This is a genomic window from Rhizomicrobium sp., from assembly GCA_037200045.1.
Taxonomy (GTDB): domain Bacteria; phylum Pseudomonadota; class Alphaproteobacteria; order Micropepsales; family Micropepsaceae; genus Rhizomicrobium.
Map to the genome: position 1 here is coordinate 346,030 of JBBCHM010000001.1, position 225,824 is coordinate 571,853.

Genomic DNA, 225,824 nt, shown 5'->3' on the forward strand with positions numbered 1-225,824 from the left:
CATGGCGAGATAAGGCCCCGTCAAACCGCGCTGCTTCGCAAGTGCGAGCAGCACATTGGCGCGCGGATCGCCCTCGGAATGCTGCGGATGGCCGAAGCCGGGAATCGGGGATTTCGTCTTGCGCATCGCGCGGATGCGCTCCGCCGCGACCTCGGCGGCGTTGCCGTTCTTCGAGGCCTCGACAAGATCGTTCAGGAAATAGCCCGCCGTCTCGGCGCTGCCGAGCACCACCGACCCCGAACCGAGCAGGCCGGCGGCGACCGCGCCCTGGATCGCTTCCGGCGCCGCGGCGAAGGTCATGCGGGCCGCCTGCACGCTCGGCACCAGCCCATGCTCGGCGATCGAGACCAAGAGGGCGTTCACGAAGAAGCGCTGGTCGGCGTTCGGCTCCTTGCCCATCAGGAGCAGGAAGAAATAGTCGATGAAGTCGATCTTGCCGATCAGTTCGCTGCACAAATCCTTGCCGCGTATGGTGATCGAGGCGGCGTCCGCCGTGGAGATCGCGGTGAAGGGGGCGTCCTGCTTGCCGATGCGCATGATGTGACTCCGTTTCGTACCGAACCGTCTTGGCGGCGCTGCAACTTACCAAATATCGAAATTGACTTCGACATGCGGAAATCCATAGTCTATCGCCGTCTTTCCCGATAGCGGCCGCGCCAGCCGCGTCGTTCGCCCGGAGTGGCCATGAACAAGGTTCTCGAAGATGTACGCGTCCTGGAAATGGGCACGTTCATCACCGGCCCCGCAGCCGGCATGATCCTCGCCGACATGGGCGCCGATGTCATCAAGCTTGAGCGGCCCAAGACCGGCGATCCCTTCCGCGCCTTCAATGGCGGCCTCTACAGCCCGCATTTCCAGACCTACAACCGCAACAAGCGCAGCCTGACGGTCGACACCCGCAGCGCCGCAGACCTCAAGTTGCTAGACGAACTGGTCGCCAATGCCGACGTGTTCATCCAGAATTTCCGCCCCGGCGTCGCCGATGAGCTCAACGTCGGATGCGAGCGGCTGCAGACGATCAATCCGGCGCTGATCTATTGCGGCATTTCCGGTTTCGGCCATGACGGCCCCGATGCCGAGCGTCCGGCCTACGACACCGTCGCCCAGGCGGCGAGCGGCTGGCTGCGTCTGTTGATCAATCCCAAGAACCCGCGCGTGGTCGGCCCCGCCATCGCCGACGCGGTGACCGGGTTCTACGCCGCCTTCGGCATCCTAGGCGCGCTGCACGAACGCGAACGGACGGGCAAGGGCCGCCGCATCGACGTTTCCATGCTCGAGGCCATGTGCCATTTCAATCTCGACGACTTCACGCATTACTTCTCGCAGGGCGAGATCATGGGGCCGTTCAGCCGGCCGAGCGTGTCGCAGTCCTATGTCTTCGAATGCGCCGACGGCAAATGGGTCGCCATGCACATGTCCTCGCCCGAGAAGTTCTGGCAGGGCCTCGCCAACGCCATCGAGCGGCCGAACCTGTTCGAGGACCCGCGCTTCGCCGACCGTCCGGCGCGGATCAAGCATCAGGACGACCTGATCGCGCTGATGTCCCCCATCTTCAAGACCAGGAGCCGCGCCGAATGGTGCGCGCGTCTCGATGGCGAGGGCGTGCCGTTCTCGCCGGTCTATGATTCGAGCGAAGCATTGCAGGACCGCCAGGCACGGCATCTCGGCATCGAGGTCGAGGGCCAGCACCCGACCATGGGCCGTTTCCGCACCGTCCGCTTTCCGGTGAATTTCGACGGCCATCACGCCACCGCCGTCGTCCCGCCGCCGACCCTGGGCGAGCACGATCAGGCCATTCGCGGCCTGGCCGGCAAGATGTGGCGCCGCCGCGCGCCGGCCTCGGATGCAGCCGAATAGCATCACTGCGCCACAAACTGTCGTAAATTCGAATAGCGAAATTGACTTCGAAGAACGAAATACCTAGCCTTTTCCACTGAGGAGGAATCCATACGCATCCCGAGCCCGCAATAAGGGCATCGCCACGAGTCGGAAGGCCGTTGCGAAAGGATGTGTGCGGATCGAATTGGCCGGCAGAGAACTGTCGCCAACACGCGGGGAGGGCACATGACCGGGAATCATCGTCGTTACACGAGCGGCTTTGCGAAATCGCTTGCTTGCGGCACGGCATTCGCCGCGCTGTTTATCGGCGTCGCGCCGGCCTTCGCCGACGACACGATCGAGACCGTCGTCGTCACCGCGCGCCAGCGCTCGGAAGACATCCACGATCTGCCGGCGCAGGACACAGCGTTCACCGCCAGCGATATTCTCGCCAGGGGCATCACCTCGCCGGGCGACTTCCTGAGCGCGGTCCCGAACGTGACCTTCATTCCGACCCAGAACGCCGGAACGAGTTTCATCGTCATCCGCGGCATTTCCCAGGCGCGCAACAGCGAGCCGTCCGCCGCGATCGTCGTCGACGGCGTGGAAATGACCCAGCCGGCGCAGTTCAACCAGGAACTGCTCGACATCCAGCAGATCGAGGTGCTGAAAGGCCCGCAGGGCGCGCTCTACGGCCGCAACGCCATCGGCGGCGCGATCATCATCACCACGGCGCAGCCGACCGACCAATGGGAATCGCGCTTCACCGCCGGCTATGAGAGCGGCCCGGGCTTCAAGGTCCAGGGCATGGTCAGCGGCCCGATCACCGACACGCTGAAGATCCGCGTCTCGGGCTCCTATTTCGACACCGACGGCCATCTGAGGAACGTCGATGCGGTCGACCCTTCGGCGCGCCGCGATGCCGATCCCGTAAAGGATTTCAACGGACGCGTGGCGCTGCTTTACACGCCGACCGACAACTTCACGGCCGATCTGCGGTTCTCCACCGACATCCTGAACACGCGGGGCCTGTACTACATCGTGCCGCCCTTCGGCTCGCCCAACTTCAACAACCCGAATTTCACCAGCCAGCCGATCGACCTGAACAATTCGGGTTTCGACGACCGGCAGATCTACGATGCGTCGCTGAAACTGACCTACGACACGGGGTTCGGCGAGATTTCCTCGATCACCGGCTACAACACGGTGCGCGAGATCCTGACCGGCGACGGCTATGGTTTCGATCCGTTCGGCCATTCCGATGTCGGCTTCGATTACGGCCAGTCCCAGTTCCTGGACGAGAAGACCTTCTCGCAGGAATTGCGCTTCACGTCGCCGACGACCAGCCGCTTCCGCTATATCGGCGGCGCGCAGCTTTTCGCGACCCAGCGCTATATCTCGACCGGCAATACCTATGACGGCGCGACGGATTCGGGCGTCCAGCCGATCTATCGTGTGCCGAATTCGCAATTCGGTCTTTCGTCCTTCGCCCCGCAATCGCAGATTAGCTTCCTCGCCGACAGCCAAAATCAGTTCGCCTGGGCCTTCTATCTCGACACCTCGACGGAGATCACCGACGACCTCGAATTGTCGCTCAACGCCCGCTACGACAGCGACTACCGCAAGAACACCACGCTGACACCGCAGGAATTCCTCGACGCCAATATAATCACCGGCCGCGCCGCGATCCCGGCGACGACGGGCCAGCAGCGCTCCCACACCTGGGATGCGTTCCAGCCCCAGGCGATCCTGCGCTACACGGTCGACGACAACGTGAACGTCTATGCCAGCTATGGCAGGGGTTTCCGCAGCGGCGGCTTCAACCAGACCGGCGTGGCCACGGCCGCGGCGGTCGCCGGCTTCGACAATGTCGGCGACATGTTCAACGCCGAGACGGCCACCACCTACGAGGTCGGCGCCAAGACCCGCTGGTTCGACGACAAGCTCAGCGTCAACGGCGCGGTCTACACGACCAACGACCACAACGACTATTACTTCGTGTTCCTGGCCTCGAACTCGACGCAGAACCTCGGCAACATCCAAGGCGTGCGCTTCACGGGCGTCGATCTCGACGCCACCGCCCGCATCACCGACGATCTCTCCGCCAATCTAGGCTTCGGCTACACCGATAGCGACGTGACGAAATTCCCCGGCGCGTCGGGCGCGCTGGTGGTCGGCTCGAAGGCGCCGCTGGTGTCCGACTACACCTTCAACATCGGCCTGCAATACGAGCACCAGGTCTGGGACGGCGTGAAGGGCGTCATCCGCTTCGACGACAGCCTGGTCGGTCCGACGACCTTCGTCATCCCGGTCCCGGCGGCGGGCGAGCCGACGCCGATCGCGCGCGATCCCTTGAACCTGGCCAATCTGCGCATCGGCCTGGAAGCCGACGACTGGCGCGTCACCGCCTGGTCCAAGAACCTGTTCGACAAGCGCTACAACACCGAATACTCGACCGGCGGATTCATCTTCAAGGGCGAGCCGCTCACTTGGGGTATCGATTTCACGAAGAAGTTCTGATGGCGATGGCGCGGCGCCAAGCCGCCCCATTTCAATCGGGATGAACCGAACGCAGGAGATAGGGCTGGCGGCGCAGCGCCGTCTCGATGACGCGGGCGGCGTTCTGCAAAATTGGCAGCCGCGTCCGGACCAGTTCGTCGAGCGCGACGCGCGAGGTCGAGGTCGAGCAGTTGATCGCCGCCAGGGAGCGGCCGGCGGCATCCAAGATCGGAACGGCGATCGAGATCAGCCCGTAGTCGAGCTCGTCCTGCGTCGCCGAATAGCCGCTCCGGCGCACATCGGAGAACAGCTTGCGAAGTTCGGCCCGCGAGGTGACGGTGTGCTCGGTGAAGGGCGTGAACGTGCCGGTGTCCAGATAATGGTTGCGCACGTCCTCATGCTCGAAGGCCAGCATCGCGCGCCCCAAAGAGGTCGCATAGGCCGGATAGCGGGTGCCGACGCCGGCCGCCAGCCGCACCATCCGGTTGGTCGAGACATGCACCAGATAGAGGATGTCGGAGCCGCTCAGGACCGCGAGCGAGGAGCTGTCACCGGTCTCGTCGCGCACCGCCTGCAGGTGCGGGCGCACCAGCTCGCCCAGGCTCATCGAATCCAGATAGGCGGACGCGAAGCTCATAACCTCGGGCCGGAGCAGGAAATGGCGGTGGTGCTTGGCGACATAGCCGAGCTTGACCAGCGTGTTCAGGCAGCGCCGCGCCGCCGCCGGCGACAACTTGGTGATTTCCGCGACCTCGCTCAACGTCATCTGCGGGTTGTCGCGCCCGAAGGCGCGCAGGACCGACAGCCCTCTCTCCAAGGTCGAGAGATATTCGGTGTCGGTGTGGGTCTCTGTGTCGGAATCCATCGTCGCTGCGGAAAGGCGTCGGGTACGCCCACTAGAAGCTGCTGCGCCGTTTTTGTCCATGACGGGCGGTCGCGCCGTTTTTCGCACTTCGAAAATTCCACCGCATATAGAAAATGTGTAAGCTCCAACGCCTCTTCAGGCAAGCCACCCAGCAGAAAAGGTCCGTAGCCATGCTTCCGCTTTTCCCGACGAGCCTTGTCGGTTCCTACACGCAGCCGGACTGGCTGCTGGACCGTTCCAAGCTGGCCAAGCGCTTTCCGCCGCGCGTACGCGCCGGCGAGTTGTGGCGCGTCGATCCGCAATGGCTCGAAGAGGCGCAGGACGACGCGACGCGGCTTGCCATCCTGGATCAGGAGCTTGCCGGCCTGGACATCATCACCGACGGCGAAATCCGCCGCGAGAGCTATTCCAACCGCTTCGCCACCGAACTGGAGGGCGTCGATCTCGACAATCCGGGCACAGCGCTCGACCGCAGCGGCCATCCCAATCCGGTCCCGCGCGTCGTCGGCAAGATCCGCCGCCGTGGCCCGGTCGAGGTGCGCGACCTCAAATTCCTCAAGAGCCAGACCGCCAAGCCGGTGAAGATGACCGTGCCCGGCCCCTTCACCATGTCGCAGCAGGCGCAGAACGACTTCTACAAGAGCGAAGAGGAGATGGCGCTCGATTACGCCGCCGCGGTGAACGAGGAGATCAAGGACCTGTTCGCGGCCGGCGCCGACGTGGTGCAGATCGACGAGCCCTATATGCAGGCGCGGCCCGACAAGGCGCGGCAGTTCGGCGTCGCCGCGCTGAACCGCGCTTTGGACGGTGTCACGGGCACCACGGCGGTGCATATCTGCTTCGGCTATGCCGCGATCATCCACGAACGGCCGACCGGCTATTCATTCCTGCCCGAGTTCGAACACACGACGGCCAAGCAGATCTCGATCGAGACCGCGCAGTCCAAGCTCGATTGCTCGGTGCTGGCGACGCTGCCGGACAAGACGATCATCCTGGGCACGCTCGACCTCTCGACCCATGAGATCGAGACGCCTGAGATCGTGGCCGAACGCATCGAGCGGGCGCTGCCCTATGTCGACGCCAAGCGGATCGTCGTCGCGCCGGATTGCGGCCTCAAATACCTGCCGCGCGATGTCGCCTTCGGCAAGATGAAGGCGATGGCCGATGGGGCGCGGATCGTCCGGCAGAAGATCGCGGGATAGCCGCGCTCCTCCATCGATGAAACCCGACCTTTTGCTGCTGCCGGGGATGTTGTGCGACGCGGCGTTCTGGAGCGCCCAGACAGCCGCGCTCGCCGACATCCGCGCGACGCGCGTGGCGCATTACGGTCTTGCCGGCAGCATCGAAGCGATGGCCGAGACCGTCCTGCGCGACGCGCCGGAGGTCTTCGACCTCGCCGGCCATTCGATGGGCGGCCGGGTGGCGCAGGAGATCGTCCGCCGCGCGCCGGCCCGGGTGCGGCGCCTCGCCCTCTTCGCGACCGACTATCGCGGCCACGCGGACGACCCAGCGCGCGATGCCGAAGCCGCGCAGCGCGATGAGACGCTCGCACGGGCCCGCGAGATCGGGATCGCGGCCTGGGCAGCCGAATGGGCTCGGGAGATGGTCGCGCCCGAACGCCTCGAAGATCGGGCGCTGCTGTCGGCGGTCGCCGCGATGTTCGCGCGCTGCACCCTCGATCAGCTTGCGGCGCATGCCCAAGCCGGCCTCACGCGGCCGGACTACTCCGATCTGCTGCCGCGCATCGCCTGCCCGGCGCTGGTCTGCGCCGGCAGCGAAGACCGCCTGCGCACCGTCGAGGCGCATCGCGCGATGGCGGCGCTCATTCCGGGCGCGCGCCTCGTCGTGCTCGATCGCTGCGGCCACATGGTCGCGATGGAGCGGCCGGATGCCGTGACGGCCGCGATGCGCGAATGGCTGTCGCGTTAGCCCACGCCGCGCGGGGCGCCTACGGCTTGCCGGCCACGAGGGTCGCCGTGCACGTTCCGCCGAAGGGGTCGGTCACCGTCCAGGAATCGCCCACGGCCCGGGCCTGGGACGAATTGCAGACCGGCTTCATGTCCGCGCTCGGTGTCGGGTCGGTTTGCGTGTAGCAGATCGTCGATCCGTCGTCCTTCCAGGTCCCCTTGCTCTGCGGATGGCCGGTCGGAATCACGCTGAACGTGCCGTCCTGGGCGACCAGGATCTTCGTCACATCGCCATTGGCGTATTTGCAGGACACGGTGTTGCCGAAATAGCCGGACAGGTCTCCCGCCTGGGCGCCGGACGCCAAAGCGAGAAATGCCGCGGCCGAAAGCGCCAATGTCGTTTTCATTTTTCCCCTCCCTTGCGGCGGCCCCCTACGGGCCGGCCATTGCGAAATCCTATCGCCACACTTTCTACCTTTTAATACGTCGCTTCACCGTCCCGCGGGCGCACGGCCACCGTGCTGCCGGCGATATCGCGGCGGTTGTCGCTGGCTGCTCCGCGTCTTGGTGCAGCGCACAAGAGCGTTCGGTATCTTACCGATTCAACCGTAACGACTCGCTCGCGCCGACTACGCCGAATACAATCTAAGAGTTTGGAATACTGGTACTATTTCTACCAGTTTCTAGAGGCTAAACTGTGACGACAGCGCGAAGAAATTCACGCTGTTGGCATCCGTCGATTGTATGTGGTCCAAATTAATTGCTATCCTGCCGCAAAATAAAAATCATATCGGGAGGTCTGCGTGCTCACATATTCGACGCATGGTTTGCCGTCGCCGGCAAAGGTCTCGTACTGGAACGACATCATCAGCGACGTCTTCGCGCCGCTGGAAACGCGCCCGGCGGTCGGCGGCGAATTCGATGCCGAAGTGCATTGCGCGAATTTCGGACGCCTCAGGCTGGCCAATGCGACGTCGCGCGCCGCCACCGTGCGCCGGTCCCGGGGACAGGCCGCCAAGCTCGACGAGCACCGTTACTTCCTGCACGTCCAGATGCGCGGCCGGCTGCTGATCCGGCAGGATGGGCACGACGCGTCGCTGGACGAGGGCGATCTGGTGCTCAGCGACAGCACGCTGCCCTACACGCTCACCTATGACGACGATTGCAGCACGCTGGTGCTGATCGTCGACGAGGACGAGCTGAAGCGCCATCTTCCGACGCCCGAGGCGATGGTCGGCGTGAAGCTGTCGGGCAGCCAGGGCCTGTCGCGCATCACCTCGCTCATGCTGCGCAGCGTCTGGGACCAGGTGCAGGAAGGCATTCCGGAGGAGCTCGGCTCGCGCATCGCCGACAGCCTGCTCGACATGTTCGCGACCTCCTGCGCGCAGATCAAGGGCGGCGCCGTCGCCGAGGCGGCCGTCATCGGCGCGCGCCGCGTCCAGATCAAGCGCTATATCGAGGCCAATCTGCGCAATCCGGAGCTCAGCGTCCGCTCCGTCGCGGCCGCGTTCGGCATTTCGCCGCGCTATCTCCACATCATGTTCTCGCGCGACGTGGAGACGGTGTCGGATTATGTCCTACGCCGCCGGCTCGAAGAGTGCGGCCGCCAGCTCGCCGATGTGCTGTGGCGCCAGCGCACGATCACCGAAATCGCCTTCGGATGGGGCTTCAACAACGCCACCCATTTCGCGCGCGTGTTCCGCAACCACTATGGCACCAACCCGCGCGACTACCGCAACAGCCGCATCAAATCCGATGCGAAAGAAGCAGACCGGTCGTCGCGGCTGGTCGAGGCCTGATCGGCAAGCATCATGCGCGCATATGAAGTCGCTCCCGGGACGAAGGATCTCTCGGGCCTGACCCTCGTCCAGAGGCCCGATCCCGTGCCCGGTCCGCGGCAGGTGCTGGTGCGCATCCGCGCCGCGTCGCTGAATTTCCGCGACCTCGCGGTGGTGCTCGGCGTCTATCCCGGCCCGCCCGCCGCCGGCCCCGTCATTCCCTTGTCCGACGGCGCGGGCGAAGTCCTGGCGGTGGGGGAGGGCGTCACCCGCTTCAAGCCGGGCGACCGCGTCGCGCCGACTTTTTTCCAGACCTGGATCGAGGGCAAACCGCGGCCGAGCCGCGCGCTCGGCGCGGCGCCGGTCGACGGCGTGCTGGCGGAGAAAATCGTCCTGCACGAGGACGGGCTGGTCGCGCTGCCGTCCTGGATGAGCTTCGAGGAGGGCGCGTCGCTCGCTTGCGCCGCGGTGACGGCCTGGCACGGCCTGATGGTCGCCGGCCATCCGATCCGGCCGGGCGACAGCGTGCTGGTGCTCGGCACCGGCGGCGTGTCGATGTTCGCGCTGCAATTCGCCCGCGCCGCCGGCGCCCGCGTTATCGCGACCTCGTCGCAGGACGCGAAGCTGGAGCGGGCGAAGGCGCATGGCGCCTCCGACCTCATCAACTACAAGACCCATCCCGACTGGGACAAGGAAGTGCTGCGGCTCACCGGCGGCAAGGGCGTCGATTGCGTGATCGAGGTCGGCGGCTCCGGCACGCTGGCGCGCTCGATGGCATCCGTCGGCTATGGCGGCAAGGTTTCGCTCATCGGCGTGCTCACCGGCCCGCACGGCGACACCAATCCGCACGCCCTGATGCTGCGCGGCGCCAGCCTGCACGGCATCTTCGTGGGCAACCGCGTGATGTTCGAGGACATGCTGGCGGCGATGACGGTGAACGCGATCAAGCCGATCATCGACAAGACCTACGCCTTCGAGGACGCCGCCGAGGCCTACAAGCACCAAATGGAAGCCAAGCACTTCGGCAAGGTCGTGATCCGGGTCTGAACCCTTCGAAGCGGAAAGACGGTTCGAATGGCGCGAAAGATGTGTAAGCCGCTGATTGTTTTCGCAAAGGCTCATGGATAGACGCTCCTCTCGCGGTGAGGCGTTGCGGTCTGGATACAGGTGTCGGGATTTGTGTGATTTGGTGCGTGGACCGACTCGGTTCAAGGGGCGGCCGCGAATAAATCCGTAGACAGAGTTATCCTCCATCGACGCGCGCCAAGGATTTGACGTGTAAGTCTTTTGTCAGTCCCGAGTGGGGATGAGCGCAGGGGTTGCCGTGCTGTATTACCGCGAACGATACTCTGTTGCGTAAGATTTATTTGAATCCCTCTCTCCGGCTCGCGGGCGTCGTTGGCGAACGGGGGATGGCTAGTAGATCCTGCGTTGCCGACAAGAGATGCAGTTGCAGCCTGACCCGACTGGCGCGTAGTGAAGAAGTCCATGAATGACCCCTCCAACGGCATCGAATTTTGGGGCAAGGATATCAATGTATGTCGCATCACCCTTTTCGAAGTAGCGGCGAAGTGCATATGCCACCAAATCTGAAAATTGGATCATCCGCGATGCGCACGAATCGACAAATAACGGGACTTCAGACAAATTGTGAAGCTTGCCCCAGCGATGTCCGGCTTTTCTGAAGCCCAGGGCCAGGGCTTGAAGGGAGGTTTCGTATGACGACTTGTCCAAAACGAGCAGCCCGCGCTGAATATCTCCTGCCCTAAACAGCCGAGTTAGGGACAAATCGAACCTATTGCAGATTTGTTCGAACGCGTATTCCATCGGATCATCTGGCGAGATTGCGGCCTTATGAATAGCCGCCCCGAAGAGCCTCACGTGTGCAGAACGGGCGAGAAGATTTAAGGCTTCGATATAGATTTCGCGCCGACGGTCCTTCTTGAGATCGCGCCACTGTTTGCGACCTGCAAATATGTCGACCCCGCGAAATTCCACATTTTCATATTCAGAAGGAAACACATCCTTTGCGAGATTTTCGAGCGCGCGCGAGAGCCAATGAGGCATACGCTCAAAGACGCTAACGCCGGCGAGGATAATGTGTCTGTCGTCGGGGTTCTTTACTGACCCGGAATCGTCGAGATAAAGGATGTGCATGGGGCTGTCATGAAAAAGAAAAGGCGGCCGGGTGAAACACGAGGTTTCAACGAGTTGCTACGGCAGCTCTCCCAACCGCACTTGCTATATAACGGCTAACTATTAAAAAAGCAACTGTGCTCGCATTAAGCCATTGATAATCCAGACGTTTGTGTTGACGGCACCGTCAAGCCTTTGAAATTTCATAGCCAATGGACCTTCGATCTTTGCGTTAACGCTATCCAAATCATCACAGCGGGGACCTGACCATTGTCTCCCGTTGTGGGGGAGAGATTATCCGAGCCAATACGCCACCGCCCGCATCTCGACGCTGCCGCGCGGGACGACGCCCGGCGGGCAGGACGGATCGTCGAACGCCGAATGCGGCACATGATGCGGCGCGCCCGGGTCGCCGTCATTGGTCTTGAAGATCAGCGCCTCGTCGCGCGTCATGCCGGAGAAATAGCACCAGCGATGGCGCGGATCGTACCGCAGCAGCAATCCCTCGAACGACCATTCCGGCGCCCCGCCCGGCGCGTCGAACACCGCGTCGGCGGTCACGAGATCCTCCGGCGCCAGGCTGCGCGCGTCGCACAGCGCCAGCGGCACGTCCTGCGGCGGCGGCGTGATCACCCGCCACACATTGTAATGCGCGAAGCGGCGGACCTGGCGTCCCTCCGGCCGCGACCGCTCGGCGAATTCGCGCGCCGTCGGATCGCTGATGTCGATATGGATGAAGCGCGCCGGCAGCGAATTGAACAGCTTGCCCGACAGCGGCGAGCGCTCGGCGAAGCGCAGGATGCCTTTGCCGGTCACCACGACATGGTCCGCGCCGGTCTCGCGCCGCAGCAGGTCCTCGATCTCCGCGCCGTGAAGCCGCGCCACCTCCGCCTCGTCGCGGAAATCGGCGACGGCGCTTGGGTGCGGCACGAGCGCGAAGCCCTCGACCGCCAGCGACGAGCCGGCGCCGCGCAGATCCTCGATGTCCACTTCGCGCGGGTCGAGAACGAGATTGTCGCGGGAATGATCCTGCGCGTGATAGCGCGGCCGTTCGGACATCGCGGCCAGATAGTTGATACTCGCCCGGACCGTTCGCGGCATCACGCCGCCCTTGCCAGCTCTCGTTTCAGGAACGCATCGATCCGCGCATTGGCCTCGGTGGCGATGGCGTAGGGGAACATGTTGAAGCCGTGGATGCCGCCGGGATAGACCGCCAGCTCCGCCGCGTTCCCCGCCGCGATCCAGCGCGCATAGACGAACAGCGAATCGTCCAGGAACGCATCCAGCGTGCCGACGGTGAAGAGGGCCGGCGGCAGGTTCTTGAGATTGGCGTAGAGCGCCGACATGTCGGGATCGCGCCGCACGGCGGGATTGGGCGCGTAGCGCTCGGTGCAGAACTGGATGTCCTTGGTCTGCAGGAAGAAGCTTTCCTCGCCGATCCATTTCTGGCTCGGCGTCATGGTCGTATCGTAATTGCCGTAGGACAGGTTCGCCGCCTTGAAGCCGGTGAAGCCGTGCTTGTCGCGCAGGCGCACCAGTGTCGGCACGGCCAGCGTGGCGCCGGCCGATTCCCCGCCGATCGACAGCCAGTCCGAGCCGAACTCGGCCTTCGCGTGCTTGGCGAGCCACAGCGCGGCGGTCTCGCAATCGTCCCAGCCTTCCGGATAGGGATGCACCGGCGCCAGCCGGTACTCGACGCTGACGCAGGCGAGCCCCGTCGCGTTCATGATCCGCTCGAGCATCGGATCCTGGTCGGCGGCCGATCCCATGATCAGCCCGCCGCCATGCAGGTGCACATAGACGCCCTTGGGATTGTCCGGCGCCACGACGTGCAGCGCCACCGGCGCGCGCCCCTTGACCTCCGCGGTCAAGGTCCGCGCCCGCGCCGAAGCGGGCGAGGCGAACATCCGCGGCGCCGCCGAACCGTCCGGCGCCGGCGGCCGCTCCCACGGCTTGGGCTGGCCCTTCATCTGCGCCGCGAGGGTCTCGTTGAAGGCGCGGGTCTCCGCCGACACCGCCTCGGGACGGAACAAAGCGGGGTCGAAGGGGTTCAAGCTCATACGTCGCTCCATACTTTTTCCTCCCCGCTGTTGCGGGGGAGGGGGACCGCGAAGCGGTGGAGGGGGCACGCCCCGGCAGGCCCCCTCCGCTTCGTTCGCTGCGCTCACGCAGCACCTCCCCCATAACAATGGGGGAGGAAAGTTGGATTCAAGCCGCCTTCGACTGCGGCTCCCCGATGGTCAGCGGCTGGCAGGTCCAGGTCCGAAGCTCGGGCAGGCAGTGCTTGGCGAAATAGCTGAGATTGTGGTTGACCTCCTCATGCGTCATGCCGCCGGTCCACAGATGCGGGAACAGGCCCTGCGGCTTGCGCACCTTCACGATCTCCTCGAAGCGCCCGAGCACGTCCTGCGCCGTACCATAGAAGGATTGCTGCACCACGCCCTCGACCGCGGGCTCGATGTCCTCGGGCTTGAGGCGCAGCGATTTATAGGCCTCGTAGCCTTTCGTCGCGCCGTGATGCTCCGAGGTCATCTCGTAATGCGCGATCGCCGAGCGGAAGGTGTTCGCCGCATAGGTGCGCGCGAGCTCGTGCGCCCGGTCGCGGCTCTCGTCGACGAAGACGAGGTTGGAGACGAACGGCCCCGGCGGCGGCACGTTCGGATGGAATTCCAGCCACGCCTTCAGCCAAGGATCGTCCGCCTGGTCGGCCTGCACCGGCACGTGCCCGGCCTGGATCTTGCCGCCGCCGAAGGGCGGGCGCTGGGTGTTCGTCACCATCGGCTGGTTGAGGAACAGGCGCGGCAGGCCGAGCTTGGCGGTGGCGCGCAGCGAATCCGGCGTGCCGCCGGCGACGAAGGCGCGGCCCTTCAGCGAGCGCAAAGGCCGCGGCCGGATCTCGCGCCGCGGCTGCTGGAAGATCTCGCCGCCCTCGATATAGCCGGTCTCCAGCGCGTTCATCACCAGCGCCACGACCTCGTCGAACAGTTCGCGCGCCTTGGACTGGTCGATGCGCAGGCCCTCGAACTCCAGTCGCGCCAGGCCGCGGCCGAAGCCGATGACGACGCGGCCGCCCGACAGATGATCGAGCCAGGTGATCTGCTCCGCCAGCCGCACCGGATCGTGCCACGGCGCCACGATCACCGCGGTGCCCAGCCGCATGCGCTTGGTGTTGGCGGCGAGCCAGGCCAGCGTCATCAGCGGCGCCGGGCTGACGGAATAGTCGTCGAAATGGTGCTCGGTCATCCAGATCGAGTCGTAGCCGAGCTCCTCGCCGAGGAGGATCTGCTTCAGCTCCTCCTGCATGAACTGGGCGTCGTCGATTTTCCGGTAGTTCGAAAAGCCGGTGCAAAGTCCGACATGCATGAAATCTTCCTCCTGATCAGTCCGCTACGCCCAGGCCCCAGCCGCCGTCGATGACGATCTGCTGCCCGGTGATGTATTCGCAGGCCGGCGACGCCAGAAACAGCGCCAGCCCGGCCATGTCCTTCGGCCAGCCGACGCGGTGCATCGGCACCCGCGCGGAAACCGTCTTCTGGGTCTCGGGATTGTGCGCGTGCCCGCCGCCGATATTGGTGACGAAGAAGCCCGGCGCGATGGCGTTGACGCAGATGCCATAGCCCGCCAGCTCCAGCGCCAGATTGCGCATGAAATGCGCCGCGCCGGCCTTCGCCGCCATATAGGCGCTGCCGATCACCGCCTCCTGCGTCAGCCCCGCCAGCGAGGTCGTGACGATGATGCGCCCCGAGCGGCGCGGGCGCATGTGGCGCGCCGCGGCGCGGCAGGTGGCGAACACGCCGTTCAGGTTGATGGCGATCGTGCGCTCCCAGCGCTCGTCGGTGTAGTGCTCGATGGCGCCGGCGTCGACGCGCTCGCGCTTGTCGCCGACCCAGGCGTTGAGATAGCCGGGACCGGAATCGATGCCGGCATTGGCGAACACCACGTCGAGCTTGCCGTAGGCCGCCGCCGCGTTGTCGAAGGCGCGGTCGAGCGCGGGATGATCGGTGACGTCCGCGACTTCGCCGCGCACGTCATAGCCGAGCTCTTTCAGCCGCCGCACCTCCGACGCGATCCGCGCCGCGTCGATATCGAGCAGCGTGACGCGCGCGCCGTTCTCGGCCAGCGCCTCCGCGAAGCCGAGGCCAAGCCCGCTCGCGCCGCCGGTGATGACGACGCCATAGCCTTCGACCTTGAACAGATCGGCGATCTTCACCTGCGCGAGCCTCCCGTTATGTGCGACGGAGCGTGACTCAGGACGCACCCAAGAACGCGATTGCCAGAGCACTCAAACGATCCCGTCCGCGAACATGGAAAAACACATTCCTTGCCAGGCAAACTGCGCGGCCCGTATCATCGCGGCAAAGCAATCGGGAGGTCAGTATGAAGCGGACTCGTTTCGGCATTTTCATGCCGCCGTTCAACGCGCCGTCGACGCAGAACGCGACGTCGTCGCTGCAGCGCAATGTCGACACGATCCGTCTGCTCGACGACCTCGGCTATGACGAGGCCTGGATCGGCGAACATCATTCCGGCGGCGCCGAGATCATCGCCGAGCCGATCCAGTTCATGTCCTATGTCGGCGCGCTGACCAAGCACATCAAGCTGGGCCCGGGCGTGGTCTCGCTGCCCTATCACAATCCGCTCTGGGTGGCGGACCGCATCATCCTCGCCGATCATCTGTTGCGCGGCCGCATCATGCTGGGCTTCGGCCCCGGCTCGCTTCCCACCGACGCGACGATGATCGGCCTGGAGCCCAAGCAATTGCGCCCCGCGCTGGATCACGATGTCGGCGTCGTGCTCGATCTTCTCAAGGGCAAGATGGTGACGGCGAAGACCGACCGCTACAATCTGGTCGACGCGCAATGCCAGCTCGCGCCCTATTCGGATTTCGACATCTGCGTCGCGGCCTCGACCTCGCCGGCCGGTTCGATGCTGGCCGGCCGCCACGGCCTCGGCCTCCTCTCGCTCGGCGCGCTGATGCGCGAGGACCTGAACCTGATGCGCCATCACTGGGACCGCGCCGAGGCGGAGGCCGCCAAGCACAACCAGAAGGTCGACCAGGACCAGTGGCGCCTCGTCGGCTTCATGCACATCGCCGAGACCCGCAAGCAGGCGATCGAGGACGTCAAATACGGCCTGCACCATTTCGTGCGCTACACGCAGGAGGTTCTCGCGCTTCCCACGCTGCGGGTCAGCGGCAAGACGTTCGAGGAACAGCTCGCCTGGTTCACCGAGGGCGGCGTGGCGATCATCGGCACGCCCGACGACGCGATCGCGCATATCAAGCGGCTGCAGGCGCAGTCCGGCGGCTTCGGCTCCTATCTGATGGTGGCCAACGATTTCGCGAGCTGGGAAGCGACGCGCAAGCATTACGAACTGTTCGCGCGCTATGTCATTCCGGCCTTCCAGCCGTCGCAGCAGCGCCTGCTGGCGTCGGAGCGCTATGCCATGAGCCGGCACACCGAGCTCGACGCCGCCAATGGCGCGGCGATCCAGGCCTGGACCGACCAGAACGCCGTCAGCCCGGCCAAGCCCGGCACCGGCCCCCTGGGCGAGCGCTAAAAAAGCGCCGTCCGGAGTGCTCCGGACGGCGCGGGCCGCTGTGTGACCCTGGGGAAACTCCTTAAACCGCCGGCTTGCGGGTTGTGCTGTGCCCACGCCGAAGGGCGCGTGCGCTAAATCGGAAGGCGGCGGGCAAAGTCCGCGACAACCGCCGCCCGGGCGGCGATAGTGTGCGAGACATACGAATTGCCGACGGTATACTGTGCGTCGAACATCCGCGGCCGTCGATCCGGCGCAAGGAGAGCAGGATGAGTTTTGACCGTGTCGAAGTCCCCTATGGCGCCTATTGGTCGTCGCCCTTCGCCAAGTGGCAGGGTGCGCTGCAGCATCTGCATTCCATGAAATTCGCCGCCCATGTCGCCAAGGCCGAGCTCAGGAAGCGCGACATCTCCCCGGAGGTGTTCGACTTCGGCGTGCTCGGCATGACCCTGCCGCAGTTCCAGTCCTTCTATGGCGCGCCCTGGCCGCTCTACGAGATCGGCCTCAAGCATGTCGTCGGACCGACCATGACCCAGGTCTGCTCGACCGGCGCGCGGGTCGTGCTGGCGGGCGCATCGGAAGTCCAGGTCGGGCTCGCCTCGGTCGCGCTGGTGCTCGCCACCGACCGGACCTCGAACGGCGCGCATGTCTATTATCCCGCGCCCAAGGCGCCGGGCGGCACCGGCCAGACCGAAGACCCGATGCTCTACAATTTCTCCAACGATGCCATCGGCGGCCATTCGATGCTGGAGACGGCGGAGAACGTCGCGCAGAAATACCAGATCTCGACCGAGGAGCAGAACGACGTCGTCCTGCGCCGCTACGCGCAATACCAGGACGCGCTGGCCAACGGCCGCGCCTTTCACAAGAAGTTCATGTCGCTGCCTTTCGCCGTCCCCAAGCCGAACTTCAAGGGCGAGGACGGCGTCATGGAAGGCGACGAGGGCATCTTCCCGACCACGCCCGAGGGCCTTGCCAGGCTCAAGCCGTCCACGCCGGGCGGCACCGTGACGTTCGGCGGCCAGACCCATCCGGCCGACGGCACCTGCGCCATGATCGTCACCTCGGCCGACAAGGCCCAGGAATTCAGCAAGGACCCCAACATCCGCATCCGCTTCGCCGGCTTCGGCCAGGGAAGGGTGGACATGACCTGGATGCCGCTGGCGCCGGTCGCCGCGACCAAGCAGGTGCTGAAGAACGCCGATCTCAAGATCACCGACATGAAGGCGGTGAAGTCGCACAATCCCTTCGCGGTGAACGATATCGCCTTCGCGCGCGAGACCGGCTACGACATCGCCAAGATGAACAATTACGGCTGTTCGCTGATCTGGGGCCACCCCCAGGGCGCCACCGCCATGCGCCTGATCATCGAGCTGATCGAGGAGCTGGTGGAGAAGGGCGGCGGCTACGGCCTGTTCCAGGGCTGCGCCGCGGGCGATTCCTCGCTCGCGACCATCATCGAAGTATCGGATCGCAAACGCGCCGCGTAGGCGGACAAGGGAGGCATGGAATGGCGGACAATTACACCCACACCATCAACGGCAAGGCCGAGAGCAGCGAGCAGAGCTTCGATGTCATCAATCCGGCGACCGGCGAGCCTTTCGCGAAATGCCCGGATGCGTCGCGCGACCAGCTCGATCGCGCCGTGGCCTCGGCCCGCACGGCCTTCGCCCCGTGGGCGGCGAAGAGCTTCGCCGAGCGCCGCGAGGCGATCGCCGCTTTCGCGCACGGCCTCGCCGCGCGCATCGACGAGATCGGCCCGGTCCTGACGCGCGAGCAGGGCAAGCCGCTCGGCCAGGCGAAATGGGAGATCGGCGGCGCCGCCCATGAGCTCGAAGCGATGTGCAAGCTCGAGATCAAGCCCGAGATCATCCGCAATGACGGCAAGCACCGGGTCGAGCTGGTCTATCATCCGCTCGGCGTCGTCGCGGCGATCACGCCGTGGAATTTCCCGATCATCCTGGCGGCGCACAAGATCGCGCACGGCCTCTATGCCGGCAACACGATGGTCCTGAAGCCCTCGCCCTACACGCCGCTGGCGACCCTTCTGATGGGCGAGGTGGCGCGCACCACCCTGCCGCCCGGCGTGCTCAACACGGTGGCCGGCGGCAACGCGCTGGGCGGCTGGATGACCGAGCATCCCGGCGTCGACCGCGTCTCGTTCACCGGCTCGGTCGCGACCGGCAAGCGGGTGATGGCGAGCGCGAGCGGCACGCTCAAGCGCGTCACGCTGGAGCTCGGCGGCAACGATCCGGCGATCGTGCTGGACGACGCCAATCTCGACGAGATCACGCCGAACCTGTTCCGCGGCGCGTTCCTGAACGCCGGCCAGATCTGCATGGCGGTCAAGCGCATCTACGCGCCCGACCATCTTTATGAACCGCTGGTCGAGGGCCTGACCAAGCTGGCGCGCGCCCACCGCGTCGGCGACGGCATGGACCCGGAGTCCGAGATGGGTCCGCTGCAGAACAAGATGCAGTTCGACAAGGTGATGGAGGTCATCGAGGATACGCGGCGCGACAAGCGTGCCCGCATCACCACCGGCGGCCATCAGCTCAACCGGCCCGGCTATTTCATCGCGCCGACCGTGGTCGCCGATGCCACCGACGACATGCGCATCGTGGCCGAGGAGCAGTTCGGGCCGGTCCTGCCGATCCTGAAATACAGCGACGTGGACGACGCGGTGCGCCGCGCCAACGACACCCGCTTCGGCCTGGCCGCCTCGGTCTGGACCAACGACTACGAGCGCGGCGCGGACATCGCCCGGCGCATCGAGGCCGGCACGGTCTGGATCAACCACCATGTCGGCAGCGAGGCCGACATGCCGTTCGGCGGCTTCAAGGAATCCGGCCTCGGCCGCGAGATCGGCACGCTGGGCCTGGCCTCCTACATGGAGCCGCAGGTTATCAAGGTGCCGCTGCGCGCCTGACTACGCTTCCGCTTTTCGAAAAAAAGCCTCCGCCCTGTCGAAGGACGGGGGCTTTTTCATGAGCATGATCGTTTGATTGTCATGCCCGCGCAGGCGGGCATCCAGAGGACTGGGCGCGGTGCCGCTTGCCCTGGATTCCCGCTTGCGCGGGAATGACGGTTTGGAAGACAGCGATTCGAAACCGACCGATTTTGCCCTAGTGTCCCGAGTCAGAAGTTCGCGGCACTCGGTGTCATCCGCCGCGAGTTCGTAGCGACAGCGTACGAACGGCGGACCCAGGTGAAACCTGCACGACCGCGGCAGATTTCACCTGGGTGGCCCGCATTCGCGGGCCATGACACCTTTTTTTATTCAGCGAACCTCTGGTTCAGAACACCAGCAGCCCATGAGATTCGTGATCGAAATAATTGACAAGGAAACCATCATCTATTACTTTCCTAGGAAACCAATGGGGCCGGCATGGCGCGCGAAAGGCCGATCAGCGTGTTGGAGGCGCATCTGGGGTATTGGCTGCGGATGGTGTCCAACCACGTGTCCCATGCCTTCGGCCTGAAGGTGGGCGCCGAGGACGTCACGGTGGCCGAATGGGTCGTGCTGCGCGCGCTCTACGCGGCGGATGGCGCGACGCCCAGCCGCGTCGCCGACGAACTCAAGATGACACGGGGCGCCGTCTCCAAGCTGGTGGACCGCCTCGTCGCCAAGGATCTCGTCTCGCGGACCGCCTCCCGGGAGGATCGCCGCTGGCAGGACATCGCGCTTCGGCCGAAGGGCCGCGCGCTCGTCCCGCGCCTTGCCGCGCTGGCGGACGAGAACGACCGGGAATTCTTCGGCGCGCTCTCGGCCGCGGAACGCGCCACGCTCGAACGCATCCTCAAGAAGATCGTCCGGCAGCGCGAAATCCAAAACGTGCCGGTCGATTGACCGGCCAAACATCGCCGGCCACACATCGAAGGAGAAGGACATGGACGCCAAAATCGCGCGCCTCGTCGAGGAATGCACCGAACTGTCGAGGGGCGCGACGGGCAAGTTTCCCGAGATCGTCGGTCGGCTGACGGACGCCGGCATCGAGCGCTACCGTGCCGACCTGCAGCGGGGTGAAAAGACCTACTACCTGCCGAATGGCGATTCGCACGTCACGAAAGCGGAGGCGGTGGAAGGACCGTTCGCGGACGCGTTCGATCCGGCGGCGGTGGCCGCCGCCGTCCGCGCGAGCCAGGCCAACAGAATCGACTATTCGCAATTCCTCGCCCGCATCGCGGCGGCGGGATGCGTCGAGTACACGGTTTCCATCGCCGGGCGGCGCGCGGTCTATAGCGGGCGCCGGGCCGACCACTGCACCGAATGCTTTCCCCCGGCGGCGTAACGCTCAGCGGGCCAAAAAAGAAAACGCCGGCGGTGCGAACCGCCGGCGTCTTCGTTTGTGCCCTGAAGGAGGCGCCGAAGCGCCGCATTTACATCTTGACGTTGAACCGCGCGTACCACTCGGCCGGCGCGCTGTAGGTGCCGTCCACGAAGCCGGCGGCGTAGTTCACGCTGCCCACCGTGATGTAGCGCTTGTCGGTCAGGTTCGTGCCGCCCACCGCGACCGAGTATTTGTCCTCGTCGAAGCTGAGCCGCACCGACGCATCGATCAGGTCCAGCGACGGACGCTTCAGGAGCGGGGTGTTCAAGCTGTCGTTATACATGGACGAGGTGTGCGTATAGGACAACTGGACCTGGAGCGCCATTCCGTTGCCCAGATCGTGATCCCATTCCGGATTGATGTTGATCTTCCACATCGGCGTCTTGGGCAGTTTGGATTGCAGCGTGATGTCGCTGAACGGATCGGGCGTGGCGGGATGCACGCTCGGATCGAGGTGGTAGTAATAGGCGTCGATATAGCCGACCCCCGCATGGGCGGAGAAGCCGTAGTCGAAGATCGCCTGGGCCTCGAGTTCGCCGCCGAGGATGTTGGCGTCGCCGAGGTTCTTCAGCACCGGCGAGGCGCCGACCTGCTCGTTGAGCTGGATGTTCTGATAGTCGGTGTAGAAGAACGCGGCGTTGGTCTGCAGCGTCGAGTCGAACCATTCGGCCTTGACGCCGACTTCATAGGTCTGGGCCTTTTCGGGCTTGAACCGGGCCAGCGAAGGATCGTCGATCGGATCCGACAGGCGGGTCGTCCAGCCGCCGGACTTGAAGCCCTTCGACCAGGACGCATAGGCCATCACGTCGTCGTTCACGTGATACTGCACGCCCGCGGTCGGGGTGAACTCGTCGAACTCCTGCTTATCGCCGCCGGCCGGGAAATATTTGTAGGGATTGTTCGGATCGGCGAAGCCCAGCACCTGCTGGCAGGTCAGGAAGGCCGGCGCGCCCAGATTGTTGGGCATGTCCGGCGGATAGCAGCCCGACGCCTTGTAGGACAGGCCGTCCAGATCCTGCTGCCCACCGACGAAATGCTTGTTCTCGATGGAGTAGCGGGCGCCGAGCGTCAGGCCGATCTGATCGGTGACCTTGTAGTCGAGATGGCCGTAGATCGCCTCGCTCGACGTGCGCATGAGATTGAGGCCGCTGTCCTCCACCGCGAGCAGGCCGCCGTCGAACGGCACCCAGTCGTGCACGAAACCGTCCTCGTAGAAGTAATAGAGGCCCGCGACATAGCTCAGCCGCTGGTCGAGCGCCGTGCCGACGAGCTGGAGCTCCTCGGTGAACTGCTGCTGCTGCTGCTTGTCGCTGACTTCGAGCAGATCGCCATGGTCGGCCGAACCGTCGAGGTCTTCGCCGATGTTCCACGTGATGTGGCGATAGCCGGTGATCGACTTCAGCGTCATGTCGTTGCCGAGGTCGTAGGCCAGGGTGATGCCGGCGCCTTCGGAGTCGTATTTCGCGTAGTTGATGCCGTTGGCATAGGTCGTGTCGATGCTGCCGGTCGCGAGCTGCGCCTGCGTCGTCTCCGGATTGATCGGGACGAGATTCGGTTCGCTGTCGAGCGCCGGCAGGCCCACGCCGGGCGGCCAGCCATTGGCGCGCGGCTGGCTGCAGAGCTGGCCGATCGTGGCGCCGGCAAGGCAGGCCGTGTAGAGGCCGGCGATGCTGCCGGCCGCGCCCGGCGTGTTCGGGAACACCTGGAGCACCGTGTTGGGGATCGAGGACTGGTCCTGATGCGCCCAGTCGGCGGTCACCGTCGCGGTGAAGTTCGAATTGATGTCCCACACCAGCTTGCCGCGGACCGTCTGGTGGTTCTGGCCGCCCAGGCGGTTGTTGAACTCATAAGGAGTCGCGACGTCCGGCGAAACCGGGTCGAAGGTGTAGCCATGCGCGTTGTTGTAGGGGACCACGCGCTGATAGCCGTCGCGCTCGACCGACTGGAAGGTGATCGAGGTCCGCACGCTGTCGGAGATCGGAATATCCGCCGTCAGCGCGATATCGCGGCGGTTGAACGAGCCGCCGGTGACCTGCGCCTGGACCATGAACTTGTCGCCGGGATCGCGCGTCACGATCGAGATCGCGCCGCCGATCGTGTTGCGGCCGAACAGCGTGCCTTGCGGGCCCTTCAGCACCTCGATGCGCTCCACGTCGAGCAGGTCGACATTGGCGCCGATGGTGCGGGCGAGATAGACGCCGTCGACATAGACGCCGACGCCGGGATCGAGGTTGAAGGCGAAATCGTCCTGGCCGATGCCGCGGATCGAGGCGGAGAGCACCGAAGAGTCGCCGGAGAACGGCGCGCCCGAGTCGAGGTTGACGTTCGGGGTCAGGTTGGAGAGGCCGTGAAGGTCGCCGATGCCCTTCTCCTGGATCGCGTCGCCGCTGAAGGCGGTGATCGCGATCGGAACGTTCTGCACGTTCTCGGACCGCTTCTCGGCGGTGACGATCACGGTCTCGATTTGCTGAGCCTGCGCGGCATCGGTCCAAAGCCCGATTCCGACGAAAGCCGACGACAGCAACACGGCTTTCAAAAGACGCGTATGACGAACTGCATGATGAGACATTCGCAAACCCTCCCGCTCGCTTCGCGCCTAAGGTGATGCTTGGCGCGATTTGTATGAATTGCTAACTAATTACCAGAAAACGCCGGCCGCACACACGCTTTGCTGCGGTGGGCACGAAATGGGACAGGAAGTTTCGCGCCATTGTAGCATCCCTGCCACATCGACGGCGCGCGCTGTCGCTGGTGTTTCGTCTACCCGTCAATTCTGGATAGGCTCTTCTCGCATGACAATACCGACACGTCGTTCTGTTCGCTCAAGGGATGGCGATATTTCCTTTTTAGAATGGCAGGCGCCGAGCGGCGCTCCGATTTTGCTTTTCGCACATGCGAACGGCTTCAACGCGTCGACCTATATCCGCCTGCTCGAATCACTCGCGGGGGAATTCCGGGTGATCGCCTTGGACATGCGCGGCCATGGCGCGACGACCTTGCCGACCGATTCGCGGCTCGCGACCGGCTGGCGGGTGTTTCGCGACGACCTGCTGCGCTTCCTCGATGCGTTGGCGATTCGGCCCGATGTCCTGGCCGGCCATTCGCTCGGCGCCAGCACGGCGCTGATGGCCGCGGCGGCGCGCAACGACATCGCCAAGGCGCTCGTCCTCGCCGAGCCGGTCATGGTGAGCGAACGGACCGCGCTCGCCGCGGCCGCGGCGCGGTTTTGGGGCCGGCCCGAAAAGGCCAATCCGCTCTACGCCATGGCGCTCAAGCGGCGCGCGCAATTCAAGTCGCGCGAGGACGCGATCAAGAGCTTCACCGGCCGCGGCGCGTTCCGCACCTGGCCGGCGGAGATGGTGGCCGACTATGTGGCGGGCGGACTGCTGGCCGACGGCGACGCGTTCCGTCTCGCCTGCGATCCCAGATGGGAAGCGGCGAGCTACGCGACCTATCCGCTGCGCATCGCGGCGCTTGGAAGCCGGATCGCAGTTCCGGTCACGATCCTGTCGGGCACGGTCGGCTCGGCGACGACGCCGGCGGTCCTGGCGCAATTCGTCCGCCGCCACGGCAGGACCCGCGCGATCGCGGTGGAGGGCGCGAGCCATTTCCTCCCCATGGAGCATCCCGATCTGGTGCAAAGCGAGATCCGCCGCGCCGCGTCACGCGGAATGTCTGCGCCATAGATCGAGCACATGGCCGATGGTTTCGGCGACGTGATGGGCGCGCCTGGGCTTGGGCACCGCCATGTAGTCCGCCTCCTTGGCGACGCCGGTCATGACGCCGACGGCCAGCGCGCCGTCGCGGGCCGCCATCAGGGTCTCCAGATTGGGATCGTCGCCGATGACGCAGATGTCTTTCGCGGAGACGCCTAGGCGTTCGGCGGCGACGCGCATCGCCTCCGGCGCCGGCTTGCCCAGCGCGCGCGTGCGCGAGCCGGTGATCTTGTCGATGGCGCCGGCGATGGCGCTGGAGGTGCCGAGCGTCCGTCCGTCGGCGGTGGCGAAATAGGGCACCAGCGACGCGGCGAACGGTTTCGCGCCGCGCCACACCGCCTCGCAGGCCGCCTCGATGTCCGCCATGCCGAACTCGCGGAACCAGCCGGCATAGACCGCGTCGACGTTCTCGCGCTCCGGCGGGCGGACGATTTCGAGCCCCGCATCGGCGAGCGGGCCGCTGACGCCCTCGCCGCCCAGCACCAGGATCCGCTTGTAGCCCTTGGCGAGGAAATACCGCGCCGCCACGGTCGACGGCGTCATGATGCGCTCGGCCGCCACGTCGAAGCCGGCATGTTTCAGCTCGCCGACATAGGCCGAAGGCGGCCGCACCGTGCCGTTGGTGAACAGCATGTAGGGCGTGCCGCGCGCCTCCAGATGGGCGATGAACTCGACCGCGCCGGGCAGGGCGCGAAGTCCCTTGTTGCGCTTGTCGCCGAGCACGAGCGTGCCGTCCATGTCGAGGACGAAGCCTTTGGTGCGTGACAGGCGGGCCGCGATCCGCGCGCCGTTGCTCTTGGTGTCAGACATGCGCCGGCACCGGCCTGGCGGAACGCAGCGAGATTTTCAGTCCCGGCTTTTCGACATCGAGCTCCGACACGTCGGTTCTCGCGGCGACATCGCGCAGCAGCTCCACGAGCCCGCGCGTATCGGGATTGTAGCCCAGCTTCGCCGGCCCCTTGGCCAGCATCGCATCGACCTGGTCTTCCGGCATCACGGCGCGCAAGAGCATCTCCTCGTCCGACATGCGTGGCCCGAAGCGCTTGCGCAAGTCCTTCGGGTTGAGCGCGGGCGCTTCGACCATCAGTTCCTTGGCGCGGGGTGTGGTCAGGATCTTGTCGAGCACGTTCGCGTCCACCGGCGCGGTCGGCCGCCCGAACTTGCCGAGCACATAGCGGATCACCTGGTCGGAGACGTTGGCATAGCGCTCCGCGCCGATGACGTTGAACAGCGCTTGGGTGCTGACGATCTGCGGGAAGGGCGTCACCATGATCGGATAGCCGAGTTCGGCGCGCACGCGCGGCACTTCCTCGATCACGGCGGCGAGCCGGTCCTCCTGGCCCAATTCCTTGAGCTGGCGGGCGAGCGTGGTGAGCGCGCCGCCCGGCATCTGATGGCGCAGATAGGCCGCGTCGAATTCCTGCGGCGTGCCCTTGGGCAGACCCTCGGCGTCCGCCAGCCGCGTGAAATAGCTTTCGACCAGGCCCAGCGAGCGGTCGTCGATGTCCACGCTGTGGCCCATCTCGCGCAGATTGCTCACCATGCGCGACGCCGACGGCAGCGAGGTGCCGTTCGCCAGCGCGCCGGCGCCGGTGTGCACCGCATCGACGCCCAGTTCGGCGGCCACCATATAGGCGAGCGGCGCCAGCCCGATCGTGCAGTGGGCGTGGATTTCGAGCGGCTTGTCGCCCATGACGGCCTTGACCGCCGGCACCAGCGTCCGCGCGCGATCCGGCAGCAGGATGCCGGCGGGGTCCTTTATATAGACACGGTCGATATAGGGGCACTGCGCGGCCGCGCGCGCGATGCCGGCATAGAACGCGTCGTCATGCACCGCGCTTACCGTATAGGTCAGCGCCGCCATGACATCGGCAACGCCTTCCTCCTTCGCCATCCGCGCCGAGGTCAGCAGCCCGTCGAGATCGTGCATCGGATCGAGCACGATGACGCGTCCGATCCCGGCCCGGGCGATGGAGCGGTAGACCAGCCGCATGAAATCCGGATCGGCGGTCTCCCAGGAGATGAAGCGGAATCCCGTGGTGATGTATTGCAGCGGCGTGTTGGGCGCCGCCGCATGGGTGAGGCGGATGAGGTCCCAGGGATTCTCCTGCTTGTAGCGCACCGCCATCGCCATATGCGTCGAGGAATTGAAATCGAGCGCTCGGAATCCCACGCGGTCCATGACTGGCGCGATCTGCACGATCTGCGCGGTGTTCAGCCCGGTGGCGCCCCACAGGCTTTGATTGCCGTCGCGGATCGAGATATCGACAAGATCGATCTTCGCCATGTCTCTATTCCACCACCAAAAACCGTGTCATGGCCCGCGAAGGCGGGCCACCCAGGTGACGTCTTGTAGTGCAGATGTCACCTGGGTCCGCCGTTCGCACGCTGTCGCTACGAACCGCGGCGGATGACATATTTGGATCAGTCCAGCGCATCGTCTACTCCAATATCGTCACGATGCCGCGATTGCCGTCGACGCGCAGCCGCTGTCCGGTCACGATCCGCTTGGTGGCCTGGCCCGTCCCCACCACCGCGGGCATGCCGTATTCCCGCGCCACGATGGCGGCATGGCTCATCGTGCCGCCGATATCGGACACCGCCGCCTTGATCTTGCCGAACACCGGTCCCCAGCTCGGGCTGGTGACCGGACAGACCAGGATGTCGCCCTCGCGCACCTGGCCGATCTCGCCGGCGGTCTTCAGCACGCGCGCGATCCCTTCGACCACGCCCGGCGAGGCCGCGAAGCCGGCGATCTCGTTCTTGCGATCCTCGTCCACCGGCATGGACCAGCGCTCCAGGCTCTCGCTGGTGATGCCCCACAGCATCTGCACCGCCGGGTCCTCGACCGAATCGGGCAGGGGGCCCAGCGCCATCGGCGCGTTCCAGTCCTTGAGCTTTTCGTGGATCGCGCGGCGCCGCTCCACCAGCGGCTTGAAGTGCCGCCCGCCCTGGCATTCGACGCCAGCCGCCCAGGCCAGCATGGCGTCGACCAGCGCCTGATCCACTTCGGTGTGCTGCAGGTGGAAGATGTCTTCCGCCTTCTCCAGCACGTTGGAGCGCACCAGCAGATCGCCGAATTCGCGCACCTTGTTGTAGAAGGTGACGACGAACCAGTGCTCGCAGAAGAATTTGTGATCCTCGACATAGGGGAACACGAGGTGGCACAGGCCGAGCATCTGGTCGAACGCCGCCCGGTCGTCGTCGGTCGCCAGCAGGTCGCGGTAGTCGGCGATGAAACGCTCGCGCTCCTTCTTGAGCTTCTCGATCGGCCGTTCGAGCGACTCGCCGCGCTTGACCATGTCGATATAGCGCGGCAGCGCCGAGAACGGGATCGTCAGGTCGTCGTTCCAGCTTCGCTGATGGTGATAGAAGCCGTCGCCGCTCGAAATGTTGAACCAGGGCTCGCGCGCCCGCGCGAACGCGTCGAGCCATTGCCGTCCCGCGTCGCCCATCTGCTCCAGGGAGGCCAGGATATCGTTGTGGTCGGCGCCCTCGACGAACTTGCCGTCGACGCCGAACGCCACCGCCGCCTTCGCGAGGCCCTTGAGCTCGTCGTCGGGGCGGAACATCAGCACGTCGATGCCGGCCACCATGCGCGCCACGGTCTGGTCGGCGATCTCGGGAAACGCCTGCTTGCAGTATTGGAAGAACACCAGATAGGCGCCGTAGCCGAGCATCAGGAACTCGAAATGGTAGTTCCACATCTTCGAATAGGCTTCGATGGTGCGATGCCACGCCTCGCGCACATAGTGGTTCTCCGCGACGCCGTGCGCCGCCATCACCGTCTCGCGCTTCTCCAATTCGCCGAGCGCCGGCACCTCGATCGCCTTGCACTGAGCGATGAGCCCCTGGATGCGCGCCTTCCACTCCTCGAACAGCCGCGGCCAGTTCTGGTAATAATGGCCGGCGCGCTGCTGAAACTCCAAGAGGCGCGCCTGGATCTGCTCCGGATCGGTGACGGCGTGCGAGGTGATGTAGACCCGCCCGTTCAGGATGCGGTATTCGATCCCCAGCACCGTCGGGAAGGCGAACATCCGCGCCGTCATCGCGCCCAGCGCGGTATACGGCACCTCGGCTCCGATGCCATCGAAGGCGGACAGCGGCTCGGGAAAATGCATCGAGTTGTAGAACCAGAAGCGCTGATCGTCCTCCGGCCGAAAGCGGGTGTAATAGGGATAGAGTTCCTGCCAGTCCGGCGATCCGTCGAGGTCCGCGGTCTGCGACGGCAAGGGGAACGGATTTTTCGCGCCCTCGATACCCATGCGTCTTTCTCCCAGCCTGTTGTTTGGATTAGCTGAGCACAGCCCGCGCCGCGGAAGAACGCAATTTTTCCGCGCTTTGCGGCGACTTCCCGCTCAAGCCGGTCTAAATTCGCTGCCGGTGGAGTAGTTCGGCTTCAGGCGGATTCAGGATGCTTGGAAGATGACCGGTCCCACACAGCGTACGCAGTTGGCGGAGTTCCTGCGCAGTTGCCGCGCGCGGCTTTCGCCGAGCGCCGTCGGCCTGCCCGCGGCCGGACGGCGGCGCACGCCCGGCCTGCGACGGGAAGACGTCGCCGCCTTGGCCGGCCTCTCGGCCACCTGGTACACTTGGCTTGAACAGGGCCGCGACGTGCGCGCGTCGGATCGCGTGCTCGAAAGTCTCAGCCGCTCGCTCCGCCTGTCGCCGGAGGAGCGCGACTATCTTTTTCTCTTGGCGCAGCACCGGCCCGCGCCGATCCGTCTGGCGTCGGAACAGCTTGTGCCCGACACGGTCAAGCGCACGCTGGACGCGCTGAACGTTCCCGCCGAAGTCATCACGCCGCGCTGGGATGTTCTCTACTGGAACGCGATGTATGCGCGCTGCATTCGCGATTATGGCCTTTTGCCGCCGGAACGGCGCAACCTGATGCGCATCCTGATCACCAGTCCCGAATATCAGGAAGACCCGGAAGAGTACGAGACGCTGGCCCGCCGCATCACCGCCAAGCTCAAGGTCGACTACAGCCAGTCGGACGGCGATCCGGCGTTCGACGCGCTGATCGAGGAGATGTCGGAAGCCTCGCCGGTGTTCCGCGAATTGTGGCGCAGCTCCGAAGTGCGCGGCCGCTCCGAGGGCGTGCATCTGCTGAAGCATCCCCAGCTCGGCGGCATCACCTTCGAGCACACGTCTTACGTGGTGGAGGGCGCGCCGTCGCTCCGGGTCGTGATCTTCGCGCCGCACGACGCGGAGAGCGCCCGCAAGATCGCCGAACTCGCGAAAGAGGTCGGCACGCCGGGCCGGCGCGAGCCGGTCGACGCGCTGCCCGAACCGGCGGTCATGGGGCGGCGATAGATGTCCGATGGGGCTTTGAAGATGTCCGGCGACGATATCGAGGATCGGGTTCGCAGCGTCGAGACGCGGATCACCTATGTCGCGCCGGGCTCCTTCGTGAACCGCCGCTTCGTGGCGCCGGGCGTCGAGCACAATACCGGCCGCTACGAGCCGCATACGGTGCGCGTGCGCGACGGCCGGTCCATCGCCGGCCATTTCACGCTGGACAGGAACGGCTTTCAGCTTTTTCCGCACCGAAGCGCGGTGAAGGATTTCTTCGACAAGGACGAGGTCGACCGCGTCTATCCGGACGAAGTGGCGGCGGCGGTGAAGGCGTTCACCGGCGCCAGTTGCGTCGCCACCATGGGCTGGATGGTCCGCACCTCCGGCGACATGTCCAAATACAAGCGCGAGACCGTCGGCTATGCGCATCGCGGCGGCGTGCAGCCGCCGGCCGGCGAGGCGCATGTCGATACCGCGCCCGACCGCGCCGATCGCGTCGCCCGGATGAACTACGAGCGCCATTTTCCGAACGGCAAGGGTTATTCGCGCTATATCTATGGCAGCTATTGGCGCGCCTTTTCGGAGCCGCCGCAGGACGTGCCGCTCGCGGTGTGCGATGCGCGCAGCGTGCGCGCCGACGAAGGCACGACCAACACGCTTTTCATCGTCGACAAGATTCCCGACGAGGCCACCATGCTGGGGCCGATGGCGGACGAGGACATCGTGCCGGGCGCCGCGATCTTCACCTACAACCCGGCGCATCGCTGGTGGTATTTCTCGAACATGACCCGCGACGAGGCGCTGCTGATCAAGTTCCACGATTCCGACCGCAACCGCGCCTGGCGCACGCCGCACACGGCGTTCCGCGATCCGAGCTTTCCGGATGCCAAGCCGCGCGCCAGCATCGAGTTCAGGATCGTCGCCTATTTCGAGTGACAACAAAAAATTGTCATGGCCCGCGAATGCGGGCCACCCAGGTGACGCCGTACGGTGCTGATGTCACCTGGGTCCGCCGTTCGTACGCTGTCGCTACGAACTCGCGGCGGATGACATCAATGGAAAATCGGTATCTCACCGCGCGTCCGGCACGCGGCGCGTCTTGAGGAAATCCTCGAAGCTCTCGCCGCGCATGATGGCGTAGATCTCCAGATTGGTGATCTTGACCACGCGCGCGATCTTCTCGATCAAGAACAGCGGCACGCCGTATTTGATCATGCCCAGCCAGTCGCGGTTGCGCACCAGCTCCCATTCCGGCTGCGACAGCCCCGCCTCGCGGCAGGCGCCGGCCTCGTCGGCGGTGAACCGCGCGCGGTAATCGGCGAGCCGCAGGTTCCACAGGAAGCGGTTCAGCTTGCGCGCGCGGTAGCTGCCGCGGATATCGAACGGATAGGTGCCTTCGAGCTTCTCGATGCCTTCGAGTTGCGGGTTCATCGGCCGGCCACCTTCTGGCGCTGGGCACCGGCGGCGCTCGCCTGCTCGTACAGTCCCACCGCCATCGCGGTGGAGGTCGCGAGATAATAGCTCTCGTGCAGGACGCGCAGCGGGCCGGGCAGGGCGCCGCGCATCGCGAGCCACATGATGACCTCGACGCTTTCGGCGCCGCCCAGCCGAACGAAATCGGCATGCGTCATGTCGAGCAGCTTCTCGGGCGCGCGCACGAACATCTCCATGAATTCGAGGTCCCAGGACTCGTTGTTGAAGCCGGCGCGCTCGCCATGCACCTGGTGCGACAGCCCGCCCGTGCCCACGATCACGACCTTCAGGTCCTGCGGAAAGGATTCGATGGCGCGGCGCACCGCCTGGCCGAGCTTGTAGCAGCGCCGCGCGGTCGGCAGCGGATACTGCACCACGTTCACCGACACCGGCACCAGCGCCGCCGGCCACGCCGGATCGTGCGGCAACAGCAGCGGCAGCGGCGAGAACACGCCGTGATCCAGCGGCCGGTCGAAGAAGGTCGCGATGTCGAACTCCTCGTTGACCAGCTGCTCGGCCAGATGGATCGAAAGCTCGAGATTGCCCTTGATCGGCGGCAGCGGCCGCTTGCCGCCGCCTTCGTCGGCGACTTCGAACTGCTCGCCGATGCCGATCGCGAAGGTCGGGTACAGGTCGAAGAAAAAGCTGCTCGCATGGTCGTTGAAGAACGTCACCAGCACGTCGGGCTTGTTCTCCGCCAGCCATTCGGCCACCGGCCGATAGCCCTCGAACATCGGTGCCCAGGCGGGCTCGTTCTGCTTCTTCTTGTCGTAGGCCATGGCGATGGTCGGTACGTGCGAGGTTCCGATGCCTCCGATGATGCGTGCCATGCTGTTCTCTCCGGGCGGTCGTCAGTAACACAAACTATCAAGCCGGGCATTGCAACGCACGCGGCAAAGCGTGGACACTTCCGCCGCACCGGCGGTGCGGATAAGGCGCGGGTTCGAGAATGAAGCAGGTGGTGTTTCTGCTACCAGGATTGCTGTGCGACGCCGCGGTCTGGCGTTCGCAGGTGCGAACGCTGTCGGACGGCCACGACGTCCGCGTGCCGCATTTCTTCGGCTACGATTCCATTCCCGCGATGGCCCGGTCCGTCCTCGCCATGGCGCCGGAGCGCTTCTCCCTGGCCGGGCATTCCATGGGCGCCCGCGTCGCCATCGAAATCGCCGGCCAGGCGCCGGAGCGCGTCGAACGGCTCGCTTTGTTCGACACCGGTGTGCACGACGTGCGGCCCGGCGAGCGGGAGGGCCGGCAGGAACTCGTCGATCTCGCTTATGCGCAGGGGATGGAGGCGCTGGCCGCGCGCTGGATCCCGCCCATGCTGGCGCCCGCGGCCGACCCCGCCCTGATGGCGGAAATCGCCGCCATGGTGTGCCGCGCCACGCCGCTGATCTTCGCGCGGCAGATCCGTGCTTTGCTGGAGCGTCCGTCGGCGCGGGCGGTGCTGCCCGCCATCGCCTGCCCGGTCCAGATCGCGGTCGGCCGGCAGGACGGCTGGAGCCCGGTGTCCCAGCATGAAGAGATCGCCGCGCTGGTGCCCGGCGCCAAGCTGACGGTGATCGAGGATTGCGGCCACATGGCGCCGCTGGAACAACCGCGCGCGGTCGGCGATATTCTCGCGAACTGGCTCACCTCCTGAGGAAACGAACATGACGGACGCACTCTCGCCGCTCGACCGCCTGGCGATCACCCAGACCTGCATCGATCTCCTCTACCGTTTCGCGAAGCTGAACGACGACCGCGAGGCGGATGCGCTGGCGGAGCTGTTCGTGGCCGACGGCGTGTTTCGCCGTCCGACGCTGCCCGACCAGCCTTATGAAGGCCGCGAGGCGATCCGCGCGGGCTTTCGCGCCAAGCCGGCGAACCTGCTCACCCGCCATGTCATCTGCAATCCGGTCATCACCGTCTTGAGCGCGAACGCGGCGCGGGCCGACAGCTACATCCTGCTCTACACGGCGGCGATCGAGCCGGGCGCCAAGCTTCCCGTTCCGGCGAACCCCAAGCAGCTTCTGGGCGCGTTCGAAGACGTCATCGTGCGGGACACGGATGGCGTTTGGAAGTTCAAGACGCGCAACGGCAGCCTCGCGATGACCATCGGCGGGTGAGTCCGTAGTTCATTCGCCAAAAAAAACTGTCATGGCCCGCGAATGCGGGCCACCCAGTTGACGCCCGCGCGATAGGTGCGGATTTCAACTGGGTCCGCCGCATTCGCGGCGGATGACAGCTGGGTGAGTAAGCGCATTAAACGCTTTAAGCTGCCTTGCGCAGCCGCGTCGACGCGATCCGCGCGCCTTCGCTCAAGGCGTGCAGCTTCTTGTACGCGATCGCCGGATCGAGCTTGCCGTAGCCGGCGAAGGTCCCGAAGCCGCAATCGGTGCCCGCGATCACGCGTTCGCGCCCCACGATGTCGACCCAGCGCTCGATGCGCTGCGCCACCAGCTCGGGATGCTCGACGTAATTGCTGCAGGTGTCGATCATGCCGGGCACGAGGATCTTGTCGTCCGGGATCGGCGCGCTCCGCCACGCGGCCCATTCGTGCTCGTGCCGCACATTGGCGCCCTCGAACAGGATGGCCTGCGGCTTCGCCTTGGCGATCGCGCCGAACAGCTTGTCGACCGCGATGTCGTGGTCGTGCGGCCCTTCGTAATTGCCCCAGCAGATATGCATGCGCACCCGCGACGCATCGATGCCTTCGAGCGCATGGTTCATCGCCTCGACATGCAGCGCCGCGCGCTTCAGGAACTCGGCCTCGCTCAAATCCTGGAAGGCGATATGGGCCGCCATGGCGAGGTCGGGGCAGTCGAGTTGCAGCAGCAGGCCCGAATCCACGATGGCGTGATATTCCGCCTTCATCGCTTCCGCGATCGCCGCCAGATACGCCTCGTGCGTCGGATAGAATTTGTTCGGCTGGAACGCCGTGACCAGACCCGGCGAGGCGGAGTTCATGAACGCCTCGGCGACGCCGTTCTTCCGCGCCGCGGCTTTGAGGTTCTCGATGTCGATGTGCAGCGGGCCGAGGTCCTTCACCGCGACCGGCCCGATGCAGGACGAGCGGCGGAATTCCTGCGACCCCGTCATCCGCGCCATCTTCTGGCGGAATTCCGGATAGTCCTTGAGGTCGAGCGCGATGCGCCGCTCATTGTCGCCGCCGAACCCGGTCAGGCGATCCATCATGTAGGTCGAATAGCTGACCTTGCTCTGCTCGCCGTCGCTCGGGATATCGACGCCCGCTTCCTTCTGTCGCGCCACGGCATCGAATACCGCCGCGCGCACCACGCCGTCGAACGCGGCGTCCGCTTCGCCGCGATCCTTGCGCAAGAGCGCATCCACCAGCGTCTGCGAACGCGGCAGGCTGCCGACATGGGTCGTTAGAATCTGATCGCCGCTATGACGCATCCTGGTCTCCTCATGGCGCGAATTTCGTCTTCGCGCGCTGTCAGCAATGGTTCAGTTCACAATTGGCGCATTCACCGGCCGGGGCAAAGTGGTAAGATTTATACCAGCATACATCTGCTTCTGGATGTGCTTGATCCTGCTGCTCTAAAGCTATTCCAGAGCCATCCTCGCGAGGACATTTCGTGGCCGACAAAGTCATCATCACCTGCGCCGTGACGGGATCGTCTCCCGTACCCGATCATCCGGATTTCCCCAAGTCCAACGAGCAGGTCGCCAACGCGGCGCTCGAAGCGGGCGAGGCGGGAGCATCGATCATCCATGTCCATGTCCGCAAGCCGGACGGTTCGCAGTCGGTGGATTTCGAGGACTACGAAGAGGTCTACAACCGCATCCGGCAGAAGAACAACGAGCTCATCATCAACCTCACGACCGGTCCGGGCTGCAACTGGATCCAGTCGGACGAGGACCCGATGATGCCCGGCCCCGGCGCCCAGGTGTTCACCGCGGAAAAGCGGCTGGAGCATATCGACAAGCTTCGCCCGGAAATGTGCACGCTCGACATCTGCACCATGCAGATCTTCGGCACCGTGGCGATCAACACCAAGAAGATGATGACCAAGATGGGTCACATGATCCGCGACATGGGCGTCAAGCCGGAGATCGAGGTGTTCGACACCGGCGATCTCGTCTTCGCCGACGATCTGATCGCCGAGGGCGTGCTCGACGGCCCCGGCGTCTATTCGGTCGTGATGGGCACGAAATACGGCATCCCGGCCGATCCGGAAGCGATGATCTACTGCAAGAACCGCCTGCCGAAGGGCGCGATCTGGCAGGGTTTCGGCATCTCCAAGCACACCTGGGCGATGGCCGCGCAATCGGTGATCCTGGGCGGCAATGTGCGCACGGGCTTCGAGGACTCGACCTATCTCGGACCGGGCCGGCAGGCGCGCTCCAACGGCACCATGGTGATGCAGGCCGCCGAACTGGTGGAGCGTCTGGGCCGCGAGGTCGCGACGCCCGGCGAGGCGCGCAAGCAATTGGGACTGCCTCACTAGAAGGCGGCCCGCAGGAGGGGACGACGGCATGCGCCGCGTCCAAGAAGGACGGAACATGGCCAAGGACAACACGATCACGCTGTTCGATCTTCAGCTCGCGAGCGGTTGCACCATCAGCCCGTTCGTCTGGGCGACGAAATACGCGCTGAAGCACAAGGGCTTCGACATCGACATCGTGCCCGGCGGCTTCACCGGCATCCAGGAGCGCACCAAGGGCTTCGCCGACCGCGTGCCGGTCATCATCGACGACGGCCACTGGGTGAAGGACAGTTGGGAGATCGCCGAATATCTCGACAAGACCTATCCCGACCGCCCGATGCTGATCGAAGGCGACAGCATGAAGGTGCTGACCAAGTTCATCGACGCCTGGCTGTGGGCCACCGCGATCCGCCCGTGGTTCTCCTGTTACATCCTCGATTACCACGACCTCTCGCTGCCGCAGGACCATGCCTATGTCCGCGAGAGCCGGGAAAATCTCTTCCTCCAGGGCCGCAAGCTCGAAGACGTCCAGGCGGGCAGGGAAGAGCGCCTGCCGCTGGTGCCGCCGGAGCTCGAACCGTTCCGCGTCCTTCTGAAGGACACCAAATGGCTCGGCGGCGACAAGCCGAACTATGCCGACTACCGCGCGCTCGCCGTGTTCCTGTGGACCGCGTCGGTCGCAAAGATCCCGCCGCTTTACGCCGACGATCCGCTCAAGGACTGGATCGACCGCGGTTTCGATCTTTACGGCGGCCTCGGCCGTCATCCCGGGATGCACAACCTCTTCGGCCTGCCCAAGCCCACGGCCAAGGCCGCCTGACAGATTTATTGGAGAACAAAGCCCTATGAGTGAGAAAAGCGTCGAAGACCTGATCCAGGCATCCGGCAATGTCGTCGAGATGCTGCGCAATTCGCAGTCCGGCCCGAACGTCTATCCCGGCGTGAAGCCGGAATACACCAACTGGCGCGACGAGCAGAACGCCTGGCAGAAGACCGCCGTGCTGTTCAACCAGTCCTATCACATGGCCGATCTCGCGGTCGAAGGGCCCGACGCGTTCAAGCTGCTGAACTATCTGGCGCCGAACAGCTTCAAGGGCTTCGTGCCGGGCCGCGCCAAGCAGTTCGCGCCCGTCAGCCATGACGGCTACCTGATCGGCGACGTGATCATGTTCTATCTCGCCGAGAACAAGTTCAACCTGGTCGGCCGCGCGCCGGCGCTGGAATGGGTCCAGTTCCACGCCGCCACCGGCAAGTGGGACGTGAAAGCCGAACTCGACCAGCGCACCGCGCTGCGCGCCGACGGCAAGCGCAAAGTGTGGCGCTATCAGATCCAGGGCCCCAACGCGATGAAGGTGCTGGAGAAGGCGCTGGGCAAAAAGCCGGAGGAGCTGAAGTTCTTCCACATGCGCGACATCGAGATCGCCGGCAAGCCGGTCACCGCGCTGCGCCACGGCATGTCCGGCCAGCCGGGCTGGGAATTGTTCGGCCCCTGGGAAGACGCCGAGGCCGTGCACGCGGCCCTGGTCAAGGCGGGCGAGGAATTCGGCCTGCGCCTCGTCGGCGGCCGCGCCTATTCGACCAACGCGCTGGAGTCCGGCTGGATTCCCTCGCCGCTGCCGGCGGTCTATTCCGGCGAGAAGATGAAGCCCTACCGCCAATGGCTGACGGCCAAGAGTTACGAGGCCGCGGCCTCGCTCGGCGGCAGCTTCATCTCCAGCCGGATCGAGGACTATTACCTGACGCCGTGGGACATCGGCTATGGCGGCTTCGTCAAGTTCGACCACGACTTCATCGGCCGCGAGGCGCTGGAGAAGATCGCGCCCGGCCCGCACCGCAAGAAGGTGACGCTGGCGCTGAACAATGACGACGTGACCCGCACCTTCTCGACGATGTTCAACAAGCAGGTGCGCGCGAAATATTTCGACTCGCCGTCGGCGGTCTACTGCATGCACCTTTACGACCGCGTGCTGTCGGGCTCGAAGGCCGCCGGCATCTCGACCTGGATCGGCTACAGCTCCAACGAAGGCAAGATGTTGACCCTCGCGATCCTCGACGCCGAATTCGCCGAGCCGGGCAACGAGGTCACGCTGATCTGGGGCGAGCCGAACGGCGGCACCAGCAAGCCGACCGTCGAGCCGCATGTGCAGACCGAAATCCGCGCGGTGGTCAGCCCGTCGCCTTACACGGAGGTCGTTCGCCAAGGCTACGCGCCCGGCGGCTGGCGCGCGGCGGCGCAGGGCTAGTTCGTCGTACTCAGACTGTCATGGCCCGCGAATGCGGGCCACCCAGTTGAGTTCTGTGGAACGGTGCAGGATTTGTGGAAGCCCATACTTCCACATGGAGCAGATATTACCTGGGTGGCCCGCATTCGCGGGCCATGACAACGCGGGATTTGATCAGCTAAAATCAAAATCATTCTAATGGCATAAAAGAAGAAAAAGGCGCTGGGAGGCGACGCACATGGCTGCGGATACGTTCGATTTCATCGTGGTCGGCGCGGGCAGCGCCGGCTGCGTGCTGGCCAACCGGCTGTCCGCCGATCCGAAGAACACGGTTCTGCTTCTGGAAGCGGGCGGCGACGACCGGCCGCTGCACAATCTGAAGCAGTTCTGGTCGAACCTGATGATCCAGACGCCGATCGGGTTCGGCAAGACGCTGAACGATCCGAAGGTGAACTGGCTTTACGAGACCGAGATCGACGAAGGCTCGGGCGGGCGCCGGCACAAATGGCCCAAGGGCAAGGTGCTGGGCGGCTCGTCCTCGATCAACGGCCTGCTTTATATCCGCGGCCAGTCGGCGGATTACGACGGCTGGCGCCAGATGGGCTGCGAGGGCTGGTCGGCGCAGGACGTGCTGCCCTATTTCCGCCGCGCCGAGCATCAGGAGCGCGGCGCCGACGACTTCCACGGCACCGGCGGCCCGCTCAACGTCTCCGACATCACCGAGAAGAACGAGATCTCGCAGGCGCTGCTCGAAGCCGCCGTCGAGGCCGGCATCCCGCGCAACGACGACATCAATGGCGGCGACCAGGAAGGCGCGACCTGGTTCCAGCTCACGGTCAAGAACGGCCGCCGCCACTCCACCGCCGTCGGCTACCTGCATCCCGTGATGGGCCGCAAGAATTTGCGCGTCGAGACCGAGGCGCAGACCACGCGTGTGCTGTTCGAAGGCAAGCGCGCCGTCGGCGTCGAATACATCCAGCACGGCAGCAAGAAGACCGCGCGCGTCCGCCGCGAGGTGATCCTCGCCGCCGGCGCCGTGGCTTCGCCGCAGCTTCTCGAAGTCTCCGGCATCGGCAACGGCGAGGTGCTGCAAAAGGCCGGCGTGAAGGTGCTGCACGAATTGAAGGGCGTCGGCGAGAACCTCCAGGATCACTACATGATCGGCTGCCAGTGGCGGCTGAAGCCGGAATGCGCCACGGTCAACGAGCTGTCGCGCGGCCTGCCGCTGCTGAAGGAGATTTTGAAATACGGCTTCCTGCGCAAGGGCCTGCTGACCTTCGCCGTCGCCCATGTCGTGGCGTTCCTGAAGTCGCGCGCCGAGCTGGCGCATCCCGACCTGCAATTCCACATGATGGCGGCGTCGATGGACCTCGAAATCCTCGGCAAGACCCAGGCGCTGGTGCTGGAGAAGGAGCCGGGCCTGACCTGCACGCCGTGCCAGATCCGCCCCGAATCGCGCGGTACCGTCCATATCAAATCGCCGGACGCGACGGTCTATCCGTCGATCGTGCCCAACTATCTCGCCGATCCGGCCGACAAGCAGGCGGCGATCGCCGGCCTCGACTGGGCGCGCAAGATCATGAACCAGCCTTCCATTGTGAAATATCTCGCCGCCCCCGGCGATCCGTTCGGCGACACCGACGAGAGCAAGATCGCCTATGCCAAGCTCGCCGGCGCGACGCTCTATCACGCGGTCGGCACGGCGAAGATGGGCCACGATCCGATGGCGGTGGTCGATCCGCAATTGCGCGTCCACGGGATCGAGGGCCTGCGCGTGGTCGACGCCTCGATCATGCCGCGCATCGCGTCGGGCAACACCAACGCGCCGACCATCATGATCGCGGAAAAGGCGGCCGACATGATCCTGGGAAAGAGCGTCGCGGTCGCGGCTTAAAACAAAAACTGTCATGCCCGCGAAGGCGGGCATCCAGCGACTAGGCGATCCGCAAAGACTGGATGCCCGCCTTCGCGGGCATGACAATCTTGAATGGATCCCAAGCGCGGACCGATTCTATGCCGCCCTTTTCACCGGCGCCGCCGCCTGGCCGATGTTCGCCGCGTAGCGGTATCTCGGCATGATGAGCCAGATCAGCGCCACCACCAGGTTCAGCACCGTCGTGATCAGGAACACGATGTTGTACGAATGCGTGGTGTCGAAGATCCAGCCGAACAAGGGCGCGCTGAACCCGGCGAACAGATTGGTCACCATGAACTGCACCGCCACGATCTCGGTCAGCGAGCCCAGCCCGAAGAACCGCGTCGCGAAATACTGGCCCATCGGGAACAGCGCGTTGAACGACAGCGAGCCCAGGATCAGGATCGCCGCCAGGAGCGGCACGCCGCCCACGCTCGGCGACACGATGATCGTCAGGAACGCGCCTACCGACGCGACCAGGCAGATCGGCACCGCGATCTTCGGCGTCTGGAAGCGGTCCACCGCCCAGCCGCCGACCAGCGCGCCGGCGAACGCGATCAGGATCGAGCTCGACTGAAGCTCGACCACGGTGGTCTGCGAGAACCCCTTGCCGACCAGCGCCGGCACGATATGCGGGAACATGCCGTTGAAGATGAAGAGGCCGATGAACGCCGCCAGCGTCGACAGCCAGAACACCGGATCGCGCAGCGCGTCCTTGATGGTCATGCCCGGCAGATCGGGTTTCGGCATCGGCGGCGCATCCGTCGCGGCCGTCTTGCTCCTGTGCCACGAGAACCTTCCGGCGGTGCCGTGCTCGCCCGGCTCCTCGATGGTGAAGAACAGCACCGGCACGCAGAGCAGGATCACGACGCCGAACACCAGGTACATCACGTGCCAGCCCTGATGCAGCAGCAGCCAGTTCACCACCAGCGGCACGCCGGCGCGCGCCAGGGTGGTTTCCGCCGTGAGGATCGCCATCGCCTTGCCGCGATGCTGGGTGAACAGCGCGGCGACGACTTTCGTATAGGTCACGCCCGTCGAACCGAACACGCCGAGCAGCGCGTAATAGGCGTAGAACTGCCACAGGCTCGCGGTCTGGAACGCCATGCCGAGCGTGACCAGCCCGACCATCAGCGTACCGCCGAGCAGCACGGGGCGGATCCCGAGCCGGTCGGCCAGCCGCCCGATCGGCCACAGGCTCAGCGCGCCGGCGATGAACAGGAACGTCACCGCGACGGAGAACTGCGCCGCCGTCCAGCCGAACTGGTGCGTCAGCGGCGTCAGCATCAGCATCAGCGCGCTGTAGGGCAGGATCGACGTGCCGAAGCTCTGCCCGACGATGATGCCGGCCACGATCTTCAGCTTGCGCGGCGAGAAATCGCCTTCCATCTCCGGCGGCGCGGTTTGGATCTCGAGCGGGCCTTCGACGAGTTCGGCGTTGGCGACGTTGACCATTGCGTTTCCCTTCCCTGCGCGGATCTTCGAGTCCGTCGCGCGATAGTTTAGCGCCGAACGCGAAATTCTCCAGCAATTCGAACAGCTTCTCCAACGCGCGCCTTCCGGTTCGCGCAGAGTGGAGTAGTCGCGGCGCGCGCAAATCCAAGATGCCGCCAAGCCGCATAAGAAAAACACCGGGATGGAACGATGACCCTCGAGCCGATCGCCGAAGCCTCGCTTCAACTGGTGCCGGAGGCCGCGCCGTCGAGCCTGCCCTGGCCGAGCCCGCGCGTCGCCTGGTACGCGGTGTTCGTGTTCTCGCTCACGCTGATGATCAACTTCCTCGATCGCGGGATCATCACGCTCCTGGTGCCGAGCATTAAGGCCGACCTGCATCTGACCGATTTCCAGATGAGCCTGCTGATGGGCTTCGCCTTCATCATGTTCTACGTGTTCCTCGGCCTGCCGGTGGCGCGCTATGCCGATATCGGCGTGCGGCGCACGATCATCGGCGTCGGCATCGGGCTGTGGAGTCTCGCCACGGCGCTGTGCGGCCTCACCCACACCTTCTGGCAGTTCTTCGCGGCGCGCGTCGGCACCGGCGTCGGCGAATCCTGCAGCGGCCCGGCGACCTATTCGATGCTGTCGGACCTGTTTCCGCCGCAAAAGCTGCCGCGCGCCATCGCCGTGATGAGCTTCGGCTTCATGGCGGGCACCGGCCTGTCGCTCATCATCGGCGGCGCGATCGTGCATTTTCTCGAAAGCATGCCGCCGGTCACGCTGCCCGTCGTCGGAACGTTGAAGAGCTGGCAGATGGCGTTCCTGCTGGTCGGCCTGCCCGGCCTCGTCGTCTCGGCGCTTCTGTGGACCATTCCCGAGCCGGTGCGCCGCGGCCGCGCCATGAGCCACGCCAAGCAGAGCCGACCCGCCTCCGTGCCGCTGACGACCGTCGCGAAATTCCTCTACGCCAATCGCTCCGTCTACGGAACGATGCTGCTGGGCCTCGCCTTCTCGACCACGCTCTCGATCGGCACGCTGAGCTGGGGGCCGGCGTTCTACGGCCGCACCTATGGCTGGTCGATGGGGCAGGTCGGCCTCATCACCGGTTTCGTGATCCTCTTGGTGTGGCCGCCGGGCGCGATGTTCGGAAGCTGGCTGGCCGAGCGCTGGGCGCGGCAGGGCCGGCACGACGCCAATCTGCGGGTCGCGCTGCTCACCATCTGCCTGCTCATTCCCGGACAGATCGCCTTTCCGCTCATGCCGCGGCCGGAATATGCCGTGGCGATCAGCGTGGTGAACGGCTTCATCGCGGCCTGGGTGCTCGGGCCGCAAAACGCCGCCATCCAGGTCGTGACGCCCAACGAGATGCGCAGCCAGTTCAGCGCGCTCGGCATTTTCATCATCAACGTGCTGGGCTATGGGCTCGGCCCCACCTTGATCGCCGTCCTGACCGAGCATGTCTTCGGCCACGAAGCCGATCTGCGCTATGCCATGTCGCTCGCCGCCGTGGTGTTGGGCCCGCTGGCCGCCTTCACGATCTGGCGCGGCCTCAAGCCCTATGGCGAGATGGTGGAGCGCGTGAGCAAGGACTGGGGCTGACCGATGGAACAGCTTGCAGGAAAGACGGTCGCCGGCGGCGGTTCCCCTTGCGCCGCGCAATCCGGTATTCTCCAAAAAACGCAAACCCTGAAGGACGCTCGCACATGAAAGTCGCGCTCATCGGCGCCACCGGCAATATCGGCAGCAAGATCGCCGCCGAACTGCTTTCGCGTGGCCATTCCGTCACCGCCATCGCGCGCAACACCGACAAGGCGCCGCCGGGCACGCAGGCGGTCCGCGCCGATGCCGCCGATCCGGCCGCCCTGGCCGCCGTGCTCAAGGGCCACGACGCCGTGGTCAGCTCCGCCCCCTTCGCGCCCGGCCTGTCGCCGGCGATCATCGAGGGCGTCAAGCGCTCCGGCGTGAAGCGCTACATCATGGTGGGCGGCGCCGGTTCGCTCGAAGTCGCGCCCGGCAAGCTGCTGAAGGATACGCTGACGCTCCCCGACGCGGTCCGGGCGATCCTCGACGAGGCGGCCCTGAACCTGAAGCGCCTGCGCGGCGAGACCGGCCTGGACTGGACGTTCTTCTCTCCGGCGGCCGAGATCGGCCCGGGCGAGCGGACCGGGAAGTTCCGCCTCGGCGGCGACCAGCTCATCACCGACGCGGCCGGCAAGAGCCGCATCTCCTATGACGACTACGCCATCGCGCTGGTCGACGAGCTGGAGCACCCGCGCCACATCCAGAAGCGCTTCACCATCGGCTACTAGCCGGCTGGTCGGATTCGGCGACGCAAAAAAGGTGTCATGCCCCGCGAATGCGGGGCACCCAGTTGACGCCTGCGAGGTTTCACCTGGGTCCGCCGCATTCGCGGCGGATGACACCGGGGGCGGAGCATTCCCCCATCCCCTTGCGGCAGGGTTTTGCGAATCCCGTCCCTTTCTGCTAACCCCGCCCCGTTCAACCCCCTCTTATTGCTGGACATTCTTCCGGGGTCTTGGCGGGAGGACCGCCTGCCTCCAAGATCGCCGGCCTTTGACGGATTGCGACGATGACGGCACTCACATTCCCCGAGATCACTCCCACCGGCCCGGCCGTGGGCACCGGCCCGATCCGCTACGGCTCGGACGAGCATAAGCGCCTCTTCTGCAAGACGCTGCTCGATACCTTCAATCCCTACCGCCCCGCCGTGATCGACTGGCCGAAGCTCGACGACGCCGCGAAGAACCGCATCATCGCCCTGCCGATCTGGGACATCGCGGTGCAGACCGAGAACCGCGCCGGCCTCAATGTCTGCACCTATGCGGAAGGCATCCCCGATCCGCTGCTGCGCAAGGCCGTGGAGCTGAACGGCTTCGAGGAGCGCCGCCACCGCTACGTCCTGTCGAACCTGGTCGAGGCCTATGGCATCAAGCTGGCGCCGGAGCCGGCCTATCCGCGCCCGAAGGATCCCGAATGGGCCTTCCTCGTCACCGGCTACAGCGAGTGCATCGACAGCTTCTTCGCCTTCGGGCTGTTCGAAACCGCCAAGTCGTCCGGCTTCTTCCCCGCCGAACTGGTCGACACCTTCGAGCCCGTGATCCAGGAAGAGGGCCGCCACATCCTGTTCTTCGTCAACTGGATGGCCTGGCACCGCCGCAACATGCCGCTTTGGCGCCGGCCCTGGTTCGAGCTCAGGGTGCTCGCGGTCTGGATCTTCCTCGTCTATGAGCGCATCGGCATCGCGTCGGACGTCTCCAACGGCCAGCAGGACAACAACTTCACCGTCAACGGCGCCAGCCAGCTCGGCGGCGACGACATCGACGTGTTCAAGCTGATGGACACCTGCCTCGCCGAGAACGACCGCCGCCTCGGCGGCTACGACCAGCGCCTGAAGCGCCCGCGCTTCGTGCCCTTCATGATCCGCACCTTCCGCCGTTTCGTCGGACCCAAGCGCGCCGCAGCCTGAAAGAGCCCATGAAAATCGGTGTCATCCTCGCCGCGCTGGTCGGGCTCGCGCTGTTCGTCTGGCTCCTGCTCCATATCGGCGTGGCGGAGGTGTTCCACACCGTCATGGCCATCGGCCTTGGCGGCTTCGTGCTGTACTGCGCCGCCGGAACGGTGGTCGTGGCGCTGCTCGGCACCGCCTGGGCCGCGCTGATCCCGCACGGGCATCCGCGCGACGCGCTCACCTACATCCTCGCCCGCCAGACCCGCGACAGCGCCGGCGACATCCTGCCGTTCTCGCAGCTCGGCGGCATCGTGATCGGCGCCCGCGCCGTGATCCTGCGCGGCGTGGCGCCCTCGCTGGCCTTCGCCTCCGCCATCACCGACGTCACCACCGAACTCATGGCGCAGATCGTCTTCGTGCTGATCGGCATCGCGCTGTGCATCGAACAATTGCGCGGCTCCGCGACCACGGCGCCCTATGTCGACGGCCTGATCCTCGGCACGCTGCTGCTCGTTCCCGGCATCGTCGCCTTCGTCGTGCTGCAGCAGCGCGGCAGCCAGCTCGCCCGCACCCTCGCCGGCCGCTTCCTCCCCGCCGCCATCGAGCACACCGCCGCCTTCTCCGACCAGATGCGCGCGATGTACGATTCCAAGACGCGGCTGGCCGCCTCTTCCACCATCCATCTGCTCTCCTGGGTGGCCAGCGCCGGGCTGGTCTGGCTGAGCGTGCGGCTGATCGGCGCCCGCATCGATTTCTTCTCCTGCATCGCCATCGAGGCGCTGCTCGCCGCGCTGCGCAGCGCCACCGTCTTCATCCCCGCCGCCATCGGCGTGCAGGAGGCCGGCTATGCCGCGCTGATGCCGCTGTTCGGCCTCGGCCCCGAGATCGGCCTCGCCGTCTCGCTCTTGAAGCGCGCCCGCGACATCGTGATCGGCGTGCCGGTGCTGCTCGCCTGGCAGGCCTTCGAGGGCCGCCGCGCGCTGGCGAGCGAGGGCTGATGGGCGACAAGGTCCTCGTCACCGGCGCTTCCGGTTTCGTCGGCTCGGCGATCGCGCGGGCGCTCGGCCGGCGCGGCGACGACGTGCGCGTGCTGATGCGCGCGACCAGCGTGCGCACCAATATCGAAGGCGAGGAATTCGAGGTCGCCGAGGGCGATATGCTCGACCGCCGCTCGATGATCGAGGCGATGGACGGCGTGCGCCACGTCTTCCACGTCGCCGCCGATTACCGGCTCTGGGCGCCCGATCCGGAGGAGATCGTGCGCAACAATCTCGAAGGCACCCGCGTGGTGATGGACGCGGCCCGCGCCACCGGCGTCGAGCGCATCGTCTACACCTCGTCGGTCGCGGCGCTGAAGCCGGTGGCCGGCATCGCGGTCGACGAGACCTCGCGCCACAGCGAACGGACCGTCATCGGCGCCTACAAGAAATCCAAGCTCGTGGCCGAGCGGCTGGTCGAGCGCATGGCCGGCGAGGGGCTTCCCGCCGTGATCGTCAGCCCGTCCACGCCCATCGGTCCGCGCGACGTCAAGCCGACGCCGACCGGGCGCATCATCGTGCAGGCGGCCAATGGCGGCATGCCGGCCTATGTCGATACCGGGCTCAATCTCGTGCATGTCGACGACGTGGCCGAGGGCCATCTGCTCGCGCTGGAAAAGGGTCGCATCGGCGAGAACTACATTTTGGGCGGCGAGGATGTGCGGCTGAGGGACATGCTGCTGGCGATCTGCGAGGCGGTCGGCCGCAAGCCGCCGCGCATCCGGCTGCCCCGCGCGCCGCTCTATCCGCTGGCCTGGTGCTCGGAGGCCATCGCGCGCACCACCGGCAAGGAGCCGATGCTCACGGTCGATGCGCTGAACATGTCGAAATATCACATGTTCTTTTCCTCGAAGAAGGCGCGCGACGAGCTCGGTTTCACCGCGCGGCCCTATCGAGGCGCCATCGAGGACGCGGTCGCCTGGTTCCGCCAAGCCGGCTATATAAAATGACCGGCTACATCAAATGATCGGGCTTCTCGCTCTCGTTCCCGTCGCGGTCTGGCTCTATCTTCTCGCCGGCCGAGGCATGTTCTGGGTGATGGCCGAGCGCGACGACGTGGGTGAGGATAAGGAAGGGGGCGATCCGCCGCCGCCCGCATCCTGGCCGTCCGTCGTCGCGGTCGTGCCCGCCCGCAACGAGGCGGATGTGATCGCGCGCAGCATCGGCAGTCTGCTGGCGCAGGATTATGCCGGCGCGTTCCGCATCGTGCTGATCGACGACCAGAGCGGCGACGGCACCGGCGATGCCGCGCGCAAGCTCGACGCGACCGGCCGGCTCGAAGTCCTCGCCGGCTCGCCGCGGCCGGCCGGCTGGGCCGGCAAGGTCTGGGCGATGAAGCAGGGCGTCGAACGCGCCGGCGCGCCGGATTACATCTGGTTCACCGATGCCGATATCGATCACCGGCCGGAGAATCTGCGCAAGCTCGTCGCCCGCGCCGAAGCCGGCACGCTGGTCCTCGCCTCGCTGATGGTGAAACTGCACTGCAAGAGCTGGGTGGAGGCTTACCTGATCCCCGCCTTCGTGTTCTTCTTCGACATGCTTTATCCGTTCCGCTGGGTGAACGATCCGAGACGCAAGACCGCCGCCGCCGCCGGCGGTTGCATGCTCGCCCGCCGCGACGCGCTGGAGCGGGCCGGCGGCATCGCCGCCATTCGCGGCGAGATCATCGACGATTGCGCGCTCGGCCGCGCGATGAAGGCCCAAGGCCCGATCTGGCTCGGCCTCACCGAGCGCGCCGCTTCGATCCGCCCCTATGCCGGCCTGCCCGAGATCCGCCGCATGGTGGCGCGCTCGGCCTACACCCAGCTCGGCTATTCGCCGCTCAACCTCGTCGGCACGCTCTTTGGCATGCTTGTCGTCTACGCCGCGGCGCCCCTGCTTGCCATCTTCGCCGGCGATTCGGCCCAGTCCTCCGGCATCCTCGCCTGGGCGGCGATGACGCTGTCGTTCCAGCCGATCGCGAAATTCTATCGCGTCTCGCCGCTCTGGGGCCTTGTCCTGCCGCTGATCGGCTTCGTCTATGCGCTCTTCACGCTCGATTCCGCGGTCCAGCACTGGCGCGGCCGCGGCGGCATGTGGAAGGGCAGGGCGCAAGCCCTGGGGCAGTCATGAAGGGAACATGGGCGTGAGCGCCGCCGCCGATCTCGCCTCCGGCAAGGGCGACAAGGACGAGAACTTCCCCGTCGCCTCGGTGCTGATCGCCAAGCAGCATCGCCCCGCGATCCTCGCCTTCTACCGCTTCGCCCGCGCCGGCGACGATGTCGCCGATCACCCGTCCGCCGCCGCCGCCGACAAGCTCGCACTGCTCGAGACGATGCGCGCCACGCTCACCGGCGAAAGCGATGCCTCGCCGGAAGGTGTCGCGCTGCGCCGCGTGCTCGCCGAGCGGCGGCTCACCAACCAGCACGCCCTCGATCTGCTCGAAGCCTTCCGCCGCGACGTCACCAAGCTGCGTTACGCCAATTGGGACGAGCTGATGGACTATTGCCGCTATTCGGCGATGCCGGTCGGCCGCTTCGTGCTCGACGTGCATGGCGAAAGCCGCGCCACCTGGCCGGCCAATGACGCGCTGTGCGCCGCGCTCCAGGTGATCAACCACCTCCAGGACTGCGCCAAGGATTACCGCGAGATCGGCCGCGTCTATCTGCCCCTCGATCTTCTGGAACAGCAAAGCCTTTCCGTCGCCGTCCTGGCCGAGCCCAAGGCGCCGCCGCCATTGCGCGTCGTCCTGACGGAGCTGGCCCTGCGCACCCAGCGTCTGCTGGGCGCCGCGCGCCCATTCGCCGCCCAGATCGTGGACCGCCGCCTTTCGCTGGAAGTCAGCGTCATCCAGACCCTGGCGGAGGACCTTACCGCCCGCCTCCGCGTCCGCGATCCCTTGAGCGAGCGCGTCCACCACCGCCGGGGCGAGATGCCCGGCCTCCTGCTGCGCGCCGTCGCCCGGTTTGCCTCCGCCCGGCTTCGTCCTAAAAGGGGCGGCGTCGAAGCCAAGACCGTTCCATGAGCACCGCAGAACCCGTCATCGCCGCCGCCCAGCAGAAGGCGTCGAACAGCTCCTTCTATTCCGCCATGCGGCTGATGCCGAAGGCCGAGCGCGAGGCGATGTTCGCGATCTACGGCTTCTGCCGCATGGTCGACGACATCGCCGATGACGGCGTCGGCACGCGGGCGGAGCGCGCCGAACAGCTCACGCAATGGCGGGTCGATCTCGACGATCTCTATGCCGGCCATCCGCCCGCGCGCGTCCGGTTCCTCGCCGAGCATGTCGCGCGCTACGGCCTGCGCAAGGCCGATTTCCTCACCGTGATCGACGGCATGGACATGGACGTGGCGCAGGACATCGTCGCGCCCGATCTCGCGACCCTCGATCTCTACTGCGAGCGCGTCGCCAGTGCCGTCGGCCGGCTGTCGATCAAGGTGTTCGGCATGGAAGAGGGCCCCGGCGACGAACTCGCGCATCATCTGGGCCGCGCGCTGCAGCTTACCAACATCCTGCGCGACATCGACGAGGATGCCGGCATCGGCCGGCTCTATCTGCCGCGCGAATATCTGGCGGAGGCCGGCATCGCCGCGACCGAGCCGAAGGCGATCATCGCCGATCCGCGCATCGACACGGTCTGCAAGCTGGTCGCGCGCGACGCGCACAAATTCTACGACGGCTCGGCCGCGGTGCTCGCGAAGAAGCCCAAGGGCCGCATCGGCACGCCGCGCCTGATGGGCGCGGTCTACGAAGAGATCCTGCGCCAGACCGAAGCGGTCGGCTGGGCGCCGCCGCGTATCCGTGTGTCTCTCTCCAAGCCGAAACTGCTCGCCATCGTGTTGCGCCACGGATTGTTCGGATGAGCACCGCCTATATCGTCGGCGGGGGCCTGGCCGGCCTGTCCGCCGCCGTCGCGCTCGCGGAGAAGGGCCGCAAGGTCGTGCTGCTCGAAGGCGCGCCGCAGGCCGGCGGCCGCTGCCGTTCCTATTACGATGCCACGCTCGACCAGGTGATCGACAACGGCAATCACTTCATTCTGTCGGGCAACCGCGCGGTGATGTCGTATCTGACCTCCACGGGCGGCATCGCCGGCCTGATCGGGCCGGAGAAATCCCGGACCTCTTTCGTCGACATCCATACCGGCAAGCGCTGGACTATCGCGCCGGACGAAGGCCCGATCCCGTTCTGGCTGTTCGACGCAGGGCGGCGCGTGCCCGATACGACGCCGTCCGATTATCTGCCGCTCGGCAAGCTCCTTTTCGCCAGGCCCGATCAGCGCATCGGCGACGTGCTGAAGACATCGGGGCCGTTGTGGGATCGGTTGCTGGAGCCGTTCTTCATCGGCGCGCTGAACACCGATCCGAAGACCGCGTCGGCGCAACTCGCCGGCGCGCTGGTGCGCGAGACCTTCGCCAAGGGCGGGCGGGCCTATCGCATCCGGGTGGCGCATCCGACGCTGGCGGCCGCCTTCGTCGAGCCGGCCCTGAAATTCCTCGCCGCCAGGGGCGCCGAGATCCGCATCGGCCAGCGCGTCCGCGCGCTCGGCTTCGACGGCGGCCGCGTCGCGTCGCTCCAGCTTCCGGGCGAGACCGTCGCCATCGGCGCGAGCGATCGCGTCATCCTCGCCGTGCCGCCCTGGGCCGCCAGCGAACTCCTGCCGGAGATCGTCGCGCCCGACGATTTCCACGCCATCGTCAATGCGCATTTCAAGGTCGCACCGCCGCCGGGCGTGCCGCCCATGCTCGGCGTCATCGGCGGGCTGGTGCAGTGGATATTCCCCTTCGACGACCGCATCTCGATCACCGTCTCGGGCGCCGACGCCATCGTGGACGACGACCGCGAAGTCCTGGCGCGTCGATTCTGGGCCGATGTGGCCAAAGTGCTGCACCTGCCCGGCGACCTGCCGCCCTGGCAGGTTGTGAAAGAGCGCCGCGCCACCTTCGCCGCCACGCCGCAGCAGGCCGCCTGCCGCCCCGGCCCCGTGACGCGCTGGCCGAACCTGCTCCTGGCCGGTGACTGGACCGCCACGGGCCTGCCCGCCACCATCGAAGGCGCCGTCCGCTCGGGGCAGAAGGCGGCGGCGTTGGCACTCTCGCGCTCTGCCGTATAATCGCCCCATGAACCAGATGATCCTCAACCGCGGGGCGGAAGGCACCATCGCCGTCGACAAGATGCTCGGCGACGCGACGGCGGCGCTGCTGAACTCCCAGCGCGAAGACGGCCATTGGGTGTTCGAGCTCGAAGCCGACGCGACCATCCCGTCCGAATACCTCCTGCTGGTCCATTACCTGGCGGAAGCGCCGAACCTCGATCTCGAGCGCAAGATCGGCAACTACCTCCGCCGCATCCAGAGCAGGGAGCATGGCGGCTGGCCGCTCTATCACGCTGGCGCCTTCGACATCTCCGCCACCGTGAAAGCGTATTTCGCGCTTAAAATGATCGGCGATGACATCAACGCGCCGCACATGGTGCGCGCCCGCGAGGCGATCCGCGCCAAAGGCGGCGCGATCAAGGCCAACGTCTTCACCCGCATCCTGCTCGCGCTCTATGGCGAGACCTCGTGGCGGAACGTGCCGACCGTGCCGGTCGAGCTGATTCTGTTGCCGCGCTGGTTCCCGATCCATCTCTCCAAGATGAGCTATTGGGCGCGCACCGTGATCGTGCCGCTCTTGGTGCTCGCCGCGAAGCAGCCCGTCGCGCGCAATCCGCGCGGCATCCATGTGCCCGAGCTGTTCGTCGAAGGCGTGCCGGTGGTCAGCCCGCGCGCGCCGCACCAGTCCGCCGGCTGGTCGTTCTTCTTCAACACGCTCGACAAGGTCCTGAAGATCGTGCCGTGGCCCAGGGGCCTGCGCCGGCGCGCGATCGACGCCTGCGTGGCGTGGACCACCGAGCGTCTCAACGGCGAGGATGGTCTCGGCGCGATCTATCCCGCCATGGCCAATTCCGTGATGATGTACGACGTGATGGGCGTGCCACCCTCCGATCCGCGCCGCGCCATCGCGCGCAAATCGGTCGATCTGCTGCTCGTGGTCAAGGACGACGAGGCCTATTGCCAGCCCTGCGTCTCGCCGGTGTGGGACACGGCGCTCGCCGCGCACGCACTGATGGAAGCCAAGACCGACGCGGCCGACGCCGCCGTGGCCAAGAGCCTCGACTGGCTCAAGCACCGCCAGGTGCTCGACGTCGCCGGCGACTGGGCGGAGGAGCGTCCCGATGTCCGCCCCGGCGGCTGGGCCTTCCAGTACAACAACGCGCATTATCCCGATCTCGACGACACCGCCGTGGTGGTGATGGCGCTCGACCGCGCCCGCGAGCGCGCCGCGCCGGCGGCCGACTATCGCGACGCCATCGCGCGGGGCCGTGAATGGGTCGAGGGCCTGCAATCGAAGAACGGCGGCTGGGGCGCCTTCGACGCGGACAATGCGTATTACTACCTGAACAACATCCCCTTCGCCGATCACGGCGCGCTGCTCGATCCGCCCACGGACGATGTCTCCGGCCGGTGCATCGGCATGCTGATGCAGCTCGGCGCCACGCCGGACGATCCTTATGTGAAGGCCGGCGTCGAATTCCTGCGCAAGTCGCAGCTCGCCGACGGTTCCTGGTTCGGCCGCTGGGGCGTCAACTACATCTACGGCACCTGGTCGGCGCTGGCCGGCCTCAATGCCGCTTCTGTGATGCCCGACGATCCGATGATGACCAAGGCGGCCGACTGGCTGATCGCGATCCAGAACGCGGACGGCGGCTGGGGCGAGGACTGCAATTCCTACAAGCTCGATTATGAGGGCTACGAGCCCGCGCCCTCGACCGCGTCGCAGACCGCCTGGGCGCTGCTCGGCCTGATGGCGGCGGGGCAGGTCGATCATCCCGCCGTGGCGCGCGGCATCCGCCATCTCGAAGCGACGCAGCAGCCGGACGGCCTGTGGGGCCAGGAGCACTACACCGGCGGTGGGTTCCCGCGGGTGTTCTATCTGCGCTATCACGGTTACCCGAAATTCTTCCCGCTCTGGGCCGTGGCGCGCTATCGCAATCTGAAAGCGGGTAATTCAAGACACGTTGCGTATGGGCTTTGAACACCGCCGTGCTCTCCCGCACAGCGGGAGAAGACAATGACCACCGTCCTCGCCGCCGTCGGCCTTGCGCGCGAGGCCAAGATCGCCGCCCGCGCCAGGCTCACGCCCATCATCGGCGCCGGCAACGGCCAGCAGCTGGAAAAGCGCCTCGGCTGGGCCATCGCCAAGGGCGCCAAGGGCATCGTCAGCTTCGGCATTGCCGGCGCGCTGGCGCCGCTGCTCAGGATCGGCGATGTCGTGATCGCCACCCATGTCGTGCACGGCGACGAGCACTACGCCACCGATCCCACCTGGAGCGGCATCCTGCGCGAGCGCCTGCCCCAGGCGCATTCCGTCGTGCTTGCCGGCCATGACAGGATCGTCAACCATATCGACGGCAAGCGCCGGCTTTTCGCGCTTACCGGCGCGCATGCGGTGGACATGGAAAGCCACATCGCCGCCCGGCTCGCGGCGCGCCACGCCATCCCCTTCGTCGCGCTGCGCACGATTTCGGATGTCGCGACCAAGGGACTGCCGCCGGCCGCGCTGGAGCCGCTCAAGGACAGCGGCAAGCCGCGCCTGACGCGCATTCTCGCCTCGGTCGCCGCCGATCCGTCTCAGATTCCGGATTTGCTCGCCACCGGCCGCCAGGCCGGCAAGGCGTTCCGCGCGCTACTCCGCAGCCGCAACGCTCTCGGGCTTTTTCTTGGCTGCCCGTACCTCGGCTAGCTTGTTCTCCACATGGCGGGAGAACACGAACTCCGCCGGCCGCTGGTGCGAGGTGTCGATGTCCGGCTTGAACGGGCCTTCGGTCTTCACGCCGCGCACCGCGAGCGGAATCAGCTTGTAGGGATGCTGGATCGAGTCGATCACCGCCGTGCCCTCGAAGCCGCAATGGACCATGCAGTCCTGGCACTTCTCGTACTTGCCGACGCCGTACTTGTCCCAGTCGGTGCCGTCGATCAGCTCCTTGAAGGTCTTCACATAGCCTTCGCCGAGCAGATAGCAGGGCTTCTGCCAGCCGAACACGCAACGCAGCGGCATCGACCACGGCGTGCATTCATAGGTCTGGTTGCCGGCGAGGAAATCGAGGAACAGCGGCGACTGGGTGAACTCCCAGGCCTTACCGCCCTTGCCGCGCGAAAGGATGTCGCGGAACAGCTTCTTGGTGCGCTCGCGGTTGAGGAAGCTGTCCTGGTCCGGCGCCCGCTCATAGGCATAGCCCGGCGAGATCGTGATCCCGTCCAGCCCCATCTCCATCATCGTGTCGAAGAATTTCGCGACGCGCTCGGGGATCGCGTTGGAGAACAGCGTGCAATTGATCTGGGTGCGGAAGCCCTTGGACTTCGCCAGCTTGATCGCGTCGATCGCCTTGTCATAGACGCCGTCGAGGCACACCGAATGGTCGTGCATCGCCTTGTCGCCGTCCAGATGGATCGACCAGGTGAAATTGGCGTGTGGCTTGTACTGGTCGATCTTCTTGGAGAGCAGCAGCGCGTTGGTGCACAGGATCACGAACTTGCCGCGGTCCAGATAGCCCTGCACGATCTGCGGCATCTCGCGATGGAGCAAGGGCTCGCCACCCGCGATCGAAACCGCCGGCGCGCCGCATTCGTCGATCGCCTCCATGCAGTCCTGATAGGACAGGCGCTGGTTCAGGATATCGTCGGGATAATCGATCTTGCCGCAGCCGGCGCAGGCCAGGTTGCAGCGGAACAGAGGCTCCAGCATGAGCACGAGCGGATAGCGCTTCTTGCCCGTCAGATGCTGCTTCATCACATAGGCGCCGATGCGCGCCGCCTGCTGAACCGGAATACCCACTTTTTGTTCTCCTAGACTCTATGCCGCCGGTGCGCGGTCGTTGCGCAGCTCCGCCGGCAGGCGGAATTCGATATGTTCTTTCTTGCCGTCCATGGTCTCGACGCTGACCGGCGCGATGCGGCCGAGCGCGGCGATCACGTCCTCGACCAGCCGCTCGGGCGCGGACGCGCCGGCGGTCAAGCCGACCCGCGCCTTGCCCCGCACCCATTCGGGCTTGAGCTCGCTGCCGTCGGCCAGGAGATAGCTCGGAAGACCCTCTTCCTTGCCGATCTCGACCAGCCGGTTGGAGTTCGAAGAGTTCTTCGCGCCGACCACCAGGATCACGTCGGCGACCTTGGCGAGCTGGCGCACCGCCGTCTGGCGGTTCTGCGTCGCGTAGCAGATGTCGGTGGTCTCCGGCCCGACGATGTCGGTGAACCGGCGCTTCAGCGCCAGGATGATGGTCTTGGTGTCGTCGATGGAGAGCGTGGTCTGGGTGATATAGGCGACCGGCATTTCGGTCGGCAGCGTCAGCGCCGCGACGTCCGATTCGGACTGCACCAGAGTCACCGGCGCGCCGACCTGGCCCATCGTGCCTTCGACTTCGGGATGTCCGGCATGGCCGATCAGGATCAGGTGCCGCCCGTGGGCGACATAGCGCTTGCCCTGGTTGTGCACCTTCGAAACCAGCGGGCAGGTGGCATCGAGCACCGGCAACCCGCGTGACTGCGCGTCCTTCACCACCGCCTGCGGCACGCCATGGGCGCTGAACACGGTGACGGCGCCGTCGGGCACCTCGGTCAGCTCTTCCACGAAGCGCGCGCCCTTGTTCTTCAGCGTGTCGACGACGTGTTTGTTGTGGACGATTTCGTGGCGCACATAGACCGGCTCGCCATATTTCTCGAGCGCGCGCTCGACGATGTCGATGGCACGCACCACACCGGCGCAGAACCCACGGGGCTGGGCGAGAATGACTCGCATCGGAACTCCTGTACCGGGCCGGATGTTGACCTGAATTCGTGCCTATAGCTACCGGAATGATGCAGTGCAACCACAGGGGCTGGCATTTACCACGCCCGACATGTAGGTCTGCCTTTTGTGTCGTTCAATTGTGCTAGGCTGTCTTGTTATGTCCCTGCCGCTTTTGGGGAAATTGCGGGCAGGTCGCACGGGGTGTTCATGGAGAGTTCGTCACGCGGGGCGCCGTCCGCGCCGGCCCGGCCCATCGCTGCCGGCTTACCGCAGGCCTTGGCCGCGGCGGCCCGCACGGTGGACGAGACGCTGGAGCGCGTCCTGCCCAAGCCGCACGGCCTGCACGCGCGCGTGCACGAGGCCATGCGCTACGCCACCTTCGCCGGCGGCAAGCGGCTGCGCCCGTTCCTGGTGCTGAATTCCGCCAAGCTGTTCGGCGTCGATCCGGCGCGCGCGGCGCGCGTCGGCGCGGCGATCGAAGTTCTCCACACCTATTCGCTGGTGCATGACGACCTGCCCTGCATGGACGACGACGATCTGCGCCGCGGCCGGCCCACGACTCACATAGCCTATGACGAGATGACGGCGGTATTGGCCGGTGATGCACTTTTGACACTCGCCTTCGAAATCCTCGCCCACCCGGACACGCACGACTCCGGCGAGGTGCGCAGCGCGCTGGTGCTGAGGCTCGCCGAGGCGTCCGGCTCCAACGGCATGATCGGCGGCCAGATGATCGACATGCAGGCGGCGCAGAGCGCGTTCGGCGCCGACGAGGTGGTCCTGCTGCAGCGCCTGAAGACCGGCGCGCTGTTCGAATTCTCCTGCGAGGCCGGCCCGATCCTCGGCCAGGCCGGAACGGAGCATCGCGACCGCCTGAAGTCCTTCGCCCGCGACATGGGGCTGGTGTTCCAGATCACCGACGATCTGCTCGACGTCACCTCGACCGCGGAGAAGACCGGCAAGGCCGTCGGCAAGGACAGCGAGCAGGGCAAGGCCACGCTCGTCTCCCTGATGGGCGTCGACGGTGCCCGCGCCGAGGCCGAACGGCTCGCGCGCCGCGCCGCCGCCACGCTGGCGCCCTACGGCAACGCCGCGCCCGAACTCCTCGAACTTCCGCTCTTCCTCTTGGACCGAGAGTCCTGATGCCAGACCAATCCCGGACTCCCCTGCTCGACACCGTCACGGTTCCCGCCGATCTGCGCCGCCTCGACAAATCGCAATTGCGCCAGCTCGCCGACGAGCTGCGCCTCGAACTGATCGACGCGGTGTCGGTCTCGGGCGGCCATTTCGGCGCCGGCCTCGGCGTGGTCGAGCTCACCGTCGCGCTGCACTATGTGTTCGACACGCCGGACGACCGCATCGTGTGGGATGTCGGCCACCAGGCCTATCCGCACAAGATCCTCACCGGCCGCCGCGACCGCATCCGCTCGATCCGCACGGGCGGCGGGCTTTCCGGCTTCACGCGCCGGAGCGAAAGCGAATACGACCCGTTCGGCGCGGCGCATTCCTCCACGTCCGTCAGCGCCGGCCTCGGCATGGCGGTCGCCCGCGACCTGCTCGGCAATGACAATCACGTCATCGCCGTGATCGGCGACGGCGCGATGAGCGCCGGCATGGCCTATGAGGCGATCAACAATGCCGGCCATCTGAAGAGCCGGCTGCTCGTCGTGCTCAACGACAACAACATGTCCATCGCGCCGGCCACCGGCGCGCTCAACGCGCATCTGAACGAACTGAGCGCGACCGGGTCGGGCGACGACACGCTGTTCGAGAAGCTCGGCATGCGCCATATCGGCCCCGTCGACGGCCACGATGTCGTCGCGCTGGTCGAGGCGCTGGAGGCGATCCGCGACGGCGCGCCCGAGCCGGTGCTGCTCCACATCGTCACCGCCAAGGGCAAGGGCTATGCGCCGGCCGAGAACGCGCCCGACCGCGGCCACGCCAACACCGGCTTCGACGTCGCCACCGGCGCGCTGAAGAAGAGCCCGTCCAAGGCGCCGAGCTACACCTCCGTCTTCGCGAAGGCCTTGATCGCGGAAGCGCAGGCCGATCCCAGGATCGTCGCCATCACCGCCGCGATGCCGTCCGGCACCGGGCTGGATGTCTTCGGCAAGGCGTTCCCCGACCGCACCTTCGATGTCGGCATCGCCGAACAGCACGCGGTGACCTTCGCCGCCGGCCTCGCCACCGAGGGGCTGAAGCCCTTCGCCGTGATCTATTCGACCTTCCTGCAGCGCGCCTATGACCAGGTGGTGCACGATGTCGCGATCCAGAATCTTCCCGTGCGCTTCGCGATGGACCGCGCCGGACTGGTCGGCGCCGACGGCGCGACCCATGCCGGCTCGTTCGATCTCGCCTATCTGTGCTGCCTGCCGAACTTCACCGTGATGGCGGCGGCCGACGAGGCCGAGCTGATGCACATGGTGGCGACCGCCGCGGCGCACGATGCCGGCCCGATCGCGCTGCGCTATCCGCGCGGCGAGGGCACCGGCGTGGCGCTGCCGGCGCGCGGCGAGGTCCTGCCCATCGGCAAGGGCCGCATCGTGCGCGAGGGCAAGGAGGTCGCGATCCTGACGCTGGGCACGCGGCTCGGCGCCGCGCTTGAGGCCGCCGACAGCCTGAAGGCGAAGGGCATTTCCTGCACCGTCGCCGACGCCCGCTTCGCCAAGCCGCTGGACGAGGATCTGGTGCGCCGCCTCGTGCGCCATCACGGCATGCTGGTGACGGTGGAGGAAGGCTCGACCGGCGGTTTCGGCGCCCAGGTCCTGCACTTCATCGCCAATGAGGGCCTGCTGCGCCCCGGCTTCGACATCCGCACCATGACCCTGCCCGACCTTTTCCAGGAGCATGACAGCCCCGAAAAGCAATACGAGGCCGCCGGCCTGGCCGCGTCCGACATCGCTCGCGTGGTGTCGACCCATTTCGTGGCCAAGGCCCAGGCGCGGGGGTAGGGGTTCTCAACCCTGTCATCCCGGCCAAGCGATGCGATAGCATCGCGCGAGCCGGGACCCATCGTGCCACCTTCGGGATGGGTCCCGGGTCTCGCTTCGCTCGCCCGGGATGACACTTTTTGCTTAGCGTGCGTGCGAACCTGATCTAATTTTCGCCGGATTGTTCGCCTATCCGCCGTCGGCGGCCGGCGACGGGAACGAATCTGGATTGCACCGGTTGAGAGGATACTTCTCCCGAGCCGCGTTTATGGAGATCGTCATGAGATTCGCCTTCGCCCGCCTGTCCGCCGCTCTCGCGATTTTTCTCGCGCTCGCCTTGCCGCTCGCCTCGGCGGCGCGCGCCGCCGACGATCCGGCGATCGCCGCCGTGCAGACCTTCTACGACACGCTGCTCGACTCCATGAAGGCCGGCAAGGCGCTCGGCGCGCAGGGCCGCTACGCCAAGCTGAAGCCCGTCATCGAGCAGACCTTCGACCTCGGCACCATGATCAAATACGCCGTCGGCCCCGGCTGGGACACCGCCTCGCCGGCCGACCAGAAGGCGCTGACCGACGCATTCGAGCGCATGACGGTGGCGCAATATGCCGGCAATTTCGACAGCTATAGCGGCGAGAAATTCGTCGTCGATCCGAACGTGATCGTGCGCGGCGCCGACCGCTACGTCTCGAGCAAGCTCGTCGCCAAGGACCAGACGGTGACGTTCATCTATCGCGTGCGGCAATTCGGTTCGAGCTGGAAGATCATCGACGTGCTGCTGGAAGGCTCGATCAGCCAGCTCGCGGTCTACCGCTCCGACTACGCCGCGACGATCAAGGCCGGCGGCGCGGCCGCCTTGGTCAAGAAGATCGATTCCGTCGCCGACAAGGCGCTGAGGGGATAGATCCAACCTCTCCCGCTTCGCGGGAGAGGTTATTTCACCGGCGGCCTCCCCATCAGCGCCGGCTGGAAGAACAGCATCGTCGCCAGCGTCCAGCCCAACGAGATCATCAGAAGCTCGCCCATGCTCGCGGTGCCCGGATGGCTCGACAGCCACAGGCTGCCGAAGCCGCTGGCCGTCGTCGCCGCGCTGAAGATCACCGCCCGCGTCAGGCTCGACTCGAGAAGATTGGTCTGGCCGGACCGCCACGCCATGACGAAATAGATGTTGAACGCCACCCCGATCCCGAACAGCAGCGGCAGCGCGATGACGTTGGCGAAGTTGAGCTGAAGCCCGATCGCCACCGCCGTCCCGATCGTCAAAAGTCCCGTCAGCACCAGCGGGATGATGGTGTACAGCACGTCGCGCAGGCGCCGCAGCACCAGCAGGAGAAGCGCGGTGATCACCGCGAAGGACAGGAGGCCCGCCTCGATGAAGGCGTTCACGATGGTGGTGCCCGACTGGCGGATGGAGATCGGCGCCCCGGTCGCGTCGGGCGCCACCTGCATCACCGCCTTGGAGAAGGCGTTGAGCGACTGGTTGCTGCCGCTGGTGTCGGCGGGGAACACCTGGATGCGCGCCGTGCCGTCCTTCGCCACCCAGTCGCGCACCATGTCCGGCGGCAGCGTGTCGAGCGTGATCTCGCTCGCCTGCAGCGACGCGCTCATCTGCGCCAGCAGCGTCTTCAGCCCCGGCACCAGCGCGTCGGCGGCGCGGGCGCGCAGCTCAGGGCCGCCGGCGGCGAGCTTGTCCAGCGTCGCGGCGAGCGCCGCGGCGTCCTTGGCCGCCGGGGTGGCGTCGCGCGCCGCGGCCTCGCGCAGCGCGCTCGCGGTGTCGCGCAGGCTCTCCACCACCTCCGCGTCGCTCGGCTCGGGCTTCACGGCGAACGGGTTGATCGTCGAATCCAGCAGCAGGTTGGCGTCGCCGATCAGCTTCAGCTTGGCCGGCTGGTCGTCCGGCACGAAGTCCGCCAGCGTGATGGCTTCGGCCACCATCTTCAATTCCGCCATCTTGCGCGCCCGCGCCTTGGCCGCGTCGAGGCTGGGCGCCAGCAGGTCGATCGTGTTTGGCGAGGTCTGCGGATCCTTGGTCAGGTCCAGGATCGTCGACACCGATTCGGTCTTGGCGCTGCGCAGGTCGAGCGGATTGAAATCGAATTTGATGAACGAGGTCAGGACCAGCGCCGCGATGCCGAGGAGCAGCGCCCCGCCCAGCACCTGGCGGCGGCGCGTGAGCATGAACCGGTCGACGGGCGCGAAGAAGCTGTAGCCGACGTCCTCGCTCTCGCCTACCGGCTTGGTCAGGACCAGGAGCGCCGGCAGGAAGCTCACGGTCAGCGCGAAGGCCACGATCATGCCGATGCCGGCGACCATGCCGAGCTGCGCCACGCCGGCATATTCGGTCGGCACGAAGGAGAAGAACCCCGCCGCCGTCGCCGCCGCCGCCAGCGCCAGCGGCTTTCCGACGCTGCGCCCGGCGCAGCGCAGCGACTGCACCAGATCGTGCACCACGAAGCGCTCATGGCGGTAGCGCACGCAGAACTGGATGCCGAAATCGACGCCGAGCCCGACGAACAGCGCCACGAAGGCGATCGAGATGATGTTGAAGACATGGGCGAAATAGAGCCCCGCCGCCATGGTGAGCGAAAGCCCGACCGCGATGGTCAGGAGGATGCAGAAGATGATCTTGAACGAGCGCACCGCCAGCCACAGCGTCGCCGTCACCGCCGCCAGCATGGCAAGGCCCATCAGCAGGGCGCGGTCGGCCAGGGTGGCGAACTCCTCGTCCGACAGCGGCACCGGGCCGGTCAGCCGCACGCGCACGCCGTTGTCCGGCGTCAGCCCCAGCCGGCGCGCCGTGGCGCGGATCGCGTCGCTCGCCGTCGCGCCCGGCTCCAGCGCGGCGAAATCGAGCTTGGGCTGCACCTCGATGAAGTGCCGCGTCTCGCGCGTCGCCGCCTTCTGGCCGCTCACCAGCTCGCGCCAGGAGAGCCAGGTCTTCCGGCCGTCCGCGATCTTGGCCAGCGTCGCGCCGAAGCCGTGGATCGGGCGCTGCAGGTCGGAGAGTTTTGCCTGGCCCTGCGCCACGCCGTCCAGCGCCGTGCGAAGGCTCGCCATGATCCCGCGCAGGGAGGGATCGGCCGCCATCGGTCCCAGGAACGGGGCGGCGGCGATCATCTGCTCGGTGTTGGATTTGACGTCCGCCAGGGGCAGGAACAGCAATCCGTTCTTGTCGAAGAAGTCGCCGCCGTCGGGCCGGCGCACGCTGTTGAACAGTTTGGTCTGGCCGGCCAGCGCGTCATTCAGCGCCTTGGTACCGGCCTCGGCCAGTTCCGGCGTCTGGCCGTCCACCACCACGGCGATGAGGTTGACCTGCTGGGGAAACAGCGAATCGAAATGCATTTCGCGCTGGCGCCACTCGACCTTGGGCGAGATCAGCTTGCTCGCATCGGTGTCGATGTTGAAATTCGCCGCCGTATAGGCCGCGCCCGCCGCACCAAGCGCCAGGAACAGGGCGACGACCAGTCCGGGGGCGCGGCAGCACGCCGCCACGAGGCGCTCGGTGAATGACATGCCAAGGCTTGTAGCGGAGGCCTAGAAGTCCGGCAAACCCTGGACGTCGGGCACGCCGTTGTGGATTTCGGCGTTGCGCGACTGGCGGAACAGGCTGCGGGTCGTGGCGTAGAGGTCGATGGAGTTGCGCTGGATCTCGCGCAATTCGTCGATGCCGATCGAGCGCGAATCCATCAGCGAAACGACCCGGATCGGCCAGGACCAGTAATAGTTCTTGTGCCGCCACTGCACATAGCCGAGCGGGTTGATGAAGCCGTCGATATAGGCCCCGGCCAAATCGCGCGGATCGGCCGGCCCGGCCAGCGGGATCACCATGTAGGGCCCCTCGCCGACGCCGTACCAGCCCATGGTCTGGCCGAAATCCTCCTGGTGATAGGGCAGGCCCCACCCCGTCGCCACGTCGAACACCCCGGCGACGCCGAGCGTGGAATTGACCGCGAACCGCTCGATCGCCTCGCCGCCGCGGCTCACATTGCCCTGCAGCACGTCGTTGGCGAGGGTGACGGGCAGGCGCAGATTGGTCAGGAAATAATGCAGGTGCTCGCGCAGCGGCGCGGGGGCGGCGCTCTTGTAGAAGGTCGCGATCGGCAGGGCGACGCGGTCGTCCAGGCTATGGTTAAAATCGAACACCTGGCGGTTCACCGGCTCGAACGGATCGTTCTGCTCGATGGATTCCTGGCTCGTCGAACAGGCCCCCAGGCCCGCGCACAACGCTGCGACAGCCGTCAATCCCCAATATCGCACGCATCCCCCCGAATGACATTCGGCCCTCGACCGCGGCGCCACGTTACCGCCAATTTTCCCCGTGCGTCTACGCTCCCCGCGCCTCCCCGTCGTCGCAAGGTTGGAGTCGCCTACATCACCGCGCCGATCTGCCAGGGAACGAATTCCGCACCGCCATAGCCCAGTTCCTCGCTCTTGCTCTTGGTTCCCGACGCGACCGCCAGCAGGAGGTCGAGGATCTCCGCGCCCTTCTCCTCCACCGTGGCGGCGCCGCGCGCGATGGCGCCGCAATCGATGTCGATGTCCTCTTTCATGCGCTCATAGATCGCGCTGTTGGAGGAAAGCTTGATCGAGGGCGAGGGCTTGCAGCCATAGGCCGAGCCGCGCCCCGTGGTGAACGCGATCAGGGTGGCGCCCGACGCGACCTGGCCGGTCGCGCTGCACGGATCGAAGCCCGGCGAGTCCATGAACACCAGGCCGTGTTCATGGATCGGCGCGGCATATTCCACCACCTCGTTCAGCGGCGAGGTTCCCGATTTCGCCACCGCGCCCAGCGACTTCTCCAGGATGGTCGTCAGCCCGCCCGCCTTGTTGCCCGGCGAGGGATTGTTGTTCATCTCCATGTCGTGGATTTTCGTGTAGCGCTCCCACCAGTCGAGCCGCGCGCGCAGCTTCGCCGAAACCTCCGGCGCCCTGGCGCGGGCATAGAGCAGGTGCTCGGCGCCGTAGATCTCCGGCGTCTCCGACAGGATCACCGTGCCGCCCAGCGCCGCCAGCCGGTCGCTGGCATTGCCGAGCGCCGGATTGGAGGTCACGCCCGACCACGCATCCGATCCGCCGCATTGCAGGCCCAGCACCAATTCGCTCGCCGGCACCTGCGTGCGCCGCGCCGCGTCGATCTTCGGCAGGATCGCCTTCAGCCGCTCCAGCCCCTCTTCGATGGCGCGCCGCGTGCCGCCGACCTCCTGAATGGTGAAGGCGTGGAACGCATCGCTCTCGGCAAGGCCGTAATCGGTCTTCAGCCGGTCGATCTGGATCACCTCGCAGCCAAGGCCCACCAGCAGGATCGCGCCGAAATTCGGATTGGCCGCGGTGCCCCACAGCGTGCGGCGCAGGATGTCGAAACCCTCGCCCGATCCGGCCATGCCGCAGCCGCCGGCATGGGTGATCGGCACGATGCCGTCGACATGCTCGAACCCCTGCAGCAGGCCGCTGCGCTCGGCCGCTTCGGCGATGTGCCGCGCCACGGTGGCCGAGCAGTTCACGCTCGTCAGCACGCCGATATAGTTCCGCACGCCGACGCGCCCGTCCTGCCGGCGATAGCCCATGAAACCGCGGGGCGGTTCGCCGCGCTGCCAGGCCGGCGCCGTCTGGGCGGCCGCGCGCAGGCCGGACATTGCGAGATTGTGCACATGCGCATGCGCCCCCGCCGCGATGTCCGCCGTAGCGACACCGATCACCTGGCCGTATTTGCGCACCGCCGCGCCGGCGGGGATCGCGCGCGTCGCGATCTTGTGGCCCGACGGGATCGCCTCGCGCGCGGTGACGTTCTCCGAGGCGATCCGCGTGCCCGCCGCGATGCGGCCGGCCGCGACGACGACGTTGTCACTCGGGTGCAGGCGTACCGTTACGGCATCCTTGGTGAGAAGGTCGGACAAGTCGGTTCCTTCGCGCTTGCGGCCCGCGGCGTCCGATACTTACTATCCCCACAGGCGTCAGGCCAGACTGCCGGCAAACGGCGGCTTTTTCGGGAACCAAGCGGGCATGTTGAAAGCTATCGACCCGCTTTCGGGACCGGAACTGCTCTGTATCCTGACGAAGGGCGCGATCGGCCCTGAAAGCGCCTAGATGCGGATCGACGCCCACCAGCATTTCTGGCGCCTCGACCGCGGCGACTATGGCTGGCTCACGGCGAAGGATCATCCCCGGATCGCGCGCGACTTCCTGCCCGCCGATCTGGCGCCGCTGCTGAGCGCCGCGAAGATCGACAAGACCATCCTCGTCCAGGCCGCGCCCAGCGAAACGGAGACGCATTACCTCCTTGAACTGGCGCGCGCCGCGCCCTTCGTCGCCGCCGTGGTCGGCTGGATCGATTTCGAGGCCGCCGATGCGCCGACGCGTATTGCCCGTCTCTGTGCCAACCCAAAGCTCATGGGCCTGCGCCCCATGCTGCAGGACATCGCCGACGAGGAGTGGATCCTCAATCCCGCCTTCGCCCGCGTGTTCGACGCCATGCAGCGCGGCAAGCTGCGCTTCGACGCGCTGGTGACGCCGCGCCATCTGCCGGCGCTGGCGGAGCTGATCGACCGCTATCCCGACCTCGCCGTCGTGATCGATCACGGCGCCAGGCCGGACATCGCCAAGGGCGAGCTTGAAGTGTGGAAGCCCTATATCCGCCACATCGCGGCGGAGACCAACGCCTATTGCAAGCTTTCGGGCCTCGCCAGCGAAGCCGGTCCCGGCTGGACGGCCGAGACGCTCAAACCCTATGTCGACGTGCTTCTCGACTCGTTCGGTCCCGAGCGGCTGATGTGGGGCAGCGACTGGCCGATGCTGAACGAGACCGGCGATTACGCCTCCTGGCTCGGCGCCTGTATCGCGCTCACCGCGGCGCCCGACCGCGAAGCGATCTTCGGCGGCACGGCGGCGAAGTTCTACGGAGTCGAGGGATGAGGCCCGCCAACAAATCGGTGTCATGGTCCGCGAATGCGGGCCACCGCATTCGCGGGCCATGACAGCGGAGAGTGGCAATGCCGCCCTTCGACGGCTGCCTCTCGGCAATCTCTCCTGGCCATCCCATCTGGAAATGACCTGAACGCATGTCCGAACGCGATTCCTCCAAGCTCCCGCTCGTCACCAAGGCCGTCTACGGCACCGGCCAGTTCGCCGACAGCATCAGCTCGACGGCGATCAACACCTTCCTGCTGTTCTATCTGAACGAGGTGTGCGGCCTGTCCGGCGTCCTCGCCGGCGCCTCGCTCGGCATCGCGCTCGTGGTCGATGCCTGCGTCGATCCCCTGATGGGCTCGATCTCCGACAACACGAATTCGCGCTGGGGCCGGCGCCATCCCTACATGATCTTCTCGCTGGTGCTGATCGCGCTGGGCCTCGGCCTGCTGTTCTCGATCCCGCGCGGGCTCACCACCTGGCCGCTGTTCGGCTACGCGACGCTGATCGCGCTGGTGCTGCGCATCGGCCTGTCCGGCTATGTCGTGCCCTATATCGCGCTCGGGGCCGAGCTGACCGACGATTATGTCGACCGCTCCGCCATCGTCGCCTGGCGTACCTTCTTCAGCGTCTTCGCCACGCTGGCCCCGCTGATCCTCGGATACATGATCTTCCTCGCCGGCGCGAAGATCTACGACCGCGCCGCCTATATCCCCTTCGCCTGGAGCTGCGCGGCGCTGATGACCGTGTTCGGGGCGCTCGCCGCCTTCGGCACGCTCGGCACGCGCGGCCGCCTGCACAAGGCCGTGCCGGGCGAGGGCCATCCGCTGCCGCGCCTCTTGCGCGAAGTGGCCGAGGTGTTCCGCAACCCGTCCTTCCGCCTCCTGTTCTCCAGCGTGCTGATCTTCTTCGTGGCGCAAGGCACCGCCGCCGCCCTCAACCTGCACGGCAACAAATTCTTCTGGCGCCTCGACACCCAGCAGATCCTGTTCGTCGCGGTGCTGCTCTTGGTCGGCGTGATGGCCGGCCTGCCGGCCGTGTGGCTGACCGGCGCGCGCGTCGAAAAGCGCGCCATGGTGATCTGGAGCCTCGCCTATATCGTGGTGACGCAGGCCGGCCTGCCGGTCGCGCGCATCGTGGGCCTGTTGCCGTCCGATCCGAATCTGACCGTGCTGGCGCTGTCGATCAACTCGGTGATCGCCGGCGTCGCCATCACCTTCCTCACGGTCGGCTTCCAGTCGATGATGGCCGACGCGGCGGACGAGCACGAATTGCTGTTCGGGGCGCGGCGCGAAGGCGTCTATTTCGCGGGCCTGTCCTTCTCGACCAAGGCGGCGAGCGGCCTTGGCGGGCTGATCTCGGGCCTGGTGCTCAGCCTGATCGGCTTTCCCGCCGATCTCGCGTCGAAGGGCGGCGATGCCGCGCACATCCCGCTCGCCACGGTGAACGCGCTCGGCCTCGCCTATGGCATCGTGCCGGGCGCGATGACCTTCGCCTGCATCATCTTCACGCTTTACTACCGCCTCGACCGCGCCGCGCATGCCCGCATCCAGCAGGCGCTGGTCGAGCGCCGCGCCTTGGCCCCGGCGCAGCTCTCGGACACGCTTCCCATCCCGGAGAATTCGCCATGACCATCCGCAACCGCATCACCGAGCTGCTCGGCGTCGAATATCCCGTCGTGCAGGCGCCGATGGGCTGGATCGCGCGCTCCCAGCTCGCCTCCGCCGTCTCGAATGCCGGCGGCATGGGCATCATCGAGACCTCCTCCGGCGAGCTCGACGCGGTCAAGGGCGAGATCGCCAGGATGCGCACGCTCACGACGAAACCCTTCGGCGTGAACGTCGCGCTCGCCTTCGTACGCGATCCGGGCATCGTGAACTTCATCATCGACCAGGGCGTGAAATTCGTCACCACCTCGGCCGGCGATCCGCAGAAGATCGTGGCGCCGCTGAAGGCCGCCGGCCTCACCGTCTTCCACGTCGTGCCCTCGCTGAAGGCCGCGCTGCGCGCCGTGGATTGCGGCGTCGACGGCCTGGTGGTCGAGGGCGGCGAGGGCGGAGGGTTCAAAAATCCGAAGGAAGTCGCCCTGATGGTCCTGCTGCCGCTGGTCTGCGAAAGCGTGAACGTCCCCGTCGTCGCGGCCGGCGGGATGGTGGACGGCCGCACCATGGCGGCGGCCTTCCTGCTGGGCGCCGAAGGCATCCAGATGGGCACCCGCATGGTGTCGGCGGCGGAATCGCCGGTGCATGCGAACTGGAAGAACGCCATCCTCGCGGCGGCGGAGACCGACACGGTGTTCCTCAACCGCTTTGGCCCCGGCCCGGCGCTGCGGGCGCTCCGCACCGAGAAGACCACCCGGATCGAAAAGGAGCCGCCGCCGAACATCATGGCCGAGTTCGGCAAGGCGACCGACCTCTATTTCGGCGGCGACATGGAGGCGTCCATCGCCCTCTCCGGCCAGGTCGCCGGCCGCATCCACGACATCAAGCCGGTCAAGCAGGTGATCGACGAGACCGTCGCCGAATTCTACGCCGTCATCGCCCAGGCGGCGAAGAAGTATGCATAGCTTTCCTCCCCCGCGTTTGCGGGGGCTTCATAGCGACAGTGTATGAAGGCCGGGTGAGCAACAGCGAACCCGGCAGGGTGCCGAGCGTAGCGAGGCGGAGGGGGCCCGGATACAATCTCCGCGCCCCACGTTTCCGACTCCGGCGGGCGAAAGGAACTCCCATGGCAGCGCGCAAGAAGGCCAAAGCGAAAGCGCACGAGGCTCCCGCCCACACCGCGCACGCCCGCCGCGGCGGTGGGCGTCCGGCCTGGCAGGGGCATCTGCGCCTGTCGCTGGTGTCCTGTCCCGTGGCGCTCTACGGCGCCACCACGCGCAGCAACGACATCTCCTTCCACATGCTCAATCCCAAGACCAACAACCGCATCCGCATGATCCCGACCGATCCCGATACCGGCCCGGTCGAGCGCAAGGACCTGGTGAAGGGCTACGAGATCGAGAAGAATAAATACGTCGTCGTCACCAATGAGGAGCTTTCGGACGTCCGGCTCGAAACCACCAAGACCATCGACATCGAACGCTTCGTCGACGCGGCCGAGATCGACCGGCTCTACTGGAACGATCCCTATTACCTGGTGCCCGACGGCAAGACCGGGACCGAGGCCTACACCGTGATCCGCGACGCACTGGTGCAGGCCGGCCGCATCGCCATCGGCCGCGTCGTGATGCACACTCGCGAGCGCATGGTGGCGCTGGAGCCGCGCGACAAGGGCATCGTTGCCTACACGCTGCGCACCGCCGAGGAGGTGATCGATCCCAGGACCGTGTTCGCCGACATCCCCACCGCGCGCTCCGACAAGAAGATGGTCGAGATCGCGGAGCGGATCATCGAGCAGCAGGAAGGCGCGTTCGATCCGTCGATGTTCGAGGACCGCTACGAAAAGGCTCTGCGCGATTTGATCCGCCGCAAGCAGAAGGGCCAGAAGCCGGTCAAGGCCGAGCCGGTTGAAGACACCAACGTGATCGACCTGATGGAAGCGCTGCGCAAGAGCCTGAAGCACAAGGCCGCGCCGGCCAACACCAACACGAAGAAGCGGGCGCGCGGTTAACCCGCGTTTCCTCCCCCGCGTTTGCGGGGGAGGGGGACCGCGAAGCGGTGGAGGGGGCAGAAACGCGCTTCGGCGCCAGCGCTGGCCCCCTCGTCCGTACGCTGTCGCTACGGACCGCTGCGCTCGGCACCTCCCCCGCAAACGCGGGGGAGGAAACTACATTCCCATCTTCTTCATCGCCGGCCCGAGCGCCTTGGCGCTCCTCGCCAGCCCGGCCCACGGGTCCGCCTTCTTCAGCACCGGCCCGATGGTTCGGATATCGTACGCCTTCGGATCCAGCCCCCTCTTCACCTGGCTCCACGCCAGCGGCACCGCGATGGGGCAGCCCTCGCGCGCCCGCGTGCTCCAGGGCGCGACGCCGGTCGAGGTGCGGTCGTTGCGCAGATAGTCGACGAAGATCTTCCCGGCCCGCGCCTTCTTGGCCAGCGTCGTGGTGTAGCGCTCCGGCATGTCGGCTTCGAGCTTCACCGCCACCGCCTTGGCGAACGCCTTCGCCTCCGGCCAGGTCGCGCCCTTGATCGCGATCACGACATGCAGCCCCTTGCCGCCGGTCGTTTTCACGAACGGCTCGAAGCCGAGCGCCGCCAGCCGCTTGCGCAATTCCTGCGCGCCCTCCACCACGCGGTCGAAGTCCACGTCCGGCGCCGGATCGAGATCGAAGATCACCCGCTCCGGCGTTTGCGGATCGCCCGGCTTCGAACCCCAGGGATGGATTTCGGTCACCGCCTGCTGCGCCAGCGCGACCAGCGCCGCGGCGCTGTCGACGCCGAGAAAGGGCTCCTTCTCGCCCGCGACCTTGATCGCCAGCATCGGCACCTGCGTGCCTTTCAGCGCATGGCGCTGGAAGAAGGTCTCGCCTTCGATCCCGTCGGGCGTGCGCACGATGGAGATCGGCCGCTCCGCGATATGCGGCAGCATCCGCTCCGCCGCCGCCGCCATGTAGGTCGCCAGGTCGAGTTTGGTCACCGCCGGTCCCGCCTTCGACTTCGGCCACAGCGCCTTGTCGGGATGGCTGATCGTCACGCCGAGCACGACATTGTCCTTCGCGGGCCTGGTCGCCGCGCGCGCCGATTTCGCCGCCATCGTCTTCTTCTCCTTCGCGTCCGCCGGCAGTTCGATCGTCACCGCGCTCGCCGGCTTGTCGGCGCGCAGGCCCTTGAACGCCGCCTGGCGGAACAGCCCGTCCGATGTGACGTTCTCGTATGCGATCTCGGCGACGAGTTTCGGCTCGACCCAGTTGAGATCGCCGCCGCGCGGCGCGTCGGCGAAGGCCGGCCTGTCGCGCCTGAGCGGCTTCAGCTTCTTCAGGAGGTCGGCCGCGACCGCCGCCGTATAGCCTGTGCCGACCCGGCCCATATAGACGAACTTGCCGTCGCGATGCGTGCCGACCAGTAGCGAGCGCAGCGTGCCCGCGTCGCCGCGCCAGCCGCCGATCACCACTTCCTGCCCGCCGCGGCATTTCGATTTGGTCCACGACCCCGTGCGGCCCGACACATAGGGCGCGTCCAGCCGCTTGGAGACGATGCCCTCCATGTCCATCTTGCAAGCGGCTTCCAGCATCGCGTCGCCATGCGAGGTGAAATGCGGCACGAAGCGCAGCCGCTTGCTGTTCTTCGCGTGTTTCAAGACCTCCTGAAGCGCGTCCTTGCGCGCCGACAGCGGCAGCTTGCGCAGATCGCGCCCGCCGGCGAACAGGCAATCGAACAGGAAGAACACCAGTCCGCCGGTCTTGCCGTCCGACAGCGCGAGCTGCAGCGCCCCGAAATCCGCCGCGCCCTCCGCGTTCAGGGCGCAGATCTCGCCATCGATCAGGCAATCGGGCAGCTTGCCGCCATCCGCCGCGATCTCGGGAAACTTCTGGGTCCAGTCCAGCCCCTTGCGGGTGCGCAGCACGGCGCGGCCATTCTCGACCCGCATCTGCAGGCGATAGCCGTCGAACTTGACCTCATGCACCCAGCCGTCCGTCGACGGCGGCGTCTGGACCAGTTGCGCCAGTTGCGGCGCCACGAAATCGGGCATCCGCGTCACGCGCGGCGCTTCACGGTCTTGCGACTCTTTTTTTTAACGGCGGTCTTCTTCAGCGCCTTCACGTTCTCGGCGACCGGGCGGTTGGAATTCCACACCTTGCCCGATTTCGCCGCGATCTCGTCCAGCGTGCGGCCGGTCGCCACCGAGGTCACGTCCTTCGCCAGCGCGTCGCCCGCCTTGCCGCGCCTGGCCTCGTCGTCGATCTCCTTGATCAGCAGCCAGTTGTGGCGGAGCTTGCGGCCGGGCCGCGCCGGGTCGTCGCGCATGCGCACCAGCGCCCATTTGCCCTTCATCCGCTCGCCGTCGAGCACGAATTTCAGGTGGCCGGCGCGCAGCTCGCCCTCCGGATCGTCGCCTTGCGGGCTCCATGTCCCGCGATCCCAGAGCTGCACCGTGCCGCCGCCATATTGCCCTTCCGGGATCGTGCCCTCGAAGGTGCCGTATTCGATCGGATGATCCTCGACCTCGACCGCCAGCCGCTTCACCGCCGGATCGAGCGACGGCGTCTTGGTCACCGCCCAGGATTTATAGACCCCGTCCAGCTCCAGGCGCAGGTCGTAATGCAGCCGCGTCGCGGCATGGCGCTGGATGACGAAGCGCGACTTGCCCTTGCCCTTGGCGACCTTGCCGCGCGGCTCCCGCGTGACGCCGAAATCGCGCTTGGACTGATAGGTGGAAAGACCGGCCATGAAGCGGAAACTGCCATGAACCGTCGAAAGTTCCGAGAGGCAGGCGCTCCGGGGCGCCTGCTTGATGGCCATATCCTTATAGTCTATAAAAAACAAAAGCGGTTGGAAGAATGCATCGTATTCCTCTGCGGGATAAAAAGTTCAAGCCATTGATATTAAAAGAAGAAGCGCGGTCTTCGATCCCAATTCTTATAGGCTATAAATGAAAATTCCCGCCACGCCGCCAGACTTCCAGGCGACCCTTGCAAAAATCGGAAAGGACCCGAAAAAGGCCCCTCTTTTGTTTTCGTCCCAGATCGATGGTGTGTCCGTCGGACCCTATGAGCACTGGGAAAAGGTTCGATTCAAGCCTGCCCCCGAACCTCTGGCTCCCGACGAAGCTTGGGTAGTGATGAAGATGAAAAGGTTGGTGGCCCGGCGCCCCCTGCCGTTTTCGGATACGAAGTCGCAAAAGTTCTTCTACACGCAGATCGGCGACTTTCAACGGGCATTGCATGAGATCGATAGCAACGCGCGCGGGCTCGTCGGCATGCCGGGCGCCGCCGCTACGTCCGAAAATCGGGATGTCTATCTTCAGAAATCGCTGCTCGAGGAGCCTTTCTCCAGTTCCGTCTTGGAAGGGGCCGCGACCACGCGCGAAGTCGCTCGGAAGATGATCGAGGAGGGGCGCAAGCCTAAGACGGTTGGCGAACGAATGGTTCTCAACAACTATCGTGCGATGAGCTTCATTCGGGAGCACCGGCACGAGGGACTGACGCCGGCTCGGGTCCTAGAACTCCATCGCATCCTAACTTTAGACACTCTGGAGAAGCCGGAAAAGGTGGGAGTATTCCGTACGGCTGCCGACGACGTTCGCGTTGTTGAATCGTTGTCGGGCGAAACACTCCATATGCCGCCACCCGCCGGCGAGTTGCCGGCGAGATTGCAGGCACTCTGCGACTTCGCCAACGAATCGGACATGGGAAAGGCGGGATTTCTCCACCCCGTCATTCGCGCCATCGTCCTGCACTTCATGCTTGCTTACGATCATCCGTTTTGGGACGGCAATGGGCGTTGCGCAAGGGCGCTGTTCTATTGGTGTGTCTTGAAACATGGCTATTGGCTGCTCGAATATGTTTCGATATCCGCGGTGATTATGCGTGCTCCGACGAAGTATGGGATGGCATTTCTCTACAGCGAAACCGACGAAGGCGATCTCACATATTTTATCGATCATCAATTGGGCGTTATCGAACAATCTCTCGCCGATTTGCAAAAATATCTTGTCGAGAAAACCAAGGAACTCGGCGATTTGGGAAAGGCGCTTGGTCGCCTTGAAAGCCAACTGAATCGGCGCCAATTGGGCATCGTGCAGCTCGCCTTGAAGAGTGCATCCGCGCGCTTCGAAATCCAGCAGCACGCCGATTCTCACCACGTCAGCTATCTCACCGCGCGCGCCGATCTGGAGTCGCTTGCGAAGCGTCGTCTTCTCCGCAAGACCAAGGAAGGCGTGAAGTCGGTATTTCTCGTTCCGCCGGATCTGCGCGAGCGGCTGGGCCTGACGGCCAAGCCCGTCAAGCGCCCGCCGACTTAGCCGCCGCCTGCGCGAAGGGCAGGGCGGTGGCCACGACCTCCTCGACCGGCTCGGCGAAGCCGCGCTCGATCCAGGCCCGCGCGATGTCGATCACCGCGCCCAGCACCCCGGCCGCCGCCAGCACCGTGCGCGTCCGGGGCGCGAAGAGCTGCACCAGCCGTGTCGCGGTCTCCCGCCCCGCCGCCTGCATGGCCGGCTCGCGGCCATGGGCGTCGAGCAGGAAGACCCGCGCCGGCCCGGGATGCTCGGCCAGGGCGGCGAAGAAACCGGTCAGGGCGCTCTTCACCGGATCGGCCGGATCGACGGCCTGCGTCAGCCGCGCCAGCAATTCGCGCTGCACCGCCCCATAGGCCTCCAGGAACAGCGCGTCCCGGCTCGGGAAGGACTCATAGAAATAGCGCGCCGTCAGCCCCGCCTCGGCGCAGATCGCCGCCACCGTCGCGCTGTCGCGCCCGGTCCGGCCGAACACGTCGATCGCGGCCCCGATCAGCCGTTCCCGGCGCTCCGCCTGCCGGTCCGCGAAACTGGCCCCGCCATAGCGTCGCCGCTCTTTTTCCAAGGTCGCCATCTTGACACGGTGGTGCCATCTGACTATCTGATAATCAAGATTGTCAGATAGTCAGATTGAGGTCGCGCCATGGCAACCGCTCCCGCACTGGACTTCAACCGCCGCCGCGACTGGAAAGCCGCCTTCCGCGCCATGCGGCTGCTGATCGCCGATCCCAACGACACCGCCCAGGTCTTCAAGATCATGCAGGCGCTGAACGCCGGCGTGACCGCCCGGAACTACAACCGCCTGCTGCAGACCGCCGAAGGCGGCCGCATCGCCTATGCCCGGGTCGAGCTGGTCGACACGTTCATGGACCCGAATTTCCTGCGCCGCTTCGCGCCCGGCACGGTCGGCGCCGCCTATCGCGCCTTCCTGGAGAAGACCGGCTTCTCCGCCGCCGGCCTGAAAGAGGTCGGCGAGCAGGTTCACGGCGCGGTCTTCCTGGAACATCCCTATGCCTGGTTCGGCCGGCGCGAGCGCGATATCCACGACATCTGGCACGTGCTGACCGGCTATCAGGCCGACGATCCGCTCGGGGAGTTGTGCCTCGTCGCGTTCTCCTATGCGCAGACCAGGGGCCTCGGCTGGGGCTTCATCGCGGCGATGGGCGCGCTCAAGAATTTGCGCGAGCCGCACGGCCGCCTCGTCGCGCGCGCCGTGTGGGAGGGCTACACCCACGGCAAGCAGGCCGCCTGGCTGCACGGCGAGGACATCGAGACACTGTTCGCCGAACCGCTCGACGCCGCCCGTGCCCGCCTGAACATCGCAGAGCCGGTGCATTACCGGCGCCTCAAGCAGATGGACACCGCGCCGTCGGCGCTGACGGCGACCGCCTCGGTTTAGACACCAGTTTCACGGTGTCATCCGCCGCGAATGCGGCGGACCCAGGTGAAATGCGCACCGCCGGAGCAGGCGTCAACTGGGTACCCCGCATTCGCGGGGTATGACACCTTTTGTCGAATGCAGTGAACCCCAGTCGCGCGGCCCTACGCCTTCTTCACCCGCGCATCGCGCAGCGCGGTGCGCCGCACCTTTCCCGCGTCGTCGCGGACGTTCTCGTCCACCAGCTCGAAGCTCCGCGGCTGCTTGTAGATCACCAGCCGCTCCGCCAGATGCCGCTTCAGCTCGTCCAGATCGAGCCCAGGCCTGGGCTGCACGATCGCATGCACCTGGTTGCCCAGTTCCTCATGCGGCAGGCCGATCACCGCGCTCGACGCCACGAGCGGATGCTCGTCCAGCGCCGCCTCGATCTCGGCCGGATAGACGTTGGCGCCGCCGACCAGGATCATGTCGGTGCGCCGGTCGGCGAGATAGAGATAGCCGTCTTCGTCGAACCAGCCGATGTCGCCGATGCTCTCCCAGCCGCCGGGCAGGCTGCGCGCCTCGGCGCCGACATAGCGATAGGTCGGCGGCAGGCCGGCCGCGTGCCGCATGAAGATCTCGCCGGTCTCGCCCGGCGGCAGGGGATGGCCGTGCGCGTCGAACGCCTTCATCTCGCCGCCCGGCATCACCCGCCCGACCGAGCCGCGGTGGGTGAGCCACTCCGGACCCGAGATCGTCGTCGCGGCCTGCGCCTCGGTGCCGCCATAGAGCTCCCAGATCGCATCGGCGCCGAGCCAGTCGATCCAGTGCTGCTTGAGCTGCGGCGGGCAGGGCGCCGCGAGGTGCCACACGGTCTTGAGGCTCGACACGTCGTAATCCGCGCGGGTCGGCAGCCGCCAGATCCGGCTCATCATCGTCGGCACCAGATAGATCCAGTTCGCGCGATAGCGCTCGATGTCGCGCAGCGTCTGCTCGGCGTCGAACTTCGTCATCACGATGACATGCGCGCCGGCGTTCAGCGCGGTGAAGACGTTGGCGAACGGCCCATTGTGGTAAAGCGGCCCGGGCATCAGCGCCACCGTATCGGCGGTGTGGCGCCAGAAGCTCGCCAGCGCGCCGCCCTTGGAGGTCAGCCCCGCCGCGCCGGAGACGATCAGCTTGGGCCGTCCCGTCGATCCGCCGCTGGTCGGCGCCTTCCAGGACGGCGAGACCGCGTCGGGCAGGTCGCTTTCGTCGGCGGAGGCCGCGAGCAATTCGCCGCTCGACACCACCGGCGCCGGTGAGGCCATCGGCGTGTCGCTGACCACGATGGGCGAATGGGCCAGCTCGATGATCGCCGCCAATTCGCTGGCCGGCAGGCGCGACGACACCGGCTGCGGCACCGCGCCGATCTTCCAGCAGGCGTAACAGACCTCGACGAACGGCACGCCGTTGGGCAAGGCGATGGTGACGAAATCGCCGAATTTCACGCCTTTGGCGAGAAGCCCGCGCGCCATCCGGTTGCTGCGCTTGTGCAGCTCGGCCCAGCTCAGCGTCGCGTCCTGCGCGGTGACCGCCGGCGCGTTGGGCTTTTGCGCCACGATCTCCTGCAACCGCGCGCCGATGGAGATATATTCCAGGCCTTCGCCCTCTGCCGACATGGTGTTCCGTCCCGGGATGGTCTTTGCCGCATCGTTACGATGCGCGCCGCGCGAGTCAAACCCGCTGCGGCAACGCGGCCCACGGTTCGTCGGCGCGAAGCGCCAACGAAGATTTCACGCGGAGCCGCGGAGAACGCGGAGGTTCACATCGAACTCCGCGTCTCCGCGTGAGTCCCAATTACCGGAACAGCCCGCTATCGGCGAGCCCGTCGAAGATGAACTGCATCGCCAGCGCCGCCAGCAGCACGCCGGAGACGCGCGCGATGACGTTGGCGCCGGTCTTGCGCAAGAGCTTCATCAGCCGGTCCGACGCCAGCATCGCGCCGAAGGTCGAAAGCACGATCAGCCCCAGCGCCGCCAGCACCGCCGCCATGTCCAACGGCCCATGCGCCTTGCCCATCAAGAGGACGACCGCCGTCATGCTGCCCGGCCCCGCGGTCAGCGGGATCGCCAGGGGGAACACCGCGACGTCGGTCTCGTGGCTTTGCGCCTCGTTCGCTTCGGTGGGCGTGATCGAGGAGATCGCCGAATGCTTCGCCAGCAGGAGGTCGGCCGCCACCATCAGCAGCAGCACGCCGCCGGCGGTGCGGAAAGCCGGCAGGCCGACGCCGATCAGGCCCAGGAGTTGGATGCCGCCGAGCGCGAAGGCGGCGAGCACCACCGCCGACACGGCGGCCGAGACGATGGCGGTGTTGCGCCGCTCGGCCTTGTCCATGCCGGCGGTCAGCGCCAGGAACATCGACCCGACCTCGACCGGCCCGACGGCGACGAACAATGTGGCAAGCGCGGTGGGAAAGAGATGGAACATGGCGAGCCCATATCCGTCGTCGGGGCGCCGGGCAAGGGCCCGCAGCACTTGCACGGACAGCGTCCGTACGATAGGTTGCTGCTCTGGAGACACGACATGGCCACCGCCATCCGCGACGATCGCATCGAACTGCGCGCCAGCAAGGAAGAAAAGCGCCTGTTGGTTTCGGCGGCCGCCGAGGAGCGTCTGGACGTGACGAGCTTCATCATGCGCCGCGTGATGCCCGCCGCGCGCGAAGTCGTGGAGCGGTCGGAGCGGGTAGAACTGTCGGAACGCGACACCGCGCGGGTCCTGAAGCTTCTCGAGAATCCGCCCAAGCCCACTCCGGCGCTTCTGGCGGCCGCTCGCAGGCGCGCGCTGCGCAAGTGAGCCTTGCCTGGCGCGAAACGGCCATCGGCAAGCAGCATGATCGCAAGCGGTTCGATTGCGGCGTCCAGGCGCTGAACGACTATCTCGTGCGCTTCGCGCGCCAGAACCATGAGAGCGGCGGCGCCAAGACGTTCCTGGCAACCGCCGCCGAAGAGCCGAACCGCGTGCTCGGCTATTACACGGTCAGCCCCGGAGCCGTCGCCTTTTCCAGCGTTCCGCCCAGCCTGGCGCGCGGTCTCGGCCGTTATGACGTGCCGGTCTTCCGGCTCGGGCGCTTGGCGGTCGACCGTTCGGCGCAAGGCCGGGGCCTGGGCGCCGATCTGCTTCTCGCGGCCGGCGAGCGATGCCTGGCGGTCGCGGCCGAGGTGGGCGGCGTCGCGATGGCGATCGACGCCAAGGACGACGCGGCCGCCCGCTGGTATCTGCGTTTCGGCGCGCTGAGATTGCTCGACGAACCCCTCCGTCTGGTTCTCCCCCTCGACACCATCGCGCAGGCGCTGGCGCGGGCGACGCCGGGCCGATGACCTTCACCCCTTGAGGAATTCCACCATCTGCGGCACCGCGGCGCGATCCTGCAGCATGAACATATGGCCGCCCTCGTAGAAGCGCAGCACCGATCCCGCGATTCGCGCCGCCATCTTCTCCTGCGTTTGCGGCAGCGCGATGCCGTCATAGCGGCCGGCCGCGATCATCGTCGGACATTTGATTTGCGGCAGCCGGTCATAGGTGTCGTGATGCGCCCGCGCCTCGACCTGGCGGCGATAGCCTTGGGCGTGGCCCGGCTCGTCGGCGTAAGGATCGGCCGCCGCGAAGGCGACGAGCTGCTCATATAGCTGCGGATTGGCCGCCTGCCACGCCGCGTCGCGCCGCGTGTCGCCGATCGGGATCATGTGCCGCGCGCGTTCGGCGGCGCTCATATGCTCGAACTCGTGGAGCGGGAACGACGCGCCGCCCGCCCCGCCCGGCGAGGTGCAGCCGAGCACCAGCCGCTCGACCTTGCCCGGATGCCGGAGCACGAATTCCTGCGCCACCATCCCGCCGAACGACAAGCCGATCACCGCCGCGCTCGCCCAGCCGATGGCATCCATCAGCGCCGCCGCGTCGTCGGCGTATTGCGCCATGGTGTAGGGCACGTCCGGCTTGGAGGTCTGCCCGAGGCCGCGCTGATCGTAGGACAGGATGTCGAAGGCCTTGGGAAACGGCCCGTCCATCTGGCTGGGCTTCATCCGAAGATCGGAGCCCGATCCGGAAATGAACAGCAGCCGCGGCCCGATGCCGGCGCGCTCATAATAGATGTCGATATCGCCGGCAGTCACGAAGGTCATACGTCCGTCCGATCGTCGTCCAGGTCAGGCGTTTCGACAACCCGTCTGTTTTGCGGCATCGCGGGACGAAGGCCCCAGATGCGCGAATCCGAAGATCTCAACAACTCGCGCCAGGCACCGGGCGAGCCTAGAACGCGAAGCGCGACCAATAGATCGGCAGACAGCAGCACGACGCCGCCCAGGCCCAAGACGCCGCCCGCATGCGCGACATGGTCCGCCAGAAACAGCAGCAGGATCGCCAGCCCGAAGACCGGCAGCACAACGCCCAGGATCGCACCTCGCTTGGTCATGCTTCTCCCCTCGGCCGATGCTGTCGTTTTGCCGGCCATCTGACAAGCGGTCGGTGAATTCATGCTCTCGCCACATCCTGCGCCTCCTTCCGCCACACTCCACGCCCAGCCTTCCCCAGCCTGCTCGAGGGGAGACCTGCCATGGCCATGACGACGAACACCGCCGACGGCGAAGCCATCGCCGACATGAACACCACGCCCTTGATCGACGTGATGCTGGTGCTGCTCACGCTCCTGATCATCACGCTGCCGCTGCAGACCAACGCGGTGAAGATCGACCTGCCGCACGGTTCCCCGCCGAGGACGCCCCTGGTGGTGACTCTCGGAATCGATTTCGACGGCACCGCGCTCTGGAACGGCGTGCGCGTCGACCGCGCGACGCTCGATGCCGACCTCGCCTTCGCCGCGCGCCAGGACCCGCAGCCCGACATCCATGTGACCGCCAACCGGCTGGCGCGCTACGACGCGGTCGCCCGCGTGCTGGCCGACGCCGCCCGCGCCGGCGCCACGCATATCGGGTTTACCGATACGCGGGGCTATTGAGCGCCGGCCGCACAACGCTTCACCGCAGATCGGCGAACTTCTTGCCTTCCGCCGCCAGCTTCTCCAGCAGCGCCGCGGGCTTGAACGCGTCGCCCATCGTGGCCTGGAACGCCTTCAGCTTCGCCAGCACCTTGTCGAGGCCGATGGTGTCCGCGTAGTGCATCGGGCCGCCGCGATAGACCGGCCAGCCATAGCCGTTCACCCACACCACATCGATGTCGGAGGGCCTTATTGCTTTCTTCTCTTCCAGAATCTTCGCGCCCTCGTTGATCATCGGATAGAGGCAGCGTTCGAGAATCTCGTCGTCGCCGATCTGCCTCGGATTGCGCCCCGACTTGGCGACGAAATCGTGGATGATCTTCTCGGTCACCGGCGACGGCTTGGCGGCGCGCGTCTCCGGGTCATAGTCGTAATAGCCGGCGCCGGTCTTCTGCCCGCGCCGGTCCGCCTCGCACAACACGTCGCGGATGGTCTCGCCGTGCGATTTCTCCTTCACCCAGCCGATGTCGAGGCCGGCGAGGTCGCTCATCGCGAACGGCCCCATCGGAAAGCCGAAATCGTAGAGCACGCGGTCGACATCCCACGGCATGGCGCCTTCCAGCACCATCTTCTGCGCCTCGCGACCGCGCGCGCCCAGGATGCGGTTGCCGACGAAGCCCGGGCACACGCCGACCAGAACCGCGATCTTGCCGATGGTCTTGGCCAGCTTCATCGAGGTCGCGATCACCTCTTTGGAGGTGTGGTCCGCGCGCACGATCTCCAGCAGCTTCATCACATTGGCCGGCGAGAAGAAGTGCAGGCCGATGACGAATTCCGGCCGCTTGGTCACGCCGGCGATCTCGTCGATGTCGAGGCCGCTGGTGTTGGTCGCCAGGATCGCGCCCGGCTTCACGATGGCGTCCAGCTTGGTGAAGATGTCCTTCTTGATGTCCATGCGCTCGAACACCGCCTCGATCACGAGGTCGCAATCGGCCAGCGACGCCATGTCGAGCGAGCCGGTGAACATCGCCATGCGCTTGTCGACGTCCGACAGCGGGAAGCGGCCGTTCTTGGCGCTGCGCTCGTAATTGCCGCGCACCACCTTCAGCCCGCGGTCCAGCGCGTCCTGCTTGACCTCCACGATGGTCACCGGGATGCCGGCATTGACGAAGTTCATCGCGATGCCGCCGCCCATCGTGCCGGCGCCGATGATGCCGACCTTCTTGATCGGGATCAGCTTGGTGTCGTCCGGCACGTCGGGGATCTTGTTCGCCTGGCGCTCGGCGAAGAAGTAATAGCGCTGCGCCGCCGATTGCGCCCCCGTCATCAGTTCGATGAACAGCTTGCGCTCGACTTTCAGCCCGTCCTCGAAGGGCAGGTTCACCGCCGCCTCGATGCACTGGATGTTGGCTTCCGGCGCCTTGAAGCCGCGGAACTTGCGTGCGTTGGCCTTGCGGAAATTCGCGAAGATCTCCGGATGGCCCTTGGCCGCGTCGGTCTTGGCGTTATTGTCGCGCACCTTCACCAGCGGCTTGTTCTCGGCCAGCACCTTCTTCGCGAAGGCGATGGCGCCGTCCTTCAGCCTGCCTTCCTCGGCGAGCGCGTCGACCAGCCCCATGGCGAGGCATTCCTTGGCCGGCACGTGCTGGCCGCTGGTCACCATCTCCAACGCCTTCTCGACGCCGGCGATGCGCGGCAGCCGCTGCGTCCCGCCCGCGCCCGGCAGCAGGCCGAGATTCACCTCCGGCAGGCCGCATTTCGCGCTCGGCACCGCGACGCGGTAATGCGCGCACAGCGCGACTTCGAGGCCGCCGCCCAGCGCCGTGCCGTGGATCGCCGCGATCACCGGCTTGGGGCTGTCCTCCATCATGGCCTGCACGTCGAACAGCGAGGCACCCTTCATCGCGCCGCCGAATTCGGAGATGTCGGCGCCGGCGATGAAGGTGCGCCCGTCGCAGATCAGCACGATGGCCTTGACGTCGGGATCCGCGATGGCCGCCTTGAAGCCGCCGTACAATCCGTCGCGCACATTCGCCGACAGCGCGTTGACCGGCGGGGAGTTCAGCGTGATCACGCCGATCTCGCCGTCCTTGGAAAAGTCGGTCACGGAATTGATGATGGTCATGGACGTCCCTCGCGGTTTGTTCTGGGCGACAAAAAATCAGGCCAAGGGCGCGAAGTCGAGTCACATATCGAACGTCCGCTATGCCGCAGCGTCAGCCGGGGAGCGCCTTGAGCACCTTGCGCGCGAACGTCGCCATGTCTTCCTTGCCGCCGCTCTCGTACCAGGCCTGTGACGAGACCCTGAGCGCGCCGGCCGCCGTCATCGCCGCCAGCCGCGCCTTGAGGTCGCCCGGCTTCAGCCCCTTGCGCGCGGCCAGCGCCGCGGCCAGCGCTGTCTCCAGCCGGCCGTACTTCATCTGGCTGCGGTCGCGCAGCGCCGGCGTCTCCTGAACCAGTCGCATCAGCGCCCAGGCTTCCTCGCGCGGAAAAGGCTGGGCGCAGGCAACCATGGCGTTCAGCGCGATGGTCAGCATCGGCAGCGATTTCGGCTCGCGCCCCACCGCCGCCGCGATGTCGTCCATCGAGGAATCCATCCAGTCGAACGCCAGGTCCTCCTTGGACTCGAAATAGTGGAAGAACGTCCGCCGCGATATCCCGGCCGCGGCCGCGATATCGTCGAGCGTCACCGCGTCGAAGCCGCGCGCCACGAAGAGCTTGAGCGCGCCTTCGATGATCCGCGCCCGCGTCTCGGCGCGCTTGCGCTCGCGCAGGCCGGGGGTGGTTTTGCTCGTCTTCGCCATGGCCGCCAATTTGGGGCGAATTTGCCCTCCTTGCAAATTTGCACTAAGTGCACATATCATCCTGGCAACGCCGAGGACACGCGCATGGCCGACTGGACCGCGAAAGACATTCCCGACCTCGCCGGCATATATGCCGTCGTCACCGGCACGGGCGGGCTCGGCTACGAGACCGCGCTCCAGCTCGCCCGCCACGGCGCCGAGATCGTGCTCGCCGGGCGCAATCCCGAGAAGGGGGCCCAATCGCTCGCGAAGATCCGGGGCCTGGCGCCTTCCGCGAAGATCGTGTTCGAAGCGCTCGATCTCGCCGATCTCAAATCCGTCGCCGCGTTCGCCGCGCGGATGAACGCGCAGGGCCGGCCCATCGACCGCCTCGTCAACAATGCCGGCGTGATGGCGTTCCCGACGCGGCGCACCACCGTCGACGGCTTCGAGGCGCAGTTCGCCACCAACCATCTCGGCCATTTCGCGCTCACCGCGGGGCTCCTGCCGCTGCTGCGCGCCGCCAAGGCGCCGCGGGTCACGACCGTGTCGAGCCACGCGCATCACATCGGCAAGATCCGCTTCGGCGATCTGCAGGCCGCGCGCCGCTACCGCCCCAGCCGCGCCTATGCGCAGTCCAAGCTCGCGAACCTGCTGTTCATGCTGGAATTGCAGCGCCGCTCCGACGCGAAGGGCTGGGGTCTGATGTCGAATGCCGCCCATCCCGGCGGCTCGATGACCGATCTATTCGCCAACGGTCCGGGCTATCGCGCCGGGCTGATGGGCAGGATCGAATGGCGCTTCATGAACTTCATCGCGCAATCGCCCGCCGACGGCGCGCTGCCGCAGCTCTTCGCCGCCACTTCGCCGGATGCCGGGCCCGCGGCCTATTACGGCCCGCAAAAATTCTTCGGCCTCGGCGGCCCGCCCGGCCCGGCGCGCATGTCGAAGCGCGCCCGCGATCCCAAGGTCGCGGCGCGTCTGTGGGAGGTTTCGCAGAAGCTGACCGGCGCGACGTTCGCTTAGCGCCCCAGCTCCCGCACGATCCCCAGCGCCTCGTCGGCGACGTAGGGATTGGTCTTGCGCTCGCGCCCGAAGGTCGAGATCGGCCCGTGCCCGGGCACGAAATGCATGTCGTCGCCCAGCGGCCAGAGCCGCCCGGTGATCGAGTCCACGAGCTGCTGGTGATTGCCGCGCGGAAAATCCGTCCGCCCGACCGAGCCCGCGAACAGCACGTCGCCGACGAACGCCACCTTGGCGCCCGTATGGAAGAACACGACATGTCCCGGCGTGTGCCCCGGGCAGTGCCGCACGCCGAGCACCGCCTCGCCGACGCTCACCGTGTCGCCGTCCTCGAGCCAGCGCGTCGGGGTGCAGTTCTCGGCTTCCGCGAAACCGGGCCGCTTGGCGTTGCGCCCCAATTCGTCGAGCAGGAACTGGTCGTCGCGATGCGGTCCCTCGACCGGAACGCCGAACTCGCGCGCCAGCTTCGCGGCCCCGCTCGCATGGTCGAGATGGCCGTGCGTCAGCAGAACCTTCTCCAGCGTGATGCCTTCCCGGGCGAGCGCGGCCTTGATCCGGTCGAGTTCCCCGCCGGGATCGATCACCGCCCCGCGCCTGGTGCGCGTACACCACACCACCGAGCAATTCTGCTGGTAGGGGGTCACGGGCAGGATCGCGGCCTTGATCGGGGTCTGTTCCATGCCATTTGAGATAAGGCGTCGGCTCGGCTAGGTCCATGGCGTCCCGGGGGAGACCCCCTCGGCAAAGCGTTCAAACAATTAGCAAACCGAGCAGGTAGCAGATTTGTAACTTTATTACGCTATTTTCACGGAAGATGGCGTAGCCGGTGTGCAACAACCGGCGGAAAAGCCGGGGAAGTCCTCGGCTTTGCTGGAAAAGCAAAGTCTACGCTGTTAAGTTGGTCGGGACCGGAAGGTCAGAGTGGGATCGAAGGTGTCATGAACGGATCGCTGCGCCGCGCACTTTGCGCTGCCGCGGGAGCGCTTGCGCTCACCGCCGGCGCCGCGCATGCGTCCGCGCCGGTGTTCGAGCCGATCGCCACGTCCCTCCCCGAATTGTCCTACGGCCCGGTGCCCGATGCGCGTCCGGCGCCGGCGGACGGCGCGACCAGCGTGGCGCTGCTCGACGGCATCGCGCTCGAAGTCGGCGGCAAGGTCGATCTCGGCGGCCGCATCGCCCCCGTCGACATGTCGAACGCCCACGCCTTCGACGGTCTCTTCATCTCCGCCTCGGCCTTCGGCGCGCCCTATGCGGCGCTTGCCAGCGGCGGCGGTTTCATCGGCGCCGCCGCCACGCTTTCGAAGAATCTGCGCATCAGCGCCGGCCTGCAAAGCGTCGTCGCCGGCGCCTCGACCTACGCGCCCGATGCCGCGACCGCGCTGGTCCGGCTCGGCGAGCCGGCGCCCTTCGCGCAGCGCAGCGCCGACGCGCTGGTCGCCGGCGTGTCCTGGGACGCGGCCAGATGGGCGAGCTTCGGACTCACCGCCTCCAACGTGATGGAGCGCGACGCCATCCTCGGCAATGCCGCGCCGGGCGCCAATGCCAACACCACCGCGCTCGGCCTTTCGGCGCGCGTGCGGCTCGGCGGCGGCTGGAGCACCACGGCGTCGTTCAGCGAAGGCATCAGCCAGCTCGACGTGAAGTCGGGCGTCGCGCCCGCCTTCGGGCCGGCGGATTCGCTGCGCACCCGCTCCTACGGCATCGCCATCGCCAAGAACGGATTGTTCGGCGACGACACGCTGGGCGTCGCGGTCAGCCGTCCGGCGCTGGGCGAGGGCGAGTTCGTGGTCATGCCGGGCAATGCGAGCGCCGCGCCGTCCTTCTTCGCGCGCAACCACCTGCTCGACCAGATCGGCGCCGCGCAGGAGACCGATGTCGAGATCGGCTATGTCACGAGCTTCCTGGACGGTTCGCTGGCCTTGCAGACCAACGCGTCGTTCCAGATGAACTATGCCGGCCAGAACGGCCAGAACGCGGTGTCGCTGCTGAGCCGGGCGCGGATCAAGTTCTGAAGAATTCCCGCGCCGTCTGGCGCACCGCGTAGCACATGCGTTCCCCCCATCGAATTCGAAAGGGATGAGCCGTGGCAGTCAGGAAAACCAGGAAAGCCAAGTCTCCGAAGACGACCGCCCGTCCGCGCGCGGCGAAGAAGCTCGCGAAACAGGCCGGCAAGAAGAACCTCGCGCCCAAGACGGCCGCCAAGCGCGAACGCGCCAAGCCGGCGCGCAAGCAAACGCCGGCGATCGCCAAGACCCGAACCGCGACGACCGCCAGGGACACAGTCGCGAAGGGCTTCGACGTTGTCACCCATGCGGGACGATCGGTGGTTGCCGGCGCCGTGCTGTCGGGCCGGTCGAGTTTGCCGCGCCCTGGTAAGGAACAGCAGAAAGAACGGCGGACGCGGTCGGCCGCGGTCGGGTTCGTGCTCGCCGGCCAGCCGGTTTTTCCCAGGCCGGGTCAGGAGACCGACGACCAGGACGCGGAGTAGGCGGATCGCGGGAGACGGCGCGTGATCAGCGAACTGCCGCAACTGTTCGGAAAGAACTTCCTGATCGGCTTCGTCCTGCCCGCCATGCTCCTGCTGCTGACGCTCGCCTTCATCGGCGACCTGCACGGGCTCACGCATTTCCGGGCGACGACCGAGGGACTGCTCGCCGCCGACGGAAAAAAGGATTTCGGCCTTCCGGTGCTTCATCTGGGCCTGCTCGTGGTCGCGGGCTGGATCGCGGCCACGCTGCTTCTCGGCGTGAACTATCAGATCACCCAGGCGCTGGAAGGCTATGGCGCGTTCAATCCCATCGGGCTCCTCGTCCATTATCGGCGCTGGCACTATCGCCGCCTCGTGGCGAGCAGCGACGGCAAGCCCAAGACCGACAAGGAGAAGGCCGCGCAGGACGCGGCGTTCATCACGCTGGCGCAGGACTATCCCGAGGACGAAGCGCTGGTGCTCGCCACGCGTTTCGGCAATGCGCTGCGTGCCTCGGAGCGCTATCCGCAGGTGATCTACTACATGGAACCGATGCAGATCTGGACGCGGCTGCAGAGCATCGCGCCGCAGTCGCACCTCGATTTCCTGGCCGACCAGAAGGCCTCGATGGATTTCTTCGTCAATCTCTGGTTCCTCAGCTTGATAGCGGCGGCCGCCGAGCTCGCCGCCGGCTATTGGGTCGACCATCGCGTCGTCTGGCCCTTGGTCGCGGCCGCGCTGGTCGCGGCGTTCGCGGCGGCGAACGGCGCGCGCACCCAGGCGATGCAATATGGCGAACTCGTCAAGACCACCTTCGATCTGTATCGCGGCGCGTTGGCCGAGCAGCTCGGCGTCGTGTTGCCGGCGACCTTGAAGGAGGAACGCGCTCTGTGGCTGTCGGTCTCCCAGGGCATGCTGTTCCGCGATCGCAAGGCGGCCGCCAAATGGGATGCGTTCCGTAAGAAGCCGGATGCGAAGCGCGAGCCGTTCGCGCCGGCCGGCCGTGTCGCGAACGCCAGACCGGTCAAGCGCTGGACCTTGTAATCGCGATTTGCCGTTATTGCGGGCATCGCCCGGCTCCGCCGCGCCCGCGCGCATCGCCAGCGAAACCTGCTTGCCCGTCGTGCGATCCGCACGGATATCGAGCATTCGGCGCCCTGTCGCACGGCAAGATGCCGCTGTTTACAAAACCTTGGTGGAAATGTTGTCGGTCCTTCGCCGCCGACGCTTACGACCCAAATCGAACGCGCGCATTTCGCACGCAAGCGTCATCGAGTGGGGCACATGATGAATTCGTCCAAGCGCAGCGCGCTGAAATGCGCGCTGTATCTCAGCACGACCCTGGGTATCGCGTACGTCGCCGTCGCGCCGGCCATCGCCGCCGACGCGGACAATGCGACGCCGATCGAGACCGTGATCGTCACCGCGGAGCGGACGACGCATTCCGCGGTCCAGATCGGCGGCCTGCAGGCCCAGCGCCTTCTGCCCGGCATCAGCCCGCTCAAGGCCATCGAGACGCTGCCCGGCGTCGTCTACGAGACCTCCGATCCCTGGGGCAACAACGAGCAGAACGAGTCGCTTCTCGTCCACGGCTTCACCCAGCAGCAGCTCGGCTTCACCCTGGATGGCGTGCCGCTCGGCGACCAGCAATACGGCAACTATAACGGCCTCTCGCCCAGCCGCGCGGTGACCAGCGAGAACGTCGATCATGTCACGCTGGAATCCGGCGCCGGCTCGCTGGGCGTCGCCTCGACCAGCAATCTCGGCGGCGCGATCGAGACCTTCTCGAGCGATCCGTCGCAGGACTTCGGCGTCGACCTGCGCCAGACGCTGGGCAGCTACTACACCTCGCGCACCTTCGCGCGCCTCGACACCGGCGATCTGGGCGACGGCAATTCGGCCTATGTCTCCTATCTCCACCACGACGCCCGCGCCTGGGACTTCGACGGCCATCAGAAGGACGACCAGGCCAACCTGAAATTCGTCCACCAGGACACCAACGGCAAGCTCACCGTCTTCGCCGACTACGGCTACAAGGTCGAGCCGAACGAAGACGCCACCGGCTACGGCAACCAGCAGACCGCCGCCGCCGCCGGCTTCACGCCTTATATCCGCCCGTTCCTGTTCCCCAACCTCGCCGCCGCCATCGCCAGCCTCAGCCACGGCACGCCGCCGGCGGCGCAGGGCAACAATTTCTCCAACTACGACAGCGCCGCCCAGCGCGAGGACGCGCTCGCCTATGTGCAATATGACTGGAACATCACGAACGACATGACCTGGTCGAACCAGGCCTATTTCCACCACGACACCGGCCGCGGCATCGTCGCCGGCCCGATCAACCAGGCGGGGCTGCCGGGCCTCTTCGGCATCTATTTCCCCAGCCTGGTGGTCGGCGGCAGCCCGACCACGACGGCCTCGCTCGACAACATCGTCACGAAGTTCGGCGGCACCGGCTATGAGGTGCGCACGACCGAATACCGCATCAACCGCACCGGCGAGCGCTCGACCTTCAACTGGCAGCTCGGCGACCATCAGATCGAGGCCGGCGTCTGGTACGAGCGCAACGCCTCGGCCACCGGCCGCCGCTGGTATCCGTTCGGCGGGGCCAATAACGACCTGACGCCCTATGACGTGCCGCGCAATCCGGCCTTCACGCAGTACGACGTGCGGATGAAGACCGACGACGTGCAGATCCACGTCCAGGACCAGTGGCGCATCCTGCCGACCCTGCTGCTCCAGGCCGGCGTCAAGGCCAGCCTGCAGACCGCGAGCAACGTCGTGCTCACGCAGCAGCAGAACCTCGCGGCCGGCAATGCCTTCGGCCTGCCCGCGACCAATCCGCCGGTGGTGTTCCCGACCGGTTCGATCACCTCGGACAACTGGTTCCTGCCGCAGGTCGGCGCGATCTGGGACGCGACCGACAACGAGCAGGTGTTCGTCAACGTCCAGAAGAACATGCGCCAGTACATTCCCTATGCCGCGGGCAGCAATTTCTACGGCGCCTCGCCGTGGAGCCTGGGCAGCCAGCAGGCCTTCGACAACTTCAAGGCGACGGCGCATCCGGAGACGTCATGGACCTATGAAGCGGGCGTGCGTTCGCATCGCGACATCGACTTCGGGCCGCTCACCGCCGTCGAGGGGCAGCTCAGCTATTACCATGTGAACTTCTCGAACCGGCTGTTCAACGTGGCGACCTACAACTTCATCAACCCGAACCCGTCGATCCTGGTCAATGTCGGCGGCGTGACGACGGACGGCGCGGATCTCGCGACCACGCTGCATTTCGGCGATCATTTCCAGTTCTACAACGGCCTGTCCTACAATTTGTCGACCTACGACACGAACTACTCGACCGTCTCGGGCGGCGTGTCGACGGTCGTGCCGATCGCCGGCAAGCAGGTGCCGCTGACGCCCAACTGGCTGGAGAAGTTCGTGGCCAGCACCAATTGGGACTCGTTCGAGGCCCAGGTCACGGGCGATCTCGTCGGCCGCCGCTTCGCCTCCTATCTCAACGACCAGAAGGTCGCCAGCACCTTCCTGGTCGGCCTGGAGGCGAGCTACACCGTCGATCTGCCGCTGAACGAATACCTCCACCGCCTGAAGATCAGCGTGAACGCCACCAATCTGGGCGACGTCCAGGGCGTTTCCACCGCGGTGGTGACGGGCGCCTCGGGCGGCTATCAGGCCTACCCGCTGGCCCCGCGCATGGGCTTCGTGACCCTGGGCGTGAACTACTAGAGGAGCGTCCGGGCCTCGGCGGGCCGGCGGACTTTATCGGGGCCGTGCAAGCAGAGATTGCTTGCGCGGCCCTGCTTCTTTAAAAGCGCCCTCTCGCCCACGCACCCAAGGAACAAGCCGATGGCCGGCCCCGAATTCGTCTATGTGATGAAAGGTCTTTCCAAGACCTATCCCGGCGGCAAGCAGGTCCTGAAGGACATCTGGCTCAGCTTCTATCCCGGCGCCAAGATCGGCATCGTCGGCGTCAACGGCGCCGGCAAGTCCACCCTGATGAAGATCATGGCCGGCCTCGATCCGGATTTCACCGGCGAGGCTTGGGCCGCCAAGGGCGTGCGGATGGGCTACCTGCCGCAGGAACCGACGCTCAATCCCGACAAGGACGTGCGCGGCAACGTCATGGAAGGCGTCGCGGCCAAGCAGGCGCTGGTCGACCGCTACAACGAGATCGCCGCCAATTATTCCGACGAAACCGCCGACGAGATGGCCCGCCTCCAGGACGAGATCGAGGCCCAGGGCCTGTGGGATCTCGATTCCCAGGTCGACCAGGCGATGGACGCGCTGCGCTGTCCCGATCCCGACGCCGATGTCTCCACGCTGTCGGGCGGCGAGCGCCGCCGCGTCGCGCTGTGCAAGCTGCTGCTCGACGCGCCCGACATCCTCTTGCTCGACGAGCCGACCAACCATCTCGACGCCGAGTCGGTCGAATGGCTGGAGAAGACGCTGCGTGACTACAAGGGCTGCATCATCCTCGTCACCCATGACCGCTATTTCCTCGACAACGTCACCGGCTGGATCCTGGAGCTCGACCGCGGCAAGGGCATCCCGCACGAAGGCAATTATTCGTCCTTCCTGGTGGTGCAGGAGAAGCGGTTGCGCCAGGAAGGCGCCGAGGAAGCGGCGCAGGAGCGCGCCATCGCCGCCGAGCGCGAATGGATCCAGAAATCGCCCAAGGCCCGCCAGGCCAAGTCCAAGGCGCGCATCAACGCCTATGAAGATCTGGTGGCCAAGAGCAACGAGCAGCGCAGCGTCACCAACCAGATCATCATCCCGGTCGCCGAGCGCCTGGGCGGCGTGGTGGTCGAGGCCGAGGATCTCGCCAAGGGCTATGGCGACCGTCTGCTCTACGAGCATGTGAATTTCAACCTGCCGCCGGGCGGCATCGTCGGCGTCATCGGCCCCAACGGCGCCGGCAAGACGACATTGTTCCGTATGCTGACGGGCCAGGAGGCGCCCGATGCCGGCATGCTGCGCATCGGCCCGACCGTGCAGCTCGGCTATGTCGATCAGAGCCGCGACGCGCTCGATCCCAACAAGACGGTGTGGCAGGAAATCTCCGACGGCCTGGATGTGCTCGAACTCGGCAAGCGCACGATGAACTCCAGAGCCTATGTCGGCGCCTTCAACTTCAAGGGCGGCGACCAGCAGAAGAAGGTCGGCCAGCTCTCGGGCGGCGAGCGCAACCGCGTGCACCTCGCCAAGATGCTGAAGTCCGGCGCCAACCTGCTCCTGCTCGACGAGCCGACCAACGATCTGGACGTCGACACGCTGCGCGCGCTGGAATCGGCGCTGGAGGAATTCGCCGGCTGCGCCATGATCATCAGCCACGACCGCTGGTTCCTCGACCGCATCGCGACCCACATGCTGGCCTTCGAGGGCGACAGCCATGTCGAATGGTTCGAGGGCAATTACCAGGACTACGAGGCCGACAAGAAGCGCCGCCTCGGCATCGACGCCGACCAGCCGCACCGGATCAAGTACAAAAGGTTCGCGCGGACCTAAACGTCGGGCGTGATCAGCGCGACGTCGGGAAAATATGTCCGATAGCGTCGCACATCGCGCGTCAGGATCGGCAGGCCGACGATCTGCGCATGCGCGCCGATGAAGAAGTCGGGAAGATTGCTGGTCCGCGTCCCGCCGGCGCTTCGATAACGGCCGAAGACTTTGCCGGCCAGGAAAAGCGCGGACTTGGGTATCGCCTGAAATTGCAGGTCGATGTCGCGCAGCGATTGATCGAGCGCGATCTCGTTGGCGCTGTGCACCGCGATCTCGGAATAAACGACTTCATCGACGAACAGGGCTCTCTGCGCGGCCTGCTTGTTCAACGCCTCGAAAGACCATTCGAACCACGTCGGGTCCCGCGCGAGGATGTCGATGACGACATTGCTGTCGATCAGGGTCACTTACGCTCGCCGGTGACCGGGTCGCGCTCGCCGCGTGTCATATCCATGATCTCATCGGTCGTGATGCCGCGAATGACACCACGCTTGGACACTTCCAGGAGGCGTGCCCTGTAGTCGTCGCGGGCCCCTTGCTTCTCGATGATGATGCCGCCCGACGCAGTGGCGCGCACCTCCACCTTGTCGCCGGGCCCAATGCCGACCGCGTCGCGGACGTCCTTGGGCAGCGTCACCTGGCCTTTTATTGTCACAGTGGTCGTCATGACCGCCTCGGTATTACTTCCGGCGAAGAGTAATACCACCGCATTTTGCGGTCAAATCGCGAGCGTTACCGCACCGCCGTCGCGAGCAGGCTGGTGCGCTGGTTCCACTGGAACTGGCTTTGCACCAGTTGCACGCCGATCAGCGCCGTGGCGCCGAGCGCCTTGGCCTTCTCTTCGAGCTCGGCAAGGCATTCCGCGAAGGAATTCTCGTTGACGCCCTCGACGCTGGCATAGAGAACGCCCAGCTCGACTTCCGTCTCGGCCCTGGCGGGCAGTGTTGAGATGCGCATTGTGCTAGCCCCTAATTGCCGCGATCGATGTCGTCCAGAACCGCGAGCGAGGATTCGAACGCCGCCGGCTCCAGCGCCAGAGGCCCGGCGAAGGGCCGGTTCAGCAGCAGCATGATGTAGATCAGCGTGCCGATCATCACCGCCATCACCGTCGCCATCATGACGTGCAGCCAGCGGCGGTCCATGTAGAGGAAGAAGCTCATCGTCACGATCACGACGCCGCCGCCGACCGCGCCCAGCCACATGATGCCCGGCAGCGACTCGCCGGCCTGCACCAGCCGCTTGTTGCGGATGGCGGTGACCTGCGTGACCGTCTCCAGGAACACCATATTGGCCTGGCCGTGCGCCTGCAGCACCGCCGGATCGATCTTGGCGAAGTCGCGGAACATGTCGCCGAGCTGCTTGCGCGCCTTGGAGCTGCCCTTGGAGCTGTACTCCAGCGTCGGCCATTCCTCATGCGCGACGATGTCCAGATAGGCGCGCACTTCGCGGCGCACCGCGGCGCCGTGCTTGGCCGACATGCCGTCCGCCAGGCGGTAGAGCGGCACCATGGTGGTGGCCTCGGTCGCGGCGTTCTCCTTGGCGGCGCCGTAATTCTCCCACACCGCGATCACCAGGAAGCCCAGCAGCACCGCGTAGAGGACGCCGGCATTCAGGAACATCGGCACCAGGACGTCGTTGTGCCCCTCCGAGACCTGATGATGGATCAGCTTGCGCACGACGATGACGCCGATGGCGGCAAAGGCGCCCGCGCCGCCGATGACCAGGATTGCCAATAGCAGCGCGTTCATTTTGCCCCCAAGCCCACCGAAAAACTCGCCCCAAGAAGCAAGAAAGGCATCGCGATATTGTGTCGGCAACTTACATCTGCGTCATGAACGGCGCGCCGCGTCTACGCCATCGCCACCAGGACGATCGCGCTCGCCATGGTCAGCACCAGCACCGGGATCGCCCAGGTCAGGTAGGTGTAGGTCTGCTCCTGCACCCAGCGCCCGAACAGTTTCTCCACCACGTTGAAGCGGTAGAACACGACGTTGATCAGAAGGCTCAATCCCAGCGTGATGTAGTTGAGCGCGAACAGCCGGTTCACCGGATTGTCGCCGGTGCTCAGGACCTGGTAGGCCTGGTTCACCGTGAAGTTCAGCGCGATCACCGCGAACAGCCCGCCGATGATCAGGTTCACCAGTTCGAAGGTCTCGATCCCGAACTTGCCGTCCTCCATGTGGTTCAGCCAGATCGCCAGCAAGGGAATGAGCAGCGAGGCGAACAGCGGAATGAAGATCGACGCCAGCACCGATCCGGGCTCGCGCGCCACCGTCAGCGAGGCGACGGCGCGGGTGTGCATCGCGCCGTACCAGCCCTTGAGCGGCTGGCTGGTCAGCGCCACGGTCTTGATCGACCAGCCGGCCAGCGACGCATCGGGATCGGCCTGGCTGAAGTCCAGATCGTCCTGGTCGTATTGCAGCACCACCTGGTCGGAGGTCTGGTTGCGGATCGCCGCCTCGATCTGCAGCTTCTGGCGGTCGAACGGGAAGCGCGTCACCTCATAGGGCGTGGCGAACTCGCCGGTGACCCGCTTGATCATCTCCACGTCGCCGCTGGGGAAGATGCGCAGGCCCAGATTGGTGTAGGTCGGATCGCCCTTCTCGTTGGCGACCTCGATCGCCGGCACCCAGATAGTGGCGAGCTGCGCCTTCGCGTCGTCGCCGCGATAGACCTTCGGCGGATCGGTCTGTTCCTCGTCGGGACGCCGAAGGCTCGGCACTTCCCAGCGCAGGCGCAGATCGACCGTTCCCTTGAAGGTGCCGGCGTTCTCGTCGAACGATTCCAGATCGACGAAGGCGACGCCGACCTTCACGATCAGCGGCGTGCCCTTTTCCATCGGCATGGTCGGCGGCATCGCGGTGGTGGTCGCGGGCGGCGGCTCCTGGCCGGCGATGGCGATGCCGCCGAGGCCGAGCGCGACGAGCGCCAGCGCCAGCAGCGAGCGCTTCGCGCCGCCGCGCTTCAGAAAGGAGCGCTTCATTCGCCGTGCCCCGGCTTGAACGTCCCCTGAAGTTCGGCGAGGTCCTGGATTTCCTTGCAGAACTTGTCGGTGTCCTGGGCCGGTTCCTCGCCGCCCGCCTCGGCGCGCAGCCGTTCGGTGACGATGCTCAAGGGGCGCAGCAGGAAGCCGCGGATCACGATGATGATGGCGCCGGCCATCAGCACGATGCCGAAGATCGCCGCCGCGATCTGCCAGACGAAGGACTGGCTCGCCGCCGCGCGGGACGGGCTGAAATCGCGCGCCAGCGCGATCACGCCCAGCGACTCGCCGGCGCCGTTGCGCAAGGGCACCAGCAGCACGCCGTAGGGAATCCCGTCGGAATCGCGCGCGTAACGCACCGGCTCGCTCACGCCGGCGAGATCGGCGTCGCCGATCAGCGCCTTCATCAGCACGGCGTTGGTGGTGTGATAGCGGATGAAATGGCTGACGCGGTTCTGGTCGCTGTAGATCGACGGATCGACGCCCTTGGCGATGTCGCGCAGCGGCTTCTCTTCCACATAGAGCGTGGCGTCCAGCCCATAGGTCGCCTTGAGCTGATCGAGCAGCGGGCCGAAATCCAGGCCGAATTCGAAGCTGCCGATATGGGCGCCGGCCGCGTCATGGATCGGCGCGATGCCGAAGATCGCCGGGCCCGAGCGCGCGATGGCGAAGCCCTTGCGCGGCTGGTGGTCGCGGTTCACCGCCACCACCATCGGCCGGCTGCGCGTCAGGTCGTCGCCGAAATTGGCCGGCGATTGCAGGCGCAGCAGCGAGGTCGCGGGCGGAAGGTGGAACTGCGCCTGCGAGACGCCATGGCGGTCGCGCTGCACGGCGAACATCTCGCTATAGAGGGCCACCAGCTTGTTGTGGTCCTTGGCGGCCACCGCTTCGCGCGTGATGTCGAGATCGGCGACCATGTCGGCGCGGGCCAGCGCGCGCTCGGCGGCGCTGTCGAGCGAGGAGGTCAGGATCGACTGCATGAGCTGGTACTGGCCCTGCTCGACCGAGTCGGTCAGGCCGCTGAACAGGCGGTTCGAAACGAAGGTCAGCGTAAGGATGATCACCGCGGACGCTGCGATCAGCGCAACCGGCGCACTTCGGCGGAATGTCATGAATGCCCCTAAATCGAAGGCCGCGCCCAACGGCCCATGTCGCCCGCTAAGTGACAGCTAATGCGGGCACGATCAACAATCTTTGCGCCGCAACGCCGTGCGCGGCGGAGTTTCTTTTTGGAACTCGGAAGCGTCGTTAGTGATATGCTTTCGCCAGATCGTGCAGATGGCTGATCAGCGTGGCGATGGAGCCGTTGTTCTGGCCGAGGAACGAGCTGAACTGGTCGCGTTCCTCGATCGCGAGCCAGATTCCCGCCACCGAGAAATCGATCACCACGAAGCGGCCATTGTCGGTCAGCACGCGGAAATCCACTTCCAGCGGCTGCTGGCCGCTCTGGTCGTTGGGATCGACCATCTGGGTCGTGACGATCGTGTCGCCCGGCGCGCGCTCCTGGGAACCGGTCACGCGCAGGGTCTGCCCGGAATATTTCGTGAAATAGGACTGGTACACCGCGATGGCGTAGTTCTGGAACGCGGCCGCGAAAGCGTCCTGCTCCTGCGGCGTCGCGGTGCGGCGGTATTGGCCGAGCGTGAAATTCGCGATGCGGTGCATGTCGGTCAGGCCCAGGATGAAGCCCTGGAACTGGGACTTGCGCAGATCCGCGCTGGTCGCCTTGTTGTTCAGGATCGCGAGACCCTTGCTCACATTGGCGTTGACGAAGGCCTCCGCCGGCGCCGCCGCCATCGCGGGCGCGGCGAACAGGCTCGCCGCCGCCACGATCAAGGCGAGCACCCCGCGGCGCGCGACGGCCGGCAAGCGAAAATACATCTCGGGCATCGGAAATTCTTTCCCTTGGGGGCCGCGGAAAGGATCGGGCCCGCTTGTGGCAAGTTCGTGGCAGGCCTTCAGAACTCCGGCAAATCCTTCGTGTCCGGCCGGCCGTTGCGAATTTCGTTGTTGCGGAGCTGCCTGTAAAGGCTGCGCAGCGACGCGTAGTAGTCCACCGACCCGCGCTCTATCCCGGCGACCGTCTCATAGGTCTGCCCGCGCAGGTCCAGGAGGCTGAAATAATAGCGCCCCGCGTCCCACCACAGATGCTGCTTGAAATGCACATAGTTCCAGGGGTCGAGCACCACGGCATCGACCAGGAAGCCGACGGCGTCGCGCGGCGGCTGCGGCCCGAACAGCGGCGCCACCAGATAGGGTCCTTCCGGCGCGCCCCACACCGCCAGGGTCTGGCCGAAATCCTCGCTATGAGAAGGGATATGAAACTTCTTCGTCGCCGGATCGAACATCCCGCCCAGCCCGACGGTCGAGTCGATCAGGAAGCGCGCCATTGTCTGGCCGGCGCGACGCGCTTCGCCCTGCAGGACGTCGTTCATGAAGACCGTCGGCGCGGCGAAATTCTGCAGCAGATTGTGCACCACCCGCCGGCCGGGATCCGGCACGACATAGAAATAGGCGCCGACCGTCGGCAGCACGACATAGCGGTCGAGCTTGCCGTTGAACGCCAGGGTCTGGCGGTTCTGCGGCTCGAACGGATCGTTGTTGGCGATCATCTCCGGCGTCGGCGTCGCGCAGCCCGCGAGCGCCGACACGCCCAGAGCGGCGAGCATTGCGCGTAACCTGAACATCCCCACCGCCTGGCTTTTCGTCAGTCTATATCGGCAGAGCGGTTAATGGCGAACAGGCCGCCGAAACTTGGGAGAAAACCTGGGGCAGGCCGTCCCACTCCCACCGAAAGGGATTGCATAATCATATAAAGATATGTTTATATGCGCCTGAAAGGGAAGCGATTATGGACGATCTGGTAGCCATGCTGCGCGCCGCGGGCGATCCGACCCGCCTGCGCCTGTTGCTGCTCCTGCGCCAGGCCGAGCTGACGGTCAGCGAGCTGGTCGACATCGTCGGCCAAAGCCAGCCGCGCGTCTCCCGCCATCTGAAGCTCCTGACCGAGGCTCAGCTCATCGAGCGCTTCAAGGAAGGAAGCTGGGTGTTCTATCGCGCCTCCGACCGCGGCCGGGGCGCCGAGCTCTGCACCGCCATCGCCGGCATCGCCGCGCCGCAGGAGGCCGACCTCAAGCGCCTCGCCCAGGTGCGCGAGGCCCGCGCCGCCGAGGCCGCCGCCTTCTTCAAGGCCAATGCCGCCGAATGGGAGCGCATCCGCGGCCTGCACGCGCCGGACAAGGATGTGGAAGCCGCCATCGTTCGCCACATCGCCGAACAGCCGATGGATTCGCTGCTCGATGCCGGCACCGGCACCGGCAGCATGCTCGAACTGCTCAGCCCGTATGTGAAGCGCGCGGTCGGCATCGATGTCAGCCCGGAAATGCTCGCCATCGCCCGCGACCGGCTGGCGCGCGCCGACATCCATCACGTCCAGGTCCGCCTCGGCGACGTCTATCGCCTGCCATTCCCGACCGGCAATGCGCTGAGCGGCTTCGACGCCGTCCTCTTCCACCAGGTGCTGCACTTCCTCGACGATCCGCAGGCCGCGGTGATCGAGGGCGCTCGCGTGCTGCGCGACGGCGGCCGCCTCTTGATCGCCGATTTCGCGCCGCATGCGCTGGAATTCCTGCGCGAGGATTTCGCCCATCGCCGCCTTGGTTTCTCCGACCGCGAGATCCATGGCTGGCTCGACGCCGCCGGCCTCAAATCGCTCACCGGCGAGACCGTCGTGCCGCGCGCCGCCGGCGCCGACAAGCTCATCGTCAAGATATGGCTCGCGCAGAAGTCCGCGAGCGCCAAGGCAGAGGCCGCATGAGTCTCCAGGAACTCGTCTCCGACACCCGGCCGATTTCGGTCAGCTTCGAATTCTCGCCGCCGCGCACGCCGGAGGCGGAGGAAAGCCTGTGGAAGTCGATCCGCCGGCTGGAGCCGATGGCGCCCGATTTCGTCTCCGTCACCTATGGCGCCGGCGGCTCGACGCGCGAGCGCACCCACGCCACGGTCAAGCGCATGGTCGAGGAGACCACGCTGAAGCCGGCCGCCCATCTGACCTGCGTCGGCCATTCGAAGGCCGAGATCGAGGAGATCGTCCGCGCCTATTGGGACGCCGGCATCCGCCACATCGTGGCGCTGCGCGGCGACATGCCCGACATGAGCGGCCCCTATCGTCCGCACGAAGAGGGCTATGCCTCGACGCCCGATCTGATCCGCGGCATCCGCAAGATCGCGCCGTTCGAGATCAGCGTGTCTTTCTATCCCGAGGCGCATCCGGATTCGCCGAACTTCGGCCACGATATCGAGCTTTTGAAGCGCAAGGCCGATGCCGGCGCGACGCGGGCGCTGGGGCAGTTCTGCTTCTACAACGACTATGTCGCGCGGTTCCGCGACAAGGCGGCCGCCGCCGGCATCGCGATCCCGATCGTGCCCGGCATCATGCCGACCACCGCCTTCCGCGGCATCGAGCGCATGGCGGGCCGTGCCGGCGCGTCGATCCCGACCTGGCTGACCCGCGCCTATGCCGGCCTCGACGACGACATCGAGACCCGACGCATCGTCGCCGCCGCCGTCCTGGCCGAGCAGGTGCACGAGATGCGCGCCCGCGGCTTCCACCATTTCCACTTCTACACGCTCAACCAGGCGAACCTGACCTACGCGGCCTGCCGCATCATGGGTTTGGTGCCGAAGGACTTGTCATGAGTTTCGACCGCGCCGCGCGTCTGGATTGGCTGCAGCAGGAAGCCCGCAAACGCATCCTCTTGCTCGACGGTTCCTGGGGCGTGCTGATCCAGGGCTACAAGCTCACCGAGGACGATTTCCGGGGGCAGCGCTTCGGCAATCACAAATCCGACCTCAAGGGCAACAACGACCTGCTCACGCTGACGCGGCCCGACGTGATCCGCGACATCGGACGGCAATACCTCGCCGCCGGCATCGACTTCCTCGAAACCAACACCTTCACCTCGACGGAATCCAGCCAGGCCGATTACGGCCTCGAACATCTGGTCGGCGAACTGAACTTCGAAGGCGCCCGTCTGGCGCGCGAGATCTGCGACGAGGCCGCGACAGCGGATCGTCCGCGCCTCGTCGCCGGCGTGCTCGGACCGACCAACCGCTCGGCCGGCATCTCGCCCGACGTGAATGATCCGGCCTTCCGCAACATCACCTTCGACGACCTGCGCCGCACTTATAAAGAAGCGACGCTCGGCCTTATCAAGGGCGGCTCGGACGTGCTGATGATCGAGACGATCTTCGACACGCTGAACGCCAAGGCCTGCATCTTCGCCATCGAAGAGGCGTTCGACGAGCTCGGCCTGCGCCTGCCGATCTGGATTTCCGGCACCATCACCGATCTCTCCGGCCGCACGCTGACCGGCCAGACGCCGGAAGCGTTCTGGAATTCGATCCGCCACGCCAAGCCGTTCGCGGTCGGCCTCAACTGCGCGCTCGGCGCCAAGGAGCTGCGCCCCTATATCGCCGAGCTCTCCGCCGTCGCCGACACGCTGGTCAGCGCCCATCCCAACGCCGGCCTGCCCAACGAATTCGGCGGCTATGACGACACGCCCGAGCACATGGGCGGCCTGATCGAGGAATTCGCCCGCTCCGGCCTCGTCAACATCGTCGGCGGCTGCTGCGGCACGCGCCCCGAACACATCCGCGAATTCGGCCGCCTGGTGAAGGACCTGCCGCCGCGCGAGATCCCGCAGCCGGCGAAATATATGCGCCTTTCGGGGCTGGAGCCCTTCACGCTCACGCCCGAGCTCAACTTCGTCAATGTCGGCGAGCGCACCAACATCACCGGCTCCGCCAAATTCCGCAAGCTGATCGCCGCCAACGACTACGAGGCGGCGCTGGAGATCGCGCGCGGCCAGGTCGAGAACGGCGCCCAGATCATCGACATCAACATGGACGAGGGCCTGATCGATTCCGAGGCCGCGATGACGCGCTTCGTGAACCTGATCGCCGGCGAGCCCGCCATCGCGCGCGTGCCGCTGATGATCGACAGCTCGAAATGGAGCGTGATCGAGGCCGGCCTCAAATGCTGCCAGGGCAAGGCGATCGTCAATTCGATCAGTCTCAAGGAAGGCGAGGAGGCGTTCGTGTCGCGGGCCCGCGAGGTGCTGCGCTTCGGCGCCGCCGTCGTCGTCATGGCGTTCGACGAGCAGGGCCAGGCCGACACGAAAGAGCGCAAGATCGCCATCTGCAAGCGCGCCTACAAGATCCTGGTCGAGGATATCGGCTTCGCGCCGGAAGACATCATCTTCGATCCCAACATCTTCGCGGTCGCCACCGGCATCGAAGAGCACAACGAATACGGCAAGGCGTTCATCGAGGCGGCGGAGGTCATCCGCCGCGAATGCCCGCGCAGCCACATCTCGGGCGGCCTTTCCAACTTCTCCTTCTCCTTCCGCGGCAACGAGCCGGTGCGCGAGGCGATGCACTCGGTCTTCCTGTTCCACGCCATCAAGGCCGGCATGGACATGGGCATCGTCAATGCCGGCCAGCTCGGCGTCTACCAGGACATCCCGACGCCCTTGCGCGAAGGCATCGAGGACGTGCTGTTCAACCGCAAGCCCGAGGCGACCGAAAATCTCCTGACGCTGGCGCAGCGCTACAAGGGCGACGGCTCCGTCGCCGCGGTGGCCGACGCCGAATGGCGCAAACTGCCGGTGCAGGAACGCATTACCCACGCGCTGGTCCACGGCATCGACACCTTCGTCGCCGAGGACACCGAGGAAGCCCGCGCCCAGGCGACGCGCCCGCTCGACGTGATCGAAGGCCCGCTGATGCTGGGCATGAACGTGGTCGGCGACCTGTTCGGCTCCGGCAAGATGTTCCTGCCGCAAGTGGTGAAGTCGGCGCGCGTGATGAAGAAGGCCGTCGCCTATCTCTTGCCCTACATGGAAGCCGAGCAGGCGAAGAACCAGACCAAGGAACCCGCCGGCAAGATCGTGATGGCGACCGTCAGGGGCGACGTCCACGATATTGGCAAGAACATCGTCGGCGTCGTGCTCCAGTGCAACGGCTATGAGGTGATCGATCTCGGCGTCATGACGCCGACGCAGAAGATCCTCGACACCGCGCGGGAGCGGGGCGCGAACATCATCGGCCTCTCCGGCCTGATCACGCCCTCGCTCGACGAGATGGTCCATGTCGCCTCCGAGATGGAGCGCCAGGGCTTCGACATCCCGCTGCTCATCGGCGGCGCCACCACCAGCCGGGTGCACACCGCGGTCAAGATCGATCCCGGCTATCGCCGCGGCCAGACGGTCTATGTCACCGACGCCTCGCGCGCCGTCGGCGTCGCGTCGAGCCTGCTCAGCAAGACCCAGAAGCCCGATTTCGTCGCCGAGGTGCGCCGCGAATACGAGGCGATCGCGGTCAAGCATGCCGCGCAGCGCAGCCCCGAACGGCGCCTGTCGCTGTTCCAGGCCCGCGCCAACAAGCTGAAGCTCGATTGGAAGACCTATACGCCGCCCGTGCCGAAATATTTCGGCACCCGCGTCTACGACAATTACGACCTCGCGGAGCTGGCGAAATACATCGACTGGACGCCGTTCTTCCAGACCTGGGAGCTGGTCGGAAAATTCCCCGCCATCCTGGAAGACGACAAGGTCGGCGAAGCCGCGCGCAGCCTCTATAACGACGCGCAGGCGATGCTGAGGAAGATCGTCGATGAGAAATGGCTCACCGCCCGCGCCGTCGTCGGCTTTTTCCCGGCCAACAGCGTCGGCGACGACGACATCGCGGTCTATGGCGACAAGGCGCGCAAATTCCCCATCGCGACGCTGCACACGCTGCGCCAGCAGATGGCGCGCGAGAACAACCGTCCCAACCTGGCGCTCGCCGACTTCATCGCCCCCGCCGGCACCGAGGACTATATCGGCGCCTTCTGCGTCACCGCCGGCATCGGCGAGGAGACCCACATCAAGGCGTTCAAGGACGCGCATGACGACTATTCCGCGATCCTGCTCAGCGCGCTGGCCGACCGCCTCGCCGAGGCTTTCGCCGAACGCCTGCACGAGCGCGTGCGCCGCGACTTCTGGGGCTACGCGCCCGATGAAGCGCTCGCCAACGAGGATCTGATCGCGGAGAAATATCGCGGCATCCGTCCCGCGCCCGGCTATCCCGCGCAGCCCGAGCACAGCGAGAAGGCCGCTTTGTTCAAGCTGCTTGACGCGGAACACAAGATCGGCGTGAAGCTGACCGAGAGCTACGCCATGTGGCCCGGCTCATCCGTCAGCGGCTTCTACTACGCGCATCCCGAAAGCCGCTATTTCGGCACCGGCAAGATCGAGCGCGACCAGGTCGAGGATTACGCGCGCCGCAAGGGCTGGGACATGGCCACCGCCGAACGCTGGCTCGGTCCGATCCTCAATTACGACCCGCGCGCAAAAAACGCGGCTTAGACGCCGCCGGACCCACGCCGCATCGCAACATCGGCCCGCGATATTTGTCCTCTCTCTGCCTTCGCACTATGCTTTTTTTCGGCGGCACTGGGGCGATGTGCATATGGGGCGGGGAACGGGGCGCTTATGCGCCCTCGCGGCAAGCTTGATCCTGTGGACGACGCCCGCCTGGCCCGGCGAGACCTGCACGCTCTATCGGATCGCCACGATGGATATGGGCATCGACGCCGGCGGCCGCATGACGGTGCCGATGACGGTCGGCGGCCAGACGGTGAACATGCTGGTCGACACCGGCGGCCTGAACACGATGCTGTCCGAATCCGTCGTGAGCTCCCTCGGCCTGCACAAGACGCGGATCTTGAACGCGCGCATCACCATCTATGGCGGAACCCCGGTCGACTACTTTACCGAAGCGCACGATATTTCGTTCGGCGGCCTCAAGGCGAAGTCGATGGACTTCCTCGTTCTGCCGGAGGAGCGGGCCATGGGCGGCATCGGCGGAATGCTCGCGCCGGACATCCTGCGCGCCTATGACGACGATTTCGATTTCGCCAACGGCAAGTTCACCCTGTTCTCGCCCGACCATTGCGAAGGCAAGGTGGTCTATTGGACCAAGAACCCGGTGGCGGCCAAGATCGAGATCGCGATCGACTCCTCCGGCCATATCAAGCTGCCGGTTACGATCGACGGCCATGTGGTGCATCTCACCTTCGATACCGGCGCCGACGACACCACGATAAGCCTGGATCAGGCGGAAAGCCTGTTCGGCTTCGACGTAAAATCCCCGGATCTCAAGGTCGTCGACGGCGAAGGCGACAACGCCATCTACCAATATCCGTTCAAGACCCTGACCTTCGGCGGCGGCGACACGGGCAGGGTCACGGTGAACAATCCCCACATCTATCTGACGCCGCGTTCGGTGTCGAAGCTGTCGGATTCGGAATCGGGCCTCCTCGGGATGGGCATCCTGCGCCAGCTCCATCTCTACATCGCCTATAAGGAGCATCGCATCTTCGTCACGCCGGCATCGGCGAATTGATGCGCGCGATGCGGCGGATCCTGTTTGCCTTCCTGCTGTGCGGTGCGATGACGGGCGCGGCGCGCGCCGCCGGCTATGACGATTTCGCCCGCGGCCTCACCGCCGCCGCGCGCGACGACCCCGACGGCGCCATCGCCGCCTTCACGGTGGCGCTGGGCGACGGCGACCTCAGCGCCGCGCTGGTGCCGCAGGCCTATCGCGGCCGCGCCCGCGCCTATATGGCCAAGGGCCGCTGCGCCGATGCGCTGGCCGATCTGGACGCGGCGCTGAAGCTCAAGCCCGGCGAAGGCGATCTCGTCGCACAACACGGCTTCGCGGCCGCCTGCCTCGACAAGCTCGACGTCGCGCTGGCCGATTACGATGCCCTGGTCGCCGCGAAGTTCTCGACCGACATCTATCGCGCGCGTGGCATCCTGCGCTGGCGCATGGGCGATCCCGCTGCCGCGGTCGCGGATTTCTCGACCTATGTGTCGCTCTTCGGGAAGGACCCCTATGGCGTGCTCTGGCTGGAGATGTCGCGGGCGCGCGCCGGCGCGCTCGATCCGTCGGTCGCCGCCGACGATGTGCGCCATTTCGACGACGACAAATGGCCCGGCGCGCTGCTGAAGCTCTACGCCGGAAAGCTCAAGCCGGACGGCATCGCCGCCGCCGTGGCCGGGGGCGATGCGTCCGAACAGGCCGACCGGCAATGCGAGGCCGATTTTTATCTCGGCGAGTGGTGGCTTACCCAGGCGGACACGTCGCCCGCGAGGCCGCTGTTGCAGCGGGCCCGCGACACCTGTCGGCACGATTTTATCGAATGGGGCATGGCCGGCGCGGAGTTGCGGCGCCTCAAATAGCCGGCGGCGTCACCACGGCAGTTCCTTGCCCGCATAATCGCGGAACGTGCCGCTGTTCTTGAGCGTCAGCTCCGCGATGCGGGCGCGCAGGCCGGCCACGCTCTGCGCGGGTGTCAGGGCCGCGTTCGCGCCGCCCATGTCGGTCTGGACCCAGCCGGGAGAGAAGATGCCGACCGCGATGCCGTCCTGCGCCCATTCCTTGGCAAGGCCGCGCATGAGCGAATTCACCGCCGCTTTCGACGCGTGATAGGGATAGGCGCCGCCGCCATGCTCGGCGATGGAGCCGAGCCGGCTGGAGATCGTCACCAGTTTCTTGTCGTGCCCGGCCTTCAGGTTGTCGTGGAACGCCGAGGCGACCGTGACCGGCGCGACGGCATTCACCGCGAAGACGTTCAGCCAGCCTTGCGCGTCGATGATTCCCCGCGCGGCTTCGCGCGGCCCGCCGATGCCGGCATTGTTGACCAGGATGTCGATCGGCAGCGCGCCGAGATCGGCCTTCAGCGACTCGACGGATGCCGGATCGGCCACGTCGAGCGCTGCGACGCGCACATTGCGCGCGGTCTTCACCAGGGCGTTCAGCGCGTCGGCCTTGTCGGGCTCGCGGCAAGCGGCGATCACCTCGGCGCCCTCGGCCGCGTATTGCTTGACGAATTCCAGCCCGATGCCGCGATTGGCGCCGGTGATGAGGATGGTGGTCATGCCTGTTCCTTTCCAAACCCGCCGCCGCCCGGCGTTTCGATCTCGATCGCGTCGCCGGCCGCGACATCGGTCTCGTCGCGGCCCTTCAGCACAACGCGCGAACCGTCGGCACGGATGAGCGTGTTGCGCCCCTTGGCACCGTCGCCGCCGCCCGCGAGGCCGAACGGCGCGGTCTCGCGCCGTGTCGACAGGATGGCACAGGTCATGGATTCGCGGAACTTGATCCGCCGCACCGCGCCGTCGCCACCGCGATGGGCTCCGGTGCCGCCGGAACCTTCACGGATGCGGAATTCCTCCAGCAGCACGGGATAGCGCGTCTCCAGCACTTCCGGATCGGTCAGGCGCGAATTCGTCATATGCGTGTGCACCGCCGATTGCCCGTCGAAGCCGGCGCCCGCGCCGGCGCCGCCGCAGATCGTTTCGTAATACTGGTGCCGCGCATTGCCGAAGGTGAGATTGTTCATCGTGCCCTGGCTCGCCGCCAGCACGCCGAGCGCGCCGAACAGGCAATCGACCACGGCCTGCGATGTCTCGACATTGCCCGCCGCCACCGCGCCCGGTGGATGCGGCTTGAGCAGCGAACCCTCTGGCACGACGATGTCCAACGGCTTGAGGCAGCCCGCGTTCATCGGGATGTCGCTCTCCACCAGACAGCGGAAGACATACAGCACCGCCGCCTTGGTCACCGATCCCGGCGCGTTGAAATTGTTCGCCGCCTGGGCCGACGTACCGGTGAAGTCGATCTTCGCCGCGCGGGCGGCGCGATCCACCGTCACCGCGACGCGGATCACCGCGCCGCCGTCCATCGGCATCTCGAACGCGCCATCGGACAGCTTGCCGATGACCTGGCGGACGGATTCCTCGGCATTGTCCTGCACATGCCGCATATAGGCGGTGACGGCCTCGAGGCCATGCGCCGCGCAGGCCTGGCGCAGGCCCTCCGCGCCCTTGATGCAGGCCGCCGCCTGCGCCCGCAGATCGGCGAGGTTCTGCTCCGGATTGCGCGCCGGCCACGGCCCCCTGGCCAGCACCGCGCGCACCGCGTCTTCGTCGAAGACGCCGCCGCCGATCATGCGGATGGCGTCGAACAACGCGCCCTCCTCGGCAATGTCGGTCGAGAAGGGCGGCATCGAGCCCGGTGTGATGCCGCCGATATCGGCGTGATGGCCGCGCGAGGCGACGAAGAAGGCACGCGTGCCGTCCACGAACACCGGCATGACCACCGTCACATCGGGCAGATGCGTGCCGCCGTCATAGGGCGCGTTGGTGACGAAGGCGTCGCCGTCGCGCATATCGGGATGCCTGGCCATGATCGCGGTGACGCAATCGCCCATCGAACCCAGATGCACCGGCATGTGCGGCGCGTTGGCGACGAGCCCGCCCTGGGCGTCGAACACCGCGCAGGAGAAATCGAGCCGCTCCTTGATGTTGACCGAGGTCGCGGTGTTCTGCAGCACCACGCCCATCTCCTCCGCGATCGCCATGAACAGATTGGCGAACACTTCGAGCAGCACCGGATCGACATCCGTGCTCTTGGCCGCGAGCCGCGCGCGTTCCGCGACATGGCGCAGGATGGTGCCCTTGGCCGGATCGATCTCGGCATGCCATCCCGGCTCGACCACGATGGTCTGATGCGCCTCGACGATGAGGGCAGGGCCGTCGAGCGCGACACTCGCCCGCAGAGCTTCCGTTCGAAGCACCCGCGCCGCGTGCCATGCGCCTTGCGAGAAAAATTTTAGGGATTCTCCCTCTCCCCCCTCGGGGGAGAGGGCCGGGGTGAGGGGGTCTCTCCGGCCGTGCAAGTCTCGCGACCCCCCCACCCTAACCCTCTCCCCCGGAGGGGGAGAGGGAACGTCCCGCGCCTCCACTTCCACCGACTCCGCGATCAGCGGCCGCCCCTCGAATCCGAACCCGAACGCCCGCGCATGCGCCTCGGCAAAGGCGTGCGCCATCTGGTCAAGACCGCCGAACGCAATCGGCAGCGCGGTATCGCTGCCCTCGTAGCGGATATGTACCCGCACGCTGCTCGCGATCACCGAGGCGCCCTGCGCGATCAGCGCGTCCTCGGCGTCGCGCCGCAGTTCGGCCTCGGTTCGCGCCAGCAGTTTTTCGCTGTCCGCCAGCGGTTTGCCCACCGCGCGCTGGTGGACGCTGCGCAGTGCCGCCAGCTTCATGCCATAGGCCGACAGCAAGCCCGACAGCGGATGGATGAACACCGTCGCCATGCCGAGCGCGTCGGCGACCAGGCAGGCATGCTGCCCGCCCGCGCCGCCGAAGCAGGCCAGCGCGTAATCGCGCACGTCGATGCCCTTCGCCACCGAGATGCGCTTGATGGCGTTCGCCATGTTCTCGACCGCGATGCGGATGAAGCCGTCGGCGACCTCCTCCGGCGCGCGCCCGGTCTTCGCCGCCAGTTCGCCGAACGCCGCACGCACCCGCGCCGTGTCGAGCGGCGCGTCGCCGGCCGGCCCGAATATCTTCGGGAAATAGGCGCCGTTCAGCTTGCCGACCATGACGTTCGCATCGGTCACCGTCAGCGGCCCGCTTTGGCCATAGCTCATCGGCCCCGGCCGCGCGCCCGCCGATCCCGGCCCGGCGCGAAACCGCGCGCCGTCGAAGGAAAGGATCGATCCGCCGCCCGCCGCGACCGTGTGGATCGCCAGCATCGGCGTGCGCAGGCGAACGCCCGCGACCTCTGTCTCATAGAGCCGCTCATACTCGCCATCGAACCGCGCCACGTCGGTCGAGGTGCCGCCCATGTCGAAGCCGATGACGCGTTCGAATCCCGCCGCGCGCGCCGTCTCCGCCATGCCGACCACGCCGCCCGCCGGTCCCGAGACGATCGCGTCCTTGCCGCGGAAGAACGCCGGCGCCGCCAGCCCGCCATTCGAGGTCATGAAGCGCAGGTTCACGCCCTCCAATGCGCCCGCGATCTTGCGCGTATAGCGCGCCAGCACCGGCGAGAGATAAGCGTCCGCCACCGTGGTGTCGCCGCGCGACACGAATTTCATCAGCGGCACCGCCTCATGGCTCGTCGACACCTGCGTGAAGCCGCAATCGCGCGCAATCTCGGCCGCCCGCCGCTCATGCGCCGCAAAGCGATAGCCGTGCAGGAACACGATGGCGCAGGCCGCGATCCCGCGCGCCCGCGCCGCCGCCAGATCGCGCGCCAGCGCCGTCTCGTCGAGTTGTGTCAGCGTCGCGCCTTCCGCCGTCAGGCGCTCGTCGGCTTCGATGACGCTTTCATAAAGCATGTCCGGCAGCTCGATCTTCAGCGCGAACAATTTGGGCCGGTTCTGGTAGCCGATGCGGAGCTGGTCGCGCAGCCCCTTGGTGGTCACCAGCACCACGCGCTCGCCGCTGCGGGTCAGCAAGGCATTGGTCGCGACCGTGGTTCCCATCCGCACTTCGCCGACCAGGCCGGGTGGAATGGCGCTTCCGCTTTGCAGGCCGAGCGCCCGCCGGATCCCTTCCAGCGCAGCGTCGTCATATTGTGAACTTTCGGACAGCAATTTCAGCGTCGACAGCGCGCCGTCCGGCGCCTGGGCCACCACGTCGGTGAACGTGCCGCCGCGGTCGATATAGAAATTCCATGTGCCGGGAAAAGCTGACATGGGCGCGAGATTGTCCTATTGCTTCGACCCATGTCCATCTTCGGAAAACTCGGCGGCGCCGCGGCCGGATTCATGCTGGGCGGCGGCCCCATCGGCGCGCTGATCGGCGCGCTGGCGGGCCATTTCCTCATCGATCGGGAGATGCCGCAGATCAATCCCGGCGACGCGCCGGGCGTGGTCTTCACCATCGCCATGATCGCGCTCGCCGCCAAGATGGCCAAGGCCGACGGCACGGTGACCGACGACGAGGTCGAAGCCTTCCACCGCCTGTTCCGTTTCGCGCCGTCCGAGCAGGCCAGCGTCGACCGCGTCTTCCGCCTGGCGCAGCAGGACACCGCCGGTTTCGAGGCCTATGCCGGCCAGATCGCCAAGATGCTCGCCGGCAATCCCGCGCTCTTGGAGGACATCATCGACGGGCTGTTCGAGATCGCCAAGGCCGACGGCGTCTTCCATCCGGGCGAGGCCGCGTTCCTGGAGCGCGTCGCCGACATTTTCGGCTTCACGCCGAACGAATACCGCCGCCTGCGCGCCAGCCATATCGGGCCCGACAAGGGCGATCCTTATGTCATCCTGGGAGTCGATTTCGAGGCCGGCGACGACGAGGTCAAGGCGACCTATCGCATGCTGGTGCGCGAGAACCATCCCGACAAGCTGATCGCCCGCGGCGTCCCCGAGGAATTCATCCGCGTCGCCACCGACAAGCTGGCCGCGATCAACGGCGCCTATGACAGGGTCGGGCGCGAAAGAGGCTGGAAGTAGATTCGGCGGGCGCCGTCAATTCCATCGCACCGGCGCGACATCGTATGGATGCACCACCGTCACGGGATGTCCCGTTTCGTCGGCGATCTCGATCTGCTTGCCGTCGAGCGCATCGGCGCGGCCGGCGAGCAGCGTGCGTATCGTCTCCACCGTCGCGTCGCGCGCGTCCTGCGCCGTCGGGAAGTGATAAATCCTGGGATCGCGCGTCACGGCCTCGCCGCTGCGAACGATCAGGGTGAATTGCGCCATCTGGATACCTCTGCACGGGAAACGGTGCGCCCCACGAAGAGTTCCGGCCCGCGCCCTCCGATATTATACGTTCCCTTGGCAACCGTTTGATCCTGCGCCTATAATCGCATATCCGGCGGGGGCTGGAGGGCAGGATGGCGCCGCAGCCGTCGCAGGAACAGCCCGCGCCTTGGTGGCGCTCGCCGCGCATGCCGGCCGTGATTCTGGTCGGTGCCGTCCATCTCGGTTTGATCGCGCTCTTTATTCTATCGTCGCGGCCCGAAGCGATTCCGCCCTTGCGGCACGAGGTCTTCCTTCTTTTCCGTCCCGCGCCCGTCCGCCTGCCGCGCAAGATCGAGCCGCCCGCCACCGCGCGCCCGGCGCCGCAGCCTTTCCGCTTCGCACCACCGCCCTCGACCGCGATCACCGTGCCGCCGCCGCCGGCAAGCCAGTTGGAGCTGTCGCTGTTTCGCTGCGCGCCGGAAAATCTCGCGAAGCTCGCGCCGTCCGAGCGCGCCCATTGCGGCGAAGCCTACACCGCGCGCGCCTTCGAGGCGCCGGTGCCGGGCGCGCCGAGCGAGCATGCGGTCGATGTCGAACGTTGGCGCTCCGCGCTCGCGGCGCGCGACACGCCCGCGGCGGTGCCCTGCGCCACGGTCGAACGGATCGAGGTCAACCAGTTCACCCACGAGGCGGCCAACGCCGTCATGACCGACCCGCTCTGCGCCCTGCGCAATCTCGTCGACCGATCCGATCACTAGATCGGCTTGATATTGGGATTATAGTCATATATGGTCGTCCCATGACCTCGGGATGGCTCTGGTTCTTGGTGAGTTTGGGTGCCGCCCTGATGGTCGCGGCGCTGCAGCAGCTTGTGCCAACGGCCTATGTTATATGGGCCTGGATCCTCGCGCTCGGAGTCGCTTTGATCCTCTTCGCGGCGACGGCCTATCTCCTGCATCATGATAGAACATAATCCTATGATGATTATTTGATGACTCCCCTTGACGAACGAGCCTTTGATGACTTTATGATGACCACAAGGGCCGCGACACAGGCCCGGCTCACAGACAGGAGTTTTTCATGAGCAAAATCGGAGTGGGCGTCGGCGATGAATTTCCGCTCGACGACGGCGCGGCCAAGTCCGCCGCCGGCGAAACCCCACGCACCCCCGAAGACGACCGCGCGGAATTCGAGGAATGGAAGCGCCGCCGCGACGCTTGGCGCGCCCAGCGCGAAGCCTGGCGGGCGCAGCGCGAGGAATGGCGCCGCCGCCGCCACGAATGGAAAGAGCAGTGGCGCGCCCAGCGCCGCCAATGGCGCGACGAATACCGCGATGGCCCCGAAGCCGGCCCCTACGGACATCCCTTTTTTTTTGGACGTGGACCATGGCGGGTTGTCGGGACCGTCGCGGCGGTCGCGCTGATCGTGTTCGCCCTTAGCCATATCGGTTACATCATCGTGGGATTGGCCGCGCTCGCTCTGCTGTTCGCGGCCTATCACCACTTCGGCCATGATCCCCTGGATATTGGCCCGCGCGACTATGCGCGCCCCGTCACCACCCCGCCGCCCGCGCCGCAGACTTCGGTCGAGAAGCCGCGCGATCCGGCCGAAAAGGACTTGAAATGAGACATCGTCACGGTCACCGCTTTCATGGCGCCGCCGCGGAGGCCATGCGCGCCGCCGCCGACGCCATGGAAACCGGCGAACGCACCACCACCCGCGTCCAGCTCGAATTGCCGCCCCAGGCGATGGAGCGCCTGCAAAAGCTGAAGGAGAAGACCGAAGCCGCCTCCTACGCCGAGGTCATCCGCAACGCCCTGCGCCTGTTCGAGGCGCTGGTGCAGGAGCACGAAGCCGGTGCGGAATTTTCCCTAAAGCGCGCGAACGGCGAGGTCGTCGCCTACAGGATATTCGTGTAGTTCGCTTTCAACACCAGCACTGTCATGCCCGCGCAGGCGGGCATCCAGGCCGCCCGCACCGAAGTCTGGATTCCCGCTTGCGCGGGAATGACAATTGGAGATGACCCAAATGACCGTCGCCGAATCCCCCTCCGCCTTCTCGCAGCTCGCGCTCTATCTGTCGCGCAAGGGCCGCCCGGTCTGGCCGCTGGCCGTTCAGGGCAAGCGCGATATCACCCCGCGCATGACGCGCGTGACCCTCACCTGTCCCGCGCTGGGCGACCTCGCCTGGAAGCGCGGCCAGGACCTGGTGCTGGAGCTGCCGCTGCCGGGCGGGGAGATCGCGCGCCGCCACTACACGATCCGCGACATCGCCGGCGGCGTGCTCGCCATCGATTTCGTGCGCCACGGCGCGAGCCCCGCCGGGCGCTGGCTCGATGCCGTCCAGCCGGGCGATCTGCTGAACGCCGCCGGCCCGCGCGGCCACACTTATATCCACGACGCCGACTGGCATCTCTTCACCGGCGACGAGACCGCGATCCCGGCGATCTTCGCCATGCTCGAAGGCCTGCCGGGCGACGCGCGCGCCATCGCCTTCATCGAGATCGCCGACGACGCCGAGCGCCAGCCGGCGCCGCAAAACGCCCGCATCGTCTGGCTGTCGCGCGACGGCGCGCCCATCGTGCCCAGCCGCCGGCTCTACGATGCGGTCGATGCCTTCGCCCTGCCGGAGGGCCGCGGCCACGCCTATATCCTGGGCGAAACCTCGAGCGTCCGCGCCATCCGCCAGCGCCTGATCGCGCGCGGGCTTGGCAAGGAGCAGACTTGCGCCGAAGGTTACTGGCGACCCGGCCGCGTCGGCGGCCACGACCACGCGTGAGCGTGGGGCGGGGGGACACATGCTCGCGGCACTCCTCGGCTTCGCCAGCGTGCTGGGCGCCGGCATCCTGGCCGGCGAGGAGTTCATTATCCGCTATGGCGTTCGCGCGCCGATCGCCACGCTGGAGCCCAGGCCGCAAATCGAATTGCGCCAGGCACTGATCCGCCGGATGCGCTTGGTGGTCCCAGCCGTTTTCGTCTTCACCTTGTTGTCGGGAGCGGCCGCCGCTTGGCTCGATTCCCGTTTCGGCTTCGAATTGGCGGTTCGCGTCGCCGCGCTGCTCGCCCTGGTCGCGTTCATCGCGATCACGCTCGGGGGCACGGTGCCGATCAACAAGGCGGCCTTGAACTGGAATCCGGTCGCGCCGCCGCCCGATTGGCGCGATAGGATCGCGCGCTGGGAACGGCTCGATACGGCGCGGACATGGGCGGCGCTCGCGGCGTTCGGATTGTTCCTGGCGGCGGCGACGCTGCGCTGAGCGACGGTTTCGGCTAGAACGCGTGAAGAGGCCCCGCATGACTTTGAAACTCGTCGCCTGTCCGTCGCCGAACCATGACGAGCGGCCCGCCGGCGCGGCGGTCGACATTCTCGTGCTGCACTACACCGGCATGAAGACGGCGGACGAGGCGCTGGCGCGGCTCTGCGATCCGGCGGCGAAGGTCTCGGCGCATTACACCATCGGCCGCGACGGCCGCGTCTACGCCCATGTGCCGGAGGAGCGCCGCGCCTGGCACGCCGGCGTGTCGTATTGGGCGGGGGAGACGAACGTCAACGCGCGCTCCATCGGGATCGAGCTCGTCAATCCCGGTCACGAATTCGGCTACGAGCCCTTCCCCGATCCGCAGATCGCCGCCCTGATCGACCTCGCGCGCGGGATATTGAAGCGCCATCCGATTCCGCCGCATCGCGTGCTGGGCCACTCCGATGTGGCGCCGGCGCGCAAGATGGACCCGGGCGAGCTCTTTCCGTGGCCGCGCCTTGCCGAATTCGGCATCGGCCTGTGGCCGTCCTCTCTTTCCTCCCGCGCGATAGCGGGGGAGGGGCGTGCGGTCTCCGACTTGTCGGAATTCGGCTACGGCATCCCTCCGCACACGGATGTTCCATTGGAATCCGTGATCGCCGCCTTCCAGCGCCATTTCCGCCCCTCCGGGATCGACGGGAGCTGGGACGGCGAATGCGCCGCCGTGCTGGCGGGATTGCTTGCTCGGAATCCACCCTCCCCTTGAGGGAGGGTCGAATTGCACACCCGTCATGCATTCGCGACGCTTCCCAGCGGTCGAACGCCTGCTAGCCTCGCCCCATGAAAACCATCGGCATGCTCGGGGGGATGAGCTGGGAATCCTCCGCCGTCTACTACCGGCTCCTCAACCGCGAAGCGCAGGCTCGCGTCGGCGGGGTCGCCTCCGCGAAGATCATCCTGCATTCCTTCGACTTCGCCGAGATCTCCGTCGCGCAGCGGACCGGCGCCTGGGACGACGCCAACCGCCGCATGGCCGAGGCCGCGCAAGGCCTCGAGCGCGCCGGCGCCGACTTCGTCATCATGTGCTGCAACACCATGCATTGCGCGACGGACGCTATCGAGAAAGCGATCCGCGTTCCCTTCCTGCACATCGCCGATCCGCTCGGCGCCGCCATCGATCGCGCCCGCATGCGCCGCGTCGCGCTCCTGGGTTCCAGCCACACGATGGAGCGGGACGATATCCTGCTCGGCCGCCTCAAGGGACGCTACGGCCTCGACGTCATCGTGCCGCAAGGCGACGACGCCGCCGAAGTCAGCCGGGTGGTCTATGAGGAACTCGTGCGCGGCCGGTTCCTTCCGGCCTCGCGCGCCAAGTATCGCGACATCATCGCGGGCCTCGTGGCGCGCGGCGCGGAAGGCGTGATCCTCGGCTGCACCGAGCTGCCGCTGCTCGTCATGCCGGAAGATTCCGCCGTTCCGCAATTCGATACCACCACGCTCCACGCGACGGCGGCGGTCGATCTGGCGCTCGGCTAGCGCCCGCCGATGCGGTATTCCTGGGCATGCGTCGCGCGCAGGCCGGCGAGGCCGTATTTGTCGATCGCGCGCTGCCAGGACGAGAACTCCTCCACCGTCAGCGCATAGCGCTGGCAGGCCTCGTCGAGGCTGAGCGCGCCGCCCTGCACCGCGGCCACGACCTGGGCCTTGCGCCGCGGCACCCAGCGTTTGGTCCTCGGCTCCGGCAGGTCGAACGCCGCCATTGTGGCGGGCGAGGGGCGGCTTTCGTCGAGTTGGTGGATGGATGCCATGTTTGTTCTCCCAGTTTCTTGGTTCTGAGAGTGCCGAACTACGCAACACGTTCCGTGGAACTCCCCGTGCCCGCGAATCTGGTTACCGGAAGGCGAAGCATTCCGCTAAAATTGTGCCGGTCGCGTCCGCAGGTCGAATTCCAGCATCGGCAGCAGGCGGCCCGGAATGGACTGCGACGGCGCCTCGCCGGTCCGCCGCGCGCCGAGGCGCAGGTAAAATCCCTCCGCATGCGGATCGGATTGGATCGACAGCATGGTTCCGCCCAGCCGCCGCGCCATCCCGGCGATCGCGCCGAACAGGGCGTCGGCAAGTATCCCGGTCGTCGGCCGCCGGCAATCGGCTCGCCCGCGTGCGTCCCGACTCGACCGGGTGCTGGCGAAAGCGTAGGTTCCGCCCGCGTCAGATGGCCGGATGGCCGCTCTTCCTCGCAAGGGGAGGGGAGGAAAGTCCGGGCTCCACGGAGACACGGTGCCGGCTAACGGCCGGCGGGGGCGACCCCAGGGACAGCGCCACAGAAATGATACCGCCTACCGGCCCGGTCTTCTTTCGGGAAGATCGGCCGCGGCAAGGTTGAAATGGTGCGGTAAGAGCGCACCGCGGTCCTGGCAACAGGAGCGGCAAGGCAAGCCCCACCGGGAGCAAGACCAAATAGGGACGGCACCTGATCCGTTTCCGGATCGCCGTCCGGGTAGGTCGCGCGAGGTGGCGAGCGATCGCCATCCCAGAGGAATGGCCATCCTCTCGGCAACGAGAGACAGAACCCGGCTTACAGGCCATCTGACGCGCCTTGGAAACTGTCACCCCCGGCCAGCGAGCGCAGCGAGCGCGCGCCGGGGCCCAGGTGCAGCAAGCATCCCGACGTTGCGGCTCAGGCCACTTTGATGTCTTCGGACGCGTCCAGGTGCTCGACCCGCTCCAGTTCGATCACCGCATAGTCCACCGGCTCGCCCAGCGCCTGCGCCACCGATTTGATCTTCAGATAGCGGTCGACCGGCAGATGCGCGTGCGCCAGGACCGGCGTCACGCCCTGCGCGTCGGGCGCGAAGGGCAGCACGATCTCTTCGCACAGATAGTCCTCGCCCTCCGTCGTGGCGAGGCGGCGATGCCCCACCAGGATCGCGCCGCGCGCGATCTTCGAATAAACGCCGAGCCGCGTGGCGCGATAGCTTGGCGGCGCCGCGGCGATCCAGTCCGCGCCCGTCATCTCCCGGCCCAGGATATGCGCATAGCGCGTGCCGGCCAGCCGCACGGTCACGCTCTGGTCGGGCACGACGTTGAAGAGGACGATGGTCGGCAGGAAGGTCTTGAAATTCGAGGGCCGGAACGCGTCGCGCCGAGGCAGCGCATCGCTCCGCCACAGCCCCAGCCAGCGCGCCGCCAATTCGCCGTTCGAGCGCGCGAGATGCAGCGCCTCGATGGTCCGTTCCGCCGCGTGTCTGTCGAAGCCGTTCACGTTGTCCTCGCAACGTCCGGTTCTAGACGCGACAACGCTAACCGAGGGTTTACGCCGGCGAAGTTCCGCTTAGGTAGGATCGCGTAACGGCAGCTTACAGACCGGATCTCTTCGCGATCAGCGCGGCGCCGGCCGTCAGGTCCTTCTCGCCCCAGCCGTCCGCGATCGCGGCCTCGAGCGTGTCGCGCATCAGATCGCCCAGCGGCAGGAAGCTGCCGAGCTCGGCCGCCGCGCCGCGCGCCAGGTTCACGTCCTTCAGGCCGAGCACCAGCCGGAAGCCCGGCGGATCGAACGCCTCGTCGACGATCAGCTTGCCATAGCCCTGATAGAGCGGGGCGGCGAACAGCGACGACGCCATGATCTCCTGGAAGCGGCCGTGATCGACGCCGCCCTTGCGCAGCAGCGCGAAGGCCTCGCCCAGCGTCTCCACCACCGACACGATCATGAAATTGCCGGCGATCTTGAACAGGTTCGCCTGCTCCGGCCTGTCGCCGACGATCTCGACGCGGCGCCCCACCGCGCCGAGCAGCGGCTTGACCGTCTCGACCGCATCGGCCGCGCCCGCCGCGACGACGAGCAATTGGCCCAGCGCCGCCACGTTCGGCCGCCCGAACACCGGCGCCGCGACGTATCCGAGCCCGCGCTGCGCATGCGCCGCCGCCAGCGCGCGCGCCATGTCGAGCGACACCGTCGCCATGTTGCAATGGACGAGCCCCTTGGCCGCGCCGTCGAGCGCCGCGCCGTCCAGCCCCACCGCGTGCAGCGCCGCGTCGTTGGCGAGCATGGAGAACAGCACCTCGCCCCGCAGCGCGTCGCCCGGCGTCTTCGCCGCGCGCGCGCCCTGCGCGACGAGCGCCGCGACCGGCTCGGGCGAGCGGTTCCACACCGTCACGTCGTGGCCGGCGCGCAGCAGGTTTGCCGCGATGCCGGCGCCCATCGCGCCCAATCCGATGACTCCGATTTTCATTCGCGTCTCCTGTTCCGTCTTACGTTCGCGCCGGCGGCGCCATGAATTCCGGCCCGACCGGATCGGGTATTTCCTCGCGCAGGATCGTCTCGATCTCGGCCATCGCCGCCGCGTCGAGCGTCCAGCCGATCGCGCCCGCCACCGGGGCAAGCTGGTCCGGCCGCCGCGCGCCCCACAGCGCCGACGTTATGCCCTTGTCGAGGTTGAAGCGCACCGCCAAATCTATCACCGTCCGCCCGAACCGCTCGCGGGCGAGCGTGTCGAGCCGCGTCACCGCCGCCAGATAGTGTCCGAAGCGCGGCTGCTGGAATTTCGGATCGGTGCGGCGCAGATCGTCGCCCTCGAATTTCGTGTCCGCCCGCATCGTGCCCGACAACAGGCCGCGACACAGCGCGCCATAGCCGAGCGTCGCGATGCCGTTCGCCCGCGCATAGGGCAGGATCTCCGCCTCGGCCGCGCGCTCGAACAGATTGTAGGGCGGCTGCAGCACATGCAGCGGCGCGTGGCGGCGGAATTCCTCCATCTGCGCCACGGAGAAGTTCGAAACGCCGATGGCCGCGATCTTGCCTTCGGTATAGAGCGAACGCATCGCATCGGCGGTTTCGGCGATCGGCGTCGTCGGATCGGGCCAGTGCACCTGGTAGATGTCGATGTGATCGGTCTGCAGACGGCGCAGCGAATCCTCGCACTCCTTGCGGATGCGCGCGCGGCTGGCGTCGCGGAACGGCTTGCCGTCCTTCCAGTCCAGCCCGACCTTGGTCGCGATCACCGCCCGGGGTCGCAGGCCCAGAAGCGCCTTGCCGACGATATCCTCCGAACGCCCGAAGCCGTAGACCGGCGCGGTGTCGATCAGGTTGATGCCGCGGTCGAAGGCGGCGCGGATGGTGCGGATGGCTTCGGCCTCGTCGCTGCCGCCCCACATCCAGCCGCCGATCGCCCAGGTGCCCAGGCCGATGCGCGAGGTCGCGGTGTCCGCGATGTCGGCGAACTCCATCGGCCCGACCGCCGAAGACATGCGATCCATGTTCCGCTCCTCTGGGGAATTGCAATGGCAACTTTAGGAACGCACGGGCGGGGCGCCAGTGTTCTGCGGCATTGTCGCGCGCTCGCGCGTCGCAAAAGCCCGGTAAGGGCGGGGCCGCGACGAATCGCGACAGTCCGGGATGCTTCACCGCCCGCCGAAAAAGGCGGCACGGACCGCGAGGGCTTGGCGGAAGTCCGGGCTCGGCCTTTGCCGCATTGCCCGCGCCACGATAGTCCGTCTACGGATGGTAACCGGCGCGGTTCGGCCTAGGGTGTCGTATCGCACTCCGCTTCGCTGGATTCGCAATAGGCCGTGCGATCCGCGCCCGCCGTATCCTGGCAATGTTGCAGGGCCTGTTCGCTTGCCGCGGACTCCGTATCCGCGATTGCCCACCCGTAGCCGGGCGTGCCTGCCTTTGGATCCATGGAGATCGCCAGGCATTGATGGTCAAAATGCGCGACCACCTTGCACAAGGCGCGCGTATCGTCGGGCGCGCCGGTAAAACCGCGACAGCTGCTCAACGCATCCGCATCCGCGCTCTCGCGCGACGAATGGTTCCAAGCGGTACCGTATGCGAGGCCGTGATGGGCCACGTCGTCGGGGATTCCAAGAGCAAAAGAAGCCATTGCGCCGGCTGTGCTGGGCAACAGCACCGTCGTTGCAAGCAAAAACATCGAAGCCGTAATCGTGTTCGCCAATCGTCTGTCGCTCATCGGTTTGTTGCCCCTCAATTGATTTCACGAATCTGCGGATCGGGCGCCTTTGCGCGCCTGGCGGTCTTAACCCGACTCGCCCTTGGCTTGCGCCGGATGTCTTTCAATCGCGTGGGTAAGCCCTTGAAGGCTTCGCGAAGCGCCGTGTGTTGCTCGGGTTCTTCGAGGCCGCTGGTCCATTTCGTTTTTCATGGAGCACCAAGATGTGGTGGGCGGCTGGTGAAAATATATCCGATGGGCTGAAAAATCTCAACGCCGAACGGCGTTTTGACCGGTTTGTCGCGACCTGGGCAGGCGCAATCGTCGAAACCCACGCAACGGCGCGAGCCGCATGCATTCGAGCGGGGCGCCCGCCGGTTTCTTCCGTCAATGCGTGGCGAAGACGCCGGTGGTGTTGCGCGCCACGCAATTCACTGTCGGGACTGGACGCGTTTGATTGGACGCCACGATCTGGCCGCCGCCGGTATTTTGACGGCCGCGGCAATTGCCGGTGTTCTTCTGGGCTGGAATATCGTCCCAAATTTTCCGGCAGCATGAGATAGATATCTAGGTACGAAGTCCCAAATATGTAGTTGACACCACAAAACCGAGGCATATGCTGGCATCACTGAATTTGAGGCCGTTGCCAGCTATGAATACTTTCACAGACCGCCGCTTTCACGATGAGGAAGCCGCCCGGTCATGGTTTGAGGCGTCCCGCTGGCCGTCCGGCCCGGTCTGCCCCCATTGTGGCTCCCAGGACCGCTACGCGACCAAGAAGCCGGGCCGCTACCGCTGCGCTGCCAAGACGTGCCGCAAAGACTTCACCGTCATGACGGGCTCTGTGATGGAGCGTAGCCACGCCCCTCTGACGCAGTGGGCCATGGCCTTCTACCTCATGAACTCCAGCAAGAAGGGCTTCAGCGCCCTTCAGCTTCAGCGCGCCCTCGGGTGCCAATACAAGACCGCCTGGTTCATGCATCACCGGATCATGGAGGCGATGCGCCAGGGCGGCCTCGATCTGCCGCCGATGGGCGGCGAGGGTCGGATTGTCGAGGCGGACGAAACCTACTTCGGCGGTGTCGAAAGCCAGAAGATGCGGACAGCGACCACCAGCGGCCGCAAATTCACCAAGAAGGGCAATACTGGGCCGTCCAACAAGCGCACCATCGTCACGCTGGTGGAGCGTCACGGCAAGGTACGGTCGTTCCATGTTCCGCGTGCTGACAAGGCCACGGTCGGGAAGATCGTCGCCGACAACATCGCCCACGAGTCGCGGCTGCATACCGACGGCAGTCGCCTCTATACCGAAGTCGGCAACCTCTTCGGCGATCACGAAACCGTCGACCATCGCTCCAAGGAATACGTCCGCGGCGACGTGCATGTGAACTCGGCAGAAGGCTACTTCTCGATTTTTAAGCGCGGCATGCGCGGCGTGTACCAGCATTGCAGCGAGAAGCATCTGCACCGCTATCTCGCGGAATTCGATTTTCGCTACAATCACCGTGAGGCGCTGGGCTGGAATGACGAAGCCCGCACGGTCGCGGCGGTTCGCGCCGCCGAAGGCAAGCGCCTCACCTATCATCAACCTCGTTAAATCTCAGTCGTTCAAGTGGTTGGCCGCGCACTTCTCGCGCTGGCGGCAAAAGCAGAAGCCCACCGAATGACTCCGGTGGGCTTCGCCACTATCCTAGGAATCGCGACAGACCTAGGAGAGACAGATGGAGACGCATGCATTCCTTGCGGTGCCACGGGATGTAAAATTCGATCCTAAAACGAAAAATATACGTCTCCGTTTTTCAACATCCACATCCGAAAGACCATTAGTAGTCGAGCTCCGCGTTTCGGAGGTTGATGCGCTTTCTCTGGCGCGAGCAATTCGGGCAATCGTGCGACAAGCGCACGCGAAGAAGCAGCCTTCACACAAATCGCGCCAGCACCTGCGGCTCGTGAAGGACGATGACGACTAGATTTTCGAGTTTGCATAGAGCGCCCATTCGGCTAGATTGATATAGCCGTTGGCGTCGCTGCTATTGGCACCAGATCCAAAGCGCGGCTGGCAGGCCGCGCGGATCACCCCCCCCGAACACTATCCCTCTGAACGCGTCGTATCAACGAACGATGCGCTCGCCTTCATCGATGACATGATTTCGGAACCAGCCTTTTGCCACCACACAGTTGCGCCGATACCAGCGCAGACGCCCCAAACAAAGTGGCTCCTACAGATACGTTCCACGCCGCTCATGTCGACTGGAAGATGGCTCCCGGTGGCCCACAGCAAAACATCCCAAGCAGTCCCGAGTGGAACGGCCACAAGCATTGCCACGAGAAACGCCGTCAGACCGTAGACGGCAGTGCCGATTAGGATTCCGACCGCCGCTCTAGCAAGAGCCATCATCGGACAACGCACCGCCCACCAGAACTTTCTGCCGCGTCCCTGCAACTGTCTGCGGAGTAAAACCAACAATTGGTAGCGGTGGACGTAACGACACAGAAAGGTGCTGTACCGTTCGGCGGTCGCACCGCCTCTCGATTAAGAATGCACGCGCCCATTGTGCCGGCGGCATTCTCACATGCCTCTTCCGTGTAATACCAACACTGCTTGCCATACGCGAAGACGGTACAGAAGGGCGCATTTCCGTCATCCGCGACCGCCGGACCGAAACTTCCCAACGTGATCAGCGCCCAGAATAGCCAGCGTGTCCAAGCCATCCATCTCTCCCCGCCTGGCGATCGGGGAGTTAGAAAACCTCAGATTGGCAAGGTTGCATCCGTCTTTGGGCTTTCGCCTTGGACATGCACGGATGCCTCCCCGACCATATGGGCGGAGAGTGCGTTTGCGGCAGCACAAAGCCGCCAATCTGAGAGGTTTCTACGCCCCAGCAACCCGCGAACGGGTCACCGGAGCGGAATATAGCGGCGTCGCGCGACGGGCGCGAATCTGTGGATTTAAGCGGTCTTTCGGACCCGACGACTGGCGGCCTTGGTCCGACTCGCCCTTGGCTTGCGCGGGATGTCTTTCAGTTGCGTTGGCGAGCCCCTGAAGGCTCCGCGAAGTGCCGCGCGCACCCGTTGCTCGGTTTCTTCCGGTCCGTATTGGTCCTGATGATCTGAGCTTTTCTTGTCCATTGGGAACGCCTATGCCAGATGAACCGGAAGACCTTTTATACAATCACGCGACGGTTGACCACGCCGCTGCCATCGGTCGGGCAATCTCGGCATGGGCGCAGTTTGAATTCATCGTCGATGAAGTGACGTCAGGCAACGGTTCGATGCGCTGATAACTCTCTCCAGATCTCAAGGAATCAGCAAGAAACACATCGACAAGCTCAATCAAATTCGTGGCAACGCCTTGGGCATGGCGGACAAAAGAAACCGGATAGCGCACGATCCATGGTTCTACAGCTATGACAGCGGGCAGCATTACCGACTACACAAGACGGCCCACGGCACGCTGGATTTCTCGTACAAGCCCGTTAGCACGGACGAGGTGCGAGCCATCGAAAAGGAATTCACCGATCTCACTGCCCGGTTTCGGGAGGTGAAGTCCGCGATGCTTCGAGACTTTTACTCATCGCCTTAAAGATGAGCGTCAGAAATTCTGGCGTCATCAGGTAGTCGCCGTACTCATGCGGGCCGATGCTCTCCTGGCCGTGCGCGCTAAAAACAGCATGTTCCGCCGCCTCGATCATCTCGGGCGTGACCTCGATATCGGTCCCCGGCGCTGGGGATGTCGGCCTGTCGTTTGACATGGCTGGAATATCGTCCCAAAATCATGTGGTGTCAACTACATATTTGGGTACGAAGTCTTATTCGGCTGCATAGGACTAAAAACCGCATACTCATCGTTAACCTGGTGTTTACCCGGGTAACCGCAACATTTACGTGTTTCGTATTTGTTCCGCGACCACAACGGGTAGATGAGTCGATTCCATAGGTAGATGTACCAACCCCCTCAAATCACTGGCTTTTTGATTGACCGCCGGTCTCATCCCATGCTATCCCAGACTGTCCCAGGGGCTTTGATCCAGCGCCCTCCCGCGGCAGGCCAGCCCCTCGGACCCGAGGGGGAACCGCCGACCAATGACCAGCCTGCCGTTCCTTTCGACGGTAACGGGGTCGCTCGATAGCAAGGGGCGCGTCTGCATCCCCGCGAGCTTCCGGCAGGTCCTGGCCGCCCAGAACACGGCCGGCGTCTATGTCTATCCCTCCTTCGTCGATGCCTCGCTCGAAGGCTTCGGCCAGGCGGCGGTCGACGGGCTGACGGCGCGTCTCGCCGCGCTCGATCCGTTTCTGTCGCCGGCCCATGACGACATGGCCACCGCGATCATGGGGCGCATCCAGCTTCTGCCGACCGACGATGGCGGCCGCGTGCGCCTGCCGGACGCGATGATCGCGCATGCCGGCCTCAAGGACAAAGTCGCCTTCGTCGGCATGGGCCAGAAATTCAAGATATGGGACGCCACGGCCTACGCGGTGGTCGAGGCCGAAAGCGTCGCGCGCATGAAGGCCCGCTTCGAAGCGGCGAAGGAGGGCGGCGCATGAGCGGCCATCTTCCCGTGATGCTCGCCGAAGTTCTCGACATGCTCGCGCCCAAGGACGGCGAGCATTATGTCGACGGCACCTTCGGCGGCGGCGGCTATACCCGCGCCATCCTCGAAGCCGCGGATTGCCGCGTGCTCGGCATCGACCGCGATCCCGACGCCATCGCGCGCGGCCAGGATCTGGTGGCGCAGTTCGGCGGCCGCCTCACCCTGATCCATGGCGAGTTCTCCAACCTCGCGACCTATCTCGACGGCGCGCGGGCCGATGGCGTCGTGCTCGATCTTGGGGCGTCGTCTTTCCAATTCGACGAGCCGGCGCGCGGCTTCTCGTTCCGCGACAGCGGCCCGCTCGACATGCGCATGAGCAAGGAAGGCCCGTCCGCCGCCGATTTCGTGAACACCGCCGACGAGCGCGACATCGCCCGCGTCATCTCCCAGCTCGGCGAGGAGCACAACGCGCGCCGCATCGCCCGCGCCATCGTCGCCAAGCGTCCGGTCACCACCACGGGCGAACTGGCGCAGATCGTGAAGGACGCGCAAGGCCCCGCCGCCGCGCGCCTCGCCATCCATCCCGCCACGCGCACCTTCCAGGCGCTGCGCATCCATGTGAACGACGAGCTCGGCGAGCTCGAACGCGGCCTCGAAGCCGCCGCCGGCGCGCTCGCGCCGTTCGGCCGGCTGGTCGTCGTCTCCTTCCATTCGCTCGAGGACCGCATCGTGAAGCGCTTCCTGACCGCGCGCGCCACCACCGCGCCGCTCGGCTCGCGCCACGCGCCGGTGGCGCGGCGCGCCCAGCCGGCCGCGTTCCGGCTCCTCACCCACCGCCCGCTGATGCCGGGCGCGACCGAAGTCGAAGGCAACCCCCGCGCGCGCTCCGCCCGCCTGCGCGCGGCTGAACGTTTGGCGGCTTAGGAGCAAACCATGGTGCGCGTCTTCAACACTCTCTGCGTCGCCCTGATGGGCCTCGCCATCCTCGCGCTCTATCATGTGTCGGAGAAGACCCGTGTCGCCGGCGTCGAACTCTCCAACGTCAACAGCGAGATCGCGCGCGAGCAGGCCAGCATGAGCGTGCTGGAAACCGAATGGGAGCACGTCGCCGGCCCGGCCCGGATCCAGGCCTTGGCGCAGACCAATCTCGGCCTCACCGGCGCGCCGACCGTCCAGCTTTCGTCGTTCGACGCCCTGCCGCGCCGCGGCGAAGAGGCCCCGCTCAGCGACACGCCGATCCGCCAAGCCAATGTCCAGGTGCCCACCCCCAAGCCCGCCACCGACCGTTCCGGACTCTAGGAAACCCGATGAAGCAGGGCCCCACGATCTATCAGCGGCGCATCGTGATCGGCGCGGCCCTGTGCGTCGCGGCCTTCGCGCTGGTCGGCGTGCGCCTTGTCGACGTCACCCTGTTCCGCCACGGCCAGGCCGCGGTGGCCGCCGGCGACGGGTTGTTCGCCCGCGCCGACATCGTCGACCGCAATGGCGAGCTTCTGGCGCGCGATCTTCCGGTCATGGACCTCTATGTCCGCCCGCACGCGCTCTACGACAGGGACCAGGCGGCGCGCGATCTGGCGTCGATCACCGGCACCGACTATCCGCGGCTCAAATCCGCCTTCGACCATGCCAAGAGCCCTTACGTCCTGGTCGCCCGCCAGCTCACGCCCGACGTGCAGGACAAGGTGATGCGGCTGGGTCTCCCCGGCCTGGAGTTCGAGCCCAACACCAAGCGCTATTATCCCGACGGCCGCGCCACGGCGCAGCTTCTCGGCGTCACCGATCCCGACGGCAACGGCCAATCGGGCCTGGAAGGCGGGCTCGACGTCCAGCTCCGCACCGCGCCGACCATTCCCGTCCAGCTCTCCGTCGACATGCGCGTGCAATACATCCTGGCCAACGAGGTCGAGGCGGCGCGCAAGACCTTCCGCGCGCTGGCCGCCGGCGGCGTGGTGATGGACGTGAACACCGGCGAGATCCTCGCCATGGTCTCGATGCCGGATTTCGATCCGAACTATCGCCATCTCACCGGCGCCGATTCCGACCACAACATCATGGCCGCCGACCGCTACGAGCTCGGCTCGGTGTTCAAGGTCCTGTCCTTCACCCTGGCGATGGAGGACCACACCACCACGCCGGACGAAGTATTCCCCATCGGCAACGGCTTTCGGATCGGCAAGTTCACCATCCACGAGGCCGAGCACATGCCGGCCACCTACACCGCGCGCGAGGTGCTGGCGCATTCCTCCAACATCGGCACGGCGCAGATCGCGCTGCGCTCCGGCGGCGTGCGCCAGCGCCAGTTCCTCGACAGCATGGGCGTGTTGCATATCCTTCACACCGAGCTCTCGGAATTCGCCCGCCCGCTTTATCCCGCGCCCAAGAACTGGGGCACGATCGAGACCGCGACCATCGGTTTCGGCCACGGCATTTCGGTCGCGCCGCTCTCTTATGTCGCCGCCGCCGCCATCGTCGTGAACGGCGGCCGCCGGGTCGCGCCGACCTTCCTGAAACATGCGGCCGATGCGCGCGGCGAGCAGGTGATCAAGCCGCAAACCAGCCTGAAAATGCGCGAATTGCTGCGCTATGTCGTCACCGACGGCACCGGCCGCAAGGCCGATATCCCGGGCTATGACGTCGGCGGCAAGACCGGCTCGGCGGAAAAGCCGATTCCCAACGGACATGGTTACCAGCCCCATGTGCTGGTGACCTCCTTCCTCGCCGTTTTCCCCATCGAGGATCCGCGCTACATTGTCTTTGTTCTCCTGGACACGCCGCACGGGACCAAGGAAACGGGCGGCACCGCCTTGGCCGGTTTGACGGCGGCGCCGCTCGCGGGCCGCGTGATCTCGCGCATCGCGCCGATCCTGGGCGTGGCGCAGAGGCCCGCGCCGCGTGGGAATACATAATGGGACCACAATCGGGAGCCAGTATCACGTCGGGTAGAGTGGGTATGGACGCCATGAAGGCGCCCCCGGATTCCATCGCCGGAGAATACACCGGGCTTGCGAGCGACAGCCGCGAGGTCAAGCCCGGTTATTTGTTCGCGGCGCTGCCCGGCACCAAGGCCGACGGCGCGGCCTTCGTGAAGGACGCCGTGGCGCGGGGCGCGATCGCCGTGCTCGGCCGCCCCGATGTCGCCCCGGCCGCCGCCGCGCTCGGCGTGCGCTTTATCTCCGACGACAATCCGCGCCTCGGCCTTGCCAGGACCGCCGCGCGCTTCTTCGGCGCCCAGCCCAGGATCGTCGCCGCCGTCACCGGCACCAAGGGCAAGTCCTCCATCGTCGCCTTCGTGCGCGAGATCTGGACCGCGCTCGGCAAGCCGGCCGCCAGCCTCGGCACGGTCGGCGTCGTCACGCCCAAGGGCGAGATTCCGCTGAAGCACACCACGCCCGACCCGATCGAGATCCATCGCCTCTTGGCGCAATTGAAGAAGGACGGCATCGACCATCTGGCGCTGGAAGCCTCCAGCCACGGCCTCGACCAGTTCCGCCTGGATGGCGTCGAGATCGCCGCCTGCGCCTTCACGAATCTGAGCCGCGACCATTTTGATTATCACGGTTCGGTCGAGAACTATCTCCACGCCAAGCTGCGCCTGTTCACCGAGGTCGCGCGCGACGACGCGCTGGCCGTGGTCAACGCCGACGCCGAATATGCCGACCGCTTCATCGCCGCGGCGCGCAAGCGCGGCCTCGCGATCATGGCGGTCGGCGAACATGGCGAAGCCATTCGGATGCTGTCGCGCGAAGGCCGCCTCGACGGACAGACGCTGACGCTGCGCCACGACGGCCACGATTACACGGTTTCGCTGCCGCTGGCCGGCAGCTTCCAGGCATCCAACGCCCTCGTCGCCGCCGCGCTGGTGATCGGCCTGGGCGACGATCCGGCGAAAGTCTTCGCCGCGCTCGAACATCTCAAAGGCGCCCCTGGGCGCCTGGAGAAGGTCGCCGTCGCCGCGTCCGGCGCGCCGATCTATATCGACTACGCCCACACCCCGGATTCGCTGGAGAAGGTGCTCGCCGCGATCCGCCCGCATGTCACGGGCAGGCTGCATGTCGTGTTCGGCTGCGGCGGCGACCGCGACAAGGGCAAGCGCCCGCTGATGGGCGAAGCCGCGACGCGCAATGCCGACGCCGTCATCGTCACCGACGACAACCCCCGCACCGAAGACGCGGCCACGATCCGCAAGGAAGCCCTCGCCGGCGCGCCGGGCGCGCGCGAGATCGGCGACCGCGCCACCGCCATCCGCGAAGGCATCGCCGCGCTCGGTGCCGGCGACATCCTCGTCATCGCCGGTAAGGGCCATGAGACCGGCCAGATCGTCGGCACGCAGGTGCTTCCGTTCTCCGACCGCGCCGTCGCCATCGCCGCCGCCCTCTCGCTCGGAGGGCGCGCCGCATGACCATGCCGCTCTGGACCTCCGAAGAAGCGCAAGGCGCGACGCTTGCCATTCCTGGAAAACCATTCGAAGTGAACGGCCTCTCCATCGACACGCGCACGCTTCAGCCCGGCGATCTCTTCGTCGCGCTGAAGGGCGACAACCGCGACGGCCATGATTTCGTGAAGGCGGCATTCGAAGCCAAGGCCGGCGCCGCCCTGGTCAGCCGCGAGCCGGCGGGCCTTGCACCCGGCTCGGCGCTGCTCACCGTGGCGCACACCCAGCGCGGCCTCGAAGACCTCGCCCGCGCCGCCCGCGCCCGCAGTTCAGCCAAGATCGTCGGCGTCACCGGCAGCGCCGGCAAGACCACGACGAAGGAGCTTCTGCGCCTCGCCCTCGGCGCGCTCGGCGCCACGCATTGCTCGGCCGCGTCCTACAACAACCATTGGGGCGTGCCGCTCAGCCTCGCTTCGTTGCCGCGCGGCGCGCAGTACGGCGTGTTCGAGATCGGCATGAATCATTTCGGCGAGATCCGCAATCTCGTGAGCTTCGTGCAGCCGCATGTCGCGCTCGTCACCACCATCGCGCCGGCGCATCTGGAATTCTTCGGCAATTGCGACGCCATCGCCGACGCCAAGTCCGAGATCTTCGAGGGCCTCGCCCCCGGCGGCGCCGCGATCCTCCCCGCCGACAGTCCCTATGCCGACCGCCTGAAAGCCCGCGCCCGCCAGGCCCATGTCGCGCGGGTTCTCGCCTTCGGCGAAAAACCCGGCAGCGACGCGCGCCTGCTCGACTATTCCGAAACCGCCGAGGGCGCGAGCGTGAAGGCCGACATCCTCGGCACGCCGGTCGAATTCCGCATCGGTGCGCCCGGCAAGCACATCGCCGGCAACGCGGTGGCCGCGCTGCTCGCCGTCGCGCTGCTCGACGGCGACGTCCTCAATGCCGCCGCCGCGCTCAAGGGCTTTGCGGCGCTGAAGGGCAGGGGGGCGCGCTTCTCCGCCGCCGGCATCGACGTGATCGACGAAAGCTACAACGCCAACACCGCCTCGATGGCCGCCGCGCTCGCGCTATTGGGCGCCGCGAAAGGCCGCCGCATCGCCGTGCTCGGCGACATGCTGGAGATGGGTCCGGACGGCGCCGCGCACCACGCCGGCCTCGCCGCGCCCGTCGAAGCGGCGAAGGCCGATCTCGTCTTCCTCTGCGGGACGCAGATGAAGGCGCTGTGGGACATCCTGCCCGCCGCGCGCCGCGGCGCCTGGGCCGCGACCTCCGCCGAGCTCGTCGCGCCACTGGCCGCGGCGCTGCGCGCCGGCGACGTCGTGCTGGTGAAGGGGTCGCTCGGCAGCAAGATGGCCGTCGTCATCGATGCGTTGAAAGCGAGGGTTGCGTAACCGATGCTGTATTATCTCTCGCTGCTCACCCACACCGACCAGCTCGCCTTCTTCCGGCTGTTCAAATATCTCACCTTCCGCTCCGGCGGCGCGGTGATCACGGCGCTGATCTTCGCCTTCATCGTCAACGGTTCGCTGATCCGCTGGCTGAAGGCGAAACAGGGCAAGGGCCAGCCGATCCGCGCCGACGGGCCGCAGCGCCACATCGTGGAGAAAGCCGGCACGCCGACCATGGGCGGCCTCCTGATCCTCCTGCCCTGGGTGATCGCCACGCTGCTCTGGGCCAATCTCGCCAACGAATATGTCTGGATCGTCCTCTTCGTCACCGTCGCCTATGGCGCGCTCGGCTTCGCCGACGACTACCAGAAGGTCACCAAGCGCACTTCCGGCGGCGTCAGCGGCTATGTCCGCCTCGCCGTCGAGTTCGGCGTCGCCTTCATCGCCACCTGGGCGCTGATGCATCTCGAGGAGACGCCGCTGCAGGGCACGCTGGCGGTGCCGTTCTTCAAGTCTTTCGTCATCCCGTTCGGCATCGGCTTCGTCGTGGTCGGCGGCATCGTGATCGCCGGCGCCGCCAATGCGGTGAACTTCACCGACGGCCTCGACGGCCTCGCCATCGTGCCGGTGATGATCGCGGCGTCGACCTTCATCCTGATCGCCTATCTCGTCGGCAATGTGAACTTCGCCAAATACCTCGAATTGATCTACGTCGCCGGCACCGGCGAACTTGCCGTCTTCCTCGCCGCCCTGGTCGGCGCCGGCCTCGGTTTCCTCTGGTACAACGCGCCGCCCGCCATGGTGTTCATGGGCGACACCGGTTCGCTGCCGCTCGGCGGCGCGCTCGGTGCCGTCGCCGTCGCCGTCAAGCACGAGATCGTGCTCGCCATCGTCGGCGGGCTTTTCGTGTTCGAGACCGTCTCGGTGATCGTCCAGGTCATCTCGTTCAGGCTGACCGGCAAGCGCGTCTTCCGCATGGCGCCGATCCACCACCATTACGAACAGCTCGGCTGGAAGGAGCCCACCATCGTCATCCGTTTCTGGATCGTCGCGGTGGTGCTCGCTTTGGTCGGCCTCGCAACCTTGAAGCTGCGGTAGGCGATGATCGCGGCGCGCGCCTTCAAGCACAAGGATGTCGGCGTCTTCGGGCTGGCGCGCAGCGGCATGGCGTCGATCGCGTCGCTCAAGGCCGGCGGCGCGCATGTCTTTGCCTGGGACGACCGGGAGGACGCGCGGCGTGAGGCCGAGGGCCTCGGCGCGGTCGTCGTGCCCATCGCCAGTTGGGCATGGGACAGGCTGCAGGCGCTGGTGCTGTCGCCCGGCGTGCCGCTGACCCATCCCAAGCCCCATGCCATCGTCGAGCGCGCCCGCGCCGCCGCCGTCGAAGTGATCGGCGACATGGAGCTGTTCGCGCGCGAGATGGCGGCCGATCCCGCCGTGCCCGGCCGCAGCCCGGTCATCGCGATCACCGGCACCAACGGCAAGTCCACCACCACCGCCCTGATCGGCCACATCCTCGCCGCCGCCGGTTACGACGTGCAGGTCGGCGGCAATATCGGCAAGGCGGTGCTTGACCTCGAACCGCCGGGCCCCAAGACGATCTATGTGCTGGAGCTGTCGTCCTACCAGATCGATCTCGCGCCGGGCCTGGTGCCGGATGTCAGCGTGCTTTCCAACATCACGCCCGACCACATCGACCGCCATGGCAGCTTCGAGCACTACGCCGCGGTGAAGGCGCGCCTCCTGAAGCAGACCTCCAAGGCCGGCCAGATCGTGATCGGCGTCGACGACCCTTACACCTCGGCGATCTTCACCCGCCACGCCTCGAATGGCGGCCCGCCCGCCGTGCCGGTCTCGGTCGGCAAGGTGCTGGGCCGCGGCGTCTTCGTGGTCGATGGCGCGCTCTACGACGCGCAGGGCCAGCGCGCGACGAAAGTCATGGACCTCGCATCCGCGACGCATCTGCCCGGCGCCCACAATTGGCAGAACGCCGCGCTCGCCTATGCCGCGACCAAGCCCTATGCCAGGGACAGCCGCGCCATCGCCCAGGCCATCGGCGACTTCCCCGGCCTGGCGCACCGGATGGAAGAGGTCGGCCGCATCGGCGCGGTGCGCTTCGTCAACGATTCCAAGGCGACCAATGCCGACGCGGCGGCCCGCGCGCTCGCCTGCTACCCCGACATCTTCTGGATCGCCGGCGGCAAGGCGAAGGCGGGCGGCATCGAAAGCCTCGCACCCTTCTTCCCGCGCATCCGCAAAGCCTTCCTGATCGGCGACGCCGCGCCGGCCTTCGCCGCCACGCTGGACGGCAAGGTGGCTTACGAAATCTCCGGCACGCTGGAGGCCGCGACCCGCGCCGCCGCGTCCGCCGCCGCTGGGTCGGCGCTGCCCTCGCCGGTCGTGCTGCTGTCGCCGGCCTGCGCCTCGTTCGACCAGTTCCGGGATTTCGAGCAGCGCGGCGATGTCTTCCGCGCCCTGGTCGCCGACCTGCGCGCCCATCCCGTCCGGGAGGCGTCATGAACAGCCGCGCCGACCGCAGCTCCTACGCCACCTGGTGGTGGACCATCGACCGCACCGCGCTCGTCCTGATGCTGATGCTCATCACCATCGGATTGATGCTCGCCTTCGCCGCCAGCCCGGCCGCGACCGGCGGGCCGCTGACCGCCGGCGATTTCCGCTACACCGCCAAGCAGATCCTGTTCGCCGTCGTCGCCTTCGCGATCCTCGGCGGCGCCTCGCTGCTGTCGCTGCAGCAGGTCAAGATCGCCGCCGCCATCACCTTCGCCGTGGCGCTGATCGCCACGGCCCTGGTGCTGGTCATCGGCAGCGAAGTGCTGGGCGCCAAGCGCTCCATCGAGTTCGGCTTCTTCTCGCTGCAGCCGTCGGAGTTCCTCAAGCCCGGCTTCGCGGTGCTCGCCGCCGCGATCCTGGCGGACCGCCAGACCATGGCGCTGCCCAAGCCGGTCATCACCCTGCTGCTGATCCTTCCCGCCATCGCCATCCTGCTCAAGCAGCCCGATGTCGGCCAGACGACGCTTCTGATCGCGCTGTGGGCGACGCTGTTGTTCTTCTCCGGCGCGCCGCTGAAATGGATGGGCGGCCTGGCCGGCGGCGGCGTGGTGCTCGGCCTTGTCGCCTATCTGCTGTTCCCGCACGTCCATCACCGCATCGACCAGTTCCTCAATCCGACCGATACCGGCTACCAGACCGGCCTGGCGCTGAAGGCGTTCGCGCATGGCGGCCTCACCGGTGTCGGCCCCGGCGCCGGCACGGTGAAATACCGCCTGCCCGAGGCGCACTCCGACTTCGTCTTCGCCGTCGCCGGCGAGGAGTTCGGCCTCATCCTGTGCGGCGTCATCGCCATCCTGTTCTGCCTGTTGACCGTGCGCCTGTTGCTGCGCGCCGCCGACCAGCGCGACCGCTTCTCCCAGCTCGCCGGTGCAGCGCTCGCCACCGTCACCGCGCTCCAGGCTTTCATCAACATGGGTGTGGCGGTCAGCCTGTTGCCCGCCAAGGGCATGACCCTGCCGTTCATTTCCTATGGCGGCTCCTCGCTGTTCGCGGTGGCGCTGACCATGGGCTTCGCGCTCGCCGTGACGCGCCAGCGGCCGCAGCTTCCCACCCGCGATCCCTCGCTGCTCGAACTGTTCGGGGCGCGCGCATGAGCCTGATCGTGCTCTCGGCCGGCGGCACCGGCGGCCATCTCTTCCCGGCACAGGCGCTGGCCGGCGAACTGCAGAAGCGCGGCAATTCCATCGTCGTGATGACCGATGCCCGCTTCAAGAACTACGCGACCGCCTTTCCCGGCGCGCGGATCGAGACCGTGCCCTCCGCCGCCTTCTCCGACCGCTCGATCCTCGGCCTGATGGCCTCGCCGTTCGAGATCGTCGGCGGCATCGTGATGTCGCTGATCAAGCTGGCGCGCCTGAGGCCCGCCGCCGTCGTCGGCTTCGGCGGCTATCCCAGCGTGCCGGTGATGCTCGCCGCCATCGTCACGCGGATCCCGACCGCGATCCTCACACCCGACGCCCTGATGGGCCGCGCCAATCGCCTCGTCATGAACAGCGTGAACCTGATCGCGGCGAACTTCCCGCTGGTGCGCTTCCTGCCCAAGGACATGCGCAAGGTCGTCTACACCGGCAACACGCTGCGCCCCGAAGTCGTGGCGCTGGCCGGCGCGCCCTACGACACACCGAGCGCCGCCGGCCCGCTGAAGCTTCTCGTGTTCGGCGGCAGCCAGGGCGCCCGCGTCTTCAGCGAGATCGTTCCCGCCGCCGTCGCGCTGTTGCCCGATGCGCTCCGCGCCCGTCTCGACATCGTGCAGCAATGCCGCCCCGAAGATCTCGAAGGCGTGAAGGCGATCTACGCCAAAGCCGGCGTGAAAGCCGAACTGGCGCCGTTCTTCGGCGATCTGCCCCAGCGCATGGCCGCCACACACCTTGTTATCTGCCGCTCCGGCGCCGGCACGGTGAGCGAGCTCGCCGTGATCGGCCGCCCCGCCATCCTGGTGCCGCTGCCGCATGCGCTGGACGACAACCAGACCCCGAACGCCGACGCGCTGGCGAAAGCCGGCGGCGGCTGGCGCGTGCGCCAATCCGAACTCTCGCCGAAGAAGCTCGCGGAGATGCTGACGGCGGCGTTCGCATCGCCCGGCGACCTAGCCAAACGCGCCGCGTCGGCGCGCGCCATCGCCAAGGCCGACGGCACGCAGCGCTTCGCCGACGCGGTGCTCAAGATCGCGAGGGCCGCATGACCGCGCCCGTGCACACCCGCGTGCCGCTCGACGTCGGCACCATCCATTTCATCGGCATCGGCGGCATCGGCATGAGCGGCATCGCCGAGATCATGCACAATCTCGGCTACAAGGTTCAAGGCAGCGACGTGGCCGACAACGCCAATGTCAGGCGCCTCAAGAAGATGGGCATCCCCGTGATGCTCGGCCACGATCCGGCGAACCTGGCGGACGCCCACGCCGTCGTCTATTCCTCCGCCGTCAAGCCCGGCAATCCGGAGTTCGACGCCGCCCGCGCCCAAAGCCTGCCGCTGGTGCGCCGCGCCGAGATGCTGGCCGAGATCATGCGCCTGCGCTCCTGCGTCGCCGTCGCCGGCACCAACGGCAAGACCACGACCACGACGATGATCGCCGCGCTGCTCGACGCCGGCGGGCTCGATCCCACGGTGGTCAATGGCGGCATCATCAACGCCTATGGCACCAATGCGCGGCTCGGCGCCGGCGAATGGGTCGTGGTCGAGGCCGACGAGAGCGACGGCACCTTCCTCAAGCTGCCGGCCACCGTCGCGGTCGTCACCAACGCCGACCCGGACCATCTGGACTTCTACGGCACCTTCGACCGCATGCGCGAGGCCTTCCAGCGCTTCGTCGAGAACATCCCGTTCTACGGCTTCGCCGTGCTCTGCCTCGACCATCCCGAGGTCCAGGCCATGGTCGGCCGCATCGAGGACCGCCGCCTCATCACCTATGGCTTCAGCCCGCAGGCCGATATCCGCGCCACCGGCGTCCGCTTCGCCAAGGGCGTGTCGCATTTCGAAGTGGTCATCACCGACCGCCGCAAGAACGCGCAGATTCGCCTTGAGGACATGTGCCTGCCGATGCCCGGCGAGCACAACGTCCAGAACGCGCTGGCGGCGATCACCGTGGCGCGCGAACTCGGCGTCTCCGACGACACGATCCGCACCGCGCTGGCGAAATTCGGCGGCGTCGGCCGCCGCTTCACCAAGGTCGGCGAATGGCACGGCGCCGCGATCATCGACGACTACGCCCACAATCCCTTCAAGATCGCCGCCGCGCTCAAGGCCGCGCGCCAGGCCTATACCGGGCCGGTGATCGCCATCGTCCAGCCGCACCGCTACACCCGCCTGCGCGACACCTTCGAGCAGTTCGCCAAATGCCTCAACGACGCGGACGTCGCCATCGTCGCGCCGATCTACGCCGCCGGCGAACAGCCGATCGAAGGCATCAGCCGCGACAGCTACGCCGAGGCCCTGCGCGCCCACGGCCATCGCGACGTCCGCGTGATCGACGGCGAGGCCGACCTGCCGGCGATGCTCGCGACCCTGGAAAAGGATTTCGCCGACGGCGCCATCGTCTTCCTCGGCGCCGGCTCGATCACGGCCTGGGCGCACAATCTCGAAACCGCGTTGAAGGGGAGGCCGTGAAGATGACCCGCCCCTGCGACGCGCTTCCGCCCGTGCGCGGCACCTACACGATGGGCGCGCCGCTGAAGGACCTCGTCTGGTTCCGCGCCGGCGGCCCGGCGGAAATCCTGTTCCGCCCCGCCGATGCCGACGACCTCGCGACCTTCCTCGCCGCCAAGCCCGCCGACACCCGCGTCAGCGTGATCGGCGTCGGCTCGAATTTGCTGATCCGCGACGGCGGCATCCCCGGCGTGGTCGTGCGACTGCCCGGCACGATGGGCAAGGTCACGGTCGAAGGCACGCGCCTCACCGCCGGCGCCGCCGCGCTCGACGCCAATGTCGCCAGGACCGCCGCCGACGCCGGCATCGCCGGCCTCGAATTCCTGCGCGGCATCCCCGGCACGGTCGGCGGCGCGCTGCGCATGAACGCCGGCTGCTACGGCCGCGAGATCAAGGACATCCTGGTCGAGGCCACCGCCATCGACGCCAAGGGCAATCTCATCACGCTTACGCCCGCCGAGATGGGCTTCACCTATCGCCACACCGCCGCGCCCGACGATCTGATCTTCGTCTCCGCCGTCTTCGCCGGCACGCCGGACGATCCCGCCGCCGTGCGCGCCCGCATGGACAAGCTGCTCGCCGACCGCGAAGCCTCGCAGCCGGTGAAGACCCGGACCGGCGGCTCGACCTTCAAGAACCCGCCCGGCAAGAACGCCTGGAAGCTGATCGACGAGGCCGGCTGCCGCGGCCTGATGCGCGGCCCCGCGCAGGTCAGCCCGATGCATTGCAACTTCCTGATCAACACCGGCGACGCGACCGCCGCCGATATCGAGGCGCTGGGCGAAGAGGTCCGCGCCCGGGTCAAGGAGAAGACCGGCGTCGAACTGGAATGGGAAATCAAGCGGGTGGGCGTCGCATGAGCGCTTATAAGAGAGTGGCCGTCCTGCTCGGCGGGCGTTCCGCCGAACGCCCCGTCAGCCTGTCGTCCGGCAAGGGCTGCGCCGCCGCCTTGCGCGAGGAAGGCTTCGACGTGGTCGAAATCGATCCCGGCGAGGATCTGGCGCGCCAGCTTCTCGACGCCCGTCCCGACGCGGTGTTCAACGCGCTGCACGGCCGCTTCGGCGAGGACGGCACGGTCCAGGGCCTGCTGGAGCTTTACGGCATCCCCTACACCCATTCGGGCGTGCTCGCCTCCGCGCTTGCCATGCACAAGCAGCGCACCAAGGATGTCTACCGTGCCGCCGGCCTGCCGGTGGTGAACTCCATCGTGGTCGACCGCCGTGAGGCCGCCGCGCGGCACCTGATGGAGCCGCCCTATGTGGTCAAGCCGGTCAACGAAGGCTCCTCCGTCGGCGTCTTCATTATCCGCAAGGGCGACAACCGCCCGCCGGAAGCGCTCGGCAGCGACACCTGGACCCTCTCCAGCGAGATGATGGTCGAGGAATTCGTCCCCGGCCGCGAACTCACCGTCGCGGTGATGGGCGGCAAGGCGCTGGGCGTCACCGAGATCACGACCGCTCTCGAATTCTACGATTTCGAGGCGAAATATGCCGAGGGCGGCTCGCTCCACGTCCTGCCCGCCAAGGTCCCCGATACGGTCGCCAAGGAAGCCCTCGCGCTGGCCGAGCGCGCCCATGCGGCGCTGGGCTGCCGCGGCGTGTCGCGCACCGACATCCGCTACGACGACACGATCAAGGGCAAGCACCGCCTGGTGCTGCTGGAGACCAACACCCAGCCCGGCATGACGCCGACCTCGCTGGTGCCCGAACAGGCCGCTTACAACGGCCTGACCTATCCCAAGCTCTGCCGCTGGATCGTGGAGGACGCGTCTTGCGACAGGTGAAGATCGACCGCAAGCCCGCGCAGCCGCGCCCCAAGGCCGGCCGCGGTTCCGCGCGCGCCAGCCGCGCCGCGCCGGCACCGGCCAAGCCGTTCGGCCGCCGCAAGAAGCCCGGCGCCGTCGCCCGCGCTTGGCGCGCCTTCACCGGTTTCGTCGCCTTCCGCCGCCCGATGCTGACGCTCGCCGCCGTCCTGCTGGCGCTGGCCTTCGTCGGCGCGCTGTTCATCGGCGGCACTGTCGGCCGCGCCTTCGCCGCCGTCGACACCGCCACCGCCGCGACCATCGACGACGCCGGCTTCGGCATTTCCCAGGTCCACATCACCGGCAATGCCCGCACGCCGGGCGAGCAGATCGTCGCCGCGCTCGGCTTCGCGCCCGGCCAGTCGATCTTCGGCGCCGACATCGCGACCGCGCGGCTGAAGCTCAAGAAGCTCGATTGGGTCGCCGACGCCGATGTCCGCCGCCGCTATCCCGACGACATCTCGGTCCGCATCGTCGAGAAGCTGCCCTTCGCGCTTTGGCAGGACGGCGACGGCAAGCTCTGGGTGGTCGAGCGCGACGGCGGCCTCATCACCACCGACGGCATCGAGCAGTTCCGCGGCCTGCCGCTCCTGGCCGGCGCCGGCGGCTCGGCCGCCTCCGACATCGTGGACGCGGTCTCGCAGCATCGCGCGATCTTCGCCCGCATCCGCGCCTATCAGCGCGTCTCCGAGCGGCGCTGGAACCTGATCCTCGACGACGGCGTTGTCGTCAAGCTTCCCGAGTTGGCCTGGCCCAAAGAGCTCGACGCGCTCGAACATCTCATCATCGACAAGGGAATTCTGGAGCGCGACTTGATCGAAATCGATCTGCGCTCGCCGACGCAATACTTCTTCGTGCTCAAGAGCGGCGAGAAGAAGAACGAGACGAGGGGGAGCGCCGCCTGATGGGTGAGACCGTGAAACTGCGAACGGGGAACGAGATGCCAGCCTACCGCTCGGGGCTTGTCGCCGTCCTCGATGTCGGCTCGTCGAAGACGGTGTGCCTGATCGGCCGCGCCGAGCCGGGCAGCCTGCGCGTCGTCGGCGCCGCTTTGCGCGAGAGCCAGGGCATCCGCGCCGGCACCGTGGTCGGCATGGAGCATGCCGAGGAATCCATCCGCGACGCCGTCGCCGCCGCCGAGAACCACGCCGATCTGCGCATCCAGAACGTCATCATCTCGGTCAATTGCGGCCAGCCGGTCAGCGTCACCAGCCGGGCCGCCATGGCGCTGGACGGCGCGCTCGTCACCGACGCCCATCTGCGCGCCTTGTTGCAGGACGGCCGCTCGCGCTGCGTCGCCGAAGGCCATGAGCTGATCCAGAGCGCCCCGACGACTTATGTGGTGGACGAAGCGCGCGGCGTCAGGAACCCGCTCGGCATGTTCTGCCAGCGCATCGGCGTCGCCATGCACGCCGTCGCGGTCAAGCCGTCGCCGCTCAACAACCTCAAGCTCGCGGTCGAGCGCTGCCATCTCAACGTCGTCGGCACCCAGTTCGCGCCCTATGCCAGCGGCCTCGCCACCCTGACCGACGACGAGAAGCAGCTCGGCGTCACCGTCATCGACATGGGCGGCGGCGTCACCTCCATCGCGGTGTTCCTCGAGGGCCATCTCGTGCATGCCGATGTCGTGCCGATGGGCGGCCAGCAGGTCACCACCGACCTCGCCCGCATGCTCGCCGCGCCGATCTCGGCCGCCGAGCGCGCCAAGACCTTATACGGCGCCGCCCTGGGCGACATGGAGGCCGGCGCCGACGTGATCCCGCTCGCCCAGATGGGCGAGGAGGGCGAGGACGCTTCCATCCGCGTGCCGCGCTCCATGCTCACCCGCATCATCCAGGCCCGGCTGGAGGAGATTTTCGGCCTCGTCCAGTCGCGGCTGCGCGCGAGCGGCTTCGACGTGGCGGCGGGCCGCCGCGCCGTGCTCACCGGCGGCGCCTGCCAGCTCGCCGGCGTGCGCGAGCTCGCCGGCCGCGTTTTAAACAAGCAGGTGCGCATCGGCCGCCCGCAAAGCTTCCCGGGCCTGCCGGCCGCGTCGGCCGGCCCCGACTACGCCACCGCGATCGGCCTTCTGATGGCCGGCGCGACGTTCCCGCCCGAGGTTCTCAACCCCGAAATCGGCCGCGAAGAGCCGTCGGGACAAGGCAAAGGTTGGCTCGCACGGTTGACCGGTGGGCTGTTCGAGTGATTCAACAATAACAACACGAATCGGTTGGGCTTGCGTGGGTGACATGGTGATGAAGGAAAAAGGCCAAGGAGAATAAGTATGGCGATCAACCTCAAGGCACCCGAACTGACGGTGTTGCGTCCCCGAATCACCGTGCTCGGCGTCGGCGGCGCCGGCGGCAACGCGGTCAACAACATGATCGCCGCCAAGCTCGAAGGCGTCGAATTCGTCGTGGCGAACACCGACGCCCAGGCGCTGGCGCAGTCCAAGGCGGAGCGGCGCATCCAGCTCGGCGAGCAGGGCCATGGCGCCGGCGCGATGCCCGATGTCGGCAAGACCTGCGCCGAGGACACGCTCGATAGGGTCATGGAGGAGCTCGCCGGCTCCCACATGGTGTTCATCACCGCCGGCATGGGCGGCGGCACCGGCACCGGCGCGGCCCCCGTCATCGCCCGCGCGGTGCGCGAGATGGGCATCCTGACCGTCGGCGTCGTCACCAAGCCCTTCGCCTTCGAGGGCGACAAGCGCATGCGTGCCGCCGAGCGCGGCATCGTCGAGCTTCAGCAATACGTCCACACGCTTATTGTAATTCCCAATCAAAATCTGTTCCGCGTCGCCAACGACCGCACCACCTTCGCCCAGGCCTTCGCCATGGCGGACGAGGTGCTGCATGCCGGCGTGCGCGGCGTCACCGACCTGATCGTGATGCCGGGCTTGATCAACCTCGACTTCGCCGACATCAAGTCGGTGATCACCGAGATGGGCAAGGCGATGATGGGCACCGGCGAGGCGGAGGGCGAGGACCGCGCCGCCAAGGCCGCCGACATGGCGATCTCCAACCCCTTGCTCGACGACGTGTCGATGAAGGGCGCCCGCGGCGTGCTCATCAACATCACCGGCGGCCCCGACCTGATGCTGTTCGAGGTCGAGCAGGCGGCCAACCGCATCCGCGCCGAGGTCGATCCCGACGCCAACATCATCTTCGGCAACACCATCCTCGACAACATGGAGGGCCGCATCCGCGTCAGCGTGGTGGCGACCGGCATCGATGCCGAGCAGCTGCGCATGCCGGAGCCCAAGGTCCAGCCGATCCGTCCCGGCATCAAGCCGATGGTGGTGAAGGGCGAGCCGGCGCGGCCCGAGTCGAAAGTTGAGCCGCTGCGTCCCGCCGTCGCGATGGGCGTCACCAACGCGGTGCACCGCCAGCATGAGGCGCTGGCCGACGAGCTCGGCGCCCAGATGCCGGCGCGCGTGCCGTCTCCGGCCGAGGAGATGATCCTCGGCGGCGCCGACGCGCCGGTCGTCGCCGAGGACGACGACATCCCGCCGATGCCGGCCGCGCTGCGCAACATCGCGCCCCCGATCCAGCGGGTCGAGCCGATGCGTCCGGCGCAGCCGGCGCCCAAGACGGAGGAGCGCCGCGGCTGGGGCTTCCTGGGACGGGCGAAGAAGAAGGACGAGCCGCGCATCGAGCCGGTGCAGCAGCGCCCGGCGCCGCGCGCGACGGCGCAGCCGATCGCCCGTCCGCCGGCCGCCGAGCCGCCCAAGCCCTCGACCCTGGCCGACGACCTCTTCCCCGACCACAAGCGCGACGAACAGTTCGAGATCCCGGCGTTCTTGAGGCGCCAGTCGAACTGAGGCGCATTTTTTGATTTGAAACATGAAAGAGCCCTGCCGTATGGCGGGGCTCTTTTCGTTTTCCTCCCCACTGTCCTGCCCGCGCAGGCGGGCATCCAGCGACCACAAAAAAGATTGTCATCCGCCGCGAATGCGGCGGACCCAGTTGACGTTTGCACCAGCGACGCGGGTTTCAGCTGGGTCCGCCGCATTCGCGGCGGATGACATTTGGTTGCAGGCCGTCAATGCCCGGCCCACGCTGTCGCCAAGCCTGTGCGGGCAATCCGTTTTTCTCGCTTCCAAATTGGATCGCCCGCATGTGCGGGCGATGACGACGCGGTTGTTGATTTCCTTCGAGTCGAGAAGCGCTTTACGCTCCCGCCATGCCGCTGACCTTTCCCACCCTCGCCAAGAAAACCGCCGCGCTGAAAGCCCGCCTCGACGCCTTCCCCGGCGCGGTCGCCAGCCCGATGGCCGCGTCGCGCGGGACCACGCCGCTTGTCCTCATCTACAAGGTGATGAACAAGACTTTCGCGATCCTCTCGGTCCGCGCCGACGAATTCGTGATGCTGAAAGCCGATCCCGATTTCGTGCCCCTGCTGCGCGAAAAGTACGAAGGCATCGGCCACCGCTCCCACCTCGACCCGCGCCACTGGATCGCCGTCGCGCTCGATTCCGATGTCCCGGCGAAGGACGTCGCGCGGCTGGCGAAGCAGTCCTACGATCTGGTGTGCGCCGGCCTCACCGCCAGGCAGAAGGCCCAGCTCGCGGCTAGACAATGATGTTCAGATGCCGTCCCAGCGTGGGCCGCTGCTGGCTGGCTTCCTCGAGGCTGCGCGCCTCGTCGTCCAGGTCGCGCGCCGCCCGCTCCATCATCTCGATATAGTTCGGCAGCTTCATCTCGCGGGCGCGGCGGCGCAGCTTCTCCGCGAGCACGCGAAGCTCTCCGGCCCTCGATGTGTCATGGCGTCCCATCTGGATGTGAACGCGCGAAATTCCGTGTGCGTTCCTCTCAACCTTTTGTTGACCATGAACCGGCCGCGATCCGGCGCATTTTATTTGACCGCGAAGCCTCTATATTGCCCCCATGAGCACCCGCACCACGCTGGCCGGCGAAATCTCGGCCGAAGGCATCGCCCTGCACAGCGGCGCCAAGGTCCGCATGACGCTGTCGCCGGCGCCCGCCGGCCGTGGCGTCGTCTTCCGCCGCTCCGACCGGGACAACGCCGAGGTTCCCGCCCGCTACGACGCCGTCGCCGAGACCAATCTGGGCACCGTGATCGCCGCGAACGGGGTGAAGGTCGGCGTCATCGAGCATCTGATGGCCGCCGTCGCCGGCGCCGGGATCGACGACCTCCTGGTCACGCTCGACGGCGGCGAGCCGCCGATCCTGGACGGCGACGCGCTCGGCTATCTGACGCTGCTCGACCGGGCGGGCACCAGGCAACAGGCCGGCGCGAAGACCGCGATCAAGGTGACGCGGCCGGTCGAAGTCGCGATCAAGGACGCCCGCGTCACGCTCAGCCCCTCGGACGCGCCGGATTATTCCTACGCGCTCGACTATTCCAACACCAAGGCCATCGGCAAGCAGTTCTACCGCGTGGCGCTCACCCGCGAGGCCTTCGCGCGCGAGATCGCGCCGGCCCGCACCTTCGGCTTCGTCCACGAGCTGGATTACCTCAAAAGCATCGACCGCGGCCACGGCGCCTCGCTCGAAAACACCCTCGCCATCCAGGGCGACGAGGTGCTGAACAAGGACCTGATGCGCTTCCCCGACGAGTTCGTGCGCCACAAGCTCCTCGACGCCATCGGCGACATGGCGCTGGCCGGCGCGCCGCTGATCGCCCGGTTCGAGGGGGTCAAATCCGGCCATGGAACCAACAATGCCGTGCTCCGCGCCCTGTTCGCGGACCCCGCCAATTACGTGACAATCGATTTAGATTGAGCCGCCCCGGCCCGTGTTATAAGCGCCCGTTCAGCCCCTTAACGCTGCCCCGCGAAGCGGCTTTACCCGGCGGCCGGGGGGATGGCATAAGGGCTTGGCCCCACACGAAAAACAGACAGGCACGGAACGCTTCATGGCGCTTGGATTTGTGAACCCTTCCCGCGCGGCACGCCTGGCGGCGGTCATCCTGGTGGCCGGCTTCGGCCTCGCCGGCTGCGAGTCGCTCAGCAACCTGTTCGGCCAGGGCGGGGCGCGCGACGCGGACAAGCCGGCCGAATATGTCGACCGCCCGGTCGACCAGATCTATGCCGACGCCTGGAAGAAGATCAACCAGGAGGATTACGTCGGCGCCGCCAAGCAGTTCGACGAGGTGGAGCGCCAGCATCCCTATTCGATCTGGGCCCGCCGCGCGATGCTGATGTCGGCCTATTGCTCCTACAAGGCCAACCACTACACCGACGCGATCGCCGCCGCCGACGGCTATATCCAGCTTCATCCCGGCAGCAAGGAAGTCGGCTATGCCTTCTACCTGAAGGCGGTTTCGCTCTACGAGCAGATCGTCGATGTCGGCCGCGACCAGTCCAACACCGAGGACGCGCTGACCGCGCTGCAGGATGTCGTCCAGCGCTTTCCCGACACCGAATATGCCCGCGACGCCACGCTGAAGATCGACCTGACGCTCGACCATCTCGCCGGCAAGGAGATGGCGGTCGGCCGCTACTACCTGCGCCAGCAGGATTATATCGGCGCCATCAACCGCTTCCGCTCGGTGGTCGAGCAGTACCAGAAGACCTCGCAGATCGCCGAGGCGCTGGAGCGGCTGACCGAGGCCTATTACGCGCTCGGCATCTACAACGAGGCCCAGAACGCCGCCGCGGTGCTGGGCGCCAATTATCCGGGCAGCCCGTGGTACCAGGACGCCTACAAGCTCCTGACCGAACACGGCATGAAACCGCAGGTGGACGACCGCTCGTGGTTGAGCAAGACTTTCGGGCGGATTCTCTGAAAGGGCGGCGATGCTCGCGGCGCTCACCGTGCGGGACATCGTTCTGATCGAAACGGCGGCGCTGGAATTCGCGCCGGGCCTCAACGTGCTCACCGGCGAGACCGGCGCCGGCAAATCCATCCTGCTCGATGCCCTGGGCCTGGCCGCCGGCGGGCGCGGCGGCGGACGGGCCGGTGTGCGCCCCGGCGCGGCGCAGGGCTCCGCCACCGCGGTGTTCGAGCCGCCCAAATCCAATCCCGCCTTCGCCCTCCTCGCCGAGCAGGCCATTCCGGCCGAGACCGAGATCGTGCTGCGCCGCACGCTGTCGCAGGACGGCCGCACCCGCGCCTTCGTCAATGACGAGCCGGTCGGCGTGGCGCTGCTCCGCGATGTTGGCGCGGCGCTCCTGGAAGTCCACGGCCAGGCCGACGACCGCGGCCTGTTCGACATCGCGACCCATCGCGGCCTGCTCGACGGCTTTGCCGGCCACGACGCGCTGCTGCGCGAGACGGCGCTCGCCTTCGCCGCCTTCGATGGCGCCCGCAAGGCGCTGGCCGATCTGAAGGCGGAAGCCGCGACGGCGGCCGCCGACGCCGATTTCATCCGCCACGCCGCCGACGAGCTGACCGCGCTGGCGCCGGAAGAAAGCGAGGAATCGCGCCTCGCCTCCGAACGCGCGCTTCTGATGAACGCGACCCGCATCGCCGAGGATGTGAACGCCGCCGCCGACCTGCTGGCCGGCGACCGCGGCGCGGCGAACGCGATCTCCGGCGCGCTGAAGCGCCTGTCGCGGATGAACGAGGAAGCGCGCAAGGCCGCCGCGTCCGCCGAATCGGCGCTCGACCAGGCCTACAACGCGGTGGAAGACGCGCGGCGCGAACTCGAAGCCCTGCAAAGCCGCCTCGACATCGAGCCCGGCCAACTCGAAAAAGTCGAAGACCGCATCCACGATTTGCGCGCCGCCGCGCGGAAGTATGGCGTGTCGACCGATGCGCTGGCCAGGACCGCCGCCGATTTCCGCTTCAAGCGCGACACGCTCTCGCTCGGCGGCGGCCGGCTGAAGGAGGCCGAGGCGCAATTGGCGGCGCACCGCGCCGCGTTCCTGGCGGCGGCGAAGCGGCTTTCGAAGTCGCGCAGCGAGGCGGCGCGCCGACTCGAAACCGCGGTGGCCGGCGAGCTGGCGCCGCTCAAGCTCGGCCACGCCAAATTCCGCGTCGCGCTGGAACCGCTCGGCGAAGATACCGCCGGCGCCGGCGGCCTGGAACGCGTCGCCCTCGAAGTCGCCACCGTCGAAGGCGCCGCCTTCGGTTCGCTGGCGAAGATCGCGTCGGGCGGCGAACTCGCCCGTTTCTCCTTGGCGCTGAAGGTCGCACTGGCCGAAGCGACGCCGCCGGCGGCGCTGGTGTTCGACGAGGTCGATCGCGGCGTCGGCGGCGCGGTCGCCGACGCGGTCGGCGAGCGGCTGCAGCGCCTGGCCCAGACCACGCAGGTTCTTCTCGTGACGCACGCCCCGCAGGTGGCCGCGCGCGCCGAACGCCATTTCCGCATCACCCGCTCGGGCGACAAGACCAGGGTGACGCTGCTGGACGACGCGGCGCGGCTCGAAGAGGTGGCGCGGATGCTGTCCGGCGCGACCGTCACCGAAGAAGCCCGCGCCGCCGCCCGCCGCCTGCTTGACGAGGCCCGCACCCCGCCGCCGAAGAAGCGCAAGCGCGCATGAGCGGGGGCCGCGCGAAAAAGCCGGTCGACAAGCTCACCGCGACCGAAGCCGGGAAGGAACTCGACCGCCTCGCGCAAGAGATCGCCGAGAACGACCGGCGCTATCACGCCGAGGACGCGCCGACGATCTCCGACGCCGATTACGACGCGCTGCGCCGCCGCAACGACGAGATCGAGAAGCGTTTTCCCCTGCTGGTGCGCGCGGACTCGCCGTCGCACCGCGTCGGCGCCGCCGTCTCGGCGAAATTCGCCAAGGTCGTCCACGCCAAGCCGATGCTGTCGCTCGATAACGCCTTCAGCGACGAGGATGTCCACGATTTCGCGGTGCGCGTCCGCCGCTTCCTCGGCCTGAAGGAGGACGATCCGCTGGCCTTCACCGCCGAGCCGAAGATCGACGGGCTCTCCGCCTCGCTGCGCTACGAGAACGGCCTCTTCGTGCAGGGCGCGACGCGCGGCGACGGCACCGAAGGCGAGGACATCACCGCCAATCTGCGCACCATCCAGGACATCCCGCTGCGCCTGCACGGCAAGGCGCCGAAGGTGATCGAGGTGCGCGGCGAGGTCTATATGAGCCACCGCGAATTCGCCGCGCTGAACAAGCGCCAGGAGAAGGAGGGCAAGCCGACCTACGCCAATCCGCGCAATTCGGCCGCCGGCTCGGTGCGCCAGCTCGATCCCGCCATCACCGCGTCGCGCGCGCTCAATTTCTTCGCCTATGCCTGGGGCGAGTTCAGCGAGCTGCCCGCCGACACCCAATGGGGCATGCTGAAGGCGTTCGAGGGCTACGGCTTCAAGACCAACCATCTGACCCGGCGCGTCGAGACCGTCGACGCGGTGCTGAACTTCTATCGCACCATCGAGGAGAAGCGCGCCGCGCTCGGCTACGACATCGACGGCGTGGTCTACAAGGTCGACCGGCTCGATTTGCAGGAACGGCTGGGCTTCGTGTCGCGCTCGCCGCGCTGGGCCATCGCCCACAAATTCCCCGCCGAGCAGGCCGAGACCATCCTCGAAGGCATCGACATCCAGGTCGGCCGCACCGGCAAGCTGGCGCCGGTGGCGCGGCTGAAGCCGATCACGGTCGGCGGCGTCGTCGTGCAGAACGCCACGCTGCACAACGAGGACGAGATCGCCCGGCTCGACGTGCGCATCGGCGACACGGTGGTCATCCAGCGCGCCGGCGACGTGATCCCGCAGGTCGTGCGCGTGGTCCTCGAAAAGCGCAAGCGCGGCGCCAAGCCCTACGAATTCCCCCACAAATGCCCGGCTTGCGGCAGCCACGCGGTGCGCGAGGTGGACGAGAAGACCGGCAAGGAAGACGTCGACCGCCGCTGCACCGGCGGCTTGATCTGCCCGGCGCAAGCCGTGGAGCGCCTCCGTCATTTTGTCTCGCGCCAGGCCTTCGACATCGAGGGCTTCGGCGGCGTCTATATCGAAACGCTTTTTGAAAAGGGTTTGCTGAAGGAACCCGCCGACATCTTCCGCCTGGCGAAAAAGCCGGACGTGCTCAACCGCGCGCTGGCCGAACGCCGCGCCGAACTTTCCGCCGAGCGCCGCGCCAAGGAAGGCAAGGAAGACGTCAAGGCGGGCAAGAAGGAAGCCGACGAAGAGAGCAAGCTGGTCGAAAATCTCGTCGCCGCGATCGACGCACGGCGGACGATCGCGATGGATCGTTTCCTGAACGCGCTCGGCATCCGCCATGTCGGCGAGACGAACGCGCGGCTGATCGCCCGCAACTATCCGAGCATCGAAGCCTTCGTCACCGCGATGGAAGGCGAGGGCGCCGTCGCCGAGCTGGACGAGATCCAGGGCATCGGCGAGGTGCTGGCCCAGGCGATCAAGGATTTCTTCGACGAGCCGCACAACAGGAAGGTGGTCGATCACCTCCTGAAGGAAGTGACGGTCGTGCCGCTGGAAGCGCGCAAGATCGAAGGCTCGCCGGTCGCCGGCAAGACGGTGGTGTTCACCGGCACGCTCGAAAAGATGACGCGCCAGGAAGCCAAGGCGCGGGCGGAATCCCTGGGTGCCAAGGTCTCGGGCTCCGTCTCCGCGAAAACCGACCTCGTCGTCGCCGGCCCCGGCGCCGGCTCCAAGCTCACCGAAGCCCAGAAACACGGCGTGCAGGTCATCGACGAAGACGCCTGGCTCAAGATGATCGAGGGGCTATAAGCCGCCGCCACCACACAACTGTCATGGCCCGCGAATGCGGGCCACCCAGGTGAAAGTAGCAATCAGCTTATAATTTTGGCGAGACGATCTCCCGAAACTACTTCCGGCGTTCAAAACTCAACTGGGTGGCCCGCATTCGCGGACCATGACACCGATTAAGTTGAGAGCGCCTTCGCCAGCACGGGCAGGCTCACATCCATCCGGTAATCCACCGCGTTGTGGTTGTCCGGGAATTCCTCGTAGATGTGCGGCACGTCCATCGCGGTCAGCCGCTTGTGCATCCGCCGCGCGCCATAGACCAGATTGTACTGATCGACATCGCCGCAATCGATGTACAGCGCCTTCAGCCGCTTCATGCCCGCCCCATGTTCCTCCACCAGCGTCAGCGGATCCCATTTCAGCCAGTTGGCCCAGCGCTCCGGGATGATCTCGCAGGTGTCGAGCGTCACCGGCAGGCGCACGCCGTAAGGCGCGCCTGGATCAGGATCGAAGCTCGCGGCCTGCGCCAGGATCATGATGATATTGACGTCGCTGTCCTTCGGCTTCGGCGCCGCCCAGAAATCGTCGACCCATTTCTTGATGTCGGGATTCTTGGCCAGCGCCCGCAGCACCGGCACGAATTCGTGGCGATACATGAGCTCCATGCCCATGTCGCCCGAATGCACCGCCGCCGCCGACCAGAAATCGGGATGCAGCAGGGCGTGCACCATCGCGCCGTAACCGCCGCTCGACTTGCCGAAGATGCCGCGCTTGCCCGGCCCGCCGCAGCCGAACCTGGCCTCGACGAACGGCACCGCCTCGTCGCGCAGGAAATCGTCCCACCGGCCCATCGCGACCGAGTTCACATACTGGTTGCCGCCCAGCTTGGTGAAGCAGTCCGGAAAGGCGACCGCGACGGGCGGCATCGCGCCGCTCGCGATCAGCCGGTCGAGCCGCTCGGGCACGTTCTCGCCGAAATTCTTCCAGTTGACGTGCACCGGCCCGCCCGCCGTGAAGCCGACGACGTCGACCAGCAGCGGCAGCCCGCGCCCGTCATGGCCGTGCGGCACATAGACGTCGATCTCGCGCAGCGTCGGATCGCCCAGCAGGTTGGTCTTCAGCACCGCGCTGTCGAGATGCAGGCGATGGATGGTGCCGGCGGGGGTCGAAGGGTCTTTGCGCATGTCGTCCTCAAATAGCCCGTGTCGCGTTCTCCAGCCAGGGCCGCGTCTCTTCGTCCACCAGCGGCCCCACCGTCAGGAGCACGCGCGCGTGATAGGCGTTGAGCCAGGCCCGTTCCTCCGTGGACAGAAGATCGGGCGCGACCAGGTCCAGGTCGATCGGCGCCAGCGTGATGGTCTCGAAATTCAGGAACTTGCGCCGCGGATCGCCGCCGGGCACCGGCGCCGCCGCGCTCACCACGACCAGGTTCTCGATCCGGATGCCGTATTCGCCGGTCTTGTAATAGCCCGGCTCGTTCGAGCAGATCATCCCCGGCATCAGCGCCTGGGTGACGGTGTAGCGCTTGGAGATGTTCTGCGGCCCCTCATGCACCGACAGGAAGCTGCCGACGCCATGGCCGGTGCCGTGGTCGTAATCGAGCCCCGCGTCCCACAGCGCCCGCCGCGCGAAGGCGTCGAGCGCAGCCCCCGGCGTGCCCACCGGGAACCGCGCGGTCGCCAGCGCGATATGGCCCTTCAGCACGCGGGTGAAGCGGTCCTTCATCTCCGCCGTGGCCGCGCCCACGATCACGGTGCGCGTCACGTCGGTGGTGCCGTCGGGATATTGCCCGCCGGAATCGATCAGGAAGATCTCGCCGCGCCGGATCGGCCGGTTGGTCGATTGCGTGACGCGGTAATGCACCACCGCGCCGTTCGAGCCGGCGCCGGAGATCGAATCGAACGACAGATCGCGCAGCGAGCCGGTGCGGGCGCGATAGCCCTCCAGCGCCTTGGACGCATCGATCTCGGTCAGGTGCCCGTCCGGCGCCTCGCGCGCCAGCCAGGCGAGGAAGTTCGACAGCGCGGCGCCGTCGCGGATATGGGCCCGCCGCGTGCCTTCGATTTCCACCGGGTTCTTGCACGCCTTCGGCAATTGCACCGGATCGGGGGCGGAGCGGATATGCGCGCCCGCCGCCTTCAGCCGGTCGAAGATCGCCGCCGACGCCGTCGTCGGATCGGCCGCCACCGTCTTGCCCTTGAGCGCGTCGAGCGCCGGCGCGAATTCCGCCGGCGGACGCAGGCGCACGGCATTGCCCAGATGCTTCTCCAGCTCGGGCGAGGATTTGCGCGCGTCCATGAACAGGTCGGTCGAGCCGTCGGCGTTCTGGATCGCGAAGCTGAGCGCGAAGGGCGTGTGAGGCACGTCGCCGCCGCGGATGTTGAGCAGCCAGCAGATCGAATCCGGCAGGGTGATCACCGCCGCGTCGGCGCCGAGCGCCTTCACGTCCTCGGCGATGCGCAGGCGCTTGGCCTCGGCCGCCTCGCCGGCGAGGTTCAGGTCCTGGATCGTCGCCTTGGCGGTCGGCGCCTCCGGCTGGTCGGTCCACACCGCGTCGATCGGGTTGGTCTGGACCGCGACCAGCGTGCCGCCCGCCTTCTCGGCGGCGGCGCGCAGGGCCTGCACCGCGGCGGCGGTGTGCAGCCACGGGTCGTAGCCGAGCTTGGCGCCCTTCGGCAGGTTGGCGGCGATCCAGGCGGCGGGACCTTCCTCGACGAGGTCGCGCGGCTCGAACAGCGAGGTGTCGGTCTGCTGGCGGATCTGCAGCGTATAGCGGCCGTCGACGAACACGGCGGCCTTGTCCGTCAGCGCGACGGCGGCGCCGGCCGAGCCGGTGAAGGCGGTCAGCCAGGCGAGGCGCTCGTCGCGCTTGGGGACGTATTCGCCCTGATGCGCGTCGGCGCGCGGCACGACAAAGCCGTCGAGCCCGCGGCGCTTCAGCTCGGCGCGCAGGGCGGCGAGGCGCGGCGCGACGGTCGCGGCGTCGGTTTCGTTCTCGTAAGTCTGGAAGGGTCCGGTCTTGTCCATGGCTGTCACTTTTCTCGCATCGTCATGGCCGCCCCCGTGGCGGCCATCCATAAGCACGATCGACGACGGTGTTCATGGATGGCCGGGACAAGCCCGGCCATGACGGTTGGGTTTTGTCGCGGAAGCTTATGCCCCCGGCCGTTCCAAAACCAGCGCGGTCCACGGCCCGTCGCGGCGGCGGTCGCGCAAGATCAGGCCATGCGGCACATAGAACGAGACAACAAGATTCTCCTGCCAGGTCAGCAATCCCGACAGCACCAGCGTGCCGCCCTTGGCCAGCGCCCGGGCGATCGACGGCGCGAGCTGGGTCAGCGGGCCGGCCAGGATATTGGCGAGGATCAGGTCGTAGGGCGCCTCGGCGGCAATCGCCGGGCTGGTCAGCCCGTCGGCCAGCACGGCGCGGACCAGCGGCGCCGCGCCGTTGGCCGCCGCGTTCTCCCGCGTCACCGCGATGGCGTCGGGATCGATGTCGGTCGCCAGCACGCGCCGCCGCCACAGCTTGGCCGCCGCGATGGCGAGCAGGCCGGTGCCGCAACCCAGGTCCAGCACCCGCGCGAACCGCCGTCGCTTTGCGAGATCGCTGAGGGCGGACAGGCACAGCGACGTCGTCTCATGATGGCCGGTGCCGAACGCCATCCCGGCCTCGATCTTCAGCGCCACGACGCCCGGCGGCACCTGGCCCGCGTCATGCGCGCCATAGACGAAGAACCGCCCGGCGCGCACCGGCGGCAGGCCCTCCTGGGACAGGCGGATCCAGTCCTGGTCGGGCAGTGGCGCGACGGCCACCGCATGACCGGTCAGCCGCGAGAGCAGTTCGCCGTCCGGCGCCTCGGTATAGAGCGCCTCGACGGTCGCGTTGGCCACGAACGGCTCCTCGACGATCAGCACCGCCTGCGGCGTCGGGGGTGCGAGTTCGAGCACCGCGCCGACATCGCCGGCCAGTTCCTTCGCCAGCGTGACGCTGGCCTTCCAAAGCGGGGGATTGCTCATCGCGGGCGGTATAGCGGAGGGCGCGCTGTTACGCCAAATCGGCGGGAGCGCCAAAATCGACTTCGGCAAAGGTGTCGGCTATGTCTGCGAACAGGTGCCAACCGGTTTTTTCGTTCGCATGATCTCCTCGCCCTGCATCAAGGTCTGCGTCGTCGACGGCATCGCCGACATCTGCCTCGGCTGCGGCCGCACCCTGCCCGAGATCGCAAGCTGGGGCCGCCTCACCGAGGACCAGCGCCTCGCCATCATGGCGACGCTGCCGGAGCGGATGAAGGCCAAGGGCATCGTGCCGCCGAAGGCGGCTTCGTAGGTTTGGTTTGCGTTCCACCATCCACGCTGTCATGGCCCGCGAATGCGGGCCACCCAGTTGAAAGCGGCAATCTGCTCGTAAGGTTAGGGCTCTCAAAATTGTGAGAAGATGCAAACGTCACCTGGGTGGCCCGCATTCGCGGGCCATGACAGTTTTGGTGGCGAGTCGATTCAAGCCCGGCTGCCGCTACCCCCGCTTCTTCCACACCTTCCAATCCTTCCGCACGGCCTCCGCCATCGTGGCTGCCGCCTCGAACAGCCAGCCGTCCTTCTGCTTGTCGAGATGTTTGAGGATCCGCGCCCGCGCGCCCGGCGTGCCGCGATGGATGTTCGCGGTCTCGCGGCCCATTGCGTTCAAGACCGCCCGCCGCTCCGCCGCGTCGGCGATGTCGGCGAGCGCGATGTTCTCGCAATGCGGCGCCAGCCGGCGGACGATCCAGCCGGTGCCGACATGCAGGAAAGGGTCCTGCGGACGGATCGCGCGCGCCAGCAGCGCCTGGGTGTGGCTGGGATCGTGCGCGCCGCCGCTCGCCCAGGCATGTGCCGCGGGCGCCCGCGCCTTGGCCTCGCGCGCGACGCGGCTGCCGTTCACCAGCCGGGTCGCGACGAAGCGCGGCAGGCCGAGGCTGCCGGCACCGGCGGTGCGCCGCTTGAACGCGATGTCCGGCTCGCCCTTGGGCAGGTGCTCCTCCAGCAGCGCCTTCGCGTCGGCCGGCGGCGGGGCGTCCTTCTCCGCCAGGATCTTCCTCCAGAATTTCTTCGGGCTGCGCGCATCGCTCATCGCCAGCGCGCGCAACTCGGTGTTGTCCTCCTCGAGCACGAAGGGCACGCCCTGCTTCTGCGCCATCGCCTGGGCATAGCCGGTCAGGATCTCGGCGGCGGCGCGTTCGGCGCCGATATAGAGGCTGCCCTCCGCGATCGCGATCAGCGCGCTCGCCGCCAGCCGCACGAGGTCGTTGGCATAGGCGCCGCGATGGGCCTCGTCGAAATCGTTGATGCCCCAGGCGAGCCGCGCCTCGCCGTCGCGCCAGGTGCCGAAATTCTCCAGATGCAAATCGCCGACGATCAGGATCGACGGCGCCCGCGCCGCCTCGGGACATGTTTTGGCAAATTGCTGCGCCCAGCGGTAATAGGTGGCGCGCAGGAAGCCGAACGCGCTCGCCCGCATCGTGTCGTGCTTGAGCTTGAGGTCGCGGGACACCAGCGGCACGGCCTCGCCGAGCCACGCCTCGTAGCGCCTGGTCGCCTCGACGATGTTCATGGCCGCCCTCTCGCGGGCGCAAGTCTGGACCCCGCGTTCCGGCTTGGCTAGCGCGCCCTATGCTTAACCGGCGTCGCTCAGCGCCTCGCGGCCCAGCGGCCAGGGTTCGAGCCGCCGTCCGGCCAGCGCGCCGATCCAGTCCAGCCCGTCCCGCAGCCGCACATTCTCGCCGATCACGATGATCGCCGGCGCCGCGCTGCCCGCCGCCGCCTCGCCCAGCCTGTTCAGCGTCGTGACCGTGACGGCCTGAGCCTGGCGCGCCGCCTCGCTCACCAGCGCCGCCGGCTCGCCGGGCGCGCGGCCCGCCGCGATCAGCCGCGCCGCGATCTCGCCCGCGTGCTTGCGCGCCATGAACAGCACCAGCGTCGGCGAGCCCTTGGCCAGCGCCGCCCAGTCGTGCCGGGGCAGCTTGCCGTCCGCGCCATGGCCGGTGAGGAAGGTCACGGCGTGGTTGGTGTCGCGATGGGTCACCGGAATGCCGGCATAGGCGAGCCCGCCGATCCCGGCTGTCACGCCCGGCACGACGCGGAACGGCACGCCCGCGCGCACCAGCGCCAGCGCCTCCTCGGCGCCGCGCCCGAACACGAAGGGATCGCCGCCCTTCAGCCGCAGCACCCGCTTGTTCTTCTTGGCGAGCGAGACGAGCGTGCGGGAAATGTCCGACTGCCGGCACGACTTCACCCCGGCCCGCTTGCCGGCATAGATCAGCTCCGCGCCCGGCCGCGCCAGCGTCAGCAGCGCGTGGTCGATCAGCGCGTCATAAAGAATGACGTCCGCGTTCTGGATCGCATGCGCCCCCAGCACCGTGACCAGCCCCGGATCGCCCGGCCCGGCGCCGGCCAGCCACACCCAGCCGCGCTCGAACCGGGGCAGGTTCAGCGCCGCCGCCAGGGCGTTCGTCTCGCTGTGCAGGGCCTTTGGATTTGCCATTTCACATCACAATTCTGTAATAATCATCCTATCACAGTGCATTCGTGGAAATAAGGGTGGCGGGACGCGCCGCACGTCACACCGTCGCGCCGCGAACAATTCTATTGCCCAAGGGTGACGCAACGTCCTATCGCCAGCTAGCGTTAGACAAGCAACTCCCAACGGAAGGCCGGTCATGACCGAAAAAGTCGGAGAAATCGTGCGCGCCAGCGGCGACTATCGCTGCGAGCGCTGCCACAAGACCACGCATTTCGTGCGCGACGACGTCTTCAGCCTCTGCCCGCATTGCGGCTTCGACACCTTCGACATCGCCAATCCGCGCTTCGAGCGCAAGGACGGAACCCTCGGCCCGCACGAGCCCGAGCCGGACGGCACCTGAGCCAAGCCCCGCCGCCGCCCCGTTCCACGTCCAGCCCGCGAGCCGCCATGACCATCCGCACCGACCTCAAGCCCAATACCTTCGAATACGAAATGCAGAGGCTGATCACGCCCAACGGCTTTCGCGAATATGACGCGCGCTGGCTGTTCGGCAAGGAGATCAACCTGCTCGGCGTGCAGGCGGTGGGCCTCGGCCTCGGCACCTATTTCCACGAGGTCGGCATCCAGCCGAAAGTCGTGACCGGGCACGACTACCGCTCCTATGAGATGTCGATCAAGCAGGCGCTGATCATCGGCCTGATGCAGTCCGGCTGCGAGGTCGTCGATATCGGCCTGGGCACCACGCCGATGGCCTATTTCGCGCAATTCGCGCTCGACTGTCCCGGCCTCGCGGTGGTGACGGCCAGCCACAACGAGAACGGCTGGACCGGCGTGAAGATGGGCGCGGCCAAGCCGCTCACCTTCGGCCCCGACGAGATCAAGCGGCTGAAGGCCATCGTGCTCGGCGAGGAATTCAAGCCGCGCCCCGGCGGCTCCTACCGCACGGTGGAGAATTTCGGCGCCGCCTATCTCGACGAGCTGACCAAGGGCCACAAGCTGTCGCGCCCGATCAAGGTGACGATCGCCTGCGGCAACGGCACCGCCGGGCTGTTCGCGCCGGAGGCCTTCCGCCGCATCGGCGCCGAAGTGGCCGAGGCGCAGTGCAATCCCGACTACAATTTCCCGAACTACAATCCCAACACCGAAGACCTCCACATGCTCGACGCGATGGCGAAGGCGCTGAAGGAGAACGGCTCGGAGATCGCGCTCGGCTTCGACGCCGACGGCGACCGCTGCGGCGTGGTGGACGACAAGGGCGAGGAGACCTTCGCCGACAAGATCGGCGTCTTGCTCGCGCGCGACATGTCGGCGGCGCACAAGAACGCGAAGTTCGTGGTCGACGTGAAGTCGACCGGCATCTTCGACATCGATCCGGTGCTGAAGGCCAACGGCGCCACGACCGACTACTGGATCACCGGCCATTCCTACATGAAGCGCCGCTGCCAGCAGATCGGCGCGCTCTCCGGCTTCGAAAAGAGCGGCCATTATTATCTCTGCGCGCCCTACGGCCGCGGCTATGACGATGGCCTCGTCGCCGGCATCGCGGTGCTGGAGATGCTCGACCGCGCCAAGGGCAAGAAGATGTCGGACCTGGTGCACTCGCTGCCGGTGACCTGGGGCTCGCCGACCATGGCGCCGTTCTGTCCCGACGACAAGAAATACGGCATCGTCGACGCGATGGTGAAGGAATACGAGGCGGCGAAGGAGAAGGGCGAGACGATCCTCGGCCAGAAGATCGCCAAGCTGGTGACGGTGAACGGCGTGCGCGTGACGCTGGAGGACGGCACCTGGGGTTTGGTGCGCGCGTCGTCCAACAAGCCGAGTCTGGTGGTGGTGGTGGAGAGCCCGAAATCCGAAGCCAACATGCGCGGCATGTTCGCCGACATCGACGCGCGGCTGAAGAAGCATCCCGAAGTCGGCGAGTACGATCAGAAGATCTGAGCGCCCGCTCTCACATCCAGTGCAGCCCCAGCGCGTCGTACAGCATGCGCGCCGCGGTGATCGCGATGAAGAACGCGAACACCATGCGCAGGCTGCGCTTGTCGGTGGTGTGCGCCAGCCGCGCGCCGAGCGGCGCCACGAGATAGCTCGCCGGCGCGATCAGGATGAATCCCATAAGGTTCACATAGCCCAGCGAATAGGGCGGCAGGTGCGGCGCGCCCCATCCCGCGATGATCGCGCCGATCGTGCCGGGAATGGAGATGATCCCGCCGAACGCGCTGGCGGTGCCGACCGCGCGGTGGATCGGCACGCCGAACAGCGTCATCGCCGGCACGCCCACCGTGCCGCCGCCGATCCCCATCATGGTCGAGACGCCGGAAATGCCGGCCGGCAGCAGGAAGCCGCCGATGCCGGTCGGCAAGCGGTCGGCGATCTTCCGCGTCTCGCCCCAGAACGCCATGTGGATCGCCACCGGCAGGGCGACGGCGGCGAAGAACAGCGCCAGCGCCTGTCCCCTGGCCCAGCCGGCGAGCACGCTGCCGATCAGGACGCCCACCAGCATCGGCACGACCCAGCGGCGCAGCAGCGCCCAATCCACCGCGCCCTTTTTGTTGTGCGAGCGCAGCGAGGACAGCGAGGTCGGAATGATGGTGGCGAGCGACGTGCCGACCGCGAGGTGCATCCGCACGTTCGGATCCACGCCCATCAGGTCCAGGACGTGATAGAGCACCGGCACGATCACGATGCCGCCGCCGACGCCGAGCAGCCCGGCGAGCAATCCGCCGACCACGCCCGCGATCACCAGTCCAAGCGCGAAAGTGCCCACTTCGCCGCCCGAAGCGGCCACGAAGAAATCCATGCTGTCCCCGATATCGCCGGCGCGAGTGAACCGGCATTCGTTGGGAGGCGCAAGCTGGGGTCTTGAGTGGGACGTTCGTACTACTCAGTGTCATCCGCCGCGAATGCGGCGGACCCAGGTGACATCTGCACCGCAAGGCGTCACCTGGGTGGCCCGCATTCGCGGGCCATGACACCTCATTTGAATTCGCCGAACTTCAGGTCCTACGCCGCGACCGCCTCGGCGCGGTCGAGAAAGCCCAGCGCGTCGCGCAAGGTCTGCGCGCCGGCGCCCTTCTTCGTCGCGTTCTCGCTCAGATGGCGGCGGAACAGTCGCGCCCCCGGTCGGCCGTGAAACAGGCCCAGCATGTGCCGCGTCATCGCGTTCAGCGGCACGCCCTCGCCGAGCTTGCGCTCGACATAGGCGACATAGGCCGCGACCGCGTCCGCGATATCGCGCGGCGCGCCGCCGAACAGCCGCGCATCGACCCCGGCCAGCAGCGCCGGCGCATGATAGGCCGCGCGCCCCAGCATCACGCCGTCGACATGGGCGAGATGCGCCTCGGCCTCGTCCAGCGTCGCGATTCCGCCGTTCAGCACGATGGTCAAATGCGGGTTCTCGCGTTTCACGCGATAGACCAGATCGTAATCGAGCGGCGGCACCTCGCGGTTCTCCTTGGGCGACAGGCCCTCGAGCCACGCCTTGCGCGCATGCACCGCGAAAATCGTCACGCCCGCCGCCGCGCAGGCCGCGATGGTCGCGCGCAGCGATTCCTCCGGCTCCTGGTCGTCGACCCCGATGCGGCACTTGACCGTGACCGGCACGTCCACCGCCGCGCGCATCGCCGCCACGCAATCGCCCACCAGTTCCGGCTCGCGCATCAGGCAGGCGCCGAAGCGCCCCGACTGCACCCGGTCCGACGGGCAGCCGACATTCAGGTTGATCTCGTCATAGCCGAAATCCGCGCCGATCCGCGCCGCCTGCGCCAACCGCGCCGGCTCCGCGCCGCCGAGTTGCAGCGCCACGGGATGCTCGCTTGCGTCGAAGCCCAACAGCCGCTCGCGCTTGCCGCGCAGCACGGCCTCGGCCGTCACCATCTCGGTGTAGAGCAGGGCGTTGCGCGACAGCGCCCGGTGCAGCACGCGGCAATGCGTGTCGGTGCACTCCATCAGGGGCGCGACGCAGAATTTGTGACTTAAGTCGTTCATTCCACTCTTATCTTCCAGGCCAATTCCCTTGGAGAAAGCGGCGGCGCCTCGCGGACGCGGCGGCATCATTCGACATAGCACATAGATTCGCGCCGCTCATCCCGATCGACGGGACCCTGCAAGAGCGCGCCGGCCATTGCCATTAAATGCACAATAGTGTATTCAATGCACAAGGATGTATTTTTACAGCGCGCCGGCGCGGCCGGTCGCGGACCAAGGGCCGGCGGCCTCGCAAGCGAAGGGGAAAAGAAATGCGTATCGTCTCGATTGCCGTCGCGGGCCTGGTGCTGTTGTTCGCGCAGCAGAGCTCGGCGGAGAGCGACCGGCCGCCCATTTCGGCGCATGTGATATTGCAGAACGGGCACGGGTCGATGTTCGATCCGGTGGCGCAGCTGTCCAATCGGGTGGACGCGCTCACGGCCCAGGTCGCGGCGCTGCGCGGCGAGAACGCGCAGCTCAAGGGCACCATCGCTCAGATACAGGCAAAGCTTCAGGTGAAACTGGGCATGCCACAAGGTTGCGAGGAAGCCGGCTGGGCTCCGCCATCGACGATCGGCGGCAGCGCGTCGCCGGGCACGATGATCTTCACGATTCGCAATTGCCACGGCTGATCGCGGCGGTCGTCCTGTCCCTTGCGCCGACGATTCGAGCGAGGGCCGGGAAGCCTTCCGTCGCGCCGGCGATATTCGGCGCCGCGCCGCGCGGTTGTTCATGATAAATCGAGGGTCCCCGGCGCGCGCCGGGCGCGCAAATCGACGCCCTTTTGTTGGTTAAGACGCGCCCCGGCCGGCCGCCGCATCCGTAAAGATACGCACGGAACTTCTTGATACCGCGCAACGCTCTACTAACGCGCACCGCCTAGGCTTTCGTCATGACGCAGATCTCCACATCGCCGGCCGTCGCGGGCAGGTTGCCCGCCTCGGCCATCATCGAGAGCGTCGTGCGCGGCGGCACCGACGAGGTCGTCACCGTCGAATGGCTGCTCAAGCAATCCCCGGTCGCGGCGCGCGAGACGCTGATGCTCGTCCTGGCGCTGACCGCGCTCATTCCCGGCGCCTCGCTGCCCGCCGGCCTGATCCTCATCCTGCTCGCCGTCCCCATGCTGTTCGCCCAGGAAGGCATCTGGCTGCCCCGCTATGTCGCGGCGCGCCCGATCTCGATGCCGCGCCTGGTGCGCCTGGTCGAGCGCCTGATGCCGATCCTCAAATGGCAGGAGCGGATGATCCATCCCGTCGCCCAGCGCCTGGTCGGCCTCAGCCGCCCGTTCGGCGGGCTGCTGATCGTCGCCTTGGCCGCCACGCTTCTGGTGCCGCTGCCCTTGAGCAACGTGCCGCCGGCGCTCGCCATCGCGATGATCGCGGTGTCGTATCTGGAGACCAGCGGCATCCTGCTCGCCGTCTCGGCGCTGTCCGGGGTGCTGTCGCTCGCCGTCACCGGCAGCACGGTATGGGCCGCGGTGGACGCCGCCCGCCTCGCGCTGGGCTAGCCGGCGCCGACGATCACTTTACAGATATGCCAGGTCGCGCCGATCGAGCGCGCCGCTTCCGCCCGGCCCGAGCCGGTCAGGATATAGGGCGCCGCCGCGGCGCCGATCGTCATCTCGAAGACCAGCGCGACCGCCAGCACCGGCCAGCGGAACCGCGCCAGGCCGGGCGATGCCATGGGCGCCGTCCAGCCGAACAGTCTGGTCCGCACCGCGCCGGCCGCCATGCCGCACTGGCTCAACAGGAAGGCGATGAGGGTGCAGCATGGCATGGCCGGGCGATCTTATCAGAAGCGGATGCCGACGCCTGCCCCCACGATCCACGGATTGAGGTCCGCGCTGGCGCGGATCGTTCCGCCCGCCGCCTTCATGGTGGTCGAGAGGAACAGCTTCTTGGCGTCGAAGTTCACGAAATACGGCCCGTCGCCGACCGGGATGTCGACGCCCGCCTGCAGCGCGAAGCCGGCATTGTTGGAGAAGCTGATCGGCGGATAGGCCGCGCTGTGCGCCGAATAGAAGAACGTGTAGTTCACGCCGGCGCCGACATAGGGACGGATCGAACCCGTCGGGTCGAAATGATACTGCACGGTCAGCGTCGGCGGCAGCAGCCACACGCTGCCGACATTGCCGGCGACCGAATTGTGCACCGAATGCTTCGTCGTTCCGGCGATCAGCTCGACGCCGATGTGATCGGTGATGAAATAGGTGCCGTCGACTTCGGGAATGAACGAGTCGGTGACGTCGGTCCTGCTGGCGAGCGGCGTGCCGCCGACCGTGACCTTCGCGCTGGCGTCGGGAATGACGGCCAAGCCGCGCAGGCGGACCTGGAAATGACCGGCGACGCCGAGATCGTCGTCGTCGGCGAGGGCGGGCGAAATAGCGGCCGTGCAAACCAGCAGCGCGGCGGCGAGGCTAAGGGACATACGCATGAGAGCAGCTCCTTGATGCAGCGCCGTCGTTGGTAATCGCGCGCGCCCCCGAACGGTTGATCGCGATCAATGCCGGCCGCCGATCGCGCCTATCGCCGGACGCCGTTGCGTCTCGGGCACATTGTGGTTGTTGCGTATGGCGCGATGTCGCGGTTGCGCTCGATCAAGGTCGCGCCGCGAAGCGCGCGGCCACGCTACCCAAGGAAACGCTCACGGGTTCGTCGCATGGTCCGCGTCAATTTCATCGATCATCAAGGCACGCGTCGCGAAGTCGACGTGAAGGAGGGACTCTCGGTGATGGAGGGCGCGGTGCGCCACGGCATTCCCGGCATCGAGGGCGATTGCGGCGGCGCCTGCGCCTGCGCCACCTGCCATGTCTATGTCGATCCGCAGTGGTATCCCAAGCTCGCCCCGCCCAACCCGCTCGAGCGCGACATGCTCGACATGGCGATCAAGCCCGGTGCGTTCAGCCGTCTGGCGTGCCAGATCGAAGTCACCCCGGCGCTCGACGGCCTGACCGTGCGCACGCCGATTTCTCAGTATTGATAGGATGTTAGGGAAGGGGCTGCGGCGTCTTGGCGGGTTTGATCCAGATCAAAATCCAAAACTGACACAGGCGTCATCTTTCGTCCGACGCAAGGAGGAAACCGACATGGCAAGCAGCACCGCCAAGATCGTCACCAAAGGCGACTGGAAAGTCTCGATGACGCCCGACGACCTTTATCGCAATCCGATGGAGATCGCCTGGACCTTCGACTACGCGCTCGGCAAGGGAAAGGTCGAGGATCTCTACAAGCGCGCCAAGCAGAACCAGTGGGACTCCGACGAGCTTCTGCCGTGGGACACCCAGGTTGATCCGTCCAAGCCGATGGTGTCCGACCGCTCCTCGATGTTCCACAAGATGCCGTTCTTCGCCAAGCTGTCGAAGAGTCAGCGCGAGACCTTCACCGCCCATTCGACCGCGCAATTGCTCTCGCAATTCCTGCACGGCGAGCAGGGCGCGCTGATGACGGCGGCCTGCGTGACGCATTCGGTGCCCGACGCCAAGGCCAAGCTCTACGCCGCGTCGCAGACGATGGACGAGGCGCGCCATGTCGAGGTCTATTCGAAATACTGCGACAAGATCGCGATGGTCTATCCGATGTCGCCCTGGCTGAAGACGCTGATCGACGCGACGCTGAAATCGGACCGCTACGAGAAGGTCATGATCGGCATGAACATGATCGTCGAAGGCCTCGCGCTCGGCGCCTTCAACAACATGTACCATTCCACGACCTGCCCGCTGCTCAAGGCGCTGACCTTCAACGTGATGCGCGACGAATCGCGCCACGTCTCGTTCGGCCATGCCTATCTCGGTCCGGTCATCGCCAAGCTGGACGAAGCCGAGCGCGAGGAACTGGCGGAATTCGCCTTCAACGCGATCAACATCATCGTCCAGGCGACGATGACCCAGGACGCCCAGGGCCTCGCCAGCCGCTTCGATCCGGGCTTCATGGAGGTGTTGGCCAATTCCGGCATCGACGCCGACGATTTCTTCAAGGGCATGCACGAAGCGGCGGAGGAGGGCATCCTGCAGGAACTGCCGCCCGGCCAGATTCATTCGCTGAAGGATCTGATGCTGCCCGCCATCGCCCGCGTCGGCCTGATCACGCCGACGGTGCGCAAGAAATACGAAGAGGTCGGCATCCCGATCTTCGACGATCTCCACGTCCTCAATGCCATGGAAGGCGGCAATCCGCAGGCCATGGCGGCCGAATAGCGTGTCCCCTCGTCCCCCTCCAAGAAGGGGGCATGCTAGACCTGCTCCCGGTCCAATCCCCCCTTGGACCGGGAGCATTCTTTTTTCCGGGGCCAAGTTCGCGTCGATGAGAAATCCCGAAGAAATCTTCGCCGCCCGCGTGCCGCGCTATACGAGCTATCCCACCGCGCCGCATTTCCATGCCGGCGTCGATGCCGCCGTCTATCGCGGCTGGCTCGAGGCGCTCGATCCGGCCGCGCCGCTGTCGCTCTATGTCCACATCCCGTTCTGCGACACGCTGTGCTGGTTCTGCGGCTGCCACACCAGGGTCGTGAACACCTATTCGCCGCTGGCCGGCTATCTCGACCTCTTGCTGCGCGAGATCGGGCTGGTCGCCGACGCCTTGGGCGCGCGCCGCCGCGTGACGCATATCCATTGGGGCGGCGGTTCGCCGACCATGCTCAGGCCCGCCGACATGCGCCGGCTGAACGCCTTTCTGCGCGAGCGTTTCGATGTCGCGCCGGACGCCGAATTCGCCATCGAGATCGATCCGCGCGGCTTCACGCCGGAGCTGTCGCGCGCGCTGGCGGATATCGGCGTCACCCGCGCCAGCATCGGGGTGCAGGATTTCGATCCGGCGGTGCAGCGCGCCATCAACCGCATCCAGGATTTCGAAACCACCGCGAAATGCGTCAGCCTGCTGCGTGGCGACGGCATCGACAAGCTCAGCATCGACCTGATCTACGGCCTGCCGCATCAGACGGCGGAAGGCTTGTGGAACACGATCGACCAGGTCCTGACGCTCGATCCCGACCGGCTGGCGATCTTCGGCTACGCCCATGTGCCCGGCTTCAAGAAACACCAGGAGCTGATTCCGCAATCGGCGCTGCCCGGCCTCAAGGAGCGTTTCGCGCAGGCCGAGGCCGCGCGCGAGCAATTGCTCGCCGCTGGCTATGTCGCGGTCGGCCTCGATCACTTCGCCAAGCCGGGCGATCCCATGGCGGTCGCCAAGGCCGAAGGCACGCTGGCGCGCAATTTCCAGGGCTACACCACCGACACCGCGCCCGCCTTGATCGGTTTCGGCGCCTCGTCGATCGGCTCGCTGCCCCAGGGCTATGTCCAGAACCTGACCGACGTGCCGGCCTGGCGCGCGGCGCTGCTCAAGGTCGAGCTACCCGTCGCGCGCGGCGTCGCGCTGACCGAGGAGGACCGCATCCGCCGCGAAGTGATCGAACGGCTGATGTGCGATCTCGAAGTCGATCTCGCGGCGGTGGCGCGCCGTTACGGCCGCGCCCCCGCGATGTTCGCCGACGCGCTGGCCGATCTGCAAAGCCAGGCCCGCGACGGGATCGTGCAGGTCGATGGCTGGTACGTTCGCGTGCCAGACGCCTGGCGCCCCGCCATCCGCATCGTCTGCGCCGCGTTCGATACGTATCTCAGCAAGGCCGGCACCCACTCCGTCGCGGTGTAGAGCCAGTTGTTTTCAAGCCGACGCACCCATACCGGTGTCATGGCCCGCGAATGCGGGTGACTGTGTTGTCAGTCAAGCATTTTGGCGGGATGCCAGGGGGTATCGGCTTTGACGATGCTGTTTGCCAGAGCGATGAGCTTTCGCGCGACGGCGACGATGGCGACTTTTCTGGGCTTTCCGGCGTCGACGAGCCGCCGATAGAAGGCCTTGAAGGTGGGATTGCAGCGGATGGCGGAGACCGCCGCCATATAGGCTGCGGTTCGCACGCAAGAGCGGCCGCCGCCGATATGATCGCTCCGCAGGGATGTTCCGCTGCGCTGGGGATGGGGGGCAAGACCGGCCAGGCTGGCGGCCTGATGGCGGTTGAGGCTTCCCAGCTCGGGCAGGTCGGTGATGAGGACGGATGCCACGACGGGTCCGATCCCCGGAATCGTGCGCAGCAGCTCGTTCCTGTGACGGATGGCGTCGTCCTGCGCGATCGCCTGGGCGAGCGCGGCCTCGATGCGGCAGCGTTCGGCGTTGAGGCCGGCGATGACGGTTCGCAGGCTTTGAAGGACGAAGCGGTCGCGCGTCATCTTCAGCCGGGTCTTCTCCTGGACCAGGAGCTCGACCAGTTGGCGGCGCCGGGCCGACAGGCTGCGGATCGCTTCGGCCTTTTGGCTGGGAATGGGACGGATGTCATCCTCCGGCATGGCCAGAGCAAAGCGCGCGATGAGTTCGGCGTCGAGGGCATCGGTCTTGGCCCGCCGGCCCAGGAAGTTGCGATAGCCGCGCACCCGGCCGGGCTGGACGCGGGCGACCTGAAGGCCGGCGTCGCTCAACGCCCGGGCGGCCGGATACTCGAGCCCGCCGGTGGCCTCCAGCACGACCCGCTGCACGCCGCGACGCTGCAATTGCCGGCGCAGCGCCGCGATCCCGCGCCCGGCATTGTCGAAGGCCAACGAGATGCGCTGCGGCAATACAAAAACATCCAGCCGGGCTTTCGACACGTCGATCCCGGCAACACAAAGTGCTGTCATGAGATGGTCCTCGCCTGTATGCGGGCTCGCCGCCACGGCGACGGCCCTTCTGACTGTCCGGACAAACTCCTACGATGCCGCCGTGCGCAAACCCGCGTCTCGAACCGATCCGAAGGATCGTTCCGCCACCCAGCGCGCTACGGCAGCACCGGCAAGCTTAACAAGCCCGCAAGAACACACATACAGGCCACCCAGGTGACGATTGCGCTGGCTTCGAAGGAATTGGCGTTTCAACTGGGTGGCCCGCATTCGCGGGCCATGACAATTTTGGTTTGATGATTCCAACGGATCGCAACGCGCTCTAAAACCGCCGCGGCCCATCCCTGAGGATTTCCCGCGCCGCGTTGTGGCCGGGCGCGCCGGTCACGCCACCGCCCGGATGCGTGCCCGCGCCGCACATATAGAGCCCCTTCACCGGGCCGCGATAATTGCCGTGCCCCAGCACCGGCCGCGCCGAGAACATCTGGTCAAGCTCGAGCCTGCCATGCATGATATCGCCGCCGACGAGCCCGAACGTCCGTTCGAGATCGAGCGGGCTCAGCGCCTGCATCCCCAGCACCGAATTGCGGAATCCCGGCGCGAACCCGTCCACCGTATCGATCATCAATTGCGCGACCTCGGCGCGGTGATCGTCCCACGACCGTCCGCCGGAAAGCTGCGGCGCGACGTGCTGGCAGAACAGGCTCGCGACATGGCGCCCCGGCGGCGCGAGGCTGTCGTCCACCGTCGAGGGGATCAGCATCTCCACGATCGGCGCCTTCGACCAGCCGCCGGCCCGCGCGTCGGCGAAGGCGCGGTCCATATAGCCGAGGCTCGGCGCCAGGATGATCCCGGCGGTCAGGTGCGGCCCGGCCTGCGGCAGGCAGGTGAAGCGCGGCAGCTCCGACAGCGCGACATTCATCCGGAAGGTGCCCGAGCCGTTGCGATAGCGCGCGATCCGCTCGCGGAAATCGGGCGGCAGCACCGCCGGATCGATCATCCTGCCGAACAGCAGCTTGGGATTGAGATTGGACACGATGCGCGCCGCGCCCAGCGTCTCGCCCGTTTGCGTCACCACGCCGGCGGCGCGGCCATCTTTCACGACGATCTCCGTCACCGCGCAATCGGTGCGGATCTCGACGCCGCGTTCGCGGCAGGCCGCCGCCATCGCCTGGGTGATCGCGCCCATGCCGCCGATGGCGTGGCCCCACGCGCCCCTGACGCCGTTCGCCTCGCCGAAGACGTGATGCAGCAGCACATAGGCCGAGCCCGGCGTGTAGGGGCTGGCGTAATTGCCGACGACGGCATCGAAGCCGAGCACCGCCTTGATCGGATCGCTCTCGAACCATCCGTCCAGCCAGTCGCCGCCCGATTGGGTGAACAGCGACAGCAGATCGCGCCGCCCGGTGAGGTCGAGCCGCGACAGCCGCCGCCCGAGGCTCGCGCTTTTCAGCAGCTCCGGCAGCGCCGCGGTCCATCCGTCCGAGGTCAAATTGGGCGGCGTCACCAGAACCAGTTCGCGCAGCACGTCGGCTATCGCGTCCAGCCGCGCGCTGTAGGCGCCGAACGCCCGCGCGTCCTTGGCCGAGAATTTCGCGATCTCCTCGGCGCCCGTGCCCGCGAGATAATCGCGGTCGTTCACCGGCAGAAAGTTCGAGACCTGGCGGTTGACGACGCGCAGCCCGTGGCGCGGCAAATCGAGGTCGCGGATGACCTTGGGATTGAGCAGCGAGACGGTGTAGCTCGCGACCGAATTGCGGAAGCCCGGGAAGAACTCCTCGGTGACCGCCGCTCCGCCGACGACGCCGCGCCGCTCCAGCACCGTGACCTTGAGCCCCGCGCGCGCGAGATAGAAGGCGCAAACCAGCCCGTTATGTCCCCCGCCGACGACGATGACGTCCGTTTCGTTCATCCAGCCACTGTGTCATGGCCCGCGAATGCGAGCCACCCAGGTGACGCCCGGGCGATCCCGCCCTACCGGTCCTTCAACGCTTGGCGCCCAGAAGATTGCGCGCCACGACCCATTTGTGCACCTCGGTCGGGCCGTCATAGATGCGCATGGTGCGCAGCTTGGCCTGCATCAATTGCAGCGGCAATTCCTTGGTCATGCCCATCGCGCCATGCGCCTGCATCGCGCGGTCGACGATCTCGTAGGCCATCTCGGTCGCGAACGCCTTGATCATCGAGATTTCCAGCCGCACGTCGCGCCCCTGGTCGAGCTTCCAGGCGCAGTCATAGGTCATCAGCCGCGCCGCGTGGATCTTGGTCGCCGCGTCCGCCACCCACCATTGGATCGCCTGGCGCTCCGACAGCGGCTGGCCGAAGGTCACGCGCGTCGGCGCGAAGGCGCAGATCATGTCGAGGGCGCGCTGCGCCATGCCGATCGACCACGCCGCCATCTCCAGCCGTCGCGTGCCCAGCCTTATCTGCATCGGCGCGAAGCCCGCGCCTTCGGTGCCGAGCAGCTTCCAGCCCTCGACCCGGCAATCCTCCAGCGCGATCTCGAAGGTCGCCGCGCCCCCGATCATCGGGATGCGCCTGAGCACGTTGAAGCCCGGCGCGCCCTTGTCCACCAGAAACGCCGAGATGCCGCCGCGCGCGCCTTTCTCCTTGTTGGTCACCGCCATCACGATGGTGAAATCGGCGTGGTCGGCGCGGCTGATCCAGATCTTCCGCCCATTCAATATCCAGTCCTCGCCGTCGCGCACCGCGCGGGTGATCATCCCGGCGGGATCGGCGCCGGCGCCGGGCTCGGAGATGCCGATCGCCGACACCGTCTCGCCGCGCACATAGGGCGCCAGATAGGCCTCGCGCTGGCGCGGGTTCACCGTCGCCATCAGCATGCGCAAATTCGGCGAGTCCGGCGGCAGGGTATAGGGCGTGACCGTGCGGCCGAGCTCCTCGTTGACCCCGACCAGCGCCACGGCGGGCAGGTCGGCGCCGCCGATATCCTCCGGCGCGTCGAGGCCCCATAGCCCCAATTCCTTGGACACCTTGTCGATCCGCGCCGTCTCCGTCGCGCCGATGGAGAGGCCCTGGCCCTTGGCCTCGCGCTCCAGCACGCCGGCCTCCAGCGGCATCAACTCGTCCGCGACGAAGCGATGCACCAGATCCTTCAGCATGCGGTGTTCTTCGGAAAGCTCGAAATCCATGGCGTCGATCCTTGTGCAAGGCGATAGCGGCCGTCTCGCTCAATATCCCTTGAGGTCGGGATCGAGCGTCAGCCCCTCGTCGAGCTGCACGCCGAAGCTGTTCAGCAGCATCGACACCTGGGTGTATTGCGCCGCGGTGAACACCACGTCCATGCACTGCTTCTGGGTGAAGCGCTCGCCGAGCGCCTTCCATGTCGCGTCGCCGATGAACTGGTCGGCGTGCAGCTCGTCGCTGGCCCGGATCAGCGCCGCGTCGGCCGCGTCCCAGCCGGCGTCGGCGCCCTGCTTGATGCGCGCGACCTCGTCGTCCGTCAGCCCCTCGCGCTTGCCGATGCGGACATGCTGGGCCCATTCATAGCCCGATTTGCACAGGAACCCGGTGCGCAGGATCACGATCTCGCGGTCGCGCGGCGACAGCTCGTTGCGCCGCGACAACACATAGCCGCCCCATTGGTTGAAGCGGTCGAGCGCCTTGGGCGCGCGCGCCAGCGTGCGGAAGATGTTGAACACCGGACTGCCGAACGGCTTCAGCACCTCCTTCTGCTCGTCGTTCAATTCCGCGTCGCTCAAGGGCGTGATGCGGGGCGTGGCCAGGCGCATGGGTTTCCTCCGGATGCCGTTTTGCCGTCAGCGTAGCCTAGTCGGGCCGCACATCAATGCCGATCTCGCGCAGCAGATCGTCGGTCTGGCCGCGGCTCACGATCAGCCCGGCATAGTCCGCGACCGCCGCCAGGTTGAGGCCATGGATCGTCGCGCCCGAAAGATCGGCGCCGCGCAGCTTCGCGCGGTCCCATTCGGCGCGGTCGATGGTCGAGCCGGTCAGCACCGCGTCGGTCAGGTCGGCGTCCCAGAAGATCGTCTCGGAGAATTTGCAGGCCTTCAGCGTGCACGATTTCAGCACCGCGCCCGACAGATCGGCATAGCTGAAATTGCAATTGTCGAACGTCGCGCTGTTCAGCACGACCTTCCTGGAAATCCGGCGATCGAAATGCGAGCCCTTGAACCGCGCGCCGCGGAAGCTGCACTCCGAAGCCGTCAGCGCGTAGAGGTCGCAGCGCTCGAACCCGACATCGGCGAAATTGCAGGCCGCCATGCTCGCGCCGCGCATCTCGCAGGCGGCGAAGACGCAGCCCTTCTTGGTTTCGACATCGAAGAACACGCATTTGGCGAACCGCGCGTCGATGAAGGAGCAGCTCGCGAAGCGGACATTGGCGAAGCTGCAGCCGGCGAAGCTGGCGCCGGAGAAATCGGTGCCGTGGAACATCGGCGCGTGGAAGGCGCAGCCCTCGAACCGCGCATCCTTGGCGTCGAGGTCTTCGAGGCCCGCCGCGAGCCGCCGCGCCACGACCGGCGTTCCGGCGGCGATCGCCGCCTCCAGCTCGTCCCGCTCGATGATCGCGCCCTGTTCGGCCATGGCCTGCTCCCGAAGATCGCCGATCCTAAGCCGAGTCCCCGGCCTTCGCCGCGATTCCGCCTCTTTTGCCGCCCGTAATCCTGACGCGAGTGTGATCGCCCGCCGCCCGCGCGCGGTGGTAGAGTAACGCGACGGTCGTCCCACGCAGGGCGCCCGGCACCAGGGGGTGCCCATGTCCGGCTTTTCGCGCAGAGGTCTTCTAGGCCAGGGCGCCGCCTTCGCGCTGGCGCCGTCCATCGCCCGCGCCGTCACCGGCACGCGGATCGTCCCGCCGCCGCCCGCCCCCCAGACCCAGTACATCCAGGGCGCGCCGGACGAGACCAACCGGCTCACGGTCGAGACCTATGTCAACGGCAAGGGCCCGTTCCGCTTCATCGTCGACACCGGCGCGGACCGCAGCGTCATCGCCGACGATCTCGCCACGGCGCTCGGCCTGCGCACCGGCGACGACGTGATCGTGCAGGGCATCGCGCGCGCGGTGCCGGCGCCGGCGGTGCGGCTCGACACGCTGAGGGTCGGCCGCGTCCTGATCGACACGCTGCCCATGCCGGTGCTGCCGCGAAGCTGGCTCGGCGCCGACGGCTATCTCGGCCTCGACGTGATCGACCGCCAGGCCGTCACCTTCGATTTCAAGAACCACAAGCTGACGGTCCAGCCGTCGGAGCGCAGCACCGACTGGGTGCGGACGATCGACGACCAGGCGCTGGTGCGCGTCAACGGCTCCAACGGCAAGCTGACGGCGGTCAGTTGCAGCGTCAACGGCGCCGACGCCTATGCCTTCGTCGATTCCGGCGCGGAGATCTCCATCGGCAACACCAGGCTTTTTCAGGCGCTGCAGCGCAATGGCGCCAAATATCTCAATGATGAGATCGTGCAGCTTCTGGGCGTGACCGGCGGCGCCGCCGAGGGTCGCAGGACCTTCGTCGAGCGCATCCGGCTCGGCCCGGTCAGCTTCGTCGACAACGTGCTGGTCATCGCCGACCTTCAGGTGTTCGATGTCTGGGATCTCGCCGACAAGCCGGCGCTGTTCATCGGCATGAACTTCCTGCGCCAATCCTCCTCGGTCACCATCGACTACGGCCGCAAGGAGCTGCGCTTCAAGCTCGCCCGGATCCTGATGGCAAGCCGCACCTGAGGCCGGCCGCGGCCGATTGACTCCCGGACGACCCGAATTCGAAATATTTCGCCGCAAGAAAATATCGTTCGCCGCATCGCGGCGCCAAATCTTATCCACGCAGCAAAGTGAAAATCTCCGCGTCCTCCGCGGCTCCGCGTGAGTCCTCTGTTGGATAACCGCGTACAAATCGGCGGCGGGAGAAATTTCCGGACGCCCCTTGGTAGTGTCCTAATTTGACGCCCGCCGCTCCCGAATGCGGCGGAACGTCTCTCGCATCTGCCGAAACTGAATCGGCAACAGGATGAACCAGATTGCGTAGTTGACCGCGAGTGCGAGGCCAATACCGAGAATGCCCAGCACTATGAGTATGGCCGTCCCCATCTATTGCCTCCCCCTCGCCTCAGCCACGATAGCGGCCCGTACAGCCTTCGCAGGTGAGTCTATCGGGCCGACATGATCCACGACGAAGAACCGGCCCCCACTTTGTAGTGTCCTAATTTGAATTCCTGCGTGCCCCGAGATCACAAACTCTGCGCCCGGGCATGCGGGCAATGCTTCATGCCCCTTAGCCATATAGGCGCCCTGGCACGCTTCCAGCGCCAGATTCCTTACCTGTTCTATCCGCCAAGTTATCCAGACCATCCAGAGCACCAGCGCGATTAACCCGGCTATCTTGAGCGCCCTCACTTGGAAGTCTGCTCCGCCAATCCCGTCAGCGTCCAAAGCCTATCAGAAATACCCGCCACCATGGCAGGGAAGCCCGCGCAGAAATTAGAGCAAGGTCCGGTCAGGCAAAACCGCTCGCTGTCATGCCCGCGCAGGCGGGCATCCAGCAAGCCGCTGGATAGACTCTGGATTCCCGCTTTCGCGGGAATGACAGCGGTGATGAAGGCGATTCCACTTGAAGGCACTTTGCCCTATTTCGAGGGCTACTCCGGTTCCGGCTGCCACAGCTCGATCTTCGTTCCGTCGGGGTCGAGGATCCAGGCGAACTTGCCCATGCCGTCCATCTGCTGGCGACCGTTGACCTCGATGCCCTTGGCTTCAAGCCCGGCAAGGAATGCGTCCAAATCGTCCACCGCGAAATTGATCATGAACTCGCGCGTCGAGGGCTTGAAATGGTCCGTGTCCTTGTTGAAAGGCGACCATACCCCGTAGCCGGGACCGGCGCCGTCCGCGCGGATCATCGCGCCGCCCCAATCCTCGATGGTCAGCCCGAGCATGTCGCGATACCACGCGCCGAGCGCCTTCGGGTCCGCGCTATGGAAGAATACCCCACCGAACGCCGTAATACGTGCCATCAGTGGCCTCCTCGCGAGACGGTTGCTCCACCGGTTTTGCCGGTGTCCCACAGACTAACAGAAACTCCTACGGCCGTGGCAGGAAAGCCCACCGCGGAAATTTGCATTACCCGGTGTCATCCGCCGCGAGTTCGTAGCGACAGCGTACGAACGGCGGACCCAGGTGAAACACTTCACCGCTGTCGCAGGCGTCAACTGGGTGCCCCGCATTCGCGGGGCATGACATCATTTATTGCGTCGCGGCCCCTCAAAACAGCGGCTTGCCCGTCGCTTGGGGCAGCTCCACGCCGAGCACTTTCGCCAGGGTCGGGGCGATGTCGATCATGTCGATCTCGCCCAGCGTGCCCTTCTTCGCGATGCCGTCGATCATGAACGTCGCGCGCATTTCGGGATGCGACGGGAAATAGCCGTGCGTGCCCTTGTTCGTCGGCGGACCCACCAGCGGGCCGTCGAGCTCCCTGCCGCCCTCGTAACCGATGCGGTAGTCGACCCAGAAGCTCGGCTCCACGCCGCCGCCGCGCCGGGCGATGCCGTCGCGGTCGATCACCTCGCCGATGCCGTTCGCCGGATCGGCCGCCAGCGTCTTCAGCAGCGCCGCGACCTTGGCCTTCACCGCCGCATCCGCCGGATCGGCCAGCATGATCGCGGTCGAGCCGCCGGCGTTCCACGGCTCCGCCTGCCATGCCGTGATCTTGCCCGTCTTGGCGTCGCGGGTGACGAGGCCGGCCTTCGCGAAGGCCGAGATCAGGTTCACGTCATGCTCCACCGGCGCGAAGCCGTGATCGGAGACGATGGCGATGACGATGCCGGGCTCGGCCTGGCGCGCGGCGGCGACGATCTCGCCGATCATCGCGTCGGTCTGCTCCAGCACCGCATGCGCCTGCGGCGTGCCGGGCCCGAATTTGTGCTGGTTGTGGTCCAGGCTGGCCAGATGCACGGTCGTGAACTGCGGCCGCTTGAGCTGCAGCAGCGCGATGGCGAAGGCGGTGCGCGCCTGGTCGTTGTCGACCTCCGTGCCGACGAGCGCGGTCTGGTCGGTGTGGGCGACGCGCGACAGCTCGTCCGCCAGCCCCGGCGTCGAGAGCGCGTTGACGAGCTTGGCGTCCTCCACCGGCACGAAGGCGCGCCAATATTCGGGGATGTCGTAGTCGATGAAGGGCGTGCCGACGCTGACCGGCCAGCTCACGCTCGCCACCTTGCCGCCCGCCTTGTGCACCATGTCCCACAGCGTCGCGACCTTGATGTCGCGCGCATACCAGTACCAGCCGTCCATGTTCTTGCCCAGGGGATCGAACACCGTGTTGCTGGTGACGCCGTGGACGGCGGGCCACACGCCGGTGATCAGCGTGGTGTGGTCGGGATAGGTCACGGTCGGCAGCGTGTTGCGCACGCCGCTGGCCCAGGCGCCGTCGGCCATGATCGCGCGCAGATTGGGGACCTTGAGACCGCGCGCCGGCGCGTCGATCACGTCGGCGGGGCGCAGCCCGTCGATCGAGATCATCAAGACCGGCGCGGCGGCGGCGGGAGCGGCGGCGGCGAGAAGCGCGGCGAAGGCGAGGGCGGCGAGACGCATCGGGGAATCCGTTCAAGAGGCGCTGAATATCGCACCGCGAATGTGACCCTGCCGTGATGGTGGCTGAAGCGCGCCGCCGGTCAGTGCGGATTTGTCGCCGGCCGCGCCGCGGAACGGTCGAGCACGCCGGGCCGCTCCCACCGTCCCTCCGGCCGCAGCAGGATCATCGGATCGCTGTACAGGTTGAGTTCGGTCTCCAGCGGTTCGAATTCGGCCAGCATCTCGCAATATTCGTGATCGGAAAAGCGCAGCACCCGGTTCTGGCCGGCCGGCGCGAAGCCCAGCCGCTCCCAGAACGGCACCAGCCGCCTTTGGACATGGGCATAGAGCCGCGTGAAGCCCTTGTTGCGGCACAGATCGATACCCATCCGCGCGATCTCCAGACCGGTCTTGGTCCCCCGATGGGCCGGCAGCACGGCGAGGCGTTCGATTTTCGCGAAGCTCCCGAAATACCGTATGCGCAGCGAGCCGACCGGCTCGCCGCCGCATCGCGCGAGGATATGCGTCGCGGTGAAGTCGTTGCCGTCGAACTCCTCGTCATAGGGGCAGCGCTGTTCGCCGGCATAGACCCGCGCGCGGACGGAGAACACCTGCGCGAGCTCGTCCAGCGTCCGCACCACCGAGATGTCAAGGCTCATGCCGCCGCCTTGTTGCGCAGCTTGAACAGGGTGCCGATGGCCGGCGGGTCCATCGCGTCTGCGTCCGCCGACAGAGCTTTGAGGCCGCCCATGCTGCCGGCCCGGCCGACCACCGGCAGGCCGCCATAGGGTCCGGAATCGAAGCCCTGCGAGATCATCGGGAAGGTGACGCCCAGCATCTTGCGGGCGACGATCGCCCACATATAGACGAGGGCGGGCCGCTCGCCGCTCGCCACCAGGTATTCCGGCGCGGGGTCGGTGGCATCGAAGGTGCGCGCCTCGATGGCCTGCGCGCCGAGCGCGTTGAGGAACAGGAAGGCATAGCAGCCGGCGATCTCGTCCCGGCCGTCGGCGTCGCGCCGGCGGATGATCGTCCAGAAGCTGTCGCGGTTGATCTCGCTCGCCCGCACCATGACCGGCAGGGAGGCGACCTTGCCGCCGATCTCCCTGGCGATGAGCCCGTGCAGCGTCGTTATCTCGAAGGGCGACGCCCGGCGCAGGCAGACCGATGTCTCGCCGTCCAGGCGCCCCCAAAGCTCCGTCTTCTCAGACGCCGGCACTGATGTCATCCTTACGCTCCTTGTGTTCGCCTCGCGAGGGCGAGGGTCCGTTTCGCGGCCAATTCTTCGTCAAAGGTTGGGCTTCGGACGCGCGTCGGGGACAGTGGCGAAAAGAGAGACGGCATGAGCAAAATCGAGACGGCGGCGATCGATCCGGACCTCTGGCGGTTGCTGATGCGGATGCTGGCCGTCGCCGAGGCCGGAAGCCTGCGCAAAGCGGCGGCGCGGATCGGCACGTCGCGCTCCACCTTGAGCCGGGAGATTCAGCAGGCCGAACGAATCTTGGGCAGCCGGCTGTTCGATCGCGAGGCCGAAGGCCTTGTGGTGACCGAGCAGGGCGCCAAATTCCTGACCGACGCCCGCCGGCTGCGAAGCGCGACGGATCCGGTGCTGCTGCGCGTGGCGCAGAAAGTCAGGGCCTATGCCAAATGCAGCGTGGCGATGGGCGACGGCATCGCGACCTATTGGCTGCCCCGGTTCCTCGCCCGGTTCTATCGCGAGCATCCCGAGATCGAGCTGCGGCTGATCTGCCAGTATGAGCGCGAAATCCTGCGCGGCGAGCAGTTCGACATCGGCATCATGTACCGCGAGCCCGCCAATCTCGACCGGCTCGGCCGCAAGGTCGGCAGCCTGCACATCGTTCCGATGGCGACGCAGGATTATCTGGAGCGCTGCGGCACGCCGAAAACGGTGTCCGATCTCACCCAGCACAATGTCTTCGAGCTGCTTCAGTACACGGCGGCGGGCGGATCGTGGCTCGCGCTGTGCGAGGGCGGCAGCGAGGTCCGCACCCGGCTGTTCACCAACCAGAGCTCGGTGATGGTGGAAGCGGTGCGCAACGGCGCCGGGATCGGCCTGCTGCCGACCTATGTCGCGGCGATCTATCCCAGCCTCGTGATGATCCCGCTGATCGAGCCGTGGCCGCTGCCGATCTGGCTCAGCTATTCGCGCGAGGCGGCGCGCGAGGACCATGTGCGCAAGACGATCGACTTTCTGGCCGAGCACGTCTTCGCGCCCGAGCGGATGCCGTGGTTCTCCGACACCTTCGTCCGGCCGCAATCGGGCTGGGCCGAGCGCCAGATGGGATCGCGCTCCGTCGTGGCGTGAGGGATCGCGGGGGGCCATAAGCGCGACCCGGCGGGCTTGACAATCGGCCGGTTCTGTCCGATATTTCTGTCATGACAGAAATAACAGTTTCAAACGACCTGCCGCCCGCGATCCGCCGCTTCGTCCTGCACTGGGGCGACATGGGCGGGCAATGGGGGGTCAACCGCTCGGTCAGCCAGATCCACGCGCTGCTCTATCTGGCGGAGAAGCCGCTGACGGCGGAGGACATCGCCGAGACGCTGGCGCTGGCGCGCTCCAACGTGTCGAACTCGCTGAAGGAGCTGCAGGGCTGGGGCCTGGTGCGCCGCGTGCCGGTGCTGGGCGACCGCCGCGACCATTTCGAGGCCGATACCGACATCTGGTCGATCGCCGCCAAGATCGCCGCCGGCCGCAAGGAGCGCGAGCTCGATCCGGCGATCGCCGCGCTGGAGGCCTGCGTCGCCGAGGCGGCGGGCGATGCCAGGCTGTCGGCGACCGCGGCGGCGCGGCTGAGCGCGATGCTCGATTTCACGCGCACCCTGACCGGCTGGTTCGACCAGATGAGCAAGGTGCCCAGGCCGACCTTGATGGCGCTGATCAGGCTCGGCGCGCGGATCGCGAGCTTTCTGCCCGGCAAGAAAGCGAAATAGGGGAGGGCGACATGGCGCGGCTGAACGTTCTGGAACGGACCCCGGCGCCGATGCCCGCCCTCGGCGATCCGCGCTTCCGCGCGCTGCTGCGCGCCGAGGAATGGGCGGCGCTGCCCGCGCCGGTGCGGGCGCGGTTCTCCAAGCGGCTGACGGGCGGCGACAGCGTCGTCTATGTCGGCGAAGTCGCCGAAACGGCCATCACGCGCGCGGGCTGGCTGTTCGCCCAAGCGGCGCGGCTGATCGGCGGGCCGCTGCCCTTGTTCGACGAGACCGGCATCCCGGCGATCGTCACCGTGACCGAGGACGCGGCGAGCGGCGGCCAGGTGTGGACGCGGATGTATGCGCGGCGCCGCGGCTTTCCGCAGGTGATCCATTCCGCCAAGCGGTTCGCGGGCGACACCGGCCTCGAGGAATATGTCGGCTGCGGCGTCGGCATGGCGCTGACCGTGCATGTCGAGGACGGCGTGCTGCTGTTCCGCAGCGCCAGATATTTCGTGCAGATCGGGCGCGCGCGGCTGCGCCTGCCGGCGTTCCTCGTGCCCGGCGCGCTCACGGTGGCGCACAAGGAGCTGGGCGAGGGCCGCTTCCTCTTCGCGCTCGATGTCGTGCATCCGCTGTTCGGGCCCATCATCCACCAGACCGCCATCTTCCGGGAGGCAATCCCATGACCTCGACACTTCTGTGGACGCTGATCGCCGTGCAGATCGCGCTCGGCGGTTTCGATACGCTCTATCACCACGAATTGACGGAGCGGCTGGCGTGGCGGCCGTCGCAGCGGCGCGAGCTGAAACTGCATGGCGCGCGCAACCTGATCTACGCGCTGCTGTTCGCGACGCTGGGCTGGAGCGAGGTGCACGGCGCGCCGGCGCTGGCCGTGATCGCGTTCCTGGCGGTCGAGCTCGTCATCACGCTGGCGGATTTCGTCGAGGAGGACCTCAGCCGCAAGCTGCCCGCGACGGAGCGCGTGACGCACACGCTGCTGGCGCTGAACTACGGCGCGATCCTCTCCTTGCTGCTGCCGGTGCTGCTCGGCTGGGCGGGGCAGGGAACCGATATCGTGCCGGCGTTCCACGGTTTGTGGAGCCTGCTCGCTGCCGCTGCCGCGTTCGGCGTGGCGCTGTTCGGTCTGCGCGATCTTGCCGCCTCGGCGCGCGTCGCGCGGCTGGCGCCCAAGCCGGCGGCGGCGCTGGTGACCGCATTGCCGCGCCATCGCACCATCCTGGTGACGGGCGCGACCGGCTTCGTCGGTTCGCGCCTGGTCGAGGGGCTGGCGGCGGCCGGCCATGACGTGATCGTGCTGACGCGCAAGGCGGAGAAGGCGCTGGCGCTGCGCCCGCCGTTCCGGCTGGTGACCGATCTCGAACAGATCGACGGCGCGACGCGGATCGACGCCATCGTCAACCTCGCGGGCGAGCCGGTGAGCGGCGGATTGTGGACGCCCCGGCGCAAGCGCGCCATCGTGGATTCGCGCCGGAGCATGATCGCGGGCCTGCTGCGCCTGATGGCCCGGCTGGAGCATACCCCGGCGGTTCTGGTCGGCGCCTCGGCGATCGGCTGGTACGGGTTGCGCGGCGACGAGGAACTGGCCGAGGACGCCGAGCCCGCGCGCGAATTCTTCAGCCATGAATCCTGCGAGATCGTCGAGCGCGAGACGGCGAAGGCCCGCGCCTTCGGGGTGCGGGTGGTGACGCTGCGCATCGGCCTGGTGCTGGGGACGGAGGGCGGGCTCTTGGCGCGGCTGCTGCTGCCGTTCGAGTTCGGGATGGGCGGGCGCATCGGCTCGGGAACGCAATGGATGAGCTGGATCGCCCGCGACGACCTCGTGCGGCTGATCGCGCACGCGATCGCGAACGAGGCGCTGGAAGGCCCCGTCAACGCCACCGCGCCCGCGCCGGTGCGCAACGCGGACTTCGCGCGCGCGCTGGGCCATGCGTTGCATCGGCCGTCGCTGATGCCGCTGCCGGCGCCGCCGCTGCGGCTGCTGGGCGATTTCGGCAAGGAGTTGCTGTTGGGCGGCCAACGCGTGGTGCCGAAGAAGGCGCTGGCGAGCGGCTTTTCGTTCAGCTATCCGACGCTGCCGATGGCGCTGGAGTCGATGTTGGGCGCGAAGCTGGTGCGCGATCATGTCGTGCGTACCGAGGCGGCGCATCGGTGGGGGATGAGGTAACAGTGATCTGGGTGCAATTCTCAAATTCAGCACCGTTTTGGAAGCAATCATCATGTGTTGGCATTTGTTGCCTACACGCGTAAAATAACTAGCTGGGGTCGAGGGATGAACGATATGAAGGCGAGGCCCGGAAACAATCCAAAACGTCAAATTGCAGAGCAAGGTGCCCATTCTTATGCAGAGCTAGCCGCTTTAGCTGAACAAGCAATGTACGTCGGCAGCGCTCATCACAAGAGGCATCCGGGAAATTACGCGTTCCAACCACCGTCGAATCCAAGAGCCTGGAAGTCACTTTGCGATGCGATTCGTCCAGTTCTTAAGCAAGAAGCAAGTGAATTGCTCCGCAATGGAATTCTAAAGGGCATGATTAGCAAGTCCCAACAAAATGAAAAACCCAAATATGTTTGGAGCGTCGATTCGTCAGGCGAGCCGTACGAAGCCATTTCTGGAACAGACGGATATCACGGATATCGTCTGGAGGACGATGATAACATGCGAAATGTCGTTCTCAAGGAATGGTCGTCGCGATGAATGACCAGATCAATTTTGATGCAGAATGGGAAGCACTGGATAGGGGTAGCCCAGAAGAGCGAGCGTGCTTTGCAGCAATTTCCGTTCGCTGCAATGATTCATATTTAACGGAGTGCAATGACGGAATTGTCAATCGGGTTCGAGTGGCGCCTTATTTATCCGCATACCATCTTGCCGAATGGTTTGTTTGGAACTGGTGGCGGCTTCGTTGGGAACCGCGGTCTCTCTTACCATCGTCGAGTTGGGCATTTGCTCATAGAATGGCGACTGTCGGCCACGGTTATGTGTGGCCAAATATAACGATCTTTTCGGATGGCGAGCGAACCGCCTTGGTCGCGAAGCCTAGCCAAGACAAAAGGGCGAATTCTTTTCGCTATCTGAGCAATCACGCCGCTGTGGTTGCGTCGTCAACCTTCGAAAACGCTATAGATGAATTTGTGGCGCAGGTCCGTGGGCAACTACATGCTGAAGGTCTGTCCAGTTCGAATTTGGAAACCATCTGGAATGCGCTTTGCGAAGAACGGGCGTCGCCCGAATTGGCTAAACGAAGAAAGCTAGAAGCGCTTCTCGGATTTGACCCCGATGAAGCCAACGAAGCGACGGTTGAAAAGCTAGTTGGAGACGCGGTTCGGTTTGGTGCTGACGCCGTTAATGAAATTGCTGCCGATCACCTGCAGAATGGAGACGTCACGACTTCCGAAGAGATTCGCTCGATCGCGGCGACCCAGGGTTTCGACACGAGGCCGCAGGATGCCGTGAAGCTTTCCAACCTTGCGAGTTTGTCTCGGAGACAGGATTCTGCAGCTTGGTATTTGGGGGCAGAAGCGGCAAGGGCGTTGCGAGACCAACTTCGACTGAGCGAAACACAAATTTCAAATGATAATTTGTCGAATATGGCCGGCGTCGAAGCAGGAACGCTTACGTCGAAGACTCATTCCACAGGTGTTTCATTTGCTCTTGATGACTCGCCGTCGCGGGGACGGATGGTACTTAGGTCGAAATGGGAGACCGGGCGTCGTTTTGAGTTAGCTCGAATTATTGGTGATCGTGTAATGTCGCAAGCTGTCGGTGGACTTTATCCTGCCACTCGCTCTTATACTTACAGACAAAAGGCACAACGCTCATTTGCTGCCGAGCTGCTGTGTCCTTTCAGTCTCATCGAGGGCATGCTTCAGGAGGATTATTCGCTAGAGGCACGGCAGGACGTTGCCGATTATTTCAACGTATCAGAATTTACTATTCGAACCTCTCTCATGAACCATCGCAGGATCGAACGCGAAGATTTTGACGATGCCGGGCTCGGCGAAAGGTTCTAGCCAATACCGCGCTACTCGAACGCCATCACCGTCTCGGCGCCGGCCTGGATGCGCTCCAGCAGCATCGGACATTCCGGAATCATCCGCTCCATCCAGTATTTCGCGGAAACGAGCTTGCCCTTGTAGAACGCCGCGTCGCCCTGGCCGGCCGCGAGCCGCGCAGTGGCGATCTTCGCCATGCGGCCCCACATCCAGCCCGTCACCACGATGCCCATCAGCCGCAGATAGTCGTAGGCGCCGGCGCCGGCATTGTTCGGATCGGCGAGGCCGTGCTGCGCCAGCCACAGCGTGGCGTTCTGCAAATTCTCCAGCCCGCGCTTGACGCCCTTCACGTAAGCGCCCATCGCCGCGTCCGTGCCGTTCTCCTCCAGCCAGCCATTGATCTGGCCGAACAGCGCGAAGGGCGCCGCGCCGCCCTTGCGGCCGAGCTTGCGGCCGACCAGGTCCATCGCCTGCACGCCGTTGGCGCCCTCATAGGTCTGGTTGATGCGGCCGTCGCGCACGAACTGCTCCACGCCGTTGTCGCGGATATAGCCGTGGCCGCCATAGCACTGCATGGCGAGGTTCGCCGCCTCGAACCCCATGTCGGTGCAGAACGCCTTGAGCACCGGCGTCATCAGGTCGGCGACGAGGCCCGCGGTGGCGGCCTCGGGCCGCGCCGAGCGCGCCACCGCCATGTTCACCGTCGTCCACATCGCCAGCGCGCGGGCGCCTTCGACGAACGCCCTGGCATGCAGCAGCATGCGCTTGACGTCGGGATGCACGATCTCCAGATCGGCCGGCTTGTCGGGCTCCTTGGGTCCGGTCAGGGCGTGGCCGACGCGCCGCTCATGGGCATAGGCATAGCCGTTCTGATAGGCGACCTCGCCGATCGCGATGCCCTGCACGCCGACGCCCAGCCGCGCCGTGTTCATCATGCCGAACATGCCGGCCATGCCGGCGGAGGAGTGGCGCTTCTCGCCGGGCTTGGGCGGCACCGGCTTGGGCCCAAGCCGCCACGCCGTCGCTTCGTCGAAATTGAGCACGCAGGTCGCCTGCGCCTTGATGCCCATCTTCTTCTCGATCCCGCCGGTCGACACGCCGTTGCGCGCCCCCACCGTGCCGTCCTCGGCGACGAGGAATTTCGGCACCATGAAGAAGTTCACGGTGGAGAGGTCGTCGTGGATCTGGCCGTCGGCGTCGGGGATCTTGGCGATCACCATGTGGATGATGTTGTCGGTCAGGTCGTGGTCGCCGCCCGAGATGAAGATCTTGGTGCCGGTGAGCTTGTAGGTGCCGTCGGGCTGCTCGACCGCGCGGGTCTTCATCAGGCGCAGGTCGGTGCCGCAATTGGGCTCGGTCAGGCACATCGTGCCGCACCATTCGCCGCTGATCATCCGCTTGGCGACGTGCTCGCGCATCCAGGGCAGGCCGAGCGCCGCCAGCGCGCCATAGGCCGCCATGGTCAGGCCGGGATACATCGCGAAGGACTGGTTCGCGGCCGTCGCCATCTCGGCGACCGCCAGGGTGATGGAGAAGGGCAGGCCCGAGCCGCCCAGCTCGACCGGCGCGCTGAGGCCGCCCCAGCCGGCGTCCGCGTAAGCCTTGTAGGCTTCCTTGAAGCCCTTGGGCGTGCGCACCGTGCCGTTCTCGAAATGCGCGCCTTCCTCGTCGCCCGACTGGTTGATCGGCTGGATGACCTCCTCGCAGAATTTTCCGGCATTGACGAGGATGTCCTCGACGAGGTCGGGCGTCAGGTCGCCATAGCCGGGCAGGTCGCGCAGTTTGTCGATCTCCAGCAGCTCGTTGAGCACGAAGCGGAAATCGTCGAGCGGGGCGCGGTAGACGGGCATGGGAACCTCGGGGAATGGCGGCGGCGGATAGTAGGCGACGGGCCTGCTGTTCACCACTCCCTATTGCCATGCGCCGCCGGTCAAATCTGATCCCGCAGGACCACCGGCACCTCGCGGCCGTCGGCGAGGCGGAAGGTGATCGTGCGGCCGGGCGGATCGTTGCGCTGGCGCTGGCGGATCGCCGAAAGCGCGATGCCGGCGGCGGGCGCGCCGTCGACCGCGGTGACGATGTCGCCCTTCTTGATGCCGGCGGCTTCGGCCGGCCCGCCGGGCGTGACGGCATAGATTTCGAAGCCGGCCGGGTTGGGGACGATCGCCATGCCGGTGCGGTCATAGGTGTCGATGTCGTCGACCGGTCCGCCGCGCGGCGCGAGATAGAGCGTGCCGTGCGCGTAATCGAGCGTCATGGCGAAGCGCTTGACGACCCCGATTCCGATATTGCCGCTGAAGGCGCCGGCGCCGAACAAGCCGCCCGTGTTGCTGGACAGATCGGTCACCGGATGGCCGACCGGCACGGTGCCCAGCACCAGCGCGCCGCCGCGCATGATCCGCGCATAGGTCTCGCCGCCGACGCCATAGCCCGAGATCACGTCGACATGTTTGCCCGGACGGTCCCGCAAGCGATGCGCCGCGACGAAGGGCGTGGTGAGGGTGAGGTCGCCATTGTCGCCGGTGTCGATGTCGAAGGTCCCTGGGATGCCGTCATAGGTGCCCGCGATCTCCGGCGTGTTGTGGGCGAAGGTCATCGGCATGGGCGTGCCGGCGCCGTCCGCCTTGAACTTGGCCGGATCGGTCAGCGTGATCGTCCGCGAATCGAAATCGAAGCGGGTGACGTAGCGGCGCAAGAATTCGAAGCCCAATACGCCGTCGACATGGACGCCGGCGAGCTGTTCGATCGGATCGAGCGACAGGACATAGAAATTCTCGCCGGCCAGCGTCGCGCCGCCGACGTTCACCAAGGGCACGGCGACGATACCGCTCTGCGCCGTGGCGTCGCCGGCGCCGCGCACGCTGCCGCCGCTGCCCGGCGTCAGGCCGAGCCGGGCGGTGAGCGACTGCGCGACGATGTCGACCGCGCCGGTGTCGAGCATGAAGCGGAACGGGCCCTGGCCGTCGACGGTGCCGTTGACGTAGAGCTGGTTGCCGATCATGTCGAACGGCACGGTGATCGGTGCCGCGACGGCGGGCGCCGACAGGAGAAGGACGACAAGTCCGGCCAGCGGCGCCCGCATGATGCTCCCGATCAGATCTGGTCGCGCAGTGTAACCTTGAGATCGGCGGGTTTGCCATCGCGCAGCACGGTCAGCGTCACCGCGGTTCCCGCCGCGTCGTCGCGGAAGCGCTGGCGGATGTCGGGCAGCGCGGCGGGCTGGACCGGCTTGCCGTCGATCGCGGCGATGACGTCGCCGACCTTCAGCCCGGCCGCATCGGCGGGGCCGCCCTTGGTGAGGTCGATCACCTTGTAGCCGCCGGCGTCGATGTTGAACCACGCGCCGAAGCGGTCATAGGTGTCCAGATCGGCGATCGGGCCCGCCGCCGGCTTCAGGTACATCGTGTTGTTGGCGTAGTCGAAGGTGACGACGAAGCGCTTGAGGATGCCGCCGCCGATATTGCCGGCGATGGTCGGATCGGCGAAGGCGCCCGCCTTGTCGGTGCCCATGCCGACCACCGGATTTTCGACCGCGATCGACGGTCCGATCTTCAGCACGCCGCCGCGCAGCACGCGGCTGCGCGACGGGCCGCCGACGCCCCAGCCGTCCACCGCCTCGACCGTCTTGGTGGCGCCGTCGCCGATATGGTTGGCGGCGACGAAGGGCGCGTCGAGCGTCAGCGCGCTGCGCGCGCCGGTGTCGATCTGGAACTTGCCCGCGATGCCGTCATAGCTGCCCTCGGCGATGGCGGCGTTGCCGTTGAAGGCGATGCGGATCGCCGTGCCGGCGGTCTTGGAATCGAAGAATTTCGGATCGGTCAGGGTGATCGTCTTGGCGCCGTAATCGACCGTCGTGACGAAGCGGCGGAACACCTCATAGCCGATCATGCCGGGCATGTGCGTGCCGTTGGCCGCGTACATCGCATCGAGGTCGAAGGCGATGAAGAGCTGGTTGTCGACGGTGGCGCCGCCGATGTCGAGCTTGTCGACATGGGTCAGGCTCATGTCCACCGTGCCCTCGCCGGCGCCGCGCCCCTCGGCGTGGCCCTCGATCTTGAGGCCGAGCGCCTTGGCCAGCTCGGGCGTGACGATGTTCACCCCGCCGGTGTCGAAGATGAACTCATAGGGCCCGGTGCCGTTGATCTTCACCTGGGCGTGGATGTGATTGGCGATGAGGTCGAAGGGCAGCGTCACCGCATGCGCCCCGCCGGCGATGGCGAAATCGGCCGCGGCGGATTTCGGCGGCCCATAGAGCGCCGGATCGGATGTGGCGAGGAACTGCGCCTTGGTCAGCGTCATATGCTGATCGTATTTGACGTCGCCGGTGCTGATGACGGTATCGACCGGCTCCTGCACGCCGTCGAAGGCGCGGTAGTTCGTGAAGGTCGAGACCGTCATCACATTGGCCTGCGCTTCGTCGACGCGATGCAGCAGATGGGTCTTGGCGTCGAACCAGGCATCGAACGGCTTGCCGCCCTTGGGCGTCACCGTCAGCACGTCGTAGGTCACCCCGCCATCGGTCTTCTGCGGGTCTTCGACGATCGTCGCGCCGCCGTGATCGGGCAGCCACCACAGATTGGCGTTGCGATAGGCGTTGTTGATCGCGAGGGGCACGGAGTCGCCGGCCTCCTGCACGGTGACGATGCCGGAATTGTCCTTGGTCCAGACATGCGCGCCGTCATAGCCGTTGGCGCCCTTTATCGGTCCGATGGCGAAGTGCTGCTCGAACCGCCCGTCGGCGAGATCGGAGGTGCCGCTGGCCGTGCCGGTCAGGCCATTGCCGGCATAGTCGAATTGCAGCACAAGGGCGGCCTTGCCGCGCGCGGCGTCGGCGCCGGTCGCGGCGCGGTTGGCGGAAAGGATCTCGTCCGGCGACGCGGCGAGCGCGGTGGTGGTGGTGAGCGCAAGGGTGAGCATGGCGAGAGCGGAGCGCATGGTGTTTTCCCCTGATGACGAGTGGCAGATAGGCGCGACGGCGCGGCTGTGCAAGGGAGCCGGCGTCACGATGGCGTGCCGGATCGTATCGGCGGCGCTAGTATTTTTCTGCATTAGCGCAAGTGTTGCCGCCGCGCCGCAGCGTGTCGTTTCGACCAACCTCTGCACCGACGAATATGTCTTCCGCCTCGCGGAACGCGGACATATTGCTGCGCTGTCTTTCGAGGCCGGCGACCGCCATCCGGTGGTCTCGACCATCGCGGGCAAGGTCCGCGGCATCCCGCAAATCCGTCCCTCGGCCGAGACGGTGCTGAACTATCGCCCCGACCTGGTGGTGATGTTCGCCGGCACGCTGCCCCGGCTGCGGGCGGTGCTCGACGACCTGCATGTGCCGGTGCTGGAAGTGCCTTACGACGACTCGCTGGCGGCGATCCGGCGGACGACAAGCCGGCTGGGCGAGGCGCTCGGCGCGCGGGAGCGGGCGGCGGCGCTGCTCGCGCGCATGGACGGCGAACTGGCGGCGGCGCGCCGCGCGGCGCCGCGGCCGTCCGTCCGTACACTGATCTATGAGCCGAACGGCTATGCGACCTCCGGACCGGTGACGGAGGAGTTGATGGCCATCGCCGGGCTGGCCGACGCGGCGCCGGGCTATGCCCCGACGCGCAGCGGGCGCATCCCGGTGGAAGAGGTGATCGCGGCGGCGCCGGAGCTGCTGATCTACAGCGGCCAGCAGGACGTGGCGGACGCGCGCGCCAATCTGGTGCTGCACCATCCGGCGCTGGCGGCGCTGGGCGGGCGCACCTATGCGGCGTGGAATCCGCTGGTGCCGCTGCTCTGCGCCGGGCCGTGGTCCGCCGACGTGGCGCCGGTCTTCGCCGCGCTGGGGCGCAAGGCGCGGTCGCTTGCGCCCGCGCCGCGCCGCCCCTAAAACCGCTCCGACGCACGGACAAGGGAACGCGGTTCGAAACCGCGGCTGCCCCCGCAACTGTAAGCGGCACAGACGCCCATCCTTCAGGCCACTGGGAAACCGGGAAGGCGGATGCGGCGGCCGCGAGCCAGGAGACCTGACCGAGCGTGTCGTCCGTCGGGCGCCGGGGTTGGCGCGCGGCATGCGGAAACCGCAAGCGGCGACTCGAAGGAGTGCGGCCGCGTGGACGGGACGGTATTGGCGACGACAGGCGTTGGAAACGCGGCGCGGCGGCGCGCGCGCGCCACGACTTGCGTGCTGTTCGCTATCCTCGCCGTCGCGTTTTTCGTGTCGCTGCTGCTGGGCCCTTCGGATTTCACGTCGGGCGCGATCTTCAAGGGCCTGTTCGACGGCGAGGGCGTGGCCGGCATCATCGCGCGCGAGCTGCGCCTGCCGCGCGCCGGCCTTGCGGTCGTCGTCGGCGCGGCGCTGGGCGCGAGCGGCGCGGCGCTCCAGGGCCTGTTCCGCAATCCCTTGGCCGAGCCCGGCGTGACGGGCGTCACCTCCTGCGCCGGCCTCGGGGCCGTCGTCGCGATCTATTTCGGGTTGACGGTGGCGCATGTCTTCCTGCTGCCGCTGTTCGCGATCACCGGCGCGCTGGTTTCGGCCGGCATCCTTTATCTCTTGTCGCGGCGCGGCGCCGGCGCCATCGCGCTGGTGCTGGCCGGCGTCGCGGTCGCGAGTCTCGCGACGGCGCTGACGGCGCTGGCGCTGTCCTTCGCGCGCAATCCCTATGCGATGAGCGACATGGTGTTCTGGATGATGGGCTCGCTCAAGGATGCCAAGCCGGCCGACCTGTATTTCTCCGCGCCGCTGACGCTGGCCGGCATCCTGCTGCTGCTCAGCGCCTCGCGCGGGCTGGACGCGCTGACGCTGGGCGAGGAGGCGGCGCGGAGTCTCGGCATCGATGTCGGCTCGGTGCGCGGGCGCGTGGTGGTGGGCGTGGCGCTGGCGACCGGCGCGGCGACGGCGGCGGCCGGCGCGGTCAGCTTCGTCGGCATGGTGGTGCCGCATGTGCTCAGGCGATTCTACGGCTACGAGCCGTCGCGGCTGATCCTGCCCTCGGCGCTCGGCGGCGCCGTGCTGGTGACGGTGGCCGATGTCGCAATAAGGCTGGTCGCGCCGGACGGACAGCTCCTGCTCGGCGTCGTGACCGCGATGCTGGGCGCGCCGTTCTTCTTCTGGCTGATCCTCCGCCTACGGAGGGAAGCGTGAGCGCGGCCGTCGTCTACGAGGCGGTGTCGGCGGCCTATGGCGCGCGCGCCGTGCTCGACCGGGTGAGCGCGAGCTTCGCGCGCGGCGCCGTGACCGGGATCGTGGGACCCAACGGCGCCGGCAAGACGACGCTGCTGCGCGTGGCGCTCGGGCTGATGATGCCGAGCGGCGGAAGCGTGCGTATCCTGGACCGCCCGCTGGAAGACTGGTCGCGCGCCGCGCTGGCCCGGACGCTGGCCTATCTGCCGCAAGGCTCCGACGCGCATTGGCCGGTGCTGGCGCGCGAATTGGTGACGCTCGGCCGCCTGCCGCACCGCGCGCCCTTCGCGCCGCTCTCGGCCGAGGACGGCCGCGCCATCGACGCCGCGCTGGAACGCTGCGACGCGCGCGGTTTCGCGGGGCGGCGGATGGACGAATTGTCGGCGGGCGAGCGCGCCCGCGTGCTTTTCGCCCGCGCCCTGGCGACCGGCGCGCCGGTGCTGCTGGCCGACGAGCCGGCCGCCTATCTCGATCCGGCGCACCAGCTAAGGCTGATGAACCTGCTGCGCGAGGAAGCGGCGCGCGGCAGCGCGGTGGCGGTGACGCTGCACGATCTGTCGCTCGCCTCGCGCCATTGCGACGAGATCGTGGTGCTCGGCGCCGGCCGGGCGGTGGCGCAAGGCGCGCCGCGGGCGGCGCTGTCCGACGCGACGCTGGCGCAGGTCTTCGGCATCGCGGCGGAACGCGGGCCGAACGGAACTGTGAGCGCGATCCGCCTGCTGTGACTTGCCCCGGCGGCGCTTCGCTCGTCTAATCGCCGGCCAGGAGGACACGGCCATGACCAAGCCGAAGATCGACAAGGGCGACTATCGCCGCGAACTTCGCGAATTGCAGATCGAGCTCGTCAAGCTGCAGCGCCATCTGCTGAAGGAGAACACCCGCGTGCTCGTCATCGTCGAGGGCCGCGACGGCGCCGGCAAGGACGGCACGATCAAGCGGCTGATCGAGCATATGAGCCCGCGCGACACCCGCGTCCACGCGCCGGGCAAGCCGTCGGACCGCGAGGAGACCCAATGGTATTTCCAGCGCTTCATCCCGTTCCTGCCGAGCGCCGACGAATTCGTGGTCTTCAACCGCTCCTGGTACAACCGCGCCGGCGTCGAGCGCGTGATGGGCTTCGCGACCGAGGAACAGGTCGAGGAATTCCTCGAAGGCGTCGTGCCGTTCGAGAAGATGCTGGTGCGCGACGGCATCGCGCTGCGCAAATACTATCTCGACATCTCCAAGAAGGAGCAGGAGAAGCGGCTGGAGGCGCGGCTCGACAATCCGCTCAAGCAGTGGAAGTCCTCGCCGATCGACGCGCAGGCGACGAAGAAATGGCACGCCTATTCCAAGGCGCGCGACGCGATGTTCGCGCGCACCAGCCATCCCAACGCGCCGTGGCGGATCGTGCGCAGCGACACCAAGAAGATCGCGCGGCTGGCCTTCCTGCGCGACCTGCTGGGATCGTTCGACTATCCGCACAAGGACAAGGGCCTGACGCGCGCCGATCCGGACGTGCTGTTCGTGTGGTCCGCGGCGGCCAGGGAAGAGGGCCTGATCGCCAAATGAAAACGGCCGGCGCGTCGGCGCCGGCCGTTGCCAGGTCCGGCGGTCCTAGTGGCCCGGGTCGGTCGGGGTGCTGGACGTCGAGCCCTGGTCGCCCTTGTTGTCCGTCGGCGCCGGATCGGGCGCCGGCGTGCTTGGCGGCGGCGTGGCGGTCGTGCCGGTCGCGGGCGGCGGCGTCGTGGTGCTGGAATCGTCCGCGAAGGCCGGCGCGGCGATCGCCATTGCTCCGGCGATGGCGATAGAGGCCACAGTCATACCAAAAATGCGCATGGGATTTTCCTTGTTGATGGTTGCTGAACCAGGCGCTCCGTTACCGATTGTGCATGCGACGGCGGCCGAGACAAATTTTTTTTAACCGCGCCGTCAGGAAAAATCCGCTGACAGTACTTACTTATTGTTCCGTGCACGGACGAGCGAAACGAAATTACGCGCGAGGTTTCGCGAAACCGCGATTTCGATGAACTTCGCGACGGACGGAGAAGTTGACAGCCGATTACATTCGCGGCCGACAGGAGTTCCACGGATCGCCCGCATGCGAATCGCAAGCGCCGTTGTCATCCGCCGCGCATGCGGCGGACCCAGGTGACATCCGCACCGCGGGGCGTCACCTGGGTGGCCCGCAGTCGCGGGCCATGACACCTTTATTTATTCCGTCTACGGATGATGCAGGGCGACGACGTTGGCGGCGCGCGGCACCGGCGCGTGGCCGCGCGCGGATTCCAGGAACTCCGCGACGAAGGGCGTCGCCGGCTTGGCGCGCAGCACGGCCGGGGCGGCGACCTGCTCGATGCGGCCCTCGTTCATCACCGCCACCAGATCGCCCAGTTCGAGCGCCTCGTCCTGGTCGTGGGTGACGAACACGGTGGTCAGTCCCAGCCTTTCGTGCAGGCCGCGCAGCCAGACGCGCAGCTCCTTGCGCACCTTGGCGTCGAGCGCGCCGAACGGCTCGTCGAGCAGGAGCATGCGCGGCTCGATGGCGAGGGCGCGGGCGAGCGCGACGCGCTGGCGCTGGCCGCCGGAGAGCTGGCTGGGATAGCGCTGGCCGAGGCCCTCGAGCTGGACGAGGGAGAGCAATTCCTCGACGCGGCGCTTGATCTCGGCGCGCGTCGGCCGGCTGCGGCGCGGCCGCACGTCGAGACCGAAGGCGATGTTTTTCGCGACCGTCATGTGCTTGAAGAGCGCGTATTGCTGGAAGACGAAGCCGGCCCGCCGCTCGCGCGCGGGGATGGTCAGCCAGTCGAGCCCGGCGAAGGCGACATGGCCGAGATCGGCATGCTCCAGACCGCCCAGGATGCGCAGCAGCGTCGTCTTGCCCGAACCGGAGGGACCGAGCAGCGCGAGGAAGGTGCCGTCGGGAACGTCCAGGCTGACGCCGCCCAGCGCCTGGAAATCGCCGAAGCGCTTCTGCACCTTTTCGATCACGAGCGACATGCGAACTCCGTCAATGATGATGCGTCGCGGCGATCTCGTCCGCGTAGCGCCATTCCAGGAACGACTTGATCGTCAGCGTCACGAGCGCGAGCAGCGCCAGCAGGGCGGCGACCGCGAAGGCCGCGGAATAGTGATAGTCGTTATACAGCGCCTCGATCTGCAGCGGCATGGTGTCGGTGAGGCCGCGGATATGCCCGGAGACCACCGAGACGGCGCCGAACTCGCCCATGGCGCGCGCGTTGCACAGGAGCACGCCGTAGAGCAGGCCCCATTTGATGTTGGGCAGGGTCACGCGCCACAGCGTCGCCCAGCCGCCGGCGCCGAGCGAGACCGCGGCCTCCTCCTCGTCGCGGCCCTGGTCGGTCATCAGCGGGATGAGCTCGCGCGCCACGAAGGGGAAGGTGACGAAGATCGTCGCCAGCACGATGCCGGGCAGCGCGAAGATGATCTTGACGTTGTGCTCCGAGAGCCAGGGGCCGAACCAGCCCTGCAGGCCGAAGATCAGGACATAGATCAGGCCGGAGACGACCGGCGAAACCGAGAACGGCAGATCGATCAGCGTCAGCAGGAAGCCCTTGCCGGCGAAGTCGAACTTGGCGATCGCCCAGGACGCGGCGATGCCGAACAGCGCGTTCAGCGGCACCGCGATGGCGGCGGCGATCAGCGTCAGCCGGATGGCGGCGAGCGTCTCGGGATCCTGGATCGCCTCGCGCGCCGCCCGCCAGCCGTCGCTCAGCGCGCCGTCGAACACGTTGACGAGCGGCAGCACCAGGAACAGGCCGATGAAGCCGAGCGCGATCAGCGTCAGCGTCCAGCGCAGCAAGGGATGGTCCTCGGTCGGACCGCGCGGGCGGGACGGGGCTTTCATTGCCGCGACGCCGACCAGGATTGCAGCAGGTTGAGCGCCAGCAGCATCACGAAGGACGCCGCCAGCATGATCACGCCGATGGCGGCGGCGCCGGCATAGTCGTTCTCGTTCAGCTTGATGATGATGAGCAGCGGCGCGATCTCGGAGATGCCGGGCAGGTTGCCGGCGATGAAGATCACCGAGCCGTATTCGCCGACCGCGCGGGCGAACGCCATCGCGGTTCCGGTGAGCAGCGCCGGGGTGAGCGCCGGCAGCACGACGCGGCGCATCGCCTGCCAGCGCGTGGCGCCGAGCGTGGCGGCGGCTTCCTCCGCGTCGCGGCCGAGCTCGGCCAGGATCGGCTGCAGCGTGCGCACCACGAAGGGCAGGCCGATGAAGGTCAGCGCCAGGACGACGCCGGCGGGGGTGTAGGCGATCTTGATGCCGGCCGCTTCGAGCGGCGCGCCCATCCAGCCATGGCGCGAATAGAGGGCCGAGAGCGCGATGCCGGCGACCGCGGTCGGCAGCGCGAAAGGCAGGTCGACCACCGCGTCGACGATGCGTTTGCCGGGGAAGCGGTAGCGCACCAGCACCCAGGCGACGATCAGTCCGAACACGGTGTTGATCGCCGCCGCGATCGCCGCGCCGCCGAAGGACAGCTTCAAGGCATGCAGCACCCGCGAATCGTCCAGCAGATCGATAAAGCCGCTCCAGCCGATCTCCCAGGGCCGGATGATCAGCGCCGCGAGCGGCACCAGCACGATCGCCGACAGGTAGAAAAGCGTAAATCCGAGCGACAGCCCGAAGCCGGGCAGCGCGCTCGGATTACGCCATCGGCGCCCGGCGTGCGGAGGCACGCCATTGAACTTGGCCGGGAGGGACGCGGCGATGCCGTTCATCACTGACCGGGCTTGTAGATCTGGTCGAACACGCCCTTGTCCGCGAAATAGGTGGACTGCGCCTTCTGCCAGTCGCCGAAGATGTCCGAGAAATCGTAGAGCGTGATCTTCGGGAAGTCGGCGGCATGGGCGGCCAGCACCGCCGGGTCGCGCGGGCGATAGAAGTTCGCCGCCTCGATCTCCTGGCCCTGCTTGGTGTAGAGGAAGTTCAGATAGGCGGTGGCGACGTCGCGGGTGTGATGCTTGTCGACATTGACGTCGACCAGCGCGACCGGCGGCTCGGCCTGGATCGACACCGGCGGATAGACGATCTGGAAGTCCTCGCCGCCCGCTTCCTTCAGCGCCAGCCGCGCCTCGTTCTCCCAGGACAGCAGCACGTCGCCGATGCCGCGCTGCGCGAAGGTCGTGGTCGAGCCGCGCGCGCCGGTGTCGAGCACCGGAACGTGCTTGTAGAGCGCGGTGACGAAGGCCTTCGCCTTGTCGGCGTTGCCGCCGGGCGCCTTCAGCGCATAGGCCCAGGCCGCCAGGAACGACCAGCGCGCGCCGCCCGAGGTCTTCGGGTTGGGCGTGATCACCTGCACGCCGGGCTTGATGAGATCGGGCCAGTCCTTGATCTTCCAGGGATTGCCCTTGCGCACCAGGAACACGATGGTCGAGGTGTAGGGCACCGAGGCGTTGGGCAGGCGCGTCGCCCAGTTCTTGGCCGTCAGGCCCTTGCTGGCGATGGCGTCGATGTCGTAGCCGAGGGCGAGGGTGACGACATCGGCTTCCAGCCCGTCGGTCACCGCGCGCGACTGCGCGCCGGAACCGCCATGGCTCTGGTTGATCGTGACGTCGTCGCCATGCTTGGCCTTCCAGTCGGCGGCGAAGGCGGTGTTGATCGCCTTGTACAACTCACGGGTGGGGTCGTAGCTGACGTTCAACAGCGTGATGTCGGCCGCTTGCGCGGTGCTGGTCGCGAACAGGGCGGCCGCGGCAAGGGCGGCGAGGAGGCGCTTCATAAAGGGAACTCCCTTCTCCAATAGAGCTAAACGGTTCAAAGCGAGATTTGGGCGCGCAGGGCGATGGTCGAAAGATTCTGTCCGCCGTTGACGGTGGGCAGCGACGGTGTGCCGGTGGTGGTCACGGCCGCCGGCGACTGCAGGCGGCTGACCTGGATATACTGATACTGCACGGCGAATTTGACGAAATTGTTCGGGTACCAGTTCAGCGCCGCCGTCACGATGCGCTGATCGCCGCCGCGCACCGTGTTGTAATAGGTGTAGGTGCGGCTCAGCCCGCTCGGCCAGGCGGTGATGACGTTCGCCGGGTCCAGCGCATGGCTGTTGAGGTCCAGCTCGCTGAAGCGGCCGGCCAGTTCGAACGCGCCCCAGCCCGCGTCGGGGCCGAAGCCGAAGGGATGGGCGACCTTGGGCGCGGTGAACGACCCGGTGGCCTGGTTGTAGGGCTTCTGCTCGCCGGTCAGGATCCAGGTCGCCTGGGCGTACCAGCCCGAGAAGCTGTTGTTGGACGGCTGCAGGATCGAGGTGTGCGAGGTGGCGGCGGCGGTGAACTGGGTGAAGGCGACCGGCGCGCGGTCGACCTGGAAGCCGTAATAGCCGGCCTGGCCGTAGAAGTTCAGGAAATTGCCGGCCGCTTCCGCGCCCCATTGCGAGACATGCTTGGTGGGCAGCGAGCCGGTCGTGGCCAGCAGCGTGCCGTTGGAGTCGATGGTCAGCTCCGGCGGATCGGACAGCGTCACGCTGTTGAGCGCGGTGGCGCCGGGCGTGGTGGAGAGGTTCGCCGAGCCATGGGGCACCGAATCCGGCGGCTTGATCACATAGGTGCCGTTGATGCCGACGACGAAATTGGCGCTCGCGGTATGCCAGAAGCGGTCCGACAGGCGGCCGACCACGGCCTGCTGCTCGTCGTAGTTCGGCGCCACCGTGGCGCCGGCCGCGGCCAGCGCCTTGGCGCCGTCCTGCACCTTGTTGCCGGTATAGGAAACCGCGCCGAACACTTCTTCTCCGAGATAGAGGAGAGACGCGGAGACGCGCCCGTCGCCGCCGGCGATGTTGCGCTGCAGGTCGGACGGGGCGTTGCGCTCCAGGAAGATGGTGTCGCCGGCCGAGGTGCCGTCCTCGATGCTGGCCGGCGGCGGATAGGCGCCGACGCGGAAGGCGAAGGGCGCCAGGCCGTCATATTGCAGATAGACCGACTGGATGTGGCCGGGCGTTTCGGTGCCGCCGCTGCCGCCGAAGTCGAAATTGAGGTTGTAGGACCAGTTGCCGAACGCCTTGCCCTGCAGGCCGAGATAGACGCGGCGGAAATTCGCGCCGCTGCCCAGATCGGGGCCGAAGGCGGTCGGCAGCGACGAGGCGGCGTTGCCCTGCGAGTAATAGCCCCAGTCGAGCTGGGCGAGGCCGCGGATCGCGAGGCTGAAATTGCCGTCGGGCGAGGTGAAGGTCGGCCGCCCATTGTCGAGCTTGATGTTGACAAGGCCGGCGAGCTGCCGGTTGCCGTCGTCATACTGGCTGGACTGGCTGCGTTTCAGGTCGACGAGCTGGGCGTTGACGTTGTTGAGCTCGTCCTCGAGGGCGCGCAGCCGGTCCTCTGTGTTGTTGCTGGCGGGCGCGGCGGCGGCGAAGGCCTGCGGGGCGGCAAGCGTGGCGGCCGTGGCGAGAAGCGCGGCGCCCAAGGCGCGAAGGCGGATAGTCATGCGGTTGTGTCCCTCCCATGGCGGCGCTGCCCGCGCCGTGTCGGCGGAATATTGTTCTAAATATCTACCTAGTCAATAGAGATTATGTGGATAACCCCATGACCCGGGTGGGGAATGGTGTGGTGGGGGCGGGGGGCTCGATATCTGAGTTGAATGTTCCTTTAATCCCCGGTGTCATCGCCCGCGAATGCGGGCGACCCAGGTGACATTCGCAGGATGTCGAAGGCTTATTACGTCTACATTCTGGCGAGTGCGCGCAACGGCACGCTCTATATCGGCGTGACCAACGATCTCGCGCGGCGCGTTTGGGAGCACCGGGAAGGCCTGGTTGACGGCTTCACCAAAAAGCAGGGCGTGAAGATGCTCGTCTACTACGAGGTGTTCGACGATATCGGCTTTGCCATCGCGCGCGAGAAGCGATTGAAGAAGTACAAGCGCGAATGGAAGATCAACCTCATTCAGCAGAATAATGTCGAATGGCGCGATTTGTATGAGACGCTGTTCTAACCCCTCCCCGGTGTCATGGCCCGCGAATGCGGGCCACCCAGGTGACATCTACGCCGCTGATTTCACCTGGGTCCGCCGCATTCGCGGCGGATGACACCTGTTTGGGTGATAGAGCTGCGCCTCACCCCCCTTGTTGCGCCTCACCCCCTTGTCACGAACGTATCGATCACTTTTTTCTCGCCGGCCTTGTCGAACGCGACCGTGAGCTTGTTGCCTTCCACGCTCGTCACCCGGCCATAGCCGAATTTCTGGTGGAAGATGCGGTCGCCACGCGCGTATTCGCTCGCCGCCGGGTCGCTCGTTTGAATGGAATGCGCCTGCGCCTCGATCAGCGGCGGGCGCGTCCGCGCCCCGCCATTCGCCGCGCGGTTCGCTTGCGCGCGCTTCCAGCCCGGCGAGTCATAGGTCGAGGCGAAGCCGCCGGCGTTCATGTTGTCGCGAAAGCCGACGCTGCCGCCATAGAAGCCTTCGTCGACGCTGGTCTCGACATGCTCCTCCGGCAACTCCGTGATGAAGCGCGAGGGTAGGGCGCTCTGCCAGCTCCCATGCACCCGCCGGTTCGCCGCGAAGCTCACCCGGATGCGCTGGCGCGCCCGCGTCAGCCCGACATAGGCGAGCCGCCGTTCCTCCTCCAGGCCCGCCAGCCCGTTCTCGTCCATCGTGCGCTGGCTCGGGAACAGGCCTTCCTCCCAGCCGGGCAGGAACACGGTGTTGAACTCCAGCCCCTTGGCGGCGTGCAGCGTCATCAGGTTGATGCGGTCGCCGGTCTCGTCCTGCGCGATCTCCATCACCAGCGACACATGTTCGAGGAACGCCGCCAGCGACTCGAAGGTCTCCATCGAGCGGACGAATTCCTTCAGATTATCCAGCCGCCCCGGCGCCTCGGCCGATTTGTCGGCCTTGAGCATGTCGGTATAGCCACTCTCGTCGAGCACCATCTCGGCAAGCTCCGTATGCGGAATGACCCGCGCGGTGTCGGTCCAGCGCGCGAAATTCGCCGCCAGCTCGCCGAGCGCCTTGCGCGCCTTGGGCGGCAGCTCGTCGGTCCCGGCGATCTCGCGCGCCGCGCTCAGCAGCGGCATGGTCCGCGCCCGCGCGAACTGGTGCAGCGCCTGCACCGAGGCATCGCCGATGCCGCGCTTGGGCTTGTTGACGATGCGCTCGAAGGCGAGATCGTCGTCGCCCTGCGCGATCAGCCGCAGATAGGCCATCGCGTCGCGGATTTCGGCGCGCTCGTAGAAGCGCGGGCCGCCGATCACCCGATAGGGCAGGCCGAGCGCGATGAATCGGTCTTCGAATTCGCGCATCTGGAACGAGGCGCGAACGAGAATGGCCATCTGGCCGAAGGCCTGGCCCTGGCGGTGCAGGTCCTCGGCGTCGGACGCGATGGTCCGCGCCTCTTCCTCGGCGTCCCACACGCCCTGGACCTTGATCTTCTCGCCGGCATCGCCCTCGGTCCACAGCGTCTTGCCGAGCCTTCCCTTGTTGGCCGCGATCAGCCCCGAGGCGGCGCCGAGGATCGCCGGCGTCGAGCGGTAATTGCGTTCCAGGCGGATGACTTTCGCGCCCGGGAAATCGCGCTCGAAGCGCAGGATATTTTCCACTTCCGCGCCGCGCCAGCCATAGATCGACTGATCGTCGTCGCCGACGACGCAGACATTGCCGGACGAGGTCGCGAGGATCTTCAGCCACAGATACTGGACCGCGTTGGTGTCCTGGTACTCGTCGACCAGCATGTAGCGGAAGCGGTCGCGGTAATCGGCCAGGATATCGGGATGCGCCTTCAGGATATTCAGCGTGTGCAGCAGCAGGTCGCCGAAATCGGCGGCGTTGAGGTCCTTCAGCCGCTGCTGGTATTGCGCGTAAAGCTCGCGCCCCTTGCCGAAGGCGTAGCCATGGCCCTCGCCCTCCGGCACGTCCTTGGGCGACAGGCCGCGATTCTTCCAATCGTCGATGGTGGAAGCGAGCGTGCGCGCCGGCCAGCGCTTCTCGTCGATGCCGGCGGCCTCGATGAGCTGCTTCATCAGGCGGAGCTGGTCGTCGGTGTCCAGGATGGTGAAGTTCGACTTCAGGCCGACGAGCTCGGCGTGCCGCCGCAGCATGCGCGCGCCGATGGAGTGGAACGTGCCGAGCCACTGCATGCCCTCGACCACGCCGCCGATCAGGGCGCCGATGCGCTCCTTCATCTCGCGCGCCGCCTTGTTGGTGAAGGTGACGGCGAGGATCTGCCCCGGCCATGCCTTGCGGGTCGCGAGGATATGGGCGAGGCGCGTGGTCAGCACGCGGGTCTTGCCGGTGCCGGCGCCGGCCAGCACCAGCACCGGCCCGTCGGTCGCCTCGACCGCCTCGCGCTGTTCGTTGTTGAGGCCCGCGAAATAGGGCGGCTCGCGCGGAACCGGCACCTGCGGCTCGTCCGAGCCGAAAGCGTCGTCCAGGGGATCGTTGTAGCGGTTGCCGTAGCCGCTCATGCGCGCGATTCTGAAAGCATGGAACCAATGTAGAACTTGTGGGCCGCGATTTCACCCCTTGCGGGGGTGCAACTCCCAGCTTCTTCCAGGCCGCCATTCGGCGGCCTTTGGCACGCGGAGCCGCGGAGAACGCGGAGTCGGAACAATCTCCGCGTTCTCCGCGGCTCCGCGTGAGTCATCGGCCTCTTCCGGATTCGGCGTCAGAACAGCCGGCGGGCGAGCCAGGCGATGGCGAATGCGCTCGCGGCCATGACGATGAGGCCGATCAGCCGGCCGGCGCGGCTGTCGTCCTGCCGGGCGATCCAGAACAGCGCGAAGCCGGCGAGGAAGACCGCGAGCAGCACAAGCAGGCCGGCGAGATGCGCAACGATATGCATGCGCGCGAGGTTGCCAGAAATGTCGCCCCCGCGCGATGTCGGCCGCTCAATTTCTATCCGCGCTGCCCACGCGCTGGGCATCAACCAGTTCGACAATGGGCATCGCCGCGCCGTCATCGCCGCATGGAAAGGCGCCGCATTTCATGCACAATGGTCCACAGGGGTGGTGTTGGGGCACACGGCGGATGAACAAGGCCGGATGGTTGGATGTGTGGCATTTGGCGCTCGCGGTCGCGGCGCGCCAGCCGCCCTTCGTTCAGATCATGTATGCGACAGGCGCGGTTTTCATCGCCGTAATGGCGATCGAGGGCGTGCGCACGAGCTTCGCCGCGATCTGGCGCGCCCACACCGCCAAGCCGGATCTTGTGCCCGCCAAGAGCGAGCCGGTCGCGCTCGCCGCGCCCGCCGCCGTCGCCGACATCGCGCCGACGCGCGCTTTTTCCGCGCGCAGTGTCCCGCGTGCCGCACCAACCTGCGCGCGAAAACGCAAGCCGTTAACCGTAACGGCCCGCCAATTCCGCAGTCCGCGCCCCACGATCCGCCGTCATCCGATGCTCGATGGCCCGAGCGCCGGCGAATTGCCGCAATTTTCGGCAGACACGGTCCTGCAACATGAAGGCGTATAGTTCCCGCCGATTTACCACGAGGGGGAACAGCGTGCAGGAAGACATCGGAAAACTGGTCGTTCGGCTCGGCGTCGGCGGGCTGCTTCTGTTTCACGGCGTTCACAAGCTTCTGACCGGCATCGCCGACATCAAATCGCTGGTGGTGGCGCATCATTTGCCCGAGGCCGTCGCCTATGGCGTCTATGCGGGCGAGATCCTGGGGCCGATCCTGGTGATCCTCGGCCTGTTCGCGCGGCTGGGCGGGTTGCTCATCGTCGCCAACATGATCGTCGCCGTCGTGCTGGCCGGCACGGCGATGCTGTTCCAGCTCAATGCCTATGGCGGCTATGCGCTGGAGCTGGAGACCTTCTACCTGCTCGGCGGTCTGTCGGTGGCGCTGCTCGGCGCCGGCCGGATCGGCCTGAACATCGGCGGCGACTGGAACTGAATCTACCCTCCCCTTGAGGGAGGGTCGTCATTTCAATGCCCGCCGCGGGCATCGCCCGCCGGTGTAAGAATTCCCTTCTCCCACCGACTATCTGGGAGACAGGAAAACAGGGCAGGGATTTTGACAGCCGGGACGAACGCTACCGAAGCGCGGCGGGCGAATATGGTCCGGCGCTCGAAAGGCTGGCGCGCGCCGTCGAGGCCGATCCCGCCGAACGCCGCGACCTGCTGCAGGAGATCCACTTCGCCCTGTGGCGCAGCCTGGCGGGGTTCGACGGCCGCTGCTCGATGCGCACCTGGGTCTATCGCGTGGCGCACAACACCGCCGCCTCGCATGTGACGGCGCGCCGCCGGGCGGGCAGGGGCGTGAGCATCGAGGAGATGGATTTCGCCGACGCCGGCGCCGGGCCAGAAGAAGCCCTTGGCGAGCGGCAAACGCTGGACCGGCTGATGGCGACGATCCACGCGCTCAAGCCGGCCGACGCGCAGATCATGCTGCTCTATCTCGAAGACATCGACGCGGCGGGCATCGGAGAGATCACCGGCATGACCGCGGGCGCCGTCGCCACCAAGATCCATCGCCTCAAGGCGGTGCTCGCCAGACGCATCCGGGGAGGCATCGATGACTGACATCAAGACCCTCTGGAAGAACCAGCCAGCGGAGGAAACCGTGACGCTCGCGAACATCCACGCCAAGGCCGCGCAGTTCCAGCGGCGCATCTTCCGGCGCAACGCGATCGAGTATATCGCCTCGGCGTTCGTCGTCGCGGTGTTCGGCTGGTATGCCTGGGTCTTTCCGGGCTGGATGATGAAGACCGGGAGCGTGCTCGTGATCCTGGCCGTGCTCCACATCGTGTGGCGGCTCCATCGCCAGGGCGCTTCGCGCGCTTTGCCCGATGCGCTCGACCTCGTTGCCTTCCATCGGCGCGAACTTATGCGCCAGCGGCAGCTCCTGCGGACGGCATGGTCCTGGTACATCCTGCCGACCGTGCCCGGCATGGTGCTCATGCTGCTCGGCCGCTGGTATCAGGCGCACGTGCCCTGGCGAACGCTCGCGTCCGACCACGAAGTGATCGTCCTGGGCGCGATCATCGCGGCGTTGATCGTGGCGATCGTCTGGCTGGTCCAGGTCATCGGCGCGGCCAGGCTGCAACGGAAGATCGACGAACTCGACAGGCTCAAATGAGGATCGCGTCGTCAATGCCGGTTCTCGACCATGTCGGACATCTGCCGCATCACCATCATTGGATCGGCGTGGCCGTCGCCATCGGGGTGGCGCTGTTCGCCGCGGCTGTGGGCGTCGTGCTCGCGCTGAGCGGCCGAAAGGACACCGACGACTAGTTCAAACACTCGGTGTCATCCGCCGCGAATGCGGCGGACCCAGGTGAAATCTGTACCATCTGTGCCGACGCCAACTGGGTGGCCCGCATTCGCGGGCCATGACAACCTTTTTTTGAGTCCCGTGAACTTGCGGTTCGGGCGATAGATCACCGCAGCAGGAAATGCCCCCTGAGGCCCGCGATGGGCTTGGTTTCGTCGTCCTGCCACATCGTGGCGTGGACGTTCACCACGCGGCGGCCCTGGCGTGCCAGCGTCGCGCTGGCGTAGCTCGCGACCGGCCGGCCGGTCCGCAGATAGTCGATCGTGATGTCCACCGGCTTGGGCAGCGAGGCGCTGCGTGTCGCCCACACCGTCTGCACGATCGCCGCGGTCTCCAGCAGCGAGCCGATCACCCCCGCCATGGATCGCCGGCAGCACCGGATTGCCGATGAGCCTGGCGTCGAACGGCATTTCGAGCACCACGCGCTCGCCGTCGCGCCGCGCCGAAAGGCCGAGGAAGGCGCAATAGGGCACCGCCGCGACCAGCGCGCTCATGTCGGGCGCGACGCCGTCCCGCGCCGCCTTGGCCAGCAGATCCATCGCCTCAGCCCGCCCGCGCTTCGGTGATCATGAAGGTCGCCGTGGCAAGCGCGATCGGCTCGTCCGCGCTCTCCTGGAAGGCGCGGCCGCGCGCGAACACGATCTGGCGGGTGATCTTCACGCATTCGGCCGCCACCAGGATGTCGGCGCCGGGCGTGGCCGCCTTGAGATAGTCGATCCGCAAATCGAGCGTCGCGATGGCCCGCATCCCGCCCGCCTCGGGCGTGCGCTGGCTGAGCGCCGAGCCCACCGCCATGCCGCAGGCCTGGTCGAGCAAGGCGGTGATCGCTCCGCCATGGACGACGCCGGTCTGCGGATTGCCGACAAGGTGCGGCGCATAGGGCAGGCGCATGAGGCTGCGCCCCGGCACCGCCTCGACCACGCTGGCGCCGAGCGCGTTCAGGAAGGCCGTCCCGCCCTGGGCGGAGATCGCCCGCTGGAATGTCTCGTTGGGAGGATCGCTCATGGCCGGATCGTCGCCTGTCGGCCGCGATATGTCATGCCCGGATGGGCGGATATCCCGCGACACCCTTGCAACCGTTCGGGCCGGGCACCAAGTAAAACGGGTCGGACCGCCCCGAGCGGGCGCCCCGGCCGGTGCGGCAGGGGGAGACCCCGGCGCTTTTCTTCGTGGTTCGAATGGGGGAAAAGTCTCTCGTGACCTCGAAAACAGTACGATGTGGTGCAGGTCGTCCGGCCCACTATATATAGTAGCGCCCAGCCAACTGCCCCGCATAAAAATTGACGAGGTGTCACCAATCGTTAGAGTCCGCCGGTCACTCAGCGAGACCGTCATGGATTCGTCACTTCTCAAGCCCGTCGTCCGTCCCGAGCCGCTCGGCAAGCGCGAGCAGACCAAGGTGCAGAACCGGGAGCTGATCCTGGACGCCGCCCGCAAGGTCTTCGCCGAGCTCGGCTTCGGCGCCACCACGGTGCGCGACATCATCCGCGCCACCCCGCTCGCCTCGGGCACCTTCTACAACTACTTCAAGTCCAAGGAGGAAGTGTTCCAGGCCATCCAGGACGAGCTGGCGCTGACGATCCGGCCGCGCCTGCGCGACGAGCGTCGCAAGGCCAGGACCGTGGAGGAGTTCATTTCCTCCACCTTCCGCACCTTCCTGGAGTTCATGGCGGAAGACCACATGGCCGTCCGCACCATCCGCCACAGCGCCGACACCACCAGGTTCCGCGTCCACACGCCCGAGATCGTCGCCGGCTTCGAGGAGCTGCGCGAGGACATCGAGAAGGCGATCCAGGAGGGCCTGTTCCCGCCGATCGACGCCGACTACCTGATGGCCGCCATCGTCGGCGTCGCCTTCGAGGTCGGCGAGCGCATGGTCCAGCGCGAGAAGCGCGATCCCGTGGCGGCCGCCAATTTCGCCACCGCGCTGTTCATCGGCGGCATCCGCACCCTGCCCAACGCCGACTGGCCCGCCGCCGCGACGGGCACGGCGTGAAAGCCATTCTCTGCCGCGCGTCGTCGGACGACATCGCCACGCTGACGCTCGAAGACGTCGACCTGCCGCCGCCCGGGCCGGGCCAGGCGCGGGTACGCATCCGCGCCGCGGCGGTGAACTTCCCCGACATCCTGACCGTGCAGGGCAAGTACCAGCACAAGCCCGAGCTGCCCTTCATCCCCGGCACCGAAGCCGCCGGCGACGTGATCGCGGTGGGCGAAGGCGTGTCGAACCCGAAGGTTGGCGATCGCGTGATCGTCGGCGGCCTGGGCTGCTACGCCGAGGAGATCCAAATCGCCGCCGCCGGCCTGCGCCCGATCCCCAAGGGCATCGGCTATGCCGAAGCGGCGAGCTTTACCGTCGCCTATCTGACCGCTTACGTCGCGCTGGTGCGCCGCGCCCGGCTGGAGGCCGGCGAATGGCTGCTGGTGCATGGCGCCGCCGGCGGGGTCGGGCTGGCGGCGGTCGATCTCGGCCGGCATCTGGGCGCCAAGGTGATCGCCACCGCCTCGACCGAGACCAAGCGGTCCTTCCTGAAGGATTACGGTGCCGACCACGTGCTGCCGCCCTTCGGCTTTCGCGAAGCGGTCAAGGCGATCACCGGCGGCGAGGGCGCCAATGTGATCTACGATCCGGTCGGCGGCGAGGTGTTCGACGAGAGCACGCGCTGCATCGCCTTCGACGGCCGCATCCTGATCATCGGATTCACCTCGGGCCGCATCCCATCGATCGGCGTGAACCTGCCGCTGATCAAGGGCTATTCCATCCTGGGCGTGCGCGCCGGCGAATACGGCCGCAAATTCCCCGAGAAGGGCCGCCAGAACATGTTCGCGATCACGAAACTTCTGGCGGAAAAGAAAATCCATCCGCACATCCATGCGCGTTTCCCGCTGGCGCAAGCGGTGGATGCGATGCGCACCCTCCAGGACCGCAGCGTGATCGGCAAAGTGGTGATCGAACCTTAGATGGCGCGCTGGAAACAGGAAGAGACGGTCGAGGCGCAGCTGGAATTGCTGCTGCGCAGCCTGTGCGACGACTGGGGGTTCAACCTTTCGGACGCCAAGGTCCGCGCCATCGTGACGGCCAAGCGGATCGACGCCAGGCAATTCGCGCTCGACGTCCTGAAGGCCGATGGTTACGAGGACCCCGAAGACGAAATCCGCTGGATCCGCCGCATCAAGCGCCGCTTCGTCCAGCACTTCGGACAATTGGTGGTCGAGCAATAGTCACGTGCCTATGCCGCAACCGAAGGCGTTCCCGTCGGGATGAACAGGTCGGCCGGCAAATGAAAGTGGTCACGCAGCCGCTTGACCATCGTCATGCTCAGTTCGCGCTTGCCCGCCAGGACTTCGCTGACGCGGCTGGGTGTCCCGAGCAGGGGCACCAGGTCGGCACGGGTCATGCCGTGCTGGTCCATCAGATAGGCGAGTAGTGCCGGCAGGCTCGCGTGGCGGCGCGGCCACCGCGATTTCTCATAGGCTTCGACCAGTCGCGCCTGCGCCGCCATCCGGGGGCGGTCGGCAGGATCGTCCGACGCCATGAGCTTTTCGATCAAGCCAAGCGCCTCGCGGTGGTCGGCATCGTTTTGAACGATGATCAATGTCGCTTTCATCACACAGCCTTTAGTCTAGGCGACCGTTTGGGGACCAGAATCCGCGAATGGATGGCGTAGTAATATCTGGTTCAGTGCTGCAGCGCAGCGTGTCCTCCAGGCCGGGTCGATCTCACCTAGAAGCTCCAACTGGCGGGAAAAAAGGATTCGGCGAAAATCCTGCTTCTCGTCGCGGTGATGAAGCTCATATTCCGACGCGGCTCCGAACGTCACACCGTCGAATACCCAATAGAGAAGCTCGTCCAGGTCAGCGGTAGTATGCCTCTCAAACTCTTTGCCACGCTCCCTAACGACGAGGTGATACGCCCTGTCCACTTCGATGAAAGGGCATGCAAAGTCGTTGCTCTGATCCAGGTATCGAAAATCGGCTGGTTGAAATCCGTGTTTGGCACCGATCTCCAGTGCTTGGGCTACAATCGCGGAGGTTGAGGAAAGAGGCACTTCTTTCGCCTAGTTTAGCTTATCCAGCGCCTTCAGGATCGCCGCCGTCATTTCGCTGGTGCCGACCTTGGTCATGCCCGGTTGCATGATGTCCGGGGTGCGGTAGCCTTCCGCCAAAGCGCGCTCGACCGCCTTCTCCAGCAGCGCCGCGTCGTCGCCGCGGCCGAAGGAATAGCGCAGCGCCATCGCGAAGGACAAAATGCACGCGATCGGATTGGCCACGCCCTTGCCGGCGATGTCCGGCGCGCTGCCGTGAATCGGTTCGTACAACGCAAGCTGTTTGCCGTTCGCGTCCTTCGCGCCCAGCGAGGCGCTGGGCAGCATGCCGAGCGAGCCGGTGAGCTGTGCCGCCTCGTCCGACAAGATGTCGCCGAACAGATTGTCGGTCACGATCACGTCGAACTGCTTGGGATTGCGCACCAGCTGCATCGCCAGCGCGTCGGCCAGCATGTGCGACAGCGCCACGTCGGGGAATTCCGCATCGTGCACCTTCTGCACGACCTGCTTCCACAAGACGCCCGTCACCATCACATTGTTCTTCTCGGCCGAGGTCACGCGACCCCCGCGCAGCCGCGCCAGCGCGAACGCCACCCGCGCGATGCGCTCGATCTCGTGCGTGGTGTAGACCTGGGTATCCACCGCGCGCTGCTGGCCGTCCGCCAGCGTGGTGATCTCCTTCGGCTCGCCGAAATAGACCCCGCCGGTCAGTTCGCGCACGATCAGGATGTCGAGCCCCGCCACGATCTCGGGCTTGAGGCTCGACGCATCCTTCAGCGCATCGAAGCACAGCGCCGGCCGCAGGTTCGCGAACAGGCCGAGGTCCTTGCGCAGGCGCAGGAGGCCGCGCTCCGGCTTCTTGTCGAACGGCAGCGCGTCCCATTTGGGCCCGCCGACCGCGCCGAACAGCACCGCGTCCGCCGCCTTGGCCTTCGCGATGGTCGCGTCCGGCTCGGGCGTGCCCAGCGTCTCATAGGCGATGCCGCCGATCGGCGCTTCCTCGGTCTCGAACGCGATGTTGCGGTTCTGCTCGAACCAGCCGAGCACGCGGCGCGTGTCGGCGATCACTTCCGGCCCGATGCCGTCGCCCGGAGTCAGCAGCAGTTTGAAGGTCATGATCTCAGGCCCACGGCATGTCGCGGGCGCGTTTGGCCTCGAAGTCCGTGATCTTCTGCTCGGCGCGCAGTGTCAGCCCGATGTCGTCCCAGCCGTTGAGCAGGCATTGCTTGCGGAACGGGTCGATGTCGAACGTGATGCAGCCGCCGTCCGGCCCGCGGATTTCCTGCTTCTCCAGGTCGATGGAGAGCACCGCATTGGCGCCGCGCCCGGCGTCGTCCATCAGCTTGTCGATCTCCGATTGCGGCAGCGCGATCGGCAGGATGCCGTTCTTGAAGCAGTTGTTGTAGAAGATGTCGGCGAAGCTCGGCGCCAGCACGCATTTGATCCCGTAATCGAGCAGCGCCCAGGGCGCGTGCTCGCGGGACGAGCCGCAGCCGAAATTCTCGCCGGTGACGAGGATCTGCGCCTTCTTGTAGGCCGGCTTGTTCAGCACGAAATCGGGATTCACGCTGCCGTCGGGCCGCGTGCGCATCTCGTGGAACAGCGCCGAGCCGAGGCCGGTGCGCTTGATGGTTTTGAGGAATTGCTTGGGGATGATCATGTCGGTGTCGACATTGATCATCGGCAGAGGCGCCGCGACGCCTTCGAGTTTGGTGAATGGTTCCATGGCGGGCGCGACCATAGCGATGCGACCACATGCCCTCAAGCTGGAATTATTCCAATTCTCCCGCCGCCGCGATAGGCTCGGCCCTGGGGCAGCGATGGGGTGGTGACATGTTCGGGTTCTTGCGTGGCAGGCGTGCCGCGGCGGCACCGCCGAAAATCGAAGCCGCTCCGGCGCCCGAGCCGCCCAAGCCCGCCGCCGCACCGGCCGCGCCGCCGCTTCCGCCGCCCCTGAGCGGCGGGGATTTGCACATCCCGCGCGCCAAGCTGTCGCAGAAGACGCTGCACATGCATTACGCGATCAACTCGATCCGCGAGGAGCTCGAGGCGGTCGACTGGTACCGCCAGCGCGCCGAGGACACCGACGACGCGGAGCTGAAGGCGATCCTGCTGCACAACGCCGACGAGGAGATCGAGCATGCCTCGATGATCCTGGAATGGCTGCGCCGCGCCGACGCGCGCTTCGACAAGGAGCTGCGCGAATACCTCTTCACCGACGGCCCGATCGTCGCGATGGAGAAGCGGGCGATGGGGCGGAGTTAGGTTCGCGTTACCAACCAGAACCGCTGTCATCCGCCGCGAATGCGGCGGACCCAGGTGAAACCTGCGGCGCTTCTGCGGACATCTTTCGAATAGACCTACGCAGCGCAACAACAGCCCGAAATTGAAGCCCGCCAGCACGTTTGTCAGCTGGGTCCGCCGCATTCGCGGCGGATGACATCGAGAGCTGTTGACGCCGCCCTAAAGCGGCTCCGTGTCGTGGAACCGCGTCAGGTCCACCACGCGGCGGCCCTGCTTGTTCAGCGACAGCACGTCGACGAATTTGTGGCCCCAGACGATGTCCTCGGGCGCGTAGGAATGGCGGGCATAGACCCGGTCGGCCAGCGCCTCGTCGAGGCCGCTCAGCATGATGATGATCTCCATCTCCTGCGCGACCATCGCCTCGCGCGTGATGCCGTAGAGCGGGCTGTGCCGGTCGATGCGGTGCATGATCGTCCAGGACAGCGCGAACAGCGAGCTGCGCTGGCGCGCCGGCTTCAGGTCCTCGAAGCGGCGCATCTCCAGCCCCTCGCGCGTCACCTGCTGGCGCGCCAGCGTCACGCGGATCTCGGCATCGACGATGGAATTGCCGCGCTGGTTGGCGGTGCGGAACATCAGCGTCGGCACGCCGTCGAACGGCAGCACCACGGCGCTGCGCGAGAACACGATGCGCGCGAAGGGCCGCGACGCCCGCGCGAACGTCACGCCGGTGAACAGCGCCGTCGTCAGGATGCCGAAAAAACCCTCGATGCTGACGATGATGTTGGCGTAGGTCGTCTGCGGCACGAAGCCCGAATAGTTGATCGTCGCGATGGTCTCGACCGCGAACAGATAGACGTCCCAGAAATTGCCGTGCCGCGCATGGGCGAGCGGCGTCGGATCGGCGAGATAGAGCAGGGCGAAGACCAGCGTGATGACGATGAAGAAGGCGAGCAGGCCCAGGAAGAACAGCCACCACGGCGCGGTCAGCACCGCGTGGTAGAAATCCAGCCAGCGCGTCTGGTCCTGGCCCTTGACGATGGCGACGCGCGCGCCCGGGCGCGCGAAGGTCAGGTTCGGCGGCTGGCGCGGCTTGTTGGCTTCGGCGCGGCCGTCCGGATTTTCGCCTTGTCCGCTCACGCTCCGGCCCGTTCCTGTGGCATATGCTGAACCGTTCCTGGAGGGAGAGATATGCGGTTTTCCATCCTGACGGCAACAACGCTGCTCCTGCTGGCGGGCGCCGCCCGCGCCCAGGGCCTGTGGGATGTCTACGCGCAAAGTTTCGCGCACGCCAAATATATCGACCTCACCCACACCATCGCGCCGGGCATTCCGGTGTGGCGCGGCTTCGCGCCCTCGGCCTTCGCGCCCACCGTCGATCCCTTGACCGGCAAGCCCTATACCTACAAGGCCGACGGCTTCGAGGCGTCGCATTACGACCTGCAGACCGACCAGCTCGGCACCCAGCTCGATCCGCCGGCGCATTGGGCGCCGGAATATCCGGCGATCGATGAATTGCCCGCGACCTATTCGCTACGCCCGCTGGTGGTGATCTCCATCGTGCCGCAGGTGCGGAAGAATTTCGGCTACCAGATGCAGGTCGGCGACATCCTCGCCTGGGAGAAGCTGCACGGCCGCATCCCGGCGGGCTCGGTGGTGTTCATCCGCTCGGACTGGTCCAAGCGCTGGCCCGATCCCAAGCTCGCCGCCGAGACGCGGTTTCCCGGCGTGACCTTGGCGGCGCTCCAGTTCCTGCACCTGCAGCGGCACATCCTGTTCCACGGCCACGAGGCGCTCGACACCGACACCACGCCGACGCTGGAAGGCGAATCCTGGCTGATGCATCACGGCTACGCCCAGGCCGAGGGCGTCGCCAATCTCGACAAGGTGGCGGAGACGGGTTGCCTGGTCGCCTTCGGCTTTCCGAAGCTGAAGGGCGGCACCGGCGGCTATGCCCGCTACATCGCGATCTGTCCGTCTTCGTGGGAATACGGCGATACGCCGGGACGCGGCGACGCGCCGCTGCCGAAATCGGCGCATCCGCTGCATTGGGACCCGAAAGCCGGCGCGCGGGTGCGATAACTTCCGCGCGTCAAGCCCAACCTGTCATCCCCGGCCGAGCATCGCGAAGCGATGCGAGGGGAAGGGGACCCAGGCGGTGCAACGGGCTCGCTGGTCGGCACTTGATGCAGTAACGTCTCGCCATGCGAGAGCATCTCTATTTCGTCTACATCCTCGCGAGCCGGCGGAACGGCACGCTCTATGTCGGCGTGACGAACGATGTCATGCGCCGGACGTGGGAACATCGCAACGATCTGGTCGATGGTTTCACCAAGAAATACGGCGTGCACATTCTGGTCTGGTTCGAGGTCTTCGAGGACATCCATGCCGCGATTGCCCGCGAGAAGCGTCTGAAGAAATGGAATCGCGCGTGGAAGATCAAGCTGATCGAGCAGAACAATTCCGGCTGGAACGATCTGCATGCGCGCCTCCTTGGAGAGATCGCGCTGCCGGATATGCCTGGGTCCCCTTCCCCTCGCGATGCTGACGCATCGCTCGGCCGGGGATGACAGCGGTGCTTGAAGCGGGCGGCCGGCTCACGCCTTGCCGCTCGCCTTCAGATACGCCACCCATTTCGCGCGCTGCTCGCGGCCCAGCTCGTGCAGGTAGTCCCAGGAGAACAGCCCGGTGTCGTGGCCGTCGTCGAACACGATGCGCACCGCGTAATTGCCGACCGGCTCCAGCGCCCGGATCGTCACTCCCGCCTTGCCGGTCACGATCTGCTTCTGCCCCTGGCCATGGCCTTGCACCTCGGCGCTGGGCGATTCCACCCGCAGATATTCCGCCGGCAGCACGAAGCGCTCGCCGGTGTCGTATTCGACCGTAAGCTGGTTCTTCGCCGGATTGAGCTTCAGCTCGACCGGCCAGGGCTTGGTCGCCGCCGCCGTCATCGCGCGTCGCGCTCGGCGTCGGAGAGCTCGCGCGCCTCGGACGCCAGCATGATCGGCACGCCGGCGCGGATCGGAAAAGCGAGGCCGGCCTGCCTGCTCACCAGTTCCTGCTTCTCGCGGTCATAGGCGAGCGGCCCCTTGGTCACCGGGCAGACCAGGATCTCGAGCAGCTTGGGATCGGTCGGCATCGCCTCAATTGACCGTGTTCGAGCCCGGCGAGGTCCCCGCCATTTCGAGCAGCGCCAGAAGCGTGCTGACGCGGTCGGTCCATTCCGGCGCTTCGAGCAGGGCCTGCTTCTCGTTCGGCTCGAACGGGCAGAGCATGGCGAGCGCGTTGACCAGCGTCTCGGCCGGCGCGTTCATCACGCTTTTCCAGTCGGCCTTGAGCTCGCGGCGCGAGAGATACTCGTTGAGCGCGGCCAGCAGCCGCTCGCGCGGAAAATCCTGGTCGTCGCGCTCGGCGAGGTCGCCGGCGAAGGGCGCGAAGTCCGGCCTGACGGCGCGGAACGAGGCAGGCGTGTCCAGCTCCTCCGCGACGCGGAAGCGGCAGATGCCGGTGAGCGTGATGAGATAGCGTCCGTCCTCGGTCTCGCGATAGGCGGTGATGCGCCCGGCGCAGCCGATCTGGGTCAGCGGCGGCTTCAGCGCCTTGTCCTCGTGCTCGGTCGGCTGGATCAGGCCGATCAGCCGGCTGCCCGAGATCGCCGATTCCACCAGCGCCAGATAGCGCGGCTCGAACACGTTGAGCGGCAGATGCCCGCGCGGCAAAAGCAGCACGCCGGTCAGCGGAAAGATGCCCAGCGTGCGCGGCAGGTCGTCCGTCGAGTGATAGCGCCCAGCCATGTCGGCCTCACGAAAAAAGAATGGAGGAAAGCCGGCGCCGCGCGTCGAGGGTGCGCGGATCGGTCGGCCCCATCGCCTCGAACAGCGTGACCAGATGCTTGCGCGCCGCGTCGTCGTTCCATTTGCGGTCGCGCCGCACGATGTCGAGAAGCTGGTCGATCGCGCCCTCGCGGTCGCCGGCGCCGTCGAGCGCCAGTGCATAATCGAAGCGCGCCTGATGATCCTTCGGATCGGCCGCGATCTTCGCCTTGGCGGCGTCGAGCCCGCTGGCCGCGGCCGCCGCCTGCTCGCGCAGCTTCAGCTCGGCCTCGACCGCGCGCACCGCCTCGTCGGCCGCGCCGTCGGGGCGCACGAGCTGCAGGGTCTGCTTCGCCCGCTCAAGGTCGCCGCTCTTGAGATAGCAGAGCGCCAACCCCGCCACCGCCTTGGGGTGGCCCGGCTCGTCCTGCAGCACATGGGCATAGGCCTGCGCCGCCTGGGTGACATCGCCCGCCGCGAAGGCTTCCTCCGCAATGGCGAGGATTTCCTCGGCATGGTCGTGGCCGCCATGGCCTTCGCCGGCGAGGCCGGCGATGAACTGGCGCACCTGGCTTTCGGGAATGGCGCCCATGAAGCCGTCGACCGGCTGGCCGTCCTTGAACGCGAACACGGCGGGGATCGACTGGATGCGGAGCTGGCGCGCGATCTCCTGGTTCTCGTCGATGTTGACCTTGACGAGCTTCACCGCGCCCTTGGCCTCGGCGACCACCTTTTCCAGTATCGGGCCGAGCGTCTTGCACGGCCCGCACCACGGCGCCCAGAAATCGACGATCACCGGCACTTCGCGGCTCGCCTCGATCACATCGGCGGCGAAGGTCTCCAGGCCGCTATCCTTGACATAGGGGTTCGCGGGGCCGGGCGCGGGCGCGCTGGCCGGTTTCGCCGAGGTCACGGGCCTGCCGCTCGGTCCGATCAATGCCATGGTGCTGACTTTCGAGATTTCATCCTCCCAAGATGGGCGCTCGGGCGGGGAAAGAAAAGGCCTCCGCGCCGCCTTGAAGCTGTCGCGTCCCGGTTCCACCATCGCCCCAACGGGGGAGTGTCCGATGCCGATTCGCCTTATGTCTCTTTGCCTTGCCGCCTTCCTGGCGCTGGGCGCCGCGTCGGCCGCCGGCCTGCCGCTGGCCAAGAAAACCCTCGCCTTCCAGAGCAAGGCGTTCGACATCTCGGTGCAATATCCCCAGACCGGCAACAAGGCGGTCGACGCCGTGCTCGCCGACTATGCCCGCAAGAACGTCGCGGACTTCAAGACCTACGATCCCGACCTCGCCGGCGGCGAGCACGCCTACACGCTCGACATCTCTTATGACGTTGAACGCAATGACGGCCAGATGTTCGGCATCCTGTTTACGGAATTCGCCGACACCGGCGGCGTACATCCCAACACGGGCTTCTCCGCCTTCAATTTTGTCCTGCCCACCGGCGAGCAGGTCTTCCTGCCCGAGATCGTGGACGGCCAGCGCGGCCTGAAGCGCGTCAGCGACCTCGCCATCGCCGAGCTCGTCCGGACCATCGGCGGTCCGGATTCGCTCACCACGAAAGAGGACATCGCGAGCGGCGCCGGCCCCGACGCGCTCAGTCTGAAATATTTCCTGTGGCTGCCGAAGGAGCTGCACATCCACTTCCCGCCCTATCAGGTCGCGGCCTATGCCGCCGGCCCGCAGGAGGTGTCGATCCCGCTGACGCAGCTCAAGGGCTATATCCGCCCCGACTGGCGCGCGCCGCAGCCCTCGTTCGACTGCAAGAAGGCGGCGACGCCGGTCGAGCACGCGCTGTGCGCCGATCTGGCTCTGTCGCGGCTGGACCGCGAGGTCGCGGATCTCTATCGCAGCAAGCATCGCTCGTCGGACGTCAACGCCAACGACCTGCTGCGGCAGGACCAGCGCGACTGGCTCGCCGCGCGCGGCAAGCTCTGCGCCGGCGGCGCTCTCGTGCCCTGTTTGACGAAGCTCTATCGCGACCGTCTCGCCGCGCTGAACAAGGCGCCCGGCTGATGCGTCTTTCCCGACGCGATATCCTCGGCGGCGCCGCCGCGCTCGCCGCCGCCCCGCTCGTCGTCCGCGCCGCGACGCCGGCCGATCTCGATGTCGCCATCGTCGGCGGCGGCGTCTCCGGCGTCTATGCCGCCTGGCGACTGCGCCAGGAGCAGCCGCATCTGCGCGTCCGCCTGTTCGAGGCGTCCGAGCGCATCGGCGGACGGCTGCATTCGGTCGCCTTCCCGCAGGCGCCGCATCTGATCGCCGAGGCCGGCGGCATGCGCTTCCTCAAGACGCACGCCCATGTCTTCGGACTCGTCGGCGCGCTCGGCCTGCCGGCGCGCGGCTATCCGATCGACGAGCCGGCGAACCGCATGATGCTGCGCGGCAGGAATTATCCGCTGTCCGATGTCTCCGCCGGCCGCGCGCGGTTCCCCTATCGCGTGCCCGATATCGACCAGACGCCGCGGGCGACCTATTTCCCGCGCGCCTTCGACGCGATCCTGCCGAACGCCTCGCATATGAAGCCGGCCGACTGGGCGAAGATCCGCACGAGCTGGCGCTACCGGAACCGGCTGCTGCGCGACTGGAACGGCCGCGACCTGCTGCTCCACGGCATGACGGCCGAAGAACTGGCGCTGACCCAAGATACCTCCGGCTATGACGACTGGATCGGCGGCGAAAGCGGTCTCGACGAGCTGGATTATTTCTTCGCGCCGGACGATCCGGCGGCCTCTTACTCCACCATCGCCGGCGGCTATCAGCGCCTGCCGACGACGCTGGCGGCGGAGGCGGCGAAGCTGGGCGCCGGCATCGCCACGCGGACGCGCCTCGTCAGCCTGGTGCCGGACGGCGCGCGCCACCGCCTCACGGTCCGCGACGGCGCCGGACGGCAGACGTCGCTCACCGCCGCCCGCGTCATCCTCGCTCTGCCGCGCCGCGCGCTGGAGCGCATCGAGGATTTCCCGGACAGCCACGCCGACCGCCACTTCGCCGGCCTGATCGCCTCGGTGACGCCGATCCCCGCCTGCAAGAGTCTGTTGCTCTACAAACGCCCCTGGTGGCGCGAGCACGGCATTGTCGAGGGCCGCTCGATCACCGATATGCCGGCGCGGCAGTTCTACTGCCTGGGCTCGGAGATGACGCGCCTGCCGGGCGAGGACACCAACGGCTATGGCGTGCTGATGGCGTACAGCGACATGCGCAATGTCGCGACATGGGAGCATCTGGTGGCGCAGCCCGATCCATCGGGCTTCACCAAGCTCGCCGGCGACTCGGCGCTGGCGCGCGAAGTGCATCGCGAGGCGTCGCTGGTGCTCGGCAGGACGGATGCGGTGCCGCTCGCCGCGTGCTTCCAGGATTGGAGCGTCGATCCCTATGGCGGCGGCTGGCATTATTACGCGCTCGGCCATGACGGACTCGCGGATTCCGCCGCGATGCTGAAGCCGATGCCGGGCCGCGAGCTTTATGTGTGCGGTGAGGCTTATTCGCTGGCGCAAGGCTGGGTCGAAGGCGCGCTGGAGCGCGCCGAGACGATGCTGCAAAGGCATTTCGGATTGAAAAAGCCGGGGTGGTTGCAGGCTTAGAATTTAAGCCCCGCCGTCATCCCCGGCTGAGCGATGCGAAGCATCGCGAAGGGAAGGGGACCCAGGTCTGCGAAACCAGCGATATATCGGCACCTGGGTCCCCTTCCCCTCGCATCGCTTCGCGATGCTCGGCCGGGGATGACAGGGTGTTCAATCAAACCCCGCCAACCGCTCCTCCAACCCCGCCTTCACCCGCGGCCAGTCGCTCGCAAGGATCGAGAAGTACACCGAATCGCGCCAATAGCCCTGCGGCATCCACATATGGCCGCGGAAGATGCCTTCCTCCCTTGCGCCCAGCTTCTTCAGCGCCGCGCGCGAGCGGGCGTTCTTCGAATCCGTCTTGAACTCCACCCGGTGCCACTGCTTCGCGAAGGCATTCTCCAGCAGCAGGTATTTCGCTTCCGGATTGACCGCGCTCGCCTGCACCTGCGGCGCATACCAGGTCCAGCCGATCTCGACCCGCGCATGCTCCGGCGCGATCGCCAGATAGGACGTCGAGCCGACGATCGCGTCGTCGGCCAGTCGCCGCACGGCATAGCTCACCATCGCGCCGCTCGCATTCTCCGCCGCGAACCACGGCAGCCGCGAGGCGAAGCCGTCGCGCGTGTCGAACGGCATGTAGTCGAAGAGGCCCGGCGCCCGCGCCGCCGCGATCAGGTCCGCGTGATGGCGCTGCGATAGCGGCTCGAGCGCAACGAAGCGCCCCGTCAGCGTGGCGCCGCCAAGTGTTTCCGCCTTCTCCAACCGATTCTCCGAAGCTGCGAGTGAGCCGCATGCTCGCCACGGCGGGACGCGATGACCAGCGCGCCGCGCGAATGCCGGCCCCGCGTCTACGACCAATTGTGACAGATTGCGTGACCCGCGCACCACACGCCGGGCCAATCCTCAGGCATTCCGCGGCGAACTTATTGACAATAATTTCGCAGAGCCGTCACGATGGCGACAACTACAATAAACTTGGGACGGAACAACCGGGGGGCTCGCAACAGGTTTGCGGCCGTCGGGGACGATGGTCGTGTGAGGGGATATCCATGTTGTCGTCACGTTTGAAGTCCGTCTACCGCGCCTCCGGTGCCGCGTTCGTGCTGGCCTGTTCGAGCGCCTTGCCCGCCGCCGCGCAGGAGGTCGAGACCGTCGTCGTGACCGCCGAGCGGCACGCGGAGAACCTGCAGGACGTTCCCGAATCGGTGACGACCATTCCGGCGGACGAGTTGCAGTCGATCTTCAGCTCCGGCCAGGACATCCGCGCCATCGCCGCCCGCGTGCCGAGCCTGTATTCCGAATCGTCGAACGGCCGCGTCGCGCCGCGCTTCTATATCCGAGGGCTAGGCAACGCCGATTTCGATCTCGCCGCCTCGCAGCCGGTCTCGATCATCGAGGACGGCGTCGTGGAGGAGAACGTCGTTCTCAAGAGCGCGCCGCTCTACGACATCGGCAATGTCGAAGTCGATCGCGGCCCGCAGGGCACGCTGTTCGGCCGCAACACCACCGCCGGCATCGTCAAGTTCACCAGCGTGGCGCCCGGCGACACGCTCGAAGGCTATGCCAAGGGCTCCTATGGCGAGCTCGGCACCGCCAATCTCGAAGGGGCGATCACCGTGCCGCTCGACGACACGCTGTCGGTGCGCGCCTCCGGCCTGTTCCAGCATCGCGATCCCTATATCAGCAACGCCTTCCTCGGCATCAACGACGCGCTGGGCGGTTACGACGAGCGCGCCGGCCGCGTCCAGGTGCTGTGGAAGCCGACCGACGATTTCAGCGTCCTGCTCAACGTCCATGGCCGCTCGCTCGACGGCACGGCGGCGGTGTTCCGCGCCAATATCCTGGGCCCGGGCAACGATCACCTGAACGCCAACTACGTCTGGGACAAGGTGTACTTCGACCAGGGCTTCGTGGATCCGAAGAACGAGAATCCGCAGAAATATGACGGCCTCGGCACCAACGCGACGATGGAATACGATTTCGACGGCATGAAGCTGACCTCGATCACCGGCTATGAATCGACGCATGGCTACAGCCGGGGCGACATCGACGGCGGCTATGGCGCGTCATACCTGCCGTCCATGGGTCCGGGCTTCATCATCTTCCAGTCCGAATCGCAGGACGGTCTGGACTATCTCCACCAGTTCACCCAGGAACTGCATCTGGCGAGCGACGACGCGAACTCGCCGCTGTTCTGGCAGGTCGGCGCCTACTACTTCTCGACCAAGTACCAGGACACCACCATCACCGCCTTCGCGCCGAACGTGTCGACCGCGGTGCGCCAGTCCAACGTCGCCTGGGCGACCTTCGGACAGGCGAGCTACAAGGTTACCGACGCCTTCACCGTCACCGCCGGCGTGCGCTGGACCTCGGACGTGAAGGCGATGACGGCGAACGGCCCGCTCGACACCATCACCACGCCGGTCAAGGTCGGCGGCAGCAATGTAAGCTGGGACGTGAGCGCGCTCTACACGGTGGCGGAGGACGTGAACCTCTACGCCCGCATCGCCACCGGCTTCCGCGGTCCCTCGATCCAGGGCCGCAACATCGCGTTCAACACGCCGCCGGGCAATTACTCCACCGCGCGGTCCGAGACGATCACCTCCTATGAGGGCGGCATCAAGACGCTGCTCGACGACCGCAAGATCCGCCTCAACCTCGACGGCTACACCTATTACCTCGCCCATCCGCAGTTCTCCGCGGTCGGCGGCGCCGCGGTCGGCAATTCGATCGTCCTGCTCAACGCCAGGGCGGGCCTCGCCTACGGCATCGAGGCGGACGCCGAATACGATCCCGACGAGAATTGGGCGTTCACCGCCGGCGCGTCGTGGAACCACACCCAGATCAACGATCCGCTGCTCAAGACCGGCGTCTGCGCGCAGTGCACCGTCACCAACCCGACCGACGGCTCGGGCAACGCCTTCGTCAACGGCAATCCGTTCCCCAACGCGCCGGAATATGTCGCGAACCTGACGGCGAAGTACATCTGGCCGCTCGACAGCGGGGCGCAGCTCTACGCCTTCACCGACTGGTACATCCAGGGCTACACCAACTTCTTCCTCTACAAGTCGCTCGAATTCCACAGCAACGGCAATTACGAGGGCGGCCTGCGCGTCGGCTATGTCGCGCCGGACAAGGATTGGGAGCTCGCGGTCTATGCCCGCAACATCACCGACCAGGCGAACGTCCAGGGCGGCATCGATTTCGACGATAACACCGGCTTCGTGAGCGATCCGCGCGTGGTCGGCGTGGAGATCACCGGGCATTTGAACTGACGAACTGCTGTCCTCTCCCGCTTGCGGGAGAGGTTATCCTTCGCTTCGCACCGGTATTTCCACGATCGTCGGTTCGTGCCCGGTGGCGCGGACAAATCGCAACAGGTCCGCCGCCGTCACCGCCGTCGTGCGGTCGTTGCGCAACGGATGGAAGTTCAGCGGCGCCAGCGCCAGCATCCCGGCGTCCAGCACCAGCCGCACCTTGCCCTCCGGATCGTTCATCACCGCGAAGGGCGTCACCGAGCCCGGCGTGATGCCGAGCGTCGCGAGCAGAAGCTCCGGCGATCCGAACGAGAAGCGCGGGCTTGCCAGCACCTTCGACAGCGCGGTCAGGTCGACGCGCAGGTCGTCGCGCACCGTGACCAGCCACAGCCCGTCCTTCTTGTCCTTCAGGAACAGGTTCTTGCTGTGCCCGCCGGGCTGGCTGTCATAGAGCGCCGCCGCTTCCTCGACGGTGAACACCGGCGCATGCGCATAGGTCGTCCAGCCGATGCCGAGCGCCGTGAAGCGCGCATAGAGCGCCGCTTCGCGGTCGTCGGGGGATGATGGAGCGGTCATGCGGTACTTCCTACCCTCCCTCAAGGGGAGGGTAGATTTTCAGGGCACCAGCCGCCGGATCCATTCCGGCAGCGCGAAGGCCGCGCCGTGGATGGCGTCGTTGTAATAGTCCGTCTTGATGCGTGACTTCTTATACGCCGCCGCCGCCTTGCGGATGCCGGCCGGCGTGCCGAGCCGCTTGGCGCCCTTGCACGCCCAGCTCAGCGCCATGAAGCCGCCGATATAGGTCGGCACCACGCTCAGATAGAGTCCCGATTGGGGAAAGAATTCCGCGAGCTCCTCCAGCGCCTCGGTGATCTCCCAGGGCTGGTAGAACGGCACGCCGGTCTGGAACGTCGCCAACCCGCCCGGCTTCAGCGCGTCGCGCACGCGATCGTAGAAGGTTTCGCCGAACAGCGCCTTGCCGGGGCCGATGGGGTCGGGCCGGTCGGCGATGACGAGGTCGAAGCGGCCCTTGCTCGCCGGGCGTCCGAGATATTCGAACGCGTCGGCGATCTCGATCTTCAGCCGCCGATCCTTGAACGCCTTGGCGTTGATCTCGGAGAAATGTTCCCGGCAGAGCTCCACCACCCGCCCGTCGATGTCGACCAGCACGACTTCCCTGACGCCTTTGTGCTTCAGCGCCTCGTCGGCGATGGAGAGGTCGCCGCCGCCCACGATCATGACGCGCTCGATCCGGCCGTGCTCGAAGATCGGCAGATGGGTAAGCATTTCTGCGTAGGCGCTCTCGTCGCGCGTGGTGATCTGCACGACGTCGTCGAGCGTCATGACGCGCCCGTTGGCGACGCTGTCGAAGATCCGTATGCGCTGGAACTGGCTCTTTTCCTCGACGATCGGCGGGCCCGCGAGTTCGATCGACTGCGCGTAGCCCTTGTGGAGACGCTCCTTGAAACTGCTCGCCATGATTTTGCTCCGCGGGAAGTGACGGCGTGGAAGGAAGGTGATCGCCTTCTAAGACGCGCCGGAAACGGAGTCGAGAGCGCGTCGCGAAGCGTCGCGACGGACACGCGCCGGCAAAAATTTTACACTGGGGTGACAAAAGTTCTTGCATGCGGGGCCAGCGTACATATATTCCCCCTCAGTCCTCGCAAGGGGACTGAAGCGGCGCGACGGCGTTACCGTCCGCCGCTTTCTTCTTGAGACGCGTCCGGAAGTCCGTAAGGCCAAGGCGCAGGTGTCAACTCTTAACTGGGTAGGTGCCCGAAATGGCTAGACTCGAACTTGTTGCGGCGACCAAAGAAGCTAGGGCTCCCCGAGTCCGCACTTCCGCGAAGACCGTTCCTGTCGTCGTTCCGCCGCTGGCGATCAACGACGATCAACAAAAAGACCACTTCATTACCCGCAACGGTCTGACCTATGCGGGAAGCCACCTGATCATCGACCTGTGGGAAGCGGAAGGCCTTGCCGACCGCGACCGTATCGAACAGGCGTTGATCGACGCGGTGAAGGCTGCCGGGGCGACGCTCCTGCACATTCACCTGCACACGTTCTGCGAAGGCGGCGGCATTTCCGGCGTGGCGGTGTTGGCGGAAAGCCACATCTCCGTCCACACCTGGCCGGAAAAAGGCTATGCCGCGTTCGACGTGTTCATGTGCGGCGACGCGGAGCCCCGCAAGGCGCTCGGCGTGTTCAAGGCGGCTTTCAACCCGGGGCGCATCGTGATCGGCGAGCACAAGCGCGGCGTTCTCTGAAAATTCCCGGCGCGACGTATTAACCAAAGGGCGGAAACATCTGTTTCCGCCCTTTGTCATTGCACCGATACTGTCCCGTTTCAGGGCTATCATCCGTGAGGCCTAATAGGCCGCGTGGGAGTGGGGTGTGGCGGAGCGGTACGACGCGGCGATCATCGGCGCCGGCGCGGATGGGCTGGCGGCGGCCGCGCTGCTCGGCCGCGCCGGCCTGCGCGCCGTCGTGCTCGAACGTCAGCCGGGTCCTGGCGGCGTGCTCGTCACAAAGCAATTCCATCCCGGCTTCTTCGCCTCGCCCTTCGCCGACGACATCGCGCCGATCGACGATTCGCTGTTCTGGTCGCTCGATCTCGCGCGCCACGGCGCCTGGGCGATGCCGCCCGCGCCCGAGACGGCGGCCTGGCCGGACAAGAAACTGATCGCCGATCCGTTCGCCGAACTGCACGCCACCATCGACGCGCGGCGCGGCGCGGCGCTGGCGCGAGCGCGATTGCCGTCACCGCCGCCGTCGCGTTGGAATCCGTTCGCGACACACCGCGAAGCGCCCTGGCCGGCCGAAGACTGGAACCATCGCGCCCTCGCCGACCTCGTCGCCGCGTTCGCGCCGAACCAGGAGCAGGCGGCGCTCGCCGCCGCCGGCGCGCTGGAGGGCCGTGCCGCCGATCCGCTCGCCGCCGGCACGGCGCTGCACCTGCTCGCGCGGCCGGCCGGCGGGGTGTGGCGCGGCGGCCTTGGCGGGCTCGGCATCGCGCTGGCGGCGGCGGCGCGCGAGGCGGTCGCCGAGATCGCCTGCGGGCTGGAGGTCAGCGACATACGCAGTCACAAGGGCCGCGTCGCCGGCGTCGGCCATGCCGATGGCAGCGAGGTCGCCGCCCGCGCCGTGATCTCGACCCTCGACCTCAAGCGCACTTTCCTTTCGATGTTTCCGTGGAGCGAGTTGCCCAAGGAGGCGATCGGACGGATCGCGCATTTCCGCACCGCCGGTTCCACCGCGCGCCTGCTCGTGGCGCTCGGCGAGCGGCCGGACGCGGCGCCGCGCGGAGCGCTGCACGTCATGCCCGACATAAGCCGGCTGGTCGAAGCGCACGCCGCCTGGCGCGGCGGCGTCCTGGCCGAGCACCTGCCGATCACGCTGCGCTTCTGCTCGGCGTCCGATCCGGCGCTGGCGCCCATCGGCGCCGCGACGATGACCGCGACCGTCGGTTGCGTTCCCTTCACGCCGTTCGACGGCGCCTGGACGCATGAGAAGCGCGACCTGCTCGCCCAGCGCATCTTCGCGGCGATCGAGGAGGTTCTTCCCGGCATCCGCAAGAACGTCCTGGGATTCGAGCTTCTGGTTCCGCCCGATCTGGAAGAGGCGCTGAGCGCCACGGCGGGCGATCTTGCGGGCGGCGAGATCGCGCCCGACCAGATGTTCGCCTTCCGCCCGGGCTTCGCGCGCGGCGGCCCGCGCACGCCGGTCGACGGGCTTTACCTCGCCGGTCCGTCTTCCGCCGCCGGGCCGCTGGCGACCGGCACCGCCGGCGCCATCGCCGCCGAGGCGCTGATCGCCGATCTGCGCGCGGGCAGGCTGTCATGAGCGAGCAGCAATTCGACGCATTGGTGGTCGGCGGCGGGGTCGAGGGGCTGATCGCCGTCTCGTTCCTCGCCAGAGCGGGCCTGCGCGCGCAATTGCTGGAGCGGTCCGCCATCCTGTTCGGCCATGCCGGCGCCGCGACGCTCGCCGCGCTCGATCCGGTCGTCGTCAAGGAGCTCAAGCTCGCCCGGCACGGTTTGAAATTCGCCGCCCGCGATCTCAGCCTCACGGCGCTGCGCCATGGCGGCGCCAACGCGGTGGTGAGCCGCGACCGTCACGCCACCGCCAAGAGCCTCGCCGCGCTGTCGCAGGCCGACGCGCTCGCCTATGCCGGCTTTCGCCGCGACCTCTTCGCGCTCGCCCGCGCGCTGCGCCCGTCCTGGTGGGAGGGCAGGCCGGTGGCCGAGACGCTCGCCGGCCTCAAGCCGCGTCCGCGCGCCTTGTTCGAGCGTCTGAGCGTCTCCAGCGCCAGCGCCTACATCGCGGCGACGTTCGAATCCGACGCGCTGCGCGCCGCGCTCGCCTTCGCCGCCGCCGATTGCGGCGCCGCTCCGCCGGAAGCCGGTTCGGCGCTGGCGCTGCTGTGGGCGGCGGGGCAGGAGATGAGCGGCCTGCAGGGCGCGGTCGCCATTCCGCAGGGCGGCGTGGTCGGCCTGCTGCGCGCCCTGTCCGAAGCGGCGCAGGCGTCGGGCGCGGCGATCCGCACCGGCGCGACGGTCGCGCGGCTCACGCTCGCCGGCGGCGCGGTGACGGGCGCCGAACTCGCCACCGGAGAAACGGTGGCGGCGCCGCTGGTGCTCTCGGCGCTGTCGCGCCGCCGCAGCCTGCTCGAACTTTTGCCGTTAGGCGAGATCGGGCTCGGCGCGGCGCGGGCGCTGAGCCGGCCGGCGGAAGCCTTCGGCGCGGCAACGCTCGTCTTCACCCTGGCGCCCGCCTTCGATGCCGGCTTCGCGTCCGGCACGCGCACGGTGATCGCCGAGCGGCCCGAGACCTACGAGACCGCGCTCGCCGCCATCCGCCTCGGCACCGCGCCGCCCGAGCCCGCTCTCGAACTCGTGATGTTTGCGCAAGACGCCGCGCGCACGCTCACCGTCCGCGCCTGGCCCGTCGCGCCGTCTTACGACCGTAACGCTTTGGTGCGAACGGTGACGGCGATGATCGAGCGCCACGCGACGGGCTTTGCCCAGGCGATAACGAACACCGACGTGCTGGAGCCGCCGCAGGGCGAGCCCTTCGCCGTCGCGCGCCTGCTGGCCGGCGCAGCGGCGCGGATCGAGACGCCCGTGCGCGGCCTTCTCCTTTGCGGCATCGATGCCGAGCCGGTCCACGCGCTGTCCGGCCGCGCCGCGCGCCAGGCGGCGCGGATCGCCGTCGCGCGGCACAAAAGGGTGGGCGCGCCATGAGCCCCGTCCGCGCCACGCCCTTCCACAGCCGCGCCGCCGACGCCAACGCCGGCAATCTGTGGACGGCGCGGGGTGGCTTCACGCTCGCCGCCGCCTATTCGCGCACCGACGCAGAAGCCGCCGCCGCGCGCGTCGGCGTCGTCATGGCCGACATCTCCTGGCGCTGGCGTGTCGCGTTCGAGGGCGCGCGGGCGCGTGAGCTGGTGCAGCGCCTCTTCACGCGCGACCCCTCGGGCTTGCAGCCCGGCCAGGCGCTGAAGGCGCTGTGGCTCAGTGACGGCGGCGGCGTGCGCGGCGCGGGCGTCGTGGCGCGGCAGGGCCGCCAGTCCTACCTTCTCGTTTCGGCGGGGCAGGATGCCGACTGGATCGCCGACGCCGCCGCGCGCTTCGGCGTTGCGGTTCGCGACGTGACGGAAGAGGAGGGCGGCCTCGCCATCGCCGGTCCCTATGCCGCCAAGCTGGTCGCGGCGCTGGGCCTCGATCCCGCATTGGAGTTGTCCGCTTTCCGCAAGGAGGCGTGGAAGAACATCGACGTCACGCTGTCGCGCTTCGGCGAGTTGGGCGGCTACGAACTCTGGTGCTCGGCCGAGGACGCGCCGCTGGTCTGGGACCGCATCGCCCGCGCCGGCGCGCCCTTCGCGATCCTGCCCGCCGGGCTGGACGCGATGGACGTGCTCGACATCGAAGCCGGCGTGCCGCGGCCCGGCCGCGACTATGACGGCGCGACCGACCCGGACGCGACCGGGCCGCTGGCCGGCGAGCTTCGCCTCGCCAGGCTGATCGATGCCGACCATGCCGGCTTCAACGGCGCCCGCGCCGCGCGCGCGGCCAAGCCGCGCCTCGGCCTCGCCGGCCTCGTCATCGACAGCTCCGTGCCCGCGCCGTTCACGCCGGTGACCGCCGGCGGCAAGACGATCGGCCGCACGCTGTCCTCGCGCTATTCGCCGCTGCTGCGCCGCGCCATCGCGCTCGCGCAGATCGAGGAAGCCCGCGCGGTGCCCGGCACCGCCGTCGAGGTCATGCTCCCCGCCTCGCGCCTCCTGCCGCCGACCCTGGCGGCGGCGCGCATCGTGGACTTGCCTTTTCTGCCGCCACCCGATCCCATCGCGCCATGAAGCATGCCGGCTCCAAGGCGCTCGACCGGCTCGAGCCCTTGCTCGAACAGCTCCGCCGTCACGGCGCGCTGAAGGAGAAATCGCGCGGCTGCTTCTATCTGGGCGGCAGGAGCTTCCTGCATTTCCACGAGCACGGCGAAGGCGAACTTTACGCCGATATCGGCCTGGGCGACGATTTCGAGCGGCTGCCGGCCATGACGAAAACCCAGCACAAGGCCATCCTGCGCCTCGCCGCCGAGGCCGCCGACGGAAAGTCCGCCAAGGCCCGTTGAAACCGCCGCATGCGTTCGCGACAGTCCGTTCCGGCATGACGATCGATCCGGACGCCGACCTCGTCGCCCGCGTCGGCCGGGGCGACCGCGCCGCGGCCGCGGCTCTGATGGCGCACCATCTTCCCCGGATGCTGGCGCTGTCGCGGCGCATGCTGTCCGATCCGATCGAGGCCGAGGACGCGGTGCAGGACGCCTTCATCCAGCTTTGGACCCACGCGTCGCGCTGGGAGCCCGGCCGCGCCAAGATCGGCACCTGGCTTTACCGGGTGACCTTGAACAAGTGTTACGACCGGCTGCGCCGCCGCCCGACCGCGCGGCTGGACGAAGCCGCTGAAATCGTCGATCCCGCGCCAGGCCCCGAGGCGGGCCTGCAGAACGCGGCGATCTCCGTCCAGATCGAGGCGGCGCTGGCCGCTCTGCCGGAGCGCCAGCGCGCCGCCATCCAGCTTTGCCATTTCCAGGGCTGCGGCAATATTGAAGCGGCGGAAATCCTCGGGATCGGCGTTGAAGCCCTGGAATCGCTCCTGGCGCGCGGGCGCCGCGCGCTTCGCGTGACGCTCGAACACCTGAAGGACGACGGCTGGGCATGACGAAGATGGAAGACAATGAGGACGACGCCCGGCTGGGCCGGCTGCTGGCGATGGCGCCGGCGCTGGCGGTACCCGAAGCGCTGGAGCGGCGCATCCTCGCCGACTTCGACCGCATCGCGGCGCGCCGGGGCTTCGCGAAGGCGTTGCGCCGCGCCGCCGACCTGATATGGCCCGGCGCGCCGGTGTGGCAGCCGGCCATGGCCTTCGCGCTGTCGCTGATGATCGGGCTCGGCGTCGCCGCCTTCGCGCCGCTCGAACCGTCGCCGGACGAAAGCGCGTTCGCCGTCGATATCGACATCACTGCGCAAGGCGGCTGAGATGGACGAGACCCGGCCCCGCCGCAAATGGCTGCTGATCGTATCGCTGTGCCTGAATGTGGCGCTGATCGCCGGCATCGCGGTGGTGGCGTGGCGCATCGCGCATTTCGACATCGCGGCCGGCGGCGGCGGCCCGATGTCGCCGCGCGCCGTCATGGCGGAGTTTCCCGACCGCGAAGGCGCCATCCAGAGGATCGTCGCCGCGCATCGGGCCCGGATCGCCGACCTGCGCCGCGCAGCCGCGCAGGCC

The 225,824-nt window shown here is 66.7% G+C and carries 220 protein-coding genes, 1 other RNA gene and 1 riboswitch (2 of these 222 only partly in view); of the genes, 127 read left to right on the plus strand and 94 right to left on the minus strand.

Annotated features, from left to right (window positions below; all coding sequences use genetic code 11):
* A protein-coding gene (locus tag WDM86_01515) for a citryl-CoA lyase (GenBank protein ID MEI9988689.1) crosses the window boundary here: on the minus strand, nt 1-537 show its 5' portion. 249 nt of this gene lie to the left of the window's left edge; 537 of the gene's 786 nt are visible here — the first part of the coding sequence; its start codon is at nt 535-537; its stop codon lies off the left edge, out of view.
* 147 nt (nt 538-684) lie between these two features.
* On the opposite strand from WDM86_01515, the gene WDM86_01520 reads away from it, so the two are divergent.
* Both WDM86_01520 and WDM86_01525 read left to right on the plus strand, forming a co-directional pair.
* A complete protein-coding gene (locus WDM86_01520) occupies nt 685-1,857 on the plus strand; it encodes a CoA transferase (GenBank protein ID MEI9988690.1) in 1,173 nt (390 codons plus the stop codon).
* Between the two features lie 207 nt (nt 1,858-2,064).
* Entirely contained in the window at nt 2,065-4,338 is a 2,274-nt protein-coding gene (locus tag WDM86_01525) for a TonB-dependent receptor (protein MEI9988691.1), read from the plus strand.
* Between the two features lie 31 nt (nt 4,339-4,369).
* On the opposite strand, the gene WDM86_01530 is transcribed toward WDM86_01525, so the two are convergent.
* Nucleotides 4,370-5,182, minus strand: a complete 813-nt coding sequence (locus WDM86_01530; protein MEI9988692.1) for an IclR family transcriptional regulator C-terminal domain-containing protein — start codon at nt 5,180-5,182, stop codon at nt 4,370-4,372.
* A gap of 170 nt (nt 5,183-5,352) precedes the next feature.
* On the opposite strand from WDM86_01530, the gene WDM86_01535 reads away from it, so the two are divergent.
* Nucleotides 5,353-6,384, plus strand: coding sequence for a uroporphyrinogen decarboxylase family protein (locus WDM86_01535; protein MEI9988693.1), 1,032 nt, complete (start codon nt 5,353-5,355; stop codon nt 6,382-6,384).
* A 16-nt stretch (nt 6,385-6,400) separates the two neighbouring features.
* Complete coding sequence (locus WDM86_01540) at nt 6,401-7,111, plus strand: alpha/beta fold hydrolase (protein MEI9988694.1); 711 nt, start codon at nt 6,401-6,403, stop codon at nt 7,109-7,111.
* Between the two features lie 19 nt (nt 7,112-7,130).
* On the opposite strand, the gene WDM86_01545 is transcribed toward WDM86_01540, so the two are convergent.
* The gene (locus WDM86_01545; GenBank protein ID MEI9988695.1) at nt 7,131-7,496 is read right to left on the minus strand and encodes a hypothetical protein; all 366 of its coding nucleotides are present in this window, start codon (nt 7,494-7,496) and stop codon (nt 7,131-7,133) included.
* A 396-nt stretch (nt 7,497-7,892) separates the two neighbouring features.
* Between WDM86_01545 and WDM86_01550 the strand changes: the two genes are divergently transcribed.
* Complete coding sequence (locus tag WDM86_01550; protein ID MEI9988696.1) at nt 7,893-8,888, plus strand: helix-turn-helix domain-containing protein; 996 nt, start codon at nt 7,893-7,895, stop codon at nt 8,886-8,888.
* Nucleotides 8,889-8,900: 12 nt separating this feature from the next.
* Nucleotides 8,901-9,914 (plus strand): NAD(P)-dependent alcohol dehydrogenase, encoded by a 1,014-nt coding sequence (locus WDM86_01555; protein MEI9988697.1) that lies wholly within the window; start codon nt 8,901-8,903, stop codon nt 9,912-9,914.
* A 369-nt stretch (nt 9,915-10,283) separates the two neighbouring features.
* Here the strand turns inward: WDM86_01555 and WDM86_01560 are convergent, their stop codons facing one another.
* The 5 genes from WDM86_01560 to WDM86_01580 form a co-directional block, all read right to left on the minus strand.
* Nucleotides 10,284-11,024: a DUF3800 domain-containing protein gene (locus tag WDM86_01560; GenBank protein MEI9988698.1), complete on the minus strand. Its 741-nt coding sequence runs from the start codon at nt 11,022-11,024 to the stop codon at nt 10,284-10,286.
* Nucleotides 11,025-11,297: 273 nt separating this feature from the next.
* Nucleotides 11,298-12,104 (minus strand): CmcJ/NvfI family oxidoreductase, encoded by an 807-nt coding sequence (locus WDM86_01565; protein ID MEI9988699.1) that lies wholly within the window; start codon nt 12,102-12,104, stop codon nt 11,298-11,300.
* Entirely contained in the window at nt 12,104-13,063 is a 960-nt protein-coding gene (locus tag WDM86_01570) for an alpha/beta hydrolase (GenBank protein ID MEI9988700.1), read from the minus strand. The genes WDM86_01565 and WDM86_01570 overlap by 1 nt, the downstream gene beginning before the upstream one ends.
* 148 nt (nt 13,064-13,211) lie before the next feature.
* Nucleotides 13,212-14,366 (minus strand): LLM class flavin-dependent oxidoreductase, encoded by a 1,155-nt coding sequence (locus tag WDM86_01575; GenBank protein ID MEI9988701.1) that lies wholly within the window; start codon nt 14,364-14,366, stop codon nt 13,212-13,214.
* Between the two features lie 16 nt (nt 14,367-14,382).
* Nucleotides 14,383-15,213, minus strand: coding sequence for an SDR family NAD(P)-dependent oxidoreductase (locus tag WDM86_01580; GenBank protein ID MEI9988702.1), 831 nt, complete (start codon nt 15,211-15,213; stop codon nt 14,383-14,385).
* A 167-nt stretch (nt 15,214-15,380) separates the two neighbouring features.
* Here WDM86_01580 and WDM86_01585 point away from each other — a divergent pair, with 167 nt between their 5' ends.
* The 5 genes from WDM86_01585 (at nt 15,381) to WDM86_01605 (ending at nt 20,833) form a co-directional block, all read left to right on the plus strand.
* The gene (locus tag WDM86_01585) at nt 15,381-16,562 is read left to right on the plus strand and encodes an LLM class flavin-dependent oxidoreductase (protein MEI9988703.1); all 1,182 of its coding nucleotides are present in this window, start codon (nt 15,381-15,383) and stop codon (nt 16,560-16,562) included.
* A 248-nt stretch (nt 16,563-16,810) separates the two neighbouring features.
* Nucleotides 16,811-18,031, plus strand: coding sequence for a thiolase family protein (locus tag WDM86_01590; protein MEI9988704.1), 1,221 nt, complete (start codon nt 16,811-16,813; stop codon nt 18,029-18,031).
* A gap of 20 nt (nt 18,032-18,051) precedes the next feature.
* Nucleotides 18,052-19,470, plus strand: coding sequence for an aldehyde dehydrogenase family protein (locus tag WDM86_01595; protein MEI9988705.1), 1,419 nt, complete (start codon nt 18,052-18,054; stop codon nt 19,468-19,470).
* A 459-nt stretch (nt 19,471-19,929) separates the two neighbouring features.
* Complete coding sequence (locus tag WDM86_01600; protein ID MEI9988706.1) at nt 19,930-20,391, plus strand: MarR family transcriptional regulator; 462 nt, start codon at nt 19,930-19,932, stop codon at nt 20,389-20,391.
* Between the two features lie 40 nt (nt 20,392-20,431).
* Nucleotides 20,432-20,833 (plus strand): DUF1398 family protein, encoded by a 402-nt coding sequence (locus WDM86_01605; GenBank protein ID MEI9988707.1) that lies wholly within the window; start codon nt 20,432-20,434, stop codon nt 20,831-20,833.
* An 88-nt stretch (nt 20,834-20,921) separates the two neighbouring features.
* Here WDM86_01605 and WDM86_01610 read toward each other — a convergent pair whose 3' ends face one another.
* On the minus strand, nt 20,922-23,441 hold the full coding sequence (locus WDM86_01610) for a TonB-dependent receptor (protein ID MEI9988708.1): 2,520 nt from the start codon (nt 23,439-23,441) through the stop codon (nt 20,922-20,924).
* Between the two features lie 310 nt (nt 23,442-23,751).
* On the opposite strand from WDM86_01610, the gene WDM86_01615 reads away from it, so the two are divergent.
* The gene (locus tag WDM86_01615; GenBank protein ID MEI9988709.1) at nt 23,752-24,558 is read left to right on the plus strand and encodes an alpha/beta hydrolase; all 807 of its coding nucleotides are present in this window, start codon (nt 23,752-23,754) and stop codon (nt 24,556-24,558) included.
* On the opposite strand, the gene WDM86_01620 is transcribed toward WDM86_01615, so the two are convergent.
* From WDM86_01620 to WDM86_01630, 3 genes are all read right to left on the minus strand, one after another.
* A complete protein-coding gene (locus WDM86_01620) occupies nt 24,535-25,398 on the minus strand; it encodes an HAD family hydrolase (GenBank protein MEI9988710.1) in 864 nt (287 codons plus the stop codon). The genes WDM86_01615 and WDM86_01620 overlap by 24 nt on opposite strands.
* On the minus strand, nt 25,391-26,875 hold the full coding sequence (locus tag WDM86_01625; GenBank protein ID MEI9988711.1) for a hypothetical protein: 1,485 nt from the start codon (nt 26,873-26,875) through the stop codon (nt 25,391-25,393). The genes WDM86_01620 and WDM86_01625 overlap by 8 nt, the downstream gene beginning before the upstream one ends.
* A 154-nt stretch (nt 26,876-27,029) precedes the next feature.
* Entirely contained in the window at nt 27,030-28,853 is a 1,824-nt protein-coding gene (locus WDM86_01630; protein MEI9988712.1) for a PEP-utilizing enzyme, read from the minus strand.
* A gap of 160 nt (nt 28,854-29,013) precedes the next feature.
* Between WDM86_01630 and WDM86_01635 the strand changes: the two genes are divergently transcribed.
* Together WDM86_01635 and WDM86_01640 are read left to right on the plus strand one after the other, a co-directional pair.
* The gene (locus WDM86_01635) at nt 29,014-29,904 is read left to right on the plus strand and encodes a helix-turn-helix transcriptional regulator (GenBank protein ID MEI9988713.1); all 891 of its coding nucleotides are present in this window, start codon (nt 29,014-29,016) and stop codon (nt 29,902-29,904) included.
* 21 nt (nt 29,905-29,925) lie between these two features.
* Nucleotides 29,926-30,822, plus strand: a complete 897-nt coding sequence (locus WDM86_01640; GenBank protein MEI9988714.1) for a CmcJ/NvfI family oxidoreductase — start codon at nt 29,926-29,928, stop codon at nt 30,820-30,822.
* Nucleotides 30,823-30,957: 135 nt separating this feature from the next.
* Here the strand turns inward: WDM86_01640 and WDM86_01645 are convergent, their stop codons facing one another.
* Together WDM86_01645 and WDM86_01650 are read right to left on the minus strand one after the other, a co-directional pair.
* Nucleotides 30,958-31,317, minus strand: a complete 360-nt coding sequence (locus tag WDM86_01645; GenBank protein MEI9988715.1) for a hypothetical protein — start codon at nt 31,315-31,317, stop codon at nt 30,958-30,960.
* Nucleotides 31,314-32,189: a gallate dioxygenase gene (locus WDM86_01650; GenBank protein MEI9988716.1), complete on the minus strand. Its 876-nt coding sequence runs from the start codon at nt 32,187-32,189 to the stop codon at nt 31,314-31,316. The genes WDM86_01645 and WDM86_01650 overlap by 4 nt, the downstream gene beginning before the upstream one ends.
* A 119-nt stretch (nt 32,190-32,308) precedes the next feature.
* On the opposite strand from WDM86_01650, the gene WDM86_01655 reads away from it, so the two are divergent.
* Both WDM86_01655 and WDM86_01660 read left to right on the plus strand, forming a co-directional pair.
* On the plus strand, nt 32,309-32,998 hold the full coding sequence (locus WDM86_01655) for an alpha/beta fold hydrolase (protein MEI9988717.1): 690 nt from the start codon (nt 32,309-32,311) through the stop codon (nt 32,996-32,998).
* 10 nt (nt 32,999-33,008) lie between these two features.
* On the plus strand, nt 33,009-33,464 hold the full coding sequence (locus WDM86_01660) for a nuclear transport factor 2 family protein (GenBank protein ID MEI9988718.1): 456 nt from the start codon (nt 33,009-33,011) through the stop codon (nt 33,462-33,464).
* A gap of 145 nt (nt 33,465-33,609) precedes the next feature.
* On the opposite strand, the gene WDM86_01665 is transcribed toward WDM86_01660, so the two are convergent.
* Nucleotides 33,610-34,755: a cobalamin-independent methionine synthase II family protein gene (locus WDM86_01665; protein MEI9988719.1), complete on the minus strand. Its 1,146-nt coding sequence runs from the start codon at nt 34,753-34,755 to the stop codon at nt 33,610-33,612.
* 182 nt (nt 34,756-34,937) lie between these two features.
* Between WDM86_01665 and WDM86_01670 the strand changes: the two genes are divergently transcribed.
* The 4 genes from WDM86_01670 (at nt 34,938) to WDM86_01685 (ending at nt 39,905) form a co-directional block, all read left to right on the plus strand.
* Entirely contained in the window at nt 34,938-35,810 is an 873-nt protein-coding gene (locus tag WDM86_01670; protein ID MEI9988720.1) for a 3-keto-5-aminohexanoate cleavage protein, read from the plus strand.
* A gap of 55 nt (nt 35,811-35,865) precedes the next feature.
* Complete coding sequence (locus WDM86_01675) at nt 35,866-36,609, plus strand: beta-etherase (protein ID MEI9988721.1); 744 nt, start codon at nt 35,866-35,868, stop codon at nt 36,607-36,609.
* Between the two features lie 25 nt (nt 36,610-36,634).
* The gene (locus WDM86_01680) at nt 36,635-38,032 is read left to right on the plus strand and encodes a hypothetical protein (GenBank protein ID MEI9988722.1); all 1,398 of its coding nucleotides are present in this window, start codon (nt 36,635-36,637) and stop codon (nt 38,030-38,032) included.
* A 217-nt stretch (nt 38,033-38,249) separates the two neighbouring features.
* Nucleotides 38,250-39,905 carry a GMC family oxidoreductase N-terminal domain-containing protein gene (locus WDM86_01685; protein MEI9988723.1) on the plus strand — a complete coding sequence of 552 codons (1,656 nt, stop codon included), beginning with the start codon at nt 38,250-38,252 and terminating at the stop codon, nt 39,903-39,905.
* Nucleotides 39,906-40,022: 117 nt separating this feature from the next.
* Here the strand turns inward: WDM86_01685 and WDM86_01690 are convergent, their stop codons facing one another.
* Nucleotides 40,023-41,381, minus strand: a complete 1,359-nt coding sequence (locus tag WDM86_01690; protein MEI9988724.1) for an MFS transporter — start codon at nt 41,379-41,381, stop codon at nt 40,023-40,025.
* Between the two features lie 189 nt (nt 41,382-41,570).
* On the opposite strand from WDM86_01690, the gene WDM86_01695 reads away from it, so the two are divergent.
* The 11 genes from WDM86_01695 (at nt 41,571) to WDM86_01745 (ending at nt 53,630) form a co-directional block, all read left to right on the plus strand.
* Entirely contained in the window at nt 41,571-42,962 is a 1,392-nt protein-coding gene (locus WDM86_01695) for an MFS transporter (GenBank protein MEI9988725.1), read from the plus strand.
* A gap of 104 nt (nt 42,963-43,066) precedes the next feature.
* Nucleotides 43,067-43,672, plus strand: coding sequence for an NAD(P)H-binding protein (locus tag WDM86_01700; GenBank protein ID MEI9988726.1), 606 nt, complete (start codon nt 43,067-43,069; stop codon nt 43,670-43,672).
* Nucleotides 43,673-43,953: 281 nt separating this feature from the next.
* Nucleotides 43,954-44,850 (plus strand): hypothetical protein, encoded by an 897-nt coding sequence (locus WDM86_01705; protein MEI9988727.1) that lies wholly within the window; start codon nt 43,954-43,956, stop codon nt 44,848-44,850.
* An 8-nt stretch (nt 44,851-44,858) separates the two neighbouring features.
* Nucleotides 44,859-45,830, plus strand: coding sequence for a lysylphosphatidylglycerol synthase domain-containing protein (locus tag WDM86_01710; GenBank protein ID MEI9988728.1), 972 nt, complete (start codon nt 44,859-44,861; stop codon nt 45,828-45,830).
* Nucleotides 45,830-46,819, plus strand: a complete 990-nt coding sequence (gene hpnA, locus WDM86_01715) for a hopanoid-associated sugar epimerase (GenBank protein MEI9988729.1) — start codon at nt 45,830-45,832, stop codon at nt 46,817-46,819. The genes WDM86_01710 and hpnA overlap by 1 nt, the downstream gene beginning before the upstream one ends.
* A gap of 13 nt (nt 46,820-46,832) precedes the next feature.
* Nucleotides 46,833-47,981 carry a glycosyltransferase gene (locus tag WDM86_01720; protein MEI9988730.1) on the plus strand — a complete coding sequence of 383 codons (1,149 nt, stop codon included), beginning with the start codon at nt 46,833-46,835 and terminating at the stop codon, nt 47,979-47,981.
* Nucleotides 47,982-47,994: 13 nt separating this feature from the next.
* Nucleotides 47,995-48,873 carry a squalene synthase HpnC gene (hpnC, locus tag WDM86_01725; protein MEI9988731.1) on the plus strand — a complete coding sequence of 293 codons (879 nt, stop codon included), beginning with the start codon at nt 47,995-47,997 and terminating at the stop codon, nt 48,871-48,873.
* Complete coding sequence (hpnD, locus tag WDM86_01730) at nt 48,870-49,712, plus strand: presqualene diphosphate synthase HpnD (protein MEI9988732.1); 843 nt, start codon at nt 48,870-48,872, stop codon at nt 49,710-49,712. Before hpnC ends, hpnD begins: the two co-directional genes overlap by 4 nt.
* Nucleotides 49,709-50,959 (plus strand): hydroxysqualene dehydroxylase HpnE, encoded by a 1,251-nt coding sequence (gene hpnE, locus WDM86_01735; GenBank protein ID MEI9988733.1) that lies wholly within the window; start codon nt 49,709-49,711, stop codon nt 50,957-50,959. The genes hpnD and hpnE overlap by 4 nt, the downstream gene beginning before the upstream one ends.
* Before the next feature lie 7 nt (nt 50,960-50,966).
* A complete protein-coding gene (gene shc, locus WDM86_01740; protein ID MEI9988734.1) occupies nt 50,967-52,922 on the plus strand; it encodes a squalene--hopene cyclase in 1,956 nt (651 codons plus the stop codon).
* Nucleotides 52,923-52,958: 36 nt separating this feature from the next.
* On the plus strand, nt 52,959-53,630 hold the full coding sequence (locus WDM86_01745) for a hypothetical protein (protein ID MEI9988735.1): 672 nt from the start codon (nt 52,959-52,961) through the stop codon (nt 53,628-53,630).
* On the opposite strand, the gene hpnH is transcribed toward WDM86_01745, so the two are convergent.
* The gene (hpnH, locus tag WDM86_01750) at nt 53,574-54,722 is read right to left on the minus strand and encodes an adenosyl-hopene transferase HpnH (GenBank protein MEI9988736.1); all 1,149 of its coding nucleotides are present in this window, start codon (nt 54,720-54,722) and stop codon (nt 53,574-53,576) included. The genes WDM86_01745 and hpnH overlap by 57 nt on opposite strands.
* Before the next feature lie 18 nt (nt 54,723-54,740).
* The gene (gene ispH / locus WDM86_01755) at nt 54,741-55,682 is read right to left on the minus strand and encodes a 4-hydroxy-3-methylbut-2-enyl diphosphate reductase (protein ID MEI9988737.1); all 942 of its coding nucleotides are present in this window, start codon (nt 55,680-55,682) and stop codon (nt 54,741-54,743) included.
* A 198-nt stretch (nt 55,683-55,880) separates the two neighbouring features.
* Between ispH and WDM86_01760 the strand changes: the two genes are divergently transcribed.
* From WDM86_01760 to WDM86_01770, 3 genes are all read left to right on the plus strand, one after another.
* Nucleotides 55,881-56,816: a polyprenyl synthetase family protein gene (locus WDM86_01760; protein MEI9988738.1), complete on the plus strand. Its 936-nt coding sequence runs from the start codon at nt 55,881-55,883 to the stop codon at nt 56,814-56,816.
* On the plus strand, nt 56,816-58,624 hold the full coding sequence (gene dxs / locus WDM86_01765; GenBank protein ID MEI9988739.1) for a 1-deoxy-D-xylulose-5-phosphate synthase: 1,809 nt from the start codon (nt 56,816-56,818) through the stop codon (nt 58,622-58,624). The genes WDM86_01760 and dxs overlap by 1 nt, the downstream gene beginning before the upstream one ends.
* 259 nt (nt 58,625-58,883) lie before the next feature.
* Nucleotides 58,884-59,504: an ABC transporter substrate-binding protein gene (locus WDM86_01770; protein MEI9988740.1), complete on the plus strand. Its 621-nt coding sequence runs from the start codon at nt 58,884-58,886 to the stop codon at nt 59,502-59,504.
* Between the two features lie 29 nt (nt 59,505-59,533).
* On the opposite strand, the gene WDM86_01775 is transcribed toward WDM86_01770, so the two are convergent.
* The 3 genes from WDM86_01775 to WDM86_01785 all read right to left on the minus strand — a co-directional run bounded on the left by WDM86_01775 (nt 59,534) and on the right by WDM86_01785 (nt 64,494).
* On the minus strand, nt 59,534-62,113 hold the full coding sequence (locus WDM86_01775; protein ID MEI9988741.1) for an MMPL family transporter: 2,580 nt from the start codon (nt 62,111-62,113) through the stop codon (nt 59,534-59,536).
* 21 nt (nt 62,114-62,134) lie between these two features.
* Nucleotides 62,135-62,842, minus strand: a complete 708-nt coding sequence (locus tag WDM86_01780; GenBank protein ID MEI9988742.1) for a VacJ family lipoprotein — start codon at nt 62,840-62,842, stop codon at nt 62,135-62,137.
* A gap of 125 nt (nt 62,843-62,967) precedes the next feature.
* The gene (locus tag WDM86_01785; GenBank protein ID MEI9988743.1) at nt 62,968-64,494 is read right to left on the minus strand and encodes an altronate dehydratase family protein; all 1,527 of its coding nucleotides are present in this window, start codon (nt 64,492-64,494) and stop codon (nt 62,968-62,970) included.
* Between the two features lie 190 nt (nt 64,495-64,684).
* Between WDM86_01785 and WDM86_01790 the strand changes: the two genes are divergently transcribed.
* From WDM86_01790 to WDM86_01805, 4 genes are all read left to right on the plus strand, one after another.
* Complete coding sequence (locus WDM86_01790; protein ID MEI9988744.1) at nt 64,685-65,509, plus strand: amidohydrolase family protein; 825 nt, start codon at nt 64,685-64,687, stop codon at nt 65,507-65,509.
* 146 nt (nt 65,510-65,655) lie between these two features.
* On the plus strand, nt 65,656-67,134 hold the full coding sequence (locus tag WDM86_01795; GenBank protein ID MEI9988745.1) for an MFS transporter: 1,479 nt from the start codon (nt 65,656-65,658) through the stop codon (nt 67,132-67,134).
* Nucleotides 67,131-68,069 (plus strand): nitronate monooxygenase, encoded by a 939-nt coding sequence (locus tag WDM86_01800; protein MEI9988746.1) that lies wholly within the window; start codon nt 67,131-67,133, stop codon nt 68,067-68,069. The genes WDM86_01795 and WDM86_01800 overlap by 4 nt, the downstream gene beginning before the upstream one ends.
* Nucleotides 68,070-68,230: 161 nt before the next feature.
* A complete protein-coding gene (locus WDM86_01805; protein ID MEI9988747.1) occupies nt 68,231-69,115 on the plus strand; it encodes a Ku protein in 885 nt (294 codons plus the stop codon).
* A 156-nt stretch (nt 69,116-69,271) separates the two neighbouring features.
* Here WDM86_01805 and ligD read toward each other — a convergent pair whose 3' ends face one another.
* Both ligD and WDM86_01815 read right to left on the minus strand, forming a co-directional pair.
* Nucleotides 69,272-71,134, minus strand: a complete 1,863-nt coding sequence (gene ligD, locus WDM86_01810) for a DNA ligase D (GenBank protein ID MEI9988748.1) — start codon at nt 71,132-71,134, stop codon at nt 69,272-69,274.
* A gap of 5 nt (nt 71,135-71,139) precedes the next feature.
* Nucleotides 71,140-71,904, minus strand: coding sequence for a DNA polymerase ligase N-terminal domain-containing protein (locus WDM86_01815; GenBank protein MEI9988749.1), 765 nt, complete (start codon nt 71,902-71,904; stop codon nt 71,140-71,142).
* Between the two features lie 130 nt (nt 71,905-72,034).
* On the opposite strand from WDM86_01815, the gene WDM86_01820 reads away from it, so the two are divergent.
* Complete coding sequence (locus WDM86_01820; GenBank protein ID MEI9988750.1) at nt 72,035-73,405, plus strand: Fic family protein; 1,371 nt, start codon at nt 72,035-72,037, stop codon at nt 73,403-73,405.
* On the opposite strand, the gene WDM86_01825 is transcribed toward WDM86_01820, so the two are convergent.
* Nucleotides 73,386-73,973: a TetR/AcrR family transcriptional regulator gene (locus tag WDM86_01825; protein ID MEI9988751.1), complete on the minus strand. Its 588-nt coding sequence runs from the start codon at nt 73,971-73,973 to the stop codon at nt 73,386-73,388. The two genes, WDM86_01820 and WDM86_01825, sit on opposite strands and share 20 nt — an antisense overlap.
* Before the next feature lie 69 nt (nt 73,974-74,042).
* Here WDM86_01825 and WDM86_01830 point away from each other — a divergent pair, with 69 nt between their 5' ends.
* Nucleotides 74,043-74,798, plus strand: coding sequence for a Coq4 family protein (locus WDM86_01830; GenBank protein MEI9988752.1), 756 nt, complete (start codon nt 74,043-74,045; stop codon nt 74,796-74,798).
* 143 nt (nt 74,799-74,941) lie between these two features.
* Here the strand turns inward: WDM86_01830 and WDM86_01835 are convergent, their stop codons facing one another.
* Together WDM86_01835 and WDM86_01840 are read right to left on the minus strand one after the other, a co-directional pair.
* Complete coding sequence (locus WDM86_01835; GenBank protein MEI9988753.1) at nt 74,942-76,417, minus strand: AMP-binding protein; 1,476 nt, start codon at nt 76,415-76,417, stop codon at nt 74,942-74,944.
* 178 nt (nt 76,418-76,595) lie between these two features.
* Nucleotides 76,596-77,225: a MarC family protein gene (locus WDM86_01840; GenBank protein ID MEI9988754.1), complete on the minus strand. Its 630-nt coding sequence runs from the start codon at nt 77,223-77,225 to the stop codon at nt 76,596-76,598.
* A gap of 96 nt (nt 77,226-77,321) precedes the next feature.
* Between WDM86_01840 and WDM86_01845 the strand changes: the two genes are divergently transcribed.
* Together WDM86_01845 and WDM86_01850 are read left to right on the plus strand one after the other, a co-directional pair.
* A complete protein-coding gene (locus tag WDM86_01845; protein ID MEI9988755.1) occupies nt 77,322-77,594 on the plus strand; it encodes a DUF1778 domain-containing protein in 273 nt (90 codons plus the stop codon).
* A complete protein-coding gene (locus WDM86_01850; GenBank protein MEI9988756.1) occupies nt 77,591-78,118 on the plus strand; it encodes a GNAT family N-acetyltransferase in 528 nt (175 codons plus the stop codon). Before WDM86_01845 ends, WDM86_01850 begins: the two co-directional genes overlap by 4 nt.
* Before the next feature lie 3 nt (nt 78,119-78,121).
* On the opposite strand, the gene WDM86_01855 is transcribed toward WDM86_01850, so the two are convergent.
* On the minus strand, nt 78,122-78,919 hold the full coding sequence (locus WDM86_01855; GenBank protein MEI9988757.1) for an alpha/beta hydrolase: 798 nt from the start codon (nt 78,917-78,919) through the stop codon (nt 78,122-78,124).
* Complete coding sequence (locus tag WDM86_01860; protein MEI9988758.1) at nt 78,916-79,272, minus strand: hypothetical protein; 357 nt, start codon at nt 79,270-79,272, stop codon at nt 78,916-78,918. Before WDM86_01860 ends, WDM86_01855 begins: the two co-directional genes overlap by 4 nt.
* A gap of 78 nt (nt 79,273-79,350) precedes the next feature.
* On the opposite strand from WDM86_01860, the gene WDM86_01865 reads away from it, so the two are divergent.
* Entirely contained in the window at nt 79,351-79,752 is a 402-nt protein-coding gene (locus WDM86_01865; GenBank protein ID MEI9988759.1) for a biopolymer transporter ExbD, read from the plus strand.
* 19 nt (nt 79,753-79,771) lie between these two features.
* On the opposite strand, the gene WDM86_01870 is transcribed toward WDM86_01865, so the two are convergent.
* Together WDM86_01870 and WDM86_01875 are read right to left on the minus strand one after the other, a co-directional pair.
* The gene (locus WDM86_01870; protein MEI9988760.1) at nt 79,772-81,856 is read right to left on the minus strand and encodes a 3-hydroxyacyl-CoA dehydrogenase NAD-binding domain-containing protein; all 2,085 of its coding nucleotides are present in this window, start codon (nt 81,854-81,856) and stop codon (nt 79,772-79,774) included.
* A gap of 91 nt (nt 81,857-81,947) precedes the next feature.
* On the minus strand, nt 81,948-82,535 hold the full coding sequence (locus WDM86_01875) for a TetR family transcriptional regulator (GenBank protein ID MEI9988761.1): 588 nt from the start codon (nt 82,533-82,535) through the stop codon (nt 81,948-81,950).
* Nucleotides 82,536-82,619: 84 nt separating this feature from the next.
* Between WDM86_01875 and WDM86_01880 the strand changes: the two genes are divergently transcribed.
* Nucleotides 82,620-83,540 (plus strand): SDR family oxidoreductase, encoded by a 921-nt coding sequence (locus tag WDM86_01880; protein ID MEI9988762.1) that lies wholly within the window; start codon nt 82,620-82,622, stop codon nt 83,538-83,540.
* On the opposite strand, the gene WDM86_01885 is transcribed toward WDM86_01880, so the two are convergent.
* Nucleotides 83,537-84,217 (minus strand): MBL fold metallo-hydrolase, encoded by a 681-nt coding sequence (locus WDM86_01885; protein ID MEI9988763.1) that lies wholly within the window; start codon nt 84,215-84,217, stop codon nt 83,537-83,539. The two genes, WDM86_01880 and WDM86_01885, sit on opposite strands and share 4 nt — an antisense overlap.
* 258 nt (nt 84,218-84,475) lie before the next feature.
* On the opposite strand from WDM86_01885, the gene WDM86_01890 reads away from it, so the two are divergent.
* The 5 genes from WDM86_01890 (at nt 84,476) to ettA (ending at nt 91,521) form a co-directional block, all read left to right on the plus strand.
* On the plus strand, nt 84,476-85,549 hold the full coding sequence (locus WDM86_01890; GenBank protein MEI9988764.1) for a hypothetical protein: 1,074 nt from the start codon (nt 84,476-84,478) through the stop codon (nt 85,547-85,549).
* A 71-nt stretch (nt 85,550-85,620) separates the two neighbouring features.
* The gene (locus WDM86_01895) at nt 85,621-86,025 is read left to right on the plus strand and encodes a hypothetical protein (GenBank protein ID MEI9988765.1); all 405 of its coding nucleotides are present in this window, start codon (nt 85,621-85,623) and stop codon (nt 86,023-86,025) included.
* Nucleotides 86,026-86,046: 21 nt separating this feature from the next.
* Entirely contained in the window at nt 86,047-87,048 is a 1,002-nt protein-coding gene (locus WDM86_01900) for a hypothetical protein (GenBank protein ID MEI9988766.1), read from the plus strand.
* A 243-nt stretch (nt 87,049-87,291) separates the two neighbouring features.
* The gene (locus WDM86_01905) at nt 87,292-89,742 is read left to right on the plus strand and encodes a TonB-dependent receptor (GenBank protein MEI9988767.1); all 2,451 of its coding nucleotides are present in this window, start codon (nt 87,292-87,294) and stop codon (nt 89,740-89,742) included.
* A gap of 120 nt (nt 89,743-89,862) precedes the next feature.
* On the plus strand, nt 89,863-91,521 hold the full coding sequence (gene ettA / locus WDM86_01910; protein ID MEI9988768.1) for an energy-dependent translational throttle protein EttA: 1,659 nt from the start codon (nt 89,863-89,865) through the stop codon (nt 91,519-91,521).
* Here ettA and WDM86_01915 read toward each other — a convergent pair.
* The 8 genes from WDM86_01915 to WDM86_01950 all read right to left on the minus strand — a co-directional run bounded on the left by WDM86_01915 (nt 91,518) and on the right by WDM86_01950 (nt 97,185).
* Nucleotides 91,518-91,922 (minus strand): type II toxin-antitoxin system VapC family toxin, encoded by a 405-nt coding sequence (locus WDM86_01915; protein MEI9988769.1) that lies wholly within the window; start codon nt 91,920-91,922, stop codon nt 91,518-91,520. The two genes, ettA and WDM86_01915, sit on opposite strands and share 4 nt — an antisense overlap.
* Nucleotides 91,919-92,182 (minus strand): AbrB/MazE/SpoVT family DNA-binding domain-containing protein, encoded by a 264-nt coding sequence (locus WDM86_01920; GenBank protein ID MEI9988770.1) that lies wholly within the window; start codon nt 92,180-92,182, stop codon nt 91,919-91,921. Before WDM86_01920 ends, WDM86_01915 begins: the two co-directional genes overlap by 4 nt.
* A 65-nt stretch (nt 92,183-92,247) precedes the next feature.
* Nucleotides 92,248-92,472, minus strand: a complete 225-nt coding sequence (locus WDM86_01925; protein MEI9988771.1) for a hypothetical protein — start codon at nt 92,470-92,472, stop codon at nt 92,248-92,250.
* A gap of 11 nt (nt 92,473-92,483) precedes the next feature.
* Entirely contained in the window at nt 92,484-93,263 is a 780-nt protein-coding gene (locus WDM86_01930) for a hypothetical protein (protein MEI9988772.1), read from the minus strand.
* Between the two features lie 101 nt (nt 93,264-93,364).
* Nucleotides 93,365-94,498, minus strand: coding sequence for a hypothetical protein (locus WDM86_01935; protein ID MEI9988773.1), 1,134 nt, complete (start codon nt 94,496-94,498; stop codon nt 93,365-93,367).
* Nucleotides 94,495-95,610, minus strand: coding sequence for a cache domain-containing protein (locus tag WDM86_01940; protein MEI9988774.1), 1,116 nt, complete (start codon nt 95,608-95,610; stop codon nt 94,495-94,497). Before WDM86_01940 ends, WDM86_01935 begins: the two co-directional genes overlap by 4 nt.
* A gap of 136 nt (nt 95,611-95,746) precedes the next feature.
* Complete coding sequence (locus tag WDM86_01945) at nt 95,747-96,388, minus strand: ABC transporter substrate-binding protein (GenBank protein MEI9988775.1); 642 nt, start codon at nt 96,386-96,388, stop codon at nt 95,747-95,749.
* 68 nt (nt 96,389-96,456) lie between these two features.
* On the minus strand, nt 96,457-97,185 hold the full coding sequence (locus tag WDM86_01950) for a VacJ family lipoprotein (GenBank protein ID MEI9988776.1): 729 nt from the start codon (nt 97,183-97,185) through the stop codon (nt 96,457-96,459).
* 164 nt (nt 97,186-97,349) lie between these two features.
* On the opposite strand from WDM86_01950, the gene WDM86_01955 reads away from it, so the two are divergent.
* The 5 genes from WDM86_01955 to WDM86_01975 all read left to right on the plus strand — a co-directional run bounded on the left by WDM86_01955 (nt 97,350) and on the right by WDM86_01975 (nt 104,784).
* Nucleotides 97,350-98,315, plus strand: coding sequence for a metalloregulator ArsR/SmtB family transcription factor (locus tag WDM86_01955; GenBank protein MEI9988777.1), 966 nt, complete (start codon nt 97,350-97,352; stop codon nt 98,313-98,315).
* Complete coding sequence (gene metF / locus WDM86_01960) at nt 98,312-99,196, plus strand: methylenetetrahydrofolate reductase [NAD(P)H] (GenBank protein ID MEI9988778.1); 885 nt, start codon at nt 98,312-98,314, stop codon at nt 99,194-99,196. The genes WDM86_01955 and metF overlap by 4 nt, the downstream gene beginning before the upstream one ends.
* Nucleotides 99,193-102,906, plus strand: coding sequence for a methionine synthase (metH, locus tag WDM86_01965; protein MEI9988779.1), 3,714 nt, complete (start codon nt 99,193-99,195; stop codon nt 102,904-102,906). Before metF ends, metH begins: the two co-directional genes overlap by 4 nt.
* A 145-nt stretch (nt 102,907-103,051) precedes the next feature.
* Entirely contained in the window at nt 103,052-103,945 is an 894-nt protein-coding gene (locus tag WDM86_01970) for a retropepsin-like aspartic protease (protein ID MEI9988780.1), read from the plus strand.
* An 8-nt stretch (nt 103,946-103,953) separates the two neighbouring features.
* Nucleotides 103,954-104,784, plus strand: coding sequence for a hypothetical protein (locus WDM86_01975; protein MEI9988781.1), 831 nt, complete (start codon nt 103,954-103,956; stop codon nt 104,782-104,784).
* A gap of 9 nt (nt 104,785-104,793) precedes the next feature.
* Here WDM86_01975 and WDM86_01980 read toward each other — a convergent pair whose 3' ends face one another.
* Both WDM86_01980 and WDM86_01985 read right to left on the minus strand, forming a co-directional pair.
* A complete protein-coding gene (locus WDM86_01980) occupies nt 104,794-105,483 on the minus strand; it encodes an SDR family oxidoreductase (protein MEI9988782.1) in 690 nt (229 codons plus the stop codon).
* The gene (locus WDM86_01985) at nt 105,480-109,097 is read right to left on the minus strand and encodes a hydantoinase B/oxoprolinase family protein (protein ID MEI9988783.1); all 3,618 of its coding nucleotides are present in this window, start codon (nt 109,095-109,097) and stop codon (nt 105,480-105,482) included. Before WDM86_01985 ends, WDM86_01980 begins: the two co-directional genes overlap by 4 nt.
* Before the next feature lie 30 nt (nt 109,098-109,127).
* Between WDM86_01985 and WDM86_01990 the strand changes: the two genes are divergently transcribed.
* Complete coding sequence (locus WDM86_01990) at nt 109,128-109,856, plus strand: TerB family tellurite resistance protein (GenBank protein ID MEI9988784.1); 729 nt, start codon at nt 109,128-109,130, stop codon at nt 109,854-109,856.
* A gap of 15 nt (nt 109,857-109,871) precedes the next feature.
* On the opposite strand, the gene WDM86_01995 is transcribed toward WDM86_01990, so the two are convergent.
* Nucleotides 109,872-110,105, minus strand: a complete 234-nt coding sequence (locus WDM86_01995) for a hypothetical protein (protein ID MEI9988785.1) — start codon at nt 110,103-110,105, stop codon at nt 109,872-109,874.
* A gap of 134 nt (nt 110,106-110,239) precedes the next feature.
* Here WDM86_01995 and WDM86_02000 point away from each other — a divergent pair, with 134 nt between their 5' ends.
* From WDM86_02000 to WDM86_02030, 7 genes are all read left to right on the plus strand, one after another.
* Nucleotides 110,240-110,845, plus strand: a complete 606-nt coding sequence (locus WDM86_02000; GenBank protein ID MEI9988786.1) for a hypothetical protein — start codon at nt 110,240-110,242, stop codon at nt 110,843-110,845.
* Nucleotides 110,846-111,167: 322 nt separating this feature from the next.
* The gene (locus WDM86_02005; GenBank protein MEI9988787.1) at nt 111,168-111,713 is read left to right on the plus strand and encodes a hypothetical protein; all 546 of its coding nucleotides are present in this window, start codon (nt 111,168-111,170) and stop codon (nt 111,711-111,713) included.
* Entirely contained in the window at nt 111,710-112,006 is a 297-nt protein-coding gene (locus WDM86_02010; protein MEI9988788.1) for a ribbon-helix-helix protein, CopG family, read from the plus strand. Before WDM86_02005 ends, WDM86_02010 begins: the two co-directional genes overlap by 4 nt.
* Nucleotides 112,007-112,115: 109 nt before the next feature.
* Nucleotides 112,116-112,865, plus strand: coding sequence for a siderophore-interacting protein (locus tag WDM86_02015; protein MEI9988789.1), 750 nt, complete (start codon nt 112,116-112,118; stop codon nt 112,863-112,865).
* Between the two features lie 19 nt (nt 112,866-112,884).
* Nucleotides 112,885-113,343 (plus strand): anthrone oxygenase family protein, encoded by a 459-nt coding sequence (locus WDM86_02020; protein MEI9988790.1) that lies wholly within the window; start codon nt 112,885-112,887, stop codon nt 113,341-113,343.
* Between the two features lie 37 nt (nt 113,344-113,380).
* The gene (locus WDM86_02025) at nt 113,381-114,091 is read left to right on the plus strand and encodes an N-acetylmuramoyl-L-alanine amidase (protein ID MEI9988791.1); all 711 of its coding nucleotides are present in this window, start codon (nt 113,381-113,383) and stop codon (nt 114,089-114,091) included.
* A 74-nt stretch (nt 114,092-114,165) separates the two neighbouring features.
* Complete coding sequence (locus WDM86_02030; GenBank protein MEI9988792.1) at nt 114,166-114,861, plus strand: aspartate/glutamate racemase family protein; 696 nt, start codon at nt 114,166-114,168, stop codon at nt 114,859-114,861.
* Here the strand turns inward: WDM86_02030 and WDM86_02035 are convergent.
* Together WDM86_02035 and WDM86_02040 are read right to left on the minus strand one after the other, a co-directional pair.
* Nucleotides 114,858-115,133 (minus strand): DUF1153 domain-containing protein, encoded by a 276-nt coding sequence (locus WDM86_02035; GenBank protein MEI9988793.1) that lies wholly within the window; start codon nt 115,131-115,133, stop codon nt 114,858-114,860. The genes WDM86_02030 and WDM86_02035 overlap by 4 nt on opposite strands.
* A gap of 105 nt (nt 115,134-115,238) precedes the next feature.
* Entirely contained in the window at nt 115,239-115,412 is a 174-nt protein-coding gene (locus tag WDM86_02040) for a hypothetical protein (protein MEI9988794.1), read from the minus strand.
* 121 nt (nt 115,413-115,533) lie between these two features.
* Here WDM86_02040 and rnpB point away from each other — a divergent pair.
* Nucleotides 115,534-115,919: RNase P RNA component class A (rnpB, locus tag WDM86_02045), an RNA gene on the plus strand.
* Nucleotides 115,920-116,002: 83 nt separating this feature from the next.
* On the opposite strand, the gene WDM86_02050 is transcribed toward rnpB, so the two are convergent.
* From WDM86_02050 to WDM86_02065, 4 genes are all read right to left on the minus strand, one after another.
* Nucleotides 116,003-116,587 (minus strand): PAS domain-containing protein, encoded by a 585-nt coding sequence (locus WDM86_02050; GenBank protein ID MEI9988795.1) that lies wholly within the window; start codon nt 116,585-116,587, stop codon nt 116,003-116,005.
* Between the two features lie 94 nt (nt 116,588-116,681).
* On the minus strand, nt 116,682-117,554 hold the full coding sequence (locus tag WDM86_02055; GenBank protein ID MEI9988796.1) for an NAD(P)-dependent oxidoreductase: 873 nt from the start codon (nt 117,552-117,554) through the stop codon (nt 116,682-116,684).
* A gap of 19 nt (nt 117,555-117,573) precedes the next feature.
* Nucleotides 117,574-118,578 (minus strand): aldo/keto reductase, encoded by a 1,005-nt coding sequence (locus tag WDM86_02060; protein ID MEI9988797.1) that lies wholly within the window; start codon nt 118,576-118,578, stop codon nt 117,574-117,576.
* A gap of 266 nt (nt 118,579-118,844) precedes the next feature.
* Nucleotides 118,845-119,291 carry a DUF4189 domain-containing protein gene (locus WDM86_02065; protein ID MEI9988798.1) on the minus strand — a complete coding sequence of 149 codons (447 nt, stop codon included), beginning with the start codon at nt 119,289-119,291 and terminating at the stop codon, nt 118,845-118,847.
* 631 nt (nt 119,292-119,922) lie between these two features.
* On the opposite strand from WDM86_02065, the gene WDM86_02070 reads away from it, so the two are divergent.
* Nucleotides 119,923-120,867, plus strand: a complete 945-nt coding sequence (locus tag WDM86_02070) for an IS1595 family transposase (protein ID MEI9988799.1) — start codon at nt 119,923-119,925, stop codon at nt 120,865-120,867.
* 1,575 nt (nt 120,868-122,442) lie between these two features.
* On the opposite strand, the gene WDM86_02075 is transcribed toward WDM86_02070, so the two are convergent.
* Nucleotides 122,443-122,658 carry a hypothetical protein gene (locus tag WDM86_02075; protein ID MEI9988800.1) on the minus strand — a complete coding sequence of 72 codons (216 nt, stop codon included), beginning with the start codon at nt 122,656-122,658 and terminating at the stop codon, nt 122,443-122,445.
* Nucleotides 122,659-122,791: 133 nt separating this feature from the next.
* Nucleotides 122,792-123,022, minus strand: coding sequence for a hypothetical protein (locus tag WDM86_02080; protein ID MEI9988801.1), 231 nt, complete (start codon nt 123,020-123,022; stop codon nt 122,792-122,794).
* A gap of 331 nt (nt 123,023-123,353) precedes the next feature.
* Between WDM86_02080 and WDM86_02085 the strand changes: the two genes are divergently transcribed.
* The 17 genes from WDM86_02085 (at nt 123,354) to WDM86_02165 (ending at nt 142,148) form a co-directional block, all read left to right on the plus strand.
* Nucleotides 123,354-123,815, plus strand: a complete 462-nt coding sequence (locus WDM86_02085; protein ID MEI9988802.1) for a hypothetical protein — start codon at nt 123,354-123,356, stop codon at nt 123,813-123,815.
* Nucleotides 123,812-124,726, plus strand: coding sequence for a 16S rRNA (cytosine(1402)-N(4))-methyltransferase RsmH (gene rsmH, locus WDM86_02090; protein ID MEI9988803.1), 915 nt, complete (start codon nt 123,812-123,814; stop codon nt 124,724-124,726). The genes WDM86_02085 and rsmH overlap by 4 nt, the downstream gene beginning before the upstream one ends.
* A gap of 9 nt (nt 124,727-124,735) precedes the next feature.
* A complete protein-coding gene (locus tag WDM86_02095; protein ID MEI9988804.1) occupies nt 124,736-125,101 on the plus strand; it encodes a hypothetical protein in 366 nt (121 codons plus the stop codon).
* Between the two features lie 8 nt (nt 125,102-125,109).
* The gene (locus tag WDM86_02100) at nt 125,110-126,708 is read left to right on the plus strand and encodes a penicillin-binding protein 2 (GenBank protein MEI9988805.1); all 1,599 of its coding nucleotides are present in this window, start codon (nt 125,110-125,112) and stop codon (nt 126,706-126,708) included.
* A gap of 53 nt (nt 126,709-126,761) precedes the next feature.
* The gene (locus WDM86_02105) at nt 126,762-128,201 is read left to right on the plus strand and encodes a UDP-N-acetylmuramoyl-L-alanyl-D-glutamate--2,6-diaminopimelate ligase (protein ID MEI9988806.1); all 1,440 of its coding nucleotides are present in this window, start codon (nt 126,762-126,764) and stop codon (nt 128,199-128,201) included.
* A complete protein-coding gene (locus WDM86_02110) occupies nt 128,198-129,571 on the plus strand; it encodes a UDP-N-acetylmuramoylalanyl-D-glutamyl-2,6-diaminopimelate--D-alanyl-D-alanine ligase (protein ID MEI9988807.1) in 1,374 nt (457 codons plus the stop codon). The genes WDM86_02105 and WDM86_02110 overlap by 4 nt, the downstream gene beginning before the upstream one ends.
* Before the next feature lie 3 nt (nt 129,572-129,574).
* On the plus strand, nt 129,575-130,666 hold the full coding sequence (mraY, locus tag WDM86_02115) for a phospho-N-acetylmuramoyl-pentapeptide-transferase (protein MEI9988808.1): 1,092 nt from the start codon (nt 129,575-129,577) through the stop codon (nt 130,664-130,666).
* A 3-nt stretch (nt 130,667-130,669) separates the two neighbouring features.
* Complete coding sequence (gene murD, locus WDM86_02120; GenBank protein ID MEI9988809.1) at nt 130,670-132,088, plus strand: UDP-N-acetylmuramoyl-L-alanine--D-glutamate ligase; 1,419 nt, start codon at nt 130,670-130,672, stop codon at nt 132,086-132,088.
* Nucleotides 132,085-133,233, plus strand: coding sequence for a putative peptidoglycan glycosyltransferase FtsW (locus WDM86_02125; protein MEI9988810.1), 1,149 nt, complete (start codon nt 132,085-132,087; stop codon nt 133,231-133,233). Before murD ends, WDM86_02125 begins: the two co-directional genes overlap by 4 nt.
* Nucleotides 133,230-134,321, plus strand: a complete 1,092-nt coding sequence (gene murG / locus WDM86_02130) for an undecaprenyldiphospho-muramoylpentapeptide beta-N-acetylglucosaminyltransferase (protein MEI9988811.1) — start codon at nt 133,230-133,232, stop codon at nt 134,319-134,321. Before WDM86_02125 ends, murG begins: the two co-directional genes overlap by 4 nt.
* Nucleotides 134,318-135,745: a UDP-N-acetylmuramate--L-alanine ligase gene (gene murC, locus WDM86_02135; GenBank protein MEI9988812.1), complete on the plus strand. Its 1,428-nt coding sequence runs from the start codon at nt 134,318-134,320 to the stop codon at nt 135,743-135,745. Before murG ends, murC begins: the two co-directional genes overlap by 4 nt.
* Nucleotides 135,746-135,747: 2 nt before the next feature.
* Nucleotides 135,748-136,644 carry a UDP-N-acetylmuramate dehydrogenase gene (gene murB / locus WDM86_02140; protein MEI9988813.1) on the plus strand — a complete coding sequence of 299 codons (897 nt, stop codon included), beginning with the start codon at nt 135,748-135,750 and terminating at the stop codon, nt 136,642-136,644.
* Nucleotides 136,641-137,567, plus strand: a complete 927-nt coding sequence (locus WDM86_02145; GenBank protein MEI9988814.1) for a D-alanine--D-alanine ligase — start codon at nt 136,641-136,643, stop codon at nt 137,565-137,567. The genes murB and WDM86_02145 overlap by 4 nt, the downstream gene beginning before the upstream one ends.
* On the plus strand, nt 137,564-138,490 hold the full coding sequence (locus WDM86_02150; GenBank protein MEI9988815.1) for an FtsQ-type POTRA domain-containing protein: 927 nt from the start codon (nt 137,564-137,566) through the stop codon (nt 138,488-138,490). The genes WDM86_02145 and WDM86_02150 overlap by 4 nt, the downstream gene beginning before the upstream one ends.
* A gap of 35 nt (nt 138,491-138,525) precedes the next feature.
* Nucleotides 138,526-139,770 carry a cell division protein FtsA gene (gene ftsA, locus WDM86_02155; protein ID MEI9988816.1) on the plus strand — a complete coding sequence of 415 codons (1,245 nt, stop codon included), beginning with the start codon at nt 138,526-138,528 and terminating at the stop codon, nt 139,768-139,770.
* A gap of 78 nt (nt 139,771-139,848) precedes the next feature.
* On the plus strand, nt 139,849-141,387 hold the full coding sequence (ftsZ, locus tag WDM86_02160) for a cell division protein FtsZ (protein ID MEI9988817.1): 1,539 nt from the start codon (nt 139,849-139,851) through the stop codon (nt 141,385-141,387).
* 362 nt (nt 141,388-141,749) lie between these two features.
* Complete coding sequence (locus WDM86_02165; GenBank protein ID MEI9988818.1) at nt 141,750-142,148, plus strand: MmcQ/YjbR family DNA-binding protein; 399 nt, start codon at nt 141,750-141,752, stop codon at nt 142,146-142,148.
* Here the strand turns inward: WDM86_02165 and WDM86_02170 are convergent.
* Nucleotides 142,138-142,302, minus strand: coding sequence for a hypothetical protein (locus WDM86_02170; protein MEI9988819.1), 165 nt, complete (start codon nt 142,300-142,302; stop codon nt 142,138-142,140). The genes WDM86_02165 and WDM86_02170 overlap by 11 nt on opposite strands.
* Before the next feature lie 151 nt (nt 142,303-142,453).
* Here WDM86_02170 and lpxC point away from each other — a divergent pair, with 151 nt between their 5' ends.
* From lpxC to ligA, 4 genes are all read left to right on the plus strand, one after another.
* Nucleotides 142,454-143,311 (plus strand): UDP-3-O-acyl-N-acetylglucosamine deacetylase, encoded by an 858-nt coding sequence (gene lpxC / locus WDM86_02175; protein MEI9988820.1) that lies wholly within the window; start codon nt 142,454-142,456, stop codon nt 143,309-143,311.
* Nucleotides 143,312-143,444: 133 nt separating this feature from the next.
* Nucleotides 143,445-144,317, plus strand: a complete 873-nt coding sequence (locus tag WDM86_02180) for an outer membrane protein assembly factor BamD (protein MEI9988821.1) — start codon at nt 143,445-143,447, stop codon at nt 144,315-144,317.
* Between the two features lie 10 nt (nt 144,318-144,327).
* Nucleotides 144,328-146,016: a DNA repair protein RecN gene (locus WDM86_02185; GenBank protein ID MEI9988822.1), complete on the plus strand. Its 1,689-nt coding sequence runs from the start codon at nt 144,328-144,330 to the stop codon at nt 146,014-146,016.
* A complete protein-coding gene (gene ligA / locus WDM86_02190; GenBank protein ID MEI9988823.1) occupies nt 146,013-148,184 on the plus strand; it encodes an NAD-dependent DNA ligase LigA in 2,172 nt (723 codons plus the stop codon). Before WDM86_02185 ends, ligA begins: the two co-directional genes overlap by 4 nt.
* Nucleotides 148,185-148,339: 155 nt before the next feature.
* Here ligA and WDM86_02195 read toward each other — a convergent pair whose 3' ends face one another.
* The 3 genes from WDM86_02195 to WDM86_02205 all read right to left on the minus strand — a co-directional run bounded on the left by WDM86_02195 (nt 148,340) and on the right by WDM86_02205 (nt 152,180).
* On the minus strand, nt 148,340-149,347 hold the full coding sequence (locus WDM86_02195) for an alpha/beta hydrolase-fold protein (GenBank protein ID MEI9988824.1): 1,008 nt from the start codon (nt 149,345-149,347) through the stop codon (nt 148,340-148,342).
* A gap of 7 nt (nt 149,348-149,354) precedes the next feature.
* Nucleotides 149,355-151,190 carry an aminopeptidase P family protein gene (locus WDM86_02200; GenBank protein MEI9988825.1) on the minus strand — a complete coding sequence of 612 codons (1,836 nt, stop codon included), beginning with the start codon at nt 151,188-151,190 and terminating at the stop codon, nt 149,355-149,357.
* Nucleotides 151,191-151,316: 126 nt separating this feature from the next.
* On the minus strand, nt 151,317-152,180 hold the full coding sequence (locus WDM86_02205) for a 50S ribosomal protein L11 methyltransferase (GenBank protein MEI9988826.1): 864 nt from the start codon (nt 152,178-152,180) through the stop codon (nt 151,317-151,319).
* 118 nt (nt 152,181-152,298) lie between these two features.
* On the opposite strand from WDM86_02205, the gene WDM86_02210 reads away from it, so the two are divergent.
* Nucleotides 152,299-152,490: a DUF1289 domain-containing protein gene (locus tag WDM86_02210; GenBank protein ID MEI9988827.1), complete on the plus strand. Its 192-nt coding sequence runs from the start codon at nt 152,299-152,301 to the stop codon at nt 152,488-152,490.
* 186 nt (nt 152,491-152,676) lie between these two features.
* Here WDM86_02210 and WDM86_02215 read toward each other — a convergent pair whose 3' ends face one another.
* The gene (locus WDM86_02215; protein ID MEI9988828.1) at nt 152,677-153,750 is read right to left on the minus strand and encodes a DUF2252 family protein; all 1,074 of its coding nucleotides are present in this window, start codon (nt 153,748-153,750) and stop codon (nt 152,677-152,679) included.
* Between the two features lie 63 nt (nt 153,751-153,813).
* Nucleotides 153,814-154,680 (minus strand): uroporphyrinogen-III C-methyltransferase, encoded by an 867-nt coding sequence (cobA, locus tag WDM86_02220; GenBank protein ID MEI9988829.1) that lies wholly within the window; start codon nt 154,678-154,680, stop codon nt 153,814-153,816.
* A gap of 175 nt (nt 154,681-154,855) precedes the next feature.
* On the opposite strand from cobA, the gene WDM86_02225 reads away from it, so the two are divergent.
* Both WDM86_02225 and WDM86_02230 read left to right on the plus strand, forming a co-directional pair.
* A complete protein-coding gene (locus WDM86_02225; protein MEI9988830.1) occupies nt 154,856-155,059 on the plus strand; it encodes a hypothetical protein in 204 nt (67 codons plus the stop codon).
* 47 nt (nt 155,060-155,106) lie between these two features.
* The gene (locus tag WDM86_02230) at nt 155,107-156,600 is read left to right on the plus strand and encodes a phosphomannomutase/phosphoglucomutase (GenBank protein ID MEI9988831.1); all 1,494 of its coding nucleotides are present in this window, start codon (nt 155,107-155,109) and stop codon (nt 156,598-156,600) included.
* Nucleotides 156,601-156,610: 10 nt separating this feature from the next.
* Here WDM86_02230 and WDM86_02235 read toward each other — a convergent pair whose 3' ends face one another.
* Together WDM86_02235 and dusA are read right to left on the minus strand one after the other, a co-directional pair.
* Nucleotides 156,611-157,459, minus strand: coding sequence for a sulfite exporter TauE/SafE family protein (locus WDM86_02235; protein ID MEI9988832.1), 849 nt, complete (start codon nt 157,457-157,459; stop codon nt 156,611-156,613).
* A gap of 203 nt (nt 157,460-157,662) precedes the next feature.
* Nucleotides 157,663-158,646: a tRNA dihydrouridine(20/20a) synthase DusA gene (dusA, locus tag WDM86_02240; protein MEI9988833.1), complete on the minus strand. Its 984-nt coding sequence runs from the start codon at nt 158,644-158,646 to the stop codon at nt 157,663-157,665.
* Between the two features lie 251 nt (nt 158,647-158,897).
* On the opposite strand from dusA, the gene WDM86_02245 reads away from it, so the two are divergent.
* Together WDM86_02245 and WDM86_02250 are read left to right on the plus strand one after the other, a co-directional pair.
* Nucleotides 158,898-159,257 carry a hypothetical protein gene (locus tag WDM86_02245; protein ID MEI9988834.1) on the plus strand — a complete coding sequence of 120 codons (360 nt, stop codon included), beginning with the start codon at nt 158,898-158,900 and terminating at the stop codon, nt 159,255-159,257.
* 260 nt (nt 159,258-159,517) lie between these two features.
* Complete coding sequence (locus WDM86_02250) at nt 159,518-160,132, plus strand: exopolysaccharide biosynthesis protein (GenBank protein ID MEI9988835.1); 615 nt, start codon at nt 159,518-159,520, stop codon at nt 160,130-160,132.
* On the opposite strand, the gene WDM86_02255 is transcribed toward WDM86_02250, so the two are convergent.
* Nucleotides 160,129-160,401 (minus strand): hypothetical protein, encoded by a 273-nt coding sequence (locus tag WDM86_02255; protein ID MEI9988836.1) that lies wholly within the window; start codon nt 160,399-160,401, stop codon nt 160,129-160,131. The two genes, WDM86_02250 and WDM86_02255, sit on opposite strands and share 4 nt — an antisense overlap.
* 15 nt (nt 160,402-160,416) lie before the next feature.
* The gene (locus WDM86_02260) at nt 160,417-161,058 is read right to left on the minus strand and encodes an OmpW family outer membrane protein (protein MEI9988837.1); all 642 of its coding nucleotides are present in this window, start codon (nt 161,056-161,058) and stop codon (nt 160,417-160,419) included.
* 225 nt (nt 161,059-161,283) lie between these two features.
* Between WDM86_02260 and WDM86_02265 the strand changes: the two genes are divergently transcribed.
* From WDM86_02265 to hemN, 3 genes are all read left to right on the plus strand, one after another.
* Nucleotides 161,284-161,604, plus strand: a complete 321-nt coding sequence (locus tag WDM86_02265) for a 2Fe-2S iron-sulfur cluster-binding protein (protein MEI9988838.1) — start codon at nt 161,284-161,286, stop codon at nt 161,602-161,604.
* Nucleotides 161,605-161,710: 106 nt separating this feature from the next.
* Nucleotides 161,711-162,817: a ferritin-like domain-containing protein gene (locus tag WDM86_02270; GenBank protein ID MEI9988839.1), complete on the plus strand. Its 1,107-nt coding sequence runs from the start codon at nt 161,711-161,713 to the stop codon at nt 162,815-162,817.
* Between the two features lie 106 nt (nt 162,818-162,923).
* A complete protein-coding gene (gene hemN, locus WDM86_02275) occupies nt 162,924-164,267 on the plus strand; it encodes an oxygen-independent coproporphyrinogen III oxidase (GenBank protein ID MEI9988840.1) in 1,344 nt (447 codons plus the stop codon).
* Between the two features lie 68 nt (nt 164,268-164,335).
* Here hemN and WDM86_02280 read toward each other — a convergent pair whose 3' ends face one another.
* The 5 genes from WDM86_02280 to WDM86_02300 all read right to left on the minus strand — a co-directional run bounded on the left by WDM86_02280 (nt 164,336) and on the right by WDM86_02300 (nt 169,831).
* A complete protein-coding gene (locus WDM86_02280) occupies nt 164,336-165,286 on the minus strand; it encodes an IS110 family transposase (GenBank protein ID MEI9988841.1) in 951 nt (316 codons plus the stop codon).
* Nucleotides 165,287-165,587: 301 nt separating this feature from the next.
* Nucleotides 165,588-167,177 carry an NAD(P)/FAD-dependent oxidoreductase gene (locus WDM86_02285; GenBank protein ID MEI9988842.1) on the minus strand — a complete coding sequence of 530 codons (1,590 nt, stop codon included), beginning with the start codon at nt 167,175-167,177 and terminating at the stop codon, nt 165,588-165,590.
* A 73-nt stretch (nt 167,178-167,250) separates the two neighbouring features.
* Entirely contained in the window at nt 167,251-168,417 is a 1,167-nt protein-coding gene (locus WDM86_02290) for an acyl-CoA dehydrogenase (GenBank protein MEI9988843.1), read from the minus strand.
* 39 nt (nt 168,418-168,456) lie between these two features.
* Nucleotides 168,457-169,017 carry a carboxymuconolactone decarboxylase family protein gene (locus tag WDM86_02295; protein ID MEI9988844.1) on the minus strand — a complete coding sequence of 187 codons (561 nt, stop codon included), beginning with the start codon at nt 169,015-169,017 and terminating at the stop codon, nt 168,457-168,459.
* 37 nt (nt 169,018-169,054) lie between these two features.
* Entirely contained in the window at nt 169,055-169,831 is a 777-nt protein-coding gene (locus WDM86_02300; protein ID MEI9988845.1) for a pentapeptide repeat-containing protein, read from the minus strand.
* A 172-nt stretch (nt 169,832-170,003) separates the two neighbouring features.
* Between WDM86_02300 and WDM86_02305 the strand changes: the two genes are divergently transcribed.
* Nucleotides 170,004-170,966, plus strand: a complete 963-nt coding sequence (locus WDM86_02305) for an aspartyl protease family protein (protein MEI9988846.1) — start codon at nt 170,004-170,006, stop codon at nt 170,964-170,966.
* A 911-nt stretch (nt 170,967-171,877) separates the two neighbouring features.
* Here the strand turns inward: WDM86_02305 and WDM86_02310 are convergent.
* The 4 genes from WDM86_02310 to WDM86_02325 form a co-directional block, all read right to left on the minus strand.
* On the minus strand, nt 171,878-172,249 hold the full coding sequence (locus tag WDM86_02310) for a VOC family protein (GenBank protein ID MEI9988847.1): 372 nt from the start codon (nt 172,247-172,249) through the stop codon (nt 171,878-171,880).
* A 247-nt stretch (nt 172,250-172,496) separates the two neighbouring features.
* Nucleotides 172,497-173,822 (minus strand): ectonucleotide pyrophosphatase/phosphodiesterase, encoded by a 1,326-nt coding sequence (locus WDM86_02315; protein MEI9988848.1) that lies wholly within the window; start codon nt 173,820-173,822, stop codon nt 172,497-172,499.
* Nucleotides 173,823-173,902: 80 nt separating this feature from the next.
* Entirely contained in the window at nt 173,903-174,460 is a 558-nt protein-coding gene (locus WDM86_02320; protein MEI9988849.1) for a GNAT family N-acetyltransferase, read from the minus strand.
* The gene (locus tag WDM86_02325; GenBank protein ID MEI9988850.1) at nt 174,457-175,029 is read right to left on the minus strand and encodes a hypothetical protein; all 573 of its coding nucleotides are present in this window, start codon (nt 175,027-175,029) and stop codon (nt 174,457-174,459) included. Before WDM86_02325 ends, WDM86_02320 begins: the two co-directional genes overlap by 4 nt.
* Nucleotides 175,030-175,143: 114 nt before the next feature.
* On the opposite strand from WDM86_02325, the gene WDM86_02330 reads away from it, so the two are divergent.
* The 6 genes from WDM86_02330 to WDM86_02355 all read left to right on the plus strand — a co-directional run bounded on the left by WDM86_02330 (nt 175,144) and on the right by WDM86_02355 (nt 180,770).
* On the plus strand, nt 175,144-176,127 hold the full coding sequence (locus tag WDM86_02330; GenBank protein MEI9988851.1) for a LysR family transcriptional regulator: 984 nt from the start codon (nt 175,144-175,146) through the stop codon (nt 176,125-176,127).
* A gap of 71 nt (nt 176,128-176,198) precedes the next feature.
* Nucleotides 176,199-176,756, plus strand: a complete 558-nt coding sequence (locus WDM86_02335; GenBank protein MEI9988852.1) for a MarR family transcriptional regulator — start codon at nt 176,199-176,201, stop codon at nt 176,754-176,756.
* A gap of 11 nt (nt 176,757-176,767) precedes the next feature.
* Entirely contained in the window at nt 176,768-177,424 is a 657-nt protein-coding gene (locus WDM86_02340) for a DUF4166 domain-containing protein (GenBank protein MEI9988853.1), read from the plus strand.
* On the plus strand, nt 177,421-178,923 hold the full coding sequence (locus tag WDM86_02345; GenBank protein MEI9988854.1) for a TIGR01777 family oxidoreductase: 1,503 nt from the start codon (nt 177,421-177,423) through the stop codon (nt 178,921-178,923). The genes WDM86_02340 and WDM86_02345 overlap by 4 nt, the downstream gene beginning before the upstream one ends.
* 105 nt (nt 178,924-179,028) lie before the next feature.
* Complete coding sequence (locus WDM86_02350) at nt 179,029-179,454, plus strand: hypothetical protein (protein MEI9988855.1); 426 nt, start codon at nt 179,029-179,031, stop codon at nt 179,452-179,454.
* A complete protein-coding gene (locus tag WDM86_02355; GenBank protein MEI9988856.1) occupies nt 179,451-180,770 on the plus strand; it encodes a hypothetical protein in 1,320 nt (439 codons plus the stop codon). The genes WDM86_02350 and WDM86_02355 overlap by 4 nt, the downstream gene beginning before the upstream one ends.
* Before the next feature lie 11 nt (nt 180,771-180,781).
* Here WDM86_02355 and WDM86_02360 read toward each other — a convergent pair whose 3' ends face one another.
* The 3 genes from WDM86_02360 to WDM86_02370 form a co-directional block, all read right to left on the minus strand.
* The gene (locus WDM86_02360; GenBank protein ID MEI9988857.1) at nt 180,782-182,602 is read right to left on the minus strand and encodes an acyl-CoA dehydrogenase C-terminal domain-containing protein; all 1,821 of its coding nucleotides are present in this window, start codon (nt 182,600-182,602) and stop codon (nt 180,782-180,784) included.
* Nucleotides 182,603-182,682: 80 nt separating this feature from the next.
* Nucleotides 182,683-183,834 (minus strand): aspartyl protease family protein, encoded by a 1,152-nt coding sequence (locus tag WDM86_02365; GenBank protein MEI9988858.1) that lies wholly within the window; start codon nt 183,832-183,834, stop codon nt 182,683-182,685.
* Between the two features lie 11 nt (nt 183,835-183,845).
* The gene (locus WDM86_02370; GenBank protein MEI9988859.1) at nt 183,846-185,687 is read right to left on the minus strand and encodes an aspartyl protease family protein; all 1,842 of its coding nucleotides are present in this window, start codon (nt 185,685-185,687) and stop codon (nt 183,846-183,848) included.
* Between WDM86_02370 and WDM86_02375 the strand changes: the two genes are divergently transcribed.
* The 4 genes from WDM86_02375 (at nt 185,668) to ppk2 (ending at nt 189,459) form a co-directional block, all read left to right on the plus strand.
* On the plus strand, nt 185,668-186,615 hold the full coding sequence (locus WDM86_02375; protein ID MEI9988860.1) for an ABC transporter substrate-binding protein: 948 nt from the start codon (nt 185,668-185,670) through the stop codon (nt 186,613-186,615). The genes WDM86_02370 and WDM86_02375 overlap by 20 nt on opposite strands.
* A gap of 20 nt (nt 186,616-186,635) precedes the next feature.
* Nucleotides 186,636-186,753: riboswitch (cobalamin riboswitch) on the plus strand.
* 84 nt (nt 186,754-186,837) lie between these two features.
* Complete coding sequence (locus WDM86_02380) at nt 186,838-187,869, plus strand: iron ABC transporter permease (protein MEI9988861.1); 1,032 nt, start codon at nt 186,838-186,840, stop codon at nt 187,867-187,869.
* Nucleotides 187,866-188,633 carry an ABC transporter ATP-binding protein gene (locus WDM86_02385; GenBank protein ID MEI9988862.1) on the plus strand — a complete coding sequence of 256 codons (768 nt, stop codon included), beginning with the start codon at nt 187,866-187,868 and terminating at the stop codon, nt 188,631-188,633. Before WDM86_02380 ends, WDM86_02385 begins: the two co-directional genes overlap by 4 nt.
* A 52-nt stretch (nt 188,634-188,685) precedes the next feature.
* Nucleotides 188,686-189,459 carry a polyphosphate kinase 2 gene (gene ppk2, locus WDM86_02390; protein ID MEI9988863.1) on the plus strand — a complete coding sequence of 258 codons (774 nt, stop codon included), beginning with the start codon at nt 188,686-188,688 and terminating at the stop codon, nt 189,457-189,459.
* A gap of 45 nt (nt 189,460-189,504) precedes the next feature.
* Here the strand turns inward: ppk2 and WDM86_02395 are convergent, their stop codons facing one another.
* The 6 genes from WDM86_02395 to WDM86_02420 all read right to left on the minus strand — a co-directional run bounded on the left by WDM86_02395 (nt 189,505) and on the right by WDM86_02420 (nt 195,331).
* On the minus strand, nt 189,505-189,726 hold the full coding sequence (locus WDM86_02395; protein ID MEI9988864.1) for a hypothetical protein: 222 nt from the start codon (nt 189,724-189,726) through the stop codon (nt 189,505-189,507).
* A gap of 384 nt (nt 189,727-190,110) precedes the next feature.
* Entirely contained in the window at nt 190,111-190,887 is a 777-nt protein-coding gene (gene cysA, locus WDM86_02400; protein ID MEI9988865.1) for a sulfate ABC transporter ATP-binding protein, read from the minus strand.
* A 10-nt stretch (nt 190,888-190,897) separates the two neighbouring features.
* The gene (gene cysW / locus WDM86_02405; protein MEI9988866.1) at nt 190,898-191,755 is read right to left on the minus strand and encodes a sulfate ABC transporter permease subunit CysW; all 858 of its coding nucleotides are present in this window, start codon (nt 191,753-191,755) and stop codon (nt 190,898-190,900) included.
* Nucleotides 191,752-192,633: a sulfate ABC transporter permease subunit CysT gene (cysT, locus tag WDM86_02410; GenBank protein ID MEI9988867.1), complete on the minus strand. Its 882-nt coding sequence runs from the start codon at nt 192,631-192,633 to the stop codon at nt 191,752-191,754. Before cysT ends, cysW begins: the two co-directional genes overlap by 4 nt.
* A complete protein-coding gene (locus tag WDM86_02415; GenBank protein ID MEI9988868.1) occupies nt 192,633-193,634 on the minus strand; it encodes a sulfate ABC transporter substrate-binding protein in 1,002 nt (333 codons plus the stop codon). The genes cysT and WDM86_02415 overlap by 1 nt, the downstream gene beginning before the upstream one ends.
* Nucleotides 193,635-193,669: 35 nt before the next feature.
* Nucleotides 193,670-195,331, minus strand: a complete 1,662-nt coding sequence (locus WDM86_02420) for a porin (GenBank protein MEI9988869.1) — start codon at nt 195,329-195,331, stop codon at nt 193,670-193,672.
* Between the two features lie 216 nt (nt 195,332-195,547).
* Between WDM86_02420 and WDM86_02425 the strand changes: the two genes are divergently transcribed.
* A complete protein-coding gene (locus tag WDM86_02425) occupies nt 195,548-195,838 on the plus strand; it encodes a GIY-YIG nuclease family protein (protein MEI9988870.1) in 291 nt (96 codons plus the stop codon).
* 140 nt (nt 195,839-195,978) lie between these two features.
* On the opposite strand, the gene WDM86_02430 is transcribed toward WDM86_02425, so the two are convergent.
* Both WDM86_02430 and WDM86_02435 read right to left on the minus strand, forming a co-directional pair.
* Entirely contained in the window at nt 195,979-198,306 is a 2,328-nt protein-coding gene (locus WDM86_02430; GenBank protein MEI9988871.1) for a UvrD-helicase domain-containing protein, read from the minus strand.
* Between the two features lie 200 nt (nt 198,307-198,506).
* The gene (locus WDM86_02435; GenBank protein MEI9988872.1) at nt 198,507-198,683 is read right to left on the minus strand and encodes a hypothetical protein; all 177 of its coding nucleotides are present in this window, start codon (nt 198,681-198,683) and stop codon (nt 198,507-198,509) included.
* Between the two features lie 185 nt (nt 198,684-198,868).
* Here WDM86_02435 and WDM86_02440 point away from each other — a divergent pair, with 185 nt between their 5' ends.
* The 5 genes from WDM86_02440 to WDM86_02460 are packed head-to-tail and all read left to right on the plus strand — an operon-like array spanning nt 198,869 to nt 201,076.
* The gene (locus WDM86_02440) at nt 198,869-199,309 is read left to right on the plus strand and encodes a hypothetical protein (protein ID MEI9988873.1); all 441 of its coding nucleotides are present in this window, start codon (nt 198,869-198,871) and stop codon (nt 199,307-199,309) included.
* A 31-nt stretch (nt 199,310-199,340) separates the two neighbouring features.
* A complete protein-coding gene (locus WDM86_02445; protein ID MEI9988874.1) occupies nt 199,341-199,736 on the plus strand; it encodes a DoxX family protein in 396 nt (131 codons plus the stop codon).
* 35 nt (nt 199,737-199,771) lie between these two features.
* A complete protein-coding gene (locus tag WDM86_02450) occupies nt 199,772-200,365 on the plus strand; it encodes a sigma-70 family RNA polymerase sigma factor (GenBank protein ID MEI9988875.1) in 594 nt (197 codons plus the stop codon).
* Nucleotides 200,358-200,921 carry a hypothetical protein gene (locus WDM86_02455; protein MEI9988876.1) on the plus strand — a complete coding sequence of 188 codons (564 nt, stop codon included), beginning with the start codon at nt 200,358-200,360 and terminating at the stop codon, nt 200,919-200,921. The genes WDM86_02450 and WDM86_02455 overlap by 8 nt, the downstream gene beginning before the upstream one ends.
* Nucleotides 200,922-200,935: 14 nt before the next feature.
* Nucleotides 200,936-201,076 (plus strand): hypothetical protein, encoded by a 141-nt coding sequence (locus tag WDM86_02460; GenBank protein ID MEI9988877.1) that lies wholly within the window; start codon nt 200,936-200,938, stop codon nt 201,074-201,076.
* 146 nt (nt 201,077-201,222) lie between these two features.
* Here WDM86_02460 and WDM86_02465 read toward each other — a convergent pair whose 3' ends face one another.
* Together WDM86_02465 and WDM86_02470 are read right to left on the minus strand one after the other, a co-directional pair.
* Complete coding sequence (locus tag WDM86_02465) at nt 201,223-201,477, minus strand: PaaI family thioesterase (protein MEI9988878.1); 255 nt, start codon at nt 201,475-201,477, stop codon at nt 201,223-201,225.
* Nucleotides 201,478-201,659: 182 nt separating this feature from the next.
* On the minus strand, nt 201,660-202,121 hold the full coding sequence (locus WDM86_02470) for a PaaI family thioesterase (GenBank protein MEI9988879.1): 462 nt from the start codon (nt 202,119-202,121) through the stop codon (nt 201,660-201,662).
* A 328-nt stretch (nt 202,122-202,449) separates the two neighbouring features.
* Here WDM86_02470 and WDM86_02475 point away from each other — a divergent pair, with 328 nt between their 5' ends.
* From WDM86_02475 to WDM86_02485, 3 genes are read left to right on the plus strand one after another with little or no spacing between them, the layout of a single operon-like run.
* The gene (locus WDM86_02475; GenBank protein ID MEI9988880.1) at nt 202,450-203,112 is read left to right on the plus strand and encodes a TetR/AcrR family transcriptional regulator; all 663 of its coding nucleotides are present in this window, start codon (nt 202,450-202,452) and stop codon (nt 203,110-203,112) included.
* Nucleotides 203,109-204,077, plus strand: a complete 969-nt coding sequence (locus WDM86_02480) for an NADPH:quinone oxidoreductase family protein (GenBank protein ID MEI9988881.1) — start codon at nt 203,109-203,111, stop codon at nt 204,075-204,077. Before WDM86_02475 ends, WDM86_02480 begins: the two co-directional genes overlap by 4 nt.
* The gene (locus WDM86_02485) at nt 204,078-204,338 is read left to right on the plus strand and encodes a hypothetical protein (protein ID MEI9988882.1); all 261 of its coding nucleotides are present in this window, start codon (nt 204,078-204,080) and stop codon (nt 204,336-204,338) included.
* Nucleotides 204,339-204,346: 8 nt separating this feature from the next.
* Here WDM86_02485 and WDM86_02490 read toward each other — a convergent pair whose 3' ends face one another.
* From WDM86_02490 to leuD, 4 genes are read right to left on the minus strand one after another with little or no spacing between them, the layout of a single operon-like run.
* Nucleotides 204,347-204,724, minus strand: coding sequence for a hypothetical protein (locus tag WDM86_02490; GenBank protein ID MEI9988883.1), 378 nt, complete (start codon nt 204,722-204,724; stop codon nt 204,347-204,349).
* 15 nt (nt 204,725-204,739) lie between these two features.
* The gene (locus WDM86_02495) at nt 204,740-205,165 is read right to left on the minus strand and encodes an Imm63 family immunity protein (protein ID MEI9988884.1); all 426 of its coding nucleotides are present in this window, start codon (nt 205,163-205,165) and stop codon (nt 204,740-204,742) included.
* A gap of 9 nt (nt 205,166-205,174) precedes the next feature.
* The gene (gene leuB / locus WDM86_02500; GenBank protein ID MEI9988885.1) at nt 205,175-206,278 is read right to left on the minus strand and encodes a 3-isopropylmalate dehydrogenase; all 1,104 of its coding nucleotides are present in this window, start codon (nt 206,276-206,278) and stop codon (nt 205,175-205,177) included.
* Nucleotides 206,279-206,282: 4 nt separating this feature from the next.
* Nucleotides 206,283-206,888 (minus strand): 3-isopropylmalate dehydratase small subunit, encoded by a 606-nt coding sequence (gene leuD / locus WDM86_02505; protein ID MEI9988886.1) that lies wholly within the window; start codon nt 206,886-206,888, stop codon nt 206,283-206,285.
* A gap of 107 nt (nt 206,889-206,995) precedes the next feature.
* Between leuD and WDM86_02510 the strand changes: the two genes are divergently transcribed.
* Nucleotides 206,996-207,427, plus strand: coding sequence for a hypothetical protein (locus WDM86_02510; protein MEI9988887.1), 432 nt, complete (start codon nt 206,996-206,998; stop codon nt 207,425-207,427).
* A 198-nt stretch (nt 207,428-207,625) separates the two neighbouring features.
* Here WDM86_02510 and WDM86_02515 read toward each other — a convergent pair whose 3' ends face one another.
* Nucleotides 207,626-208,543 (minus strand): ion channel, encoded by a 918-nt coding sequence (locus tag WDM86_02515; GenBank protein MEI9988888.1) that lies wholly within the window; start codon nt 208,541-208,543, stop codon nt 207,626-207,628.
* A gap of 51 nt (nt 208,544-208,594) precedes the next feature.
* On the opposite strand from WDM86_02515, the gene WDM86_02520 reads away from it, so the two are divergent.
* Both WDM86_02520 and WDM86_02525 read left to right on the plus strand, forming a co-directional pair.
* Nucleotides 208,595-209,485, plus strand: a complete 891-nt coding sequence (locus tag WDM86_02520) for a cyclase family protein (protein ID MEI9988889.1) — start codon at nt 208,595-208,597, stop codon at nt 209,483-209,485.
* A 122-nt stretch (nt 209,486-209,607) separates the two neighbouring features.
* The gene (locus tag WDM86_02525) at nt 209,608-209,973 is read left to right on the plus strand and encodes a GIY-YIG nuclease family protein (GenBank protein ID MEI9988890.1); all 366 of its coding nucleotides are present in this window, start codon (nt 209,608-209,610) and stop codon (nt 209,971-209,973) included.
* Nucleotides 209,974-210,000: 27 nt separating this feature from the next.
* On the opposite strand, the gene WDM86_02530 is transcribed toward WDM86_02525, so the two are convergent.
* The 4 genes from WDM86_02530 to trxA are packed head-to-tail and all read right to left on the minus strand — an operon-like array spanning nt 210,001 to nt 212,158.
* Nucleotides 210,001-210,354, minus strand: coding sequence for a DUF971 domain-containing protein (locus tag WDM86_02530; GenBank protein MEI9988891.1), 354 nt, complete (start codon nt 210,352-210,354; stop codon nt 210,001-210,003).
* Nucleotides 210,351-210,542 (minus strand): Trm112 family protein, encoded by a 192-nt coding sequence (locus tag WDM86_02535; protein MEI9988892.1) that lies wholly within the window; start codon nt 210,540-210,542, stop codon nt 210,351-210,353. The genes WDM86_02530 and WDM86_02535 overlap by 4 nt, the downstream gene beginning before the upstream one ends.
* A gap of 4 nt (nt 210,543-210,546) precedes the next feature.
* On the minus strand, nt 210,547-211,197 hold the full coding sequence (locus tag WDM86_02540; GenBank protein ID MEI9988893.1) for an LON peptidase substrate-binding domain-containing protein: 651 nt from the start codon (nt 211,195-211,197) through the stop codon (nt 210,547-210,549).
* A 7-nt stretch (nt 211,198-211,204) separates the two neighbouring features.
* Nucleotides 211,205-212,158 (minus strand): thioredoxin, encoded by a 954-nt coding sequence (gene trxA, locus WDM86_02545; protein ID MEI9988894.1) that lies wholly within the window; start codon nt 212,156-212,158, stop codon nt 211,205-211,207.
* 124 nt (nt 212,159-212,282) lie between these two features.
* On the opposite strand from trxA, the gene WDM86_02550 reads away from it, so the two are divergent.
* Complete coding sequence (locus WDM86_02550) at nt 212,283-213,230, plus strand: DUF3298 domain-containing protein (GenBank protein ID MEI9988895.1); 948 nt, start codon at nt 212,283-212,285, stop codon at nt 213,228-213,230.
* Nucleotides 213,230-214,798, plus strand: a complete 1,569-nt coding sequence (locus WDM86_02555; protein MEI9988896.1) for an NAD(P)/FAD-dependent oxidoreductase — start codon at nt 213,230-213,232, stop codon at nt 214,796-214,798. The genes WDM86_02550 and WDM86_02555 overlap by 1 nt, the downstream gene beginning before the upstream one ends.
* 150 nt (nt 214,799-214,948) lie before the next feature.
* On the opposite strand, the gene WDM86_02560 is transcribed toward WDM86_02555, so the two are convergent.
* The gene (locus WDM86_02560) at nt 214,949-215,542 is read right to left on the minus strand and encodes a GNAT family protein (GenBank protein ID MEI9988897.1); all 594 of its coding nucleotides are present in this window, start codon (nt 215,540-215,542) and stop codon (nt 214,949-214,951) included.
* A gap of 287 nt (nt 215,543-215,829) precedes the next feature.
* Between WDM86_02560 and WDM86_02565 the strand changes: the two genes are divergently transcribed.
* The gene (locus tag WDM86_02565) at nt 215,830-218,055 is read left to right on the plus strand and encodes a TonB-dependent receptor (protein MEI9988898.1); all 2,226 of its coding nucleotides are present in this window, start codon (nt 215,830-215,832) and stop codon (nt 218,053-218,055) included.
* 33 nt (nt 218,056-218,088) lie between these two features.
* Here WDM86_02565 and WDM86_02570 read toward each other — a convergent pair whose 3' ends face one another.
* Together WDM86_02570 and speE are read right to left on the minus strand one after the other, a co-directional pair.
* Nucleotides 218,089-218,613 carry a prolyl-tRNA synthetase associated domain-containing protein gene (locus WDM86_02570; GenBank protein MEI9988899.1) on the minus strand — a complete coding sequence of 175 codons (525 nt, stop codon included), beginning with the start codon at nt 218,611-218,613 and terminating at the stop codon, nt 218,089-218,091.
* Between the two features lie 39 nt (nt 218,614-218,652).
* Nucleotides 218,653-219,516 (minus strand): polyamine aminopropyltransferase, encoded by an 864-nt coding sequence (gene speE / locus WDM86_02575; protein ID MEI9988900.1) that lies wholly within the window; start codon nt 219,514-219,516, stop codon nt 218,653-218,655.
* A gap of 302 nt (nt 219,517-219,818) precedes the next feature.
* Between speE and speD the strand changes: the two genes are divergently transcribed.
* From speD to WDM86_02615, 8 genes are all read left to right on the plus strand, one after another.
* Nucleotides 219,819-220,304, plus strand: coding sequence for an adenosylmethionine decarboxylase (speD, locus tag WDM86_02580; protein ID MEI9988901.1), 486 nt, complete (start codon nt 219,819-219,821; stop codon nt 220,302-220,304).
* Between the two features lie 127 nt (nt 220,305-220,431).
* On the plus strand, nt 220,432-221,880 hold the full coding sequence (locus WDM86_02585; GenBank protein MEI9988902.1) for an FAD-dependent oxidoreductase: 1,449 nt from the start codon (nt 220,432-220,434) through the stop codon (nt 221,878-221,880).
* Entirely contained in the window at nt 221,877-223,280 is a 1,404-nt protein-coding gene (locus WDM86_02590) for a hypothetical protein (GenBank protein MEI9988903.1), read from the plus strand. Before WDM86_02585 ends, WDM86_02590 begins: the two co-directional genes overlap by 4 nt.
* The gene (locus tag WDM86_02595; GenBank protein ID MEI9988904.1) at nt 223,277-224,395 is read left to right on the plus strand and encodes a glycine cleavage T C-terminal barrel domain-containing protein; all 1,119 of its coding nucleotides are present in this window, start codon (nt 223,277-223,279) and stop codon (nt 224,393-224,395) included. The genes WDM86_02590 and WDM86_02595 overlap by 4 nt, the downstream gene beginning before the upstream one ends.
* Nucleotides 224,392-224,667 (plus strand): hypothetical protein, encoded by a 276-nt coding sequence (locus tag WDM86_02600; GenBank protein ID MEI9988905.1) that lies wholly within the window; start codon nt 224,392-224,394, stop codon nt 224,665-224,667. Before WDM86_02595 ends, WDM86_02600 begins: the two co-directional genes overlap by 4 nt.
* A gap of 35 nt (nt 224,668-224,702) precedes the next feature.
* On the plus strand, nt 224,703-225,257 hold the full coding sequence (locus WDM86_02605) for an RNA polymerase sigma factor (GenBank protein ID MEI9988906.1): 555 nt from the start codon (nt 224,703-224,705) through the stop codon (nt 225,255-225,257).
* Nucleotides 225,254-225,574, plus strand: coding sequence for a hypothetical protein (locus WDM86_02610; protein ID MEI9988907.1), 321 nt, complete (start codon nt 225,254-225,256; stop codon nt 225,572-225,574). Before WDM86_02605 ends, WDM86_02610 begins: the two co-directional genes overlap by 4 nt.
* Before the next feature lies 1 nt (nt 225,575).
* Nucleotides 225,576-225,824, plus strand: partial view of a periplasmic heavy metal sensor gene (locus tag WDM86_02615; GenBank protein MEI9988908.1) — the 5' portion only. It continues 222 nt past the right edge of the window; 249 of the gene's 471 nt are visible here — the first part of the coding sequence; it begins with the start codon at nt 225,576-225,578; its stop codon lies beyond the right edge, outside the window.

Coding starts and splice junctions, on each gene's coding strand:
- WDM86_02250 (MEI9988835.1), top strand. CDS start 159,518: ATGACGCAGATCTCCACATCGCCGGCCGTCGCGGGCAGGTTGCCCGCC.
- dxs (MEI9988739.1), top strand. CDS start 56,816: ATGCCAGACCAATCCCGGACTCCCCTGCTCGACACCGTCACGGTTCCC.
- WDM86_02080 (MEI9988801.1), bottom strand. CDS start 123,022: ATGTCAAACGACAGGCCGACATCCCCAGCGCCGGGGACCGATATCGAG.
- WDM86_02360 (MEI9988857.1), bottom strand. CDS start 182,602: ATGCCCGTCTACCGCGCCCCGCTCGACGATTTCCGCTTCGTGCTCAAC.
- WDM86_02325 (MEI9988850.1), bottom strand. CDS start 175,029: ATGACATCAGTGCCGGCGTCTGAGAAGACGGAGCTTTGGGGGCGCCTG.
- WDM86_02285 (MEI9988842.1), bottom strand. CDS start 167,177: ATGAACGAAACGGACGTCATCGTCGTCGGCGGGGGACATAACGGGCTG.
- WDM86_02610 (MEI9988907.1), top strand. CDS start 225,254: ATGACGAAGATGGAAGACAATGAGGACGACGCCCGGCTGGGCCGGCTG.
- WDM86_02370 (MEI9988859.1), bottom strand. CDS start 185,687: ATGCGCTCCGCTCTCGCCATGCTCACCCTTGCGCTCACCACCACCACC.
- WDM86_01685 (MEI9988723.1), top strand. CDS start 38,250: ATGGCTGCGGATACGTTCGATTTCATCGTGGTCGGCGCGGGCAGCGCC.
- WDM86_01905 (MEI9988767.1), top strand. CDS start 87,292: ATGAATTCGTCCAAGCGCAGCGCGCTGAAATGCGCGCTGTATCTCAGC.
- WDM86_01930 (MEI9988772.1), bottom strand. CDS start 93,263: ATGAACGCGCTGCTATTGGCAATCCTGGTCATCGGCGGCGCGGGCGCC.
- WDM86_02470 (MEI9988879.1), bottom strand. CDS start 202,121: ATGAGCGATCCTCCCAACGAGACATTCCAGCGGGCGATCTCCGCCCAG.
- WDM86_01635 (MEI9988713.1), top strand. CDS start 29,014: ATGACCGGTCCCACACAGCGTACGCAGTTGGCGGAGTTCCTGCGCAGT.
- WDM86_02025 (MEI9988791.1), top strand. CDS start 113,381: ATGACTTTGAAACTCGTCGCCTGTCCGTCGCCGAACCATGACGAGCGG.
- WDM86_01530 (MEI9988692.1), bottom strand. CDS start 5,182: ATGGATTCCGACACAGAGACCCACACCGACACCGAATATCTCTCGACC.
- WDM86_02450 (MEI9988875.1), top strand. CDS start 199,772: ATGCCCGCCGCGGGCATCGCCCGCCGGTGTAAGAATTCCCTTCTCCCA.
- WDM86_01985 (MEI9988783.1), bottom strand. CDS start 109,097: ATGTCAGCTTTTCCCGGCACATGGAATTTCTATATCGACCGCGGCGGC.
- leuB (MEI9988885.1), bottom strand. CDS start 206,278: ATGACCTTCAAACTGCTGCTGACTCCGGGCGACGGCATCGGGCCGGAA.
- WDM86_02255 (MEI9988836.1), bottom strand. CDS start 160,401: ATGCCATGCTGCACCCTCATCGCCTTCCTGTTGAGCCAGTGCGGCATG.
- WDM86_02040 (MEI9988794.1), bottom strand. CDS start 115,412: ATGGCGCGGCGGCTGGGCGGAACCATGCTGTCGATCCAATCCGATCCG.
- metH (MEI9988779.1), top strand. CDS start 99,193: ATGAGTTTCGACCGCGCCGCGCGTCTGGATTGGCTGCAGCAGGAAGCC.
- WDM86_01545 (MEI9988695.1), bottom strand. CDS start 7,496: ATGAAAACGACATTGGCGCTTTCGGCCGCGGCATTTCTCGCTTTGGCG.
- WDM86_02425 (MEI9988870.1), top strand. CDS start 195,548: ATGTCGAAGGCTTATTACGTCTACATTCTGGCGAGTGCGCGCAACGGC.
- WDM86_02345 (MEI9988854.1), top strand. CDS start 177,421: ATGACCTCGACACTTCTGTGGACGCTGATCGCCGTGCAGATCGCGCTC.
- ligD (MEI9988748.1), bottom strand. CDS start 71,134: ATGCCCGATTTCGTGGCGCCGCAACTGGCGCAACTGGTCCAGACGCCG.
- WDM86_01885 (MEI9988763.1), bottom strand. CDS start 84,217: ATGGAACAGACCCCGATCAAGGCCGCGATCCTGCCCGTGACCCCCTAC.
- WDM86_02065 (MEI9988798.1), bottom strand. CDS start 119,291: ATGAGCGACAGACGATTGGCGAACACGATTACGGCTTCGATGTTTTTG.
- WDM86_02340 (MEI9988853.1), top strand. CDS start 176,768: ATGGCGCGGCTGAACGTTCTGGAACGGACCCCGGCGCCGATGCCCGCC.
- WDM86_01705 (MEI9988727.1), top strand. CDS start 43,954: ATGACGGCACTCACATTCCCCGAGATCACTCCCACCGGCCCGGCCGTG.
- WDM86_01845 (MEI9988755.1), top strand. CDS start 77,322: ATGGCCACCGCCATCCGCGACGATCGCATCGAACTGCGCGCCAGCAAG.
- WDM86_01825 (MEI9988751.1), bottom strand. CDS start 73,973: ATGGCGACCTTGGAAAAAGAGCGGCGACGCTATGGCGGGGCCAGTTTC.
- WDM86_02365 (MEI9988858.1), bottom strand. CDS start 183,834: ATGCGGGCGCCGCTGGCCGGACTTGTCGTCCTTCTCCTGTCGGCGCCC.
- WDM86_01815 (MEI9988749.1), bottom strand. CDS start 71,904: ATGGCCATCAAGCAGGCGCCCCGGAGCGCCTGCCTCTCGGAACTTTCG.
- WDM86_01680 (MEI9988722.1), top strand. CDS start 36,635: ATGAGTGAGAAAAGCGTCGAAGACCTGATCCAGGCATCCGGCAATGTC.
- WDM86_01535 (MEI9988693.1), top strand. CDS start 5,353: ATGCTTCCGCTTTTCCCGACGAGCCTTGTCGGTTCCTACACGCAGCCG.
- WDM86_02200 (MEI9988825.1), bottom strand. CDS start 151,190: ATGGACAAGACCGGACCCTTCCAGACTTACGAGAACGAAACCGACGCC.
- WDM86_02000 (MEI9988786.1), top strand. CDS start 110,240: ATGGCGCCGCAGCCGTCGCAGGAACAGCCCGCGCCTTGGTGGCGCTCG.
- WDM86_01575 (MEI9988701.1), bottom strand. CDS start 14,366: ATGCATGTCGGACTTTGCACCGGCTTTTCGAACTACCGGAAAATCGAC.
- ftsZ (MEI9988817.1), top strand. CDS start 139,849: ATGGCGATCAACCTCAAGGCACCCGAACTGACGGTGTTGCGTCCCCGA.
- dusA (MEI9988833.1), bottom strand. CDS start 158,646: ATGAACGACTTAAGTCACAAATTCTGCGTCGCGCCCCTGATGGAGTGC.
- WDM86_01875 (MEI9988761.1), bottom strand. CDS start 82,535: ATGGCGAAGACGAGCAAAACCACCCCCGGCCTGCGCGAGCGCAAGCGC.
- WDM86_02205 (MEI9988826.1), bottom strand. CDS start 152,180: ATGAGCAATCCCCCGCTTTGGAAGGCCAGCGTCACGCTGGCGAAGGAA.
- cysT (MEI9988867.1), bottom strand. CDS start 192,633: ATGAACGGCATCGCCGCGTCCCTCCCGGCCAAGTTCAATGGCGTGCCT.
- WDM86_01945 (MEI9988775.1), bottom strand. CDS start 96,388: ATGCCCGAGATGTATTTTCGCTTGCCGGCCGTCGCGCGCCGCGGGGTG.
- WDM86_01980 (MEI9988782.1), bottom strand. CDS start 105,483: ATGACCACCATCCTCATCACCGGCGCCAATCGCGGCATCGGGCTGGAA.
- WDM86_02095 (MEI9988804.1), top strand. CDS start 124,736: ATGGTGCGCGTCTTCAACACTCTCTGCGTCGCCCTGATGGGCCTCGCC.
- WDM86_02270 (MEI9988839.1), top strand. CDS start 161,711: ATGGCAAGCAGCACCGCCAAGATCGTCACCAAAGGCGACTGGAAAGTC.
- WDM86_01610 (MEI9988708.1), bottom strand. CDS start 23,441: ATGTCTCATCATGCAGTTCGTCATACGCGTCTTTTGAAAGCCGTGTTG.
- WDM86_01560 (MEI9988698.1), bottom strand. CDS start 11,024: ATGCACATCCTTTATCTCGACGATTCCGGGTCAGTAAAGAACCCCGAC.
- WDM86_01525 (MEI9988691.1), top strand. CDS start 2,065: ATGACCGGGAATCATCGTCGTTACACGAGCGGCTTTGCGAAATCGCTT.
- WDM86_02485 (MEI9988882.1), top strand. CDS start 204,078: ATGGCGCGCTGGAAACAGGAAGAGACGGTCGAGGCGCAGCTGGAATTG.
- WDM86_01720 (MEI9988730.1), top strand. CDS start 46,833: ATGATCGGGCTTCTCGCTCTCGTTCCCGTCGCGGTCTGGCTCTATCTT.
- WDM86_01805 (MEI9988747.1), top strand. CDS start 68,231: ATGGCAGCGCGCAAGAAGGCCAAAGCGAAAGCGCACGAGGCTCCCGCC.
- WDM86_01935 (MEI9988773.1), bottom strand. CDS start 94,498: ATGAAGCGCTCCTTTCTGAAGCGCGGCGGCGCGAAGCGCTCGCTGCTG.
- WDM86_01955 (MEI9988777.1), top strand. CDS start 97,350: ATGGACGATCTGGTAGCCATGCTGCGCGCCGCGGGCGATCCGACCCGC.
- WDM86_02300 (MEI9988845.1), bottom strand. CDS start 169,831: ATGGCCGAACAGGGCGCGATCATCGAGCGGGACGAGCTGGAGGCGGCG.
- cysW (MEI9988866.1), bottom strand. CDS start 191,755: ATGAAAGCCCCGTCCCGCCCGCGCGGTCCGACCGAGGACCATCCCTTG.
- WDM86_02100 (MEI9988805.1), top strand. CDS start 125,110: ATGAAGCAGGGCCCCACGATCTATCAGCGGCGCATCGTGATCGGCGCG.
- rsmH (MEI9988803.1), top strand. CDS start 123,812: ATGAGCGGCCATCTTCCCGTGATGCTCGCCGAAGTTCTCGACATGCTC.
- WDM86_01540 (MEI9988694.1), top strand. CDS start 6,401: ATGAAACCCGACCTTTTGCTGCTGCCGGGGATGTTGTGCGACGCGGCG.
- WDM86_01645 (MEI9988715.1), bottom strand. CDS start 31,317: ATGAACCCGCAACTCGAAGGCATCGAGAAGCTCGAAGGCACCTATCCG.
- WDM86_01835 (MEI9988753.1), bottom strand. CDS start 76,417: ATGTCGGCAGAGGGCGAAGGCCTGGAATATATCTCCATCGGCGCGCGG.
- WDM86_01630 (MEI9988712.1), bottom strand. CDS start 28,853: ATGGGTATCGAGGGCGCGAAAAATCCGTTCCCCTTGCCGTCGCAGACC.
- cobA (MEI9988829.1), bottom strand. CDS start 154,680: ATGGCAAATCCAAAGGCCCTGCACAGCGAGACGAACGCCCTGGCGGCG.
- WDM86_01795 (MEI9988745.1), top strand. CDS start 65,656: ATGTCCGAACGCGATTCCTCCAAGCTCCCGCTCGTCACCAAGGCCGTC.
- WDM86_01950 (MEI9988776.1), bottom strand. CDS start 97,185: ATGTTCAGGTTACGCGCAATGCTCGCCGCTCTGGGCGTGTCGGCGCTC.
- WDM86_01590 (MEI9988704.1), top strand. CDS start 16,811: ATGAGTTTTGACCGTGTCGAAGTCCCCTATGGCGCCTATTGGTCGTCG.
- ettA (MEI9988768.1), top strand. CDS start 89,863: ATGGCCGGCCCCGAATTCGTCTATGTGATGAAAGGTCTTTCCAAGACC.
- WDM86_02180 (MEI9988821.1), top strand. CDS start 143,445: ATGGCGCTTGGATTTGTGAACCCTTCCCGCGCGGCACGCCTGGCGGCG.
- WDM86_02415 (MEI9988868.1), bottom strand. CDS start 193,634: ATGAAGCGCCTCCTCGCCGCCCTTGCCGCGGCCGCCCTGTTCGCGACC.
- WDM86_02355 (MEI9988856.1), top strand. CDS start 179,451: ATGAATGACCAGATCAATTTTGATGCAGAATGGGAAGCACTGGATAGG.
- WDM86_02225 (MEI9988830.1), top strand. CDS start 154,856: ATGACCGAAAAAGTCGGAGAAATCGTGCGCGCCAGCGGCGACTATCGC.
- WDM86_02455 (MEI9988876.1), top strand. CDS start 200,358: ATGACTGACATCAAGACCCTCTGGAAGAACCAGCCAGCGGAGGAAACC.
- mraY (MEI9988808.1), top strand. CDS start 129,575: ATGCTGTATTATCTCTCGCTGCTCACCCACACCGACCAGCTCGCCTTC.
- WDM86_02490 (MEI9988883.1), bottom strand. CDS start 204,724: ATGAAAGCGACATTGATCATCGTTCAAAACGATGCCGACCACCGCGAG.
- WDM86_02210 (MEI9988827.1), top strand. CDS start 152,299: ATGATCTCCTCGCCCTGCATCAAGGTCTGCGTCGTCGACGGCATCGCC.
- WDM86_02540 (MEI9988893.1), bottom strand. CDS start 211,197: ATGGCTGGGCGCTATCACTCGACGGACGACCTGCCGCGCACGCTGGGC.
- WDM86_02165 (MEI9988818.1), top strand. CDS start 141,750: ATGCCGCTGACCTTTCCCACCCTCGCCAAGAAAACCGCCGCGCTGAAA.
- WDM86_02215 (MEI9988828.1), bottom strand. CDS start 153,750: ATGAACATCGTCGAGGCGACCAGGCGCTACGAGGCGTGGCTCGGCGAG.
- cysA (MEI9988865.1), bottom strand. CDS start 190,887: ATGTCGCTCGTGATCGAAAAGGTGCAGAAGCGCTTCGGCGATTTCCAG.
- WDM86_02020 (MEI9988790.1), top strand. CDS start 112,885: ATGCTCGCGGCACTCCTCGGCTTCGCCAGCGTGCTGGGCGCCGGCATC.
- WDM86_02550 (MEI9988895.1), top strand. CDS start 212,283: ATGCCGATTCGCCTTATGTCTCTTTGCCTTGCCGCCTTCCTGGCGCTG.
- WDM86_02030 (MEI9988792.1), top strand. CDS start 114,166: ATGAAAACCATCGGCATGCTCGGGGGGATGAGCTGGGAATCCTCCGCC.
- metF (MEI9988778.1), top strand. CDS start 98,312: ATGAGTCTCCAGGAACTCGTCTCCGACACCCGGCCGATTTCGGTCAGC.
- WDM86_02435 (MEI9988872.1), bottom strand. CDS start 198,683: ATGCATATCGTTGCGCATCTCGCCGGCCTGCTTGTGCTGCTCGCGGTC.
- WDM86_02195 (MEI9988824.1), bottom strand. CDS start 149,347: ATGCGCAAAGACCCTTCGACCCCCGCCGGCACCATCCATCGCCTGCAT.
- murD (MEI9988809.1), top strand. CDS start 130,670: ATGATCGCGGCGCGCGCCTTCAAGCACAAGGATGTCGGCGTCTTCGGG.
- WDM86_02330 (MEI9988851.1), top strand. CDS start 175,144: ATGAGCAAAATCGAGACGGCGGCGATCGATCCGGACCTCTGGCGGTTG.
- WDM86_01760 (MEI9988738.1), top strand. CDS start 55,881: ATGGAGAGTTCGTCACGCGGGGCGCCGTCCGCGCCGGCCCGGCCCATC.
- WDM86_02335 (MEI9988852.1), top strand. CDS start 176,199: ATGACAGAAATAACAGTTTCAAACGACCTGCCGCCCGCGATCCGCCGC.
- WDM86_01675 (MEI9988721.1), top strand. CDS start 35,866: ATGGCCAAGGACAACACGATCACGCTGTTCGATCTTCAGCTCGCGAGC.
- WDM86_02590 (MEI9988903.1), top strand. CDS start 221,877: ATGAGCGAGCAGCAATTCGACGCATTGGTGGTCGGCGGCGGGGTCGAG.
- WDM86_02280 (MEI9988841.1), bottom strand. CDS start 165,286: ATGACAGCACTTTGTGTTGCCGGGATCGACGTGTCGAAAGCCCGGCTG.
- WDM86_01650 (MEI9988716.1), bottom strand. CDS start 32,189: ATGGCACGCATCATCGGAGGCATCGGAACCTCGCACGTACCGACCATC.
- WDM86_02440 (MEI9988873.1), top strand. CDS start 198,869: ATGAACAAGGCCGGATGGTTGGATGTGTGGCATTTGGCGCTCGCGGTC.
- WDM86_01800 (MEI9988746.1), top strand. CDS start 67,131: ATGACCATCCGCAACCGCATCACCGAGCTGCTCGGCGTCGAATATCCC.
- WDM86_01625 (MEI9988711.1), bottom strand. CDS start 26,875: ATGGCGAAGATCGATCTTGTCGATATCTCGATCCGCGACGGCAATCAA.
- ispH (MEI9988737.1), bottom strand. CDS start 55,682: ATGCGAGTCATTCTCGCCCAGCCCCGTGGGTTCTGCGCCGGTGTGGTG.
- WDM86_02465 (MEI9988878.1), bottom strand. CDS start 201,477: ATGGCGGGGGTGATCGGCTCGCTGCTGGAGACCGCGGCGATCGTGCAG.
- WDM86_01925 (MEI9988771.1), bottom strand. CDS start 92,472: ATGCGCATCTCAACACTGCCCGCCAGGGCCGAGACGGAAGTCGAGCTG.
- WDM86_02320 (MEI9988849.1), bottom strand. CDS start 174,460: ATGAGCCTTGACATCTCGGTGGTGCGGACGCTGGACGAGCTCGCGCAG.
- WDM86_01605 (MEI9988707.1), top strand. CDS start 20,432: ATGGACGCCAAAATCGCGCGCCTCGTCGAGGAATGCACCGAACTGTCG.
- WDM86_01665 (MEI9988719.1), bottom strand. CDS start 34,755: ATGCGTCATAGCGGCGATCAGATTCTAACGACCCATGTCGGCAGCCTG.
- speD (MEI9988901.1), top strand. CDS start 219,819: ATGGCTAGACTCGAACTTGTTGCGGCGACCAAAGAAGCTAGGGCTCCC.
- WDM86_01775 (MEI9988741.1), bottom strand. CDS start 62,113: ATGTCATTCACCGAGCGCCTCGTGGCGGCGTGCTGCCGCGCCCCCGGA.
- WDM86_01870 (MEI9988760.1), bottom strand. CDS start 81,856: ATGACCATCATCAATTCCGTGACCGACTTTTCCAAGGACGGCGAGATC.
- WDM86_02060 (MEI9988797.1), bottom strand. CDS start 118,578: ATGGATCGCATGTCTTCGGCGGTCGGGCCGATGGAGTTCGCCGACATC.
- murB (MEI9988813.1), top strand. CDS start 135,748: ATGACCCGCCCCTGCGACGCGCTTCCGCCCGTGCGCGGCACCTACACG.
- WDM86_02530 (MEI9988891.1), bottom strand. CDS start 210,354: ATGACGGCGGCGGCGACCAAGCCCTGGCCGGTCGAGCTGAAGCTCAAT.
- WDM86_02375 (MEI9988860.1), top strand. CDS start 185,668: ATGGCGAGAGCGGAGCGCATGGTGTTTTCCCCTGATGACGAGTGGCAG.
- WDM86_01585 (MEI9988703.1), top strand. CDS start 15,381: ATGAAGCGGACTCGTTTCGGCATTTTCATGCCGCCGTTCAACGCGCCG.
- WDM86_01855 (MEI9988757.1), bottom strand. CDS start 78,919: ATGACCTTCGTGACTGCCGGCGATATCGACATCTATTATGAGCGCGCC.
- WDM86_01865 (MEI9988759.1), top strand. CDS start 79,351: ATGGCCATGACGACGAACACCGCCGACGGCGAAGCCATCGCCGACATG.
- WDM86_01790 (MEI9988744.1), top strand. CDS start 64,685: ATGCGGATCGACGCCCACCAGCATTTCTGGCGCCTCGACCGCGGCGAC.
- WDM86_02565 (MEI9988898.1), top strand. CDS start 215,830: ATGTTGTCGTCACGTTTGAAGTCCGTCTACCGCGCCTCCGGTGCCGCG.
- hemN (MEI9988840.1), top strand. CDS start 162,924: ATGAGAAATCCCGAAGAAATCTTCGCCGCCCGCGTGCCGCGCTATACG.
- WDM86_02460 (MEI9988877.1), top strand. CDS start 200,936: ATGCCGGTTCTCGACCATGTCGGACATCTGCCGCATCACCATCATTGG.
- WDM86_02430 (MEI9988871.1), bottom strand. CDS start 198,306: ATGAGCGGCTACGGCAACCGCTACAACGATCCCCTGGACGACGCTTTC.
- WDM86_02525 (MEI9988890.1), top strand. CDS start 209,608: ATGCGAGAGCATCTCTATTTCGTCTACATCCTCGCGAGCCGGCGGAAC.
- WDM86_01890 (MEI9988764.1), top strand. CDS start 84,476: ATGAACGGATCGCTGCGCCGCGCACTTTGCGCTGCCGCGGGAGCGCTT.
- WDM86_02305 (MEI9988846.1), top strand. CDS start 170,004: ATGTCCGGCTTTTCGCGCAGAGGTCTTCTAGGCCAGGGCGCCGCCTTC.
- shc (MEI9988734.1), top strand. CDS start 50,967: ATGAACCAGATGATCCTCAACCGCGGGGCGGAAGGCACCATCGCCGTC.
- WDM86_02185 (MEI9988822.1), top strand. CDS start 144,328: ATGCTCGCGGCGCTCACCGTGCGGGACATCGTTCTGATCGAAACGGCG.
- WDM86_02035 (MEI9988793.1), bottom strand. CDS start 115,133: ATGGCATCCATCCACCAACTCGACGAAAGCCGCCCCTCGCCCGCCACA.
- WDM86_02265 (MEI9988838.1), top strand. CDS start 161,284: ATGGTCCGCGTCAATTTCATCGATCATCAAGGCACGCGTCGCGAAGTC.
- murC (MEI9988812.1), top strand. CDS start 134,318: ATGACCGCGCCCGTGCACACCCGCGTGCCGCTCGACGTCGGCACCATC.
- WDM86_02310 (MEI9988847.1), bottom strand. CDS start 172,249: ATGGCACGTATTACGGCGTTCGGTGGGGTATTCTTCCATAGCGCGGAC.
- WDM86_02245 (MEI9988834.1), top strand. CDS start 158,898: ATGCGTATCGTCTCGATTGCCGTCGCGGGCCTGGTGCTGTTGTTCGCG.
- hpnE (MEI9988733.1), top strand. CDS start 49,709: ATGAGCACCGCCTATATCGTCGGCGGGGGCCTGGCCGGCCTGTCCGCC.
- WDM86_01770 (MEI9988740.1), top strand. CDS start 58,884: ATGAGATTCGCCTTCGCCCGCCTGTCCGCCGCTCTCGCGATTTTTCTC.
- WDM86_02235 (MEI9988832.1), bottom strand. CDS start 157,459: ATGGATTTCTTCGTGGCCGCTTCGGGCGGCGAAGTGGGCACTTTCGCG.
- WDM86_02510 (MEI9988887.1), top strand. CDS start 206,996: ATGTTCGGGTTCTTGCGTGGCAGGCGTGCCGCGGCGGCACCGCCGAAA.
- WDM86_01690 (MEI9988724.1), bottom strand. CDS start 41,381: ATGGTCAACGTCGCCAACGCCGAACTCGTCGAAGGCCCGCTCGAGATC.
- WDM86_02230 (MEI9988831.1), top strand. CDS start 155,107: ATGACCATCCGCACCGACCTCAAGCCCAATACCTTCGAATACGAAATG.
- WDM86_02315 (MEI9988848.1), bottom strand. CDS start 173,822: ATGCGTCTCGCCGCCCTCGCCTTCGCCGCGCTTCTCGCCGCCGCCGCT.
- WDM86_02015 (MEI9988789.1), top strand. CDS start 112,116: ATGACCGTCGCCGAATCCCCCTCCGCCTTCTCGCAGCTCGCGCTCTAT.
- WDM86_02605 (MEI9988906.1), top strand. CDS start 224,703: ATGACGATCGATCCGGACGCCGACCTCGTCGCCCGCGTCGGCCGGGGC.
- WDM86_01570 (MEI9988700.1), bottom strand. CDS start 13,063: ATGAGCTTGAACCCCTTCGACCCCGCTTTGTTCCGTCCCGAGGCGGTG.
- WDM86_02595 (MEI9988904.1), top strand. CDS start 223,277: ATGAGCCCCGTCCGCGCCACGCCCTTCCACAGCCGCGCCGCCGACGCC.
- WDM86_01595 (MEI9988705.1), top strand. CDS start 18,052: ATGGCGGACAATTACACCCACACCATCAACGGCAAGGCCGAGAGCAGC.
- WDM86_02145 (MEI9988814.1), top strand. CDS start 136,641: ATGAGCGCTTATAAGAGAGTGGCCGTCCTGCTCGGCGGGCGTTCCGCC.
- WDM86_02600 (MEI9988905.1), top strand. CDS start 224,392: ATGAAGCATGCCGGCTCCAAGGCGCTCGACCGGCTCGAGCCCTTGCTC.
- WDM86_01745 (MEI9988735.1), top strand. CDS start 52,959: ATGACCACCGTCCTCGCCGCCGTCGGCCTTGCGCGCGAGGCCAAGATC.
- WDM86_02260 (MEI9988837.1), bottom strand. CDS start 161,058: ATGCGTATGTCCCTTAGCCTCGCCGCCGCGCTGCTGGTTTGCACGGCC.
- WDM86_02420 (MEI9988869.1), bottom strand. CDS start 195,331: ATGACTATCCGCCTTCGCGCCTTGGGCGCCGCGCTTCTCGCCACGGCC.
- WDM86_01520 (MEI9988690.1), top strand. CDS start 685: ATGAACAAGGTTCTCGAAGATGTACGCGTCCTGGAAATGGGCACGTTC.
- WDM86_02475 (MEI9988880.1), top strand. CDS start 202,450: ATGGATTCGTCACTTCTCAAGCCCGTCGTCCGTCCCGAGCCGCTCGGC.
- WDM86_02535 (MEI9988892.1), bottom strand. CDS start 210,542: ATGCCGACCGATCCCAAGCTGCTCGAGATCCTGGTCTGCCCGGTGACC.
- WDM86_01820 (MEI9988750.1), top strand. CDS start 72,035: ATGAAAATTCCCGCCACGCCGCCAGACTTCCAGGCGACCCTTGCAAAA.
- WDM86_01830 (MEI9988752.1), top strand. CDS start 74,043: ATGGCAACCGCTCCCGCACTGGACTTCAACCGCCGCCGCGACTGGAAA.
- WDM86_01700 (MEI9988726.1), top strand. CDS start 43,067: ATGAAAGTCGCGCTCATCGGCGCCACCGGCAATATCGGCAGCAAGATC.
- WDM86_02005 (MEI9988787.1), top strand. CDS start 111,168: ATGAGCAAAATCGGAGTGGGCGTCGGCGATGAATTTCCGCTCGACGAC.
- WDM86_02350 (MEI9988855.1), top strand. CDS start 179,029: ATGAACGATATGAAGGCGAGGCCCGGAAACAATCCAAAACGTCAAATT.
- WDM86_01860 (MEI9988758.1), bottom strand. CDS start 79,272: ATGAATTCACCGACCGCTTGTCAGATGGCCGGCAAAACGACAGCATCG.
- WDM86_01655 (MEI9988717.1), top strand. CDS start 32,309: ATGAAGCAGGTGGTGTTTCTGCTACCAGGATTGCTGTGCGACGCCGCG.
- WDM86_01840 (MEI9988754.1), bottom strand. CDS start 77,225: ATGTTCCATCTCTTTCCCACCGCGCTTGCCACATTGTTCGTCGCCGTC.
- WDM86_01600 (MEI9988706.1), top strand. CDS start 19,930: ATGGCGCGCGAAAGGCCGATCAGCGTGTTGGAGGCGCATCTGGGGTAT.
- WDM86_02290 (MEI9988843.1), bottom strand. CDS start 168,417: ATGGATTTCGAGCTTTCCGAAGAACACCGCATGCTGAAGGATCTGGTG.
- WDM86_01990 (MEI9988784.1), top strand. CDS start 109,128: ATGTCCATCTTCGGAAAACTCGGCGGCGCCGCGGCCGGATTCATGCTG.
- WDM86_02295 (MEI9988844.1), bottom strand. CDS start 169,017: ATGCGCCTGGCCACGCCCCGCATCACGCCCTTGAGCGACGCGGAATTG.
- hpnD (MEI9988732.1), top strand. CDS start 48,870: ATGAGCACCGCAGAACCCGTCATCGCCGCCGCCCAGCAGAAGGCGTCG.
- WDM86_02555 (MEI9988896.1), top strand. CDS start 213,230: ATGCGTCTTTCCCGACGCGATATCCTCGGCGGCGCCGCCGCGCTCGCC.
- trxA (MEI9988894.1), bottom strand. CDS start 212,158: ATGGCATTGATCGGACCGAGCGGCAGGCCCGTGACCTCGGCGAAACCG.
- speE (MEI9988900.1), bottom strand. CDS start 219,516: ATGGCGAGCAGTTTCAAGGAGCGTCTCCACAAGGGCTACGCGCAGTCG.
- WDM86_01660 (MEI9988718.1), top strand. CDS start 33,009: ATGACGGACGCACTCTCGCCGCTCGACCGCCTGGCGATCACCCAGACC.
- WDM86_02070 (MEI9988799.1), top strand. CDS start 119,923: ATGAATACTTTCACAGACCGCCGCTTTCACGATGAGGAAGCCGCCCGG.
- hpnA (MEI9988729.1), top strand. CDS start 45,830: ATGGGCGACAAGGTCCTCGTCACCGGCGCTTCCGGTTTCGTCGGCTCG.
- WDM86_01880 (MEI9988762.1), top strand. CDS start 82,620: ATGGCCGACTGGACCGCGAAAGACATTCCCGACCTCGCCGGCATATAT.
- ligA (MEI9988823.1), top strand. CDS start 146,013: ATGAGCGGGGGCCGCGCGAAAAAGCCGGTCGACAAGCTCACCGCGACC.
- WDM86_02010 (MEI9988788.1), top strand. CDS start 111,710: ATGAGACATCGTCACGGTCACCGCTTTCATGGCGCCGCCGCGGAGGCC.
- WDM86_02395 (MEI9988864.1), bottom strand. CDS start 189,726: ATGCGCATTTTTGGTATGACTGTGGCCTCTATCGCCATCGCCGGAGCA.
- WDM86_02125 (MEI9988810.1), top strand. CDS start 132,085: ATGAACAGCCGCGCCGACCGCAGCTCCTACGCCACCTGGTGGTGGACC.
- WDM86_01995 (MEI9988785.1), bottom strand. CDS start 110,105: ATGGCGCAATTCACCCTGATCGTTCGCAGCGGCGAGGCCGTGACGCGC.
- murG (MEI9988811.1), top strand. CDS start 133,230: ATGAGCCTGATCGTGCTCTCGGCCGGCGGCACCGGCGGCCATCTCTTC.
- ftsA (MEI9988816.1), top strand. CDS start 138,526: ATGCCAGCCTACCGCTCGGGGCTTGTCGCCGTCCTCGATGTCGGCTCG.
- WDM86_02055 (MEI9988796.1), bottom strand. CDS start 117,554: ATGAAAATCGGAGTCATCGGATTGGGCGCGATGGGCGCCGGCATCGCG.
- WDM86_01920 (MEI9988770.1), bottom strand. CDS start 92,182: ATGACGACCACTGTGACAATAAAAGGCCAGGTGACGCTGCCCAAGGAC.
- WDM86_02570 (MEI9988899.1), bottom strand. CDS start 218,613: ATGACCGCTCCATCATCCCCCGACGACCGCGAAGCGGCGCTCTATGCG.
- WDM86_01975 (MEI9988781.1), top strand. CDS start 103,954: ATGCGGCGGATCCTGTTTGCCTTCCTGCTGTGCGGTGCGATGACGGGC.
- WDM86_01710 (MEI9988728.1), top strand. CDS start 44,859: ATGAAAATCGGTGTCATCCTCGCCGCGCTGGTCGGGCTCGCGCTGTTC.
- WDM86_02105 (MEI9988806.1), top strand. CDS start 126,762: ATGAAGGCGCCCCCGGATTCCATCGCCGGAGAATACACCGGGCTTGCG.
- ppk2 (MEI9988863.1), top strand. CDS start 188,686: ATGACCAAGCCGAAGATCGACAAGGGCGACTATCGCCGCGAACTTCGC.
- WDM86_01565 (MEI9988699.1), bottom strand. CDS start 12,104: ATGCCGCGAACGGTCCGGGCGAGTATCAACTATCTGGCCGCGATGTCC.
- WDM86_01620 (MEI9988710.1), bottom strand. CDS start 25,398: ATGTCTGACACCAAGAGCAACGGCGCGCGGATCGCGGCCCGCCTGTCA.
- WDM86_01940 (MEI9988774.1), bottom strand. CDS start 95,610: ATGACATTCCGCCGAAGTGCGCCGGTTGCGCTGATCGCAGCGTCCGCG.
- lpxC (MEI9988820.1), top strand. CDS start 142,454: ATGAGCACCCGCACCACGCTGGCCGGCGAAATCTCGGCCGAAGGCATC.
- WDM86_01640 (MEI9988714.1), top strand. CDS start 29,926: ATGTCCGGCGACGATATCGAGGATCGGGTTCGCAGCGTCGAGACGCGG.
- WDM86_02110 (MEI9988807.1), top strand. CDS start 128,198: ATGACCATGCCGCTCTGGACCTCCGAAGAAGCGCAAGGCGCGACGCTT.
- WDM86_02085 (MEI9988802.1), top strand. CDS start 123,354: ATGACCAGCCTGCCGTTCCTTTCGACGGTAACGGGGTCGCTCGATAGC.
- leuD (MEI9988886.1), bottom strand. CDS start 206,888: ATGGAACCATTCACCAAACTCGAAGGCGTCGCGGCGCCTCTGCCGATG.
- WDM86_01555 (MEI9988697.1), top strand. CDS start 8,901: ATGCGCGCATATGAAGTCGCTCCCGGGACGAAGGATCTCTCGGGCCTG.
- WDM86_01695 (MEI9988725.1), top strand. CDS start 41,571: ATGACCCTCGAGCCGATCGCCGAAGCCTCGCTTCAACTGGTGCCGGAG.
- WDM86_02520 (MEI9988889.1), top strand. CDS start 208,595: ATGCGGTTTTCCATCCTGACGGCAACAACGCTGCTCCTGCTGGCGGGC.